189 protein-coding genes and 2 pseudogenes (1 of these 191 cut by a window edge) are annotated in these 188,153 nt (G+C 47.2%); 96 read left to right on the forward strand and 95 right to left on the reverse strand.

The genetic code is table 11. The features are described 5' to 3' along the window. The 4 genes and pseudogenes from CWI73_RS07060 to CWI73_RS07075 form a co-directional block, all read right to left on the reverse strand. A protein-coding gene (locus tag CWI73_RS07060) for a S41 family peptidase (RefSeq protein WP_126752135.1) crosses the window boundary here: on the reverse strand, positions 1-1,459 show its start. 1,748 nt of this gene lie to the left of the window's left edge; the window shows 1,459 of its 3,207 coding nt (coding positions 1-1,459); the start codon lies at positions 1,457-1,459; the stop codon falls past the left edge of the window. 108 nt (positions 1,460-1,567) lie between these two features. Continuing rightward, positions 1,568-1,717, reverse strand: coding sequence for a MipA/OmpV family protein (locus CWI73_RS07065; RefSeq protein ID WP_241968862.1), 150 nt, complete (start codon positions 1,715-1,717; stop codon positions 1,568-1,570). Continuing rightward, positions 1,689-3,182 (reverse strand): annotated as a pseudogene (locus CWI73_RS07070) (ATP-binding cassette domain-containing protein). The gene CWI73_RS07065 and the pseudogene CWI73_RS07070 overlap by 29 nt, the downstream one beginning before the upstream one ends. A 72-nt stretch (positions 3,183-3,254) precedes the next feature. Further along, positions 3,255-3,968, reverse strand: coding sequence for an SIMPL domain-containing protein (locus CWI73_RS07075; protein WP_126752136.1), 714 nt, complete (start codon positions 3,966-3,968; stop codon positions 3,255-3,257). 195 nt (positions 3,969-4,163) lie between these two features. On the opposite strand from CWI73_RS07075, the gene CWI73_RS07080 reads away from it, so the two are divergent. Further along, positions 4,164-5,681, forward strand: a complete 1,518-nt coding sequence (locus CWI73_RS07080; RefSeq protein ID WP_126752137.1) for an acetyl-CoA hydrolase/transferase family protein — start codon at positions 4,164-4,166, stop codon at positions 5,679-5,681. Between the two features lie 75 nt (positions 5,682-5,756). Here CWI73_RS07080 and CWI73_RS07085 read toward each other — a convergent pair whose 3' ends face one another. Continuing rightward, complete coding sequence (locus tag CWI73_RS07085) at positions 5,757-6,494, reverse strand: SDR family oxidoreductase (protein ID WP_126752138.1); 738 nt, start codon at positions 6,492-6,494, stop codon at positions 5,757-5,759. Positions 6,495-6,655: 161 nt separating this feature from the next. On the opposite strand from CWI73_RS07085, the gene CWI73_RS07090 reads away from it, so the two are divergent. Then, positions 6,656-6,904, forward strand: a complete 249-nt coding sequence (locus CWI73_RS07090) for a hypothetical protein (RefSeq protein WP_126752139.1) — start codon at positions 6,656-6,658, stop codon at positions 6,902-6,904. Positions 6,905-6,907: 3 nt separating this feature from the next. On the opposite strand, the gene CWI73_RS07095 is transcribed toward CWI73_RS07090, so the two are convergent. Next, the gene (locus tag CWI73_RS07095; protein WP_126752140.1) at positions 6,908-7,543 is read right to left on the reverse strand and encodes a class I SAM-dependent methyltransferase; all 636 of its coding nucleotides are present in this window, start codon (positions 7,541-7,543) and stop codon (positions 6,908-6,910) included. Between the two features lie 179 nt (positions 7,544-7,722). Between CWI73_RS07095 and katG the strand changes: the two genes are divergently transcribed. The 4 genes from katG (at position 7,723) to CWI73_RS07115 (ending at position 13,956) form a co-directional block, all read left to right on the forward strand. After that, positions 7,723-9,903 carry a catalase/peroxidase HPI gene (gene katG, locus CWI73_RS07100; protein WP_126752141.1) on the forward strand — a complete coding sequence of 727 codons (2,181 nt, stop codon included), beginning with the start codon at positions 7,723-7,725 and terminating at the stop codon, positions 9,901-9,903. 9 nt (positions 9,904-9,912) lie between these two features. Then, positions 9,913-10,587: an SDR family oxidoreductase gene (locus tag CWI73_RS07105; RefSeq protein ID WP_126752142.1), complete on the forward strand. Its 675-nt coding sequence runs from the start codon at positions 9,913-9,915 to the stop codon at positions 10,585-10,587. Between the two features lie 85 nt (positions 10,588-10,672). Beyond that, positions 10,673-11,737 carry a lysylphosphatidylglycerol synthase transmembrane domain-containing protein gene (locus tag CWI73_RS07110; RefSeq protein WP_126752143.1) on the forward strand — a complete coding sequence of 355 codons (1,065 nt, stop codon included), beginning with the start codon at positions 10,673-10,675 and terminating at the stop codon, positions 11,735-11,737. Next, positions 11,734-13,956, forward strand: a complete 2,223-nt coding sequence (locus tag CWI73_RS07115) for a glycosyltransferase (protein ID WP_126752144.1) — start codon at positions 11,734-11,736, stop codon at positions 13,954-13,956. The genes CWI73_RS07110 and CWI73_RS07115 overlap by 4 nt, the downstream gene beginning before the upstream one ends. On the opposite strand, the gene CWI73_RS07120 is transcribed toward CWI73_RS07115, so the two are convergent. Both CWI73_RS07120 and CWI73_RS07125 read right to left on the reverse strand, forming a co-directional pair. Beyond that, entirely contained in the window at positions 13,953-14,408 is a 456-nt protein-coding gene (locus CWI73_RS07120; protein ID WP_126752145.1) for a DUF3429 domain-containing protein, read from the reverse strand. The genes CWI73_RS07115 and CWI73_RS07120 overlap by 4 nt on opposite strands. 61 nt (positions 14,409-14,469) lie before the next feature. Further along, complete coding sequence (locus tag CWI73_RS07125) at positions 14,470-14,895, reverse strand: 4'-phosphopantetheinyl transferase family protein (RefSeq protein WP_126752146.1); 426 nt, start codon at positions 14,893-14,895, stop codon at positions 14,470-14,472. A 182-nt stretch (positions 14,896-15,077) separates the two neighbouring features. Between CWI73_RS07125 and CWI73_RS07130 the strand changes: the two genes are divergently transcribed. From CWI73_RS07130 to CWI73_RS07245, 24 genes are all read left to right on the forward strand, one after another. Continuing rightward, a complete protein-coding gene (locus tag CWI73_RS07130; RefSeq protein ID WP_126752147.1) occupies positions 15,078-15,755 on the forward strand; it encodes a beta-ketoacyl synthase chain length factor in 678 nt (225 codons plus the stop codon). Beyond that, the gene (locus CWI73_RS07135) at positions 15,745-16,581 is read left to right on the forward strand and encodes a lysophospholipid acyltransferase family protein (protein WP_126752148.1); all 837 of its coding nucleotides are present in this window, start codon (positions 15,745-15,747) and stop codon (positions 16,579-16,581) included. The genes CWI73_RS07130 and CWI73_RS07135 overlap by 11 nt, the downstream gene beginning before the upstream one ends. Beyond that, positions 16,523-16,792: a phosphopantetheine-binding protein gene (locus tag CWI73_RS07140; protein WP_126752149.1), complete on the forward strand. Its 270-nt coding sequence runs from the start codon at positions 16,523-16,525 to the stop codon at positions 16,790-16,792. The genes CWI73_RS07135 and CWI73_RS07140 overlap by 59 nt, the downstream gene beginning before the upstream one ends. Before the next feature lie 14 nt (positions 16,793-16,806). Then, on the forward strand, positions 16,807-17,058 hold the full coding sequence (locus CWI73_RS07145) for an acyl carrier protein (RefSeq protein WP_053954245.1): 252 nt from the start codon (positions 16,807-16,809) through the stop codon (positions 17,056-17,058). Continuing rightward, positions 17,058-17,606: a COG4648 family protein gene (locus CWI73_RS07150; RefSeq protein ID WP_126752150.1), complete on the forward strand. Its 549-nt coding sequence runs from the start codon at positions 17,058-17,060 to the stop codon at positions 17,604-17,606. The genes CWI73_RS07145 and CWI73_RS07150 overlap by 1 nt, the downstream gene beginning before the upstream one ends. Then, on the forward strand, positions 17,584-18,936 hold the full coding sequence (locus CWI73_RS07155) for an AMP-binding protein (protein ID WP_126752151.1): 1,353 nt from the start codon (positions 17,584-17,586) through the stop codon (positions 18,934-18,936). The genes CWI73_RS07150 and CWI73_RS07155 overlap by 23 nt, the downstream gene beginning before the upstream one ends. A gap of 1 nt (position 18,937) precedes the next feature. Then, entirely contained in the window at positions 18,938-19,291 is a 354-nt protein-coding gene (locus CWI73_RS07160; RefSeq protein WP_126752152.1) for an ApeI family dehydratase, read from the forward strand. Between the two features lie 9 nt (positions 19,292-19,300). Continuing rightward, positions 19,301-20,047, forward strand: a complete 747-nt coding sequence (locus CWI73_RS07165; protein WP_126752153.1) for a glycosyltransferase family 2 protein — start codon at positions 19,301-19,303, stop codon at positions 20,045-20,047. 3 nt (positions 20,048-20,050) lie between these two features. Further along, positions 20,051-20,995: an LpxL/LpxP family acyltransferase gene (locus CWI73_RS07170; protein WP_126752154.1), complete on the forward strand. Its 945-nt coding sequence runs from the start codon at positions 20,051-20,053 to the stop codon at positions 20,993-20,995. Between the two features lies 1 nt (position 20,996). Beyond that, positions 20,997-22,544 carry an HAL/PAL/TAL family ammonia-lyase gene (locus CWI73_RS07175; RefSeq protein ID WP_126752155.1) on the forward strand — a complete coding sequence of 516 codons (1,548 nt, stop codon included), beginning with the start codon at positions 20,997-20,999 and terminating at the stop codon, positions 22,542-22,544. Then, positions 22,541-22,951: an acyl-CoA thioesterase gene (locus CWI73_RS07180; protein ID WP_126752156.1), complete on the forward strand. Its 411-nt coding sequence runs from the start codon at positions 22,541-22,543 to the stop codon at positions 22,949-22,951. Before CWI73_RS07175 ends, CWI73_RS07180 begins: the two co-directional genes overlap by 4 nt. Beyond that, entirely contained in the window at positions 22,948-23,484 is a 537-nt protein-coding gene (locus tag CWI73_RS07185) for a LolA family protein (protein ID WP_126752157.1), read from the forward strand. Before CWI73_RS07180 ends, CWI73_RS07185 begins: the two co-directional genes overlap by 4 nt. Beyond that, positions 23,481-25,715 (forward strand): MMPL family transporter, encoded by a 2,235-nt coding sequence (locus CWI73_RS07190; protein WP_126752158.1) that lies wholly within the window; start codon positions 23,481-23,483, stop codon positions 25,713-25,715. Before CWI73_RS07185 ends, CWI73_RS07190 begins: the two co-directional genes overlap by 4 nt. Next, positions 25,712-26,947, forward strand: a complete 1,236-nt coding sequence (locus tag CWI73_RS07195) for an NAD(P)/FAD-dependent oxidoreductase (RefSeq protein WP_126752159.1) — start codon at positions 25,712-25,714, stop codon at positions 26,945-26,947. Before CWI73_RS07190 ends, CWI73_RS07195 begins: the two co-directional genes overlap by 4 nt. Further along, positions 26,944-27,531: a DUF3261 domain-containing protein gene (locus CWI73_RS07200; RefSeq protein WP_241968863.1), complete on the forward strand. Its 588-nt coding sequence runs from the start codon at positions 26,944-26,946 to the stop codon at positions 27,529-27,531. The genes CWI73_RS07195 and CWI73_RS07200 overlap by 4 nt, the downstream gene beginning before the upstream one ends. Then, positions 27,518-28,717 carry a beta-ketoacyl-[acyl-carrier-protein] synthase family protein gene (locus tag CWI73_RS07205; RefSeq protein ID WP_241968864.1) on the forward strand — a complete coding sequence of 400 codons (1,200 nt, stop codon included), beginning with the start codon at positions 27,518-27,520 and terminating at the stop codon, positions 28,715-28,717. Before CWI73_RS07200 ends, CWI73_RS07205 begins: the two co-directional genes overlap by 14 nt. Next, on the forward strand, positions 28,714-29,172 hold the full coding sequence (locus CWI73_RS07210) for a hotdog family protein (protein ID WP_126752160.1): 459 nt from the start codon (positions 28,714-28,716) through the stop codon (positions 29,170-29,172). The genes CWI73_RS07205 and CWI73_RS07210 overlap by 4 nt, the downstream gene beginning before the upstream one ends. After that, positions 29,162-29,926, forward strand: coding sequence for a 3-oxoacyl-ACP reductase FabG (gene fabG, locus CWI73_RS07215; protein WP_241968865.1), 765 nt, complete (start codon positions 29,162-29,164; stop codon positions 29,924-29,926). The genes CWI73_RS07210 and fabG overlap by 11 nt, the downstream gene beginning before the upstream one ends. Next, complete coding sequence (locus CWI73_RS07220; protein ID WP_126752161.1) at positions 29,926-31,167, forward strand: beta-ketoacyl-ACP synthase; 1,242 nt, start codon at positions 29,926-29,928, stop codon at positions 31,165-31,167. Before fabG ends, CWI73_RS07220 begins: the two co-directional genes overlap by 1 nt. Before the next feature lie 10 nt (positions 31,168-31,177). Then, a complete protein-coding gene (locus CWI73_RS07225; RefSeq protein WP_126752162.1) occupies positions 31,178-31,615 on the forward strand; it encodes an excinuclease ABC subunit A in 438 nt (145 codons plus the stop codon). A gap of 11 nt (positions 31,616-31,626) precedes the next feature. Beyond that, positions 31,627-33,768, forward strand: coding sequence for a prolyl oligopeptidase family serine peptidase (locus CWI73_RS07230; RefSeq protein WP_126752163.1), 2,142 nt, complete (start codon positions 31,627-31,629; stop codon positions 33,766-33,768). Between the two features lie 6 nt (positions 33,769-33,774). Next, a complete protein-coding gene (locus CWI73_RS07235; RefSeq protein WP_380298932.1) occupies positions 33,775-34,062 on the forward strand; it encodes a PepSY domain-containing protein in 288 nt (95 codons plus the stop codon). 4 nt (positions 34,063-34,066) lie between these two features. Beyond that, the gene (locus tag CWI73_RS07240) at positions 34,067-34,588 is read left to right on the forward strand and encodes a cytochrome b/b6 domain-containing protein (RefSeq protein WP_241968866.1); all 522 of its coding nucleotides are present in this window, start codon (positions 34,067-34,069) and stop codon (positions 34,586-34,588) included. An 84-nt stretch (positions 34,589-34,672) separates the two neighbouring features. After that, on the forward strand, positions 34,673-35,872 hold the full coding sequence (locus tag CWI73_RS07245) for an EAL and HDOD domain-containing protein (RefSeq protein WP_126752165.1): 1,200 nt from the start codon (positions 34,673-34,675) through the stop codon (positions 35,870-35,872). On the opposite strand, the gene CWI73_RS07250 is transcribed toward CWI73_RS07245, so the two are convergent. From CWI73_RS07250 to sufB, 7 genes are read right to left on the reverse strand one after another with little or no spacing between them, the layout of a single operon-like run. Further along, positions 35,869-36,282 carry a SufE family protein gene (locus tag CWI73_RS07250; RefSeq protein WP_058576546.1) on the reverse strand — a complete coding sequence of 138 codons (414 nt, stop codon included), beginning with the start codon at positions 36,280-36,282 and terminating at the stop codon, positions 35,869-35,871. The two genes, CWI73_RS07245 and CWI73_RS07250, sit on opposite strands and share 4 nt — an antisense overlap. 20 nt (positions 36,283-36,302) lie before the next feature. Then, complete coding sequence (gene sufT, locus CWI73_RS07255) at positions 36,303-36,836, reverse strand: putative Fe-S cluster assembly protein SufT (protein ID WP_053954265.1); 534 nt, start codon at positions 36,834-36,836, stop codon at positions 36,303-36,305. A gap of 20 nt (positions 36,837-36,856) precedes the next feature. Beyond that, positions 36,857-37,213: a HesB/IscA family protein gene (locus CWI73_RS07260; RefSeq protein ID WP_126752166.1), complete on the reverse strand. Its 357-nt coding sequence runs from the start codon at positions 37,211-37,213 to the stop codon at positions 36,857-36,859. Positions 37,214-37,228: 15 nt separating this feature from the next. Next, positions 37,229-38,446 carry an aminotransferase class V-fold PLP-dependent enzyme gene (locus CWI73_RS07265; protein ID WP_126752167.1) on the reverse strand — a complete coding sequence of 406 codons (1,218 nt, stop codon included), beginning with the start codon at positions 38,444-38,446 and terminating at the stop codon, positions 37,229-37,231. Then, positions 38,443-39,693 (reverse strand): Fe-S cluster assembly protein SufD, encoded by a 1,251-nt coding sequence (sufD, locus tag CWI73_RS07270; protein ID WP_126752168.1) that lies wholly within the window; start codon positions 39,691-39,693, stop codon positions 38,443-38,445. The genes CWI73_RS07265 and sufD overlap by 4 nt, the downstream gene beginning before the upstream one ends. Then, positions 39,690-40,442 (reverse strand): Fe-S cluster assembly ATPase SufC, encoded by a 753-nt coding sequence (gene sufC / locus CWI73_RS07275; protein WP_126752169.1) that lies wholly within the window; start codon positions 40,440-40,442, stop codon positions 39,690-39,692. Before sufC ends, sufD begins: the two co-directional genes overlap by 4 nt. Positions 40,443-40,445: 3 nt before the next feature. After that, a complete protein-coding gene (gene sufB / locus CWI73_RS07280) occupies positions 40,446-41,882 on the reverse strand; it encodes a Fe-S cluster assembly protein SufB (protein ID WP_126752170.1) in 1,437 nt (478 codons plus the stop codon). Positions 41,883-42,258: 376 nt separating this feature from the next. On the opposite strand from sufB, the gene CWI73_RS07285 reads away from it, so the two are divergent. Next, a complete protein-coding gene (locus tag CWI73_RS07285) occupies positions 42,259-42,906 on the forward strand; it encodes a helix-turn-helix transcriptional regulator (RefSeq protein ID WP_126752171.1) in 648 nt (215 codons plus the stop codon). A gap of 10 nt (positions 42,907-42,916) precedes the next feature. Here the strand turns inward: CWI73_RS07285 and CWI73_RS07290 are convergent, their stop codons facing one another. The 5 genes from CWI73_RS07290 to CWI73_RS07310 all read right to left on the reverse strand — a co-directional run bounded on the left by CWI73_RS07290 (position 42,917) and on the right by CWI73_RS07310 (position 46,449). Next, entirely contained in the window at positions 42,917-43,678 is a 762-nt protein-coding gene (locus tag CWI73_RS07290) for a CsgG/HfaB family protein (protein ID WP_198675162.1), read from the reverse strand. A 12-nt stretch (positions 43,679-43,690) separates the two neighbouring features. After that, positions 43,691-44,077 (reverse strand): curli assembly protein CsgF, encoded by a 387-nt coding sequence (locus tag CWI73_RS07295; protein ID WP_058576555.1) that lies wholly within the window; start codon positions 44,075-44,077, stop codon positions 43,691-43,693. 12 nt (positions 44,078-44,089) lie between these two features. Next, positions 44,090-44,467, reverse strand: coding sequence for a curli production assembly/transport protein CsgE (locus CWI73_RS07300; RefSeq protein ID WP_058576556.1), 378 nt, complete (start codon positions 44,465-44,467; stop codon positions 44,090-44,092). A 61-nt stretch (positions 44,468-44,528) separates the two neighbouring features. Continuing rightward, positions 44,529-46,016 (reverse strand): hypothetical protein, encoded by a 1,488-nt coding sequence (locus tag CWI73_RS07305; RefSeq protein WP_126752172.1) that lies wholly within the window; start codon positions 46,014-46,016, stop codon positions 44,529-44,531. Positions 46,017-46,038: 22 nt separating this feature from the next. Continuing rightward, entirely contained in the window at positions 46,039-46,449 is a 411-nt protein-coding gene (locus tag CWI73_RS07310) for a curlin subunit CsgB (protein WP_058576558.1), read from the reverse strand. Between the two features lie 314 nt (positions 46,450-46,763). On the opposite strand from CWI73_RS07310, the gene CWI73_RS07315 reads away from it, so the two are divergent. Beyond that, positions 46,764-49,295 carry a S8 family serine peptidase gene (locus CWI73_RS07315; protein WP_126752173.1) on the forward strand — a complete coding sequence of 844 codons (2,532 nt, stop codon included), beginning with the start codon at positions 46,764-46,766 and terminating at the stop codon, positions 49,293-49,295. 78 nt (positions 49,296-49,373) lie between these two features. Further along, the gene (locus CWI73_RS07320; RefSeq protein ID WP_126752174.1) at positions 49,374-49,847 is read left to right on the forward strand and encodes a type II secretion system protein; all 474 of its coding nucleotides are present in this window, start codon (positions 49,374-49,376) and stop codon (positions 49,845-49,847) included. Here the strand turns inward: CWI73_RS07320 and CWI73_RS07325 are convergent. Continuing rightward, a complete protein-coding gene (locus tag CWI73_RS07325) occupies positions 49,829-50,842 on the reverse strand; it encodes an isopenicillin N synthase family dioxygenase (RefSeq protein WP_126752175.1) in 1,014 nt (337 codons plus the stop codon). The two genes, CWI73_RS07320 and CWI73_RS07325, sit on opposite strands and share 19 nt — an antisense overlap. 162 nt (positions 50,843-51,004) lie before the next feature. On the opposite strand from CWI73_RS07325, the gene CWI73_RS07330 reads away from it, so the two are divergent. Continuing rightward, a complete protein-coding gene (locus CWI73_RS07330) occupies positions 51,005-51,721 on the forward strand; it encodes a YebC/PmpR family DNA-binding transcriptional regulator (protein WP_126752176.1) in 717 nt (238 codons plus the stop codon). A 73-nt stretch (positions 51,722-51,794) separates the two neighbouring features. Next, entirely contained in the window at positions 51,795-52,493 is a 699-nt protein-coding gene (locus tag CWI73_RS07335; protein WP_126752177.1) for an OmpW/AlkL family protein, read from the forward strand. 8 nt (positions 52,494-52,501) lie between these two features. On the opposite strand, the gene CWI73_RS07340 is transcribed toward CWI73_RS07335, so the two are convergent. The 8 genes from CWI73_RS07340 to CWI73_RS07375 form a co-directional block, all read right to left on the reverse strand. Beyond that, positions 52,502-53,023: a response regulator transcription factor gene (locus CWI73_RS07340; RefSeq protein WP_126752178.1), complete on the reverse strand. Its 522-nt coding sequence runs from the start codon at positions 53,021-53,023 to the stop codon at positions 52,502-52,504. Then, complete coding sequence (locus tag CWI73_RS07345) at positions 53,016-54,113, reverse strand: ATP-binding protein (RefSeq protein WP_126752179.1); 1,098 nt, start codon at positions 54,111-54,113, stop codon at positions 53,016-53,018. The genes CWI73_RS07340 and CWI73_RS07345 overlap by 8 nt, the downstream gene beginning before the upstream one ends. Positions 54,114-54,121: 8 nt before the next feature. Then, on the reverse strand, positions 54,122-56,137 hold the full coding sequence (locus tag CWI73_RS07350; protein ID WP_126752180.1) for a TonB-dependent copper receptor: 2,016 nt from the start codon (positions 56,135-56,137) through the stop codon (positions 54,122-54,124). A gap of 91 nt (positions 56,138-56,228) precedes the next feature. Then, positions 56,229-56,543, reverse strand: a complete 315-nt coding sequence (locus CWI73_RS07355) for an ArsR/SmtB family transcription factor (RefSeq protein ID WP_126752181.1) — start codon at positions 56,541-56,543, stop codon at positions 56,229-56,231. A 7-nt stretch (positions 56,544-56,550) separates the two neighbouring features. Continuing rightward, complete coding sequence (locus CWI73_RS07360; protein ID WP_126752182.1) at positions 56,551-56,769, reverse strand: YgaP family membrane protein; 219 nt, start codon at positions 56,767-56,769, stop codon at positions 56,551-56,553. Between the two features lie 25 nt (positions 56,770-56,794). Further along, positions 56,795-58,000 carry a hypothetical protein gene (locus CWI73_RS07365; protein ID WP_126752183.1) on the reverse strand — a complete coding sequence of 402 codons (1,206 nt, stop codon included), beginning with the start codon at positions 57,998-58,000 and terminating at the stop codon, positions 56,795-56,797. A 2-nt stretch (positions 58,001-58,002) separates the two neighbouring features. After that, the gene (locus tag CWI73_RS07370) at positions 58,003-58,803 is read right to left on the reverse strand and encodes an outer membrane lipoprotein-sorting protein (protein ID WP_126752184.1); all 801 of its coding nucleotides are present in this window, start codon (positions 58,801-58,803) and stop codon (positions 58,003-58,005) included. Continuing rightward, on the reverse strand, positions 58,800-61,316 hold the full coding sequence (locus CWI73_RS07375) for an efflux RND transporter permease subunit (RefSeq protein ID WP_126752185.1): 2,517 nt from the start codon (positions 61,314-61,316) through the stop codon (positions 58,800-58,802). Before CWI73_RS07375 ends, CWI73_RS07370 begins: the two co-directional genes overlap by 4 nt. A gap of 98 nt (positions 61,317-61,414) precedes the next feature. On the opposite strand from CWI73_RS07375, the gene deoD reads away from it, so the two are divergent. Both deoD and CWI73_RS07385 read left to right on the forward strand, forming a co-directional pair. Further along, a complete protein-coding gene (gene deoD / locus CWI73_RS07380) occupies positions 61,415-62,125 on the forward strand; it encodes a purine-nucleoside phosphorylase (RefSeq protein WP_126752186.1) in 711 nt (236 codons plus the stop codon). A 137-nt stretch (positions 62,126-62,262) separates the two neighbouring features. Then, positions 62,263-64,686, forward strand: a complete 2,424-nt coding sequence (locus CWI73_RS07385) for a bacteriohemerythrin (protein WP_126752187.1) — start codon at positions 62,263-62,265, stop codon at positions 64,684-64,686. 47 nt (positions 64,687-64,733) lie between these two features. Here CWI73_RS07385 and CWI73_RS07390 read toward each other — a convergent pair whose 3' ends face one another. The 8 genes and pseudogenes from CWI73_RS07390 to CWI73_RS07425 all read right to left on the reverse strand — a co-directional run bounded on the left by CWI73_RS07390 (position 64,734) and on the right by CWI73_RS07425 (position 72,244). Beyond that, a complete protein-coding gene (locus CWI73_RS07390) occupies positions 64,734-65,906 on the reverse strand; it encodes an acyl-CoA dehydrogenase (protein WP_126752188.1) in 1,173 nt (390 codons plus the stop codon). Between the two features lie 19 nt (positions 65,907-65,925). Then, on the reverse strand, positions 65,926-66,615 hold the full coding sequence (locus tag CWI73_RS07395) for a helix-turn-helix domain-containing protein (RefSeq protein ID WP_241968867.1): 690 nt from the start codon (positions 66,613-66,615) through the stop codon (positions 65,926-65,928). A 106-nt stretch (positions 66,616-66,721) separates the two neighbouring features. Continuing rightward, a pseudogene (locus CWI73_RS07400) lies at positions 66,722-66,898 on the reverse strand (4Fe-4S dicluster domain-containing protein); the annotation flags it as partial. Then, positions 66,895-68,196, reverse strand: a complete 1,302-nt coding sequence (locus CWI73_RS07405; RefSeq protein ID WP_126752189.1) for a peptidase U32 family protein — start codon at positions 68,194-68,196, stop codon at positions 66,895-66,897. The gene CWI73_RS07405 and the pseudogene CWI73_RS07400, both read right to left, overlap by 4 nt. A gap of 108 nt (positions 68,197-68,304) precedes the next feature. After that, the gene (narL, locus tag CWI73_RS07410) at positions 68,305-68,949 is read right to left on the reverse strand and encodes a two-component system response regulator NarL (protein ID WP_053954291.1); all 645 of its coding nucleotides are present in this window, start codon (positions 68,947-68,949) and stop codon (positions 68,305-68,307) included. 254 nt (positions 68,950-69,203) lie between these two features. Continuing rightward, positions 69,204-69,518, reverse strand: a complete 315-nt coding sequence (locus CWI73_RS07415; RefSeq protein ID WP_241968870.1) for an MFS transporter — start codon at positions 69,516-69,518, stop codon at positions 69,204-69,206. A gap of 218 nt (positions 69,519-69,736) precedes the next feature. Continuing rightward, complete coding sequence (locus CWI73_RS07420) at positions 69,737-70,342, reverse strand: hypothetical protein (RefSeq protein WP_126752190.1); 606 nt, start codon at positions 70,340-70,342, stop codon at positions 69,737-69,739. 105 nt (positions 70,343-70,447) lie between these two features. After that, positions 70,448-72,244, reverse strand: a complete 1,797-nt coding sequence (locus CWI73_RS07425; RefSeq protein WP_126752191.1) for an ATP-binding protein — start codon at positions 72,242-72,244, stop codon at positions 70,448-70,450. Between the two features lie 293 nt (positions 72,245-72,537). On the opposite strand from CWI73_RS07425, the gene tmpT reads away from it, so the two are divergent. Continuing rightward, positions 72,538-73,176 (forward strand): thiopurine S-methyltransferase, encoded by a 639-nt coding sequence (gene tmpT / locus CWI73_RS07430; protein ID WP_126752192.1) that lies wholly within the window; start codon positions 72,538-72,540, stop codon positions 73,174-73,176. Positions 73,177-73,391: 215 nt separating this feature from the next. After that, the gene (gene nhaD, locus CWI73_RS07435; RefSeq protein WP_058576676.1) at positions 73,392-74,825 is read left to right on the forward strand and encodes a sodium:proton antiporter NhaD; all 1,434 of its coding nucleotides are present in this window, start codon (positions 73,392-73,394) and stop codon (positions 74,823-74,825) included. A 149-nt stretch (positions 74,826-74,974) separates the two neighbouring features. Here the strand turns inward: nhaD and hemN are convergent, their stop codons facing one another. From hemN to CWI73_RS07450, 3 genes are all read right to left on the reverse strand, one after another. Next, entirely contained in the window at positions 74,975-76,336 is a 1,362-nt protein-coding gene (gene hemN / locus CWI73_RS07440) for an oxygen-independent coproporphyrinogen III oxidase (protein ID WP_126752193.1), read from the reverse strand. A 101-nt stretch (positions 76,337-76,437) separates the two neighbouring features. Beyond that, positions 76,438-76,842 carry a YbaN family protein gene (locus CWI73_RS07445; protein ID WP_126752194.1) on the reverse strand — a complete coding sequence of 135 codons (405 nt, stop codon included), beginning with the start codon at positions 76,840-76,842 and terminating at the stop codon, positions 76,438-76,440. A 38-nt stretch (positions 76,843-76,880) separates the two neighbouring features. Beyond that, a complete protein-coding gene (locus CWI73_RS07450) occupies positions 76,881-78,071 on the reverse strand; it encodes a murein transglycosylase domain-containing protein (protein ID WP_126752195.1) in 1,191 nt (396 codons plus the stop codon). A 107-nt stretch (positions 78,072-78,178) separates the two neighbouring features. Here CWI73_RS07450 and CWI73_RS07455 point away from each other — a divergent pair, with 107 nt between their 5' ends. From CWI73_RS07455 to CWI73_RS07475, 5 genes are read left to right on the forward strand one after another with little or no spacing between them, the layout of a single operon-like run. Continuing rightward, complete coding sequence (locus tag CWI73_RS07455; RefSeq protein WP_126752196.1) at positions 78,179-80,857, forward strand: M14 family zinc carboxypeptidase; 2,679 nt, start codon at positions 78,179-78,181, stop codon at positions 80,855-80,857. Positions 80,858-80,866: 9 nt separating this feature from the next. Beyond that, on the forward strand, positions 80,867-81,529 hold the full coding sequence (locus CWI73_RS07460) for a potassium channel family protein (protein ID WP_058576582.1): 663 nt from the start codon (positions 80,867-80,869) through the stop codon (positions 81,527-81,529). Further along, complete coding sequence (locus CWI73_RS07465) at positions 81,526-82,896, forward strand: TrkH family potassium uptake protein (protein WP_126752197.1); 1,371 nt, start codon at positions 81,526-81,528, stop codon at positions 82,894-82,896. Before CWI73_RS07460 ends, CWI73_RS07465 begins: the two co-directional genes overlap by 4 nt. A 32-nt stretch (positions 82,897-82,928) precedes the next feature. Next, entirely contained in the window at positions 82,929-84,821 is a 1,893-nt protein-coding gene (locus CWI73_RS07470) for a methyl-accepting chemotaxis protein (protein ID WP_126752198.1), read from the forward strand. A gap of 27 nt (positions 84,822-84,848) precedes the next feature. Further along, the gene (locus CWI73_RS07475) at positions 84,849-85,286 is read left to right on the forward strand and encodes a DUF4399 domain-containing protein (RefSeq protein ID WP_126752199.1); all 438 of its coding nucleotides are present in this window, start codon (positions 84,849-84,851) and stop codon (positions 85,284-85,286) included. Here CWI73_RS07475 and dinB read toward each other — a convergent pair. Beyond that, complete coding sequence (gene dinB, locus CWI73_RS07480) at positions 85,283-86,353, reverse strand: DNA polymerase IV (RefSeq protein ID WP_126752200.1); 1,071 nt, start codon at positions 86,351-86,353, stop codon at positions 85,283-85,285. The two genes, CWI73_RS07475 and dinB, sit on opposite strands and share 4 nt — an antisense overlap. A gap of 83 nt (positions 86,354-86,436) precedes the next feature. On the opposite strand from dinB, the gene CWI73_RS07485 reads away from it, so the two are divergent. Then, the gene (locus tag CWI73_RS07485; RefSeq protein ID WP_126752201.1) at positions 86,437-86,862 is read left to right on the forward strand and encodes a c-type cytochrome; all 426 of its coding nucleotides are present in this window, start codon (positions 86,437-86,439) and stop codon (positions 86,860-86,862) included. A 221-nt stretch (positions 86,863-87,083) separates the two neighbouring features. Further along, complete coding sequence (locus CWI73_RS07490; RefSeq protein ID WP_126752202.1) at positions 87,084-89,684, forward strand: sensor domain-containing phosphodiesterase; 2,601 nt, start codon at positions 87,084-87,086, stop codon at positions 89,682-89,684. On the opposite strand, the gene rep is transcribed toward CWI73_RS07490, so the two are convergent. After that, positions 89,681-91,693 (reverse strand): DNA helicase Rep, encoded by a 2,013-nt coding sequence (gene rep / locus CWI73_RS07495; protein ID WP_126752203.1) that lies wholly within the window; start codon positions 91,691-91,693, stop codon positions 89,681-89,683. The genes CWI73_RS07490 and rep overlap by 4 nt on opposite strands. Positions 91,694-91,803: 110 nt before the next feature. Here rep and CWI73_RS07500 point away from each other — a divergent pair, with 110 nt between their 5' ends. Then, complete coding sequence (locus CWI73_RS07500) at positions 91,804-92,049, forward strand: accessory factor UbiK family protein (RefSeq protein ID WP_126752204.1); 246 nt, start codon at positions 91,804-91,806, stop codon at positions 92,047-92,049. Positions 92,050-92,058: 9 nt separating this feature from the next. Beyond that, positions 92,059-92,799, forward strand: coding sequence for a ferredoxin--NADP reductase (locus CWI73_RS07505; protein ID WP_054488590.1), 741 nt, complete (start codon positions 92,059-92,061; stop codon positions 92,797-92,799). A gap of 13 nt (positions 92,800-92,812) precedes the next feature. Here the strand turns inward: CWI73_RS07505 and CWI73_RS07510 are convergent, their stop codons facing one another. From CWI73_RS07510 to CWI73_RS07530, 5 genes are all read right to left on the reverse strand, one after another. Beyond that, positions 92,813-93,130 (reverse strand): CcdB family protein, encoded by a 318-nt coding sequence (locus CWI73_RS07510; RefSeq protein ID WP_126752205.1) that lies wholly within the window; start codon positions 93,128-93,130, stop codon positions 92,813-92,815. After that, the gene (locus CWI73_RS07515) at positions 93,130-93,375 is read right to left on the reverse strand and encodes a type II toxin-antitoxin system CcdA family antitoxin (protein ID WP_198675163.1); all 246 of its coding nucleotides are present in this window, start codon (positions 93,373-93,375) and stop codon (positions 93,130-93,132) included. Before CWI73_RS07515 ends, CWI73_RS07510 begins: the two co-directional genes overlap by 1 nt. Before the next feature lie 133 nt (positions 93,376-93,508). Next, positions 93,509-94,240 carry a DsbA family protein gene (locus tag CWI73_RS07520; RefSeq protein ID WP_126752207.1) on the reverse strand — a complete coding sequence of 244 codons (732 nt, stop codon included), beginning with the start codon at positions 94,238-94,240 and terminating at the stop codon, positions 93,509-93,511. Between the two features lie 28 nt (positions 94,241-94,268). Next, a complete protein-coding gene (locus CWI73_RS07525; protein WP_126752208.1) occupies positions 94,269-94,793 on the reverse strand; it encodes a protein disulfide oxidoreductase in 525 nt (174 codons plus the stop codon). Beyond that, positions 94,783-96,867 (reverse strand): protein-disulfide reductase DsbD family protein, encoded by a 2,085-nt coding sequence (locus tag CWI73_RS07530; RefSeq protein ID WP_126752209.1) that lies wholly within the window; start codon positions 96,865-96,867, stop codon positions 94,783-94,785. The genes CWI73_RS07525 and CWI73_RS07530 overlap by 11 nt, the downstream gene beginning before the upstream one ends. A 610-nt stretch (positions 96,868-97,477) precedes the next feature. On the opposite strand from CWI73_RS07530, the gene CWI73_RS07540 reads away from it, so the two are divergent. The 3 genes from CWI73_RS07540 (at position 97,478) to CWI73_RS07550 (ending at position 99,791) form a co-directional block, all read left to right on the forward strand. Then, positions 97,478-98,359, forward strand: a complete 882-nt coding sequence (locus CWI73_RS07540; RefSeq protein ID WP_126752211.1) for a YifB family Mg chelatase-like AAA ATPase — start codon at positions 97,478-97,480, stop codon at positions 98,357-98,359. Between the two features lie 204 nt (positions 98,360-98,563). After that, positions 98,564-99,265, forward strand: a complete 702-nt coding sequence (locus CWI73_RS07545; protein ID WP_241968871.1) for a S1 family peptidase — start codon at positions 98,564-98,566, stop codon at positions 99,263-99,265. A gap of 115 nt (positions 99,266-99,380) precedes the next feature. Beyond that, entirely contained in the window at positions 99,381-99,791 is a 411-nt protein-coding gene (locus CWI73_RS07550) for a hypothetical protein (protein WP_126752213.1), read from the forward strand. A gap of 9 nt (positions 99,792-99,800) precedes the next feature. Here CWI73_RS07550 and CWI73_RS07555 read toward each other — a convergent pair whose 3' ends face one another. The 3 genes from CWI73_RS07555 to CWI73_RS07565 form a co-directional block, all read right to left on the reverse strand. Continuing rightward, positions 99,801-101,669, reverse strand: coding sequence for a hypothetical protein (locus CWI73_RS07555; protein ID WP_126752214.1), 1,869 nt, complete (start codon positions 101,667-101,669; stop codon positions 99,801-99,803). A 597-nt stretch (positions 101,670-102,266) separates the two neighbouring features. Then, a complete protein-coding gene (locus CWI73_RS07560; RefSeq protein WP_126752215.1) occupies positions 102,267-102,530 on the reverse strand; it encodes a hypothetical protein in 264 nt (87 codons plus the stop codon). 107 nt (positions 102,531-102,637) lie between these two features. Then, positions 102,638-103,399, reverse strand: a complete 762-nt coding sequence (locus CWI73_RS07565; protein ID WP_126752216.1) for an HNH endonuclease family protein — start codon at positions 103,397-103,399, stop codon at positions 102,638-102,640. 651 nt (positions 103,400-104,050) lie between these two features. On the opposite strand from CWI73_RS07565, the gene CWI73_RS07570 reads away from it, so the two are divergent. The 3 genes from CWI73_RS07570 to CWI73_RS07580 are packed head-to-tail and all read left to right on the forward strand — an operon-like array spanning position 104,051 to position 107,482. Continuing rightward, complete coding sequence (locus CWI73_RS07570; protein WP_126752217.1) at positions 104,051-104,263, forward strand: XRE family transcriptional regulator; 213 nt, start codon at positions 104,051-104,053, stop codon at positions 104,261-104,263. A gap of 13 nt (positions 104,264-104,276) precedes the next feature. Then, positions 104,277-106,751 (forward strand): type I restriction-modification system subunit M, encoded by a 2,475-nt coding sequence (locus tag CWI73_RS07575; RefSeq protein WP_126752218.1) that lies wholly within the window; start codon positions 104,277-104,279, stop codon positions 106,749-106,751. Continuing rightward, positions 106,742-107,482: a restriction endonuclease subunit S gene (locus CWI73_RS07580; RefSeq protein WP_126752219.1), complete on the forward strand. Its 741-nt coding sequence runs from the start codon at positions 106,742-106,744 to the stop codon at positions 107,480-107,482. The genes CWI73_RS07575 and CWI73_RS07580 overlap by 10 nt, the downstream gene beginning before the upstream one ends. A gap of 74 nt (positions 107,483-107,556) precedes the next feature. Here the strand turns inward: CWI73_RS07580 and CWI73_RS07585 are convergent, their stop codons facing one another. Genes CWI73_RS07585 through CWI73_RS07600 form a run of 4 tightly spaced genes read right to left on the reverse strand, consistent with a single transcriptional unit; the run spans position 107,557 to position 115,206 of the window. Continuing rightward, on the reverse strand, positions 107,557-108,630 hold the full coding sequence (locus CWI73_RS07585) for a Wadjet anti-phage system protein JetD domain-containing protein (RefSeq protein ID WP_126752220.1): 1,074 nt from the start codon (positions 108,628-108,630) through the stop codon (positions 107,557-107,559). Further along, positions 108,630-113,204 (reverse strand): coiled-coil domain-containing protein, encoded by a 4,575-nt coding sequence (locus tag CWI73_RS07590; protein ID WP_126752221.1) that lies wholly within the window; start codon positions 113,202-113,204, stop codon positions 108,630-108,632. Before CWI73_RS07590 ends, CWI73_RS07585 begins: the two co-directional genes overlap by 1 nt. Then, positions 113,191-113,973, reverse strand: a complete 783-nt coding sequence (locus tag CWI73_RS07595) for a hypothetical protein (RefSeq protein WP_157980630.1) — start codon at positions 113,971-113,973, stop codon at positions 113,191-113,193. The genes CWI73_RS07590 and CWI73_RS07595 overlap by 14 nt, the downstream gene beginning before the upstream one ends. A gap of 27 nt (positions 113,974-114,000) precedes the next feature. Continuing rightward, on the reverse strand, positions 114,001-115,206 hold the full coding sequence (locus CWI73_RS07600; RefSeq protein ID WP_126752223.1) for a hypothetical protein: 1,206 nt from the start codon (positions 115,204-115,206) through the stop codon (positions 114,001-114,003). Between the two features lie 308 nt (positions 115,207-115,514). Between CWI73_RS07600 and CWI73_RS07605 the strand changes: the two genes are divergently transcribed. Further along, positions 115,515-116,330, forward strand: a complete 816-nt coding sequence (locus CWI73_RS07605; protein WP_126752224.1) for a WYL domain-containing protein — start codon at positions 115,515-115,517, stop codon at positions 116,328-116,330. 71 nt (positions 116,331-116,401) lie between these two features. Here the strand turns inward: CWI73_RS07605 and CWI73_RS07610 are convergent, their stop codons facing one another. After that, positions 116,402-117,277, reverse strand: a complete 876-nt coding sequence (locus tag CWI73_RS07610; RefSeq protein ID WP_126752225.1) for a WYL domain-containing protein — start codon at positions 117,275-117,277, stop codon at positions 116,402-116,404. A 252-nt stretch (positions 117,278-117,529) separates the two neighbouring features. Between CWI73_RS07610 and CWI73_RS12550 the strand changes: the two genes are divergently transcribed. The 4 genes from CWI73_RS12550 (at position 117,530) to CWI73_RS07625 (ending at position 120,219) form a co-directional block, all read left to right on the forward strand. Beyond that, the gene (locus CWI73_RS12550; protein WP_198675164.1) at positions 117,530-117,700 is read left to right on the forward strand and encodes a hypothetical protein; all 171 of its coding nucleotides are present in this window, start codon (positions 117,530-117,532) and stop codon (positions 117,698-117,700) included. A gap of 1 nt (position 117,701) precedes the next feature. Beyond that, positions 117,702-118,040 carry a YegP family protein gene (locus tag CWI73_RS07615; RefSeq protein WP_126752226.1) on the forward strand — a complete coding sequence of 113 codons (339 nt, stop codon included), beginning with the start codon at positions 117,702-117,704 and terminating at the stop codon, positions 118,038-118,040. A gap of 193 nt (positions 118,041-118,233) precedes the next feature. Beyond that, positions 118,234-118,416, forward strand: a complete 183-nt coding sequence (gene csrA / locus CWI73_RS07620; protein WP_126752227.1) for a carbon storage regulator CsrA — start codon at positions 118,234-118,236, stop codon at positions 118,414-118,416. 210 nt (positions 118,417-118,626) lie between these two features. Beyond that, a complete protein-coding gene (locus tag CWI73_RS07625) occupies positions 118,627-120,219 on the forward strand; it encodes a hypothetical protein (RefSeq protein ID WP_198675165.1) in 1,593 nt (530 codons plus the stop codon). Here the strand turns inward: CWI73_RS07625 and CWI73_RS07630 are convergent. The 6 genes from CWI73_RS07630 to CWI73_RS07655 form a co-directional block, all read right to left on the reverse strand. After that, the gene (locus tag CWI73_RS07630; protein WP_126752229.1) at positions 120,216-121,160 is read right to left on the reverse strand and encodes a hypothetical protein; all 945 of its coding nucleotides are present in this window, start codon (positions 121,158-121,160) and stop codon (positions 120,216-120,218) included. The genes CWI73_RS07625 and CWI73_RS07630 overlap by 4 nt on opposite strands. A 445-nt stretch (positions 121,161-121,605) precedes the next feature. Further along, positions 121,606-122,721, reverse strand: a complete 1,116-nt coding sequence (locus CWI73_RS12665; protein ID WP_126752230.1) for a TniQ family protein — start codon at positions 122,719-122,721, stop codon at positions 121,606-121,608. Beyond that, positions 122,676-123,569, reverse strand: a complete 894-nt coding sequence (locus CWI73_RS07640; protein WP_126752231.1) for a TniB family NTP-binding protein — start codon at positions 123,567-123,569, stop codon at positions 122,676-122,678. The genes CWI73_RS12665 and CWI73_RS07640 overlap by 46 nt, the downstream gene beginning before the upstream one ends. 7 nt (positions 123,570-123,576) lie before the next feature. Continuing rightward, positions 123,577-125,505: a Mu transposase C-terminal domain-containing protein gene (locus CWI73_RS07645; protein WP_126752232.1), complete on the reverse strand. Its 1,929-nt coding sequence runs from the start codon at positions 125,503-125,505 to the stop codon at positions 123,577-123,579. Beyond that, complete coding sequence (locus tag CWI73_RS07650) at positions 125,492-126,160, reverse strand: TnsA endonuclease N-terminal domain-containing protein (protein WP_126752233.1); 669 nt, start codon at positions 126,158-126,160, stop codon at positions 125,492-125,494. Before CWI73_RS07650 ends, CWI73_RS07645 begins: the two co-directional genes overlap by 14 nt. 251 nt (positions 126,161-126,411) lie before the next feature. After that, positions 126,412-127,215, reverse strand: coding sequence for a hypothetical protein (locus tag CWI73_RS07655; RefSeq protein WP_126752234.1), 804 nt, complete (start codon positions 127,213-127,215; stop codon positions 126,412-126,414). Between the two features lie 296 nt (positions 127,216-127,511). Between CWI73_RS07655 and CWI73_RS07660 the strand changes: the two genes are divergently transcribed. Then, the gene (locus CWI73_RS07660; protein WP_241968868.1) at positions 127,512-128,228 is read left to right on the forward strand and encodes an ATP-binding protein; all 717 of its coding nucleotides are present in this window, start codon (positions 127,512-127,514) and stop codon (positions 128,226-128,228) included. Between the two features lie 14 nt (positions 128,229-128,242). On the opposite strand, the gene ltaE is transcribed toward CWI73_RS07660, so the two are convergent. Continuing rightward, positions 128,243-129,265: a low-specificity L-threonine aldolase gene (gene ltaE, locus CWI73_RS07665; RefSeq protein WP_126752296.1), complete on the reverse strand. Its 1,023-nt coding sequence runs from the start codon at positions 129,263-129,265 to the stop codon at positions 128,243-128,245. A gap of 128 nt (positions 129,266-129,393) precedes the next feature. Between ltaE and CWI73_RS07670 the strand changes: the two genes are divergently transcribed. The 5 genes from CWI73_RS07670 to CWI73_RS07690 all read left to right on the forward strand — a co-directional run bounded on the left by CWI73_RS07670 (position 129,394) and on the right by CWI73_RS07690 (position 133,088). Continuing rightward, positions 129,394-130,359, forward strand: coding sequence for a PLP-dependent cysteine synthase family protein (locus tag CWI73_RS07670; protein WP_126752235.1), 966 nt, complete (start codon positions 129,394-129,396; stop codon positions 130,357-130,359). Between the two features lie 29 nt (positions 130,360-130,388). Then, entirely contained in the window at positions 130,389-131,561 is a 1,173-nt protein-coding gene (locus CWI73_RS07675; RefSeq protein WP_126752236.1) for a cystathionine gamma-synthase, read from the forward strand. A 201-nt stretch (positions 131,562-131,762) separates the two neighbouring features. Further along, a complete protein-coding gene (locus CWI73_RS07680) occupies positions 131,763-131,993 on the forward strand; it encodes a hypothetical protein (RefSeq protein WP_126752237.1) in 231 nt (76 codons plus the stop codon). 21 nt (positions 131,994-132,014) lie between these two features. Next, the gene (locus CWI73_RS07685; protein WP_126752238.1) at positions 132,015-132,446 is read left to right on the forward strand and encodes a VOC family protein; all 432 of its coding nucleotides are present in this window, start codon (positions 132,015-132,017) and stop codon (positions 132,444-132,446) included. A gap of 33 nt (positions 132,447-132,479) precedes the next feature. Beyond that, complete coding sequence (locus tag CWI73_RS07690) at positions 132,480-133,088, forward strand: YjaG family protein (RefSeq protein ID WP_053953216.1); 609 nt, start codon at positions 132,480-132,482, stop codon at positions 133,086-133,088. Here the strand turns inward: CWI73_RS07690 and CWI73_RS07695 are convergent. Both CWI73_RS07695 and rsmD read right to left on the reverse strand, forming a co-directional pair. After that, positions 133,054-133,338, reverse strand: a complete 285-nt coding sequence (locus tag CWI73_RS07695; protein ID WP_126752239.1) for a DUF1145 domain-containing protein — start codon at positions 133,336-133,338, stop codon at positions 133,054-133,056. The two genes, CWI73_RS07690 and CWI73_RS07695, sit on opposite strands and share 35 nt — an antisense overlap. Beyond that, on the reverse strand, positions 133,335-133,931 hold the full coding sequence (gene rsmD / locus CWI73_RS07700; RefSeq protein WP_198675166.1) for a 16S rRNA (guanine(966)-N(2))-methyltransferase RsmD: 597 nt from the start codon (positions 133,929-133,931) through the stop codon (positions 133,335-133,337). The genes CWI73_RS07695 and rsmD overlap by 4 nt, the downstream gene beginning before the upstream one ends. Positions 133,932-134,032: 101 nt before the next feature. Between rsmD and ftsY the strand changes: the two genes are divergently transcribed. From ftsY to CWI73_RS07725, 5 genes are all read left to right on the forward strand, one after another. Further along, positions 134,033-135,232: a signal recognition particle-docking protein FtsY gene (gene ftsY / locus CWI73_RS07705; RefSeq protein WP_126752241.1), complete on the forward strand. Its 1,200-nt coding sequence runs from the start codon at positions 134,033-134,035 to the stop codon at positions 135,230-135,232. A 1-nt stretch (position 135,233) separates the two neighbouring features. Beyond that, entirely contained in the window at positions 135,234-135,911 is a 678-nt protein-coding gene (gene ftsE / locus CWI73_RS07710; protein WP_053953212.1) for a cell division ATP-binding protein FtsE, read from the forward strand. Then, on the forward strand, positions 135,908-136,897 hold the full coding sequence (ftsX, locus tag CWI73_RS07715; RefSeq protein WP_126752242.1) for a permease-like cell division protein FtsX: 990 nt from the start codon (positions 135,908-135,910) through the stop codon (positions 136,895-136,897). The genes ftsE and ftsX overlap by 4 nt, the downstream gene beginning before the upstream one ends. Positions 136,898-137,040: 143 nt before the next feature. Further along, the gene (gene rpoH / locus CWI73_RS07720) at positions 137,041-137,901 is read left to right on the forward strand and encodes an RNA polymerase sigma factor RpoH (RefSeq protein ID WP_126752243.1); all 861 of its coding nucleotides are present in this window, start codon (positions 137,041-137,043) and stop codon (positions 137,899-137,901) included. After that, a complete protein-coding gene (locus CWI73_RS07725; protein ID WP_074668899.1) occupies positions 137,902-138,159 on the forward strand; it encodes a YkgJ family cysteine cluster protein in 258 nt (85 codons plus the stop codon). Here the strand turns inward: CWI73_RS07725 and CWI73_RS07730 are convergent. The 3 genes from CWI73_RS07730 to gpmI are packed head-to-tail and all read right to left on the reverse strand — an operon-like array spanning position 138,116 to position 141,551. Further along, entirely contained in the window at positions 138,116-138,871 is a 756-nt protein-coding gene (locus CWI73_RS07730) for a divergent polysaccharide deacetylase family protein (protein WP_126752244.1), read from the reverse strand. The two genes, CWI73_RS07725 and CWI73_RS07730, sit on opposite strands and share 44 nt — an antisense overlap. Continuing rightward, the gene (locus tag CWI73_RS07735; RefSeq protein ID WP_126752245.1) at positions 138,871-140,019 is read right to left on the reverse strand and encodes a murein hydrolase activator EnvC family protein; all 1,149 of its coding nucleotides are present in this window, start codon (positions 140,017-140,019) and stop codon (positions 138,871-138,873) included. Before CWI73_RS07735 ends, CWI73_RS07730 begins: the two co-directional genes overlap by 1 nt. After that, a complete protein-coding gene (gpmI, locus tag CWI73_RS07740; RefSeq protein ID WP_126752246.1) occupies positions 140,016-141,551 on the reverse strand; it encodes a 2,3-bisphosphoglycerate-independent phosphoglycerate mutase in 1,536 nt (511 codons plus the stop codon). The genes CWI73_RS07735 and gpmI overlap by 4 nt, the downstream gene beginning before the upstream one ends. A gap of 165 nt (positions 141,552-141,716) precedes the next feature. Here gpmI and CWI73_RS07745 point away from each other — a divergent pair, with 165 nt between their 5' ends. Genes CWI73_RS07745 through gpsA form a run of 3 tightly spaced genes read left to right on the forward strand, consistent with a single transcriptional unit; the run spans position 141,717 to position 143,705 of the window. After that, complete coding sequence (locus tag CWI73_RS07745) at positions 141,717-142,145, forward strand: rhodanese-like domain-containing protein (protein WP_053953206.1); 429 nt, start codon at positions 141,717-141,719, stop codon at positions 142,143-142,145. Positions 142,146-142,187: 42 nt separating this feature from the next. Then, complete coding sequence (gene secB, locus CWI73_RS07750) at positions 142,188-142,691, forward strand: protein-export chaperone SecB (protein ID WP_088769143.1); 504 nt, start codon at positions 142,188-142,190, stop codon at positions 142,689-142,691. A gap of 12 nt (positions 142,692-142,703) precedes the next feature. Then, the gene (gpsA, locus tag CWI73_RS07755) at positions 142,704-143,705 is read left to right on the forward strand and encodes an NAD(P)H-dependent glycerol-3-phosphate dehydrogenase (RefSeq protein ID WP_126752247.1); all 1,002 of its coding nucleotides are present in this window, start codon (positions 142,704-142,706) and stop codon (positions 143,703-143,705) included. A gap of 36 nt (positions 143,706-143,741) precedes the next feature. Here the strand turns inward: gpsA and slmA are convergent, their stop codons facing one another. Genes slmA through coaBC form a run of 3 tightly spaced genes read right to left on the reverse strand, consistent with a single transcriptional unit; the run spans position 143,742 to position 146,066 of the window. Beyond that, on the reverse strand, positions 143,742-144,332 hold the full coding sequence (slmA, locus tag CWI73_RS07760) for a nucleoid occlusion factor SlmA (protein ID WP_126752248.1): 591 nt from the start codon (positions 144,330-144,332) through the stop codon (positions 143,742-143,744). 28 nt (positions 144,333-144,360) lie between these two features. Continuing rightward, positions 144,361-144,816, reverse strand: coding sequence for a dUTP diphosphatase (gene dut, locus CWI73_RS07765; protein WP_126752249.1), 456 nt, complete (start codon positions 144,814-144,816; stop codon positions 144,361-144,363). Between the two features lie 11 nt (positions 144,817-144,827). Then, positions 144,828-146,066, reverse strand: a complete 1,239-nt coding sequence (coaBC, locus tag CWI73_RS07770) for a bifunctional phosphopantothenoylcysteine decarboxylase/phosphopantothenate--cysteine ligase CoaBC (RefSeq protein ID WP_126752250.1) — start codon at positions 146,064-146,066, stop codon at positions 144,828-144,830. Positions 146,067-146,166: 100 nt separating this feature from the next. Between coaBC and radC the strand changes: the two genes are divergently transcribed. The 3 genes from radC to rpmG all read left to right on the forward strand — a co-directional run bounded on the left by radC (position 146,167) and on the right by rpmG (position 147,427). Further along, positions 146,167-146,841, forward strand: a complete 675-nt coding sequence (gene radC, locus CWI73_RS07775) for a RadC family protein (RefSeq protein WP_126752251.1) — start codon at positions 146,167-146,169, stop codon at positions 146,839-146,841. A gap of 181 nt (positions 146,842-147,022) precedes the next feature. Then, complete coding sequence (rpmB, locus tag CWI73_RS07780) at positions 147,023-147,259, forward strand: 50S ribosomal protein L28 (protein ID WP_053953199.1); 237 nt, start codon at positions 147,023-147,025, stop codon at positions 147,257-147,259. 12 nt (positions 147,260-147,271) lie between these two features. Further along, positions 147,272-147,427, forward strand: coding sequence for a 50S ribosomal protein L33 (rpmG, locus tag CWI73_RS07785; RefSeq protein WP_008489399.1), 156 nt, complete (start codon positions 147,272-147,274; stop codon positions 147,425-147,427). Between the two features lie 65 nt (positions 147,428-147,492). Here rpmG and CWI73_RS07790 read toward each other — a convergent pair whose 3' ends face one another. Beyond that, positions 147,493-148,110, reverse strand: coding sequence for a 2OG-Fe(II) oxygenase (locus tag CWI73_RS07790; RefSeq protein ID WP_126752252.1), 618 nt, complete (start codon positions 148,108-148,110; stop codon positions 147,493-147,495). 93 nt (positions 148,111-148,203) lie between these two features. Between CWI73_RS07790 and CWI73_RS07795 the strand changes: the two genes are divergently transcribed. Together CWI73_RS07795 and mutM are read left to right on the forward strand one after the other, a co-directional pair. Further along, the gene (locus CWI73_RS07795) at positions 148,204-148,698 is read left to right on the forward strand and encodes a hypothetical protein (protein ID WP_126752253.1); all 495 of its coding nucleotides are present in this window, start codon (positions 148,204-148,206) and stop codon (positions 148,696-148,698) included. Between the two features lie 3 nt (positions 148,699-148,701). Further along, positions 148,702-149,514, forward strand: coding sequence for a bifunctional DNA-formamidopyrimidine glycosylase/DNA-(apurinic or apyrimidinic site) lyase (gene mutM / locus CWI73_RS07800; protein ID WP_126752254.1), 813 nt, complete (start codon positions 148,702-148,704; stop codon positions 149,512-149,514). On the opposite strand, the gene bioH is transcribed toward mutM, so the two are convergent. Beyond that, on the reverse strand, positions 149,511-150,278 hold the full coding sequence (gene bioH, locus CWI73_RS07805) for a pimeloyl-ACP methyl ester esterase BioH (RefSeq protein WP_126752255.1): 768 nt from the start codon (positions 150,276-150,278) through the stop codon (positions 149,511-149,513). The two genes, mutM and bioH, sit on opposite strands and share 4 nt — an antisense overlap. A gap of 41 nt (positions 150,279-150,319) precedes the next feature. Here bioH and CWI73_RS07810 point away from each other — a divergent pair, with 41 nt between their 5' ends. Together CWI73_RS07810 and nfuA are read left to right on the forward strand one after the other, a co-directional pair. Then, positions 150,320-151,003, forward strand: a complete 684-nt coding sequence (locus CWI73_RS07810) for a ComF family protein (protein WP_126752256.1) — start codon at positions 150,320-150,322, stop codon at positions 151,001-151,003. A 72-nt stretch (positions 151,004-151,075) separates the two neighbouring features. Further along, a complete protein-coding gene (nfuA, locus tag CWI73_RS07815; protein ID WP_058576615.1) occupies positions 151,076-151,654 on the forward strand; it encodes a Fe-S biogenesis protein NfuA in 579 nt (192 codons plus the stop codon). Here the strand turns inward: nfuA and CWI73_RS07820 are convergent. Next, positions 151,617-152,948 carry an MATE family efflux transporter gene (locus CWI73_RS07820; protein WP_126752257.1) on the reverse strand — a complete coding sequence of 444 codons (1,332 nt, stop codon included), beginning with the start codon at positions 152,946-152,948 and terminating at the stop codon, positions 151,617-151,619. The two genes, nfuA and CWI73_RS07820, sit on opposite strands and share 38 nt — an antisense overlap. A gap of 60 nt (positions 152,949-153,008) precedes the next feature. Here CWI73_RS07820 and CWI73_RS07825 point away from each other — a divergent pair, with 60 nt between their 5' ends. Then, on the forward strand, positions 153,009-154,091 hold the full coding sequence (locus CWI73_RS07825) for a polysaccharide deacetylase family protein (protein ID WP_126752258.1): 1,083 nt from the start codon (positions 153,009-153,011) through the stop codon (positions 154,089-154,091). Between the two features lies 1 nt (position 154,092). Here the strand turns inward: CWI73_RS07825 and CWI73_RS07830 are convergent, their stop codons facing one another. The 5 genes from CWI73_RS07830 to CWI73_RS07850 are packed head-to-tail and all read right to left on the reverse strand — an operon-like array spanning position 154,093 to position 157,924. Further along, positions 154,093-154,707: an SCO family protein gene (locus tag CWI73_RS07830; RefSeq protein ID WP_126752259.1), complete on the reverse strand. Its 615-nt coding sequence runs from the start codon at positions 154,705-154,707 to the stop codon at positions 154,093-154,095. A gap of 8 nt (positions 154,708-154,715) precedes the next feature. Beyond that, positions 154,716-155,612 carry a heme o synthase gene (cyoE, locus tag CWI73_RS07835; RefSeq protein ID WP_053953189.1) on the reverse strand — a complete coding sequence of 299 codons (897 nt, stop codon included), beginning with the start codon at positions 155,610-155,612 and terminating at the stop codon, positions 154,716-154,718. Positions 155,613-155,624: 12 nt separating this feature from the next. After that, a complete protein-coding gene (locus CWI73_RS07840) occupies positions 155,625-156,614 on the reverse strand; it encodes a COX15/CtaA family protein (RefSeq protein ID WP_126752260.1) in 990 nt (329 codons plus the stop codon). A 12-nt stretch (positions 156,615-156,626) separates the two neighbouring features. After that, positions 156,627-157,172 carry a hypothetical protein gene (locus CWI73_RS07845; protein WP_053953187.1) on the reverse strand — a complete coding sequence of 182 codons (546 nt, stop codon included), beginning with the start codon at positions 157,170-157,172 and terminating at the stop codon, positions 156,627-156,629. Further along, positions 157,169-157,924 carry an SURF1 family protein gene (locus tag CWI73_RS07850; protein ID WP_126752261.1) on the reverse strand — a complete coding sequence of 252 codons (756 nt, stop codon included), beginning with the start codon at positions 157,922-157,924 and terminating at the stop codon, positions 157,169-157,171. The genes CWI73_RS07845 and CWI73_RS07850 overlap by 4 nt, the downstream gene beginning before the upstream one ends. Between CWI73_RS07850 and CWI73_RS07855 the strand changes: the two genes are divergently transcribed. Further along, the gene (locus CWI73_RS07855) at positions 157,902-158,117 is read left to right on the forward strand and encodes a DUF2909 domain-containing protein (RefSeq protein ID WP_058576621.1); all 216 of its coding nucleotides are present in this window, start codon (positions 157,902-157,904) and stop codon (positions 158,115-158,117) included. The two genes, CWI73_RS07850 and CWI73_RS07855, sit on opposite strands and share 23 nt — an antisense overlap. Before the next feature lie 14 nt (positions 158,118-158,131). Here CWI73_RS07855 and CWI73_RS07860 read toward each other — a convergent pair whose 3' ends face one another. From CWI73_RS07860 to lexA, 6 genes are all read right to left on the reverse strand, one after another. Next, positions 158,132-159,007 carry a cytochrome c oxidase subunit 3 gene (locus tag CWI73_RS07860; protein WP_126752262.1) on the reverse strand — a complete coding sequence of 292 codons (876 nt, stop codon included), beginning with the start codon at positions 159,005-159,007 and terminating at the stop codon, positions 158,132-158,134. Positions 159,008-159,018: 11 nt separating this feature from the next. Then, positions 159,019-159,588, reverse strand: coding sequence for a cytochrome c oxidase assembly protein (locus CWI73_RS07865; RefSeq protein WP_126752263.1), 570 nt, complete (start codon positions 159,586-159,588; stop codon positions 159,019-159,021). A gap of 5 nt (positions 159,589-159,593) precedes the next feature. Continuing rightward, positions 159,594-161,183 carry a cytochrome c oxidase subunit I gene (gene ctaD, locus CWI73_RS07870; protein ID WP_126752264.1) on the reverse strand — a complete coding sequence of 530 codons (1,590 nt, stop codon included), beginning with the start codon at positions 161,181-161,183 and terminating at the stop codon, positions 159,594-159,596. A 10-nt stretch (positions 161,184-161,193) separates the two neighbouring features. Next, positions 161,194-162,315: a cytochrome c oxidase subunit II gene (gene coxB, locus CWI73_RS07875; RefSeq protein WP_126752297.1), complete on the reverse strand. Its 1,122-nt coding sequence runs from the start codon at positions 162,313-162,315 to the stop codon at positions 161,194-161,196. 299 nt (positions 162,316-162,614) lie between these two features. Continuing rightward, on the reverse strand, positions 162,615-163,046 hold the full coding sequence (locus tag CWI73_RS07880; RefSeq protein WP_053953181.1) for a hypothetical protein: 432 nt from the start codon (positions 163,044-163,046) through the stop codon (positions 162,615-162,617). Then, entirely contained in the window at positions 163,043-163,660 is a 618-nt protein-coding gene (gene lexA / locus CWI73_RS07885) for a transcriptional repressor LexA (protein WP_126752265.1), read from the reverse strand. Before lexA ends, CWI73_RS07880 begins: the two co-directional genes overlap by 4 nt. A gap of 132 nt (positions 163,661-163,792) precedes the next feature. Between lexA and plsB the strand changes: the two genes are divergently transcribed. Beyond that, positions 163,793-166,246 carry a glycerol-3-phosphate 1-O-acyltransferase PlsB gene (plsB, locus tag CWI73_RS07890; RefSeq protein WP_126752266.1) on the forward strand — a complete coding sequence of 818 codons (2,454 nt, stop codon included), beginning with the start codon at positions 163,793-163,795 and terminating at the stop codon, positions 166,244-166,246. Between the two features lie 14 nt (positions 166,247-166,260). Here plsB and ubiA read toward each other — a convergent pair whose 3' ends face one another. Both ubiA and CWI73_RS07900 read right to left on the reverse strand, forming a co-directional pair. Further along, the gene (gene ubiA, locus CWI73_RS07895; protein ID WP_241968872.1) at positions 166,261-167,082 is read right to left on the reverse strand and encodes a 4-hydroxybenzoate octaprenyltransferase; all 822 of its coding nucleotides are present in this window, start codon (positions 167,080-167,082) and stop codon (positions 166,261-166,263) included. A 32-nt stretch (positions 167,083-167,114) separates the two neighbouring features. Continuing rightward, a complete protein-coding gene (locus tag CWI73_RS07900; RefSeq protein ID WP_126752268.1) occupies positions 167,115-167,702 on the reverse strand; it encodes a chorismate--pyruvate lyase family protein in 588 nt (195 codons plus the stop codon). 76 nt (positions 167,703-167,778) lie between these two features. Here CWI73_RS07900 and CWI73_RS07905 point away from each other — a divergent pair, with 76 nt between their 5' ends. After that, positions 167,779-168,177, forward strand: coding sequence for a flagellar basal body-associated protein FliL (locus CWI73_RS07905; protein ID WP_126752269.1), 399 nt, complete (start codon positions 167,779-167,781; stop codon positions 168,175-168,177). Here CWI73_RS07905 and CWI73_RS07910 read toward each other — a convergent pair. The 4 genes from CWI73_RS07910 to CWI73_RS07925 are packed head-to-tail and all read right to left on the reverse strand — an operon-like array spanning position 168,171 to position 171,597. Next, on the reverse strand, positions 168,171-169,025 hold the full coding sequence (locus CWI73_RS07910) for a rhomboid family intramembrane serine protease (RefSeq protein WP_126752270.1): 855 nt from the start codon (positions 169,023-169,025) through the stop codon (positions 168,171-168,173). The two genes, CWI73_RS07905 and CWI73_RS07910, sit on opposite strands and share 7 nt — an antisense overlap. A gap of 3 nt (positions 169,026-169,028) precedes the next feature. Continuing rightward, complete coding sequence (glpE, locus tag CWI73_RS07915) at positions 169,029-169,364, reverse strand: thiosulfate sulfurtransferase GlpE (RefSeq protein ID WP_380298939.1); 336 nt, start codon at positions 169,362-169,364, stop codon at positions 169,029-169,031. A gap of 5 nt (positions 169,365-169,369) precedes the next feature. Further along, positions 169,370-170,395 (reverse strand): L-threonine 3-dehydrogenase, encoded by a 1,026-nt coding sequence (tdh, locus tag CWI73_RS07920; protein WP_053953175.1) that lies wholly within the window; start codon positions 170,393-170,395, stop codon positions 169,370-169,372. A gap of 11 nt (positions 170,396-170,406) precedes the next feature. Continuing rightward, complete coding sequence (locus CWI73_RS07925; protein WP_126752271.1) at positions 170,407-171,597, reverse strand: glycine C-acetyltransferase; 1,191 nt, start codon at positions 171,595-171,597, stop codon at positions 170,407-170,409. A 157-nt stretch (positions 171,598-171,754) separates the two neighbouring features. Between CWI73_RS07925 and coaD the strand changes: the two genes are divergently transcribed. Next, positions 171,755-172,252, forward strand: coding sequence for a pantetheine-phosphate adenylyltransferase (gene coaD, locus CWI73_RS07930; RefSeq protein ID WP_053953173.1), 498 nt, complete (start codon positions 171,755-171,757; stop codon positions 172,250-172,252). Positions 172,253-172,269: 17 nt separating this feature from the next. On the opposite strand, the gene CWI73_RS07935 is transcribed toward coaD, so the two are convergent. Beyond that, positions 172,270-173,589: a sodium-dependent transporter gene (locus CWI73_RS07935; RefSeq protein WP_126752272.1), complete on the reverse strand. Its 1,320-nt coding sequence runs from the start codon at positions 173,587-173,589 to the stop codon at positions 172,270-172,272. 210 nt (positions 173,590-173,799) lie between these two features. Between CWI73_RS07935 and pckA the strand changes: the two genes are divergently transcribed. From pckA to CWI73_RS07950, 3 genes are all read left to right on the forward strand, one after another. Beyond that, positions 173,800-175,401 carry a phosphoenolpyruvate carboxykinase (ATP) gene (gene pckA, locus CWI73_RS07940; protein ID WP_126752273.1) on the forward strand — a complete coding sequence of 534 codons (1,602 nt, stop codon included), beginning with the start codon at positions 173,800-173,802 and terminating at the stop codon, positions 175,399-175,401. A 96-nt stretch (positions 175,402-175,497) separates the two neighbouring features. Further along, the gene (locus CWI73_RS07945; RefSeq protein WP_126752274.1) at positions 175,498-176,421 is read left to right on the forward strand and encodes an ABC transporter ATP-binding protein; all 924 of its coding nucleotides are present in this window, start codon (positions 175,498-175,500) and stop codon (positions 176,419-176,421) included. Continuing rightward, positions 176,421-177,617 (forward strand): ABC transporter permease, encoded by a 1,197-nt coding sequence (locus tag CWI73_RS07950; RefSeq protein ID WP_126752299.1) that lies wholly within the window; start codon positions 176,421-176,423, stop codon positions 177,615-177,617. The genes CWI73_RS07945 and CWI73_RS07950 overlap by 1 nt, the downstream gene beginning before the upstream one ends. 65 nt (positions 177,618-177,682) lie before the next feature. Here CWI73_RS07950 and CWI73_RS07955 read toward each other — a convergent pair whose 3' ends face one another. Together CWI73_RS07955 and fabR are read right to left on the reverse strand one after the other, a co-directional pair. Next, positions 177,683-179,701: a S9 family peptidase gene (locus CWI73_RS07955; protein ID WP_126752275.1), complete on the reverse strand. Its 2,019-nt coding sequence runs from the start codon at positions 179,699-179,701 to the stop codon at positions 177,683-177,685. Between the two features lie 32 nt (positions 179,702-179,733). Next, positions 179,734-180,345 (reverse strand): HTH-type transcriptional repressor FabR, encoded by a 612-nt coding sequence (fabR, locus tag CWI73_RS07960; RefSeq protein WP_053953255.1) that lies wholly within the window; start codon positions 180,343-180,345, stop codon positions 179,734-179,736. A gap of 152 nt (positions 180,346-180,497) precedes the next feature. Here fabR and CWI73_RS07965 point away from each other — a divergent pair, with 152 nt between their 5' ends. The 3 genes from CWI73_RS07965 (at position 180,498) to CWI73_RS07975 (ending at position 182,941) form a co-directional block, all read left to right on the forward strand. After that, positions 180,498-181,637, forward strand: a complete 1,140-nt coding sequence (locus tag CWI73_RS07965) for a fatty acid desaturase (RefSeq protein WP_126752276.1) — start codon at positions 180,498-180,500, stop codon at positions 181,635-181,637. A gap of 106 nt (positions 181,638-181,743) precedes the next feature. Continuing rightward, on the forward strand, positions 181,744-182,055 hold the full coding sequence (locus CWI73_RS07970) for a flagellar basal body rod C-terminal domain-containing protein (protein WP_053953168.1): 312 nt from the start codon (positions 181,744-181,746) through the stop codon (positions 182,053-182,055). 19 nt (positions 182,056-182,074) lie between these two features. Next, complete coding sequence (locus CWI73_RS07975; RefSeq protein WP_241968869.1) at positions 182,075-182,941, forward strand: putative metalloprotease CJM1_0395 family protein; 867 nt, start codon at positions 182,075-182,077, stop codon at positions 182,939-182,941. A 13-nt stretch (positions 182,942-182,954) separates the two neighbouring features. Here the strand turns inward: CWI73_RS07975 and CWI73_RS07980 are convergent, their stop codons facing one another. Continuing rightward, on the reverse strand, positions 182,955-185,282 hold the full coding sequence (locus CWI73_RS07980) for a Tex family protein (RefSeq protein WP_126752277.1): 2,328 nt from the start codon (positions 185,280-185,282) through the stop codon (positions 182,955-182,957). A gap of 63 nt (positions 185,283-185,345) precedes the next feature. Continuing rightward, positions 185,346-185,825 carry a transcription elongation factor GreB gene (gene greB / locus CWI73_RS07985; RefSeq protein ID WP_053953165.1) on the reverse strand — a complete coding sequence of 160 codons (480 nt, stop codon included), beginning with the start codon at positions 185,823-185,825 and terminating at the stop codon, positions 185,346-185,348. A 198-nt stretch (positions 185,826-186,023) separates the two neighbouring features. Between greB and CWI73_RS07990 the strand changes: the two genes are divergently transcribed. The 5 genes from CWI73_RS07990 to CWI73_RS08010 all read left to right on the forward strand — a co-directional run. Then, on the forward strand, positions 186,024-186,350 hold the full coding sequence (locus CWI73_RS07990) for a hypothetical protein (protein WP_126752278.1): 327 nt from the start codon (positions 186,024-186,026) through the stop codon (positions 186,348-186,350). Positions 186,351-186,447: 97 nt separating this feature from the next. Further along, the gene (locus CWI73_RS07995; protein WP_126752279.1) at positions 186,448-186,678 is read left to right on the forward strand and encodes a hypothetical protein; all 231 of its coding nucleotides are present in this window, start codon (positions 186,448-186,450) and stop codon (positions 186,676-186,678) included. Between the two features lie 180 nt (positions 186,679-186,858). Further along, positions 186,859-187,218: a hypothetical protein gene (locus CWI73_RS08000; RefSeq protein WP_126752280.1), complete on the forward strand. Its 360-nt coding sequence runs from the start codon at positions 186,859-186,861 to the stop codon at positions 187,216-187,218. A 9-nt stretch (positions 187,219-187,227) separates the two neighbouring features. Further along, positions 187,228-187,557: a hypothetical protein gene (locus CWI73_RS08005; RefSeq protein ID WP_198675167.1), complete on the forward strand. Its 330-nt coding sequence runs from the start codon at positions 187,228-187,230 to the stop codon at positions 187,555-187,557. A gap of 124 nt (positions 187,558-187,681) precedes the next feature. Further along, positions 187,682-188,153 (forward strand): hypothetical protein (locus CWI73_RS08010; protein ID WP_126752282.1); only part of this gene is annotated, 472 nt, incomplete at its 3' end.

Here is a 188,153-nt window from a genome sequence, read left to right on the forward strand (position 1 = left end):
GCTCTTGCGAATTATCAGCAGCATGAATAAAGATTTCGCTGTTAAATGACAGGTCTGATTTAGCGTAGGCTAACCAGTTACTGTCTGCTGACCAGCTTACGCCGCTGGGTGTTGCCCAGCCGTCTAACAAGGTAACCCTATTGGTTAATGACTTGTCTTCCGTAATATCAGCGACAATCAATTTACCGCGCCCTTCACGATAGACAACTTTTTCGCCATCAGGAGAAACCAGAGGCTGGCGTTCTTGCGCATCGGTTCGTGTGACAGGTGTTACTGAATGCTTCAGCGATTTAAACAAGTTCGGCTCTTCAGAGTCAGCCGATGTCACCGCAAATATATCGTTTTGTCCATCGCGGTCGGACACAAACAGCAAGGTGTTGTCATCAAGCCAGGTGACATCTCGGTCTCGCGCGGCTCCTGTTGTTAGTCTGACTGACCGCTTATCTTCTTTGTCGTTGCGTTTTACAAACAAATCACCACGCACGACATAAGAAATTAACTTACCGTCAGGGGATACACTGTATTCATCCAGTGAGTCCGTGGTTGATTTTTTGGTGACGGGGTCAAAACGAAAGTCTGTAGGAATTGACAGGTCGAGCGATGAGCTCTGACCATCAGCGATAAGTTTAACTTTATCAGCAGCCTTATAAACAAGATGGTTTGCTTGTTTATCAATACTAAAGTGTTCAACACCAAACTCGCTTTCATCGGTGACTTGTGTCGCTCGCTTCGAACCTAGCTTCTGCTTGAACACGTTGTATTTACCGGTACGAGCAGAAATAAAGTACAACTCGTTATTACTCGACCATTTAGGCATAAAGTCATTGCCATCAAAGTCGGTTAGCTGTTCGTACTCACTGGTTTCGGTGTCATAAATCCAGATATTGCGATTGGCAGGGCCACGGTAATCCTCACGTGATACTCTGGCGGTACTGCGCACAAAGGCAATCTTTGTGCCGTCTGGAGATACCACGGCATCAAAGCCCAGAGCGTCCATATAACGCGATTCGGTTGCGTCACCTGTCGGAGCTATACCATAGACTTCCCACTCGCGTTCAACTTCAGCGTATAAACGGCGAGTATTAAAGAGTACTTGGTTATCGTTGCTAAACTCTAAAACACGGTCGGGTGCGCTGTGATAAGTTAAGCGATCGGGATGACCGCCCTCGCTTGGCATGACAAACACGTCATCATTACCAAAGCGGTCACTGCTAAATGCGATAGAGCTGCCGTCTTTTGACCACTTCGGCGAGCTTTCATAGCCCTCATGAATGGTTAAACGGTTTGGATTGGTGCCCGATGTCGACATTGTCCAAATGTCGCCCTGGTAACTGAAGGCGATTCGCGTCCCATCAGGACTAATCTCGGGTTGCATAATCAAAGGTCGTTCTGAGGTGGTTTCAGACGCGGACGCCCCCAGCGCCGCAGATACAAGCAGGCTTGTAAGCAGTCGTTTCATAGTGGTGTTGCCTATTTTAGTTTTATCGCGGAATGATACATCTGACTATCATTCCGCGAAGTGCGAGGGGGTGCACGTCTTACTCGGTAGGTCGCGCATTTTGCGCGACTAGAAGATGTAAATGAAACCTATACCGACCTCTGCCTCGTAATTGCTACGAGCAATTGGACTATCCCGAACGTCACTACTGTAATATTCAAATAAAGCCTCACCGTAGAGTTGCCAATTATCATTGATGTTGGCGTAAATAGTCTTCATAGGTGCCCGAGAAGTTACGCATGCCCTGGTCGGTTAATTCGATAATCCGTGACGCCAGTGATGATACAAACTCGCGATCGTGACTAACGAACAGCAAGGTTCCATCATATTGTTCTAACCAAGTTAAGGGCTTCGATGGACTCCATATCCAGATGGTTTGTCGGCTCATCCATAATGAGGATATTAGGGCGTTGCATGATCAACTTACCGAATATCATGCGGCCTTTTTCGCCACCGGAAAGAATGGTTACCGGCTTATTGATATCGTCTTGTGAAAACAGCATGCGGCCTAGCACACCGCGAATAGCTTGGTCATCATGGTGAGGCTGTTTCCACTGACTCATCCACTCATACACCGTTAAGTCACTTTTAAACCAGTCAGCATGATCCTGCGCATAGTAACCAATATTGACGTTTTCTGACCATTTAATCAGGCCACTATCAGCCGCATATTCTCCCATCAGGCATTTTAACAGAGTGGTTTTACCAATACCGTTAGCACCTAAAATAGCGACTTTTTCGCCGACCTCGATAATACCGCTTAAACCTTTCAGCACATGATTGTCGTCAAAGGACTTATTCAATCCCTCCATCTCCAACGCTAAGCGATACAGTTTTTTCTCTTGCTCGAAACGGATGTACGGGCTAACGCGGCTCGATGTTTTCACTTCGGCCAATTCTATTTTTTCTTTCTTTTTAGCGTTATCATTTAACAGTTGCTCGCGCGCTTGTGTCGCGGCAAACATATACTGATCATAGTTACCCGGATACACGCGCAGTTCGCCATAATCAATGTCCGCCATATTGGTGCAAACGCTGTTTAAAAAGTGGCGGTCGTGGGAAATAATGACCATAGTGGCATCGCGTTCATTAAGCGTATCTTCCAGCCAACGAATGGTATTGATATCGAGGTTGTTGGTAGGTTCATCCAGCAGCATGATATCGGGTTCGGCAAACAGTACTTGGGCCAGCAATACACGCAGTTTTAAGCCGGGAGCGATTTCGCTCATGGGACCAAAATGCGACTCCAGCGGGATACCCACGCCGAGCAGTAGATCGCCGGCCCGTGCTTCGGCGGTATAACCGTCAAGCTCGGCAAACTCTGTCTCTAAGTCGGGACCCGCATCCCATCTGCTTCGCTCATCTCGGCTAAACCATAAATTCGGTCGCGTTCCGCTTTGATCTCCCACAGTTGCTCGTGACCCATAATAACGGTATCAATCACGCTATACTGCTCGTAGGCAAACTGATCTTGGCGTAGTTTGCCAACCCGCATATCGGGATCCACCGAAACATTACCCACAGACGGCTCGAGCTCGCCACTCAGAATTTTCATAAACGTGGACTTGCCACAGCCGTTGGCGCCAATCAGACCGTAGCGATTGCCGTTAGCAAATTTTACAGAGATATTTTCAAACAGAGGTTTTGCACCAAATTGCATGGTGACATTAGAAGCAGCAATCACAATTTACACCCGAACAAAAAATAGGCGCGTAATCTACGTGTTTTAGCCGCAAATTACAAAAAGGATTGTGCGTTAGTCAGATAAATAATACTCAACCGTGGTCACTACCCGAACCTTCTTTAAATGTGGGTTATGTTGATCACGGGCTTGTATGCTAAATAAGCCTTGGCGCGCAAATTTTATTTTGCCCAACTCACTATTGCTGTCCTGGGCAAATTTTTCAGCCACTTCACGTGCATTTTTAGTCGCTTCCTCGATCATCTCTGGCTTAACATCGTTAAGTCGAGTAAATAGATATTGAGGTTGCGCTTGATAGTCGTCGCTGGATAAAACAATCCCTTGTTTACCGAGTTCAGACAACGCACTCATCATGTTGCGTACTTCCGTGACCCGACTTGAATAGACCGTGATGGTTTGTGTTGCAGTATAACGAAACTCTGCCGCTTGAGCCGAGCCGTATCGTTGTGCCGATTTGTCGGTTATCGAAGGGGCACCCATGGAAATCTCATGAGTTTGAATGCCTTTAGTCGTTAGAAAATCCACTACTTGTTGCTTACCAGTTTCTATGGATTGATAGATGTCCTCGAGACTGTTGCTGGCCGAAACAAACTGAATAGGCCAAATTACGGTATCTGCCACAAACTCACGCTCGGATAATCCTTTTACAGTCACACTGCGTTCCATGGCACGAAAATCGGTCAACCCTTTAACGAAAAAGCTACCCAATATGACACAGCTAATAATAACAGTGGCTGCAACAATCAAGCTTTGCGATGTTTTAAACATAATGATTCCCGTCGTGTGCAGATAGTAAGGGTATGGACCAGTATAGATAAGTAGAGTTCAAATAATAAGCCCCCTACATAGACTTTAGTCGTAGCTTAACCTCAACTTAGTGTTTAAGGTGTACAATAAACGTTCTACCTGCATCCCTGTCCCGCAAAGAATGCAGTCTTGTGAGTTAACAATACAGGTAATGTTATGTCTAAGCAGTCTCGAATTCTAAATCCCGAGTTACAAAAGCGAGTGACTTCCGCAGAAGCTGCGGCTGAACTTATTCCAGCCGGATCCACCGTAGGAATGAGTGGTTTTACCGGCGCTGGTTATCCGAAAGCCGTACCGGGTGCGCTGGCTGATCGTATTCGTCGCCATAATGCTTTGGGTGGCACACAGTTTCGTATTAATGTATTAACAGGTGCTTCAACGGCTCCCGAACTGGATGGTAAGTTAGCTGAAGTTGATGGTATCGAAATGCGATTGCCATTTCAGAGTGACCCTATTTGCCGGGAACGAATTAATAACGGCACCATGAGCTACGCAGATTACCATTTGTCTGAGGTTTCCCAATACGCCTGGTCTGGTTTTTTTGGAAAAATGGATATTGCCATTATCGAAGTGGTGGGGATTCGTGAGGATGGTTCGCTGATTCCTTCTTCGTCACTGGGTAATAACAAAACCTGGATTGAACAGGCGGACAAAATCATTCTGGAAGTCAACCATAAGCAGCAAGCTTTGCTCGAAGGCATGCATGATGTTTATTACGGCGTTGCGTTACCGCCCCATCGAAAACCCATTATGCTGACGGAACCTAACCAGCGTATTGGCGAGCAATACTTGCGTTGCCCGATCGAAAAGGTGGTTGCAGTTGTGGAAACTAATGCGCCGGACCGCAATACGCCGTTTAAACAGCCTGATGACAACTCACGTAAAATTGCTGAGCATATTTTAGCTTTTTTTGAACGGGAAATCGCTATTGGTCGATTACCGAAAGAATTATTGCCCCTTCAATCAGGGGTTGGCAATATCCCGAATGCGGTACTCGAAGCACTGGACAGTGGCCCCTATAAAAACTTAACGGCCTATACCGAAGTCATACAGGATGGCATGCTGAAAATGTTAAAGTCGGGCACCCTGGAGATGGCTTCGGCGACAGCATTTTCTTTAAGCCCTGAGGGGTTGGCCGAATTCGATGAGAATATTGAGTTTTACCGCGATAAAATACTCCTGCGTTCACAAGATATAAGTAATCACCCTGAAGTTGCTCGGCGACTCGGTATCATTGCGACCAATGGCATGATTGAGGCGGATATCTATGGCAACATCAACTCAACCCACATTATGGGGACTCGTATGATGAATGGCATTGGGGGGTCAGGTGATTTTGCACGAAACGGCTACTTATCTATTTTTATGTCGCCATCGACAGCAAAAAATGGACAAATTTCATCCATAGTACCGATGGTTTCACATGTCGATCATACCGAGCATGATGTCAAAGTCATTGTAACTGAACAAGGTCTAGCGGATTTGCGAGGGTTATCACCACGTCAGCGGGCACGGGCAATTATTGAAAACTGCGCCCACCCGGACTTTAAAGACCAGTTATCAGACTATTTTGAACGTTCTTGTGCGACGGGGCGAGGAATGCATACTCCACATATCCTCGGCGAAGCGTTGAGCTGGCATGAGCGTTTTGAAGAAACAGGGACAATGAAGTAAATCATTGATTGTTAAAAAAGCCTGCGTTTAAAGCAGGCTTTTTTTAATCACATGTCAGACACCGCTGGTCGACAATTACAACTCTTGTTTGGTTGGGCGAATGATCATTTCATTCACGTCAACCTCGCCAGGCTGCTCAATAGCAAAAGTAATCGCTCTGGCTATCGAGTCTGAATCAATGGCGTCGTTGTATAAATCGTCTGCCATTTCTTTCGAGTCTTTATGGCTAATATGGTCGGTTAATTCTGTAGCGACCGCTCCCGGTGAAATATTGGTTGAGCGAATCTCGCCGTTGGACTCCTGACGAATCCCTTCGCTGATCGCTTTAACCGCATATTTGGTCGCACAGTAAACTGTCGCACCTGGGAATACCACGTGACCGGCCACTGACGACAAATTGATAATGTGTCCGGCATGCTGCTCGCGCATCGTCGGCAGTACAGCACCAACACCATACATAACACCCTTGATGTTGACGTCAATCATCTGATCCCATTCATCGACTTTTAACTCATCAAGCGGAGCCAGCGGCATAAGGCCAGCGTTGTTAACTAACACGTCAATGCGTCCAAACTCGTTTCGGGCAGCATCTGCCAAGGCCTCGACTTCGCTACGTTTAGTAACATCAACAGTCTGATAAATGGCTTCACCTCCACTGTTTTTAATGTCATCAACCAGCTGTTTTAATCGCTCTTCACGGCGTGCGCCCAGAACCAGCTTAGCTCCCTTTTCGGCCAACATTTTTGCGGTGGCTTCACCTAAGCCACTGCTCGCTCCGGTAATTACTACTACTTTTCCAGCTACTTCAGACATAACATTCTCCGTTGCTTAAATGTGTATTGAAGTAATACGGTCTTTGCAGCTTTTGGATTAACTTTCCTGTTGCTTTAGGTAGCCGAAATTAGTGTTTTAAGTTGATATCTAAGCACGGGCGAGGTACTTTTGCCGACTCCTTCAATCAATAATAAGCGTTTATGCAACGGCTCACTAACTGGTTAAAAACGCTCAGTGCTATTCCTTTGGCGCTGGGCGTTATATTTCTCGTTCTTTTACCCTCAATTTTACTGTCGATGCTGGTAGTTGGCGTGTTCGATTTGTTGTTTCTGGAGCTTGCCTGGATGTCCTGGAAAGCCTTTTGGTGGGTATTGGGAACTTGGTTTGTGCTAGCGCTCATAATGTTAGCTAATAGCTCGGATAAAATTCTATTTGGTTTGTGGCGCTAATAACTAGCGCCGTTGGAATAAAACAACCCGGTTGCTGATTATTTCAATGTCTAGCTCAAATTGCTTTGCTATCCAATGCATGGTTTTGGGCGAGTAGAAACTGACATGTGTAGGGTCGTTTTTATATTGCCATGACTTAAAGAATGCGGGCGATTCTCTGGTAAACATGGATGTCATAATACCTAGCCACCCACCACGTTTGACTAAGCTAACCAGTTGGGGCCAGGCCTCACTGGGGTTATAGAAATGTTCGACAACTTCCGTACTGGTGACAAAGTCGTATTGACGAGTCACCTTATTCTTGTCTGGGGCATAGTAAATGTCGTATACCGACATACTCATACCATGTTCTTCCATCATTAGGTTAAGAACGGGACCGGGTCCACAGCCAAAATCCAAACCTTCCATACCAACCGAAAGTTTATCCAGAAGTGGCGTCGCAAGCTGGTTTAGAAATTGACGGTAGCGATTGTCTTTAGGGTCGTTCTCATGAAAGTCATAAATCGTTTTTTCGTCGCTATCGTTCAGGTAACTGTCGGGGGAGGCAAAGACTAAGTCACACTCAGTACAGCGAGAGTAAGAGCGTTTTTTGTCTTCACAAAAGAAGACTGAAGGTGAGTGGCATAAGGTGCAGTTCATGCGCTTATGGTATGTGAGTGCGAAGTTTTGTCAAAAGTTGATTCGATCTTTTCCTTTCTTTGAGCTGTATCTATAAAACCTATTAAAGCAAACGGTATGTTGCCTTGGAGTCGTTGGAAAACCGTTGCTATAACTAATACAACAATAACGAACAGTTCACTCGAAAGAAGGAAGACGTAATGAGTAGCTCAAACGGTGGCGGTAAATGCCCAATCATGCATGGCAGCATGACGTCTGAAAAGAAAACGAACACCCATTGGTGGCCTAATTCACTGAAGCTGGAAATTCTGCGCCAGCACGATACTAAGTCGAACCCGATGGATGAAGACTTTAATTACGCAGAAGAATTCAAAAAAATTAATTTAGAAGAATTAAAGCAAGACTTAAAAGATTTTATGACCGACAGCCAGGACTGGTGGCCGGCCGACTGGGGCCATTATGGCGGTTTAATGATTCGTATGGCCTGGCACTCGGCGGGATCGTACCGCTTGGCCGATGGTCGCGGTGGCGGCGGTACGGGTAATCAGCGCTTTGCTCCGCTGAATAGCTGGCCAGACAACGTAAGCTTAGACAAAGCCCGCCGTCTGTTATGGCCAATTAAGAAAAAGTACGGCAACAAACTGTCCTGGGCAGATTTGTTCATTCTGGCCGGCAATATGGCTTATGAGTCTATGGGTCTTAAAACCTTTGGTTTTGCTGGTGGCCGCGAGGACATTTGGCACCCTGAGGAAGACACATACTGGGGTAGCGAGAAAGAGTGGTTAGCAGAAACGAAGAACCGTTACAGCTCAGATGAAGAGCGAGAGTCGCTGGAAAACCCGCTGGCCGCAGTGCAAATGGGCTTAATTTATGTGAACCCGGAAGGCGTTGACGGCAACCCTGACCCGCTTCGTACCGCAAAAGACGTACGCGAAACCTTTAAGCGCATGGCGATGAATGACGAAGAAACCTGTGCGTTAACCGCGGGCGGCCATACTGTGGGTAAATGTCACGGTAATGGCAAAGAAGAAAACTTAGGCCCAGAGCCTGAAGCGGCAGATGTGGAAGAGCAGGGCATGGGCTGGCGCAACAGCGGCGGTAAAGGCGTGGGTTGCGACACTATGGGCAGTGGTATTGAAGGTGCGTGGACGACGAACCCAACTCAGTGGGATAACGGCTATTTCTACTTACTGTTTAACTACGAGTGGGAATTGAAGAAAAGCCCGGCTGGCGCGTGGCAGTGGGAGCCTATCGACATTAAAGAGGAAGACAAGCCTGTCGATGTGGAAGATCCGTCCATTCGTCATAACCCGATTATGACTGACGCTGACATGGCCATGAAGGTTGACCCGGAATACCGCAAAATTGCGGAGAAGTTCTACAAAGATCCGGAATACTTTGCTGATGTGTTCGCTCGCGCGTGGTTTAAGCTGACGCACCGCGACTTAGGTCCAAAAGACCGTTATTTAGGTCCTGATGTGCCGGAAGAAGACCTGATTTGGCAGGACCCAATTCCAAAAGTGGACTACACCCTGAGTGAAGCGGAAATTGCCGACTTAAAAGACACGCTGTTAAATAGTGGCTTAACCTCTTATGAGCTTATTTCTACAGCATGGGACAGTGCTCGCACTTTCCGGGGCTCAGACTTCCGTGGTGGCGCAAACGGTGCCCGTATTCGCTTAGCACCGCAGAAAGACTGGCACGGTAACGAGCCGGAAAAACTGCAAAAAGTGCTGGCGAAACTGGAAGAGGTGCAGTCATCTCTGGACAAAAAAGTCAGCATTGCAGATTTAATTGTTCTGGGGGGTACCGCAGCAGTTGAAAAAGCCGCGAAAGAGGCGGGCTACAACATTACTGTGCCGTTTGCTCCGGGTCGTGGTGACGCAACAGACGAGCAGACTGACGCCGAAAGCTTCGATGCGTTAGAGCCGTTGCATGATGGTTATCGCAATTACTTGAAGAAAGATTACAACGTGCCTGCAGAAGAGTTAATGCTCGACAGAACTCAATTAATGGGCTTAACAGCGCCGGAAATGACGGTTCTTGTCGGTGGTATGCGTGCTCTGGGTGCGAACTACGGCGAGTCTAAGCACGGTGTATTTACCGACCGTGTTGGCGTATTAACGAATGACTTTTTCGTTAACCTGACGGACATGAACAATGTCTGGAAAAAGGCAGGCGACCACTACGAAGTTCGCGACCGCAAAACGGACGAGCTTAAGTGGACTGCAAACCGCATTGACTTAGTCTTTGGTTCAAACTCTATTCTGCGTTCTTATTCAGAGCTTTACGCTCAGGACGACAACCAGGAGAAGTTTGTGAAAGACTTCGTTAAAGCCTGGACTAAAGTCATGAATGCCGACCGCTTTGATTTAGCTTAAGGAGGAAGCATGTCGAAAGTTCTATTGATTACCGGTGCCTCAAGCGGCATCGGCGAAGCTACGGCGCGTAAAGCGGCACAGGAAGGCCTGAAGCTGATATTAACCGCTCGCCGAAAAGACAAGTTGGATGCGCTGGTTGAAGAGTTTGGCTCTGACAACGCTGTTGGTATTGCCGCTGATGCGGGTAACTATGATGAACTTGAGCAGGCTGTTAAACAAGGCGTCGATAAGTTTGGTCAACTAGATGCGGTGTTCGCCAATGCAGGAACCGGTGTTTCAACGCCGGGAACGGAAGAGGGTGACCCGGACGAGTGGAAGCAGATGATTGATGTGAACATTAATGGGCTTCTTTATACCGCAAAACTGACCTTACCGTACCTGCGTAAAACCACCGGCCATTTCTTAATGACAGGATCAGCTGCCGGACGTATTACGCTAAAAGGTTCGGTGTATGGCGCCACTAAATGGTTTGTGCATGGCTTTGCACAAAATCTGGCAGAAGAAATGAAAGAATGGAATGGCCGTTGCACGACGATAGCACCAGGTATGGTCAATACGCCGTTCTTTGACGAGCCTAAGCCGGACAAGCTGGACCCGGATGACGTTGCAGACGCTGTGTTGTACGCAATAAACGCAAACCCGCGTAACTGTGTGCGTGAAGTGTTCTTAATGCCGGCATATTAACGGGCAAATCTTAACGCCTTGTTTTGACATACTTTCTCCGCCCCCTCATAATCTCAGGCAGATACGAAGGGGCGGAGAATCACTCATGACAACCGAAAGTAAGGATACGCAAAAGCCCCAAACGTCAGGGAAACGACTGCTTTTGTTTGCGTTGCTGTTCATTGGACTTACAGCCGCTGGTTTCTACGCCATTTATAATAACTTTTCTAACCGTGAGCTTACCTTCGACTTCCGGCTGTTTGCCCCTGAAGTTATCAGCCTGACCATTCTACTGCTAATTGTTTACTTCGCTGCCGACGGATTGCGACTTTATTACACCTTAAGAGCGCTGGGCTACCGAATACCCAAAAGCGCAATGACCAAGCTGGTGTTCATTAATATATTTTTCTCGAATATTACTCCTATGGCTACCGGTGGCGGCTTCGCGCAGGTTTGGTTTTTGCACAGGCACGGGGTGCCTATTGGCAGGGCGACCGCCGCAACCACCATACGAACGGTGCTGGCCATTTTCTTTATTTTTTCGCTAACGCCGGTGTTTTTGCTGACTTTAACCCCCTTGCAAAACGAAGCCTTTATCAGCGACATAGGTGGCGCACTGGCTGTTTTCATTGTGTTGTACTTGGCTTTTTTCGCTATTGTTTTGCTAAGAGCACATTGGCTCATTGGACCGTTAAGCAAGTTATTTCACGGCTTGCACAAGTTGCGTTTGATAAGCGAGTCACGGCATCAGCGCTGGCAATACAAAGCTCGTCGGGAAATGCTTCGTTTTAGTCGAAGCTTTGCGGAGTATTGCCGTGGTTCAAAGTCAGCTATTGCGTTGTCGGTATTTTTCACCGCCGTGTTTCTCATTAGTTTATTCAGTTTTCCTGCGCTCTTAATGTGGGGGCTGGGCTACGATATAAATTACTTAGTGAGCCTTGGCTTACTGGTGGTGACTACTTTCATTATGTATTTCGCCCCGACCCCTGGGGCATCAGGCATATCAGAAGGTGTGTTCGGCAGCTTCTTTAATGAAATTTTGGCGAATAATCATTTATTATTAGTTACGTTTAGCTGGCGCTTTTTGACGATTTATCTGGGAATGATCGTCGGTTTAATGGTATTGCAAAGGTATCTCGTTAAATCTGCTCATAAACAGGATGTATCATGACAAAAACCAAGCTTTTAAAAATCCTGTTTTATTTAAATATCGCCATTATTGTTGGTCTTATTGGCTATAAGGTTTATTTAAACTTGGTTACCTCAGAGTTTAAAGCGGAACACACCGATCAACTGGCTGCCATTAGTGCTCGTCTGGAAGGTCAGGACAGTTATAGCTTTGCCGTTGTCGGCAACATTAATAACTCGGTAGGAATATTCGAGCGCCGCATTATTCCTATGCTTAACAAAGATAATGTCGACTTTGTTATTTCAGCGGGTAATGCCGTGAGCGGTGGGGGGGAAGATAAATATCGAGCGTTACGAGGCACCTTATCGCACCTGGAAAAAACCTATTTACTGACGTTTGGCGCCAATGAATATGAGGAATTTGGCAGCTTCCGTTTTTATGACCATTACGGCCCGCATTTTTTCAGTTTTACAGCCGGGAACAGTCGCTTAATATTCCTCGACAGCACCGGTAAAACCCCGTGGCAGTGGCAGCTGCGTTGGTTGACCGACATTTTAAAAGCCGATAACTCCAAGCATCGGTTTGTGTTTATTGGACATCCTCCTATGGAGCCCGCAGAAGAGTTTATTCTTGCGGAAGAGGATGACTATTTACAGCCCATCGAATTTCGTCACGCACTACAGCAGACACTCAGCAACCATGGTGTCGACAGGGTGTTTTCGTCAAACATATCCATTTATTCCGAGCGAGAACATAACGGCATCCCCTATATCACGACCGGTGGTGCTGGCGGGTTGGTATTGAATCAGGACGAGAGTTTTTATCACTACGTCAAAGTGACCGTGAACGCCGATGGTTCGGTCGACCACTCAGTTCAAGAACTGGAGATTGGCCAGCATCCGATACTAAAACAACTAGAGAGCTTTTGGTTTTTCATCCACTCGTTGTTTTACGTGGGCTATTTAAACTTCATTTTATTAGTGGCGGTGTTTCTGGTTATCAGCACCAAGCTCTATAACGCGGTTTTTATAGGAAAGGATTACTATCCGGACTACGACATTGATGCCGACCCATGGTTAAACCGCCACCTGAAAGTAGCCATGTTCACCAACAACTACCTGCCGTTTATTGGTGGTGTACCTATTTCCATAGAACGTTTGCGCTGTGGGCTGGAGAAGCTTAAAGACACCGTGCTCATTGTGGCACCGCGCTACAAGAAAACACGAAAAAAAGAAAAGAATGTAATACGCATGCCGTCCATTTTCTCGTTTGGTGAAAAAAGTGAATTTCGCTTCGCCAATATCTTTTCGTCTGCGGTTCGTAAGAAGGTAAAAGCTTTTAAGCCGGATATTATTCATGTGCACCACCCGTTTTGGATAGGTTCACTGGGTGTTTACATGGCTCGTCGGCTGAAAGTACCAGCTGTTTATACCTACCACACGCGGCTTGAGCATTACGCGCACTTTGTGTTTTTACCGGGGTCTCTGTTTCGTAATATTATTGCGCACTTTCTAGTGCGTCGATTTGCGAACAAGTGTGATGCTGTCATTGTGCCAACCGACTCAACCGAAGAGTATCTGCGCATGATAGGGGTGACAGCGCCAACTTATGTGCAGCCGACAGGCATTGAATACGACCGCTTTCAGCACGTGGAACCAGCGCAAGTTGAGAAGCTTAAAAAGCGGCTGAAAATAAAAGATGAAACCGTTTTTGTGAGCGTGTCGCGACTCTCTAACGAGAAAAACATCGACTTTATGATAGACGCGCTGGCAGAGCTCAAGAAGAACACCGACAAGGCGTTCCGGCTATTAATTGTGGGTGATGGACACCAGAAGCAGCGATTACAAGCGAAAATAGACGAGCTCGGTTTAACGGAAACCATTCAGCTGGTGGGCTCGGTAGCGCCTGAAAATATGGCCAACTGGTATCAGCTAGGAGACGCCTTTTTGTTCGCGTCTCAGTCGGAAACGCAGGGCATGGTTATTTTGGAAGCTATGGCTACGGGCTTACCGGTTGTTGCGGTTCGTTCTAGTGGTATTGATGATGTTGTGGAAGACGGATTTAACGGTTATAAAACGCCCGCTAAGCAAGCGGTTTGGTTGGAAAGAGTAGAGCGTATTCTTAACGATGAGAGCTTGCGTAAGGAGCTTTCCGACAACGCTGAAAGTTTTGCCAAAGCTTATTCAGTAGAGCGTTTCAGCCAGGATGTTCGCCATATTTATGCCGAAACCCTGGCTCGTTATCATGAAGCAAAGAATTAAAGAATATGATTCCCGAAAACTAACAGCTCACAGACTATTACCGCTGACGTTAGTATTAAGCGAATGCGGTAATAACCCATGTAAGAGGTCATGGCTGAGCTTCTCGCCAGCTTCTGCTCGAAGAAAAGCAAGGTCGCAAATCCGGCCATTTGAAGACCTAGTGACCAAGCAGATGAGTCCAGTAATAGGGTTAGCCAGGCAAGTATGGCAAAAGCATTGCTTAGAACCAGTAGCGCATTAGTGGGTTCGCTCTCTGCTCTGTGCAGCGCTCGGCCCCACAGCACACCACCGAGAAACGTCAGAATAATCGCACCGTAGGTAATGAGCAACTTAAGAGGCTGAATGCCAAACAAAGACTCAACCTGCATAAGCTCAGCCAGCGAGCTAACGATAAAAGGAATGAGCCCGAGAAACCCGAGAGTGTATATCAGTTTGTTTTTGGCTGTGTTCATAGTGAGCTCGTCTTTTTTAGTGTTTTATTTAAGTGTAGAGCAAAGAAAAATAACGACCACTCTATAACAGAATGACTTTAGGTCGTTGAAATTTATCCTTATTAGAGTCTACGTAGGTGCAGACTAAAAAGTTGCTTATCGTTGTGTAATGCAGGTTATCGGTAGGCTCGAACGGTTGCGCTAAGACTTCTAATAACGGCTGCCCCGACGCCTTTGCGTAGGCCTCCGCAAGCGTCCAACGGTAAAAGAAGGCTTCTTTTGTTGTCACCCCATGCAAAAAAGCGTTTGAGTAGTGCTCTCTTATTCGTAAATAATCTTTATCAGACTCTAGATTCTCAACATCAACCCCTATGGGGTACTCGGCGGAGTATGCGGCAACGACAAAATTGTTTTTATGGCTAATAGAGCAATAAACATTAGTGCCTGAAATGGACAGCTGAGGGGCGCCATTGTCGCCCTTTTGAAGAGAAATATCAGTTACGGTCACGCCGGTTTCTTGTGCAACTAACTGTTTTAACAGTCTTCCTGCTTCTAAGGACGTTTTTTTGCGGCTTAACCCATAAGGGAGTAGCCTATATCCGATAACCATAGACGATGTTATATTTTTGAAAATCGACGCTAAATTCTGTACTATTCCGCATCTTTTTTGAGTACCTGAACAAATACATTATGAGAGCTTCTCAAGCGAAAACTTTTGTCGCTGATAGTACCTTAGTTACCAGTGAATGTCGTGACCGTTTAAAGCGTGTCCCGGCGTCAATGCGACGTCGTTTGAGCTCCTATTCCAAATTAATTGTAACAGCCATAATAGAGCTTGCAGAAAGGGATGAAGGTATACATAACATTCCTGTCGTTTTGGCCACACGTCATGGCGACTTGCACCGTACCGAAAAGCTGTTAAGAACATTGGTTCAGGGTGAGGTGTTATCGCCGACTCAATTCGCGCTTTCTGTGAATAATGCTGCTTTGGGTCAGTATAGTATGGCTGTCGATAATCAGCAGGCAATGACAACGGTATCTGGCGGGGAAAAAACGTATCCGCTGGGTTGGCTGGAAGCAATTGCACAAGTATCGAATGAATTTGAAAGGGTGTTGTTGGTCGTGGCTGACGAAACACCGCCTGAAGTGTATAAAAAACAGCATAACTCGCCTATTCATGCGTTCGCTCAGGCGGTTTTACTCGATAGAGAAAACGGTCGCGAAGTGATTTTGGATCAGTCTCGTGAGTCTGCTGAATATTACGACGCTTACGATGTTGCTGAAAAGCTTCAACATTGTCTGGAACAAGGCAAGCAACGCTTAGTAGTAAACTATGGCGCAAACAGCTGGAGTTGGCATGTTAGTTAGGCTCTGGAAGTTTATTAACAGAACTTGGCGTCGTTTAGCGACGGGGTTGTGCTTTGCCATTTTTGGTATTGGCGGAGTCATTTTATCACTTACGGCGCTGCCGGCACTGAAGCTCATTTCAGCAGGCAACGAGGAATTGCGTCAGGCGCGGGCAAGACGTTTGGTGCAACTAACTTTTCGCTGGTTTATTGGTGTCATGAAGTGGACGGGGGTGTTCAACTTCGACTTCAAAGCGGTAGAGCAACTTAAACAGGTGAAAGGGCAGGTTATCATTGCGAATCACCCTTGCCTTATTGACGTAGTGGCACTTATTTCCTTTGTGCCCAACCCAGATTGTGTCGTTAAGTCACATTTATGGAAAAACCCTTTTATGAAGGGGGTGATAAAGTCGACCGGTTACTTAAGTAATGAAGACCCGGATGAGCTGGTGAAGGACTGTCAGGAGTCGCTCGAGCAAGGCTGTAACCTGATTATATTCCCTGAAGGCACACGCACAACGCCCGGTGAGATGATTCGGTTTCAGCGGGGGGCAGCGCATTTAGCGTTGCGCACAAAAGCGAAGGTGACAGCACTTTGGGTTAACTGCTCTCCAGTCACACTGATTAAAAATGAAATGTGGTATCAGGCACCTAAAGAAAAGCCAACACTTTCCGTTCATTATTTAAAAGAAATTGATACCCAAGCGTATCGCGATGAAGAAAAACTGAGTATTGCTGCACGCCACTTAACGCGTGACTTGCAGAATTTTTATGAAAAGGTGTTAGAAGATGACAGACAGTCTGAAAACAGAGATCAAGCAGTTGATTATCGAGTCGCTGGATCTTGAAGATGTAGAAGTATCCGATATTAACGACTCAGCAGCGCTATTTGGCGACGATGACGACGGCTTAAACCTGGACTCTATTGACGCATTAGAGTTGGGGTTAGCCATTAAGAAAAAGTTTGATGTAAAGCTGGATGCGAATTCGGCGGAGACAAAAAAGCACTTTTATAGCGTGGATACCTTAGCTGACTTTGTTACGGCAAATCGCGGTTAATGAACGAGGGAAAGATGAAAACGAAAGACGAAGTATACGCTAGGCTCACCCAGATTCTTGAAGAGGACTTCGAGATTGAGTCGGATGAAATCGCATTAGAAGCCAACTTATATGAAGATTTAGACTTGGACTCGATTGATGCGGTAGACCTGGTTGTTAAGCTACGCGAAATTACGGGTAAGAAAATTAGCCCCGACGCTTTCAAAGCCGTCCGCACAGTAGACGACGTTGTCAACGAAGTTTATAAGCTTGTTCACGGCGAATAATGAAGCTCTTGCTGCGCACTTTAATCAGTATAGTGCTGATTGCCTACCCACTCTTAGTCTGGTGGTTAGCGCAGCAAGGATTAACTGACGGGCTGCTATTAATCCTGCTTGCCGTACTTGTGTCACAAGTGGCAATTCAAGGTATAAAAAACCCCAGGAGCTGGGTGTCAGCAGCCGTTCTTATTGTGGTCGCTATCACCTTCTTGTTTACGGACCAGCTTACCAGTGTATTGCTTTACCCTGTTTGGATGAACGCAGCAATGCTGATTGTCTTTTTGCTGTCTTTGCGGTTCAAGCCTGCCGTAATCACCCGCCTGGCTCGTTTAATGGAAGGGGAGTTATCGGAAAAAGCCGTTGCTTACACAGAAAAGGTGACTTGGGTCTGGGTGGGCTTTTTTATGGTGAATGGTGCTATCTCTCTTTTTACTGTGCTCCATGGTGATATGGACATCTGGACTCTTTATAACGGATTTATCGCTTACGTGCTGATGGGCTTATTGTTTATTATTGAATGGAGTGTTCGTCGTGTTGTTAAAGACAAACACTAAGCGTTGGCAGCTGTCTTGGCAGACATTAAATGCACCCTGTATGCAAACGCCACAAAGTACCATTTGCGCTCAGCAATGGCTTAATGATGTGCAAGGCGCTGTTCAATGGTTACATGACCATGCGGGTCGCATGTTGTTATATCGTAGCGATCTTTACGAATTTAGTGTTTGGTTTTTTGCGTTGTTAAGCCTTGGCCGCGATATCGTCTTACCCTCGAACGATAAACCAGTAACCCTGGCTGAACTAAGTCAAAGTTATGATGTGAGGGTGCCGTCAAAGTTACCTGGCCTTAGTGAGAAACAACAGCTTCAGACGTTGAGCGGCTCGTTAGACAGTCAGTTAACGTTTTTCACATCAGGCAGTAGCGGTAAGCCCAAACCGGTCATCAAAACGATTCGTCAGTTGCTCAATGAAGTTGAGACGTTGGAAGCGACCTTTGGCGAGTTGATAGCGGATAGCCGTATAGTTTCCACCGTCACCCATCAACATATTTATGGTTTGTTGTTTACGGTATTGTGGCCGTTAGCCAGTGGTCGGGTGGTGAACACACAGTTAATTGAGTATCCGGAGCAGCTTGCCGAAGCGCTAGCGGATGACGGTCAGTGTCATGTATTGGTCGGTAGCCCTGCACATTTACAACGCCTTGATAATCTGGATGAGCTGAGCGCCCGGAATGAGGTGTTAAAGGCCATTTTCTCATCGGGCGGGCCGCTACCGGAACAGGTTCCCATCGATTTTAAAAAGCATGATTTAGTGGTTCCTATTGAGGTTTATGGCAGTACCGAAACCGGCGGTATTGCATGGCGTCAGCGTAACAACGGCGGCGAGGCATTTACCCCGCTTGTTGGTGTTAAAGTCCGGGCTACTGAGCACGGCGTTTTGGCTGTGACATCACCTCATCTGGCGAACCCAGAGGATGAGTTTATTTCTGAAGATCAGATAAAAATTGAGCAACAGGGTCGCTTTCATTTGTTAGGTAGAAAAGACACCGTGGTAAAAATTGCTGAGAAACGTGTGTCTTTAAATGAAGTTGAGCGCTTCACCCTCCAACAAGACTGGGTAAGTCAGGTAAAGGCTTGTTTGCTGGAAGGTAAACGCAATGAAATTGGCTTGGTGATAATACTGACGGACTCTGGCAGAAAAGCACTGGAAAGCGAGGGACGCTTTGCTGTGCGTCAGGCATTAAGGCACCATTTGCAACAACGGTTTGAAAAAGTCGTGGCCCCCAAACGGTTTCGCTATGTTTCTGCGCTCCCAATTAACGATGCCGGCAAAGTCACTCAGGCCGCACTGCAAAACCTCTTTACCGACGTAACAAGGAATGACTGAAATGAAAACGCAGCTACCGGAATTTTCATCCTTGAGCGAGCGAGTGAACGATGCTGATAACGCTGAAATAGTCGGCTGTTTTCGGTTGAGTGAAGACTGTATCTATTTGCAGGGGCACTTTCCATCGGCGCCCATTCTTCCGGGCGTTACACAGCTTGACTGGGTGGTTCAGCTGGCATCGCAGCACTGGTCTACACCGGTCAGCATTCAGCGGGTTGAGGTGTTAAAGTTCAACGATATGATTTTACCCGGTGCCGACGTTGACTTGGTGATACAGCGTAAACGAAAAGACTGCATTACGTTTAACTATAAAAAAGGCGACACGGCGTTATCGTCCGGTCGTTTGGTGTTTTAAGTGACTGTTATGTCTGAGCCGAAGTTTTGTTTTCTCGTTCCAATTTATAATCACCACCGCACTATCGAAGCAACGGTGGAGAAGCTTCTGAGTTATGCACTACCTATAATTATTGTTGATGATGGCTCTAACGAAGAAACAAAAATGGTTTTGTCACAACTCGCTGAACGCTTTGCATCCGAGGTGTTGCTGCATACGCTTCCTGAGAACACCGGTAAAGGCGGTGCTTGCCTGGTGGGTTTCAGAGTCGCTTCAAAACAAGGGTATACTCATGCGCTGCAAATTGACGCTGACGGTCAGCACGACAGCGCTGATATTCCTCAATTTTTAGAACTCGCCAAACAGCGGCCTGAGGCGTTAATAAGCGGACATCCGCAGTATGATGATTCCATGCCAACCGCCCGTCGAATTGGCCGAAAGATTACGCATTTTTGGGTGCATATTGAAACACTTTCTATGTCAGTCAAAGACACCATGTGCGGATTTCGAGTGTACCCGTTAGCGGCTACCACTGAACTTATGGATAAGGCCAACATTGGCACACGAATGGACTTCGACATCGAAATTATGGTTAGGCTGTATTGGCGGGGAGTGCCCGTTTTGTTTATTCCTACTAAGGTTATTTACCCGGAGCAGGGGCAGTCACATTTCCGAGCATTTAAAGACAATGTGAAAATATCCTGGCTACACACTCGGTTGTTTTTTGGGATGCTGCCAAGAGCGCCGATGCTATTGGCCAGAAGGTTTAAGAGCTAGATTATGGCAGAGCAGCATTGGGCAAAAACCGAAGAGCGTGGCAGCTATTGGGGGATTCTTTTTGTTCTAAGAGCCTACCAGTACGGTGGGCATTGGCTGATGCGCCTAGTGTTGGCACCTGTTATAACCTACTTTTTTTTAACGGGCAAAGCGTCGCGGCGCGCGTCCTGTCAGTTTTTAAAGCGAGTCCATGAATTTGCGGGGGGCAAGAGCCCGTTTACCCAGCCGCCCGGTTGGCGAAAAAGCTGGTATCATTTCTGGCAGTTTGGTTTGCATGCCCTGGAAAAGATTGATGCCTGGGTCGGAAAATCTCCCAAATATACCGTCCGCAACTGTGGCGATACGCAATTCTCTGAACTGGAAAAGCGACCCGAAGGCGGGCTGCTTGTTGGCAGTCACCTGGGGAATCTCGAGGTTGCCAGAGCAATGGCGGGTAAAAAATACAGTCGACGCTTGAATGTGCTGGTGTTCACCCAGCATGCTCAGTCGTTCAACAAAGCATTAAAAACCGTTAACCCGAAGGCGGATATTGATCTGATTCAGGTCACTGACATTGATATGGGGCTCGCCATTATGCTTAAAGAACGAATTGATAATGGCGAGTATGTCGTTATTGTCGGCGACAGAACGTCGGTAACAGCACCAAGGCAGTCAGTAACTCATGAGTTTTTGGGGCAGCCAGCGCCATTTGCTTTGGGGCCATGGATATTAGCGAGCGTGTTAGAATGCCCTGTGTACTTTTTATTCTGTTTGAAGAACCCGGAAGATGGTAACTACGATCTGTATTTAAATTTCGCTTGTGAGCAGTTAAAGCTTCCGCGAAAGAGTCGGCAAGAGGCATTGCAGCCGGTACTGAAGCAATATGCCGAGCAATTAGAGCAGCTCGCTATTCGCTACCCATACCAGTGGTTTAATTTTTTTGATTTTTGGCATAAGGACAGTCAGTAGTATGACGACATCAAACGTTTGTTTTGGCGAACAGCCGGTCACCATAAAAGACGTTGTAGCACTTGCTAACAAAGAGGTGAGAGCAACCTTGAGTAAAGCGCCGGAATTTGTTGCCCGAATTGACGCTGGTGTTCGTTTCCTCGATGACCTGTTAGAGCAGGATGGCATGATTTACGGCGTGACCACGGGCTATGGTGACAGTTGTACCGTTTCTGTGCCTGACAACCTGGTGTCAGAGCTGCCCATTCATTTAACACGCTTCCATGGCTGTGGGTTGGGCGACTACTTTAATGAGCAGGAAACGCGCGCTATTTTGGCGGTGCGCCTGGCATCGTTGACTCAGGGTTACTCAGGGGTGAGTTGGCCGCTGTTAGAACGTTTGGTACTGATGCTGAATGAAAATATGCTGCCACTAATTCCGAAAGAGGGCAGTGTTGGCGCCAGTGGTGACTTAACACCGCTGTCTTATATTGCTGGCGCTTTAATTGGCGAGCGGGATGTTCGCTTTAACGGTGAAGTTATGACAAGCGCGGAAGCTTTCAAGGCTCTGGGTGTCGAACTTCACACGCTGCGCCCTAAAGAAGGTTTAGCGATAATGAATGGCACGGCGGTGATGACCGCACTGGCTTGTCTGGCCTGGGATCGTGCCGACTATTTAACCCGCCTGTCCAGCCGTATTACTGCGTTAGCCAGCATTGCATTAGACGGTAATTCAAACCATTTTGATGAACTGCTGTTTGCCGTTAAACCGCATAAAGGCCAGCAACAAGTCGCCAAGTGGATACGTGACGACTTGAATCATCATGAGCATCCGCGTAATTCTTCCCGGTTGCAGGATCGCTACTCCATTCGTTGTGCGCCGCACATTATTGGTGTGTTGAAAGACGCTTTACCGTGGTTCAAAGACACCATTGAAAACGAGCTGAACAGTGCTAACGACAACCCGATTATTGATGGTATTGGCGAGCATGTTTTGCATGGAGGCCACTTCTACGGCGGCCACATTGCTATGGTCATGGACTCGATGAAGGCCGCTATAGCGAACCTCGCCGATTTGCATGACCGGCAAATGGCGTTGTTGCTTGATACGAAAATGAATCATGACTTGCCATCGAATTTATCGGCGGCTGAAGGTGAGCGAAAAGCGATTAACCATGGCTTTAAAGCGGTGCAAATTGGTTGTTCTGCCTGGACTGCAGAAGCATTGAAACTGACTATGCCAGCGAGTGTTTTTTCACGCTCTACTGAATGCCATAACCAGGATAAAGTCAGTATGGGAACCATTGCCGCTCGCGATTGTATGCGGGTACTAGAGCTCACGGAGCAAGTGACAGTGGCCACCTTGTTAGCGTCCTACCAGGGCAGTGTTCTGCGCGAACGTATGGCTGGGAAGCTGCGTGAAACCGGGGCCGAGTTGGCGGAAATGCGAGCGTCGCTAGCCGCTGAATTCGAACTGCTGGTAGAAGACAGACCGCTGGAACACGAACTCAGAGGCTGGTTAGATAAAATTCGCAGCAAACCATGGAATCTGTATGGGGAGTCCGCATGAAGCAAGCCAGTTTAATCATTAATGTGCCATTTTTTGATGTCGACGCCATGCAGGTGGTTTGGCACGGTCATTACATTAAATACATTGAAATGGCGCGTAGCGAGTTGCTGAGAACTTTCGACTACGATTATCCGACGATGGAAGCGAACGGGCACCTGTGGCCGATAGTCGACTTACGTTTGAAGTATGTAGCCTCGGCCACTTACGGTCAGGATATTCGCGTGACGGCAACACTCGCCGAGTGGGAGCACCGGCTGAAGATGAATTACGAAATTCGCTGTGTTGAAACGGATGAGTTATTGACCAAAGCGACCAGTGTGCAAGTGGCTGTCTGCAAAAACACAAAAGAAATGCTGTTTGAGTCGCCGGACATCGTATTTGAAAAGCTGGGGGTCTCACGCTCATGATGCGTTTATTCGTATTAATTCTGGCATTCATGCTAACTGCAGGTGTGAAAGCTGATACAGAAACATCTGAGCAGGCACTAAAAAAGCTATCAGAGCAAGCTCAGCCATTGCCGCTGAAGGTCATATTTGAGCAGCGTAAGTATTTGTCGGGCTTACCAAGAGCGCTAGTGAGCTCTGGCGAAATGACCATTACTGAAGATGCCATTTTGTGGGAAACGCAGAAGCCACAGAAGCAATCATTAAAAATAACTGAGCAGGGCATTTTTAAAGATTCACAGCAAACGTCAGCAACGGGCAGTGAAACCATCGCTGAGTTGCTGCTGGCGATTCTGAAACAGGACGAACGAGTTCTGCAAGAGCAGTTTAGTTTGAGCTTACAAAAAAACTGCGTACAGATGGTGCCAAATTCCGACACACTGGCTGGTGTCATGCAACGTATCCTCAGTTGTGGCGATGCGCGTGTCGAGCGTGTCGAACTGCACGAAACGAACGGCAATAGAACCGAAATAAACTTTGCCGAGGCGCCGCAGTGACACGGGTGAGTCGCGTTGTCTTCCTATTGATACTTCTGGGTCTATTGGTGGCGGGCTTAAGCCAGCAGTTACCCAAAGCCAGTTGGCAAAGCAGCTTAGCGGATGCGTTACCCAATCAAGTGTCAGAAACCCAGCGCGCTTATCTTGAGAGCCAGCAGCCCAATACACAGCAATTACTGATTGCTTTCGAGCAAAGCGGACATAGCGCTGGCGAACTACGCACGATAGTGGAGTCGGAAGTTGCTGTATTGCTACAGCGTGAACCGACGTTAAAACGAGCTGAACTGACAGACACCAAAGCGTTTTTATCATTTTACCGTGAGCATGCGGGGCGTTTGGCCACGAAACAAGATACTGAGCGGTTACGTGCGGGGCAGTTCAATGGGCTTATTAGCGATGCTCAAAGCCTGTTGCAAAGTCCTGAACCCGTATTGGTTCCAGTGACTCAAGATCCTTTATTGCTGACGCAGCGCTATCTTAAGAGCTTACCGGATTTAATGCCGGGCTATAAAAACCATAACGGTCTTTATAGCCGCACTGACGGAGAAACGGTGCAAGTACTGGTGCCACTGCAAATTGCGGGTGACGCATTGAGCATTAACCAGACACAACAAGTGGTTGCTCAGCTTCATGGCTTTATCAGAGCGGTAAAGCAAACCGATGCTGACATAAGCAGTTATAGAAGCGGCTTAATTTTTCATGCGGATGCTGGCGCTAAGCAAGCCAAACAGGAAATGACTTGGTTTGGTGGGCTGTCTTTATTATTGGTTCTAAGCGTTTTAATTTGGGTGTTTCGCTCCCCCTTCCAGCTGTTTTATACATTAAGTTTACTGGCTGTTGCGTCGGCGTTTGGGCTACTGGCAACGCTGTTTTGGTCGTCTTCACCGCATGTGCTGATGTTGGTATTTGCAACCAGCTTCATCGGCCTGTGTATTGATTATGTTATCCATGGGTTTATTGCGCGCAGTCACGGAGCGTCAGCCTGGAAAGCATTGACCCCTGCACTTTGGTTGGGTGGTTTAACAACGATAGCCGGCTATGCTCTGTTGTTAGCGGTTCCGCTTCCTCTGTTACAACAGCTGGGTGTGTTTATGGCGGCGGCATTATTCAGCGCGGTTTTGTTGGTGACTCTTACTTTGCCTTGGCTGCCTAAACCTAAGCAACCGCAAGCGAAATGGCAGCGGTTTTGTGAAAAAGCCGAAGCAGGGTATTGTCGATTACAACGACAACTACCGAGTCGTTGGCTAACGGTGCTGCCGGTGATCACGGTGGTCATTCTGATAGCCGCTCATGCATCTAATGACAGCGTCCGCTTGCTAGCCAGCTCCCCCAAACCGCTGTTAGAAGAAGAAAACTATTTGCGAGAGCATACGTCGTTTTATTTCAGTCCCGAAGTTATTCTTGTTGCCGGCGATACTCGCCAGCAGGTGATTGAAAGAACCAGTCTTGTCGACGAGAGCTATCACGCCATTGGTATTAGCAGCTATTATCCGCCAATCTCCCAGCAGCAAGATGCCATCGAACTGCAACGTCAGCTATTTGAATCCAGTGAAGGCGTTGCTTTTTTGCAGTGGTTGGGGATATCAGCGCCCAAACTTAATGCTGTAGAAGCCGCTCATCCGCTTGAACACCAGTTTCTGTATCCTTTTAAAGACCTTTGGCTAAGTGTTGTGCGCCTAAAACAGGGGCAGGCCGCTGCGAGTTTTGGTGACAAACCGTGGGCGCAAGTTTTCGACCCAATAGAGCATGCATCCAGTGCGTTGGGCGAATACCGGCAGTCTATGCAGGTTTGGTTGGGTGTGCTGTTGGCTTTAAGCTTCTTTGTACTGTTTATATTCCTGAATCGGGGAGCGGCACTAAAAGAAAAAGCGAAAGCTTCCTGGCAGGTATTCAGTGTTATTTTGCTATCGGTGTCTACGGCATTACTTATTGCGCAATTAAGCCAGCCGTTGAACCTGTTCCACTGGATAGGTGCCATGTTTGTGCTGGTTCTGAGCATTGACTATGGCGTGTTTTGCGCTAGTCGACTGCAACGCTCACACGCACTACAGGCTATTTACTTATCGGCTTTAACCACGTTAGTGGCTTTTGGCGCGCTGACGTTCAGTTCAACACCGGCAATAGCAGCCTTTGGGCAAGTGGTCATGGTAGGCGTATTGGTAAGTGTGCTTTTTTGCCCGTTGATAACAGCAGCCCCAACAAAAGACATTAAAAAGGACGAAGTACAATGAAGAATCAAATCTACGACGTTGCTATTATTGGCGCTGGTCCGTCTGGGGCGACTGCCGCCGCCATGCTGGCTGATGCCGGAAAAAAGGTACTGGTGATTGAGCGTCAGCAGTTCCCTCGCTTTTCTATTGGTGAAAGTTTACTGCCACAGTGTATGGCCTATTTACAGCAAGCCGGGTTGGAAAGCCTGGTGACAGAAAACGCTGATGAGCTCGGCTTTCAGTTTAAAAATGGCGCGGCTTTTTACTGTCAGGGGCAGCATGTGAACTTCGACTTTCGAAAGAAGTTTAGTGAGGGACCAGGCACTACGTTTCAAGTTAAACGCGAACGTTTTGACCAGTTGCTGATTCAAGGCGCAGCAGATAAAGGTGCGCAGGTTGAACATGGTGTGACGCTAACCGATATCGACTTTTCGTCGCCTGACTTTGTGTCTCTCAGCGTCACAACGGAGCATGAGAGCTTTGATATAAAAGCGGCTTATGTGCTTGATGCCAGCGGCTTTGGTAGGGTTCTGCCAAGGTTATTGTCGTTGGAGTCTCCGTCAGACTTTCCTGTGCGCCAAGCGGTGTTTTGTCACGTAAAGTCTGATTTAAAAGGGGGCCGCTTTGACCGTAACCAAATTCTCATTACGGTTCACCCGACCAATCCGGAAATTTGGTATTGGCTGATTCCTTTCGCCGATGGTACAGCAAGTATTGGTGTGGTCGGCGAAGAGCAGCTATTCGCGGGACATGACAGCCCGTCCGATAAACTCTGGAGTAAGATCAAAGAAGAGCCTTACTTGCTTGAAGTGCTGGGAAATTATGAAGTAACCCGCCCTGAACAATGCATCACCGGTTATTCGGCTAGTGTGAGTCGCCTTTACGGAGACCGCTTTGCGCTTTTAGGCAATGCCGGCGAGTTTCTGGACCCGGTCTTTTCGTCGGGTGTGACAATAGCAATGAAGTCATCATCGTTAGCTGTACCGCTCGTGTTAAAAGAGTTAGAAGGGCAAAAGCAAGACTGGGAAAACGATTTCAGTAAGCCGTTGCGGGTTGGTATTTCAACGTTCAGAACCTTTGTGGAAGGATGGTATGATACGCGTTTCCAAAAGGTAATTTTTTACCCGGAACAGCAACAACAAGTGAAAGAAATGATGAGCTCTATATTAGCCGGCTATGCCTGGGACGAGAAGAACCCATACGTTAAGGAAAGCGAACGTCGCTTAAACGTATTAGCGGAGTTGTGCGCGTGATCGGCGTTTTTCGATGCGTAACGCTAACCTTAATGCTTTTCGCTGTCGCGGGCTGCACGGCTCTTGGCAGTAAAGACCGTTTGCAGGTACCGGTGGGCACAGGTTATTACAGTTTACAGTGGCAGTGGCCGGGTGAGCCATTGCAGATGTGGCAGGAAGTGCGTTGGTCACAAAAAGCGGATCAGACGAAAAGTCGAGAGTTCGTGGTTTCTGTTTTGCTAGAAAATGAGCGCTTGTTACTTGTGGCGTTGTCGCCGCTGGGGAATGAGCTGTTTCGCTCAGAGCTCACTGCTTCCGGACAGAGTTTTAAAGGTTCCGACTTTCTTGATGACCCCAAGTTAGCATTACAGGTTTGGGCCGATTTACAGCTTGCGTTATGGCCGTTAGAAACAGTAAATGTCCACATATCGTCTGGCGAGCTGCAACGAGAGAATGGTCGCAGAAACTTAAGAGATGACGGTGAGCTGGTTTGGTCCTCGGGGGCCACAATGAACACCAGCGGCACAATAAAAAATAAGCAACGGGGCTATGAGTTGACGGTTAATACATTACAGTACGAAGTGTTAGATAATGATGAAAATTAGCCTCAGTAAGCCCGGTGCCGTTTGCGCCGCTGGCGCATCTTGCTATGACATTTGGGCTGCCGCACTTGCGGGTGACAATACAGGACTGTCGTTGGCAAACGACACGCTTAATGACGGCAGTAGCTATTACCATGGCAAAGTGGCGGATAATAAGTTGCCAGCGTTGAATGAGCTCCCCGCAACTATGCGAACCCGAAATAACCAACTGCTGCTCTGCGCTTTAAAGCAAATTGAGGTGCCATTACGGACTGTCATTGAACAGGTTGGAGCGCATCGAGTTGCTGTGGTTTTAGGTACCAGTACCTCCGGTATTGCGTCAGGAGAAGAGGCGCTGGCTCACCATGAGCAACATGGCGAGCTGCCTGACACATTTAATTATAAAATGCAGGAAATGGTGGCTCCGGCTGAGTGTCTGGCCGAGATGATGGACATTGAAGGACCGGCCTACGGTATCTCGACAGCTTGCTCATCGAGCGCAAGAGCCTTTATGAGTGCACGCTCATTATTGGCATCTGGGTTTGCTGACGCTGTTGTTGTCGGTGGTGTCGACTCTTTGTGTAACCTGACATTGAACGGTTTTAAAGCGTTGGAATCAATGGCGGCTGAGCGCTGTAACCCATTCAGCATTAATCGCAGCGGTATTACCATTGGCGAGGCGGCAGGGTTGTTTATAGCCACACGGACAGAAGATGGTCTACAGGATGACTTGGTGTGTTTAACGGGCGCTCAATCGACCTCTGATGCGCATCATATGTCAGCGCCTCATCCGGAAGGACGAGGTGCGGTCGCCGCCATGCGTGGCGCGTTGTATGAGGCGGGTATTGAAACCGCAGACCTTAGCTATATCAACTTGCACGGTACAGCCACGCCGCTTAACGACAAAATGGAAGCGCATGCGGTCACTGAACTCGGCTTGCAGCATATCCCGGCCAGTTCAACCAAAGCGTTAACAGGGCATACGTTGGGCGCTGCTGGTGCAATAGAAGCAGTGATGTGCTGGCTGGCGCTGCAGCGACAAAATGGATTGCCCAAACATGCCTGGGACGGTCAGCAGGATCCTGACATCAAGCGGCTTAACCTGTATCAAGGTGAGCCGCTTGCTAAACCGGTTAATCATTGCCTGAGCAACTCGTTTGCGTTTGGTGGTAATAATGTTTCGCTTGTATTTAGTAAGGGTGAACTGTGACTTATACACTCAATGAACTAATTAAGCACCAGCCACCGATGAAGCTCATAGATGAGTTGATATCGGTGGATGACACAAAAGGACGTTGTCGGCTGACAGTCACAGAAGATAACTTGTTTTACAATGATGTATTAAAAGGTCTGCCAGCACATGTTGGTATTGAGCTTATGGCGCAGAGTATTGCTGCTGTTGCGGGTAATCGACGCAAAAGCTCAGGTGATGACATCAAGTTAGGCTTTTTATTAGGGACTCGAAAATATACCTGTGATATCGAGTGTTTCGACGTCGGGCAAAGTTATGACGTAGATGTTGAAGAAATTCATGCCGAGGAATCGGGTTTGAGTGTTTTTGAGTGCAGTATTTCTCAGCAAGAGGCTGTAGTAGCCAAAGCGAGGCTCAATGTGTATCAGCCACCCGATGAAAAAGCATTTATAGAGGAAAATTATGGCGACTAAGATGACGACAAAAGAGGCTAGCGATAATAGTCATCGCGTTTTAGTGACAGGCTCAGGTAAAGGGATTGGGCGCGCTATTGCATTGCAGCTTGCCGAGGATGGCTATGATGTTGCTGTGCACTGTCGCTCCGATCGCGCATCCGCGGAAAAGGTCGTGGCTGAGATAAAAGCGCTGGGACAACAAGCATCACTTTTGGTTTTTGATGTTAGTGACAGAACCGCCGCCAGAGAGGCTATAGAATCAGACATTGAACAACACGGTGCCTATTACGGCGCAGTGTGTAACGCGGGCGTAACTCGTGATGGTGCCTTCCCTTCGTTAACAGAAGATGACTGGGACAGTGTGTTGGAAACGAACTTAGGCGGTTTTTACAATGTATTGCATCCGCTCATTATGCCAATGATTCAAAAGCGTCAGGGCGGTCGCGTTGTGACAATCGCATCAGTTTCCGGGATTGCCGGTAACCGCGGGCAAGTGAATTATAGTGCCTCGAAGGGCGGTGTTATTGCGGCGACAAAAGCGTTGGCATTGGAGCTGGCAAAGCGGAAAATCACCGTTAACTGTGTGGCGCCGGGGCTCATTGAAACTGATATGACAGAAGAGCTGGAACACGAGAAACAAATCATGTCGATGATTCCGCTACGTCGAGCGGGTAAGCCTGAGGAAGTTGCCGGTTTAGTCGGTTATTTATTCCAGCCGTCTGCGGCTTATATCACGCGCCAAGTTTTCTCAGTGAATGGTGGGTTAGTGTAATGAAACGGGTTGTCGTAACAGGGATGGGCTGCGTAACTGCCTTTGGTGATAACTGGCAGGATTTTCGTCGGCAGTTAGAGGCGGGTAAAAATGCGGTTGTCACTATGCCGGAATGGGAGCGTTTTGAAGGCTTAAATACGCGCTTAGCTGCGCCTATTCAACCGCCTTTTAAAAAACCGAAACATTATTCGCGCAAAGCTGTGCGCTCAATGAGCACAGTTAGTTTGATGGCTACCCGCGCGACAGAAATGGCGTTAGAAGATGCCAGGCTACTGAATGATGACTGTATTACCGACGGGCGCTGCGGGGTTGCTTATGGCTCTTCAACGGGCGATACCGAGCAGATGAAAATCTTCGGAAATATGCTATCCACAGGCGATATGACCGGCTTGAATGCTACAACCTACATAAAAAGCATGGGCCACACTACGGCTGTGAATTTAGGTGTTTTTTATGGTGTCAAAGGGCGAGTTCACACCACCAGCTCGGCCTGTACTTCCGCATCACAAGGTCTGGGTTATGCTTATGAAGCCATTCGCTATGGTCATCAGAAAGTGATGATTGCTGGTGGTGCTGAAGCCCTGTGTCCATCCGAAGCTGTGGTGTTTGATACTTTATACGCGACTAGTACTCGTAATGACGAACCCGAAGCGACACCGCGCCCGTTCGACAAAAACCGTGATGGCCTGGTAATAGGCGAAGGCGCGGGTACTTTCATACTGGAAGAATTAGACCATGCGCTTGAGAGAGGCGCGCCCATTTATGCTGAGCTAGTGGGTTTTGGAACCAACTCAGATGGCGCCCACGTGACTCAGCCGACGGCTGAAACAATGGCTGTAGCCATGAAGCTAGCGTTGGAGCAAGCGCAGCTAAGCCCAGACGCTATCGGATACGTAAATGCGCACGGAACAGCAACTGATCGTGGCGACGTTGCTGAGTCGAATGCGACCGCATCTGTTTTTAACCGGGCGGTGCCAATCAGTTCATTAAAAAGTTACTTAGGACATACATTAGGTGCTTGCGGCACTATCGAAGCCTGGGCATCGCTAGAAATGATGAAAGACCAATGGTTTGCACCTACCGTTAACCTAAGTGATGTGGATGAAGAATGCGGAAAGCTGGACTATATTGTCGGCAAGGGACGTAAGCTCGATACTGATTATGTCATGACAAACAATTTTGCTTTCGGTGGTATTAATACATCACTGATCTTTAAACGTTGGAATAACTCTAATAAATAAGGAAATACTCATGAAAAACTTACTTGTTGCTAGTGCTTTGCTTGCTGCTGCGTTACTGTCGTTCTCAGCTGAAGCCAGGGATGATGTGGTTACTTTGGAAATTAAGCCAGCAGTAGAGACTGCTAAGGCAAAAGAAGCTCTACATGATGTGCCTTTCTATTTTGCGGGGCAATCGCACCCGGAAGTGGCTCAATCCATGGGCGTTATTAGCACAAGTCGTAAAACCAATGCCTTTGGTAAATCTGACCGAGAAGCCTGTGAATGGGTACTGCTGTCGGCACTAAAAGTATTACAGGAAAACGCTCGTGAAAATGGTTACGACGCGGTGATTAACATTAAGTCGAACTACAACCATAATGAGTTTGCGAGTGCCGAAGAGTTTCAATGTGGCGCAGGCTTCTTAATGGCCGGCGTTGCGCTAAAAGGTGAAGTCGTTAAGTTCAAATAAGGATAACAACAATGAAATACTTACTAGGAGCGGTTGCAGTAAGTTTGCTGACAGCCTGCTCACAGTCACCAAGCAATGATGAAGAAGTGAATAATCAGATGCAGTATCCGGAAACGCGTAAAGGCGATGTCGTAGACACCTACTTTGGCACTGAAGTCGCAGACCCGTATCGCTGGTTAGAAGACGACCGTAGCGAAGAAACGGAAGCCTGGGTAAAAGCGCAAAATGAAGTGACTTTTAGCCATTTGGAGAAAATTCCATTCCGCGAAAAAATTGAAGAGCGCTTAACGGAACTGTGGAATTATGAAAAAGTCAGCGCGCCTCGTTTTGAGGGCGACTACATCTATTTCTACAAGAACGACGGTTTGCAAAACCAGTACGTTGTTTATCGTAAGAAAAGTGAAGATGCTGAAGCCGAGGTCTTTTTAGACCCGAACAAGTTCAGTGAAGATGGCACAACGTCGCTGGCTCAGCTAACGTTCAGTGAAGACGGCTCTATTGCCGCTTATTCTATTTCTGAAGGCGGTAGTGACTGGCGTAAAATTATTGTGATTGACGCAGAAACTGGCGACCAGCATGAAGAACCGTTAGTAGACGTGAAGTTCAGCGGTATTTCGTGGAAGGGCAACGAGGGCTTCTATTACTCAAGCTATGACAAGCCTGAAGGCAGTGAGTTGTCCGCAAAAACGGACCAGCACAAGTTGTATTACCATGAGATTGGTACGCCTCAGTCTGAAGACGACCTAATTTTCGGTGGTACGGAAGCTGAGAAGCATCGCTATGTTGGAGGTTATGTGACCGAAGACGATCGTTTCCTGGTGGTTTCGGCTGCTAATTCGACGTCTGGTAACAAGCTGTACATTAAAGATTTGACTCAGCCGGACTCTGAACTGGTCTTGGTTGACGGTAACATGGACTACGATACCTCGGTTCTAACAACTCGCGGTAGCACTCTTTATTTAGAAACGAATATGGATGCGCCTAACGGTCGTGTTGTTACCGTGGATGCAAGCAACCCAACACCTGACAACTGGCAGGACTTTATTGCACACAGCGAGCATGTGCTAAACCCATCAACAGGTGCAGGTTATATCTTTGCAGAGTATATGGTTGATGCGGTATCAAAAGTCGAGCAATACGACTACGACGGTAAGAAAGTGCGTGACATCGCCTTGCCGGGAGTAGGCAGTGCGAGTGGCTTTAGTGAAAAGAAAGACGCAGAAAAAGTGTATTACAGCTTCACTAACTACAGCACGCCAAGCACCATATACGAAATGAACCCTGAAACGGGAGAGTCGACCGTGTACGAAGAATCGGGCGCGGACTTTGACCCTAACGAGTATGTGAGTAAGCAGGTGTTCTATACGTCTAAAGACGGCACTGAAGTTCCTATGATCATCACTCATAAAAAAGGTGTTGAGCTAGACGGTACGAACCCAACTATTCTATACGGCTACGGTGGCTTCAATATTAGTCTGACACCAAGTTTCAGCATTGCTAATGCTGCCTGGCTGGAAATGGGTGGTGTTTATGCGGTTGCCAACTTACGTGGCGGTGGTGAGTACGGTAAAGAGTGGCATAAAGCCGGCACTAAGATGCAAAAGCAAAATGTGTTCGATGACTTTATTGCGGCAGCGGAATATCTGATAGAAGCTGACTATACTTCGTCTGAGCGCTTGGCAGTTCGTGGTGGCTCAAACGGCGGCTTGCTGGTTGGTGCGGTAATGACACAACGTCCCGAGCTGTTTGCGGTTGCGTTACCAGCGGTTGGTGTTTTGGACATGCTGCGCTATCACACATTCACTGCTGGTGCTGGTTGGGCGTATGACTATGGTACAGCAGAAAACAGTAAAGAAATGTTTGAATACTTGCTGAACTACTCGCCAGTGCATAACGTAGAACAAGGTGTTGAGTATCCGGCAACGCTGATTACTACGGGTGATCATGATGACCGTGTAGTGCCTGCTCATTCCTTTAAGTTCGCAGCAGAGCTGCAGGATAAAGCAGGTGGTGATAATCCGCAGTTAATTCGCATTGAGACCAATGCGGGTCACGGTGCAGGAACACCAGTTTCAAAAACGATTGAGCAGTATTCGGATATTTTCGGCTTTACGCTCTATCACATGGGCTTCGAGTCACTTCCTAACGAATGATAGGAGATGGATATGAACGCATTAAAATTAACCGCTATGGCAGGTGCAGCGGCACTGTTAGCCGCTTGTAGTGCGGAAGAGACGGAAACTCGTTGTACGACCGCTCCGCAATCAGAATGGATGGATCAAGAGCAGTTCCAGGCTGGTTTAAAAGAGCAGGGGTATGACATTAATGAGTTTAAAGTCACCCCGGGTAACTGCTATGAAATTTACGGCAAAAATCAGACAGGTGAGAAAGTAGAAATTTACTTCAACCCAGTCGATGGCAGTGTCGTAAAACAAGAGAAAGAGTAAGCTAATGGGTAAGCCAGTGGTTATTTGGGATAAGTTTATTCGCATTTACCACTGGCTTATTGTTATTGGCTTTACGCTAAATTATTTTGTATTAGAGCCAGGTGAAACGGTCCATCAGTGGATTGGTTATAGTGTTTGGGCTTTAGTATTTGCTCGTGTTGTATGGAGCTTCGTTGGCCCTCAGCGAGCAAGATTGAATGACTTTTTTCCTACCCCCAGCCGAATATCTAAACATCTGCGTGAATTAAAAAGTCGCAAGATTCCTAAAGAGTCAGGTCATAACGCCATCGGCGGCATACTGATATTGTTGTTCTGGCTGTTATTTTTAACGCAGGGGGTTACCGGTTTTCTACTTGAAGAAACCGACGCCTTTTTTGGCAGTACGCTTGTCGAGAACATTCACGAATACATTGCCCATAGCTTATTTATAGGTGCTATTATTCATGTTGCAGCCGTGTTTTTGACAGGTTGGTGGGGCCGCATTGAGCTTATAAAGCCCATGATTACAGGGCGTCGTAAATCTTAAATTTATAACAACCGTTCATCTTTTCTTTTATTAAAAACTACCGTAGAATTCAGATAATAATCAGTGTTTAAAAAGTAGACAGATTTGGAATCCTCCCCTTTATTGGCTGCCCAGCCCATTTACGACAAAAAGAATCGGTTTTACGCAGTAGAGCTACTGTACCGAAGCGCCATTAATTTATCGGCTGAAACTGTGGGTGACACCGCAGCGACCAGTGAAGTCGTGTTTAACTTATGTGCGGGTATTACTGAGCAAACCACTCAGTACGACGCAACGGCCTTTATAAACGTATCAAGTGACTTTCTATTATCACAGAGCTTCCTGCCTATAGAGCCAGATAAGGTCGTTATTGAGCTTTTAGAGACCATAAAGCCAACGCGAGCTGTTGTGAATGCAGTAGCACGCTGGCATGAGAAGGGCTTTCGCTTTGCACTCGATGACTTCGAGTTTGACCCTGCCTGGGAGCCGTTACTAAAGTACGCGTCTTACATAAAGGTGGATGTGTCTACTGTCACTATTGACCAGGTTCGAGCCTTTAAACAGGAAACCACTACCTTCAAAGGCAAGTGGTTAGCAGAGCGAGTGGAAGACGAAGCGACCAAAAACGCTTACGAAGAACTGGGTTTTGACTTGTTTCAGGGCTACTACTTCGCTAAGCCGGAAGTCATCTATGGTACTCGCCTAGAGCCGTCTTCCCTGCAGCTCGCAAAAGTGCTGTCTTTATGCTTTGAAAAAGAGCCGGATTTGACTGAATTGTCGCGAGTGATATCAGAAGATCCAAAGTTGTCCGTCAGCCTTCTTAAAATTGTGAATAGCCCTCTGTATCCAACGGCGAGCCCAATTACTCGGGTCAAAGATGTGATCATGCGATTGGGTATTGAGAAATTGCGGGGCTGGATAGCGCTTATAGGCTCCGTTGCTGCCAGTAGTCAGGAAGCGTCACGTATGGTGTTGGTAAGAGCACAAATGTGCTACGAACTGGCTAAAGGGCAGAGAAATAAAGACTTAGATCCTGATCAATGCTATTTCGTGGGGTTGCTATCAGGTATTGATATTATGTTGGGGGTGGATAAAAAGGCGTTTTTTGAAAAGTTGCCTCTGTCACCTGAAACACAAGCAGCAGTGAATAACTTAAAAGGGCCTATGGGTCAGTGTTTGAGTATTGCGTTGAAACTGGAACGCCTGATTCAAATGAAGCTGCGGCTGGAAACCCTTCAGCCACGCCTGTTATCAACCTACCGTTTGGTATCCAATAACGTACAAGAGTTATTTAATACCATTTAAGCGCTGGCGTTTTTGGCCAACTGCTGGATTTTTCCAACAATAGCTCTTAATCCATTCCCACGAGTTGGGGTAATGTGGTTTTCCAGGTCAAGCTGGTTAAAGTACTGGTCAATATCAAACGCCAAAATCTGTTCAGCCGTTTTGTCATGGTAAGCCGCCATAACTAGTGTTAGCAGCCCCTGCACAATGACCGCATCACTGTCGACGTGAAACAGCAACTTCCCGCCTTTCTCTTCACTAATAAGCCAAACATTACTCTGACAGCCGCGTACCAGATACTCTTCTTTATGCTGCTCTTCCGGCAAGCCTGGTAGTGCCTTGCCAAGATCAATAATATATTGGTAGCGCTGTTCCCAGTCGTCCAGGAATTCTAAATCATCAAGAATTTCGTCAGTTGTAGGTAAGTTCATGGCTAATTCGGTATTCCTGTTTAGAAAAACACACCAGCTTCAAGCTGCGCTTCTTCGCTCATCATATCGCGCGACCAAGGAGGATCGAACACTAGGTTTACATTGACCTTGTCAACATTCGGCACCAGTGAGACACGATACTCAACGTCACCGACCAGTACTGGTCCCATGCCGCAACCCGGCGCGGTGAGCGTCATATCAATATTAACCCGCGAACTGTCTTGGTCTATATCGACTTTATAAATAAGCCCCAGAGACACTAAGTTAATGGGAATTTCCGGGTCGTAGATGGTTTCCAGTGCATCCCAAACTTGTTGTTCGGATATTTGGCCGTCTTCGGGCGCGGGAAAGTCGAGTTTCTCCGGCTTGCGACCAATGGCATCGCCATCGGTACCGTCAATGCGCAGCATATTACCCTGCCAAGTGACGGTGTAATTACCGCCCAGGTCCTGGGTAATATTCACAAACTCCCCTTTGGGAATGATTTTAGGTTCGCCCGATGGCACCTTACGCGCTTTCACTTCGCGTAAGGTATTCACCATTTTCTGTTGCATGATGTCGTTATCTTTCCCGTTTAGCTAACGCTGAAGCTTTCGCCGCAACCACATTCGTTAACAACATTAGGGTTGTTAAACTTCACAATACCGTTAATGCCTTCTTTAACGTAATCGATTTCTGTATTACGCACTAATTCCAGCGCATTCGGGGCTATAGCAACCTTAATGTTGTCGTTAATTTCTACGACTTCATCACCTTCCTGAATAGCGTCGACGGAGTCCAGAACATACGCATAGCCGGTGCAGCCACTTTGCTTTGTTGATAAGCGTATCAAGTTACCCGACTCGTTTTTCAGTCGCGACTCAAAATACTTAATGGCACTGTCCGTCATGGAAATAAGTGATGACGAAGGGCTAAAAGTTTCTACAGACATTGTGTCCTCCTGCCGTTAGGCTAGCATCATACGAGCTTTGTTGATGCCCGCAAAGAGCTGATCAACCTCGTCTAATGTATTGTAGATGGTAAATGACGCACGTGCGGTTCCCGGCACATTCAGGCGTTTCATCAATGGTTGCGCACAGTGGTCGCCAGTACGAATTGCGATTCCCTGTTTATCTAACAGGAAGCCGATGTCAGCCGGATGTGCGCCTTCCAAAACAAAGCTGAGTACGCCAATTTTATTAGGGGCGTCACCAATAATTCTCAAGCCTTCAGTTTGCTTAGCTAATTCGGTCGCTCGTGCCAGTAACGCTTGTTCGTGAGCGCGTATTTCTTCCGCGTCGTACTGCTGAATCCAGTCAAGTGCTGCGGCCAGGCCAATAACGCCTGCTATGTTCGGCGTGCCTGCTTCTAAACGGTTAGGAAGCTCGCCCCAGGTTGCATCCTGATAGCTAACGGTAGCAATCATTTCGCCGCCAACTAGCCACACTGGCCAGTCATTCAAAACATCGAACCGACCCCAAAGGACGCCAATGCCGGTTGGGCCAAATACCTTGTGGCCAGAAAACGCGTAAAAGTCACAGCCAATGTCCTGAACGTCTATAGCACCGTGAGCAACGCCTTGAGCGCCATCAATTAAGACTAAGGCGCCTTTGCTTTTAGCCGCGGCAGTCAGTTCTTTAATTGGGTTTACAGTACCTAGAGCGTTGGACACATGCGGCATAGCAACAAACGCGGTGTTGTCACTCAATAACTCATGAAAGGCGTCAACGTTAAGCTCGCCATTGTCATGAATGGGCACCACTTTTAGGGTAGCGCCAGAGCGTTTACACGCCTGTTGCCAAGTGACCAAATCAGCATGGTGCTCCATTTCGGTGACCATGACTTCGTCACCGGCTTTTAGTCGTTGTGCAACACCGTTAGCGACTAAGTTAATGCCTTCAGTTGTACCGCTGGTCCAAATCACTTCTTCGTTACGGTTCGCATTAATGTACTTTGCGACCGTTTGGCGTGCAGCTTCGTAACGGCGTGTTGCTTCGTCTGACAGGTAATGAGCACCGCGATGCACGTTAGAGTTGCACTGCGTGTAATAGTCCACCAGAGCATCAATCACCGCTTGCGGCTTTTGAGTCGTAGCGGCATTGTCTAAATACACTAACGGGTGACCATTAACCTCGCGTGACAGAATTGGAAACTGCTTGCGAATGTCTGCAACATTTAGGCTCATTGCTGCTCCATCATACGCTCGAAGCGTTGCTTAAGTATTGGCTGAAGCCAGTTTGCTAATGCGCGATTTGGCATTTGGAAAAGCAGCTCCTGTACAAAGCCGAAGTTAAGCATAACCAATGCCTGCTGCTTGTCGATACCGCGAGTCAGCATGTAATAAAGAGCTTCTTCGTCAATTTCTGCGACGGTAGCACCGTGAGCACACTGAACATCGTCCGCATAAATTTCCAGCTCAGGCTTGGTATTAATTTGTGCGCCACGAGTCAGTAGCAGGTTGCGGTTGTTCAGCTCAGCTAAGGTTTTCTGAGCATGGCGATGTATGTGAATACGGCCGTTAAATACCGCTTTTGCCTTGTCGCCAATAATACCGCGTGCATTTTCCTCGGTGGTACCGTTAGGTTGCGCATGTTCTATGGTGCTGTGTAAGTCGAAATGTTCTTTCGGTGCCAACAAATAAATGTTGTTGAACTTCGCAAAGGCGTGCTCGCCTGCGTGTTCAATATCGACATCCAGACGTGTTAGCTGAGAGCCGTACCCAACTAAAGTGCTGTTAAGCTTCGACTCGTTGTGTAAGCGGAAATGGCTACCACCAACGTGAATAGCTTCGCCTTCGTGCAGCGCTAACCGGTAATGTTCTAAAGCTGCTTTGTCGGCAATGTCGTACTCTGCGAAGGCGGTATTCAGGCTATGCCCATTACCCGCACCGTGCTCAATAATAACGGCTTTGGCGCCTTCACCGACACGAACCAATGAGCGCTGATGCGACTCAACGCCATCGCTGGCAAAGTTAACAATGCGTATTGGCTGCTCAACGTTCGCGTTTGGCGCAATATCAATGACCACACCGTGCTGAGCGAGTACATCGTTCACCAAACCAAATAAATGATGCTGAGGCTTAACTTGTCCGAACAGATTTTCTGCCGCGTCGTTTTTCGTGTCCAAAGAGGCAATGGTGACGCCATCAGGTAATACCAAGTTGGTCATGTCGCTCGTCAGGCGACCGTCAACAAACACCAAATCAATGCTGTTTAAGCCCTCAACCTGAGGCGCTTCGGCCGTTGTTGCTTCGCTTGTCGTTGCAAGGTTTAAGTCTGCGACTTTGTGCAAAGACGTGTAGCGCCAAGCTTCTGTGCGACGTCCTGGCCACTCTTTTTCTTTCAGCTCTGCTAACGCTTTCGAGCGCGCAGACGCTAACCAGTCGTCAACATTGCCGGCACGCTCAATAACTTGTGCTAGCCATTGACTCATGCGACTTCTCCTTCCTTAAGCCAAGCGTAGCCCGACTTCTCAACTTCTTTAGCCAACTCAGGGCCGCCACTTTTCACGATTTTGCCGTTTGACAGAATGTGAACATAGTCCGGCTCAATATAGTCCAGCAAGCGCTGATAGTGAGTCACAACGATAAAGCTGCGTTTGCCGTCGCGTTGACTGTTAACGCCTTTCGCAACAACCTGAAGCGCATCAACGTCCAAGCCAGAATCTGACTCATCGAGAATAGCCAGCTTAGGCTCAAGCATAATCATTTGCATGATTTCATTACGTTTCTTTTCACCGCCTGAGAAACCTTCGTTAACGCCACGTTTTAAGAAGTCGAGAGGAAGCTCAACCTGCTTGCAGGCTTCTTTTGCCTTTTTCAGGAATTCTGCAGAGCTTAGTGCGTCTTCACCGCGAGCTTCGCGCATCGCATTGACCGACTCTTTCATGAATTCCATGTTACTGACGCCCGGAATTTCGACCGGGTACTGGAATGCCAGAAATAAACCCGCTTGAGCGCGCTCTTCCACTTCCATGTCCAGTAAGTCTTTGCCTTCAAGGCTGACACTGCCGCTTTCTACTTCATAACCTTCACGGCCAGAAAGCACATAACCTAAAGTACTTTTACCGGCGCCGTTGGGGCCCATAATGGCATGCACTTCACCCGGCTTAATATCTAAATCAAGGCCTTTAAGAATCGTTGTTTCTTCCACGCGAGCGTGTAAATCTTTAATTGATAGCATGTCTTACCCCACTGAACCTTCAAGACTGATTTCAAGCAACTTACCGGCTTCCACGGCGAACTCCATTGGTAGTTCGCGGAATACTTCCTTACAGAAGCCATTCACAATCATTGAGACTGCTTTTTCAGGGTCGAGGCCTCGTTGCTGACATAAAAAGAGTTGGTCATCACTCACCTTAGAGGTGGTGGCTTCGTGTTCAACAATCGCTGTTGGATTGCTGCTTTCGATATACGGGAATGTGTGCGCACCACATTGGTCGCCAATAAGCAGCGAGTCACATTCGGTAAAGTTACGCGCGCCTTCAGCGCCAGGGCCCATTCGAACCAAACCACGATACGCGTTATTGCTGCGTCCGGCGGAAATACCTTTGGAGATGATGGTCGACTTGGTGTTTTTACCTAAGTGGATCATCTTAGTGCCGGTATCGGCTTGTTGCTTGCCGCGAGTTAGAGCAACTGAGTAAAACTCACCGACACTGTTGTCACCTTTGAGAATGCAACTTGGGTATTTCCAGGTAACCGCGGAGCCTGTTTCAACCTGAGTCCAGGAGATTTTTGCGTTTTTCTCGCACAATCCGCGCTTGGTTACAAAGTTATAAATACCACCTTTGCCGTCTTCGTCGCCCGGGTACCAGTTTTGCACTGTTGAGTATTTAATTTCAGCATCGTCTAGTGCGACAAGTTCTACGACGGCGGCGTGTAACTGGTTTTCGTCACGCTGCGGTGCCGTGCAGCCTTCTAGGTAGCTGACGTAACTGCCTTCTTCGGCAACAATCAGTGTGCGCTCGAATTGACCCGTATTCTGCTCGTTTATACGGAAGTAGGTTGATAGTTCCATAGGGCAGCGAACGCCTTTTGGAATATAAACAAACGAGCCGTCGGTAAACACCGCGCTGTTTAACGCCGCGAAGAAGTTGTCGCCTTTTGGAACCACGGTCCCAAGGTATTTCTTCACGAGCTCTGGGTATTTGTGAAGAGCTTCGGAAATTGGGCAGAAAATAACGCCAGCTTCCTCTAGCTTCTCGCGGAAGGTGGTCACCACGGAAACCGAGTCGAATACGGCATCAACCGCAACACCTGCTAGCATTTCTTGCTCGTGCAAAGGAATGCCCAGCTTTTCATAAGTGCGCAGCAGTTCAGGATCAACCTCATCTAACGACTTCGGTTTATCTTTCATGCTCTTAGGTGCTGAGTAATAAGAAATAGACTGATAGTCGACTTTTGGATAGTCGACATGCGCCCATTCAGGCTCGTTCATTTTTAGCCATTTGCGGTAGGCCTGCAGACGCCATTCGGTCATCCACTCCGGTTCACCCTTTATTTCCGATAAACGACGAATGACATCCTCGTTTAAACCGGGAGCAAAGGTTTCCGATTCTATTTCAGAGACAAACCCAGCATCGTATTTACGTTCTAGAGCCTGATCAATTTGTTCGCTCATGTTTACCACCTTACTTATATGCGAATACTGAGTATTATAAAATACCTGACTAAAACACTCAACTTTATCCGAAGCCTTGCTTTAAGCTGCGCGCATTATACGTTTGTTTGCATAATTTGTCGCCTTAGGTTGGAGTTTTGGGGCTGGTAGGATTTGGCTTTTTTTAAAATTAATGTAGACTTTAAATAACAAAATGAGTCGTATAATTTGCATTGCTAACCTTTTAATTTTTAAGGGCTGTAACAAATTGTTACATATTGTTTGCCCGCGCCACCTTCCAAGTGATGCTTTTTTGCTATTATAAAGGGCCATGACTTTCGTTTGAAAAATGTAAATAAAAACTTGAAAGTCTTTGTGGTCGGTTTTAAGGGGTGTTATGACGCGCTTTTCTCAACTTGCTCTAATTGAACACCAAAAACGGACGCAGAACCTCGCTTTATTGGCAGAATCTCTGGAAATTGAAGTGACTCATCCGAGCTTATCCGAGCTGCTTAATCAGCTTCCGGATAAAGACATCATGGTTGCGTACTCGTTAAGTTCAGAGCAACTTTCAAGAACAAGCACAGCGAATGAAGTTGCTGCGCTTGCTAAGAGCTACGCCTTGTTTTTGGTCAATGTTAAGCCGGACTCGGTTAAGCCGTCGCAAGCACTGAATTTAGGTGCCCGCGGCATAATTTATGAGAATGAGCATTTAGACCGCGTGTTGACGGCTCTTAAAGTCATTAGCCAGGGAGAGCTTTATTACCCACGTTCATTACTGTCTGACAAGATAGAAGAAATGATGTTGCGTCGTCATGCAGAAGATGATTCTGCGGCGTCTTTCTCGCAGCTAACCTCGTTAACGCCGCAAGAACTGAAGATTATTGAGCTTGTTGGTACTGGCGCCAGAAATAAGGAAATAGGTGAGCAACTGAATATTAGCGCGCATACGGTGAAAACGCACCTGTCCTCCATTTTCCGAAAGACGGGCGCGCGTAATCGGGTCGAATTACTGAAGTGGTCGAATTATGCGATATCTAATTAACAGCGAGTTATTAGCTGTCTGCCCGCCAAAAGCCGCGCTCCTGACCTTTTTCTATCAATTCAACTAACGCTTTTTCCATCGCCTGTTTCACTGAAAGCTGGACAGGTTCATTGGTTGAGTAGCCGCCTTCAAATTCAGCTAAGCGATTCAACGATACGTAACGGAATAGGCCCGCTCGTAGCTCTTGAGAAAATACTTTTTTGTTTGCTGAAACGGATATTAATACTTGGCCGGTGTAGACATCAACTGCCCGTAAGTAGACCGACACCTGATCTTCGCGGTATAGCTCTGAGGCACCAATACCAAAGTATTCAGCGCCAATACCACCGGTACTGACGTTAGTGTCATAACTAATAATTCCACCCTCGAGAAGTAGTCTGGCTTCTCGTAGCGGCGGTAAATCAGAGTCCTTACTGGAGTTGTGAATTTTTCGCTCAGTCAGCAGGTTCTGAAGATTCTCTCGCTCCATGGGTAAAAACCAACCTGACTCAAGCAGCATCTGCGTTAGCATAGATGTTGCACCTTGAGTCACTGCCGTTGAAAAGCTGGACACATTCGCTTGTGGTTTATACTGTCCAGTCTGATCGCGAAACGCGTAAACCGAAACTGGGATCCGACTTTTTGGCACCGGCTGCTTCTGAAGCGCAACCATCATTGAACTTGGTGCGTCGATTTCAGCTGGGGTAATGTTTAAATCGGTTGGCTTTGGCATCATCGCACAGCCTGACACTGCCAACGTTAAACATAGTAAAGTAATAATACGAATATTCATGGTCACTCTCTTTTAAATCGCTGGCATGGTAATGACAGTTTGCTCACCGGTCTCGTTATGCGTTATGTAAACCAGAACGCTACCGTCTGGTTGACCGATAACTTCTACGGTGTACTCACCGGTGTCATAAAGACCTTCGACAATTTCCCCATCGGCTATGCGTCGGGTTAGAGAGTTAATGATGTTGCGCTCCAAAGCATCGCGAAACCTATCAACGAAGGAACGCCCCTCGTCTGGAGCTGTATGAGCATTTTGGCTTTGAGCTTTTTGCAGAAGGAAGCTGCCATTCATTGGGTTTCCGCCAAAGCTTGGGTTTATTGGCTGGTATACAATCTCAGTAGCACTAACGGATGCCGATGAGACAATTAAAGCCAGCATGGTAATTGAGAGTTTTTTCATAATTAACGCCTTTTAAAATTCATTATTGTTTGGCGAGTCGAAAACGGAGTCCGCTTTAATGCGAGCGACTTCGTTAATACTAATAAGGATGGCCTGTTCGGCTAATTTTTTAACGTCGTTCTGGCGTCGTCCAAAATAGGTCTCGAACACTTTCTTTTGTTCCATTTCCACCCACAAATAAGTTCCTGCTTGAGGGTAAACGCGTTCGTTGACGACGACGGTAATACCGTTAGTTGACGGAATGTCCCGCCAGTAACTCGTGTAATAGAAGAAAAAATCTTTACCAAAACGAGAAATCGTTCGGTCTAAAACCATACCGCCAAGCTCAATTTCATCGGCGTGGCTAAATGGTGTTATTAAAATTATTATAAATAATAGTTTCTTAATCATAAGAGCCTAAAAAGCGGCTACCTGAAAGTAGCCGCTTTACTATCGAGCTAATACTGAAATATTAGTACTGAACGACGGTTGCTACGTTGTAATCGCCTTGCTGATAAACACTCATTGTGTTGCTATCGCTAAACTGACCACCAGTTACAACGTTGTTGTTACCAATTTGTTGAATGTCAACATTACCACCATTACCACCAACAATAAATGAGCCTTCATCGCCAGCGATAACGTTGCTGTTACCCTCTTGAGCAAAGGCAATAACATTGTCACTACCACCGATAATGGTATCAATTAAGTTGATGTCACCTGTTTGCGTAGATTGCAGGTCGTTACCTGAAGTGGTTCCGGCATCGTAAGAGTAAGCAAGTAGCGTGTTGCTGTCACCGTGTTGGCGAGAGTACACATCATTATCATCACCGGCGATAACGATTTCAGCAGTATTCGCATCACCAATTTGTCGGCTATCAGCTTCGTTGCCTGAACCAATCAGAGCAACACCGTTAAAGTTCTCGTCACCGCGGCTGGAGATGTAGATATCGTTGAAAGAGCCATAAGATTCAGCGACAGCAATGTTGTTATCGCCACGTTGATCCATTTTAATGATGTGATCGTCACCCTCAGTCGCAAATACGGCGTAGTTGTTGTCACCATTTTGGTCGGCGTCAACTGTATTGTAATTACCGATCATGCCGGTAGCTGCTTCTACAACGTTAGTGTTACCTTCCTGGTTAACAGCAATCTGGTTAACATCACCTTGAATTGGCTGGATAAGAAATTCGTTGCTTGAGCCGTCTTGATAAACATCAACAAAGTTTTCATTACCCGAAAGGCTCTGTGCGATGAAGGTGTTTGTTGAGCCATATTGCTGAACCCAAACAGCGTTCATATCGCCGTTAGCACCAACAACGCCGCCAACGTTTCCGTCGCCTTCCTGGTCAGCAGTGAACTCATTCATGTTGCCAGTTGCAGAGAAGTAACCCGCTTCGTTAGAAGAGCCTGATTGGTTCGCTTCAAAGTAGTTGTCGCTACCTTCAATTTGGAAGCTTGCCCAGTTAAGGTCGCCTGATTGAGCAATAGACGCGCTGTTGTAGTCGCCTGCTAAATCGATTGAGCCTGTGTTCGCGCTGCCAGACTGCTCGACAATAGCAGTATTAGCATTACCTTCAAGGAATACTTCAGCAACGTTGTAGTCACCTTCCTGGAAGCTTGATAGTACGTTTTCGTCACCTTCAATATTCGAGTCTAAGGTGTTCCAGAAGCCATACTGCTCACCCTCGACTAAGTTAAAGTCACCAGTGACATAAGCGTACGCTTCTTGAAGGCTGTCTAGCTGTAGCAAGAAAGTGTCGTTTCCTTCACCGTATTGGTCAGCGTAAGCCCAGTTTAAGAAACCACCTTGCTCGATATACATGTTGTTGCCTGATTCAACAGCTTCAGATGAATCTTGGTTCACAACTGCGATGTGAGCTTCAGCGGCCGCATAACCTGAAAACGCTAAGGTTAAAGCTAAAGCAACTGCACTTTTTTTAAGAATTGTATTAGACATGATTGTTCTCCATTGATTGTTCTTATTTGAACTGCGTGATGGACATTTCAGCGGCAGCACCCGTCTGCTGAATGGTTATTGAATTGCCATCACCAAGTTGTTGAAGCTGAATAACATTGTTCGCACCAACTTGAAGGATGGTCGCTGAATTACTGCGTCCAGACTGCTCTGCAGTGACAGAATTATTGAACCCTTGCTGCTCGACGGTGAGGGTATTTTCCAACCCAAACTGAGTGAGATATGCGTAGTTTTGCTCGCCTGCCTGGGCGAGTGAAGTGAGGTTATAAGAGCCTAGCTGAGCAATTTCCGCATGGTTCGCAAGGGACTGCCGCTCCAGTAACCCTGCTAAAGCAACAGGAATGTCGCCGGCTACTCCCGGAAGAGAGACCAACATAACGACTGTTGCTGTTAAAAGTTGTTTTAAAAAAGTCAAAGCGGAACACCTTATTGTTAATAATTCCGCTAACAAGAATAACGGCTGATTTTTACTCAACAATCGTATGAACGGTGTATTTTTAAAATCGTTTTTGAACGAAAATTATCAGCTAATACATGGTGTTATGTTTCTGTTGTGAGTTAACCCACCTAGATGTCCTAGTCCCTTTGTCGTATTTAGCGTTAAGAAACGTAAATATCTAACTTTTGGCGTAAATTGCTGTGGAAAATATGCTACTTATTTTTTTAGTGACGAGATGAGCAGTACGCACATTTGAATGAAATTCCTACAACAATAATGAGGAAGGAAGAATGACGAATTTAAAAAAATTAGTCGTCGGCGTATCCATGGCGCTAGCAACGGGTGCTGCGGCGGCTAATGGTAAACAGGCGGATGACGATTCATTGCTGGTAGTATTTAAGCATTCAGCGACGAAAGAGCAGCGTCAAGATTTAATAAGCCGCGCTGGTGGTACGCTAAGAGCCTTGGATAACCGTGGCCGTGACATCGCGATGCGTAATATCGCCGATGGCCGCATTGCACAGGTTAATGTTCGCAATGCAAAACAGCGTGATGCTCTTATTAAGCGCCTTTCTAATCATCCCCTTATAGAAGTTGCTGAGCCAAACTACATCATTTCAATTAATGACACGAAAAGCTCTAATTTCAATATCTTAGCAACTCCGGATGATCCTGCATTTGGTGACATGTGGGCGCTGGAAAATACCGGTCAAAGCGGCGGTACGCCAGGTGTAGATATTGATGCGCGTCCAGCTTGGGATATTACGACCGGCGACTCTAACGTTGTTATTGGTGTTATCGATTCGGGTGTTGATTACACGCACCCAGACTTAGCCGGTAATATGTGGGTTAACCCGGGCGAAGTTTGTGACAATGGTCAAGATGATGACGGTAACGGTGTAGTCGATGACTGTTATGGTTACTCTGCGGTTAATGGCAATGGTGACCCAATGGATGAAAATGGCCATGGTACGCACGTTGCCGGTACTATCGGTGCGAGTGCCAATAATGGTCAAGGTGTAACCGGCGTTAACTGGGACGTCGAAATTATCGGCTGTCAGTTCTTGGGAGCCGATGGGCGTGGCAGCACAGCGGCCGCTATCGAATGTATTGACTACATGACGAACCTAAAGGTCAATCATGGGGTTAACTTAGTGGCGACAAACAACTCGTGGGGCGGTGGTGCCTACTCTGAGTCACTTAAAACCGCAATTGCTGACAGCATCGATCAAGGCATTATGTTTGTGTCTGCTGCCGGTAACGACGGGATTGACTCTGATGTTACGGCAAGTTATCCGGGCGGTTATGACCTGGACGGTATTGTGAATGTGGCTAACACAACACGCACTGACTCACTCGCTGCGTCATCAACTTATGGTGCGGTGTCTGTTGACTTAGGTGCGCCAGGTACCGAAATCCTTTCTACGTACTTAAATGGAGGCTATGCAACAGCTTCGGGTACGTCTATGGCAAGTCCGCATGTTGCTGGTGTGGCTGGCCTTATCTGGTCGATTGCGCCACACCTGAGTGTTACAGAAGTGAAGCAAATATTGATGGACTCTGGCGAGAGTATTCCTGCTCTGTCAGGTAAAACTGCGTCAGGAAACCACTTGAACGCGCTTAATGCCCTGCTTGCAGCTGACCCAGACCCGGCTTACCGCTTAGAGCTGAGCCCATCAAACCAGGAAATTGTTGCGGGTGACAGCACAACTCTAACGCTGGATGTTGGCAGCATTGCTGACTGGTCTGGTGCGGTTGACTTAAGTGTTTCTGCTGAACCTCAGCTAGACGTTTCTCTGTCTTCGAACCAAGCGCAAAACGGCGAAACGGTTGACGTACAAGTGACGACAACGGAAGAAACTGCGTGGGGTGAGTACGTTATTACCGTTAGCGGTACCGATGTAGAAACGGGCGAAATGACTCGCGACGTAAGTGCTACTGTATACGTGCTTCCGCAAGGTCTTTCTGACTTCTATTATGAAGACGCCGCAAACGCAGATATTCCAGATGACGACAGTAACGGTATCAGCCGTGTGATTAATGTGCCTGAAACCGGTGTTGTATTTGGTGCTGAAGTGAGCGTTGATATTACTCATACATGGCGAGGTGATTTGATTGTTACATTGACTTCACCTGAAGGTACGACCCAAACCTTGCACGACCGCGCTGGAAGTAGCGAAGATGATTTAGTCGCAACTTGGAATGTTGATTCCTTCAACGGCGAAGACATGACCGGCGACTGGACTCTGAATGTCTCGGATAACGCGGGTGCAGATACTGGTACTTTAAACCATTGGTCGTTAACTCTGACCGCAGTTGAAGAAGACGATGGTTTGCCAGATGCTCCGGTAGCAGGCTTTGAGGCTAGCGTTGAAGACCTAACTGTCAGCTTTACCAATACCTCAAGTGATAACGATGGCGACATTGAAAGCTATTTCTGGGAGTTTGGTGATGGCAGTACTTCAACCGAAGCCAACCCGGTTTATGCGTACTCTGAAGAAGGTACTTACGACGTGACTCTAACAGTGACTGATGCAACTGAGCTGTCAGATACAGTGACGCAGTCGGTGACAGTGAGTCTGACGGATATCGAGTTAGATGTTTATCGTTCGCGCTTATTACGCAGCGGTACTGCTTTAGTTGACCTTCGCTGGTCAGGTGCAGCAGGTGACGTAGACTTGTATCGCAACGGTGAGTTTGTTGAAACACTGTCAAATACAGGTCGCGCTCGTGACCGCTTTGACTCAGACGGTAGCGACGTTGTTTACCAGCTGTGTGAAGCGGGTACAGAAGCTTGTGACTCAGTGACTGTTAGTTTTTAATTAACATTGAGTTAACAATCTAACTGGTATTATAATAGGGGCCATTACGGTCCCTATTTTATTTTTTGGTATTTAGTTATGCGACGCAGTAAAGGATTTACATTAGTCGAGCTTATTATCGTCATTGTTGTACTTGGCGTGCTATCGGCTACAGCCGCTCCTCAATTTATTAACTTCTCCAGCGATGCTGAGAAAAGCCGACTTCATGGCTTGGAAGCGTCACTTAAATCAGCGTTAGACATTACCTACAGTAAAGCTGCTATTCAGGGAATAGAGCAGCAAAGTGCGGCCTGCTTGGGTGGTAAGTTTGATGACGTTAATATCAGTTGCCCGGACGGAGGCACGCTGCTTTTTTATGGTTATCCGGCAGCAAAAGGGAATGTGCTTAATAATGTGATTAACTTAACCGACTGGACAGTGTCTGAAGTAGGCATTGGCAGTGTTATTCGTATTGCGGCAAGCAACGACCATATCGATAGTTGCTACTTAACATACTCAGAAGCAACCTCAACCAGCGAGCCCAGCGTACAAATTTATGCCGACAACTGCTGAGGTATATCGCTGTAAAACTTTTCTGTGACATCCGGGTGCGATCGCTTACGCCCTTTAAGAACATTCTCGCCCACCTGTCGCAGCAGTGGGTTCTTAGGATCGCTGCTAGGTCCGTGCGCCAAACGCTTTAAGTGCTCTGGCAGTTCCAATACCGGAATATCGGCATCAAGCTGTGCGGCCATGAAAAACGCCGAAGAATAACGCGTTACTCCAGCCGGCGGGCTAACAACTCTGTGGTTGGTTGCCTTTAAATAGCCGTCTGACGCTAATTCAAGTAACTCCCCGATATTAACGACGAGAGCACCGTTACGAGGGCTTACAGAGTGCCACGCATTGTTAATCTCAACTTCTAAACCGCTGTGTTCATCTTGCAGGACAAAAGTTAGGTAGCCAGGATCCTTATGAGCGCCAACGCCTTGGTTGTCAGTAGTCTTGCTACCTGGGTATTTAATCAGTTTGGTATGCCGGTAGGGTCCGTTTTCAACCGTTGGCTGCAATGCGTCCGCAGGTTGCTCCAATGCTTCACAAAGTGCCGACAATAATGTCAGCCCTACCTCGGTTAAACGGTCCTGCCAAGTGAGTAGTGTCGAACGCATACGGGGGATTGCTTCTGGCCATTGGTTTGGGCCAATGAGCTTTTGCCATTCATCAGAAATTAAGTGGCTGTTTACTGCGGGCAACTCGTCCATAATGTCGAATTGTTCACGAAAGTCTGACGCTCCCGCTGTCACTTCTGCGTGTGTTTGGTTATAACCACGAAAGTGCGGTGAGTTTGCCATTTTCACTTGTTGTTTTTCTTTTTCACTCAAGGCAAAAAATGATTTTGACAGTGAAATAATGTCCTCTTGCTCTGTTTGAGTTAAGCCGTGATTCTCCAGGTAGAAAAAGCCAACATCTCTAGCCGCAGCGCCTAACTTGCGTATAAAAGACGCACGGATTGAATCATCAGCGTTTTTGTAGTCAGCAAGTGACAAAACCGGAACTGAAGACGACATAACACTCCTCAATAAAGCAAACTGCTTTAAAATTTGATCTGGATTCTACGCCCAGGTGGAGCGGCACTGAAGAATCAAAACGTTCTATGGTAGATATATTGGCTATATTGCATCGGCTGTGTAGAATTACCGACTTCTGTATTTTTAAAAGAGAGTAAGACGATGGGTCGCGCCTACCAAAACCGTAAAGAGTCGATAGCCAAAACTGCAAATGCGAAAAGTAAAGTATACAGCCGCTATGGCCGTGAAATTTATGTGTGTGCAAAACAAGGCGGGGCAGACCCTGACGCAAACTTGTCTCTTCGTTCTCTCATTGACCGTGCTAAGAAAGACCAAGTACCAGCGCATGTTATCGAAAAAGCCATAGACAAAGCACAAGGCGGTGCTGGTGAAGACTTCTCGCCCGCTCGCTATGAAGGTTACGGGCCAAGCAATTGCATGGTGATTGTCGAGTGCTTAACCGACAACCCGAACCGTACATTCGGCGACGTTCGTAACGCTTTCACCAAAAGTAAGTCCAAAATAGGTGAGCAAGGCAGTGTCATGCACTCGTTCGAGCATTGTGCGATTTTCGCCTTTAAACACGACAGTGAAGACGATGTGTTAGAAGCGTTAATGGAAGCCGATGTTGATGTCACTGACGTTGAGTTTGAAGACGGTCAGGTCACTGTATTTGCTCCGCATACCGAATACGCTGCGGCTCGTCAGGCATTGACATCAGCTTTTGAAAACATTGACTTTGACGCTGACGAAATTCAATTCCTGCCGCATGTCACTACGACAATTTCAGAAGACGACCAACCTATGTTTGAGCGTTTAATGGATATGTTAAACGACTTAGATGACGTTCAGCGCATTTACCACAACGCCGAACAGTAAGTTGATAGAGATCAATACGCGCAAAGATTAAACCTTTTAAGCTTTATGGGTATTCAATAACAAGGAGTTACCCATGAAGCTTAAAGCGTTGTCTTATGGTGTATTGTTGAGCTTGCTAAGCACCCCTGCTTTAGCAAGTGATTTTTCCCTCAATGTTGGTGCCATCTCGGTCATGCCTGATGACAGCAGCTCAAGCCTGAATGTCGTTGAAGGCGTAGCAGGGTTGCCGGCTAACAGCACGGGCGTTGGCGTTAATACCAATACGCAACTTGGTCTGACTCTAGACTATGCGATTGACAACAACTGGACAGTGGAACTGGTTGCAGCAACACCGTTCAGTCACGATATTACCGCCACAGGCGCATTAGCTGGTTTGAAAGTGGGTAAAACTAAGCATTTACCCCCAACACTACTAGCGCAGTATCACTTTGATTTGAACAGCGATACGTTTAAACCGTTTGTTGGTATTGGTGTGAATTACACCGCGTTTTTCGATGAGCAGGTCGACCCGCAGCTGCGTTCAACGTTGGGTAGCCTGGGCGTTGTTACCGACAGCGACTCGGTTGACTTAGCGCTTAAGAACAGCTGGGGTTACGCATTACAGGCGGGCGTGAACGTGGCCATTAATAAAGACTGGGGTCTGCATTTTATGGTCAGCAAAGTGGATATTGATACCACCGGTGACGTGCGTGTGAACGGCAATACCATACAAAGCGTTGACGTTGATATCGACCCTTATGTTGCTATGGCTGGTGTGCGCTACAACTTCTAAAGTAACACTTAATGCGGCGAACGCTTTGCTAACTTACGTTGCAGTGTTCGCCGATGCATGCCTAAGTCTCTCGCTGTTTTAGAAATATTCCCGTCATTGTCGTGCAGCACTCGCTGAATATGCTCCCACTCTATTTGGGATGGACTTAACCGTTGTGTTTCTGACGCTTCTGTATCGACTTCTTCACCCCGTATTCGGCTTAATAACTCGGATGTCCCAACGGGCTTCGTTAGGTAATCAGTTGCGCCTCGCTTCATAGCTTCGACAGTGGTCGCTATGCTTGCGTATCCGGTAAGTACAATGAGGTGTTTGGGCTGAATATGCCGGGTAATAGGCTCAATAAGCGACAGCCCGTTATCGTCTCCCAGCATCATGTCCAACAATACGACATCGAACTCGCCGCTGGCCGAAAGCGCCTGAGGCGCCGAATGAGCAACCACGACGCTAATATCGTGCTGTTCCAGCCGGCGTTTTAAAATGCGACAAAAGCCTTCGTCGTCGTCAATAATAAGGAGCTTTATTTCAGTCATTGTCCACTATGGGTAGTCGTACCTGAGTCATGGTGCCGTTGCCATTTGATTGCCAGCTAACTTTGCCGTTAAGACGCTCGATGGTGGCGTGACTAATGACTGCCGCGACACCCATGCCAGTATCACTTTTACTCAACGACATGCCAAGCTTTTCCTCGCCAGAAACTTGAATGCCCGAGCCCTTGTCGAGAATTTGAATTACTAATTGCTGCTGACCTTCTGACGTATAGTCGTCGAAAGTAACAATCGTTTCTTGTTCACCATTACGGATACCGGCTTCAATGGCGTTCATAATTAAATTAGCGATAGCCGGGAAAAGTGTTCGGTCGGCTTTAATTGCGCAGTATCGTAACGATTCCGGTAACTCCCAGTGTAATTGAGCGTCGGGCTTAACCACTCGCAGAAGCTGTTGCAGTTGTACTGACATTTCTCCTGCTGTGTATAGGTGCTGACGCTTGCTACGAACATCATCGGCAGCTTCGCGCCACTGGGTTAAGCTGAGCTCAACCTGTCGCAGATACTCGCTAAAGTCACGCTTAAGAGTAATATCCACATCAGTTTCCTGAAGTTCTTCATTTAATAGTCGCAGGGATTGTACCGGTGTGGCGACGTCGTGAGTGAGCTGCGCTGCGGCCGCGCCAATAGTCAGGAGTTGCTCGTCTCTAAGTTGCCTTTCCCGCATTGCTTGAAAGGCCTTTTCAGACTGTAACCACTGCCGTTTCAGGTAGTACATCGATAAAGCAATAATCATCGCTGCAATCACAAAACCGATGAGCATACCTTGTGCGTGTTGCAGCATTTCGGGATGCATGGCGTGTGGAAACTCCACGGTTTTTGCTTGCAATAGTGATGGCAGCTCAAGCTGGGACACCTGTCCCAGAATACTTATACAGAGCGTCGCAACCGCCGGTGCCGTCGGCAGTAATAAGAACGCTATGACAATAAAAATCAGCAACAACGAGGTGAACGGGTTGCTAATGCCACCATTGTAGGCAACCCACAAATTCCCCAGAGCAATGTCGATAACTAGCGCAACAAAGACGGCCCAATGTTGTTTTGAAATGAGTTTATAAGTCAGTAGCGTAATCATCGAGTGTCTCAGAAGTTATAATTGGTCTGTAACCAGAATGTGCGACCCGGCTCATTCACCTTATCAATTTGCTCATACCCTGAAATGCTGGATGCTGAACGACTCAAATGTTCAGCATAGGTCTTATTGAGTATATTATCGACGCCCAGGCTAACCTGCCACTGTGGATCAACTTCCCAGTCAATATTTGCAGAAAGAACACCAAAACCCGCGCTTTTCTCTAAGTCGTAACCAATAACATTCCCTTGGTTTGGTGCAATACGGTCTTGCTCTTTAACTAAACGCCACAACACAGAGTAGGTGAACTCGCCAAGACGATAGTCACTGGCCAGCCGCAGCTCATCAGCCGGCTGTTGGGGCAGGTAGCTGTCGTCCGTTGTATTGGTACCACGAACAATGGCAATGGCGGCGGAGACCGACCAGGGATCGGTTATTTGGTAACGCGAAGTCAACTCGCCACCCCAGCTGCGGGCGTCGATATTGCGCACCATTTCAGGTTGCATCATCATGCCTTTTTCCAGCAGGATAAAATCATCCACTTCGCTGAAAAATAGCGAGCTTTCCAGGGTGAATTTATTGCTCTTCCAGTTCAGTCCGATATCCCACTGTTGGTTGGTTTCAGCGTCCGTATTAAACGCCGACAGAGAGCTTGGTGAGCGGCGATTGTTGCCTATGACTTCCCAGTAGTCTGGGAAACGCTCGGCTTGCCCCCAGCCGGCATACCAGTAGCCGTTGTCGAACTTTCTTTCAACACGCACAAAGGCGCTGTGTAAGTTGTCGCTGCGAGTTTCATTGGCGGTTGGGTTGGGCTGTGCCGGAGAGCCCATGACCATTAACATGTCGCGCTTGTCAGTTATCGACCAATGATCAAGCCTGAAACCTGTCACCACCTTCCAAACAGCGTCAATGGCGTAGTCGTACTCTGCATAAAAGGCGTCCTGGCTGAATGCGGCATCGTCGATGCGAGGTAGGTTTTGATAAGGCATGTTCAGCTGATTGCGGCTAATGCGGTCGCGATGCTCCGATTCGTGATATTCAACACCGACCTTTAGCCCACTACTAGCCGTTAGTGACCATTCAGACGCTATCTTTGTGCCACGTGAATGACGGTCGGGATTACGGGCGGTGGGGTTAGGCATCATCATGGACGGAGTGAAGTCACGTAATGAGTAGTTATCCATAACGTGGTCTATAGAGTTAAAGTAAGTATTTACTGACACTTCTTCTAAATGGCTGCCCTTGGGTTGCCAGTTGTAACCAAGAGACATGCTCTCTCGCTTAAATAACACGCCGTCCATGCTGCGGTCTGCGTAAGCTGCCTCGCCGTCGCTGGCGCCAAACTTAAGCATAAGGCGCTGGTTATCTGAAGGAGTCCAGGCAAGGTCAACGTCACCACTCCAACGTTCATACTGGCTGTTAATTTCACGGTCAGAGCCATCCTGGTAATCATCGGCAGTGGCGGCGGTTGCGTTTAAGCGCACAAACCCCGCCGCAGAGCCCCAGGTCATATCAGCCGAACCGTTAACACGCCCGAAACTGGCAGTGGTAGCGTTCAGAAAACCCGAGAACTCGTGGTCATCAAACCGGGTGATGTCTCTTTCGAAGTGGATAGATGCGGCGGACCCGGCAAACAGAACGGTCTGTGGGCCTTTAACCACAGTCACACTGTCGTAACTCTGTGGGGTAATATAAGCCGTAGGAGGATCCATGCGATTACTACAGCCTCCTAGCAGCATTTGATCATCGGTCACAATAGCCAGGCGACCAGCGCCCATGCCTCTGAACAAAGGGTCTGACGACGCGCCGCCTTTACGGGTTGAGCTGAACCCCGCCAGGCTTTTCAAAAAGTCACCCGCGTCATGAGCTGGTAGTGGCTGGCGCGGCTTTTTGGCGTCAACCACCCATTCACTGGGGGCCTGCATAGACTCGCCAATAATGACAATGCGTTCATCGACAGTGGTTTGCTTAGCCAAAACGGCGGACGGTATTGCTAATGCTAAAACTAACGGAGTAAATGACTTCATACGACACAATCTCTAGAAAGATAATGTCGCTATTATCATGAAATTGAAGGTAAAGAGGGATGCGACAAAAGGTAGCATCCCCAAAGAGATATCACTTAAGAGACGGGCAGAACTTGTTCTTCAGTAACTTCATGAAAGCTTCGGTGTCCGGGTCTTTTATTGAGTAGTAGACGGTTTGAGATTCTTTTCGAATAGTGACCAGCTCTTGCTCCCGAAGCACTGCTAAGTGCTGTGAAAAAGCGGACGCACTTAAATCAAAATGCTGGTGCAACTCACCCACACTTTGTTCTCCTAATGCCAGCCGACATAGGATTTGTAATCGATGAGGGTTGCCCAGCGAGCGCAGAAAGCTTGCTGCGTTCTGCGCTTCATGCTGAAGCATCTCTTGTGATTCAGTTGCACTCATGGGGTCTTTATTTTCCTGCTTTTTCTAACTCGCGCTCAGTTTTGAGTCCGAATATTTTCTTCATAACCATACTTGCCGGGCAGAAGCCGGTAAATGATTGTTGGAATAAGTTAGCACCGACAAACACAGTTAGCCACATCCAATTTGGGTGAACCCAGTAGGTTAAAGCTACGGATAACAATACCATAAAGCCGGCAAATGCGGTTAAAGCTCTTTCTACGCTCATCGTAAAACTCCTTCAGTTTCTCGCATTAAAAGGCGTATCTCATACGCAGATACGCATTGTTATTCTCCGTAAACTGACCGAAAAAGGTATTCGGAGTCTCGCGGAAGAACAGGTTAAAGCCACCGCTGAACGACCAATGGTCGTCAATGCGGTAGTCAAAGGTCGGGCGCAAGTAGCCGTCGTTTTGATTCGGTGACACAAACGCAAACAGCGACAGGTTAAGGTCATCACGCTCATCGCGCCAGGTTAAGCGGGTGGTGAGTACGGTACGTGTTTGGGTATCGCCTTTCTCAATGTAGGCTTGAAAGCCGCCGGTAAATCGTGTCCACAGCTCTTGCTCATAGCCAACCAGTGCGCGCCAGTGGTCTGCTGCGTCGTGACGGTTGTAATTGGCCACCTCGGTGTTAACCAGACCCGGGCCAAAGGTCATTCGCACTGACGCCCCAACCACCGTTAAACGGCCGAAGGTAGGCTGAAAGTTTTCAGTAACGGCTTCGGGGCTTTTGGTGAAGCCGTCGTAACCATAGGCAGCGTACTCCACACCATCGTAATTACGGAACAGGCGCACTGCGAACTCGTCGCGCGTAGGCTCGACAAACTGAATGGATGGATCGTCACCGGTTAATTGCCCGGAGAGCGGATTAAAATAGGAGATACGTTCACCACGAATGTAGTTATCGTGATCAAACTCCGGTGTCCACACAAGGTCGATATTAATCCAGTCGAAATAGCTGGTCACCCGAAGTGCGTCAGAAGGCGCTTTTAAGTACTCCTGGTCACGCCCGACAAAGAAGGACTGCCAGTCTTTCGGGAACAGGTCGTTCAGAAATAGGTAGTCGCCGGTGCCCCAGGTGAGTACCTGACGGCCCACTTTTATGTCAGTGTTATCGAAAACTGTGAACTGGGCATTCAGTTCGCGAATTTGGCCATGCCAGGTTTCATCGAAACCGTCGTACCAGCCGTCGGCTTTTGCGGTCCAGGTAATGTCCTGCCAGCGTTCGTCAAAACCGAGCTGAAGTCGAGGTTCGGCAATAGACAAACGCTTGTGATAGGGGGAGGATTCAAATCGTCCGCCTATTGCCGCCTCAACGAAACCATAGACATTAATACTCTGGTCTTGTTCCGTTCCCCAGTCACTGTCCCATTGCTCGTCGTCCCAGGAGTCTTGCGCTGACGCGGCCTGAGCCAAAGTGAAAAGAACGGTAAAGAGGAAAAAAGCACGATAGATCATAACTAATCTCTCAGTTGCAGCCATTCTGCCGGCGGGTTACGTAAGCTACGCTCGCTGAAAATGCTGTCAGGCAAACCGATGTTGTACTTCATAAAGCGAAACTGCATTTCTGTTTGTCCGCCATTGGTTAAGTCAGACATGCGTGAATGAGTTACGGTTGGGTAGCCCTGGACCGTTTCCACTTTCAGGACTTCCATTTTTCGGTAGGCCTCGCCGCTCTCGTTATAGAAAGTGCTTTCTATCGGCAGCATGTGCTCCTTATCAATGATCACTTCGTAGTAGCTGAACTCGACGTTGCCAGGGTCTTTCGGTGTACCTTTTAATACGTAACTGTCTTCGCTTTCAGACACCAGCTCATAATTATCTAAATCTGTATTGCGGCCGGAAACGTCTTCATAGAAAAAGTGTGACCCGACAAAAGAGGTGCGCTTGTCACCAGCGGATATACGCTTCACTAAGTCGAGATCAGGCAAATACAACCAGCGGTCATCGTCGTCGTTGACCTGTTTGACCACACGGAACACCGTGTCGCGCACGTCAGCAGGGCGTGAGAAAAATATCATCATGTCTTGTACGCCGCCGTCCTGCTGGTCTTTACGCAAAATGGTGAATTGGCGCATTTGTTGGCGGCCCTGATTATCGGTAATGATCATGCGCGCCGCACTGCGACCGTCATCGCCCGAGTAATAGGCGTTTAACTCGGCTTGTTCGACAATGTCACGCGCGCTTTTCTCAGCACCAATGGCCTGGCCGCTAATGATCAGCAACGCAGCCGATACAGCAGTTAAAAATGAAGCTTTCATGATTGACCTCCAGGGAATATTAGGCGGCTAAAGGCAGTCATTACCGCCGGGAGCATAATGAGTGTCACTATGGCGGATATCGCCATAATGCTGGCTAAGAATACGCCTACGGTAATGTAGGGCACTAACGGTGCGAACAGCAGTGGCGTGAAGCCAATAGCAATGACAATGGCATTGCGGGAAATAGCCCGTGCGGGCTCGTCAAACATAACCGCCAGCGTGTCTTGCCAGTTACCGGTTTGCTTGAAGGTAGCGCGGGTGCGTTCAATAAAGTGAATAGCAAAGTCCACCGACAGTCCAAGCGTCAGCGACGACAACACCGCAATGGGCATGTCGTAGTCTTTACCGACCCAGCCAATAAGGCCATAAATAAAGGCAATGGTCAGACTTAGTGGTAGCATAGCCAACACACCGAAGACCACCGAGCGGAACAGCAGTACCATCATAATAAACACCACCACAAAGGCGCTGATTAAGCTATCGAGCATGCCTTCAACCATGGCTTCCTGCCATACCACGTTCAGGTAAGCTTTACCGGCCCAGTCTATTTCAATGTTGGCGGGCAGTGGGTTGTCCTGAATGTAGCTATCGACAGCGTTGACGACTTTAGTTACGTGCTGGTTGTCACCACTGGTCAGCTGCAGCCACATTAAGCTGCGTTTGTAGTCTGGCGTAACAAAATGCCAGAGGTCCTGCGGACGGTGCGATGACTGGTATTGCAACAGGGTTTGCGCAACACCGTTGGCATTGTCCGGCAGCTCGTAGTCTTTCTCTTCGCCCGAGCGTAACTCGCGGTTCACCGTCTTAACCACGTCGGACAAACTGTTTGACTTGCCCACCAAGCCTGTCGTTTGCAGGTAAGCTTGCATCTCGCTCATGTAAGCCAGTAACTCGGGGCTTTGGAACGCCTTGCTGGCGGTATTCAGTTGTTCCAGCTCAGTCATTAAGCGCTCTAATGGCTCTAATTGGTCAGAGCCGACGCTGAAGAGCAAGTCATCAATAGCGATAATCCACTGGTTAAAGTTAACATCGTCTTGCTCCAGCAAGGTATTTAGAGCATCGCGCGACTTTGCTGACAGCGCATCGTTATTCAGCGCCTCCCGAACCGCTGAACGAGCTTTTTCGGTCGCATCAAAGGTATTTTCAAATACCATATACGCATTGTACGTCCCGGCAAAGTGGTCGTTTAATACTTCATCAGCAATACGCACCTCGTGGTCAGGTTTAAACCAACGCACCGGGTTGTCGTTAATGTTAATTTGCTGAATACCGAACCAGGCAAAGGCTAATACGGCCAGGAAAAAGGCTATCCACAGCTTCGCATGACGAGCTGCAACAGCGCCGAGTCTTTGTAACCAACCATCTTTGTGCTCCTCGTGAGTAACTTGAGCAAAGCTTTCCAGGGTTGATGGTTTCAGTGCGCACACATAGGCAGGCACGAAAATCACGGTAATAAAGAACGCCAGAAGAATACCGGAGCCAACGAAAGCACCGAACACTTGTACCGGTGGAATCGGAGTTAGCATTAATGAGTAAAAACCAATGGCTGATGTGACTGACGTAAACAGCATGGGGGTAAATAAGTGCCCCAGCACGTCTTTTATCGTGTCTTTTGCATTGCCTTTTTCACGGTATCGGTCAGAGAACTCTGACATAATATGCACCGAGTCGACCACGGCAATAGGCATCAGGAAAATGGCGATCATCGACGACATAATGTGTACAGTGAAGCCCAACGCAATAAGCGCACCCATGGTAATGAGTACGGTCGACATGGCGACTATCATAGCGGCGCTAATGAAGCGGACATTGCGGAAAAAGACCCAAAGCAACGCGAAAATAACAGCGGCAGCTAATGGTGCGGAAATGCCCATTTGCACAAACATTTCATAGCCGAACTGGTCTTCAGCTACCGGTAAGCCGGTAATGTGCCAGTCGTCGCCGCTCTCTAAGGTACTGATTTTGTCACGCAGTTGCTCCGCCAGCGCATAGCTCTCGTCTTTACTTTCAATAGGCACATAAATAGCGGCGGCTTTGTTATCGCCAGAGACAATGGTGTTATAAAGCAGTGGCAAGTCTTCAACCTGCTGCTGAATGTAGCGAGCTTTCGCGTCATTTTCCGGCGGCTGCTTCATCATCCACTCAAAGCGAATGGTGCCGGGTCCTTCCTGAGTAATATTGTCAACGTTAGCCAGCGACATCAGGTCGTCACTAACCACCCCGTCCAAAGACTCGGCGTAATTCGACACGGTATGCAGGTCGGTTAATGTCTGTTGATTATAAACACTGTTCTCATTCACTACGCCAACGACAATCATGTCATGCATAGCGAAGGTTTCTTTAACCTCATTATGGAAAACCCGCTGCGGATTGTTGTCCGGTAGCATGTTCTCAGGATCGGTATCAATGGTAATTGAGGGGATAAAAGCAGCAACGCCAAGCGTGATCAGCGTCAATAACCAAAACACGCTTCTGCGGTACCCTGTCGCCAATTTCATAATGACATCGATCATATTAATTCCGTATTCACTAATTTAGATAAATACGAAATATAATCGATCTTTTTCATTTTGTCATCTATTTTGGTTAAAAAACTATCAGAGTAATTGCTATGACCACACCTCATATTGCCGCACAGCCAGGTGCTTTTGCTGAATTATGTCTCTTTCCCGGCGACCCGTTACGCGCCAAGCATATTGCCGAAACACACTTCAGTGATGCGGTGCTTGTTAGTGATACCCGCAATATGCTTGCGTTTACCGGTAGTTATCGCGGTGTTCCGGTTTCGGTGATGGGCTCCGGTATGGGCATGCCCTCTTGTATGTTGTACGCGCAGGAGTTGTTTCAGCATTACGGTGTGCAACAGCTGATTCGCGTAGGCAGTTGCGGCTCCGTCGCTCCTCATTTGACGCTCGGAGATATTGTTGTAGCTCAGGGAGCCTGCACGGACTCTGCAATGAACCGACACATGTTTGGTGACTACGATTTTGCACCTATTGCTGACTACAACTTGCTGAGCCGTTTCGTCAATCATTGCGACTTGAGTCATCAGCGTATTGCCGTCGGTAATGTGTTTTCTACTGATAGTTTCTATCATCCTGATAAAAAGCTGAACCAGAAAGCCGAGGCTATGGGTGCATTGGCTCTGGATATGGAAGCTGCCGCGCTTTATGCCGCCGCGGCAGTGCACAAACGCCAGGCGTTGGCTGTTATGACGGTATCTGATGAGTTGCAAACCGGGCGAGGACTGTCGGCTTTGGAGCGCCAAACAACGTTTAAGGATATGACCGAAATGGTCTTAGAAAGCACAGTCATTTACTAAGCTGAATGAATTTATTGACCAAGATCAATAAAGAGCTACCTATTAAGTAATAACCCTATATTTCATGTGACTAATGCCGATGTATAGGCACAATAGCGAGTTTGTCGCTAAATGTATTCGCTTGAAGTGGAGTGGTTATGAAGTGGTTGGATAGGCTGACGCGACCGATTCAAAAGTTGTTTAATGTGCTGAGTTTTCGCCGAAAGTTCAGCCTGATTGGATTTTTGCTATTTTTGCCGGTTATCGTGCTAAGCGCGCTGACCGTAAGTGACTCCCTTGATAAAAGCGATGCGCAGGAACAAAAGCAGCAGGTGGCTATGTACTGGCCTGAGTTTAAAGGCTTGTTCGAACATGTCGCCAAGCACCGGGGTATGACTGGAACGGCAGAGCAGCGCCGTGCTTTTTCGACAGAAATACAGCGTTCAGCACAGCAAGTTGATAAACATTTAAATGCGTTAGCGGACTTAGCCAGCCGCTATGAAAGCTTATCTGAAAACCGAGTTAGTGCGTTTAAACGCAGCTGGCAGCCGTTAAAAGGTTCTACTGGAAAATTCGAGCAGCACTCACAGTTTATTGCTCAGCTGCACCAAGCCTTAAAACAACTCAGCACCGACGCCAAACTGTTATTGGAAGATGACTTGGTCAGCCTGCAACTTGCGCGTTTAAGCACAGAGTCATTACCGCAGCTGGTTGAGCTAAGCGGGCAGTTGCGTGGCCTGGGCGCCCAGTGGTTGAACACTTCTAGTACTGCCTCGCAGCAGCAGGTCATGACCTTAAGCTACGTCCTTGAAAGTGAAGTTGAACAATTCGTTCAGGCGGTTGAAGCGCTTACCGACAATAGTAACGATGAAACCTTAATGAGCCACGCTAAAGCTGCAGAACAGCAACTGTCTATGTTTAGTAGTTCTGCGGCGCAGCATTTAGCGAGTCGGACTATGTCTGCCGATGACTTCTTCCGTGAAGGCTCTGCGGCTATTGGTACGCTACTTGGTTTCTATGATGCCATTATTCCGGTGTATCAACAGCGCTTGGCCGAACGCCTGGATAAACTGGATGGCGTTATCTGGAAAAACATTGTGCTGCTGGCGCTGGTGTTGTTGCTGCAACTGCTGCTATTCACGAGTTTGTATTTAGGCATTTATCGGGCCATAGCGGCTAACATCAACATGGCCAAACAATTGGCCAACGGTGACTTGAATAGCCTGGGCGTTGCCGAGGGTAAAGATGAGCTGTCTAAAATTACCGACTATCTGAATTCCGTTGCCATAGAAACCAGCTACTCGGTTGATGCCATTCGTAAGTCCAGCGACGGTATGGATCACCTGGGTGACGGCAACTACCAGGCGATAAAAGCCCTAGCGGAGCGAGCGAAAGAACAGGCGGCGCAAATGCAAAGCGCGGCGGCAGCGGTAGAGCAAATGACTGCCGCCATTAGCGAAGTGTCCGAGTCGACACAACGAGCGGCCACCGAGGCCGACAATACCATGACCTCTGCGCAAAACGGTCAGCAGGTGGTCAATACTATGGTTGAGGCTATTCAGCGACTTGAGCAGGAAGTGTCTGAGTCTCAGCAGGTCATAAAAACCTTATCGGAAGACAGTCAGGCCATTTCGAAAATTCTTCTGACTATTAACGATATTGCCGACCAGACTAACTTGTTAGCACTGAACGCGGCTATCGAAGCGGCGCGTGCCGGCGAGTCGGGGCGAGGCTTTGCGGTGGTTGCCGATGAAGTTCGTCAGCTGGCGCAACGTGTACAGGCGTCGACCGGTGAAATCCAGAGCGTTATTGGGCGTTTGGAAACAAATACGGAAAATGCCGTTCATACCATGGAGCGGAACAAAGCGTTGGCCGGTGAGAACGTTGAGCACGCGAATAAGGCGTCAATGTCTCTGACCGACATTGTTGAAAACGTGGGTGTGATTAACGACCTGAATACGCAAATTGCCTCTGCGGCAGAAGAGCAGTCAGCAGTGACCATGAACATTCAGGAAAACGTCAACTCGCTGTCAGAAAGCGCGAAAGTTATTGATGAGCGTTCTCAGGAGGCGTTGGAAAGCTCCGCTCAGCTAACCACCCTGGGCGGCGAAATTAAGTCGCTGGGTGACCGGTACTACATTGAAAATGCAGTTATTGAAAAACGCCTACAAGAGCAAGATGTCCTCATCGAATGGTCGTCAAAGCTCGATGTAGGTATTGAAGAGATTAACCGTCAGCATCAACGCTTAATTTATATTGCTAACGAGCTTTACCGATTGAAACTTCGTGACGGCGACCAGCATGCGCTGCAACGCTTGGTAGACTCGTTAATTAACTACACGGCTACGCACTTTAATTACGAAGAGCTGCTCATGGAGCGAAACGGCTACCCGGACTTAGAAAACCACAAAGTGAAGCACAAAGAGTTGGTGCAGGATGTAATGCGCTTTAAACACCGCGTCGATAACCATGAAGACGTGATTGATGAGCTGTTGGACTTTGTGAAAGCGTGGCTAATGAACCATATTATGAAAAGCGATATGGCGTACAAAAGCCACTTAAACGGCAAAGGCATTCACTAACTTTTATAGGAACTTACAGCCCCAGGCTAATTACTGGGGATGCGTTTTTAAAATGCTGGAATGTCGGTTTGAGCCCGACCGAGAATTAATGCGTGAATATCGTGGGTACCTTCGTAGGTATTTACAGCCTCTAAGTTCATGACATGACGAATAACATGATACTCGTCGGCAATACCGTTACCGCCGTGCATGTCGCGAGACTGGCGAGCAATATCCAGTGCTTTACCACAGCTGTTGCGCTTAATCAGTGAAATGGCAGTTGGGTTTAAGGTGCCGTTATCGAGCTCACGGCCGGCTTGCAGACAGCCCAATAGACCTAAGCTAATTTCCGTTTGCATGTCCGCCAGTTTTTTCTGTATTAACTGGTTTGCTGCCAGTGGGCGGCCAAATTGACTGCGTTCTAACGTGTATTGACGTGCAGCGTGCCAGCAGAACTCCGCGGCACCCAGCGAACCCCAGGCAATGCCGTAACGCGCTTTGTTGAGACAGCTAAACGGACCTTTCAAGCCTTTCACTTCCGGGAAAATATGGTCTTCAGAGACTTCAACACCATCCATAACAATTTCGCCGGTGATAGACGCACGTAATGAGAACTTTCCCTCAATTTTAGGAGCGCTCAGACCTTTCATGCCTTTTTCCAGCACAAAACCGCGAATGTCTCCGTCCAGTTTTGCCCACACCACAAATACGTCTGCGATAGGCGAGTTAGTTATCCACATTTTCGAGCCGGACAGCACATAACCGTTGTCGGTGCGCTTAGCGACCGTGCGCATACTGGCAGGGTCAGAGCCCGAGTCAGGCTCGGTCAGACCAAAGCAGCCGACCCATTCGCCGCTGGCCAGCTTCGGCAAATATTTTTTACGCTGTGCTTCAGTACCAAAGGTATAAATAGGGTGCATGACTAGGGAAGACTGCACACTCATGGCACTGCGGTAGCCGCTGTCAACGCGCTCAATTTCGCGGGCAATAAGGCCGTAGCTAACGTGGTTTACACCGCTGCCGCCGTATTCTTCCGGTAACGTCGAGCCCAAAAGACCCATCTCACCCAGCTCGCTCATTATGTCGCGATCAAAATTTTCGTTTCGGTTGGCTTCCAGCACACGCGGCATCAACTTTTCTTGTGCGTACTGATGCGCACTTTCCTGAATCATTTTTTCTTCATCAGTAAGTGCGTTTTGCCAGTTGAGCGGGTCGGACCAGTTAAACCCAGCGGATGACATGTAACCTCCTGCTTAGCGCTTAAGCGACGCGACGCTCCAATGCGCTTAAATCATTAATTGTTAAAATGGACTGTTTGCTTTGAATGAGCTCTTGCTCTTTCAATGCAGTAAATATACGGCTGACTGTTTCAACTGCCAAACCCAGATAGTTGGCAATGTCGGTACGTGTCATGGGCAGTCGGAATTCACTGCGAGACAGACCATGTTGCTGCATGTGCGTGCTTATTGAAAGTAAAAACGACACCACTTTTTGCTCGGCGCTGGTGTTCACGATGTTTAAGTAATGCTTGCTGTTATTACCCAGGCGCCGGCTCATCAGGCGCATCAGGTTGCCTTCCACTTTAGGCAGCTCTTGTGCGAATAGTTTATTTAACTTTATTTCGCAAAGCATAGAGGTTTCCAGTGTTTCGCAATAAGTGCTGGCGTTGCCATTGGCAAGAGACTCAAGCCCGACAATGTCGCCCACCATGTGGAAACTGGTAATTTGCTGCTTGCCATTGCTGTCTATAGTGTAGCACTTCACTGAGCCGCTTTTTATCGCAAAAACCGAGTTCAGTGCTTCGCCTTCGCTAAACACCACGCTGCGCTTATTGTATAAGTGCGGCTCGCGGCTGCTTTTATCGAGAATTTCGACATCGCTGGGAATAAGCCCCGCAGGTACACAAATAGATTGCATGCTGCATTGATTACATTGAATTGGAGTACGCATAGTCATCTCATCGACTGTATTATTGACCTGGCTCACTATACAAAACCCTCCAATTGATTTATGTACCTCTAAAGAGAGGGGGGACGTACCCCTTTTCTTATAAAATATCGACTGCTTCTACCGGGCAAACCGCATAACAGTTAGGCGTGTCGTAATACCCCTCGCACTCAACACACTTATCCTGATTAATTTCGTAAATGTCGTCGCCCATAGCTATCGCTTCTGTTGGGCATTCGGGCTCGCACATATCGCAGTTAATGCAACCGTCGTTTATCTTAATCATGCCGCCTTCCTCGCAAGGTTTTCTTTGACCAAGAAACAGTAGGGGATGTCTTTTTCATCTATGGCGACAGGTGTGTTTAGCACCACTGTGTAGCCAGAGCCGGGCGCGCGAATCATGGCTTCGTCTCGTGTCGAGGTCATATCAGCCAGTTGAAAGCGATGATTACCGTTCGGTGTCATCAGCAGAAGCTCATCGCCAATGGCAAAACCATTTTTTACCGCCACCTGATAGCGCCCGTCGCCGTGCGCATGACAAAGCTGGCCAACTAATAAGTGTTGCCCTTCGCTGTGTGAGCGTTCGTAATTTTGTAAGTCCTGCGGTGTATGGCGCTGCAAAAAGCCCGCCGTGAAACCGCGGTTTGCCATACCTTCTAAGTCGTTGAGCAACGCCGGGTTAAAAGGCTTACCGGCAACCGCATCATCAATGGCCTGACGATACACCTGAGCGGTCCGGGCAATGTAATAGTCGGACTTAGTACGGCCTTCAATTTTCAGCGAATGAACGCCCATTTTCACCAGATCGTTAACGTACTCAACGGCGCGCAAGTCTTTTGAATTCATGATGTAAGAGCCGTGCTGGTCTTCATCGAGCAGCATTAAGTCCTGTGGTTTTTTAGGATCGCCAAGTAGCACTGGGTCGTACTGACCAACGGCATTTTCTTTGGCTTCGTGCACTTCATAACCCCAGCGGCAGGCATTGGTGCAGGCGCCTTGGTTCGGGTCGCGTTTGTTCATATAACCCGACAGTAAGCAGCGGCCGGAATACGCCATACAAAGAGCGCCGTGTACGAACACTTCGACTTCAATGTCGGGCACCTGCTGGCGCATTTCGGCTATTTCTTTCAAACCTAGTTCGCGTGACAGAATGACCCGCTCAATGCCTTGTTTCTGCCAGAACTTTAGCGCCGCCCAGTTAATGGTGTTGGCCTGAACGGACAAGTGCAGCGGCTGCTCGGGGAAGTGCTCCTGCAGCAACATCACCACACCGGGGTCCGATACAATTAACGCATCGGGCTGCATGTCGACAATAGTGCGCATGTGTTCGACAAAGCGCGTTAATTTTGTATTGTGCGGAGCAATGTTTACGACCACATAGAAACGCTTACCCCGTTCGTGGGCTTCTTCAATGCAGTCGCCTAAATTGTCCAGCGTGAAAGAGTTGTTTCGCACACGCAGGCTGTAGCGTGGCTCGCCGGCATAAACGGCATCCGCACCATAGGCAAAGGCCATACGCATAGCTTCAGGGCTACCCGCAGGGCAAAGCAGTTCGGGACGGAAATTAGCGGCTGACGCAGACATAAAACACCTGTATGACCAAATTGGCGGCAAAGGTTAGCAAATTTCACGGGCGCTCAATTTGATATGAATCAAAATCTATGGCTGGGGGAATCAGGGTATTACTTTTTCTTATTGGTCTTGTTGGTTAACCATCCAAACTGCTGCTTCGACACGAGAGCGCAGCCCGAGTTTTTTCAGTAAGTGCTTAACGTGTACCTTTACTGTACCGTCTGAAATATCCAACTCCCGAGCTATCATCTTGTTGCTCATGCCTTGAGCAATCAGGCTTAAAATTTCGTATTCGCGATTAGTCAACGAGCTTAGCGGCGAGTTTACTGATTTTGGCTGTCGTAAAGCGGTGGCTAAAATTTCAGTAATGGCCTCGCTTAGTACCATCTTCCCCGTTACCGCTCGGTGTATTTGTTCAAGTAAGAGCTCTGGCTCCATATCTTTTAACAGGTAGCCGTCGGCGCCATTTGTTATAGCCGCTACTACATCATCGTCCGCATCGCTAACCGTCAGTATAATAATACGAGAACTAACGCCTTTGTCACGTAGCCTTTTGAGCGTTTGAATACCATCCATACCTTGCATGTTTAAATCGAGAACAATCAAGTCAGGGTCATATTCTTCGGCGAGCTTCAATGCATCGAGGCCACTGCTTGCCTCAGCGACAACTTTCATGTCGTCTTCCATCGCAATCAGTTGTTTAAGGCCCTTCCGTAACAGTGGGTGGTCGTCCACCAGCATGATACTCGCGGCTTCGGTTGTCATTATTTTCTCCCTAAATAACAAACTGTTGCTAGTTTGGCATAGGTCGCGTGAAAATTCACTGCAAACAATTCTAATTGTCTATTTTGGTCATCTTTGGAGCAGGGTATATTAGTCTTTTGAACTTATTTTTCGAGATGTCCCCTGAGTATAAGCGAGAGCATTGGAAGACTTATCTGAAAGCTCCCAAATAGTACAAGACTTTCTTTTACTATGGTAAGACAGCTGGCACTATCACTGTTCAGTACTCGCATTTTCTAAAGGTTCGCCTTCTTCATCTTGCAGCTGATTATCGTACGCTGCCTGGAGACCGAAGGAATTAAAAACCAGGCAAGCAGAACACCAATAATGGCGACTGCCGTGAATGACAAATAGGCGTAACGCCATGCCCCCACTAAAAACAAGACTGCCGGAACAGAGAGCGCTACACCAATGCTTGTGCCGGCATTCATAACCGAGCTGACACGGCCATGAATGGAACGGTCGACCAAAGCCTGCATGGCGGAAGTTAACGCCGGCATCATTAAGCCAGTGCATATGCCACAAGCAAATACGCCTAAGCCGAGACTAATGGGCCAGTTGCCTGACTCACTAACGCCAGACCGAAAACACCAAACAAAGAAGACAGCACAGTCGTGTAGCGCCTGTTAGCGCAAAACGGGTGCCTGAAACTTGTCCCATAAATGCGTCTTAAACTAATGACTTTTACCATCAGTCTAGGACGCATTTGGGGGTAACGAAAGCCTTGGGAGGTTAAATGCCTAGCGATCTAATGCCTGGAGCCAAAATGTTAACTCTCCCCACAACTCACATTGTCCATGGATAAGCGGTAAAGATCAGGGGAGCCATTAACGGTACCTTTCGAGCTTAAAATCAAGTTGTTATCCCCCCGTTTTATATCAAAGTCACCAAGCCAGCCGACTCTTCCTATTTTAATTAATTCATATCGGTTAAAAGGTAACGGGCATTTCAAGTAAACATGGTGGTAAGCTTTTGCAAATGCACCGGGGTCAGCGGTGTATACGTAAAATGACTCTTGATCTATGGTGTGTTCATAGTGGATGTAATCTTTTGGAGTCATTATTCCAAAAAATAAACTCCCTAACAGGAGCATAGGAATTTGAACCAATGAAAGTAAATAAAAAATGCTAAAGAAAGTGACTCTTAACACTTTAGAATGGAAAGCCTCAGCAATTATGGAGCGACTTTTAACCAGTAAATAAAGACCAGCAACGACGCTCAATAATTTAACTAAGCGGACGATGTCTCCAAGTGTATCCATAGTCTTGGGAGATTCATAATTTAAGCCCCAAAGGGTTCCTCCTTCGTAGCTTTCTAGAAACGGGAGCAGGATACATAATAAAACGATTACAATGTAACGGTTCCTTTTTAGCACGATAAATTCCTTTTTAATTACCTTGCGAGAGAAAGCTGGAACTCATTTGGACTTTTGTAAAGTACAGTGGTTCCGTCACTTGGTTGGTGATTTTAAAGCAGCCCTTTACTGCAACAAATAATCCGGGGTAAAGGTAAAGAACACTTCGGTGCCACCTTCTTCTAGCCGGTTCAGGCGAATGTCACCGCCCAGGTTGCGGCTGCGCTCTTGCATAATCGCCAGGCCGTAGTGGTTAATTTTCTCGGCGTTTTCAGGCAGGCCAATGCCGTTGTCGCGAATGCTTAGCTCAACGTCTTGTCCGCTTGGCTGTGACAACGTAATGCTGACTTCGGTGCCTTCGCTGTGGTTTATCGCATTTTGACTGGCTTCCCGAATAATCTGTAGCAGATGAATTTCTTCGTGCGGCGCCAATGGAATATTGTTCAGGCGATAATCCAAGTTAATGGCCATGTCGCTTTGTTCGGAGAATTGTTTCACCGTGGTTTGCAGCGCGTTGTATAGGCCAGAGCCGTCGACTTTCAGGCGGAAGGTGGTCAGCAGTTCGCGCAACTGGCGGTAGGCGGCGTTCAGGCCTTCACGCAGCTCGTTGCTCACGTCATCAATGGTGTCACGGTCGTCTTTATCGACGGCTTTGTGCAGTCGTGTTACCTGAATTTTTAAGTATGACAACGCCTGCGCTAGTGAGTCGTGTAGCTCGCGCGCAATAACGGTACGCTCGTGCATCAGTGCCAGACGGCGCACTTGCTCTTCTTCAGACTTAAGACTTTGCGACAAGGCCAGTTGGTCGGCGGTTGAGCTCATCAGCTGTTGTTGCCAGGTGGCCAGTGGTTCTGTTGGGTCGCAGCGTACAATGAGCACACCGTAGTTTTGGTCTTCGCGTTTTAACACAAAGCGATACACCATTTTGTCTTCAATAACAGACGCACCCGGGCCGGCTTTTATACAAGTGGCGCAGTCGCCGGCTTCACAGGGTTCATGAGAATTTGGGCGTGGCTGCAATTGCAGGAACGGGCGGTTACCTTCTTCGGTCAGCAGACACAGTTCAATGTCTTCAACTTCGCCCACTTCGTAAAGCCTTTCAACAACTTCCTGATAATTGCTGTAATCGTAACCGTATTCGATGATAGAGCGGGCGGTGTCATACAAGAACGACAATACTTTGTTTTTACGAGAAAGTTCTTCGGTCTGCTGTTTGACACGGCGTTCCAGACCGCCGTAAAAGTAGCTGGCGGTGTCTGACATTTCATTCAGCGTTTGTGCCAGCTGACCAATTTCATCGTTATTATTAAGCTTAGATTTGGCGGTAAAGTCACCGCGACCTAACTGCTTAGAAACAGACATTAAGTGCGTGAGCGGCTCATCAATTTTGCGCTTCAGTACGGTTAATAGAAAAAAGACCACCAGGGCAATAACAAGCGACGCCAGCACTAAAGCAATGCGCACAGTGAGTATTCTTTGTTCTGTCTGAGCCTGCAGAACCTTTATAAGCTCGTTTAGGTCGTCGACGTATGAGTCAATTCGTTGTAGGTCGCTACTAGATAGTTGAGTAAAACCTCTGTTTTGAACTTCCTCAACAATGCTTTGCCATTCCCGATTTATACGAGCTGCGTAATTCTTAATCTCTGCATCGGCCTCTAATGTAAGAGATCTCAGAGCGGGACTCCCCCAAAGCCGTTGAATCTTTTCTGCGGTCGCCTGAGCTTGTTCTTTTTGGTTACTTATAAACTCGGTGGTGAACTTATGGGTGTTAGTGCGTATGGCGGTAGTAGTATTAATAAGCTTGGTATCTTTCGCTGAACTTTCTAGCAGACAGAAAGCAGATAAAGAGGATGCGCTGGCGGCAACCACAATAATCGCAAGAGATATTCGAAAGACATTGATAATTGACGCATTGCTCAGCATAAATAACCAGCGTTCTGTTACTAACAGTTCAATGATATAGCAACAGTGGGTCTTGAAACAATAATTGGTAAATTTGGTTCGCTTATCTTAGCTGAGGGTGAGCCGTATCCGGTTTTGAGCGTTGAGCCTTAGAATAAGAAGCGGACATTAAAGGTTTTGATTTTGTCAGTACCGGGTCGCCGCTGTTACAGTTACAGTAGGGCTCAGTACTACTGGATTTTTAATGTATTTAAAGGCACCCTTCGTGGGTGCTTTTTTATTGGTAGTAATCGTTTTTGATTTAAGGAGTCACCATGGAAGCCAGCTTTTGGCATGAACGATGGGAAAATCAGCAAATTGGCTTTCACCGCCCGGAAGCTCACGAGATGCTGCGGCGCTATTTTAAGAAAGTCGCCAAGCCGGGTGCGACGGTATTTGTGCCGCTGTGCGGTAAATCAAACGATATGCTGTGGTTATTAGACAACGGTTACCGGGTGTTCGGTATAGAGCTGAGCGATATTGCGGTACAGCAGTTTTTCAGTGACAACGAGTTAACGCCGACAGTGACGCAAAAAGGTAAGTTTAAGGAGTACGCACTGGATGAACTGGTCATTTGGGTGGGAGACTTTTTTGAGCTAACCGGAGCCGACATGACTGACGTTGACGCTTGGTATGACCGCGCTGCCATGGTGGCGTTACCGCCGGAAATGCGTACCCGCTATGTGAAGCAGTTAAGCGAGCAGTTGCCTGAACGCGCTCAGGGGCTATTGATAACGTTGCAGTATCCTGCCGGTTATCGGGAAGGACCACCGTTTTCTGTCAGTGAAGGCGAAGTAGAATCCGGTTTTGGTCAGCGCTTTAGCATTGAGCAGTTAGAGGACGACGAGGGTATCGTGAATGGCGAGCAGCCCGAAGATAACCCGGTGACAGAGCAAGTTTACCAACTCACGTAATAGCCAGTGACATAAGGTAGGTAACTTGACATATCTACCTACAAAGAGAAAATTTAACTTCCACTTTTTTAATGCTGTAAAAAAGTGGTTTTGTGGTATTCTCCGTTCGCATTTCAAGTTCAGACTGGCATGATCAAACACTTTTTAACCATTAACCGACAAGGAGAGTTGGTGCAAGTTATGTAGTCCGGCATAGCTTGCGCTCAATAAGCGCCATGACAAAATTACTGCTTACCGTCATTTCCCTGTTATTTTCGGTATCAGTACTGGCAGCAGAGCCCTCTGCTGACCGTATCGATTTAACCTCTTCCACCGTTGGCTACGCCGCCCTGATTATTTTCGCTCTCGCATATATTTTGGTGATGGGCGAAGAAAAGCTCCACATGAGAAAGTCTAAGCCGGTGCTGGTTGCCGCCGGTCTTATCTGGATTCTCATTGGCGTTGTTTATACAGGCGAGCATGCTGCTTTAGCCGAGTCGGCGTTTCGCCATAACCTGCTGGAATTCGCTGAGCTGATGCTCTTCTTGCTAGTGGCGATGACTTATATCAATGCGATGGAAGAGCGGCGCTTATTCGACGCCTTGCGCGCCTGGCTTTTGAAAAAAGGCTTCAGCTACCGAAAATTGTTTTGGATAACGGGCATTTTAGCCTTCTTTATTTCGCCCGTTGCCGACAACCTGACAACCGCATTATTGATGTGTGCCGTGGTTATGAAAGTGGCGCAAGATGACAAAAAATTCGTCGCCTTATGTTGTGTCAGTATTGTCATTGCGGCCAACGCGGGTGGCGCTTTCAGTCCGTTTGGTGACATTACCACGCTTATGGTTTGGCAAGCAGGACAGGTTACTTTTACCGAGTTCTTGAGGCTGTTCCTGCCATCAGTAGCTAACTACTTAATACCAGCGCTTGTGATGAGTTTCTTTATTGAAAACAAGAAACCCAGCACACTGCATACAGAAGTTGAATTGAAGCGCGGCGCACTGCGTATTACCTCATTATTTTTACTGACCGTAGCAACCGCCGTTATCTGTCATATTTGGCTGCATTTGCCACCGGTATTGGGCATGATGATGGGTCTGGGCTACTTACAGTTCTTCGGCTACTTCCTGCGTATGACCTTACCAGGCTCACTAGCGCGTAAACGTGCTATGGCGGAGCGAGAAGGCGACCAAAAGCGCTTGGAACAACTTGGTGGTGTTGTACCTTTTGACGTGTTTAGCCGTGTCTCCCGAGCCGAGTGGGATACCTTGCTGTTCTTCTACGGCATTGTGCTGTGTGTTGGTGGCTTAGGTTTCATGGGCTATTTGAGCCTGTTGTCGGAGTCATTGTACGGCGGAATGAGCGCCACCCTGGCAAACAGTATTTTAGGTGTAGTGTCAGCAGTTATCGATAACATTCCGGTTATGTTCGCTGTGCTTTCGATGGAACCCGACATGTCACACGGCCAGTGGTTGCTCATTACTCTAACTGCAGGTACCGGTGGTAGTTTGCTCTCCATTGGCTCAGCCGCCGGTGTTGCCTTGATGGGTCAGGCGCGCGGCTACTACACTTTTGCCTCACACCTAAAATGGACACCCGTTATTGCACTAGGCTACATAGCCAGTATATTGCTGCACTTGTGGCTGAACGAAGCAACCTTCAATATTTAGGAGGGGAAAAAGCGTCGACGGGTTGGGTATCTGTTATCAGAGAGTGCGTGGCGCCAAGGATGGCGCCACGCAAGCCCCCCACGGATGGGTTAACGGCGTCTCTCTGGTAACAGATACCCGGCCCGGAGAGAGCGTTTCCCTGCTGTCCGCTAAACCACTTTGGAGTACCTATTCTGGCCGTGGTCCAGATATTCGTCGAAACAAGCACAAATGCTGCGTACCCAAAGGCGGCCTAATTCTGTGACGCGGAGTTTTTTGTCGGACACGTCGACTAAGCCGTCTTCAATAAACGGTTTTAGCAACGGTATGGCTTCAGCAAAGTGTGCCCAGAAATCGTCGATATTCCACTGTGCTTTAAAGGCTTCTATATCGAGCTCAAAGTGGCAGATGACTTGTGAAATAAGTGCTGCACGCACTTTGTCTTCGTCGGTTAATGCCATGCCTTTAACAATGGGCTTTTGTCCGCTATCTATCATTTTGTAGTAAGCCGGCAGCTCTTTTTCATGCTGCCATAGCACACCGTTAACCTGGCTAATGGAGGACACGCCTAAGCCTAGTAATGCGTCCTGACCGTCTGTGGTGTAACCCTGGAAGTTACGTTGTAAGCGACCTTCGCGTTGGGCAATGGCTAAGCCGTCGTCTTTTTTAGCAAAGTGGTCCATGCCAATAAACTGATAGCCGGCGTCGTTGAGCTGAGTAATGGCTTGTTCGAGCAAGCTCAACTTAACTGACGGCTGTGGAATGGACTCTTCGGGTATTTTCTTCTGACCGGCGAAGCGCTGTGGTAAATGCGCGTAGCTGAATACGGAAATGCGATCGGGATCCATTTCAATGACTTGCTCTATCGACTTCTTAAAGGTTTCCGGGCGCTGGTACGGCAGGCCATAGATTAAGTCGAGGTTAATTGAGTCAAAGCCCAGCTCTTTGCTGAGTTTTAACTGATGTGCAATAAGGTCGACATCCTGCACGCGGTTAATGGCAATTTGTACTTTTTTATCAAAGTCCTGTACGCCATAACTGACACGGTTAAAGCCGAGTTCGCGCAAGTGACGTAGTTTTTCATCGCTGCAGCTGCGCGGGTCTATCTCAATGCTCACCTCTGGGTTTTCGGCAAAGGTAAAGTGCTGATGAACCAAGTCCATCAGCCGTGTCAGTTGTTCCTCGGTCAAAAAGGTAGGCGTTCCCCCACCTAAGTGAATTTGACGAATTTTCTTGTTTTTAACTAATGGCTGATACATCGCCATTTCTTGTGCGAGGTAGTCTAGATATTTGTCCGCTTTATGCTGGTGGCGGGTAATAACCTTGTTGCAGCCGCAGTAATAGCAGAGTTTATGGCAAAAGGGTAAGTGCAGATATAAGCACAGTTCATCGCCGGCCGTCTTCAGTGCATTGGCAATGCGATCTTGAGAAAACTGCTCAGACAACATTAATGCCGTCGGATACGATGTGTATCTGGGGCCATTAATATTGTATTTAGCAATTAATTTTTTGTCCCACTTAATAACTGACATATGAACCTCAAATTCAGACTAACCTCTGTGTATCTTAACACTGCGCCACTTATACAGTTCCGAAGCAGGTGACTTAGATCAAAGTTATTCCTTTTATTAATTTAAGGAGAATCAGTTTTTGTTTTAGGTGGGGACTCTGGGCGACTAGCTAACCAACTTCCGACGGTAAGTAAAATGAGCCCTACGGTTACTTTTAGCCAACTTGCGACTTGAGGAATAAATAGCCACAGGACTATATAACCACAAGCCATCATGATTAGGGCATAGACTTTAGAGCGTCGTTTAATGACGCGATACTCCCGCCATACCTGAATATCCGGGCCGTACTTAGGGTGGTTGATTAACCATGACTCGAGTCTTGGCCAGCCTTTACTTGCCGCCCACAGCGCAGCAATGAGAAACGGAACAGTCGGCATAACCGGCAACGCGATTCCAATTAACCCCAGCAAAACAAAAAATGCAGCAAGTGATCGCCAAAGTATCTTAATGAATAGCTCTCGGGTCATTACTTCTTTTCCGATTAAATATGCATGTTTAGGGGTAATCAGTAGCCCTGCTTAAAGTACATTACTTTTTCTAAATAACGACGACTTTCTGCCAACGGGTGTTTCGATGTTAAGTCCCGGTACACAAGCCCGGGCTGGCTTCGGTTTATTATTTGTAAAGCTTGGTTGCGGTTGCTGGAAAATGTTTTTAATACATTACCGGCGCCGCCGTTGTAGGCTGAAACAATAGCATACTCTCGGCTACTCGGGTCTGAAACACCCTTTAAATACTGAGTTTTTAATATATGCAGGTACGCGCTGCCAATGTCGATATTTTGTGCAGGATCAAACAGTTGTTGAGAAGTGGGCTGTCCTGGTATTTTTCGAATACGCTCGAACACGTCACGACCGGCGGTAGAGGGGACAACTTGCATTAAACCATAGGCATTTGCATGACTTACCGCATAAGGGTTAAAACTGCTTTCCGTTTCAATAATGGCGTAAATCAGTTCAGGCTCAATGTTATACCGGTTAGCAGCGGTTATAACGTAGTCTGAATATTGGTGTTTGCGCAGCTCTTGGTGTTCGTCAACTAAGTCTATTTGAACCTCGTACACCGTATTGTTTTTAGCGCGCCGGGTGCGCAGTTGATTTTTCACCAAATACTCGGCAAAGCGGTTCGCCCGCCATTCGTATTCGACCACCACGTTGTCATGGTCAACAACTTGTCCGCGCAAAAACGGTTTTCCCGTATGTTCGGGTTCTTTATCGGTAAAGATATCAACGGCAGTGAGGTCGGTTGGCGTTAACAGCGTACGCACAATGGCGGCTTTAAGTTGTGCCCGGGTTTTGGCGGGGACATTGTTGTTATGCAATGTCGCGACGGTCAGCAAGCCCCGCTCAAAATCGACAACGGCTTTGGCATGAAAGTTATCGCTGTATTTAACGTATTTTTTCGCGCTGGGAACCGTGTTTTCCTCGTCGCCCCAAATGGTTTCAGCAACGGCACGCAGATCGCGCAAAGCCTCGCGTAAGTCCTCAATGTCGGTAATAAGCAGTTGTGGGTTGTTGCGGTAGCTTTGCAAACGTTCACGTGCCATAGATTCCACTACGGCGGTTGGGTCGTTACCGCTAAGCACGCCGGAATTGATCACGCGTTTTACGTTATTAGGTGTTATTTGGCATCCGGCCAACACTAACATTGTGGCTATAGCCGCCAGCAGCATGCTTAATTGAGTCTTTTTATTCATAGCGCCTAAATTGAGCTTCACTTCCCTTGTTCAAGCTTTTACATTAGGGGAACATAAAAAGAAACCCTAAACACTATTAAAAAGTGTATTGAACAACAGGAATGACCATGCGCAGTCTCAAAATTGCGGCTCTTGTAGCCGCTTCTTGGTTTGTTTTACCGTCCGCAGCCTCAGCACAAGAGGCACAGCAATTATCTGGCGAGCAATCGCTACTACCTGAAGCTAACTATGCCGACTCTGAAGTGACGGTAGAGCAGGTGCTTGGGTACCCACTCGGCACCAAAATAACCAGCCCGGCGGATATGAGTCGCTATTTTGAGGCGCTGAAAGCGGCGTATCCGAAGCAGGTGAAGCTTTTGGAGTACGGCGAAAGCTGGGAAGGTCGCACATTGTATTATGCGGTTATTTCCAGCGAAGAAAATATTGCCGACTTTGACGGCTTTATGCAGGGTATGCAGTCACTCGCGGATCCGCGCAAGACCAGCCGAAGTGAAGCAGAAAAGCTAATTAACGAACTGCCGGGCAGTATTTGGCTGTCGTATGGTGTTCACGGCAACGAAATTTCGTCGCCGGAAGCCTCTATGATGACGGCGTATCATTTGTTGCATGACCAACGCGAGCAAACGCAACGCTGGTTAGATAACACCATGGTCTTTATTGACCCACTGCAAAACCCAGACGGTCGAGCACGTTTTGTTGACCGCTACTACATGAGTGTTGGCATGGAACATTCGGGTGATCGCCGCAGTGCGGAACATAACGAGCCCTGGCCAAACGGGCGCACAAACCATTATTTATTCGATATGAACCGAGACTGGATTGCTCTGACGCAACCAGAAATTAGCGGTCAAATTGATGCCTTGTTGAAATACTATCCGTTGGTGTTTGTAGACCTACATGAAATGGGCGGTGATTCGACCTACTACTTTACGCCGGAAGCACGTCCCTATAACCCGTTAATTACCGAGTCTCAGCGCGAAAGCCTGAACTGGATAGGCAAAAATAACGGTCAGTGGTTCGACAAAAAAGGATTCGACTACTTCACGCGCGAAATTTTCGATGCGTTTTACCCGGGCTACGGTGCCAGCTGGCCGCTCTATTATGGTTCGGTGGCAATGACGTACGAAATGGCGTCGGCTCGCGGTCATTTGTTTAACCGTAAAGACGGTGACGTACTGACCTATGCCGACGGTGTTCAACAGCACTTTATTGCGTCTATTTCGACGATTCAAACAGTGTCAGAACGTCGTGAAGCGTTATTACAGAAGTTCTGGAATTATCGTAAGTCCGCCGTTGAAGCGGGTGAAGACGGCGATGTTCGTTCGTTAATTTTACCGGCAACAGATGACCCGGCAGGCGCACGTAAACTAGCGTCTTTGCTGGTTGAACAGGGGGTCGAAGTGAAGCAGGCTGAGCAGGCCTTTGAAGTGTGCGACGTTGACTACCAACCGGGGGCTTATATCGTTGATATGGCACAGCCGTCGCATCGTCTTATTCGCACACTGATGGACGAACAAGTCGACATGGCGGACGACTTCTTAAAAGAGCAGGAACAACGCCGCAAGAACAACCTGCCAGACCAAATTTATGATGTAACCGGCTGGTCGTTGCCACTGATGTTTAACGTAGACAGCCACAGCTGTGACGACTTGCCTGACGTAAGAACCGCTATGGTTGAAGAAGGTCGCATTGCCCCGGGTAAAGTGATTAATCCGGACGCAGAAGTGGCTTATTTAGTGCGTTGGGGCGACATGAACGCGGGGCGCTTTTTAACTTCTGCCTTACGTGAAGGCTTAAGTGTACGCCAAAGTGAATTAGCATTCACTCATGAAAAAGCGGGTCAGTTCCCAAGTGGTTCACTGATTCTTACGGTTGCAGACAACGGTCAAGATCTGCCACGAACCCTGCAAAAATTGGCGGAAGAGTCCGGCGCGACAGTGGAAGGTGTGGATACGAGCTGGATTACTGAAGGTCCAAACTTTGGCTCTCATAATGTCAGTCAGTTAGAAGCGCCGAACATTGCCATTGCCTGGGACGAACCGGTGAGTGCGTATAACGCTGGCCACACCCGCTTTGTGATTGAACGTCAAATGGGCTATCCGGTAACCGCTATTCGCACCATGCAGTTGATTCAGGATGATCTGGACGGCTTAGACGTGTTGATTTTACCGGAAGGTGGTTATGACGGTGTGTTCACCGAAGGGACTGTAGAAAAACTGAAGCAATGGGTGTCAGACGGCGGTGTGCTATTGACCTTAGGTGGTGCGTCAGCCTGGGCTGTCGATGCCGGTCTTCTTAATACCAAGCTCGAGCGCAAAGTACCGGAAGAAGGTGTGGAAAAACCGGCCGAGGAGCTAAAAATTGACGGCAAAGTGATTGAAAGTCGAGAACAATTCTTAACGGAAATAAAACCGCACGGCGCTGATCCAGACTGGGTGCCTGGTGCGTTGTTAAATGCGCAAGTCGATACTGATCATTGGTTAAGTGCGGGTGTAAAACCGCAAGTCGTCAGCATTTATAACGGCAACGACGTGCTGACCCCTATCGACATTAACCATGGCCGCAACATTGCATGGTTTGCCGACGCAGACACTATGCTGGCAAGCGGTTTTTTATGGGATGATATTGCTAAGCAACTACCTTATAAGCCGTTGTTAATATGGCAACCCAGTGGAAAAGGTATGGTAATTAGCTTTACTCAGGAGCCAACCTACCGCGCATACATGGATGGCTTGAATACCTTATTAATGAATGCGCTATTTTTAGCACCAGCGAAAGCGCAATAGGAGCGAACTATGGCTGAGTTTGGCGTTATTGGTTTAGGACGTTTCGGCGCCCGAACTTCGATGGAGCTTTTAGACCTTGGACACCACGTCATTGGTGTCGACTCAGATGAAAAAGCTGTTGAAGCCATGGCGGAAGTGCTGACGCATTCGGCCATAGCCGATGTGACCGATGAAAAAGCACTACAAGAGCTCGATTTAGCCAATTGCGAAGTCGTCTTAGTGGCTATTGGCGAGGATCTTCAAGCCAGCTTACTCTGTGTTTTGCACCTGAAAAGCATTGGTGTAAAAGAAATTTGGGCCAAAGCCACGTCTAAGTCACACCATCAGATTCTTTCCAAACTGGGGGTGAGCCGCATTATTCACCCGGAAGAGGAAATGGGCATTCGTGTAGCGCAGTCACTGAACTACCCCATGGTGAATGAGTATATGTCGCTTGGGCATAACTGGTTTTGTGTGGAAATCAGTATTGGTGAGTATTTAAAAGGTAAAAAATTGCGCGATGTTTCCTCTGAAGACTCTGAATTTTTTCACATGTTGCTGCTGAAAAAGCGTGATGAGGTGACAACTAATCCGTCAATGGATATGGAGTTGGAAGGTAATGAAACTTTGGTAATGGCAGGTAGTTTAAAAGCTCTGAAGTCCATTGCACCTAAACTGAAAGAGCCTTCATGAAACAGTGGGTTCCCTCGTTAGCTTGGTTATACAGAAAGCCCGGCCGGCGCAAGCGTCGGGCTTTTAAAGCCAGCCCGCCGGTTATTTTGTCAGGAGGCTTTGCCTGCCTGATTCTACTGGGTACTTTGTTGCTGAAAATTCCGGGAGCCACGGAGCAGCCTATCACCTGGTTGGAAAGCCTGTTTACTGCAACGTCGGCAGTAACAGTAACCGGGTTGGTGGTAGTGGATACCGGCGCAACGTACAGCGTATTTGGGCTAACCGTGTTGGCTGTGTTGATACAGGCGGGCGGCTTAGGTTTTATGACCTTCGCTGTGTTGGCAGCTATGTCGCTTGGTGGCCATGTCGGACTTCAGCATCAGTTAATGGCTAAAGAAGCCATGCATCAAACCAGTCTTGCCAATATTGGTCGTACGGCTAAAGCAGTGGTGTCTTTGGCACTGACGGTTGAGGCCGTTGCCGTAGTGGGTTTAACACTCACCTGGTGGGGTGATAAAGGCTTTGTAGACGCCTTATCGGAAGCAGTATTTTACGCCATTTCTGCTTTTAACAGCGCCGGCTTTGTGCTCTCGCCTAATGGTTTAGTCGATTACGCTAGCAGTATTCCAGTGAACCTTATTGTCAGCATTTTATTTGTCATTGGTGGCTTGGGCTTCTCGGTTATTACTAATATTGCGGAGAAGCGGCGTTGGCATGACTTCTCGGTGTATACCCGCGCTATTTTAATCGCCACGCTAATTATTAATGTGCTCTCTGTGGCCATTATTTGGTTGTTAGAAATGAACAATCCGGCCACCTTTGCCAATTTGAGTATTGGAGATCAGGCAATGGCGGCCTGGTTCCAGGCAACAACCCCCCGTTCGGCAGGTTTTAATACGGTTGATACCGGCGCTATGACAGAAGCTAGTGCTGTATTCACGCTATTGCTCATGCTGATTGGCGGCGGCTCAATGAGTACTGCAGGCGGTATTAAGTTAGGCACCTTTATTGTGTTATTGGTGGCAACCTACGCTTTTTTAAGACGTCGCGAACACGTGACTTTGTTGAACCGAACTGTGCCACAGGAAATTGTGATGAAAGCGCTGGCGGTGACCTTAGTTACGCTCACTTTAATGTTTCTTGGCATATTTATCCTAATGATTTTGAATCCGCTGCCGTTTATAGATATAACCTTTGAAGTTTTATCGGCGTCTGCGACGGTCGGGCTCTCAAGAGGTATTACTGCTGAGATAACGGCAGCAAGCCAGGTGATACTGGTGTTTTTAATGTTTGCCGGTCGTGTCGGGCCATTAACTCTAGCGTACTTTTTAGCCACGCCGCGTAAACGACACATACGTTTCCCTGAAACGGATATTCAGGTTGGCTAAGCAAAACTTATAATAAAAAGCGATTAAAAATCATGCTAAAGAAACTGAAGTTCACTCAAAAAGTCATTGTCGCTGCATCGGCGATACTGGTGTTGGTCTTGGGTATTTTTACGTTGACTAATTTTTTGCAAATGTCGACGCAAACCAGGAGTGATCTTCAGCAGCAAATGCAGGCATTGTCGGACTCGGTGTCGAATAATATCTCACAATGGTTTAACGACCGTATGAGCATAGTGCAGGCCACCGCCGATGCTTATCAAACTTCGGACTCAACTGAGCGCGCACTGGAACGTGTGCAACAGTCAAAAGCGGCAGGCAATTTTAAAAACGTGTATTACGGGTTAATTGACGGGACCTTCTTGCTCGATGACACCAACATTGATTTGCCTGACGACTACGACGCCCGCACCCGCCCTTGGTATCAGCTGGCGGTTGATGAAGGGCAGCCGACTTACACCACCCCCTATATTGATGTAACCACTAATGAGCTGACTATTACTGCCGTAGTCCCAATGGAACGCAGTGGTCGTTTAGTGGGTGTTGCTGGTGGCGATATGATGCTGGACGATATTTCCGCCATTATTAATGACATTGATTTTATGGGAATGGGACAGGCGTTTCTGGTCAGCGATAGCCGAAATATCCTGGTTCACCCGAACGATGACCGTATAGAAACCTCTCTGAATGACTACATAGACAGTTCGGTGTCGTTTTCCCCGACTTTTAAAGAGTACGAGGTCGATGGTCAGGACAGCTTGGTGTCTTTCCATAAAATTAAAGGCATTCAAGGCGTCGACTGGTATTTAGGAGTCGTCATTGACCGCACGAAAGCTTATGCCGATGTGTCTACCTTTGGTTGGACCGCTATTGTGTATCTAGTGCTGGGTATTGTCGCGGTTGTTGTGTCCATGAGCTGGCTATTACGACTGCTACTGAAACCACTTAACCGACTGAATGAAGCGGTAACCGATATTGCCCGCGGCGAAGGCGATTTAACGCAGCGACTGCCAGTGGAATCTGATGACGAATTTGGCGTTGTCTCACAACGGATGAATGAGTTTATTGAGCGTATTCAAAACGCCTTACAAGAAGTGACAAACGCTGCGAAGCAGGTTGAGCAAAACATTCAAAGCATGACTAAGGCCAGTGACGACTCAATGCATATTGGTCATGAGCAGGCGAATAAGGCGAACTCCGTGGCCACGGCGATTAATGAGCTCGGCGCGAGTGCGACTGAAATTGCCGACAGTGCGGCGAAGGCGTCTGCGCAAGCTAGCACCGGTAGTGAAAAAACCTCTGCGGCACAACAGGCCTTGCAGCATAACCGTCAACAAATTCAGCATTTGTCTGAACGAATGGATGCTTCAGGCCAGGCTATTGAGAAACTCGATGAAGACACGCAAAACATAGGTCAGATTATTGAGGTGATAAAAGACATCACCGAGCAAACTAACTTGCTGGCGCTTAACGCCGCTATTGAAGCTGCACGAGCGGGTGAAGCGGGCCGAGGCTTCGCCGTTGTCGCGGACGAAGTTCGAAACCTGGCACAACGCACCTCAGACTCAGCGGCTGAAGTGGAGAACATGATTGAGAAAGTGCGGCAGGGCACCAAGTCAGCGGTAAATGTGATTGAAGAAAGTCGTGAAATTAGTGACGCTTGTGTGCAGAGTGCCGAGGAATCTGCTGAGCACATGAGCGAAATTGACGCCATTATTTCGCAAATTGACGAGGTGAATCATTCGGTTGCGTCAGCAACAGAGCAGCAAACCTCTGTGATCCAAACCCTCGATAAAGACATTATGGATATCAGCAGTATGAACGAACAAAGTGTTGCTAACCTGGATAATACACAGCAAGCGTGTAGCGAGTTAAGTCGTGCATTTGAACGCTTGGAAGAATTGGTGACACAGTTTAAACTGAAGTGATACACATCAAATAACGGAGTTATGGTTATGAAAAAGGCTTGGATGATTGGCGCACTTGCGCTTATAGGTACGCCGGTACTGGCAACCGCTGAAGCCGCTCAAATGGAAAGAACGGAAGCGTCAGCGAATGCGCAGGCTTATATTATTTCACCCCAAGACGGTGAAGTGGTTGGCAAAACCTTTAAAGTGAAATTTGGCTTGAACGGTATGGGGGTTGCTCCAGCGGGTGTTGATGTTAAACATACGGGGCATCACCATTTATTAATCGATAAAGACGAACTGCCGGCTATGGACAAACCTATGGGTGGTGACGTTATCCACTTTGGTGGCGGCCAAACAGAAACTATGGTGACTTTGGAGCCGGGCGAGCATACTTTACAGCTTATCCTGGGTGACAAAAATCACGTACCACACGACCCTGCGGTTGTATCTAAGAAAATCACCATTACGGTAAAAGGCGACTAATCGAGCTCAAGCTCAAGTTGCAGCTGTTCACTGGGATCAGGTAATGCCGCACTGATCCCTAGCAGCCTTACCCCTTTCCCTTTACCCCGTTGCCAGGCTTCGCTCAGCAATTCATAAAACAAACTGGGTGACACAAACTGAGTGCTTCTTGATACCGTCGTTTGAGTAAAGTCTGAGAACTTCAGTTTTAGCGTCTGGCTTCGTATGGGTTGTTCGCGCCAGTGCTTTACTTTCATGCGTTCACGGAGTTTTGGCAGTAAGTTTTCCTGAACGTAAGATTGTGCGGTGGACTCTAGCTTCATGTCAGACGTTAATGTCTGTTCCACACCAACGCTTTTGCGGATACGTTCAGTAACTACTTCCCGCTTGTCGCGACCATGGCAGCGCTCAAACAAAACATAACCCGCTTTTTCGCCCAGTATTTCCTGAAGTTGTTGCAGCTCTATGTTTTGAATGTCCTTACCTGTCATTAGGCCATAGTTAGTAAGTACTTGCTGACTCTTAGGGCCAACGCCGGGTATTTGCTTGAGATTAAGTTTGGCTATGTAATCTAATACGTCGTCAGGAGGTACGACAAACTGACCATCCGGTTTGCGTTCTTCACTGGCGATTTTTGCGACCATTTTTTGATTGGAGATGCCTGCCGAGCCGGTTATTCCTAGCGAACGAATGCGCTCTCTCACGGCGTTCATAGTTAGTGTCGCACTTCCCCGATAAAGTTCGTTATGGGTCAGGTCGAGGTAGAATTCATCAATAGATGCGGGCTCTACTCGATGAGTGACTTCATAAAGAACGTCCAGTACTTGGTTGGATAGTTCGCGGTAATAATTGCCATCGGGTTTGACGAAGGTCAGTTGCGGGCAAAGTTTTCGTGCCTGACTGCCGGGCATGGCACTGCGAACGCCGTATTGACGTGCCAGGTAATTAGCTGTGGCAACCACTCCGCGCTCGCCGCCGCCACCGACCGCAAAAGGGCGATTCTTAAGCTTTGGATTACGCAATTCTTCCGCAGATGCGAAGAAAGCATCCAGATCGAGAAGAGCAATTTTTCGGGCAATTTCAGCCAAGTGTTTATCCTTTGCGCATTTGTGGTTATAATCGCATCCACTAACTGGGCGTGCAAGAACACCAGCCATTTTAGGAGAAACCAGTGAAAGTTATGAATTCATTCTTTGTTAAAAGTGTTTTAGGTACTTTGTCTTTGTTGTTTGCGCTGTCTGTAAGCGCAGCGTCAGTACAAGACGATATGTCTCGTGAAGCTATCGCTGAGCGCATTAAGCCTATTGGTAAACATTATGTGGCTGGTAAGAGCAGTGCTGCGGAAGAAAGCAGTGGTCCTCGCTCTGGCGAGCAAGTTTACAATAAGTATTGTACAGCTTGTCACACGAGCGGCGTTATGGGCGCTCCAAAAATTAATAATGCAGCAGACTGGGAAGACCGTTTGGCGCAAGGTATGGACACAGTATTGAAACACGCCGTTGAAGGTTTCAATGCCATGCCGCCAAAAGGTACTTGCAGCGATTGTTCTGAAGAAGAGATTCAAGCAGCAATCGACTACATGATTGAAGATATTTAAGCATTAGATACATTCTAAATGTTATAAAAGGCCGCATTAAGCGGTCTTTTTAACGTCAATTGACGTGATCCTCGTAGTATTTCTTCCCTGAATATTCAAATTTTTTCGCAAAATCTTCCCAAACGTCTGACCACTGTCTATACTACTTATCTGTTAAAAAAGTTAACATCTGTTGATTAAGTGTACTTGGCAGGGAGAGTCGTGCTTAAAGGTAAGCAGAAATGACAAAAGGAAAGGTAAGTAACGCGCAAATTCAGCAATTACAGACTGAAAATGAGCGCTTACAAAAGGTCATTGATAGGCTTAAAGGCCTGACCCAAAAATACCGTTCCGCTGAAGTGGTTCAAAAGGCGCTGTTTCGTATTTCGGAACTGGCGGCTTCTGCGCGCGAGATGGATAACTTCTACCGTTCCCTGCATGAAATTATTGGCGAGCTGATGTATGCGCGTAATTTCTACATCAGTTTGTATGACGCGAAAGACGAAACTGTCGACTTTGTTTACTTCGTCGATGAAGTTGACCAAGACACCTTGTTTGAGCAAGTACCTATTGACCAGCTAAGCAAAGGTTTAACTGGTTATGTGTTAAGGAAAGGCCAGTCACTGCGCTGCCCGCCAGAGGTCTATCAGCGTTTAATTGAACAAGGTGAAATAGAAGGGCTCGGTGCGGAGCATAAAGACTGGCTGGGTGTACCGCTTAAACATGGTGAAGCCACCATCGGCATTATGGTTGTGCAAAGTTATAACGAAGATGTGCGTTACGACAGTGCCGACGAAGACTTATTAATGTTCGTGTCTCAGCACGTTGTGAATGCGCTCGAGCGTTTGAAGCAACGCGACTTAATGCAAAGTGAAATTGAGCATCAAACGGCTGAGCTACGCCACGTCAACGAAAGTCTGATGAGCGAAATTACCATTCGTGAACGCGCTGAGCAGCAGACTTCGGTGCTTTTCGCCATTTCGGAGTTGACTAATACCTCAGATGATATGGGGGCGTTTTATAGGCAGCTGCACCGACAAATTGGCAAACTCATTCACGCCGATAACTTTTATGTAGCACTTCTGTCCGATGATAAGAAATTCATTCACTTCCCTTACCACGTTGATGAAACCGGTAATAAAGCAGAGAAAAGGCGGGTGGGTAAAGGCTTAACCGAGTACGTCATTAAAAAGCGGGAACCTGCTTTTATTGATTCAGGCAAACGTCAGCAGTTGCTTAAAACCAATGAGATAGAGCTAGGTTTTGGCGGCATGAAACTCGCCAAGCAATGGTTGGGCAGTCCCTTAATGATGAACGGTCAGGTGTTTGGTGTTATTGCGGTGCAAACCTACGACGGCGAGTTTTTATACCAGAGCGACGATCTGGAACTGCTTAACTTCGTATCGCAGCATGTTGCAGTGGCAATTGACCGCAAACGCTCGGCTGAAGAAATACAGCGCGTAAATCAGTTCCTTGAAAAGAAAGTCGCGGAGCGCACCGAAGAGCTAGTTTCGGAAATTGAACGACGCAAGAAAACTGAGTCGAACCTGTTCCACGCTGCGCACCATGACAATTTAACCGGCCTGCCGAACAGAATTTTATTCAACGAGCGACTGAAGCAAGCGGTTGTTCATAAGCGCCGGCATCCTGAGCATCATTTTGCCGTGCTTTTTGTCGACTTAGATCGTTTTAAAAACATCAACGATACCCTGGGCCACTCAGCGGGCGACGAATTCCTGTTGGAAGTTAGTAAGCGTATTGGTAGCTGTATCAGAGACAATGACATGGTCGCGCGTTTAGGCGGAGATGAGTTCGTTATTCTGCTGGATACCATTACCTCTATTGATGACGCAAAAGACGTTGCTAAACGCATCATTCAACAAATGAATGAGCCTTTCCAGTTAAATGGACAAGAGCATTACTCCGGCGCTAGCATTGGTATTGCTGAATGTCTTGAAAAAACCGACTCAGCTGAGCGTCTGCTGCGTGACGCCGATGCCGCCATGTATCAGGCAAAAGGCATGGGGCGCGGTCGCTATGTGCTATTCGATGACAGTATGCACGAGTCTCTGGTAGACAGCGTCAGAAAAGAAACGGCGTTGCGACATGCGAAAGTTGAGAAAGACTTTGCGGTAAATTATCAGCCTATTATGCAACTCGATACAGGCGAGGTCAGAGGCATTGAAGCACGTATTGAGTGGCAAGATCCGCGTTATTCATTCGACAGTAGTGAACTGCTACCGCTTGCAGAGCGTACCGGGCTTATTGTTAAGCTCGACCGTTATGCACTCAAAACCGCGTGTCAGTGGGTTGCAAACAAAGGCCTCCCGCAAGACGTTTTGTTGCATGTGAATTTGTCTGTGCGTCATTTGCTTAAAACAAGCCATTTGAACGAGCTGGTTAATATCGTATTGGATAACGGTGTTAAACCAGAGCAGGTGGCGTTGGAGTTTGATGAAACCTCATTAGTGCAGGACGGTCGCCGTGTGCTGGCCAGCCTGAGACGTTTATCCGAGTTTGGCTTTACGTTGGCAATAGATAACTTTGGCAGCGGCTCTGGGCCATTACAGTTTTTATATAACTTCCCGTTCAGTATTTTGAAACTGGATCATCATTACATAGCGCGCCTGGGTAGTAATTCGCGCGCGCAGGCTATGCTTAAACATGTTGTGACGCTTTGCCACGAGCTTGATATTCAGGTTTATGCTGACGGCTTAGAAACCGAGGGTCAAAAGCAGGATGTCGAAGAGCAGGGGGTTGCCATAGGCCAGGGCAGTTATATTAACGCTAATTATGAAGTGGAACTGAAAAAGGACGACGGCAGTAACTTTGTCTGCGCTTAAGACTTTTTCAGCGCACTTTTCAGCATTGCCAGTCCCTGACTTCTTTGCTCTTCCCGTTCTTCATCTGTTTTCTGCTTGCGGTGTTCCCACTCTAAGTCATCCTGAGGCAGTTCTAACAAGAACCGACTGGGCTGCGGCTCGAGTTTCTCACCAAACTGACGGCGCTCTTTCGCCATAGTGAAGACTAACTTATGCTGTGCTCGTGTTATGCCCACGTAAGCAAGCCGACGCTCTTCTTCAATATTGTTTTCATCAATACTGCTTTGATGCGGCAGTAAGCCTTCTTCCATGCCCACCAAAAACACGTTAGGAAACTCCAGTCCTTTGGACGCATGCAGGGTCATTAACTGTACCTGCTCAAACTGCTCGTCGTCTTCGTTACGGGACATCATATCGCGCAGTGACAAACGACTGACCACCTGATCGAGTGACATTGGCTCATGCTCAGCGTCGCCTTTTAGCATATCGGATACCCAGCGATGCAGCTCATAGACGTTTTTAACGCGCATCTCAGCGGCTTTGGCACTGGGACTTTGTTCAAACAACCAGTCTTCGTACCCGATATCGCTCAGCAGTTGTCGTACGGCATCTCCCGCATTTTCCTGGTGATCAGCCTGACGGGCGAGGGTATCTATCATATTGCGGAACACGTCTACATGCTGAAAAATACCGGTGCTGAGCTGCGTTTTTAAATGCGGTGACTGGCAGGCTTCAAATAAGCTGCAGCCTAATTCCTGCGACAAACGACCAATACGTTCCACGGTTTGCGGACCAATGCCGCGGCGCGGCGTGTTAATAATACGCAGAAAGGCGGTGTCGTCGGTTGGATTCACCAACAACCGCAGGTAAGCCATAATGTCCTTCACTTCCGCCCGGGCAAAGAATGACTGACCACCGGTAATTTTATACGGGATGCGATTGTTCATCAGGGCTTTCTCAAACAGACGCGACTGGTGATTACCCCGGTATAAAATAGCAAAATGGTGATACGGCGTTTTACGCAGGAACCGCTGTTTTACAATTTCGGCAACCACGCGCTCTGCTTCGTGCTCTTCATTTCGGCCAAAGATAACACTCAGCGGTTCACCGTATTCCATCTCAGAAAACAGCTTTTTCTCAAAGACATGCGGGTTATTTTCAATGAGGATGTTGGCTGCCTTCAGAATACGGCCGTGGGAGCGGTAATTCTGTTCCAGTTTCACCACTTCCAGCTGTGGGAAGTCCTGCTTTAACAGTGCTAGGTTCTTTGGCTGCGCACCGCGCCAGGAGTAAATGGACTGATCATCGTCACCCACTACGGTAAAACGGGCGCGCTCGCCCACCAGTAATTTAACCAGCTGGTACTGACTGGTGTTGGTGTCCTGATACTCATCCACCAATAGGTACTGAAACTTCTTCTGCCAGCGCGCGCGGGCGTTTTCATTGGTTGCCAGCAATAAGGTCGGCAGACGAATAAGGTCATCAAAGTCGACGGCATTGCAGGCGTTCAGGTTATTCTGGTATTGCTGATAAACCTGCGCGAAGGCATTTTCCTGATCGTTTCCGGCTTTTTCTAAGGCCTGCTCGGGCGAGAGCATGGCGTTTTTCCAGTGGCCTATCTGGTGCTGACAGGCTTGAATCAGCGCTTTGTCGCCCTCAAATACATCCTCAGTTAAGGCATTCAGCAGGGCAAAGGTGTCCTGGTCGTCGAATAAGGAAAAGCCGGGCTTAAACCCCAGAGTGCTGAGTTCGCGCCGGATAATATTCAGCCCCAGAGTATGAAAGGTACACACGGTTAAACCGCGCAATTGCGTTTTCGGCAAGGTTTGCGCAATACGCTCTTTCATTTCTTTGGCGGCTTTATTGGTAAAAGTCACCGCGCCAATTTGGCGTGCCGTGTAAATTTGCTGACGAATAAGGTAGGCAATTTTCTCGGTAATCACCCGGGTTTTACCGCTCCCGGCCCCGGCCAGTACCAATAAAGGTCCCTGAGTATAATGTACAGCCTGGTTCTGGCGATCGTTCAGCATGGGCGCCGTAGAGTTCCTGATTCGTGAAAAAGCCGATAAGAAGCTCGGATTTTACCTGAATCTCCTGCTAAGCTAAATGAATAAGCAACGATTTACACAAAGAGAGACTTATGGACAACAAAACAATAGAAAATATTGCTCGCCAAATTAACGACAGCATGCCTGCCGGCGTAAAAGAACTGGCCGGTAATATGGAGCAGCGAGTTAAACAAACGTTGCAGTCACAGCTGTCGAAGCTGGATTTAGTTACCCGCGAAGAGCTGGATGTACAGCAGCAAATGCTATTGCGCCTGCGCGAGCGTGTTGAACTGTTAGAAAAAGAATTGGAAGCCAGCAAAAACCAGAACAAGGACTGAGTCAGACGTATGATCCAATGGATTAGTGGAAAAGTAGTCGAGAATTACCGTTGGAGTTCTGGCGTTTTCAGTTTGAGAGTCGTGGCCGAGCCGTTTGACTTTAAAGCCGGGCAGTTTGTGCGTTTAGGCTTGAATGTTGGCGGTGAACAACTGCTGCGCGCCTATTCACTGGCCAGTGCGCCGGGCGAAGCCATACTGGATTTTGTCATAGCCGAAGTGGAAGATGGCGAGGTTAGTACTAAGCTCGCTAAGTTGCAGCCTGGCGACAGTGTCGACATCACCCAGCCCGCCGGTGGCTTTTTTACACTGGACGAAGTGCCGGACGGCGACAGCTTGTGGATGCTCTCAACCGGTACCGGTATTGGCCCGTTTATTTCCATGCTGAGAACCGAAAAGCCGTGGGAACGATTCAAACGCATTAATCTGGTACACGGTGTTCGTGTGGCAGAAGACCTGGTTTATCAGGGACAAATAGAGCAGTGGCAACAAGAATACCCCGGCCAGTTGGGCTATCAGCCGGTTATAACCCGTGAAAACATTCCGGGGGCTTTTTCTGCTCGCATTCCTGAACTGATTGGTTCAGGTCAATTAAGCGATGCACTCGGCACACCGCTAGATAGCCGCGCACAAGTCATGCTCTGTGGTAACCCCGACATGATAAAAGAGTCACGCGCCGCGCTGGCTGAGTTAGGACTTGCCAAAAACACCCGCCGTAAGCCCGGTAATGTGACCTCTGAGAACTATTGGTAAAGCTTAGTCTTCGTTATATTCCAAAAAAGAGCAGATCAATAGCTGCGGTGATTCTATCTCTGTCGTGGGATAGGTCACCGACTGTGTTAGTGAGCTGAGCTTTAGAAATACTCGCCATATCTTGTGTCATCAATGAGAAAGTCTTTCCCTCAACGGTAACATCCGGGTTCAGCTTGGTGAGTTGAAAGGATTCAGCCAGCGCAGTGGGTATCAAAGGTATCACTAAGGTTGTCGATAAGGCTGACAGCAGATCGCTCTGCACATCGATAAGATAGGGGTAGGTTGTGCGTGTCGCTGTATTGTTATTGGCGTAGACGGTGAATTGAGCCATCAGAATTTTCGCACGCTGTCGCTGAATGTTCCGTTGCGCTCTACAAACTGGTTGTAAGCGTCCATTGCTTTAGAGTTTTCTTTCAGCCACTGCGCTTGTTCTTTCAAACGAATTTGTTCCTTCAATGCAGACTCAAGTGTCGCCGATAAATTGATATCAAGCGATTTTGCTTTTGCCAGAAGTTCAGCGTTAATACTGACATTTGTCGGCTTCTTTGAAGCAGATGAGGTTGTGTAAGCAGCCATTTTATCACCTGTTATTAAAAATGCGTAATTCATGCGCATTAACCATACGCATGAATTATAGCAGAGTTAATTTCAGATGGTTAACTCTTCATCCTTGAGGCTTCATACTAGGCTGGTGATGAAACGCCACGGATTAATTCAGGTCGAACTGTGCTGTCGCTATTTCTTCCAACCTGTCGTAAGGGATGTAACCGGGCGTTACTTGCTGACCAATGATAATAGTCGGTGTGCCGCGAAAGCCTAGTTCGCGAAATGCTGACATATTTTTGCGAATAACCGCTTCGCTCTCGCCGGACGGTGACAAGAAGGCCTTGGTACTCGTGACTTGCGCAACACTTTGCAGTGAATCGGCGGTGTGCATACCTGACTTTTTCATCATTAAGTTGTGGGCTTCAAAGAATGCCTTAGGGTCATTGCGCCAAAGGTTCAGCCCATAGAGTGCTGAGTTGGTTTTGAGCCCATCAACCTGCTGTTGGCGTAAAGGCACGAAAATGTTCACGACCTGAATAGACGGGTATTCCTCAATTAGTTTATGAAGGCCAGGCTCTAACTTCTTACAAAACGGGCAGTTGTAGTCGGTAAACACAATGATTTTATGTGGCGCGTCTTGGTCACCTAAAATTGGATGTGCCGCCGACTGATAGAGCCATTCCTGGTGGTTAGCAAAGGCATTTTTCTGCTCACTTTGCTGTTCTAAAAAGCGCTGCAAGCCTCTGTGAATGTTTGAAATTAGCTGCGGATTTTCACGCAATAGCTGTTCGACTTTCTCTAAATCTTCTTCTTGTTGTGGATTTAAATCTTGCGCAAATACGTTGCTGCTAAAGATAAAAGCAACGATAAAAAACGTTTTATAGATAAAATTCATACAACTTTCCTACTTAAAAATGAGTGACTTAAAAAAACTGGTGAAACCAAAGACGAATAAACAAACCGGGAGGTGTTGTGACTCCGGTTGTCGCCGAAACTATGTCACCGTTTTCAATAATGATGATGGTTGGCGTGGCAGATACCTGCCAGCCATTTGAGACGCGGTTGAGGTTGTCGTTAACAATAGGGAACTCATACCCTTTCGCCTGCGCGTAGCGCGTGAGTTTGTCGTTGTCGCCGGAGCGCAACGCCACGCTAATGGTTGGGTAGTGGTTACCAACGTAATCAATCGTAGGCGATACCGCCGGGCAAACAGGACACCAGGTTGCCCAGAAATACAGCACAACCGGGCTGTCCTTACTCATCTCGCGTAAGTTATATTGCTCGCCGTTTATGTCCGTTAGTGACGACAGCTCCGCCGGAACAGACTCCGGCACGTCACTATTACGAAAGGCATCAACTACGAAAGCGACGACCGAGAACAGGACAATATAAAGCGCTGCGGTTCGTAGCCGCTTTGCCCACGACGGCTTAGCTTTGCTATTGCTCACGAGCATCCTCCAGCGCGTCCATGACTTTGTCTTTACTGAGCACTACGGGCAGGGTTATACCGTCCGGAGCGCCGGGTCCGTAGACTTTGTTAAAGGGCACACCAAAGGTATTGTTGGCCTTTAAGTATTGCGTGATGCTCTCGTTGGCTTTGGTCCAATCGCCGCGCAGACGGGTGACGTGCTCCTGGCCTAAGGCGTTAAATACCGGGTCTTGCAGTAATACGCCCACCTTATTGGCCTGGCAGGTCACACACCAGTCTGCGGTCACATCCACAAACACGGTTTGGCCACTGGCAACGGCTTCATCAATACGCTGCTGGGTTAGTGGCTGCCATTGGTGGTCCTGTGGTAGTTTGTTGACCCAACGGTCCGCGGTAAGAATTAACGTCGTACCGACAACGGCAGCTAATACCAAAAAGCCACCAATGGATAAAAACAGAGCTTTGCGGCCATGCACTTTACCAATAATCACCAATGTCAGAACTGATAAACCGACGGTTAGCACCAGGAATAGCTCGTTGCTGATAAAGTTTTTCAGCAAGGTTGTTAGCCAGACCGTGGTTGCCAGCATCATAATGGCGAAAACGGGTTTTACCCACTGCATCCAGCGACCGGGTTTGGGAAGTAACTTGGCGGTTTTCGGGAACACGGCTATAAGTAACCAGGGCAGCGCCATGCCAACCCCAAGCGCGGCAAAAATCAGCAGAATAACCGATGACTCAGCAGCTAATGCAAAGGCCACTGCGGTGCCTAAAAAAGGCGCTGTACAAGGTGTCGCCAAAACCGTTGCCAGCATGCCTTGCAGGAAATGCCCTTTATAGCTGTCATCGCCAGCGGTTGCGGCACTGGTACTCAAAGAAGACGGCAATCTAAACTCAAAGGCACCCATTAAGTTCAGTGCGAATACCCAGGTAATAGCGATTAATGCGGCAATGAAGTAAGGGTTCTGAAATTGAATACCCCAGCCGACAGAACTGCCTGACCAGCGCAGTGCCATAAGCCCCAGGGCAATGACCAGAAACGAGCTGATAATACCCAGTGACGATGCAAAAAACTGCTTACGCACGACCTTCGGCTGCTGTGCATCAGACAGCATCAGGCTTTGAACTTTCAGGCCTAATACCGGCAACACGCAGGGCATAATGTTCAAAATAAGCCCACCCGCTAACGCCATAAGTAAAATGGCCCACAGCGGCGGTGTGTTATTCGAAATAGTGCCTGCGGTTAGTTGAACCTTATATTCAGCGGCAAACTTTTTATCACTGACTGTTGCTATGAGCTCAGCGCCGCTTAGGTCCGGCAGATCCAGCCAGTGGCTAACCTCAATATTCGCCGTGAGTGTATTGCCTTGGAGCTGAATATCTGGTGATGAAAAAGCGGCATCGGCCAGAGCTTCGTCGCTGCTGTGTATAAACAGCTGAGGATCTTGCCAGCCACTGTCACGCTCTATGGTCAGTTGAATGCGTTGGTTGGCGTCGGACCAAATAGCCTGCTTGACGTTATTGCTGTCGTACTCCCGAGGCACCTTGCCCATCGCCTGATTAAAGGCAAAGGCACGATCACTGTCGATGGTCAGGGTGTCCAGATCAACTTGCAAGTCAATTGGGTAGTCCGTTAACACACAAACGGTGGTACAGGATGACATAGTCAGTGTACCGCTAATGTGTGCCTGCGCGGCATCCGGGCTTAACTGTATCATTAACGGAAAGGCCAACGACCCCTGATACCCCACGGTATCGATACCCTGAATGCTGTAGCGCGAGGGCACCGGCCAGTGCCACTCAATATCGTCAATATTGGATGACTCAGACCAGTCAAAGGTTGGCGGTATGCCGCCTTCCCCCGGCGAGCGCCAGTAGGTTTTCCAGCCCTCATCCAGCTCAACATGCAGCAGGGCGGGTAGTAGGTTGCGCTCAGCCTCATAGTGGCCGGTCAGTTCCAGCTTCACCGATACCGGCGGATGATCTTCATGATTCAGCCAACCGGTAGACGGCGTTTCTGCTAGGCTTTGCGCGCTGTAAAGCAGCAACGCAGCAATAAGCGATAGCAGCCACAACGGTAAAATTTTATTCATACATTACTCCTGAAGTTAGTATTCCAACGATGAAAACCCGTTGGAAGCGCTACTCCAGAAAACAACAAAATACGGCGTGGGGTCGCCTTTTACAGGGAAAGAGAAAAAGTGGCGGCGCGAGCCGTTTGTTTACAGTGGTCCTCAGCGCCAAAGTCAGAAGAATAAAGAAAGACAGTGCCGCGTAGGTTATGTCGGACAGAAATTGCTGTAATAAATGCGCTGTTTTGTCACAGTCGGCCTTGGCATTTTCGTGTTTTGTGCCTGAGTCTACATGGCTGCCCACTATCTGTTCAGCCGCTGGCGCGCCCTGATGCTTAGGGCAGCCTTCCAGCCAACCAAGGTTTTGTCCCCAACACAGTGCAAACACCAGTAATAGCAATGGTGCTATATACCGACCTTTTCGACACTGTTGGTTCAGTTGGTGGAACATGTTTTTTACTGACCTTTGGTTATTCGGTTTGTTCTTAATTAGGGCAAGATGATGACAGAAGTGGGGGTAAAATCAAGGGAGGAAAGGCGCGATGTCGCTCAGGGTTTAACGTTGATAGCTTACAGACAGCAACGGAGTGAATATTTATAGTGACGCCGTTGTTCAGTCAGGGAGAGACAGATGGCTTTAGCGCGAGTCTATACGAGGGCACTGATAGGTATTCATGCGCCGGAAATTCGGGTTGAGGTGGATCTGGCCCGGGGAATGCCTGGGTTTACTATGGTCGGCATGCCTGCAACCACGGTTAAGGAAGCGCGCGACCGGGTGAAAACCGCCTTAATGAACGCGGGGTTTGAATACCCACCGGCCACACGTATTACGGTTAATTTAGCACCTGCAGATATTCCGAAAACCGGCGCTCGGTATGACTTAGCTATAGCCGTGGGTATATTGGCGGCGTCGGGGCAAATACCGGACAGTATTTTAGAGCAGGCAGAGTTTTACGGGGAGCTAGCGTTAACAGGCGAACTACGTGCTGTGAATGGACTCATTCCTGCTTTGTTAGCGTGTCGTGAGAAAAAGCGTCAGGCGTTTGTCCCAATTGCTAATCAGCAGGAAGCGGGATTAGTTCGTGAGCAAAAAAGCTGGTTAGCTGCTGACTTGGTCAGTGTGTATGAGCATTTGCATGAACATCAGCCGCTTCGAGAGTCCAAACCAGTAGACTGGGCGTGTCAGGCGGAAAGTGATGAAGGCGATTTAGCCGATGTAGTCGGGCAGGAGCAGGCAAAACGGGCTTTGTTATTGTCCGCTGCGGGTAAGCACCATTTGTTATTTGTGGGTCCGCCAGGCACGGGCAAAACCATGCTGGCGCAGCGCTTGAGTGGCCTATTGCCGTCATTGACTGAGAAAGAGGCGATGGAAATAGCCGCGGTTAAATCGGTGTCTTTTGACTACCACGGGACAGAGGCATTAACTCAGCGTGAAGTGAGAAGCCCACACCATACGTGCACTGCGGCTGCTTTAGTGGGTGGGGGTACTGTCAATTCGCACAATAAATTCTAAATTCGCATAATAAGCGCTACCGGGATAACAGGAATGGATTATATTGGCAGAAATACATCATCTTAATTCAGCCCGGTGCTGCTGTGAGTTTTAAGGTAGTTGAAAATACCGAAATGAAAGCTTCTAATACAAGGAGGCAGTAAAGACGTGTATCTTTAGAAAAGAGAGAATATTACTTTAAAGGGGATAGCTTTTTTGGAAGTCATGATAGCCAACATTCTGAATGATAAGAAATGTGATATTATCGGAACCGGATTTTTAGCTGTTTTTAATGGTAATCAGTTTATTGTCACTTGCCGACACGTAATTGACAAAGTGATCGATGGTAAAGTAGTCGCAATTTTAAATTGCTGTAAAAATGTTTTTCCTTCACCTAAAGACTTTATTGAGCTTAGTGAGCCGAGTTTCCACCCAGATGATACCCCGACTTCGAGTTATGATATTGCCATATATAAGGTTCCGGCCTCACTCCAGTCTACCAGTCAGCCTATAAATTTAGAGCGCAGTACAATTAATAAAGGATTAAATATAGGTTCAACAGCATGCATATCTGGTTACCCTGTTGACTACCTAAAACAAAATCGTGTGGAAGGCTCATCTTTAATTCTAGTCCCGAAGAAAATAGATGGTAAGTTCATAAGATTACCTATGGAGAATCTGACGGTGTCCGGTTTTAAACGCGAAATCAGAGGGTCTCAAGCTTTGCAGATTACTTCAGGGGAAAGAATGGGTACAGGAGCATCTGGCTCACCGGTCATGGATTCTTCTGGACACTCTCTTGTCGGTCTCTACATAGCAGAAATAAATGCGACTTATACTTCGTTAGAGCATACGGGGAACCTTTATGCGGCTTGCTATATACCAGCGGTTTATATAGCTGAAGCAGTTAAGGCTCTTGAGGGTTAGCCTTCAAGTATACTTTGAGTATGCTGACCACTGGACTTCCCATATTTTGCTACACATTTTTAGGTTGCAAGCAATTAGTTGAAAAGTATTTTTCCTCAGATTTAGAAGGCTTTTTATGGATACTGACATAAACCATGCAAGCGAACTTTACCGTACTTTTGAATTGAACCGTGAGCGTCTTCAATTAACCCAGGAAAAGACAGCTAAAGCCGCAAAAGTAGTAATAAATATCCTTGAGTTCTGGGAGCTGAAGCACAGTCCTGTGCACTCTCTTTTCAAAGAAGAGTTGTCTAAATATGAGCTGAGTTCCGAATATGAATTTTCCGATGAATTTGTTTTTGCCGCATCGCTTATACTTGGTATCTATGCCGACTTGCGTAAGTTGTTCTTACAGGATGCGCATCATATTGAGTGGATTAATTCGCCACATAAGCATCTTGAAGATGACCAACCAAGTAAACTGATAGCTAGCGGAAACGCGAAGCATATCGAAAAAGTCAGAGATTTTATAAAGTTTTCCTTGTGAGCTGAAGCCTTATTTAGATACGGAGTCTCTGACCCGCTGTACGATAATTGCGTCTTTACTCGTAAAATGATTAAGACTTGATAGCTTTGTAAATATGGGGTTCTCTTCTAGCTTGAGTTCGTCGGCATAAACTTTTAACGCATTTATGAGCCAGCCTCCCAAAGCGATAAAACCTCCGCCTCGTGTGCCGGTTAACTCCATGCCTGCGCCGGCTAATGAGCCCAGAAATCCCGACATGTTGAGCTTCGATAAGCGAGCCTTATTATTTTCTATTGTCTTTACTTCTTGTTCTAGGCTTTTTAACTTTTGGAATCGCTCACTCTCATCCATATTGGCGTACTCTTTGACTATATTGGGTAAAGAGCGAGTCAAGCTAGATGACAGTGCATTATCAAGCTCTAGTATGTCCATATCATTATTAATGGTTAATATTTCACTCAATAGAGTACTAAGTTCAGACTCTCGAATTTGCTTTGTCTGTTTAGCTACACCGTTATATAGTCCACTGATCACTTGGCATGCCGCAGCTTCTGAATAATCATTGCTATCGAAAGGAAAGTGATGTGCTCCAAGCCCTTGAGCATACTCATAGCTTGAACCAGCAGATGTGAGCTCAATTAATAAATCTTTACCTCTCTCTTGAAAGCTCTTAGCAGCAAGTCTTGAAACGCCTAGCTGATGTGCTGACGTTGCACCTTCCTTATCTAACAAAAACTCACCAAACTGCCATTGCTCGGAAAGTATGCTTGCCAATTTTTGAACCTCAGGGATATTAACTCGAGCGCATCGATGTAAAAAGTGATACTGCTCGTCACTTGAAAACGTAGCTCCCATGATTTTCGTCTTACTCTGAATAGCTTTTATGGTTGCGGCTGCAAGCCGTCTTGAGAATATGATCGCATTTGGATCCACGGAAATAATGTCTAGCAATAAGCTTTGAGAATAACGGGAAAGGTTTTGTGGAACAACAAATAGCAAGCGGCCTCTTGCCACCAACTCTCTAAGTTCATGACGGTTAATATTGAACATTTTATAAAAATGCTCGTCTTCAGCTTGTAAGGGTAAAGCAATGACGACCTGTTCATATAGCGTTAAATACACTCTTAAGTTTTGCCTGGGAAACACAGAAGCATCAACAAAGCATCGTGTTTGTTTAGCTAGAAACTTGGGTAGTAAAAATTCGTCCTTTTGAGCTGTTTCATCCCCACTAAAAACGGACTGTCTATTTTGAACCCAAAATTCTTCATCCTCTTCGTAGCGAGCCAATAACTCTCTTGAGAACTGTTTCTGTATAAAACCACTGGCAACAAGTTGCATGTTGTTTTGCGTGTTAGGCTTAAAGTCCACTACTCCAGGATAGTCAGAAATTGTAGGATTAGTTTCAAAAGTAAAGTCATACCCTTGGTGCCCTAAAGATTCGCAAATTAACCGGATATCTTGCTGTTCACTTTGAGCCAGCCTTGTTTTAAAAGTTAGTTTGAATTCATTAGTGGCAAACAAAAACTGCACATGAAATGGGTGGTATTTTCGTGGAATATGAATGTTGATTTGGTTTATCGCTTCACCCATCGTCATGGGATGACCATAAACCTGAATTTTTTCAAGCATACTGCGCGATTCAATCGGGTAGTAGTTGTCGAGTTCCTCACCAACTATGGTGGCGTAGGGAACTCCTACACTATGCAAGTTATAGTATTGCTCTTTTAGTTCGTTTAATAAGGCCTTATTTTGTTTTACTTCGGGAATTACCGCAAATAGCTTCTTCCCATCAGTAAAAAGCCCCTTATGTGAGTGTTGATAGGTTTCAAGCCTAAACCGCTCATAATCGTGCCTTATGGCATCCATAATAGGTACGCTGTATGGAAAGCTATTAGTCATTGTGAACTCCGAACGGTTTTAATAAAGGTGTTAATTTAGGAGTGAAAGGCAATTTTTAATAAGTTCCCCCGTTATAAAGCAAATCCAACTAGCTATTCAAGCTATTTGGTGTTCGCATAGTTCTTACTTTACCGGCTAATTTTTGAAGCATGGTTTGGGTCCAGCTTTTACTAGGCAGCCTGTGCCTCTTATAAGGGGCTTGCAAGCTGTGTGAGTGCTGAAGTAAGATTGATTTGATGGTTAGTAGGTAACTACCACGATGATAATTCTGGAGATTCTTATGCATTCAAAACAAACTCGTAAAATCTCTGAGAGGAAGGCTGCCGGTTTGCGCATGCTTCACGCCGCTGTTGCTAAAGCTAAGCAAGAAGGCAGAGTCCGCACAAAAACTCGCGCCTCATTGAAATAATGCTCGATCAGTTTCACGCAAGGGCGACACAATGTCGGTTTTTGTACCTGACGTAAACTCACAATTTTATTACCTCAGTAACGAAAACCATTCTGGAACATCGGTTGTGTAACCTTTTGGAAGTGTACTGGTAGCCATAAACCGTTCTTGGGACGTTCCTCGCACCGGGTGTGTTTTAAAAAAGTGGCTTAAGCGCCTTGAACGTTAGATGCCCGCATGCTTTTTACCTTCTTTACTAACTCTTTGAAGCATGACTCGCACAAGTCAAAGTGAAACGAGTCACCGTCGTGATTTGAGCCATAACCATACGATGCATTCAGTTTCCCGTACTCGCTAAAGTCGTTAAGGTTGTCGTGATGCTCTTTTTGAAAGTCAGGGACAACGCTGGCACCGCAGGCATCACAAAGAATATCAGTAATAACCTCTACCGATTGATTTGCCGTTCTTTTCATAGCAGCTTCCTTAATAACAGTGTTCAAATCCAATATAGACCATTAATCGAATGCTGGTTTTCATGGATATTAAGTAGCCCTGAGCTAAGGCCAATTGTGGTACCAAGCTAGCATTTTGAATTCACAATCGCCTTAGCGCGACTACGGACAGCTTCAGGAAATTCGTACTTCAATAGTACACGATAAAATCTTGTCACGTACTGGCAGTGGAATTTTTCATTAGGGGGCAACCAGCTATCGGGTCCCTGGGCTCCCTTACTGCGGTTTAAACTCGCGCTTACCGCGAAAAGGTTAATAGGGTCGTTGGCGAACCTGTCTCTTCTTGACTCAGACCATGAGGAAGCACCATTTCTCCAGGCCCAGGCTAAAGGTACCAGGTGGTCGATGTCCATTTTAGAAGAATCAAAAAAGACAGAGCCCGAATATGGGTCGTTCCACCGACCTCTTACCACACGACAACCGTCACTAGACTTTGTTGTTGGACCGGTCGAAAGCTCTAACAAAAGTTCGTGGCGAGTGTTGAGACAATCCCCGTCTTCATCTATCCAACCGGCAAAAGCGTTTCTGGAATACTCACCGGGTGAGCTTAACTCAGGAGAGCTTTGTACGCTTGGTGCTTTCTGCCCTGTAGGAAGTCGGCCTCCGGCATCAAGACAGGCGTTAATGGAGTCGTATGCTTTGAAGTTATTGGTCCGTTCATAATAAAGACTAGATGTGTCGTGACATATCTTGCTGTTACTCATTTTAACCGACGGGGTTTGAGCGTAAGCCGTTGCCGGTGTAACAGAAAGAAGTAAGGCGGCCGATACGATAACGGCGGTAATGAGAGGCTTGTAGGCTCTTGTTATCAAGTGTGTGATGCGTTGCAATTTTTCATATCCCTGTGAATTGTATTACAGCAACTATATCAGCACCTCCCAGTTAAGACTATTTTGTGATGGTGGACTGATGATAGGGACAAAGTCTTTCAGTAAAAGTAGCAGCCCGCACGATGACGGGAAGATTGGAAGGCTTATTAGCCGTTGCAGGCGCACCCGGGACCTTTAGTACACGTTTTGCTCTTAGCTATGCAAGAGTCTCCACAAGCTTTGCCTTTCTTGCAGACTTTGCAGCACTTTTTGGAATCAGCTAGCAAACTATCCGCTGATAAACTTCCATCAGGCGAGGCGCAGTTTGTTTGGTCATCGATTGTCACCGAAGACCCTATACTGGTAGCTACGCGATTTTTATCAGTACTGCTATCTGCATTTGCAAAACCAAAGGCTATTAAAAGGGTTAACAGTAAAAGTAAGTGTTTCATATGAGCCTTTATTACAGACTGCTTACTCTTGACTTTTGGCAAGCCTTAACGAGAACTTAAATAGTAGCGCGTTTTTCAGTCGTAAAGCCTTAATATAAAAACTATTAAGCAGAGGACATATCTAATCTGAAATCTAATAAGCGTGAATCCTAGGGTGTACTTTATAAATCATTTGTGATCTAATGTCTGTAAGTTAAATATAGAACATACTATTTAATACATGGAATATGATGAGTTGAAACGCCAAATTGGTAAAGCAGGCTTAACTAATAAAGAGTTTGCTAAGCTAATAAGAATAAATCCCAACAGCATAACAAACTTTAAAAAGAAGAGTGTCCCAAAAAACATAGCTATTATTGCTACTTTGATAGCAGAAATGAAAGAGCATCGGGTTGACTTTAAGGCTGTTCTCAATTCCTTTGAAATTAAGTAATTAAGGTAAAAAAATGAGCAAAAAGGCTTTCACGCTTGATCAGAGAGTCGCGTTTTACAATGCGATAGCTAATAAAGATCCAGAAAAAAAGATCGTAAATTACAATAAAGAGTCTGACACCCTATCATATTCAAGTTTAATAAAATCATTTGAAAGAATTAATGGCAAGCCTACTGACGAAGAGCTAACCCGCGCTCTTATCTTATTGTATTTGATCCACGACTATAATTACTCAGCAGATAAAATAGTTATAGAAGATTATGTAGAAGGTGGGGGAAGCAAGCGTAGTAGAAGCTCTAAAAAGCTGCTTGAAACTGATATTTGTATAACTAATGAAGAAGGCGAAATAGAAGTCATATGCGAGATTAAGCGCATACAGGATTATAACAACTCAAAAGATAACTCATTGGAAAATCAGCTTTTTGTTCCTTTTAAAAGCTACACTAAGTATGGAAAAGCAAAATACTTGTTTTATTTGAGTGTTGATATTCCTCTAGAGCCTTCTCATTTCCCGTTACAGTGTATCGGGATAGATACGTCAATATCTCCAACGCATGAAAAATGGCTAAAGCAGGGAGGAAGCCCTCATTTTGTCGATATTGTATTAAACGGAAGTGCCCCTGATTTAGGAAACGTTTTTATAAAATCAGGAGGATCAAATTTAGATAGTAGCAATGCTCGAGATTTAAATGATAATTTTGGGAACAATGAATTAAGAAGATTATGGTCTAATCTCTGGAATCATATTTGGGGCGGAACACTTGAGGATAATAAAAAATTTGAAAATTTTAACAAGGTTCTTTTAGCTAAAATTTACGATGAATCGAAAACTTTAGAGGGAACTGCATACTCTTTTCAGCGCAAGTTTTCCAAGGGAAAACCAATAACAAATGAAAGTCTGGCAAACAATATTGATTTACTTTACCGCAAAGCATACGTTGAGTACCTTTCAAAAGACAAGTCTCAAGAACTTTTTTCCGTAAAAGGTATAGATTTTAAAGAATTTCCTGTAGAGCTTATTTCTAAATGTGTTACGGAACTTCAACCCTATTCGTTTAAAAGGAATAGATTTAAAAATGTAGATGTGCTTGGTGAGTTCTATGAAATGGTTATAAGGGATGCATTCAAGCAGACCAAAGGGCTATTTCTCACTCATCCCAATATTGTTCTTTTTATCTTATCTGCATTAGATGTTGAAGAAAAAGTTGTAGATACTATTCGCCAACCTCATGATCGAAGGTATAGGCTCCCATACGTGATCGATCCGAGCTGTGGAACTGGCACATTTTTAGTCAACTACATGCAATATGTACAAAAGTATATAGAGCGCAACCATAAAGATATAGCGAAAGGAGATGAAGACGTTAAAGATTTTATCGAAAGGAACGTTCTCGATAAATACGCTTTCCGTTGGGTAGTTGATTATGTTTACGGTATTGATTATGAGCCAGTTCTCGCCACCGCCTGTCAAATCAATTTAATTCTGCATGGCGATGGCAGTACCAACATATACAACACTGATGGGTTGGCAAAATTCCAAGAGTATAGCAAAGAGAGCGTGACCGGAGCGATGAATATGCTTTCTTCTGAACTTTGCGAACCTACCGGTTACTACAATAAGGATTCATTGGGTAAATTCGACTTCATAATTTCGAATCCACCCTTTAATGTAAAGGTTGACAAAACACAAGCTAAAGATACTTTCAACGTTCGTGGAAAGTCGGAAGCGTTTTTTTTGGAAAGGTGGTATCAGTTATTAAAGCCTAAGGGCAGAATAGGTGTAGTTCTTCCGGAAAGTTTCTTTGCAGTTGAAGAGGATATTTCAGGAAGATATTTCTTATATCGGCACTTCAACATTAAGGCGATTGTATCACTTCCTTCACATGCATTTCTGCCTCACACTCCAACCAATACAAGTCTTCTTTTTGCTGAAAAGAAGAGTATTAGAGAGGAGAAAGAGTTTGCAAACGAGTGGGATAAGTTCTCAAGTCTTTTTGAAGAAAAGTTTAGCAAGATACACTCAGTATTGCCACTTAAAAAAGCCAATGTATGTTTTGATTTAGATGAACAAGATAAGAAAGATTCTATTAGAAGAATAATAGAAAAAGTGGATGCAATCTGCAACGAAGAGTTCGGTATTGGCTTCATAGTTTTACCATTTTTCACTTCTGAGCAGCTTAGAGAAGACTTCTATACTCAACTAAAGAAAAAGATACGGGATACAGTTTACGCAGCGAAAGAACGCTGGGTATTAAACTCAGTCAGCAAAAGTAACGACAATGTTTTTCATAATTTTCATATTGATGAACTTGGCTATAAATGCGGTAAGAAAGGCTGCAAAGATAGACCTAATGAACTGATTTCAGTTAGTGATAAAGATGGTGGCTTAATTTACAATTTAAAATACTCTCAAGAGTGGAATGAAATTCATTGTGAAGATAAAAATACTGTATTAGGAATTTTAAAGGGCCTAAAAATATGGCAATAACGGTAGAAACTAATTCAATATCTTATTTATCAGACTTTCAACCAATTCGTTGTGATACTTACTTTCGCAGCAAAATAAAGAAGTCGGAATCTTTTTTTATTAACGAAAACATATCTTGGGTTTCTCTGGGTTCAGTTATTGAAAATATTCAAAACGGCATGAATATTAAAACTGAATATTACTCAATGGAACCCACTGATATTTTATACACATCTGTTTCACAAATAAAAGAATATGGGCTTATAAATAAAAACCAAAATTATCTATCAGAAGAAGTTCGTGATTTAAATAATTTCTTTGAATTAGAGCCTGAAATGGTTCTAATTACACGTTCGGGAACCGTTGGCGTTGGTCTCTCAACCAACAACAGCAGCTTTGACTTTGATGAAAGTAGCTATGTCGCATCTGGATTCGTTATTACATCAAAAATAAAGCCGGGATATTCAGCTGATGTTATAGCGAATTATATTAACTTAGCTGACGTCCAAAATTATCTTGCTGCTATGGCGGCCGGAGCATGCCAGAAAAATATATCTCAACCTAATATACTTTCCTTGCCTGTTCCAGAGGTTTTGTTTACTAAGGCTGAGAGTTTCAATGATTTATTTAAACAATATGAGCATTCTACTAATAAAATCAAACGTGTTATCTCTAGAGGTGAAGACAAGCTAAGCAAGTTGAAGGATACAGTATCTGAAGAAGCTTCACGATTGATTAGCGAATTAAGCTAGCTAAACTTTTTTCAGTATTTTAAAGGCACCTGGGTTCCATCCAGATTTTACGGACACATTTAAAACGGTTGCGTTTAACAATGAGTGTACGGTAGAGAAGCGTACTTCTCGATATCTGAAAGACTAACTGACTCTTGATCAATGGCTCGGTTTTCGCATAAATCCAGCATTTTTTGCAGTTCTATGTCTGAGCATTTCCAAGTATTTTGGTTTGGTTTGGCAACCAAATGGCTGTAGGCGTGGTGGTTGCTAGTATTCTCTAGCATGGCATGCATGGGATGGTAGAGCCCGCTAAGCCGGAGCTGAGAGATAGTAGCTCTTAGCCGCCAATAGATCTGAAACCCCTCGCGGTCAAAATCGCCCCAAAAATAGATCTGGGGATGTTGAAGTAAACACTCAATCGGCGGTGGTGTTCCCTGGCGCACAAGAGCTGTTAGCCGACTCTTTTCCTCCACAAGGCTTGCCAGCTGTCTACCGTACTCATTGCCGGAACGAGAGAGCCCATAGCCAAATGTTGTGACCCAAGCGACTTTGTTTCCCATGCAGGTTTGTAGTGCTGCCTCCATAGACTGCGGATTTTCCACCAACACAACGCAGGCTGGTGAGCTGGGACCTGCAGTGATGATATAAGAGGGTGGGCCAATAAGCAGATCAAGGTTAATACCGAACTTGCGAAGTATGGGGGATGGGAGCGCATCGAGCAGCTTTGAGCTGCCAAGAAGATATTTGGCGCTTACCAAATATCGAGATTGCCCTTTTAGTAGAGAAAGATCCTTTCGCAAGGCCATAAGGCCACTCAAAAGGCGCTTCATATCTTCTACTGCCCATCCTTGCATTTTGTCACTAAGTGCAATCAATATTTCTTGATCTGCAGGATCGACATCCAAGTCAGACATGACGGCAAGCCAGCTCTCTTCACATGGCGATCGCACTTGTTGAATTGAAAGCAGAACACGGCCTATGGGCTCACCACGATGCCAATCTTTGCAACTTACTTCGCCGGAATCACGTAATTTCTGGAGACCTTTAATAACCTCATTCCGGTGAAGCCTTGTTTTTCTACACAGGCGTTCAACCAGACGATCACCTTGAACTGATGTCTTCTGACTAATCGAGAGAGTGTTTCTCAATATATTAACAGCTTGCATTATCTGACAACCTGTGATGGTGGAACACGACGGATTTGAGCAGTGCGCAGAGCTGGCTCATCGGAGGTGCACTCACGAAAACTGACCCAGCCTTTGCCACTGTCCCCTGTCTTACCATTACCTTCGTTCTTCCCGATTATGAAAACTGGGAATTTATTAAAATCATTCTGATAGTGAGGGTTATGGATTAGACCTATAAGTTGAAAGCTTCCTCGTGTACTTTCGATGCCAGCCATAGAACTATCAATCAGTTCGCGATTGGACAGGTTTGAAAATAGGCCGTCAATGAGCATTATGTTCACGGACATGTCTCTAGCTTTTTGTTGTGAACGGCGTGACGAAAGGCGCTTTGCTTCGCGTTCAATAGCGAACTCAGCTAAGCGAATTGCCCACATAAGCGATAACGCTGCTTTCTGACCTTCACTGAGATTTTCATTAAATTCATGTTCGTCGCCAGCGCCCCTTATCGAGGTGTTTACGTAGGTGATGGTTGGTTTAGAAAAGATTGTTTGGTAAAGCTTCTTTCGAATTAGAGAACGCAGTGACTCGTGGTAGTCTTCAGTGTCTTCTGAGCGCGTTCTTTGTTTTTCAAGTTCACGGCGCTGTCTTTCAAGGATATCTATTTCCTCGACAATACCATCCATCAGCCGCTGTATTCCGGTTCTGTCCAGCACCTCGGCTTCCACGTTGAAATATGAGGTGTGTTTACCACGGTTAGATCCCACAACAGAGCGTAAGATTCCAAGATCCAATGCTGCATATTCAATAAGGTGCGCGAGACGGCTACTTACTAGCTGCCGCGACTCTCTTTCGGACGATTCGTATTGGTGTAACAATTCTTTGGATCTTGAGAGCTGTTCCAATATGCCCTCGTAAAGTGTTCGCACCTTGGGTATATCCACGACACCATTGATTTCTTTCAGGATCTGAACTTCGACTGGCTTTAGGCCTGTGGGTGACTTGATAACGTCTTTGGCTAAGTCTACAAACGCTTTGCCTTTTTTTTCTAGCTCATCTTTCGCACGCGCCAAGCCGCTTGCTTTGCGATCAATATCGATTTCTTCCAACTCGCCCGATAGTGCATCTGCAATTATTCTGACCGTTTCAGGCTCGTCATTAACGTTTGCATGGAGAAGTTTTTCACATTGTTCAATTAATGGGTCTTCGTTTATATCACGATCGCTTTTGTTGGTGGCATCCGCGCTTAGCTTAGCTACCTTTCGATATCTCTTTAGTGCCAAGAGCACTAACTTATCAATACTTTCCATCGCGTTGCGAACTTGGGGAACAGACTCAGATAACTTGTCCCGTTCAATACGGGCGGCGTCACGTTTTCGCTGCGTTTCTTCGATTCCGCGGGAAATCTCACCAAGCTGCTGTGACAGATTATTCACTTGGTCTGCGCTAATGCTGTCTAAATAATTTTGTGCTCCATCAAAATGTTTGTTGTAGGCATTGCGATTCTCGGCTTTGGTGGCCTCCTGGAGGAGGTCGCGGCGGCGTGTATCGCAATTAGCCATAAATTCAGGGCCACCTTTCTCGTAAAACGAGCCAGCACTGTTAAGCATAATCGCTAAATCGTTTGGCAACACCCTTTCTATTTTTTCGCTCAGGGTAGATATCTGCTCCTCTAGTTTGGACTGTTGATTTTGTCGCTCGGAAATTTGTAGCTCGTATGTTTGAATGTCAGCGCTCAGCTCAACTAGGCGTTTTTGTAGAGTAGTATCCTCTTTTTCGCCGCCAAGTTTTGCATAGCTATCAGCAGATCGGATTATGGCAATAACTTGCGGGCTAGTGTGCTGGCGAAGTTCTTCTACCTTGGATTGGCATTTCTCGAGTTCTTGATTTACCGTTTCGAGCTTTTTGATTTCATTGTCTTGTATGGTTCTTAAAGCCCTCCGGGCTAAGACTACCGACTCGCTTTCATCACCTATTGATGTTGACTCGCTTTGGAGGGTTTCGATGGTGATTTTCACTGTATTTATGCGGGTGTCGAGCGATTCCTTCTCACGCTCAACCAGTAAAGGATCCAGCAAACAAGAGACTGGTCGCGTGACTATACCTGCAGTGGTACCCACTAACAGCTCGTTATTGTCGGCATGTTCAATTGGTGCACTCTGACAATATTCAATAAGGCTACGATAAAGGAAAACCGGTACCTGAGCATCGAAATCTGATAGCGCTTCCGCTGCTTGTTTCGCCTCGTGTTCAGTAGGGAAAACTGGCGCAAAGAGCAGCGCAGAGAAAACGGCCAGCACTTCACGTTTACGCTCATATTTTAGGCCTAGTTCATCAATAACATGATGGAGCACTTGGTATGAAATATTTTTCTCGCTTAAGTAGTCTAACGCGCTGCATGTAGACGCGTTGGCTGCAATTCGCTCATTTTCGAGGGTTTCACGTTGCTTACAAAGGTTCTTTAGCAACATTTCTGAGTCATTCAGTTCGATAGCAATCTCAGCTCGACGGGTGCTTATGTTTTTCAGCCACTGCTCGGGAGAAACGATTTCAGAGACAGTTTCTCTAAATCGATGAAGGGCACTTACCCCTTCCTGATAAGACTCCTGCTGTTGTTGCAACGTCGATAGTCGGGTCTGGTTAGTATTCAGATCAGCCCTGAGTTTGTCTTCCTTTCCTTCGGGAGAAATATTACCGAATCGTTCAATGAAATGCTTATAGGCGGTTCGGTGTTCAGAGAGGCGTTCAAGCGTCTGGCTTGCTTTGTCATGCTCTCCTTGCGCCTCTATTAGTTTTTCCTGTTTCTTTGAGAGATCCGCAGTGCACTCTTTGAGATTGGAAGAAATAGCGTGCATTGACTCAGAAAGACGATTCTTCTCTGCCTTTTTCTGCTCGAGTGTTTCTACGGGTACACATTCCTTACCATATTCAGCTACATATGCCTTCCACGCACCATAGTGCTCGTTAAGTTGTGCTTCCAGAATGGAAAAGTCACTCATCGCTTTGCGTGCAGTAATGAGCTTCTCCCTTACGATACCAGCAGTTTCCTTTGGTGCCTTAAGCTCTTCCTCGCTAAACAAGCCCGATTCGACTAAGTCCGCATAAAGACCTTCGTTTGTTTCCATTCGGGTTTGCTGCTGCTGAAGACGGAGCTGCTCTTGCCGTAAACGATCAAGTTCACTATCGAGATTACGCTCATCTCGCTTTTGTTGCTTCAGATCAGCCTCTTGTTCTATGTATAACAGCCGGTAGGGATTGGTGTCTGCACTGTTATCAAACCAGTAAACTGCATCCTCTAAGAGGTTTATGGCTGTTTCATTCGTTAGATCATGTCCCATTGAGGATGCGGCTTTCAGCAAGGCTTTTGCCGCTTCTATTGAATATGATTCCCCCTTCCGCCTGCCACCATGTAGGCCGTCATGTAACTTGAAGTCGCAAGGAATATCAATAACTTGAGAGCTTTCACCACCCTCTATCCCATTTCTTTGAGCCTGCTCATTTACATGCCTTGTTTGTTTGTCGAGCAGTATCGCCAATCCCCGATCCAGCACTCGGACTTCGGAACGTCCGGGCTCAATCACAAGATGTTTGGCTACATCACCCACTAAGCCTTCAGGTAACGATGACTTCGGCACTCCAAGCAGTCGCCCTTTACCGACTAATTCACTCAATACCTGAACATCACGTTGTATTTTTGCCAAGTGGCGGTCGTACTCGCGCTGTTTTTCTTCAACCTCATTGGCGACACTCATTACTTTCGTGAGCTGTTCTACTCCAGACTCTAGCTCATCGGTTTCCGCGCGTTTGGTAGCAGTATCCTGTTTGGCCTTTACGGTACTGAAGACTGAACGCTCTACTGAGTCTTCAAGGCTTACCTCTCCTTCCTCGCCCTCCCGGTCCATTATTCCTTCCATTATCGCGGGGGCTAACACTTTGTAAAAGAAGACCTCAGCGTAGCTCTGACCAGGTCGAGTCTTTATTTCATATAGCAAAGCACTTTTGTCCTGCCCTCCGCGCTTCTGGAAGTCTGTCATTTGGCGGATAGTCGATTGGGGAAGGTTGACCTTCAGTGCCAGCGCCTCTTCCCATTCATCTTCATGTGGGCTCATTACCAGCCCGGGAAGAGCCTTTCGGTTTTGCACAAACTCTTCGTTGCTAAGTAATGTTCTTTGTTTTCCATCATCTGTGCCAATAGGGAGTTCTTCTAGCCTGCCCTTGTAATAGTAATAATTCACCCCTTGATCGCCTAGATAGCCGTACATACCGAAGACCCAATGCTCACCATTCACTTCATTGCCTTCCGCGGTAATGAAGTCGGATTGTCCTGTATTGGCCAATGGCCTTATCAGCTCGACTTGTATGTGCGACCAAGTTCCCACAGATTTCGGGCTAAATTTCTTTTTTGTGTGACTTACCAGAGTATGATCACGAGACAGTACGGCCAGCATTGCCTCCGCCAGAGTAGTTTTACCGCCGCCATTGGTGAGGTTTACCGCTGTAGATTGCCCCCGAAAGTCCAAACATTCGTAGCGAAAACGCGGAGACCACTTTTTTCGCTTGCCATCGCCGTAAAAATTCAACATGTTGCTAATGGCTACTCGGTTAATCAATCCCATCAGTCAACTCCTCTGTATCTTTGTCTTCATTGTTAGGGGCTACAATATTTACGATGTTATCGAGTGTGTTATCGATGGGTATGCGTAACGACTTATCGTAGTGCTCAGCAATTTCATATGCTCCCAGTAAGGTTTGTTGGTATTCATTCTTTTCGGATTCTTGAATGAGGCCCGCTGCTGTCATCAGCTTTAAAAAGGCGCTAACTCGACGGGATACATCCTTCCCTTTTTCTGAATCAAGAATTGCGACGACTTTTGATGATGCGCCATCACTTAATCCCATCTGTCGAATGTGAGCAATATGCTCCAACACTGATTCCTCAAGCACTTCTCTTGAAAATGTCGCATCAACATAGCTCGATACCTCAGAAACGCCACGGCCAACTCTGGTATAGATAAGGGACAGGTAAATCAGCCAAATATGTAAAAACCAGACTGCTGATGTCTCTCGACTGTCCTTGCCGCGGATGTTCATCTCTGAGTAGACCCGTTCATTTGAGAGAAAACTCGGCGCAGAAACCTCACCAGTTCGCGCCAAAACCCATATTCGACCTGCCACGGCAACACCTCGAGTAAGATCATCGAACTCCACCAACTTGAATCCTTGTGGAGCAAGAAACTCATTGAATCGTTCTAACTGATCGATTGATGCACTTCTAAGAATCGAGGCAACCAGAGTTTCATCTGACCTACTTTTACGAAGTTGCGGTTTGGATTCGATGGAACGGTGCTTCAGTAAATAGTGATAGACACGTCCAATTTCTTCCATTTTCACGTCGTTAACCCTCTATTACCATTAAGAATGGCTTTTTAGCCAATGTAAAATAAGATCATCCCCTTCAAGCCGGTTACCATCTGGGAGCTGAATGTTTAAAGCGTTTGGTGAGACTGAGACAGCTAATTCGCTGTTTGTATCATCTAGCCATTCAGGGGAAGCATAAACGCCAATAAGTTGTGGTAATGCATCGAAATCCTCAACAGTGAGCCAACCCTTTTCTACCGCAGAGCTTAGTGATACTGGACCAACGCTTAGCTGGGAAAGAATCTCTTCACGGTAGGCAGAAAGGAAACGCTCAATAAGGGAGGGAAGCTCATCAACAGCTTCGTCATCAAAAACGAGAGTGGTGCTGGAGTTTTCTTCCTGCTGAAGGCTAAGTATCCCCGAAAAGTCCAAGTGAGATGGAGCGGCGATATCTGTGCTCCAGGGACCTAACTCAGCAATACATAGCTCTGTAATAGATTCTGAGCAGGGGTGAAAAGCAAGGCCAACGGCGGCTAAATCAAAACGCACAAGCCCAATAACTTCGCGTTTGGATGACGCTAGCATTGACACCAGTTTCTGAAACTTTCGGCTGAGCCGTTCAATTGCTTGCAGGATCTCTGTAAACGACTGAGTGACAGTATAAGGAGTGAAAGAATTTCCAGCTTCCGTTTCCAGCCAGCGTGAATATTGCTCCTTCGCTTGTTTAGTATTGAATTGTTCGCTGGCTGCTTCGACAGAGCTCTGAACTTCTATAATTACCCTCATGTAGTCGTCTCGGTGTTTAGCGAAGTCTCTCAACAAATCCTCCATATGTTGACGTTCCAATAGGAGAGTGATCTCTTTCGAAAAACGACGGACCTGGGAGATGAGCCCCTCGGCTAATTGTGGGACGTCAGCATACGCACCATAGTCTATAGCTCTTTCTACCTTGCTCGCATCATCTGCGGCGTAAAGCCAGTTTTGTGCGGCTTGAGATAGAAGAACCGCCTTTGTACCTGACGAGCTGAGCCGGCACCTGTCTCGCCGATTTGTGTTCCTAGGCCACTCAATAAGAGCCGTTTCCCGCTTATATGTTTGACGTTGTAGAGCATCATTTTCACCATCCTTGAGCGTAATAAGTCGAGTGGGAGTTGCTAGGTAATTAGCTACAAAAATAATGTCTTCGCGAGTAACGTCATGTAATTGAGTTAGCTCGCTGATAATTCCCTCTAGTGGTACCCATGCCTCATTGCTTTCCAAGTCGCGTTCATACAAATATTGCAATAGCCTAGTGCCAACATCCAACCAAAGTCCGGTTCCTGCTCCTCGCCTGCGCTCGTCTGGCGAATAAATACTCCCCCCCACTGTACGATCGGAATCGTGTAGGTCGATTAGTCTTGCGGTTGACGCCAGTAATAAGGGCCATTCCATAGGTCTTGACCAGTTCTTGATTAGTGTCTAGTAACTAGATTCTGCATTATCTAGTTGATTGATGCAATAGACTTGTTCACAATAGAGTCTATAGGCAGTCGCAACAGCGCATACTAATTAGGTTTTATCGAGTAAATATGACTACAACAGCATTAAAAAAATGGGAAGTCCAGCGCCGCCTGGAGGAGATTGATAGGCAGCTTTACTGGGCGGGGAGTGTGGGTCGGACAGATCTTATCGTTCGATTTGGGATATCTCCGCAGCAGGCATCTGCCGACCTAAAGCTTTATTTAGAGAAAGTAGGACAAGCGGTACGCTTTAACGGCTCCATCAAACGCTACGTACCTACGGAGAAGTTTCAGCCTGAGTTTATTCAACCCAGTGTAGAGGAGTACATCAACTGGGCTGGAGAAATAGGGCACTCTATCACCAAAGTTCCTTTTCCGTCTCGAAGCGTGAGTATGGCGGTACTGCAACCGCTTACCATGGCCATACATCAAAGGCGGTCAATCAAAATAAGCTACCGCTCACTAACAACTCCAGAGGGTATGGTTCGTAGAATTTCCCCTCATAGTATCGCCTTTACAGGTACCCGATACCATGTTCGAGCCTTTTGCCACCATAGCGAAGAGTTCCGTGACTTTGTTTTGGGAAGAATAATTGAGACATACGCTTTTGATGACGCGGGCCCTGGTAAAGAACAAGATGACGCATGGAATACATTGATTATTGTCCGTATAGGCCCTCACCCTGAACTTACGAACGCTCAGCGCACCGTCATTGAAGCGGACTATGCAATGGTCGATGGTGAGGCAAAGGTTCATATCAAGCAGGCCTTGTTGCTATATTTGCTTGACCAATTCAACTTGTTTGAACAAGAGAGTGACCGTCCAGCCACAGTTCAGCAAATTATTTTGCTGAACCCTGAGATACGTCAGTTGGCTAGATGCTGAATCTACAGTTGTAATAGTTTGTTATTCACTTTAGAAGGTATGCTTTAACTGAACCATTGAGGGAATGTCAGCTAAACACTATCGTCGTATATGCCGGGTGCCAAACGCTTGCTTGAAAACTGTAGTTGCTGGCTGTTTTTTAGGTGCAGCATTATATGCTCTCCAGAGAGTGATGCATCTGGTGAAGCATCAATATTCCAGCTATCCAGTAAATATCCGGCTAAAGCCTCTTTTACTTGTTTCTTCAGAACCCCAGACATCATTTGGTACTCGAACTCAATCATTGGAGCTATATTAGCTAACCTGGGGTGAGGCTGAAGCTCAAGCTCGATTATAGTGCTCCATGCTTTGTCAGCTGCTTGCTCTTCATGAGGTAAAACTCCATCAGTCTTGCAAGGCTCCAATGCACTAATTCGGTTAATTACGAAGTCACGAAACTCATTGCGCTTGCGATCGAACCCTCTTACGTGCCAACGCAGTCCGCTATCAGCTATCGAGTGAGGTACAATTTGTCTTTTAGCGCCTTGTGGGGATGACTTGGATAGATAGTTAATGACTATTGGGTACTTTCGTTTTATAGCTCGAGTAATGCCGGCTAAGATATCTAGGTTTACATGAAATAAACTGTTTTTAACCGCAAATGGTTTATCTGTTGCGTGTGCAAAGCTGTCGCCGAAACCATCTGTTAGTGTGCTCAGGCATTTATTGATAGATACTTCGATAACAGGCGATGCATTGTCTTGCCACTCATAACGTCTGATATTCGGTCTGTAAATCAAATTATCAGGTGCTATTGAATTGTACAGTTGAAAGGTGCGGGTAGCACTTGCCTCACTTATATCGAACCTTTTGACCAGATCAGCTCGAGATACGACTCCATAGAATCGACCTATAAACTCAATGTGAGCTAATAATTCTTTCTGATAACCTGAAAGTTCGCTAATCATGGCTGCCTCAATCTAGTTGTTCGATCAGCACGATCAAAAAAGATCTAAAAAACAGATCAAAATGCTTGACGTACTCAGATTGACTAGTATTATCGTAGGTATAGAAAAAAAGCCACTCTTTTTTTAGAGCAGCTTCTTTTCTGAGTTCATTAACCGGAGTTAATGGAACTACTGTTCGACGACATAAGTTTCTATCAACTCCCGGTTAGTGTCAAATCTTTTTATATTTTGAACTAATTGAGGAGGCCTACTATGGCTACCAATCCCCCTGTTGGTGACAACCAACGTCGCGGCGCAGTGCGCCAACGTTCTCAAACAGAAACCCAAAGTGGTCATTGGGTTAAGCGTGATGCAGTTACGGGTCGCTTCATGGATATGAAGTCTGACAAAACTCCTTTCAAAGGCGTGAGAAAGGAGAAGTAACATGGCAGCACGGTATGAATTATTTAAAGGCACTGATAAGCAGTTTTACTTTCGTCTTATAGCCGAAAATGGTGAGCAAATCCTTCGCAGTGAGGGGTATGTTTCGAAGCAAGGGGCTAAAAACGGAATAAGCTCAGTAAAAGTTAACAGCCCACTGGATGAGCAGTACGAGAGAAAAATCTCTACTAATGACCAGTATTACTTCGTCCTTAAGGGCGGTAACTGGGAAGTTATCGGTGTGAGCCAGATGTATACCACTAGAGAAGCCAGAGAAACGGGAATTGCTTCGGTTAAAGCGAATGGGCCGGACGCTTCGACCCACGATTTAACTGGAGAGTAATAACCGGAGGGTTGGTTTACTCCAGCCCTTTTATCAAACTGGCTTGGTTGTCTTATTTTCTTAATGTGGTGACGAACCTCTGTTGTGAGATAATAGCTTCTTGTTTTGTAGGCTCTCACTTAAAGCTCTGCAACTGCCTTTCTATTTTTTAAGGCTTTCGTTAAGCTTTAATTTTTCAACAGGGACAGTCGATATGTTAATTCTCACTCGCCGAAATGGTGAAACGTTAAAAATAGGCGACGATATCAGCGTTACCGTTCTCGGTATTAAAGGGAATCAGATACGCTTGGGTGTTGACGCGCCGAAAGATGTTGACGTTCACCGTGAAGAGATTTTCTTACGCATTAAGTCTGAGTCTGGCTCAGAAAAAAAGTGATTACAGTTAAGTAGTTACTGGCTGACCACCTAAATACTTACGACCGAGACAACCAAGCCTTTCATTTAGTTTTATATAGTGGAAGGTGCGACTGTGGCTGACAGTATACAAATTGAAGGGCTCCCGAGTGACGACCGAGAATGGCTTGTAAAAGAATACGGAGCATTAATCTGGAATGAGTCTGCTTCTGATGAGCCATTGGTAGATGTTTTGTTGGAAGACACTGAAAGCGGTGAGTTTACGCTTGTTCAGGTAGCGAAAAGCTACACGAGGATCTTAGAAAAAGGCAGTATTTGGAAAAACGGTGAGTACCATAGCGAGCGTGCTGACTTAATAGAAGCCATATTTGAATTCTCTATCGATCCAAAAGATGACGGTAATTTCGTCAGTGCCTGGGAGCGGGTAGACGAAAGCGATAATTCCGAAGAAGGCCAAAACAAGCGTTATATATTACCTCCGAGGAAATACCAAATCCCAAGTAGCTTCAAAAACACAAAGTTTTTTACTGTAAGAACCGAGTGTGGCGTTGAGCTTTTAGCCAACTCGTTAACTATCTTTGATAATACTTATGGCGCCTCCCAATTTCTTCAGCAGACCGTCCTTAACAATTATACAAATGCAGCGCTGGAGAAACTTGAATTCAAAAAATTTGATACCGCTGACTTCAGTAATCCCCCTCAACACGATGAATACAGGCTAGGCCTTTCAAAAGAAGTCTATGACGATGACCGTTACTTTATATGGGCTTTAAAATCACAACGATATACACAAAGAACTGTTAACTACATATCCGCGCAACTGGACTCCAATCGCGCCAGAGCAACTTACCTGAGTGTTCGTCCGTGGTTTTCCGGATCACACAAATGGCTTGTATCCGGTATTTGGTTAGAAAAAGGAAAGCGGTTCCTGGTCCTAAAAATTCATAGGTACAAACTGCCGCAATGCCCCGACTTCTTTATCATTCGTGAAAACAGCAACATTGCTGACGAAAACGGAAACAGTTCCGAGAATGAACGCAAGAAATGCGCTAAGACTGCGAGTAAAAAGCTCATTGGTACCTCTAAGTCTAGGCCATCATCGAGCTCTATGGGTGAAGACCTTCGATTGGGTGACATTGAGCACTGGGGCGAGACGGGTCTTCAAAAAGCGGTACCTAAAGAAAATAAGACAAAGAATACGCAAGTCAAAATAGTGCCGACTCCACAAGGCAAGGTTTCACCGAGCAATCAAGGAGGCAGTGATCCTAATATCGGCAAGCTGAACCTCACCAATGGAGACGATGAGCCCAAAAAGGAATCGCCGAATACGCTGAACTTGCTTTGGTCAGCGCTTAATAAACTGATTACCGAAAAGTCACAACAAGTGTCTAAGCCCGCATCACTAAGTGGGATTGATAGCGGTGTATTTACATCAGGACAGCTGGCTCTAATAGAGCCTGAGCACGACAATGATTGGCTATTCAAAAAAGAGCACCGCAGATTAAACCGACAGACATATAAAGGTTTACCTAAGAGACGATTTGGCGTGTTTCATATCACTTTCAAAGGTATAAACTTCTTTTTCGTGTGTATTGAAAGGTTTAATAGTGACAAGTTTCGAACTGCTATTTTTCGCTTTTCATCTCGAAGTGATTTTCTAAATGCGTTACCTCAAATACTCGTTGGTATTGTTGATGCTAAGGGGGTCTGGAAAAGAGCAGCGGGTATCGCTGGCAGTAATGTTTCTTTGATCACGCATAGAGGCAATGAAGTGGCTATTGCAAGTCAGATTAGTGGAAAATTGGAAGCTGCTATTGAAAGTTAGTCGCTTCTTTCTTTTAAAATACGAGTTGGAGATGGTACCCAGTACGTCTGGCTTTTAAACGTCACTTCCAGACCGTCTCCAACTTCCTTTATGTGAATATGTGCATTTCTGGGAAGGTAAAAGTCGTGAAAGTAATCCAGTGCGAAGAAAGTGTATAGACGGAAAGCTTTTGAGCTTGGATTTTTTGAATAACGTTTAAGAGAGGCAACAACGCCATTTTCGGCGTTTGCGCCAGGCATGGAAATACCGAGGCTAGTGTTTTCTCGAGTGAAGCTGACAAACTTAAATATCGATGCACGCTGCCCTGGCGATTCTTTTAAGAGGTTTTCTAATGCGTTCTGAGGACTTTTCGCCCACCGGTTATGGTCTAGGAGACTCTTCATCGCTGAGGTTTCAAAACGTAGCGTTCGTGTTTTAATATCCCCTTTTTCAAGCTGATGTTTTCTCAGGCTGCTATATTCGAGAATCGCTTTTTGGAGGGCAGATGACTTTGCTTTTTCAAAGATCAAAGTATTCATATCAATAGTTCGTAAATCCATGGCTGTGACGAGTAACTTCTCGTCAAATATAACTCCTTTACTCTCCAGAAATTGTCGAGGCATTGAAGACCGCCTTAAATAGCCACCATCGATTTGCTTAAGTAAATCGAGCGTCAGGTACCAGTCTTTAGGGAACGATTCAATCTTTTCAAAAAATGGGATGTAGCGGTTTTGTTTATGGGCGGCATCGAAAGAGTTTCGAGTTTTCTCTAGCCAATTTACAAATTCGATAAACAGATTCTTGCCATTTAGCGTGTCGAATCCTAAAGCATTTTGCTGCTTTCTGATCTTATTAAGGCGCTTTGCGCTGCAAAGCTGGCATATAGTTTTCTCTTTTCCGGTTAATTCTTCGTCACATCCGGTACAGTAATATTTTATGTTATCTCGACATCGATAGCACATGAGCGCTCCGTTATCGAGTGTATAAAGCTTTCTGCGAATACCGCACTGCGGGCATTTAGGGCGTAGCTTATGACGGCACCCATCACAAATGGGTGAATTCACGCCTACGGAGAGCCCCCTGGAAACGACATCTTGTTTTCCACAAACTGAACACGTCTTGAGCTCTTTTATATAGCGGTAGCAACTGCTGCAGAATGGTCCGCTCGCGAGTATCTTACTTATTTTCCGACCGGTACGTTTGCATCGAACACAAGGCGTTACTCTGGGGTAACAGTCACAACATAAGCGCTTTTTGTCATCCTGGTGGATTCTTTTTTGCTGATTGCAATTGCTGCAGGTTGTAAGTGGGAAACATCGCAGATAGCAATTGGCGCAGTAGGTTTGTTCTTTATAACGCCGAGTGAACTGGTCAACAAAACGACCACACTGATCGCATATTTTTGTTTTAGAGGTTTCCAAGGTTATGCTTCCTGATAAGGAGTTCCCATTTCTTCTCAACAACGGGCCGGGAGCAAGGCTTTTTACTGAAAACCACCGCAGGTTTGTTGTTCTTTTTCTCTTTGGGCTTTGATGAGTGCTCTACTCCTAGAATTTTTAGGACGGGGGGTGGAGTAACTGTTAGAAGGGAGCGCATGAATGACTGGCTTAAACCTCTTGGAACCAGTTGGGCGATTTCTTTGCTGAATGAATTGCTATCCATTGCTTTGCAATACTTAAGGAAAGTAGCTCGAGTTTCAACTGTCAGAAAGTCGAAGTTTACTCCTGAGCAAGATGCTATTAATGCCCGATCTTTCCTATTTACAAGATCTGAGAAGACTTCCCTATGTGCTTCTGTGCGCCCCAAGGATAACTTTCGAAGCATAGCTATCCAGAAATCCAATTGATGAAACCTGTCTTGAGTATCCCTATTGGGTTCATTGATTAACCGAACGAGCTCATGTGTTGTATTGACTAACTCCTCGTTGGCTTTTTTAGCAGGATGACTAGAAATGTCTCTTTGGCAGTACTTACACACTCTCAGCTCTTTCTTTTTAAGCCGGTGAGGCTCTACTGACTGTTTACAATAAGGACAGCAGTCTTCAAGGAGGCATTGGTGCTTTGGACACATCGTAATGAAAGAAAGTCTCCACATACGCCTGAAATATGGCTCTGAATCATTGTTTAAGCACTCAGGGCAGAAGGGCTGATAACGGTAGGTATTTAAATTCCGAGTTCCCCTTGCTACGACCCAAGGCCAAGGCGTTTGTGAAATAAGTTTGGCGCGAGAAATTTTCTCTAACGTTGAACGCAGCATCATTTGCTCTATACGTTCCTCAGAGACTCCGGAGTATATGCTGAGTCTATGAAGGCGGGGTTTTGTGAGTTCTCGGTCTAAATCTAAGGTCCAGGCTCTCCATTTACCCCAAAGATATGATGTCAGTATCAATGGCTTTGTGAAGTTATCAAAACTAGCTCTTATCAACCAGGAGGACAATAACTCATCCTCAAAAGGCTTGGTTCGTATCGGCCAGGGTCTTAAGTGAGTTTGATTTCTCTCTGTCCTTTCGTTGGGGTGAACCATGAAAAAGCTTCCACAATGTCTATGTCAATTTTCTCCTTACCATTATGTATAGCCTCAATTGCGCAAACTTTCAGCAGCTCATGTAAATTACCTAGGTTTCCATCAGAAATCTCGAGAATACGTTCGCCCAGCTCTTTACTTGTTAGATTGGATTTCTGTTTAAGGGGTAATGCCTTTTCAAAACTAGATAAGAGTTGAACAAAGTCTTTATTTCGCTCCCATTTCGGTAGCTTCATCACCCAAAAGCGGCTTTGTAGCTGGGGATCGTTTTGAATAACCGAGAGAGCATCTTTAGTGCCGGCACCGACAATAGGGATTTTTATCTTGTTAGAAATCATTTTTAATTCAGCTAAGGCATTTTGTCGTTGTTTAGCCGTGCCTGCCAACAACGTGTGAAACTCATCTAAAATGAGCATTTTCACCTCGCAAACTCTCATCAAGTCAAAGGCTTGTTTTCTGAGTTCGCTTTCCGTTTGTGTCGTCTTAAAAGGTGCCCAGAATTCTTCTAATATTGATATGTAGATATCTTTGACTTTCGGGGCTGATACTTCGGTGACTAAAACAGGCTTCTTAAGTATTTCATCCTCTTCATCAACAATAGGCTGCCCATAAACTTCGCAAAACTTCTCAATAACTGATGATTTACCGTTATTGGACTCGCCGATGAGAAGCGCCGAACGCATTCGTTGCTGTTTTGGCTGATCCATAAGGTTTTTTAGCTCTTGAATCGCTTTGATGGCTATTGGGTAGCTTATCCACCTCTTTTGATTGATAAAAGAAACACGCTCTTTGTTTGGTAAAAGGACTACCTGCCGATATTTTTTGTCAACGTGTTTGAATTCGTCCATTTGGCTCTCACTCTATTTCAAAACTTTCAATGTCCGTTCCCCAGATATCATCGGCTGGATCGTTTGACTCACTAGAGGTACGTTGAGGGCTAGAAGTGCTACTCCCCTTATTGTTAGTGCCTGTATATATCTGTGCTGGAGACGACTGTGTTTTTCGACGGGTGTTGGCCGCGCCGGCGCGCCTCGCTTTTTTAGTTGTGGCCTTGGATTTTTCTTCTATTTCTCTCATGCTCTCGATAGCCTGAAAAATTGCCTGCTCATTTATGAGCGTGTCATCAAGAGACTTTAAATATTTTCTTGCCTTCTCGAGTTCCCATTTATTCGTATAGGGGTGGGTCGGATCGGAATAAGGAACTTCGTGGTAGAGCTTCTGAAATGGGTCGTAGACCCATACTTTAGTTATATCCCTAGGGTCGCGTCGAACAATGTATTTTCGGTTTTTACCGTGCTTGTCTCTCTCGCCAATAAGGTGCCGGATTCCATCCGAATAGTAATGTATTCTATCCCAGACTACTCCTTCCCCAGAGATGCTCCTCATTGTTCGAGGGAGAAAATCAAGCTCTAGTGTTAACGGGTCATCAGGTATCTCCGGTAGTCCGGTCGCCATAATGCCGGGCGCTCCTTCTATACCCATCCGCCACTTCGTTATAGGAGCGATGCCTAGTGAGCTGTGAGGTGTATGGTGATACTCAATTATTGCGTGAACGAGCCACCTTTCTATTTCATCAATAGTCATGGTAGCGTTCTTTTCCGGGTCATAACTTTCCCTCTTACCAGTGCTATTGAAAGTTTTACCATCCAACTCCGCTATTTTTTTAGAGAAAGCTCCTAGATAACGCTCTACATGACCTCCATAATTAGGCTTCTTGACAGGTCTGAACTCAATATCAATCCCGTTGCTTGCACATGCTTCTGATAGGTTAATGGAGCGAAAGTCAGCGCCGTTATCTGTGTGGATCTTTTTCGGAAAGCCCCAGACATTCCACTCTCCCTCGACACCGATGTGCTTTAACCACTTATCCTTGGGCAGTATTGAATGAGATATGCACATAGCGACGGATGTTAGGCTAGGCGCATCCAGGGATAGGTATATCCCGGTGATGACTCGGGAAAACACGTCAATTGCGACTGTAAACCAGACTCTTTTGATACTTTGCCGAGTTTCTTCATCAACAATAATAATATCTAAAGGGGTGTGATCGATTTGAATCACATTCAGGATGGTGTCTGCACCGGGGAACTTCCCGGCTTTTACCGAAAAGCGGTTGTTTGCCGCTTCTACTCGTCCTCTACCGCGCAAACGCTTTTCCTCTGGAATTCTCTCAATTCGTCGGTAAATAGTGGCTTGATGCGGTGGTGTAAGGTCAGCTTTCAAACAGGCTCTTTTGATTTCTGAGTACACCTTTTTAGGACTTGGCTGCTTTATCGTCAGGTAAAGGTTCTCGATATAGTGGTCAATTATCGCGTTAACATCGCTATCCAGTCGCTTCCGGTTATAACTCCATCCTCTACGCTTCGGAATGAGACTTGTGAGAGCCTGGGTTGATTGATAAGCCCTGAGCCAGTTGTAGAGTGTCGTGTAGTGGTAATCAACCTCAGCCGCACGTAAACGGACATCGCTTTTTTTGGGGTGGTCAAGTTCAAGTAGAGGCTTAATGGCTTCGAGTCGCTTTTTCGCTGTTTGGTAGTCAGCCTCTGAAATGTCATCTAAATCAGGCTCGGCGGGCATCAAATCAGACCTAACGGTAGTGGCATGCTCTATGAGTTTACTAATTGCAACGATGTCGGCTGTGTTGGAGGCCACATTTTTGACGATACATTCTTTTTCGTTGAGTATCTCTTTTACTAGGTACTCTTCGCCACCCATGATAACCGAGGTACCGGGCGTCACTTTAAACCGGCGTCGTTTTAACTGATGTCCGTTAGATGTTGCCATGGTTAACTCCGACGATTTCGGTTTCCTCAGATAGCGGCTCAGATAAGTTTAGCTCTAGTTTATGGTCAAGCGCCAATCGCCAAATATCGTTTTCTCGAATGCCAGGCGTTTTTTGCACTGAATTAAACCTCTGGGTAAAGCGTCGTACAGGAATTGGAAGAGGCATGCTCTGCAGTGTGCTTTTAACTTCGTTTGCTATGTCACTACTGACTTTTCGGCTGGCAAAGTTCCTAAGCATCTGAAGGTTTTCCAGTATCGAGTCCCGGATGCGTCGTTCATCATAGATTTTAAAAGTCCATCCGTTTTGTTTTGCAAACGCAAATGCTGCAGAGAACTTATAACGCAGCTTGTGGAAGTCGCTTTCCAGCTCTTGTTTCTCTTTAACTTCTACCAGTAACGGGTTGCGCACAGGGTTAGTGAAGTAAACCAGATAATCTGGCGTATACCGGCGCTCTATGCCATTGGCATCGATATAAAATAAGCGAGCAGGCTGCGAGATTACTTGCTCAACAGAGCGATCATAATCCATCCGCATAACGAAGTCGCGCTCAAGAGTAGATTCGTAGGGCGTTGGCTCTTTACCTCGAAAGGAAAAGTAGCCAGATACGCTTCTGCGTGTAGGCTTGATTTTGCGAACCGGCGTTTTGAAATCCATGACAGTAGTGGCTATTGTGCGAATATGAACTTAACATAGCAGGACTTCAGGTGGTTGCCAATGCTGCAGATTTTAAAATGATTTGTAAGTGGCTGACTAAGATAAAGACAAAACCCCAGATAAGCGTATAACTTTACCTTCAGGAATTCACTTCATCAGAAAGCTCTAGTGTTAATGCTAGCAAATCAAAATTACTATGAAGTAAGTTTCTGAATAGGAAGTCCAGCTATCAGGTTTAAGTGCTTAGCTATTTATGTATTGAGTCCTGCTAAGGACAGCCACTCTTTAAATGTGTTTGGCGTGAGTAATTGCGCATCAATTTTTATGTGGCTACCAGTCAAGAAACTTTCGTGGCCGCGCTTCTCCCACTCTAAGGAACTCCCTGGCGAGCCTTCATAGATAATACCAATTGGAACAGCTTCTCTATCATCTTCATATTGATAGAAGACGGGCCCGCCACTCATACCACTAAAGAAAACTTCGTGCTCTTCTTCAAGCTGGGAAAATAGCATAAACTTATCCCTGGTTGACTCAACGCCGCTAGGTGATTCCGCCACTGCCTGCACAAAACCAGATAATACATACTTTCCATCAGTGCTTTTGTGCTCAGTTGCATAACCAACCGCGATTTTTGGGGAGTTAATCGACCAATCTGGCTCTTCCCACGAGTCTAAGTCCAACCATTCTTTATCATTATCTTTCATATATTGTTGGATTACGAAGTTTGTTGGTGCGATAGCAATGTCGGGACCGTTTGCTTTAGGAGAATCATCGATCAATGGACGAAAGGCACTTGCAGGACGACCTGCTCCGAAGTCTAGGAAGCTAACAATTAGCGAAGAGTTACCAAACAATATCAACTCCCGAAAATCATCTGACCCTATCTGTTGTTGATAATATACGTGGGCACAGGTAACTACATAACCCTTACCTTTATATTTAATGAAAGTTACTGTGGCATTAGCTTTGTTTGCATCATGACCATCTTGCATGAACGGTTTAGACAACCATAATGGCGCACAGAACTGTGAAAACTCCGTTTTGCTGTATTCCATAACCTTCCTATTAATTGATCTAACCACATAATATAGATTATTGAGTAGCTAATAAAAATCACTCGACTTTCTCCCTTAATCGGATTTAGACGACTGACTTTAATGGGCTACGATAACAACGCTAATGTAAAAAGTTGAGTGACAAAAGCGCAGATTTCACCTGAGGGAATCAAAAGTTATCTTTCAGTAGCCTTTATTGTGCGAATATTTAGGTGTAGTAGCGCTTATTCTGCGAAAGTAGGGTTGCTTTATTTTGCGATTTATAGTCTTAAGTAGTTGATTCTGCTCACTGATAGTTGAATTTTATTTGCGAACTGACAGGTACCGGTAATTCTGTTCGCCCCGGAGAAATTTCATTAGCGAATCGGTCGCTGCTTTTCCTTGACGAATTACCCGAGTTTAGCCGGCACGTATTGGATTGTCTGCGCGAACCATTGGAAAGCGGTGAAATTACGATTAGTCGTGCGGGTCATAACGTTAAATTCCCCGCAAACTTCCAACTTGTTTGCGCATTGAACCCTTCCCCCTGTGGTCAGTTCGACGGCTCGTTAGCTAATTGCCGCTCTACACCCGACCAAATTCTCAAATACCTGAATAAGCTGTCGGGTCCATTGTTGGATCGTATCGACATTCAGGTGATGGTTCCGAGAGAAACTGAATCCATGCGTTTGAATGGCGGAGTAAAACGGTGTCGTCAAATGACGACAGCTCAGGCAAAAAGCTTAGTCGAGAAAGCCCGACAGTGCCAATTAAAGCGACAGGGTTGTTTAAACAGTGAATTAAAACCAAAAGCGCTGAAGCAGATATGCCTTTTGTCCGAACAAAGCGAAGCGTTTTTAGCAAAAGCGGCTGAGAAGATGAAACTTTCCCACCGAGCCTATCACCGAACTCTTCGTCTCGCCCGAACCATCGCCGACTTAGCTGAGAGCGACACCATAGAACAGCAGCACTTAGCCGAAGCCCTCAACTACCGAGCCCTCGACCGACTCATAGACCAGGTGCAGAGTTTTTAGCTCCGTAGGCAACCTCAGCGCCCGCCGTTCAACCACCGCTTAAAGAGTTCAACAAAGTGCTCAAGCTGTTTACGGCTAACATCTAAGTGGCAGACAAGGCGCAGTTTCTGGCCTCCGGGCAGCTTTATATCATGTTGCGCCATAAGCTCGCGTAAGCCGTCTGCATTCAAGGACTCAGGCAAATCAACAAAGGTCATATTAGTGCCGGAATAGCGAACTTTAGCCTCGGTGCCGGCCAGCAACTCCGAAAGCTGCTCGAAAAGCCACTCTGCATTGTCATGGTCGTCCTGAATGCGCTCAAGCTGATGCGTTAATGCGTAATCTATGGCTACGGCAACAAACCCGGCCTGGCGCATACCGCCGCCGACCATTTTACGCCAACGGCGCGCGCGGGCGATTAACTCTTTTGACCCTGCCAGCAATGAACCAATAGGCGCGCCCAGACCTTTTGAGCAACACAAAGACACACTGTCAAAAGGTGCTGCAAGTTCGGCCATGCTGCGGCCGCTGGCAATGGCTGCATTAGGTAAACGCGCGCCGTCTAAATGCATCGACAAACCATTCTGGTCCGCCAAAATTCGGGCTTCATCAAAATAGGCCTGGTCAATCAGTTGCCCGCCGTGGGTATTTTCAAAAGCCAGCAACCGGGTAATAGGAAAGTGCGGGTCGTCAGGCTTGATCCGCTGTTTTATGGTGTCGAGTGATAAGGTTCCGTCGGCCTCAACCTCAATAGTTTGTGGTACCACGCTGCCTAAAACTGCTGCGCCACCAGCCTCGTACCGATAAGTGTGATATTCCTGGCCGACAATATACTCTTCGCCGTTCCGACAATGACTCATGATACCCAGTAAGTTGCTTTGCGTACCAGAACTGCACAGCAGGGCATCTTCTTTACCCAGTAATTCAGCCACACGCTTTTCCAGCGCGTTAATGGAAGGGTCTTCGCCATAAACATCATCGCCAACGGTTGCATCGGCTATAGCGGCACGCATAGCGGCGCTTGGAAGGGTAACGGTATCACTGCGTAAGTCCAGCATAACAGCCTCATCTGGGTATTGGTTATAACAACTATCATCCGGTTCTAAGCTCATGGTTGTTTAGCGAGCTCAGTCAAGGGATAATGCCCCATTATTGAACCAAACACACGACAACAAAGCGACCCAATATGAAAGTTTTTAATACTGTACTGGAAATGGTCGGCAATACGCCAATGGTTAAAGTAACCAACATGGACACCGGCCCGTGCGAGCTGTATTTGAAATTAGAGCTGCAGAATCCGGGCGGCTCTATTAAAGACCGTATTGCTGTGGAAATGATTGAGCAAGCGGAAAAACAAGGAAAATTAAAGCCTGGTGACACCATTATTGAAGCAACTGCGGGAAATACCGGCTTAGGTTTGGCGCTTGTGGCTGCCAGTAAAGGCTATCCGCTGAAAATTGTTATGCCCGATAAAATGAGCCAGGAAAAAGTCAATAACCTTCGTGCAATGGGCGCTGAAGTTGTGCAAACGCGCTCTGATGTGCAAAAAGGCCACCCGGAATATTATCAGGACATGGCAGCGCGCATGGCGGAAGAAAACGGTTACTACTATGTGAACCAGTTTGAGAACCCGGCAAACGTTGATGCTCATTACAAAACCACCGGCCCTGAAATTTGGCAGCAAATGGATGGCAAGCTAGACGCCTTTGTTTGTGGTGTCGGTTCGGGTGGTACGCTGACAGGCATTGGCCGTTATTTGCGTGAGCAGAACAGTGACGTGGATCTGGTACTGGCTGACCCGGAAGGCTCTATTCTTGAGCCGCTTGTGAACCGCAACGAAGAAGTGGAAGCAGGCAGCTGGCTGGCAGAAGGTATCGGTGAAGACTTTGTACCGAAAATTTGTGACATCAAATTGGCGAACACCGCATTTGCTATATCGGACAAAGAAGGTCTAACAACCGCGCGTAAATTACTGGAAAAAGAAGGCGTTATGGTGGGCTCTTCAAGTGGCTACTTAATAGCCGCAGCGCTACGCTATTGCCAACAACAAACCGAACCAAAACGCGTTGTGACGCTGGCTTGCGATACGGGTAACCGTTACTTGTCCAAGCTGTTCAACGACGACTGGATGCGTTCTCAAAACTTGCTGTAACGCTTGCTGTAAATTAAGGAACCTGAATCATGGCAAATGAAAAAACAATGAAATTCGCGACGCGCGCCATTCATGGCGGGCAGTCTCCTGAGCCGGTAACAGGCGCGGTTATGCCGCCAATTTTCACCAGCTCAACCTACGCACAGGAAAGCCCGGGTCAGCACAAAGGTTTTGAATATTCGCGTTCACATAACCCAACGCGCTTTGCCTGGGAGCGTTCTGTTGCCTCTTTGGAAGGTGGCAAGCAAGGTCTGGCTTTTGCTTCAGGTATGGCAGCAACCTCGACTATTCTTGAGCTGCTGGACAGTGGCGACCACGTGGTTGCAATGGACGACTTGTACGGCGGCAGCTTCCGTTTATTCGATAAAGTGCGCGGACGCTCTGCTGGCCTGAAGTTCTCTTATGTCGACTTAGCCGACTTAAGCGCAGTGGAAGCCAGCATTCAGGACAACACCCGCATGATCTGGGTGGAAACGCCAAGCAACCCCATGCTGAAGTTGGTCGATATTGAAGCCATTGTGAAGCTGGCTAAGAAAAAGAATCCGGATATTATTGTGGTGGTGGATAACACATTCGCTACGCCATTTAACCAGCGTCCGCTGGAAATGGGCGCAGATATGGTAATGCACTCGGCCACCAAATACCTTAACGGTCACTCTGATATGGTCGGCGGTATCGCAGTTGTTGGTGACAATGACGACCTGGTTGAGCGTATGCTGTTCTTGCAGAACTCAGCAGGTGCTATTGCCGGTCCGTTTGACTCGTACTTAGCGTTGCGAGGCGTGAAAACACTGGCCTTGCGTATGCGTCACCACAACGAAGCGGCAATGGAACTGGCCAAGTGGCTTGAGCAACACCCGAAAGTGGAAAAAGTCATTTATCCGGGACTGGAAAGCCACCCGCAGCACGAGCTGGCTAAAAAGCAAATGCAGGGCTTTGGCGGCATGATTTCGATTTTGCTGAAAGGCGATTTAGAAGCTGCGCGCAAATTCCTGGAGTCGGTAGAAGTGTTCGCCTTGGCGGAAAGCTTAGGTGGCGTTGAGTCGCTTATTGAACACCCGGCTATTATGACGCATGCGTCAGTGCCGAAAGAAAACCGCGAGAAGTTAGGCATTTTAGATAACTTTGTTCGCGTATCGGTTGGTATTGAAGATCTGGATGATCTGAAAGCCGATTTAGACAAGGCGCTAAGCGCATTTTAATCGCCACCAACGATTAAAAGAATAACGTTTAATAAATAAAACCGGCTATCTAGCCGGTTTTTTGCTTTTTAATTCAACAATTTATACAAAATTTTACACTTTCGTCATAATTCAGTAGAGTTATCTCAGCCGTGAAAACGTCGGCAATAAATAAGAAAAAACGCCAAAAAGCGTTACATACACAACGAGAAGGAAAGACTTATGCTATTGAGCCTAATGGTACTCCAGGGACTCGTAGCCGCATTGTTGTTTTACGTATTAGTGGGCCAACACCAGAAGAAGCCTTTGTGGAATTTACTTGCCGTGCTTACCGCCGGTTTCATTCCACCATTAAATTGGGCGTTACTGGTATTGTCGATTGGTGTCAGAATGTGGCGCCGGTCTCCCGATACTATTGCGGAAAAGCTTAGTGCGGCAAAACTCAGTCACTAACTGGTAAGGCAAGTTAGCAGTATGTCAGACACCACCAACGTACGACCTTTTCATTTAGCCATTCCTGTTAGTTCGTTGGACAATGCCCGAGCGTTTTACGGCGATGTGCTTGGGCTTCCTCAGGGTCGTAGCAGCGACGACTGGATAGACTGGAACTTCTTCGGTCACCAATTTGTCACTCACGTAGCACCCGACGTTGCAGGCATGAAAAACCACAGCGGCGTTGACGGTCATTCAGTTCCCGTTCCTCACTTTGGCGTGGTACTATTGCGTAACGACTGGGAAGCATTGGCTGAGCGGGTTAAAGCTGCGGGTATCGAGTTTGTTATTGAACCTTATATTCGTTTTAAAGGTAAACCCGGCGAGCAGGGCACTATGTTCTTCTACGATTACTGCGGTAATGCGCTGGAGTTCAAAACCTTTAACGACGACAGCCAAATCTTCGCAACCTAAACGCTTCAGCGACCGCACTTTCGGAGTTTCAACGTGAGTCAACTTAATACGTTTCAACGTATTCGCGAGCTGCCTCGTGATCAGCAAATTGTTCTGGCGCTTTATTTGTGCGAGCGCATGGTGCCCAACTATGACTTTTTCCACCACCTCACAGGCTTTGGTGACAGTAAACCGCTGCACGGATCGCTCAATGCGTGTTGGGACTGGGTAGTAAACCCGAAAAAAACCAAAGTGAACTTTGCCCGTTGGCAGGAAAAGGTCGACGAACAAACCCCGAGTGAGCATGGGCATGACATGTTGGGCGTGTACCCAGCGATGGACGCCTGTACGGCAATAAGCACATTACTTCAGGGCTTGCTGGACGATAACGCCGCCAACTTGCTGGACGTTGCAAAAATATCCCAGGCGAGCGTGGCGAAATTTATCGAGCTGAACGACGCAGAAGATATTGGCACTGAGCATTTAAAAGAGCACGTCGATAACCACGAGCTGATGGAGTACGAAATTGCCATTCAGCAGGCCATGCTCAATTTTCTGGAGCAACAGCCTGCAGTAAATAGCGCGCTAGTGAAACAACTGAAAATGATGCTCAGTGACGAGGGCGTGTCTAATCTTGGTCTTGCTTTGGACGCTGAAGAATAGACAACCAGGCGAAAATACCAAACGCAAGAATTTGCCAGCTGTCGCCTTTTTTCCACGGTAAATGCTGCTTCATAGTGCCAATGAATACTCCCAGAAGCAGCAAGTGCATAATCACCAGAACCGCCAGCAACACACTTAAAAGACCTATGGACTGACTACTCAGCTCACCAGTAGCGCCGCCTAAAATAGCAAACAAGCCTAGCCAAATTACGGCAAACACGACTTTGCCGGCAATAATGATAACTTTCATGTAATGTCCTTTGTCAGTAAACGAAAACACACTTGCCCATGTGTCTTCTCTTTTAAAAGCTGCCAACCTGCGGGCAATGCCAATTCATAGTCTTTTTCAGTTTCCAAATACACCTGATTGTCGGGTGCCAACCATGAATGCTCATTGAGCAGAGTTATAGCTGACGTAGCGAGCCCCTGACGAAATGGTGGATCAATAAACACAATGTCATAGCGGCTGTCGCTGGGCTTTTTCAGCCAATCGAGAGCATTCGCAGTAACGACTTCCATACCCTTAGTGTGCAACAGTGACGTATTGTCCTGTAATTGTTTGCTGACTTTATTCTCAGCCTCGATAAGCGTGACTTGAGCCGACCCCCGTGACGCTGCTTCAAACCCTAAGCTGCCACTGCCGGCAAATAAATCCAACACCTTAGCGTCGACAATATCCCACTGCAGCCAGTTAAACAGGGTTTCACGCACACGGTCCGTGGTCGGCCTTAGCCCGGGACTGTCGGCTATGGGCAAGCGTCGGCCGCGCCATTGTCCGCCGATAATGCGGTAGTCGCCGGTTGTTTGAGAAGGGCGGGTCTTTCCTGCACGCTTTCTGGCCACAATGAGTTCCTTTATTCAGACCGTCGTCAGTTTCTAAACAGCATGGTAAACTAAAGCCATAAGTTTAACGATTCCTGCGTGTCAGTTCCAAGGAAACCTATATGTCGATGTTTTCGCTGTTTAAAAAGAAGCGTGATAAAAAAGAGTCTGAAGAAGAAAAGGTACAAGACGAAGCCGTTGTTGACGAGCAAGAGTCGTCTGACGGTGAGCAGCAAGCCGAGCCGGAAGCGTCCGATGAAGCGCAGCAAACAGAGGTAGAGCCTGAGAAAGAGCCAGCAAAAGAAGAGCGGAAGGAAGCCGAGACTCCGAAAGCGGAGCCTGTCGACACAAAAACTCAGGAAAAAGGTGAGAAGAAAGGCTTTTGGGCGCGCTTAACGCAAGGGCTTCGTAAAACATCTGGTTCCATTGGTTCTGGCCTTATCGGCGTATTTCGCGGTAAGAAAATCGATGATGATTTGTTCGAAGAGCTCGAAACCCAGCTGCTGATGGCTGACTTAGGTGTTGCAACCACAACGAAAATCATCGACAACCTGACACAGCAAGCGGACCGCAAACAACTGAAAGACGCTGAAGCACTTTACGAATTGCTGCAAGAACAGCTAGCTGACATTTTAAAGCCTGTCGACAGACCACTAGAGATTCCGAAATCTGACTCGCCATACGTTATTCTCATGACGGGTGTAAACGGCGTGGGTAAAACCACTACCATCGGTAAGTTAGCAAAACAATTCAAAGCCGAAGGTAAGTCAGTCATGCTGGCAGCCGGCGATACTTTCAGGGCCGCTGCGGTCGAACAGTTGCAAGTATGGGGCGAGCGCAATGATATACCTGTTATTGCTCAGCATACCGGCGCGGACAGCGCCTCTGTTTTGTATGACGCTTTAGAAGCCGCGAAAGCTCGGGGCACCGACGTGCTTATTGCAGATACGGCAGGGCGTTTGCAGAACAAAGCAAACTTAATGGAAGAACTTAAAAAGTTAGTTCGAGTGATGAAAAAGCTCGACCCGGAAGCTCCACATGAAGTTATGCTGACACTGGACGCAGGCACGGGACAAAACGCCATTAGCCAGGCCAAGTTGTTTACCGAAGCGGTAGGAGTGTCCGGCATTGTCATGACCAAACTCGACGGTACCGCCAAAGGCGGTGTTATATTCGCCGTTGCTGATCAGTTTGCCATTCCAATTCGCTATATTGGTGTCGGCGAAAGTTTGGAAGATTTACGCCCATTTGTAGCGAAGGACTTTATTGCGGCGTTATTTGACCGTAATGTAGAAGCATCAGAAACCACAACGGCGAACTAACATGATCCGCTTTGAGCAAGTCAGTAAAACGTACCCGGGAGGTCATCAGGCACTGAGCCATGTTGACTTCCACGTAAAGCCCGGAGAAATGGCTTTTTTAACCGGCCACTCGGGGGCGGGGAAAAGTACGTTACTGAAGCTCATTAGTTTGATGGAACGACCGACAGCGGGTCGCGTGCTTATTAACGGGCATGACTTACGAAAAATTAAGCCGTCACAGGTGCCTTATGTGCGCCGGGACATTGGCATGATTTTTCAGGACCATCGTCTGTTAATGGACAAAACGGTTTTCGATAATGTTGCCTTACCGCTTATTATTGAAGGCTATAGCGTTCAGGAAGCGCGCAAGCGGGTACTGGCAGCACTGGAAAAAGTTGGTTTAGCCGACAAAGTGAAGCATTACCCACAAATGCTATCCGGCGGCGAACAGCAACGCGTTGGAATTGCCCGCGCCATTGTCACGAAGCCACCATTGCTACTTGCCGATGAGCCCACCGGTAACCTCGACCCTAAGCTATCGATGGAAATTATCCGCTTGTTTGAGGAATTCAATAAAGTGGGGGTTGCGGTGCTTATAGCAACGCACGACTTAGGCCTCATTGCGCGACTGCGTTACAGAACGCTGACATTGAAAGACGGACGCATGATAAACGACGGTTTGGAGGATAACGAGCTATGAGTTTGTTATTTCGCAACCGCAGCGTTGAAAAAGGAGCGAGTAATCGCGGACGTTTACCTTGGTGGCGGCGCGCCGTTATGGTGCCGGTACATCATGTTCAACAAGCAGTTGCCAGCCTCGGTGAGATGTGGCGTAACCCTTTCGCGTCGTTGATGACTATGGCCGTGTTGGGCCTAAGCTTAACGCTGCCGTCGTCGCTGTATGTGTTGGTCAAAAACACCAGTAGTATTACTGACAGTTGGCAGCAAGCGTCCGAAATTACGCTGTTTTTGAAAAAAGAGCTAAAAACCTCGGAAATTGAAACTTTCAAAACTCAGACGAGCCTGTCTGATAACGTCGAATCGGTACGCTGGGTACCCAAGGACGAAGGGCTGGAGCAGTTTAAAGAGCAGTCCGGCTTTGGCGAAACGCTCGATTACCTGTCGAATAACCCGTTGCCCGATGTGTTGGTCGTGATACCGGCCGAAAACTACCGAGCCGCTGAGCAGGCCGAGGCGTTATTACTGGAGTTCCAGAATAAGCGTGAAGTAGCGCATGCCAAACTGGATATTGAATGGCTCAACCGGTTACAGGCAATACTCGACTTAATTGAAGACACCTTAGGTGCGTTGGCCTTAGTGCTGTGTTTATCAGTGGTTCTGATAGTTGGTAACACCATTCGTTTGAACATACTCTCGAAGCGCGATGAAATTGTCATTATGAAATTGGTGGGTGCCACTAATGCGTTTATTCAACGTCCATTTTTGTATACCGGTGCCTGGTACGGCTTTATAGGTGGTATTTTCGCCTGGGTCGTGACGCTTTTATTGATCTGGTGGATTGAAAGTGCCGTATTAACTGTTACAAACTTATACGATAGTCAGTTTCAGTTAGACGGTCTGACATTCGGCGAATTAATCGCCATCTGGGTTATTGCAATTGGGTTGGGTCTGACAGGTTCTTACTTAGCTGTAAGACGTCATATACAAAGTATCGAACCAGAATAAATTAGAGTTGCGAAAGCCATAGTCTTAGTTATACTAATTTGTCCGATCGCCAATGATCTGAACGGAACTTTTAGACCTAAAAACGGTCTTAGACACTGACGGTTAAGCGGTATTTTGTCGGTATTTTTACTAGAGGTTGTTAAATGAGCACTGAATTAAGCACCATGGCATTATCGGTTCCCCAAGGGGGAGGACTCGACGGTTATATTCAGTCAGTCAACCGTATTCCTATGCTAAGCGCTGAAAAAGAGAAAGACTTAGCAACTCGACTGTATGAAGAAGGTGATTTAGATGCAGCGCGTGAGCTTATCATGTCACACCTGCGCTTTGTTGTGCATGTCGCCCGTAGCTATTCTGGATACGGTCTTCCACAAGCCGACTTAATTCAGGAAGGTAACATTGGCTTAATGAAAGCCGTGAAGCGTTTCAACCCGTCTGTCGGTGTTCGTCTGGTTTCTTTTGCCGTTCACTGGATTAAAGCAGAAATTCATGAATATGTACTGCGTAACTGGCGTGTTGTAAAAGTTGCGACCACCAAAGCTCAGCGCAAATTATTCTTCAACCTGCGCAAAATGAAAAAGCGTTTAGGTTGGTTCAGCCAGAAAGAAGTTGAAACTGTTGCTGAAGAGTTAGGCGTCAGCACCAAAGAAGTGCTGGAAATGGAAGCGCGTATGAGCGCCCATGACCAGGCTTTCGAGCTAAGCTCAGATGACGACGACTCAAAAGAAGGCAGCACATACTCTCCAGCCATGTATCTGGAAGATAAGCGTTCAGACTTAGCCGCTGAAATTGAGGCCGAAGACTACGAGTCTCATAACCAACAGAAACTGCTGACAGCAATGAGTGAGCTTGACGAACGTAGTCAGGATATTGTGCAGTCACGTTGGTTGTCTGAAGATAAAACCACATTACATGACCTTGCCGCGAAGTATGAAGTCTCTGCCGAGCGCGTTCGCCAGTTAGAGCAGAACGCCATGAAAAAACTTCGCGTCGCTATGAGCTAAATGCAGTGCCGCGTTGGTTGCGGCGCTTGCTGCATAGCTCCTTCCATTAGTTCTCCTATCCCCGGTATGCCAAATGGCAAACCTGCCGGGGTTCGTTGTGTTCAACTTGATGACAATAATTTGTGCCGGCTATTTGGCAAACCAGAGCGTCCAGATGTCTGTGAAGCTTTTACGGCGGACTACGATATTTGCAAAGATACCCGAGAAGAAGCGCTTATTTTGCTGACGTCACTGGAAGAAGCGACATCGAACGATTAGGTGCAACAGTAAGCTCTGATGCGAAAACCAGCTCTATACCTTGTTCTTCTAACTGGGGTAAATTTTGTTTAAGGAACTCTAACGTCTCTGGGTAAGGGTGCCCAATACCAACAGCAGAACCGTGCTTCCTGGCATGCCGTAACAAAGTTTTGAATTGTTGGGCGAGATAAGCTTTGTCGGTTTCGTTATCAAGAAATACATGGCGTCGACTCGACTTAACACCGACCGATTTGGCGGTGTCTTCTGCCACACTAAACTCTGAGGTGCGGCTGTCCAAAAAGAACAGCTGTCGAGAGGACAGGGTTTCCATTACTGCGTGCATAGGTACGGGTAACTGCGTTAGCTTGCTGCCCATGTGGTTATTTACACCTGCAACGTACGGAATAGACTCCAGGGCATCGGTTAATTGCAGTTTTATCTGTTGTGCGCTCATAGTTGAGGTAATTTCACCCGGCCCGGACCAGATGTTGTCGACCGCTTCCATTGGCATGTGCAGTAAAATTTGTTTTTGCTGATGATGCGCCCGCAGCGCAAATGAACGGGCGTAAGGCGTATAAGGTAGTACGGCAAAGGACACCTTACCCGGCAGTAGCGCCGCTTCCAGGTGACTTCGGTGATTCCCTATATCATCTATGACAATAGCAATTTTCGCAGCCTGTGCGCTGCTGCAAGTCAGAAGTGCCAGTGCGATTATCACATGTAAGAGTTTCATTAACGTATCCAGTGACTTGGGTTTTGCGGTCTGCCCTGATGACGAATTTCAAAGTACAAAGAGGCTTTGTCGCGAGAGCCGGATTGACCCATAAGCGCTATCTCTTCGTCTTTTTTGACTTTCTCACCAACGGTTCTAAGCAATGCCTGATTATGTCCGTATAAGCTCATGTAGTTTTCACCATGGTCAACTACAATGACTAAACCAAAACCGCGTAACCAGTCCGCATAAACAATGCGGCCATCGGCAATAGAGCGTACTTCCTGTCCGTTACTGCCTTCTATCAATACGCCTTTCCATTCAACCGGGCCTTCGCGGCGCTGGCCAAAAACGCGACGGACTGTACCGTCACTGGGCCATTTTAACTGTGACTTGATGGGCTTTAAACCGACTAAGCGAACATCGCCCTGACGCTTAAGAGCCGCCTCAATGGCGGCCAGAACCTGTTCTAACTGAGCGCGGCTTTGCTCTAGCTGCTTTATTTTAGCTTTGTCACTACGCTGCTCGGCTTGCAGTTTCGCTAAGGTGTCTTCCTGTTCTCGTTGCTGACTCTCCAGCTGTTGTTTTTGCTCTGCCTGCTGTTCACGAAGTGAGACAACGTCAGCTCTTTTATCCGTCAGCTCCGCTGTTAATTGTTCAATATCGGCTTGAGTCTGTTTGATTTGCTCAATTTCTTCAACGCGAGCGTCATTCATGTACTGATAATAAGTGAGTAACCGCTCTAGCTCTGCGGGACTGCCCTGGTTAAGCAGCATTTTCAGGAAGCCATTATCGCCATTAACGTAGGCAGAAACAATTTGTTCTTCAAGCAGGGCGAGTTGCTTTTGCTGCTCTGCCTGTAAGCGTTCCAGTTCTTGTTGTGCTTCTTCGATTTCTGAATTAATACGACGAAGTTCTGTTGAGGTCTTTTGAATAGCACCCGCAATTTCAGCGGTTTTCAGCTCTAATCGCCGCAACTCGTTTTCAATATCAGACAGTTCTTCGTCACGGCTTTCAATAGCTTGCAGATGTTTATTTAACTCCGCATTTAACGCTTCAATTTCGGCCTGCGTAGCAGCTTTATCCTCTTCACTATAAGACTGTGCAAACGCCTGGCCAGAAAAGCTGAGCCAGGCGATTAACAGAATTAAAGCAAAGGCTTTTATCATGACTGTTTCAGCGTCATTAAGGTTTGCCCGGTCATTTCGTCAGGCTGCTCCATACCCATTAAGTGAAGAATGGTTGGTGCCACATCTGACAAGCGACCATCGCGTGCCTGTGCGTCACGGCCCACATAAATGAAAGGAACCAGCTCATTGGTGTGCGCGGTATGTGCCTGACCAGTTTCAGCGTCACTCATTTGTTCCGCATTGCCGTGGTCTGCGGTAATCAAACACTCTCCACCAACCGCTTCCAGTGCTGAGACAACACGACCAACGCTGTGATCAACCGCTTCACAGGCTTTTACTGCCGCATCGAAGTCGCCGGTATGCCCTACCATATCACCGTTCGGGTAGTTACAAATGATGACATCAAAGGCTTGCGACTCAATGGCGCCTACCAATTCATCGGTGAGTTGCTCAGAGTTCATTTCTGGCTGTAAGTCGTAGGTTTTGACCTTAGGCGACGGAATTAAGACACGCTTTTCACCTTCAAACTCTTCTTCGCGACCACCACTAAAGAAGAACGTCACGTGTGCGTATTTTTCAGTTTCTGAAATGCGTAACTGGGTTTTGCCATGCTTGGATAGCCATTCACCCAGCACGTTATTGAGTTGCTCCGGTGGAAAAGCACATGAGGTTTTCAGGGTATCAGCATATTCCGTTAACATGACAAAGTCTGAGGTTTTCGCGCGAGGCCCGCGTTCGAAGCCGTCAAACTCATCGTTAATAAATGCTTGGGTCATTTCGCGTGCGCGGTCAGCACGGAAATTCATAAAGAAAACGGCATCGCCGTCTTTCACGGGCGCTGGTGCACCAATAATAACGGGCTTCACAAACTCGTCAGTTTCACCGCGCTCGTAGGCGTCTTCTAAAGCATCAGTTGCGTTCGGGCTGGTTACGCCGGATACGCCGTGATAAATCGCCTTGTAGGCCTCTTCAATACGTTCCCAGCGCTTGTCTCTGTCCATGGCGTAGAAACGACCACTAAGCGTTGCAAAACGGCCTTTACCTAAACGTGCAAACAGCGCTTCAAAACGTTCTATTGACGCTTTTGCCGACTTCGGTGGCGTGTCGCGACCATCTAAAAACGCATGTACGTAAACTTCAGAAGCCCCTTGCTCGACTGCCATCTCTACCATCGCAATTAAGTGGTCTTCGTGGCTGTGTACGCCGCCCGGAGACAGCAGCCCCATAACGTGCACAGCGCCTGATGCGTCTTTTGCTTTTGCTAAAGCGTCACACAGCACTTGGTTTTTAAAGAAGCTGCGATCAGAAATAGCCTGGCTAATGCGGGTAAAGTCTTGATAAACAATTCGGCCAGCGCCTAAGTTGACGTGTCCGACTTCGGAGTTGCCCATTTGCCCATCGGGTAGTCCAACAGCACCGCCTGAGCCATCGACTAAGCAGTGTGGGTATTGCTCCCAAAGACGATCCATAACCGGCGTTTTTGCATTTGAAATGGCGTTGTCCGGCGCGTCTTCGCGGTATCCCCAACCGTCAAGAATCAATAGAACCAAAGGTTTAATCGTACGACTCATAAAGGGCCTCGTTATTTAACTAATGCGATGCGTTATTGCGAATTATTCTACTTTATTTCTGGCGCATCCGCATCCATTCAAGATTTTACTGGCAACTGAAATTTGTACAGGTATACTCTTTGCCCGCGAGATTTTTCTGAAAACCCTCTGGTAGTGGTAGCTTATATGCAAGAACTGTTAGATTTCATTAGCCGAAACCCCATGATGAGTGGCCTGTGGGTGGTGTTATTGGTTGCGCTTATTATTACTTATGTGCGTTCTGCCATGTCACCTATTAAGAGCCTACAGCCGCAAGAGGCAACGGTTTGGGTTAACCGTGGCGATGGCATTTTTGTTGACATTCGTAACCAGGATGAATTCAAGAAAGGCCACATTCACGGCTCAAAGCACTTAAGCATGGACAAAATTAAGCAAAAAAGCTTAACGTCTATTGAAAAGTTCAAAGACGCCCCCATTGTGTTAGTCTGTGCAACAGGAATGACGGCAAAAGCAGCCGCATCTCAGTTAACCGCTGAGGGCTTTAAGCAAGTGGCGGTATTACAAGGTGGCATGAACACCTGGCGTAATGAAAAACTGCCGGTTTCGCAGAAATAATAACAACGAATTGAAAACTCATAGTGAATAGGAAGTAAAATCATGGCTGAAGAACAGCAAGCAAACGGCGCAGCAGCCGAAAACCAACAGCAGCAAGCACAATTTGCTATCCAGCGTATTTATGCAAAAGACATTTCTTTTGAAACGCCAAATTCTCCAAATGTATTCCGCAAAGAGTGGAAACCAGACCTGAAACTGGACTTAAACGTTAAACACGAGAAAATTGAAGACGGCGTTTACGAAGTGGTACTGACGTTAACAGCAACCAACAAAGTTGAAGACGACGTTGCTTTCCTTTGTGAAGTGCATCAGGCAGGTATCTTCTCAATTGGTGAAGAAGTTCAGGAAGGTCAACTGGCACACATGCTGGGTTCTTTCTGCCCGAACATTTTGTTCCCTTATGCACGTGAGTGCGTAGCGAGCTTGGTGAACCGTGCAACTTTCCCTCAGTTGAACTTAGCACCAGTTAACTTTGACGCTATCTTTGCACGTCACATGCAGCAGCAAGCAGAGCAAGCTCAGGGTCAACAGACTGCTGACGCTTAAGCGAACGCTATAATGCAAACACCACAGGTGACGATATTAGGGGCGGGCTCTTACGGGACCGCCCTTGCTATTTGTTTTGCGCGAAAAGGCATCCCGACAATGTTGTGGGGGCGGGACTCTGAGAAAGTTGCGTTAATGGCGTCGGCCAGAGAGAACGCCGCGTATTTACCCGGATGCCCATTTCCTGAGTCTCTGCAAGTTACTGATGACCTTGAGCTCGCGCTGAAAGACGTCGACAACGTGGTCGTTGTGGTGCCCAGTCATTCATTTTCCAGCATGTTAAAGCAGGCAAAGCCCTTGCTGAAAGAGAATGCTCGCGTTGCCTGGGCAACCAAAGGGCTGGAGCCCGATACAGGCCGACTGCTGTATGAAGTTGCCGAAGAGATTCTGGCTGACAAGCATCCGCTGGCGGTACTGTCAGGGCCCACTTTTGCTATTGAAATGGCGAAAGGTCTACCTACCGCTATCTCTATGTCATCGACCGACCAAACCTTTGTCGATGAACTGTCTGACATGCTGCATTGTGACCGCTCCTTCCGTGTTTACACCAACAATGACTTTATTGGTGTTCAGCTAGGCGGGGTGGTAAAAAACGTGATAGCCATTGGCGCGGGTATGGCCGACGGCATAGGCTTTGGCGCGAATGCACGCACTGCACTGATTACTCGTGGTTTAGCTGAATTGACCCGGTTGGGTCTAAAACTAGGGGCGAAAAGCGACACCTTTACCGGTATGGCAGGTCTTGGTGATCTCATCTTAACCTGTACTGACAATCAGTCGCGCAATCGCCGTTTTGGTTTGGCTTTGGGTGAAGGTAAGTCGGTTGAGCAAGCGTTAAAGGATATTGGTCAGTCTGTAGAAGGGTATCGTAACACCAAAGAAGTGGTTGCACTGGCGTCACGAAATGATGTGGAAATGCCCATCGCGGAGCAAATTTATGCGGTCCTTTATGAAGGTAAAGAACCGCAGCAAGCGGCTATCGACTTACTAAGCCGGGAGCGTAAAACGGAATAATCGTTCTACGTCCCAGGCTTTATTAGCAAGATTCGCTTAAGCACTTGCTAATTGCTGTTCCATGACCTGCCATTGCGCGGCCAGGTGCTCAGTAGGTAAGCGTTTAAAGTTAGAGCGAACAAACTGACTGATTTTACCGTCGGCATAACTTAGCAGCATATTTGCCAGAACGGCCTCATCGACAATAAACTTCTGCTGTTCCCGCATCGCTTTTTCACGCAGAACCTGCTTAATTGAACTTTCAATACGATTAAACAAGTCTTCCATGCGACTGCGCAGGCGGTCATGTTCACCCATGAGTGCGTCGCCCGTCATAACTCGGGTAATGCCCGGGTTGCGTTCAGCGAAAGTCAGCAGCAGCTGCAAAATCATGTAACAACGAGACAGCGTATTTTTTTCTTCATTCATAATGAGGTTTATACGCGTCAGCAGGGTGTCTTCCACAAACTCAATAAGGCCTTCAAACATTCGCGCCTTAGAAGGAAAGTGACGGTACAGAGCGGCTTCGGAAACTCCGAGGTTAGCCGCCAACTTAGCAGTGGTAATACGCTGACCCGGGCTGGTTTCCAGCATTGCGGCCAAAGCCTGAAGTATTTCTTCGCGACGGTTACGTTTTTGTTCTGCCATGAGTGATTATTTCCTTATGTATGGACAGTTAAGAACGACCAGAGTGACCGAAGCCACCTTCGCCACGGTCTGATTCTTCAAATTCGTCGACAATGTTCATGCTGGCTTGTACCACTGGCAAAATTACCAACTGGGCAATGCGGTCGCCCGGTTCAATGGTGTATGCCTTATTGCTGCGGTTCCAGCAGGATACTTTCAGCTCACCCTGATAGTCAGAATCGATAAGACCCACCAGGTTACCTAAGACCAAACCGTGTTTATGGCCGAGGCCTGAGCGCGGCAGAATAGTAGCGGCATAGCCCGGGTCACCAATGTACATGGCAATGCCAGTGCCAATGAGTTGGGTTTCGCCTGGCTCTATGGTCAGTGGCTCGTCTAAACAAGCACGCAAATCCATGCCGGCAGAGCCGCTGGTTTCATATTTAGGAAGAGGGATAGACTGACCGATACGTTCGTCGAGAATTTTAACGTCCACTTGCGTCATGAGTTGTTCACTTAGCTCCTGTTGGATGTATCAAAATAGCGCTTTGCAATAGCATCGATAATGGCAACAGCCATATCATGCTTGCTCATAGTTGGAAGTGACTGCTCACTGTCCTTGCTTAATATCAACGCACTGTTCTGGTCACTATTGAACCCCTGATGAGACTCACTGACGTCATTGGCGATGATCATTTGCAGTTGCTTACGCTGTAATTTGCTTAAGGCATTTTCTTTTAAGTTCTGGGTTTCTGCGGCAAAGCCCACGGTAAAAGGGGCGTTGGCAGACTGTGCCACCGCTTTTAAAATGTCAGGGTTTTGCACCAGTGACAGCTTGGGCGGTTCACTGTTTTGCTCTTTCTTAATTTTGTGTTCGGCGATGTCTTCTACGCGATAGTCGGAGACTGCGGCGCAGCCAATAAAAACATCGCAGTCTGTAAGCTGTTGTTGTACTGCTGTCAGCATTTGCTCTGCGGTTTCAACATCAATACGTTGCACACCTCTCGGTGTGGCAAGCTGGGTGGGCCCAGACACCAATACAACCTTTGCTCCGGCACTCGCAGCGGCCTGAGCTAACGCGTAACCCATTTTCCCTGAGCTGTGGTTACTGATATAACGCACGGGGTCGATAGCTTCGCGCGTTGGGCCTGCGGTAATGACAAAGGTTTTACCCTGCCAGGTTTCAGGGACTGTCGACGTGCTTTCCGGCAACTTTTCGTTGAGTAGCGCTTTAACAATATCGGTGGGGTCGGTCATGCGGCCATAGCCAATGTCGCCACAGGCTTGTTCACCGCTTTCAGGGCCTATAAAGGCAACACCGCGTTCGCGTAAAATGGATACATTATTCTGCACTGCGGCGGCCGCCCACATTTGTTGGTTCATTGCTGGGGCAACGCAAACAGGCGCTTTACTGGCTAAAACCAGAGTACTGAGCAGGTCGTCGGCAAAACCGTGGGTAATACGAGCCAAAGTATTCGCCGTGGCCGGGGCTATAAGAATAAGGTCGGCCCATCGTGCCAGCTCAATATGGCCCATAGCGGCTTCTGCTGTGGGATCAAGCAAGTCATCGCTGACCGTAAAACCAGACACTGCTTGTAAGCTAAGTGGGGTTACAAAGGCTTTGGCACTCTCGGTCATGACACAACGCACGACTGCACCTTGTTCACGCAATCGGCGCACCAGGTCAGGTGTTTTATAGGCTGCAATGCCGCCGGTAATACCCAAAAGAATGTTTTTGTTCTGCAGTTGTGTCATGCGAACCCCTCTGTGTTAACTCATGTAAAGATAACACGAGACCCGGAAACACGGTAGATGCTCGTTATACTTATCCGCTGTTCAAACGAAGGAGAGAATAATGAGTGTCAAGGAGTGGCCAGTTGCTGAGCGTCCGCGCGAAAAATTGCAGTTACAGGGAGCGCAGTTTCTCAGTGACGCAGAGTTATTAGCGGTGTTACTGGGTAGTGGCCGACAAGGGCAGGATGTAGTGACTTTTGCGCGCAAGTTGCTGCACCATTTTAATGGCATCGGACCGTTACTTGTTGCCAGTCGGGAGCAGCTGCTTGAATGTGATGGTATTGGACCAGCGCGGGTGAATCAATTGCAGGTCGTTATGGAGTTGTCCCGGCGATATTTAAAATGGCAACTGGAGCGCACCGACGGCTTTACAGAACCCAGCCTGGTCAAAGATTTCTTGACGGCGAAGCTCAGACACCAAAGTCGGGAACTGTTTGTCTTGCTATTGCTCGACAGCCAGCACCGCCTGTTGCACTACGAAGAATTATTTCAGGGGACTATTAACGCGGCGCCGGTGTACCCTCGGGAAGTAATTAAGCTGGTTATGAAGCACAATGCAGCGGCGGTTATTTTAGCGCATAATCACCCGTCGGGCGTGGCAGAGCCAAGTCAGGCGGACCAACGAGTGACCGAACGGGTGAAAAAAGCCCTGAACTTAATTGATGTTTCTTTGCTCGATCATTTCGTTATTGGGGCAGGTGCACCCATTTCGTTCGCTGAACGTGGATTGTTGTAGTTTTATACTGGCAGTTTGGTGAAAAATCACGTAAAATCCGCCCGAACGATCGTTAAGGATCATATTTCCGTCGTATTAGCTTGATTAGAAGGGCAGTTTGCTGTATAAAATGCGCCCTCGGATTTATAGGCAAGGTCACGTTGGGCGACAGGCGAGCTTGCAGCAATTTTGGAGTAAAGACATGTCACAAGTATGCCAAGTTACAGGTAAGCGTCCGGTAGTCGGTAACAACCGCTCGCACGCACGCAATGCGACTAAACGTCGCTTTTTGCCGAACCTTCAATCGCACCGCTTTTGGGTAGAAAGCGAGAAGCGTTGGGTTAAGCTGCGCATTTCTACTAAAGGTATGCGTATCATCGATAAAAACGGTATCGACTCGGTATTAGCGGATCTCCGCGGCCGTGGTATCAAGGTGTAAGGAAAAGATATTATGCGCGATAAGATTCGTTTGGTGTCGTCTGCGGGTACGGGTTACTTCTACACGACAGACAAAAATAAACGCACCATGCCAGAAAAAATGGAAATCAAAAAGTACGACCCAGTGGTTCGTAAACACGTGATTTTCAAAGAAGCTAAAATCAAGTAATTGGTTTTATCGCTTACAAAAAACCCAGCCAGAGCTGGGTTTTTTATTGCCTGTTACTCAGCTATTTAGCGCGGTGGGTCAATAATACCGGAAACACTGGCATTAATACGGAACCAGCCGGTGACACTAAACCGGTCGCGTTTTGATGGCAGTACTTCATGCACAAATCGGTCACTTAAAAACACGACTAAGCGGCCTTGTTGAGGTAATACAGTCTCCAGCACTTCGCCTTTTGCGCCGTATATCACCAGTTGTCCGCCATCTTCTTCCCGCCATTCCGGGTTTAAATAAAATACCGTGGTTAGCACTCGGTTACTGCGCCCTTTAAAAGCGTCTAAGTGTTTTTTATAAAACGCGCCGTTTGGGTAGTGCGCCAGGTGGCATTCGTAATCGAACAAACCCATAAACAACGACCGGTTAAATTCAACACGCAGCTCTTCCATAATAGCGAGATAGTCAGCGTGTTCAGGCTGGTCCGGGGTTAGCCAGTAAATACGGTCGTTACGAACCATAGTGTTTATGGTTTGCGACTGCTGTCGGCCTATGCCAGCCATATTCCAGTATTGTGCGGGCAGTTGCTGAGAGTAGTCATACAAAGCTTGTGATTGCTGCTTTGGCAGGAAATTATCGACAATGCAGTATCCGTTGTCGGCAACACGGTCGATGATAGTAGTTAGCAGCATAGTAGTAAGACCATATTCATTTTTTGTCGCGCGAAATATAGGGTATTCTTAACACAGCGACAAGCAAAAAATAACACACCTGGGTGCCCTTTTATGAAGGTAAATGAGAAACGCAAACTCTTTGGCGTGACAATGACAAAACGTGCCTGGAACAATGTTCTGGTGTACGTCATTCTAATTATTATGTTTGTGTTCTGGTACGTAGCGCCGCCATTGAAAGAAACGAATGAAGCAGCGCCTGAGTCTGCGGAGCAAATGGGATTGATTCCTGACAACGGCTCTTTGTCTGCTATAGAAATTCCGGATTTAACTCTACAACTGGCAAACAGCGAATGGCAGTGTGCAAACGACTGTCGCCTGACAAATCAGCAAATCAGTGGAGTGGTCAATAACTGGTTATCGATAAAGATGACACCGGTCGATGTGCAGGCTACCGATAAAATTACCGATGTTTTACTGTCGTTTAATGACGGTAATACCGCCCGGGTAGAGTTGTATGCGTCGCCGTATTTAATTCTACGGTTACCGAACCAGCAGCAGAATTTTAAAATTGAGAATTTACACGTAAGTCAGTTATTAGGACGTTAGTACATGCCTGAGTTACCAGAAGTTGAAGTCAGTCGGTTAGGCATATCGCCGCACATAGAAGGTCACCAAATACGTCACGTTAATGTCCGTGATAGCCGTTTGCGTTGGCCTGTACCTGAGACAGTAAAAGAAGTTGAAGGGCAAACGCTGTTAAACGTTAAAAGGCGAGCGAAGTATTTGCTATTGGAGACCCATGCCGGCACCTTAATTCTGCATTTAGGTATGTCCGGGAAATTACGTGTGGTACCTGTTGAAACGCCTTTCTACAAGCATGACCACATCAGTATTGAGTTCGACGATAGGCAGAGTTTGCGCTTGAACGATCCGCGTCGCTTTGGTGCCTTACTATTTACCAAAGAGCAGCCTGACGTTCATGATTTATTGAAACACTTAGGGCCTGAGCCTTTAACAGATGCGTTTCATGCGGACTACTTGTTCGAGCAGTCACGCAAGCGCACGCAGCCGGTCAAAACCTTTATTATGGATAACCGGGTGGTGGTTGGCGTCGGTAATATCTACGCGAATGAAGCTCTGTTTAAAGCTGGTATTAATCCTAAACGCGCCGCCGGTAAGATCAGTAAACAGCGCTACGAGAAGTTAGTACCTATTATCAAAGACACTTTAGCGCAGGCAATAGAGCAGGGTGGCACGACACTTCGTGACTTCACCCAAGTAGACGGCGCGCCGGGCTACTTTGCACAAAAGCTTCAGGTATACGGCCGTGGTGGCAAATTGTGCATGGTCTGCAGTCAGCGTCTGAAAGAAATTCGGCTGGGTCAACGCAGTACTGTATATTGCACGACCTGCCAGCGCTAACGCTGCGTAAACTCAGTGAGTATACGGGAGAAGTCGCCTGGCTCTGATAAAAACGGAGCGTGTGAACTTTTATTAAAAGAGAATGATGTCGACTGCGGTGCCAGTGCGTCAATGTTTGTAATGGCGCGCTCCGGCACTAAGCTGTCCAGGCGACCATAAAGCCGTAAAAAAGGTACCTCTATGTTGGCGAGTTGTTCGCGAAGGTCGCACTCCTGCAATAGCCGTAATGTCTCTTTTAGTACCTTTTGCTCTGGTGTTGGTTTACTGAAAATAAGCTCTCTTACTAATTTTATTTGTGCTTTGGCGTCGCTACTGCCCATTGCCTGTATTGCCAAAAAACGCTCTATGGTTTTGCGAAAGTCGGAATCGAGCTGGCGCTGAAACTGCTCAAGAACATTAGGCTTTATACCTGGCCAGCTGTCCGATTCAACAAAATGTGGTGAAGATGCCACGGTTGTCAGCGACAACGTTCTAGCTGGATGCTTCAGGGCAAACTGTGTAGCAACTAAGCCACCTAATGACCACCCCATAACATGGCACTTTTCAGGCAATGCAGGCGCTATTACGTCGACTAAAATCTCTAAATTAACCGCTTCTTCGAACGGCCATGAGGAGTCACCAAAGCCCGGTAAGTCAACAGAGTACACTCTGTGCTTATCACTTAAGGAAGGAATAACCGGTTGCCATATGTTCGAGTTCATTCCCCAGCCATGGATTACAACTAAAGGCGTTCCTGCCCCGTGGCACTGAATAGATAGACTCACTATACTTCCTCAACGTTAATAGCAAACGGTTAACTGCGCTTATGCTAGCGTTTTTAAAAGATATCGCCAACCAGTTTGGTCGCGGCAAATGTTGGAGTTGTGGTACGAACCAAGCTGGCAATAGCGGCTTTTGCGGCTACTGTGAGCTGGCGTTACCTCGCTGGTATCCAGCTTGTTGTCAGCACTTGGCAGACTTAAATCATGCATTAACCGAGCAGCAGTGTCGCTATTGGTTTGCCAGCCTGCGCTGGGAGCCTCAAACCCGCCAACTGATGCAACTTTATAAGTTTCAGTATCGAGCTGAGTTGTCTTCAGTGTTCGCCCGAATTCTGGCGGCGCATATCACCTTGTGTTATCAGGGCAAGCCGCTGCCGGACTCTATTGTCGCTATGCCCATGACTGAAACTTCCTGGCATAAGCGCGGCTTTCATCAAACAGCGCTTGTTGCGCGTGAAGTCGCTGGCTTATTGAATGTTAGGTATGTATCTAATGCGCTTAGAGTCGTGCGAAAAAAGCCAATGCAGCATTTAACCAGTAAACGAGAGCGTTGGCATAACAGCCATAAAAGTCAGTTGGCCCTGGGTGATTTTAACGGACAGTCAGTTGCGGTACTTGATGACGTTATTACCACCGGAGCCACGGTAATGGCAGCGGCAGATGCGCTTTATAGAAAAGGGGCAAAACATGTTGACGCATGGGCTATTGCTTATAATCAGGGTGACTAGAAAGTGAGTGGGATGTCAGGTACACTATACCCTAGTAATTTACTCAGGTATAAGCCGTGAGGTAACCAGTTTATGATTCGTATTTCAGAAGCCGCGCAGTCGCATTTTCAAAAGCTATTGGCAGAACAACCAGAGGGCACCAACATTCGTGTGTTTGTGGTCAATCCGGGTATGCCAAACGCAGAATGCGGTGTTTCTTATTGTCCACCAGACGCAGTTGAACCAGACGATGAGCGCTTGCCGTTTAACGGTTTCGACGCGGTAGTCGACTCGGGTAGCGCGCCGTTTCTTGAAGACGCAGCCATTGACTTTGAAGAGCAGGAGCTAGGCTCTCAATTGACGCTGAAAGCGCCCAACGCAAAAGCGCGCAAAGTAGCTGATGATGCACCGTTAGTAGACCGTGTTGAATATGTCATTCAGGTGGAAATTAACCCGCAGTTGGCAAACCACGGTGGTCAGGTAATGGTCACTGAAATTACCGATGACGGTGTCGCGATACTTCAATTCGGTGGCGGCTGTAATGGCTGTAGTATGATAGATGTAACGCTGAAGAACGGCATTGAGAAGGAGTTGCTGGAACGTTTTCCGGATGAAATCACCGGCGTTCGCGATGTCACCGAACATGAGCACGGTGAGCACTCTTACTACTAGTTCGCCATAACCAAATAGCTTGGGTAACACCACGCATGAGTAAAAAGCCGCTGAGAGCCAACCACAAACCGTGGTTCTCCAGCGGCAATCCTAACCACCACAACGGCATAAAACCGATTAAAGCGGATAGCAGCATGGTATTGCGCATCCCTTTGCTCATCGATAACCCAATAAATACCCCGTCAAACCAATAACTCCAGTGCGCGATAATCGGCATAAGAATTATCCACGGCAGATAGTTCATGGCGGTATTCACCACTTCAGGAATGTCTGTAATTAAACGAACGATTTGCTCGCCGGCAATGGCAAACACTAAGGTGTAACTGACGGCAAATAATGACGACCAAAGCAGGGTTATCTTGCACCAGTAGCGAATTTTATCAGGCTTTTTCTGTCCTTTTGCAGCTCCGGCTAGCGCCTCGACCGCATAGGCAATGCCGTCTAACCCCAAAGATATCAGCATTAAAAACTGCATGAGCACGGCGTTAACAGCAACCAGTGTACTGCCGTAACGAGTTGCGTAGCCGGTCATGGTGGCCATACAAAGCTGTAGAACCAAACTTCGAACGAAGATGTTACCGTTAACACCAAGAAAGCGCCTTAGTGCCTGCCCGCTAACAACGAAATGTGGCAGTGACCATTGCAGCGCCCGGGCTGTCCAGTAGAACCCAATAAGCGCGGTGACCCATTCAGCTATCAGCGACGCCCAGGCCGCCCCTTTCACGTTGAGGTCGAGACCGATAATCAGCACCACGTCCATCACGACATTAACGGCGTTAGTGATAATAACCAACAACATGGCTTTGCGGCTATTTTGGCGGCCCAGTAGCACACCTAAAGCTACCAACGTCATAAGGGCGGCAGGGGCCGACCATAAGCGAATACGAATGTACTCGCGAGCGTAGGGTTCTAATTCAGCCGAAGGTGCGACAACCCACATGGCGGCGTCGTTAATCCAGGGGCTGGCAAAGGCAATCACCAACCCCAGAATGACTGCAATAATGACACCGTTGTTGAAATGCTGGCGCTGTGCACTCAAGTCTTCAGCCCCGTAAGACTGAGCTATATAGCCCGTGGTCGCCATACGCAGGAATACAGCCAGCAAATAAATAAAGCTGACGACCATGGCACCGACCGCAACGGCCGATAAGTAGATAGCGTCTGGCAAATGCCCTATGATGGCAGTATCAACCAAGCCGAGAAGCGGCGCAGCGATATTGGACACAATCATAGGCAGTGCAATGGCAAACACATGCCTGTGGTCAACGGTTGGAAACCCCAAAAACGTTCGCATAAACTTTTCGTGACTTTTTAAAGTATTAATTCAAGTACTTATACTGTATCAGGAGTGACTATGAAGGTGTTGAACAAATTACTGGTGGGCAGCTTTGCGGTGTTGAGCCTAGGCTGCTCATCAGAGAGCCTGGCGGCCAATGATAGCGTCGTTGTTTTGCAGTATCACCACGTTAGCGACAGTACGCCGGCGGTCACTTCTATTGATCCTGACACATTTAAAGAGCACCTGAGCTACTTAAAAGACAATAATTTTAACGTCATTGATATTAAGCAGGCCCAGGAAGCCATTGAGGGTAACGGCGAGTTACCTGAAAAAGCGGTTGTTATTACGTTCGATGACGGTTACCAAAATGTGTATGAAAACGCGGCTGACTTGCTAGAGCAATATGAAATGCCATATACCGTTTTTGTGAACCCGGACTTAATGGCTAAGCACCAAGATCACTATATGGGCTGGGAGGAACTGAAAGATTTGGAAGCTCGAGGTGCTCGCATTGCTAACCACGGTCAGAGCCATGCACACTTAATTCGCCGTGAGCCCGATGAAACCAAAGAGCAGTGGGTTGAGCGTATGCATTACGATGTAGTCAGCGCACAAGAGGCTATCGACGAAAACTTAGGAGAGCAGGAAAAGTATTTCGCGTACCCATATGGAGAGTACGATAACGAACTCAGAGCGCTGCTTGATGACTGGGGCTTTCTGGCGTTTGCTCAGCACTCCGGGCCCTGGTCGGAGTGGAGCGAAGAAACGGCGATTACTCGTTTCCCGGCATCGGGTATTTATGCCAACTTAGACACTCTAAAGACGAAGCTGCGTTCCAAGGCGATGCCGGTGGTCAGTTACAAGCCTGAAGAGCCATTGCTCGATTATGAAAACACGCAACCGACACTGGAGGTTACTCTAACGGGTGATGAAGCGTTAAAAGATGTGCGCACGAATCAGCTACGGTGTTTCTCAGGTGGCCAGGTGTTAGAGCCGGAATGGCACAGTGACACGCGTTTTACCGTAGAAGTAACCACTGACTTACCGGTGGGTCGTTCGCGTGTTAATTGCACCGCGCCCAGTGCGTCAGAGTCGCGTTACTATTGGTATTCAATAGCGCTTATTCGTCCCGACGCACAAGGCTCCTGGCCAGACTGAGCTAGTCAGCGATAATTGAAAAGTCGCGTTTTAGCTGTTCCATGTCGACCACAGGTATTTCCCCACGCTTGTGGTCGGCATTGAAAATCGCTTTGCGGTGGCCATTAGGGTTCACCAAAATAATGGCGGCACTGTGATTCACCAGGTAATTCTCTTCACCTTCTTCCGGTATGGAGTACATTAGCCCTAAGTCGCGTACGAAGGGAAACAGCGACTTATGTTCAGCGCGCACACCAACAAAGTTGTCGCCGAAATAGCCAACGTATTCTTGCAGTCGCTCTATGTTGTCACGTTTAGGGTCTACCGAAATCATCCAGACTTTCACAGGTGCATCGGCACTGTTTTGCAACTCAGGAAGTGCCTGCTTCAGGTCTGACATGGTGGTCGGGCAGATATCGGGGCAAAAGGTGTAGCCGGTGAATAGCAAGGTCCACTGACCTTTCAGCGCGTCGTTTGAAACCTCACCGTCATTAGTGCTGGTTAAGGTAAAAGGCTTCAATGCGCGAGGCGGCTCGTAAATAAGCGCTTCAGGTTTCGCCTGTGGTAAGTTGCTATACACCAACCAGCCGGCAATTAACGCAATAACAGCAACAATGACGGTAATGAAACGACTCATAAATTACCCTATACGTAGTGATCAACCAGCAAAATAACGAACAGCAGCATCAGGTGCCAAATAGAGAAGGCAAACATGTTAAAGGCTGTTTTCTTATTCGGTGCGTATTTCAGCTTCCACGCATAAGCCAGGAATATAGCGTTCAGCGCTGTAACACCCACCAGGTAAATCATACCGGTCATGCCAATAAGGAATGGCATAAGGCAAACCACGCCCAGCAAAATGGTATACAGGAAAATACAGGTCTTGGTGAACTCGATACCATGGGTTACTGGTAACATAGGAATTTCTGCGCGGGCGTAGTCTTTGGCACGATGCACTGCCAATGCCCAGAAATGTGGCGGTGTCCAGGTGAAAATAATCATTACCAAAAGAATAGGGAAGGCCGATATTTCATTGGTAACTGAGGTCCAACCCAACAGCGGTGGTGCGGCTCCTGCCAAGCCACCAATGACGATATTCTGCGGTGTCGCGCGCTTCAAAAACATGGTGTAAATAAAGGCGTAGCCGACCATAGACGCAAAGGTTAACCAAGCGGTTAACGGATTTACCCAAGCGTACAAGGTGACAAAACCGATAACACCGATAGTGGTCGCAAAAGTGATGACTTTAGCGGGCGATAAATTCCCCTGAGGCAGCGGACGGCGAAGCGTTCGAGCCATTTTTGCGTCTATGTGGCGATCAACCAAGTGGTTAACCGCTGCGGCGGCAGCGGACATTAAGCCAATACCGGTTAAGGCAGGCACTAATACCGACAGAGAAACAAGCTGCTCAGTGGCCAGGCACATGCCAACAACGGCAGTGAGCAGTAATAACGCGACGACACGAGGTTTGGTTAACTCAAGGTAGTCTCGCCAATGTGCGTTGCGCGTTTTTGTTATTTGTTTTGTGGCAACGGATTGCATAACTACGACTCCTTACGCTTTTCTGGACAAGTTGTAATTCAACCCGACCAAAGACAGCAGCAATAATGCCCCAACAGCATTGTGAGCTACCGCATTCCAAAGCGGCAATTGAAAGACTACGTTACTAATACCTAGAGCAATTTGCAAAACTAATAACAAGCCTATAACAGATAGCTTACTTCGGAAAAATTGAGACTTCGCTTTGCGCCAACATTTAAACAGTAACGTGCACAACACTAAGAAGGTCACAATAGCGCCTATACGGTGAATAACATGCATGGTCATGCGGTCATCATAGTCGTGAGCACCAAATTGGTAGGTGTCGGCTTCCGGAATACTGAATGCGCCGACAAAGTCTAAGTTCGACGCCCAGTCGCCCTCACAAAATGGCAGCTCGGTACAGGCAACAGCGGCGTAGTTGGCTGCGACCCAACCGCCCAGAGCTATTTGTCCAATAACGACCAGCATCGCAAAAAATGCCAGGCCTCGGTATCGTCGAAGTTCGGGGTCGCCGCCTGCTAACCGGAAGTCGGACAGCCTCAGTGACAGCAGGTAAAGTAGTGATATGACCGAGAACCCTCCCAGCAAATGGCCCATGACTATCAGCGGTTGTAAGTTCATAGTCACAGTCCACATACCCAGTGCGGCCTGGAAAATGACCAGGCCTAGCAGCAGTGTCGGCAATTTCACTGGTGTTGGGTAGTGGCTAGGTTTGCGGCTTCTTATCCAGGAAGCAACGGCAATCACCAAAATGAGAAGACCGAGTGTGCCTGCGAAATATCGGTGGATCATCTCATTCCAGGCTTTGTCCTGTTCAACCGGGGCGTCCGGGAAACGAAGCTCCGCCTGCACAATATGCTCTTCCTGCGAAGGCACTTTCAAAAATCCGTAACATCCGGGCCAGTCCGGGCAACCGAGACCCGCCTCGGTCAGGCGGGTAAAAGCGCCCAGAACAATAACAACAAAGGCAAAAAATATGCTAATTTTAACCAAAGTTCTCATTAGCTAAGCTCCTTATCCAATTCGACTTAGCTTAAGTAGCTTGCGAAGGTCAGCCAGTACGTTTTTACCTTCTTTAATCATCGCTTCTTTGTCGCTATGTGTTGGGTAGTACAGCATAACGTTGTGCATAGGGTCGATGATAAACAGCGTATTGGCGGGTAAATTGTGAAGCTCTCGAATGATAGCCGGTGCTGTTATTGGAGTTATTTGCGGCGCATCACGCTCATAATCTGAAAGCTGGTCATTGTTGTCGTGAAAGGTGACCGGCGTTAAGCGATCGGTATCCTTGCCAATGGCGACATCAACTTGATTCATTACGTAGAGAGCATTTTTGCAGGTCTGGTCGCAGTTTTCGGGAGGTATATAGCCCAGCTTCCAGCCTTCCGGCAGTGTATCGACTTCTGAACTCAGCGTAACAGGTGGCTGTAGTAAAGTGCCTTTGTTGGTGCCTGCTTCATACCAGTTCTGCGATAAAATAACCCAGGCAGCTATGACTGGTAATAGGAATAACGCAAACACCGTTAAAATAGCTTTTCTTGAGCGATTTGGGGAGCTCATTGGGTCTCCTCTTCTTTTTTTGATTGTTTGTTAAGTTTTATAACAGCAATTACGAAAATCACCAAACATGCGACCGCAAGAGAAAACCATTGTGTCGCATATCCATAGTGCTTTTCCGGTTTCATGACTTGTGGTTCCCAGTCTCGTTGCCAGCCGATATTTTTTGGCGTTTCAAGCAGTAGCAGGTGAGAGCGGGATGTCAGGCCGAACTTTTTCGCAAGTGCATTTGGATGCGCCTCTTGAATACGAACGGAGTCATTATTTGTAGCGTATTCGAAAGAGTTTTGGGTTAGCTCGTTTTGACTCGGGAAATACAGATAGGCGGTGAGTGTTAACCTGCCTTTAGGTAATTCGACCTCGGGAATATCGCTGCGTAACGTGGGAGCTGGTATCCAGCCCAGATTAACCAGCTGTGTTGGCAGTTCGGGCGAGTCTGGTTGAAAAAAGCCCAGCACATTGTAGCCAACGGTTCCGTCCTGAATTTGATTATCCAGTAATAACACCGGTGTCGGCTGAAATTCGCCACTGACTGACACATAAGTAAATCGGTGCTTATCTGCGCTTAAGCTTTTTATAGAGCTTAAAGGCCGAGCTTCATTAGTTTGTTGAGACTCGTAGTCGGCAAACAACAGCTGTTTTTCCTCAGCTCTGTCTAACTGCCAAAAGCCAAGCTTGACCAACACCCCAATTGCCAGCAAAGTAATGATTGTTGCAACAAGGGGAATTTTTATGTTGGTCGTTTTTAAGGTCATTATTGTTCTACTGCTCGTGTATATGGTGGTGAATTTGTTCCGCGCATTATTTTCTATGCTGCGTAACGATCCCAACAAACCACCGATGTCTCATTATTTGGGAAAACGAGTGGGAATAGCCGCTATTATTTTAATTGCATTAATAGCGGCCACTTACGGCGGCTTTTTGCCGTTAAATCCACGCCCCTATTAAACGGGGCGCTTTTCTTACAGTACGTAAACCACCACAAATAAACATAACCAAACCACATCAACAAAGTGCCAGTACCAGCTCGTGGCCTGAAATGCAAAGTGATTATCCGGCGTGAAGTGGCCTTTCAGGACCCGCAGGAACATAATAATGAGCATGACGGTACCTAAAGTTACGTGCAAACCGTGGAAACCGGTGAGCATATAGAAGGTATTACCGTAAATGCCTGAGTCCAGCGTTAAGCCCAGTTCTTCGTACGCATGCACGTACTCCGCACCCTGCAGATACAGGAAAATTAAACCAAGAATAATGGTCACACCCAACATGCCGGTCAGTTGCTTACGCTTGCCTTGCTCAAGGCCGGTGTGGGCAAAGTGACAAGTCACAGAACTTATCAAAAGAATGATGGTGTTGATAGCGGGCAAACCGTACCAACCCATTGCCTGTGTTTCTGTGCCACCCGGCGTATTCACCAACGGCCAGTGAGCGACAAATTCCGGCCAGAGCACTTCGTTGGTCATGGCGTTGTTGCTGTCGCCACCCAACCATTGAACCGCAATGACGCGGGCATAGAATAATGCACCGAAGAAAGCGGCGAAGAACATGACCTCTGAGAAAATAAACCAACTCATCGCCTGTTTGTATGAAGTGTTTAATTGCTCGTTATGAAGTCCTTTGGTTGACTCATTTATTTGATCACGGAACCAACCGAAAAGCATGAAAACGATGACGCCAATACCAGCAAATAATACAGTGCTTCCATGGCCGTCTTGTTCAGCTGACGCCTGGATGACAGTAGTACTGGCTCCCCAGGCAATTAATCCGAGTCCAAGGGCACCAATGATCGGCCAAGGACTGGACGCCGGTACGTAGTAACTTTGTTGTTCTGACATAGCCTCTTTCCTTATTCGGTTTCTTTTTGCTCGTCCTTAAACGACTGGGACGACTGGGCTGTCACATCATACAGAGTGTATGACAGAGTAAAGGTTGTTATATGGTCGGGAATATCCGGGTCAACATAAAATTGCATTGGCATTTTGGTATTAGCACCCGCAGTTAACGGTTGTTGATTAAAGCAAAAGCATTCGACCTTGTTGAGGTAAAGAGATGCTTCTGCAGGTGCCACAGAAGGTATCGCTTGCGCAACCATGTCTGATTGAGTTGGGTTAGCGGCTAAGAAATTAACGACTTTAGTTTCCCCTGGATGAATTCGTACTTCTTTAACCGATGATTCAAACTTCCAGGGGATGCCTTTAGCGTTTCGAGTCAAAAACTGAACTCGAATCGTTCTCGATTCATCAATTTCTACCATCTCATAAGTGGCTGCTTCATTGCTGGTTCGGCCGTTAAAGCCTGTCACTTCACAAAATACATCGTAAAGCGGTACTAGCGCGAACCCAAACGCAAACATTCCAGCGACTGTTAGTAACAGTCGCTTAACCAAGATGCTGTTATTCTGATGTTGCTCAGACATACTCGCTATTCCACTTTAGGTGGCTTTTCGAAGGTGTGATATGGCGCTGGTGATGGCACCGACCATTCAAATCCTTCTGCACCTTCCCAAGGTTTACTGTCGGCCTTTTCACCTTTTTTCTGAGCGCATTTAATTACGACCCAGAGAAATACGAGTTGTGATAGCCCAAATGCAAAACCACCAATACTGGTAATTTGGTTCACATCTGCAAACTGCGTTGCATAGTCGGGTATACGACGAGGCATGCCCGCTAGTCCAGCAAAGTGCATAGGGAAGAACAGTATATTTACAGATATGACCGATAACCAAAAATGGACTTTGGATAGTGTCGTATCGTACATGTACCCCGACCACTTGGGTAACCAGTAGTAAGCAGCGGCCATGATGGAGAAAACGGCACCGGTAACCAACACATAATGGAAATGTGCTACGACAAAGTAGGTGTCATGATACTGAAAGTCAGCTGGAGTAATGGCTAGCATCAAGCCGGAGAAACCACCAATGGTAAAGAGTATGACAAAGGCCAATGCAAATAGCATAGGTGTTTCAAATGTCAGAGAGCCTCGCCACATGGTTGCTACCCAGTTAAAGATTTTCACCCCAGTGGGTACGGCTATAATCATCGTACAGTACATGAAAAACAGTTCTGCGAATACTGGCATACCAGTCGTGAACATGTGGTGAGCCCAGACCAGAAAGGATAGCAATGCTATAGCGGCTGTGGCATAGACCATAGAGGAATAGCCAAAGAGTTTTTTTCTTGCAAATGCCGGAATAATCGCTGAGACAATACCGAAAGACGGCAGTATCATTATATAAACTTCCGGATGCCCGAAAAACCAGAAAATATGCTGGTACATCACGGGGTCACCACCGCCAGCAGCATCAAAAAAGCTGGTGCCGAAGTAAGTATCCGTAAGAAGCATTGTTACCGCACCTGCCAGAACAGGCATAACGGCAATCAGTAAAAAGGCGGTAATTAACCAAGTCCATACGAACATCGGCATTTTCATCAGTGTCATGCCTGGAGCGCGCATATTAAGCACCGTGACGATGACGTTAATCGCACCCATTATCGAAGAGATCCCCATAATATGGACGGAAAAGACAAAGTACGCGGTTGAGTCGCCTCCGTACTGGGTTGATAACGGTGCGTAGGCTGTCCAACCAAATGCTGGACCACCACCCGCTGAAAACAAAGAGCCTAACAGAATACAAAATGCAAATGGCAGTATCCAAAAGCTCCAGTTATTCATTCGAGGTAGTGCCATGTCTGGTGCGCCAATCATCATTGGAATCATCCAGTTAGCCAAGCCTACGAAGGCAGGCATAACCGCACCGAATATCATGACAAGGCCATGAACCGTTGTCATTTGATTAAAAAAGTGAGGCTCTACAAGCTGCAATCCCGGCTGAAATAGTTCAGCCCGAATTACCATGGCCATTGCACCACCAACAAAGAACATAATTAGGCTGAACCATAGGTACAGTGTCCCTATGTCTTTGTGGTTTGTTGTAAATAACCAGCGACCAATGCCAGACGGCTTATGATCGTGGTGTGCGTCGTGATGTGTTGCGTCGACTGCTGTGCTCATCACCGTCTCCTTATTGATTCATGACTTCGTTGATGTCGGCTGCCTGAATTAGGTCGCCAGTGTCGTTACCCCAGGCATTACGCTCGTAGGTGATAACAGCTGCCAATTCTTGCATACTGAGCTGCTCCCCAAATGCCTGCATAGCAGTTCCAGATACACCATTTACAACAATATCGATGTGTTTCGAGGTGCCGTCTGGATCGACTGCAACGCCACTTCCCGCTAATGCCGGGAATACACCATTGACACCTTGACCGTTAGGCTGGTGACAAGCTGCACAAGTGCTGTTATAAACTTTTTCGCCGAGATCCATGAGTTCGTCTTTCGACATCTCCATAGACAATAATTCTTGCTCTCGCTGGCGTGCTGCTTCCTGTTCCGCTTCAATTTCGGTTATCCACTTTTCGTACTCAGCTGGCTCTTTCGCGATGACCACAACTGGCATAAAACCGTGGTCTTTACCACAAAGTTCGGCGCACTGTCCCCGGTAAACACCCGGCTCATCGACTTTTGTCCAGGTCTCATTAATAAAGCCTGGATTAGCGTCTTTTTTGATAGCAAAGTCAGGCACCCACCAGCTGTGAATAACGTCGTCAGAAGTGACTAGGAAGCGAACTTTTTGACCCGTTGGAATAACCAGAGGGCGGTCGACTTCGAGTAGGTAGTTTTCGCTTTTGTCGAATTTATTGTTGATTTGTTCCTGTTGCGTCGCCAAACGACTGAAGAACTCAACGTCATTCTCGAAATACTTGTAGTGCCATTTCCACTGCGAACCGGTAACTTGGATAGTAACATCAGCGTCAGATGTATCTTCCATAGCGATAAGAGTTGTTGTTGCCGGAATGGCCATACCCACCAATATTAAAAGCGGAATAATGGTCCAGGCAATTTCAACTTTAACGTTCTCGTGGAAATTCGCAGGTTTAGGATTTTTCGACTTACGATGGCGAATCATCGAAATGAACATCAAACCGAATACGACTACACCAATGACACAACAGATATAAAATATCGTCATATGCAGGTCATAAACTCGGTTACTGACTTCAGTAACACCCTTGGTTAAGTTGAGTTGGCTTTCTGCACTAGCAGGCAAGCTCAACATAACCAGTAGTGTCCACAGAGGCTTCATTTTCACGTGACTTCTCCTCTTATTCTTCAATGAGATCGAATCTTTAATTCCGATCAAAACTCGAAGAACAAAGAGGTAAGCAGAAAAAGGAACAGCATCTCCCCAGAAATCACTTTCTCCACAGACTCTTTGTTATAATTATCGTTGTTATAATATTTTTATAGTCGGGTAGTACATTTATTAACTAATTTACACAGAAAGATCCAGATCAAATCAAACAATTGGCTAATAAATGAGCGAATCTGTTAAAAAAAGGCTGCCGAAGCAGCCTTTCAAGGAAGAAACACACTAACGAGGATTTAGTGGAGGTGGGATGTTAGTGTGTTTTTATCAAACAGGAAGTATTGAGTGTGACTTAATTTACTTGCCATTTTTGCGCGCTGCCATGTGCGGCTTGAGACAGAGTCGAGATAGGCAATAACCATACTGCTGTTTCCCGCTAATAATGCCTGCTCTAATGCCCATTCACAACGTTCGGCAGAGTGACTGCGTAACCAACGAATTTGATGCTCCGCAACACCGGACTCAATGAGCTGGGCAATGACATTTTTGTCACCGCCGATAACAGTAACCCACTCACTTGGTTTTTGCTGTAAAGCATTTTGAACAGCTGGTGATAAGGCATCTGTTTCGACTGCCTCTGCGCCTGTTTCTTGTTCAAACTTAATATCAGTCGGTGCAGCTTTCCACAAACCCGGGTGGTGTAATTTGTTGTTCTGTTGAATTTTCATAGTGCAGCTCCATTTCTGATAACACCAACTGCCAGACCTTCAATCGCGAATACTTGCGATGCCAAGTCAACAGTGATGGTGGAGAAGTCAGGATTTTCTGGATGTAATAAGACCGTGCGGCCTTTACGTTCAAAGCGTTTCACCGTGACTTCGTCTTCAACTCGAGCAACAACAACCTGTCCATTTCTGGCTTGCTCAGTTTTGTGCACGGCAAGTAAGTCACCGTCCAAGATACCGATGTCTCTCATGCTCATACCGTTGACTTTCAATAAGAAGCTGGCGGCAGGCTGAAATAACGATTCGTCGACTTTGTAATGCCCTTCAACATGCTGTTCTGCAAGCAGCGGCTCACCGGCAGCAACCTGGCCAATCAGCGGCAAACCTTCGGCGACATCGAAGTCGTCGCCGACTAAGCGAATGCCACGAGACATACCCGGCATAATTTCAATAACACCTTTACGTGCTAACGCCTTTAAATGTTCTTCGGCGGCGTTGGCAGAACGAAAGCCCAGCTTGGAGGCAATTTCCGCACGTGTTGGTGGCATACCGGTTGCGTGCAGGTTGTCTTTAATAAGCTCTAATATTTCAGACTGTCTTGGTGTTAAAGGACGCATATTCGAACCTGTGTTTATGTACAGTGATACTGTGAGTATATACAGGTATTTTTATTTCGCAAGTCATTTCATCAACGACTTTTATTTTTTAAGTTGGTATCCTATAGCTCTGTTTAAAACAGAGGTTGATGTATGAGTAAAAAAAGCCCTTTTTACGCGGTGTTGAAGTATCCGTTACGTTGGCTAACACGGTTCGAAGATATTTGGGACGGCGATGAAACTGATCACAAAACCACGGTGCAAAAGCCGGTGGCTTACGTTATGCGCTCAACCTCTACGGCTGACCTCTCCATATTGCAGCGCGCTGCTAGACGTCGTGGTCTTCCTGATCCTCTCGAGCCGCTCGAAATTGATGGCAAAGAATACAGCCGGGTTATGTACCTGGAAGAATTTGCTAATGAAACCTCTGAAGAAGCGGTGGAAGAATTTCATCAGTTGTTGAAGTTACATAAAGACAATAGCAACCTCGACTTACAGCTTATACCCGCAGGGGTGTTCTGGGGGCGCCAGGCAGGCCAGGAAGCAACTGCCGGCAAGGCAATGACGGGTGACCTCGATAACCCAGGCGCTATTCGTAAATTCTGGCTTGTGCTTTTTTCAGGTCGTCAGGTCTTGTTGCGCTTCTCGCGTAGCGTCAGTTTAGGTCAAATGGCTAATGATTACGGCGCAGACATGCGCATAGCCCATAAATTGGCGCGTGTTGCCCGTGTTCACTTTGTTCGCATGCGTCACGCGGTTGCGGGCCCCAAGCTCAGCCATCGTAAAGAGCTTATGGCCCAGCTCATTAACACGCCGGCACTCAAAAAGGCCGTTGCCGACGAAGCCAAAGGCAAGAAGATTAGTGAAGAAGAAGCCCGAAAAAAAGCACTCTCTTACATTGACGAAATTGCGGCGAATTACAGCTCGACATTAGTGCGTGTACTCGATCGCTTTATGACCTGGATGTGGAACCGTATTTATAACGGTATTCATGTAAAAGGCGGTGAACGCATACGTCGTCTTGCTCAGCAGGGACACGAAATTATCTATGTGCCCTGTCACAGAAGTCACATGGATTATTTGCTACTAAGCTACGTTATTTACAAGCAAGGCTTGGTGCCGCCGCATATTGCAGCAGGGGTCAATCTGAACTTTTTCCCGGTTGGTGGCATTTTCCGTCGTGGTGGAGCGTTCTTTATACGCCGCAGTTTCCGTGGCAATAAGCTTTATTCTGCGGTATTTCGCGAGTACTTGTGCTGGCTGTTTCAAAAAGGCTACCCGGTGGAATATTTCAGTGAAGGCGGCCGTTCCAGAACTGGGCGTTTATTGCCGCCAAAGACTGGCATGCTCGCTATGACCGTTCAGGGTATGCTGCGTGATCAACAACGTCCAGTGTCGTTGGTGCCGGTGTATCTCGGTTATGAACACATTATGGAAGTTGCCACTTACCTGAAAGAATTGAAAGGTAAGGACAAAGAGAAAGAATCCGTTTTTCAAATTCTAAAAACAATTACCAAATTGCGTAATTTTGGTCAGGGCTTTGTGACTTTCGGTCAGCCTATCGATTTAAAGCATACGCTGGACTGTAATGCGCCCGACTGGCATAAGTCGGTAACGCGAGGAGCCGAAGAGCCTCTAAGACCCAATTGGTTAACCCCTGTGGTCAATGGTTTGGCCGAGCGTGTTATGCAGGGCATAAACGACTCTGCAGCCGCAAACAGTGTGAACCTAACGGCTCTGGCATTGCTCAGCTCTGAGCATCATGCGCTGACGAAAGAAGAGCTATTAGCTCAGCTGGAAGTGTATCTGGGTGTGTTAAAAGAAGTGCCTTACAGTACCGATATTAGTGTGCCTAAAGAAACGCCGGAAGAATTGTGGCAGCAGGCGCTGCGCACCGATAAGTTTAAAGTTGAGTCAGATACCATGGGCGAAGTTATCTCGCTCGAACGTATGTCGGCTATTGCGATGACATATTATCGTAACAACATACTGCACATGATGGTTGTGCCGGGCATTGTTGCCTCAATTATCATGGCAAAAAAGCGTGTGTCGGTTAATGAGATTGTCGAGCGCACTCAAGCTATCTACCCCATGCTAAAGGCAGAGCTGTACCTTAGCCACGAAACTGACGAAATTCCATTGTGGGTGGAGGCGCTATGCGAAGAGCTGGCACGTCAGCAATTAATTACCTGCGAAGGGAGCGACTGTGTCATTGCGAAGCGTGAAAGTGCCGAGTGGTATCGTTTGCGCTTGCTAGCCAACAGTGCCAGTGAAACTCTGCAACGCTACTGTATTGTGTTAGAGCTTCTTCAGCAGGCACAGCCAATAATGCGGGCGGAGCTTGAGAAACAGTCTATTACTCTGGCCGAGCGTTTGAGTTCTATCCACGGAATTGACGCGCCGGAGTTTTATGACAAGAAAGTCATGGCGACATTAATTGCTAGTCTTAAGCAGCAGGGGCTGGTTGAAATTGATGACGATGGTCAGCAAATTGCCGCAGAGCCGGTTGGGGCGTTAAGTGACCAGGTCGATGAGCTGATTGACGGGCCTGTCCTGCAAACTATAAGGCAGTCGGTGCAGCAGTTCGTCAATCAGCCGAGTGAATAGCCTTTAGTGTAAACTTAGTACCAGTAATGTAATGCCAGGCCTATAGCGAAAACCATACCGACGTAATGGTTGTGCAAAAAGGCCTGGAAGCATTTCATTGGCTCGCGATGGCGTATTAACCAGTGCTGGTACATAAACAACAGCACACTTATCGCAAGCGCCGCCCAGGCTATCCAGTCCGCTGTGAGTATATAAAGCACCCATGCCAGCAAGCCGATGACAACCAGCTGCAATAACGCAATGATGAGTTTGTCGTAACGACCAAATAAAATAGCCGTGCTTTGCAGGCCAATTTTTAAGTCGTCTTCGCGGTCGGCCATGGCGTATTCGGTGTCGTAAGCCACGGTCCAAATAATATTGGCGATAAACAACAGAGCAGCGATAAACCATTCATTCGATTCAAGTGCCGTAAACGCCATTAGTATGCCGAAACTGAAGGCTACGCCCAGTACCACTTGGGGTAGGTGAGTCCAGCGTTTGCAGAAAGGGTAAAGTGCGGCAACGCCGGCAGCGAGGAAGCTCAACATAACGGTGTTTGTATTCAGCTGAAGCACCAGTCCAAAAGCAATAGCCAGCAAAATAAAGAAACCAATAATAGCTTCCGTTGCGGAAATTTTCCCGGCGGGAATAGGGCGTTGCTTAGTGCGCCTTACATGACCATCAAAATTGCGGTCGGCAAAGTCATTGATCACACAACCGGCGGAGCGCATCACAAAAGTACCCAGCAAAAATATCACTACAATTTTCAGCGGCGGGTTACCGGTGCCGGCAATCAGCAACGCCCATATTGTCGGCCACGCCAGCAAATAAGTACCAATGGGGCGGTCCGCCCGCATTAACTGCCAAAAAGCCTGAAGTTTTTGTGCTATCACTTGCTCTGTACCTCTAACACATGGTCGTAAAGTGGTGACGACGTTAAGAATATCTCGCTCACTAACAGTTGCTCGCCTGCGGTCGAGAATATTCGGCGGCGGCCTAATAAGGGTTTCGACTGATTAAACCATTGCTGGTTCAGTTTGCCTATAACATGAGATTCCGACACAGTCGCTACTTCAATGGGCCCTGAAGTTAAGTCTTCTCGTTGAAATAACGAGTCACCCAATGAACGGTTACCTAATTCTGAAAGTTGCAACTGCTCGTTGTTTTCGGCACTTTTTGCGAAAATACTACGGGCAAACACCCAGGGTTTATTATCACAGTATAGCAGTACTTCACGCACTACCGCGGGCTGACTCTGTTTTAAGCGACGGCATTCTTCTTCATGAGGTAGCATTTCCTGTTGGCCTAATAAACGGACCTCAAAATGTCCGCAATTGCGTTTCAGACGCTGGGTTAAAGAGCCCTCGAAGCACAGCCAGTTATGCTGGGTCGGGGTTAGCTCGACCTTATCAGGAGCCTGCCATTTAAGAGGTTCACTGACAGGAAATGTTGGTGCTGGGTATAACTCTGTTGTCATTTGTATTGGCGTTATCAAGCTCTATCGCTATGATAGCAAAGAGGAAACAATTGAACAGCGAAAGCTGGGTGGCTATATGAAACTGATTAGGACATTGGGTTTACTGTTAACCATGTGTTTATTAAGCACAGTTGCAAGCGCGCAAGACGACGTAGCGTATTACGGCTTTGAACCTGACATAACAACAAACTTTATAAAAGAAGGGAATGACTACCGCTTGGGGTTTGTGCGAGTTGCGGTAGAAGTTATGGTTCCGGACCCTAGCTACGTGAGTGTGGTTGAGCATCATGCGCCGTTACTGCGTAATGAGTTTATAAGTATTTTGAGTACAGCAACGGAGCGTCAGGTTCGGACTATGACAGGACGTGACCAGCTGCGGCTCAAATGCTTAGAGCGCGCCAAAGAATTAATGACTCAGGAAACCGGTAACCCGGTCATCAAAGAAGTTATTTTTACCAAGTATATTTATCAGTAACGAATTTTGGGTGTGGGGTTGAGTGCCCGCACCACAAAACCCGCTAAACACCCTGAAAGCAACCCGGCTAAATGCGCCTCGTTGGCTACATTGACCCAAAGCACACCGGTATAACCCAGTGCCAGCCAAAGCAACATAAAGACAATGAGCCCCGGCGGCAGATACAACGGTGTTGCGCGGTGGAAGCTGTACACCCAGCAGAAGCCAAGAAGACCATACACCACACCCGACATACCGCCAAAATTTGGACCATTCATGAGGTACTGAATAACATTGGCGGTAATGCCGGAAAACAAGAATAGGGCCAGTAGCCAGGACGTGCCCAGTGTCTTCTCTATACGACCGCCTAAATACCACCACCAAAATACATTAAACACAATATGGAGCAGTGTGAAATGCATAAAGACCGGAGTGACAAAGCGCCAGGGCTGGTCAAAGGGCAGTGCGTTGAAGAAGCGACTGATTTTTAGAGCTTCTAACGTAGCTTCTGGCCACATATTCAGAACTAAAAAGACCAAAGCCGCTAGTGCTGCGACTATTCGTGTGAGCCAGCCACTTTGCGCTAAAAGTGACAAGGAAATAGGCGCTGACCGACGCGACGTTGGAGAAGGTTGGCTTGAGTCTTGTGTTGAAGCAGAATGCTGCTGCGGCTTTTCGTCGAGCAGTTCAGGGTTCGCCTTGCACTGCTGAACAAGGTCTTTAGCGAGCGCCTCGTAGCTGCTTTGGTGCAGCCATAGTTCAAGTTGCTCGCCTTTTTCAGTAACGCTAACCGGTATGCCGTGCTGACGCAGATATTGGTAAAGCTTTCGCATCCATTCCGGGTCTTTACTGCTCAGCAATCGGCGCATGATTTATTCCTTGTTAACGTGCTCGGGGTAAGACATTGACCAGGCGGTAAAACCGCCGTTCATACTACTAACATTAGTGAAGCCCTGAGCCGCAATATATTCTGCGGCGCCCTGGCTACTAATACCGTGATAACAAACCACAATAATCGGCGCGTGTTTGTCGACAGACTCCAAAAACACGCCCAAATTACTGTTATCGATGCGCTGCGCACCCGGAATGTGACCCATAGCAAAAGACTGTGGGTCGCGAATGTCGGCAAACACCGCATCACCGGCTTGCCAGTGCTCTGCCGCGGTGTTTAGCTCCATTAATTCGTAAGTACGCTCGTCTGCGCTCATAGGGTTTAGTCCCAGTTCAGAATGACTTTACCCGACTGACCTGAAATCATGGTTTCAAAGCCTTTTTCGAAGTCGTCGACTGACATTTCGTGCGTTAATATCGGCGAAATGTCTAAGCCTGACTGTAGCAAGCTCGCCATTTTGTACCAAGTTTCGAACATTTCACGACCGTAAATGCCTTTAATGACCAGACCTTTGAAAATAACTTCGTTCCAGTCAATGGCGACATTCTCCGGTGGAATGCCTAACATAGCAATTTTACCGCCGTGGTTCATGGTCGCCAGCATTTGTGAAAACGCAGAAGGCACCCCTGACATTTCAAGGCCCACGTCAAAGCCTTCTTTCATGCCCAACTCTGTCATGACGTCAGATAACTTTTCTTTGCTGACGTCGACTGCACGTGTCACACCCATTTTACGGGCTAAGTCCAGGCGGTATTCGTTTACGTCAGTAATAACCACATGGCGCGCGCCAACGTGACGAGCAACCGCTGCCGCCATAATGCCAATAGGGCCGGCGCCGGTAATTAAAACGTCTTCACCGACTAAATCGAAAGCCAACGCTGTGTGTACGGCATTACCGAATGGGTCAAAAATAGACGCCATTTCGTCGGTTACATCGTCTGGCAGTTTAAACGCGTTCTCCGCCGGCAACGCTAAGTATTCAGCAAATGCACCCGGACGGTTAACACCAACGCCATACGTATTGCGACATAAGTGACGGCGACCGGCGCGGCAGTTACGGCAGTGGCCACAAGTAATATGACCTTCGCCAGAAACACGGTCACCAATCTCAAAACCACGAACACCGTCGCCCATAGCTGCAACTTCGCCCACATATTCGTGACCGACCACCATAGGTACCGGAATCGTTTTTTGCGACCAGTCGTCCCACTTGTATATGTGTACGTCGGTACCGCAAATTGCCGTTTTCTTAATTTTAATCAGAATATCGTTGTAGCCGCATTCCGGCTTCTCGACATCGGTCATCCAAATGCCGGGTTTGGAATGCAGTTTCGCCAAAGCTTTCATTTCAATACTCCTTAAATCACACCCAGCTCTTTACCAATACGGGTAAAGGCTTCAATGGTGCGATCCAATTGTTCGCGTGTGTGAGCCGCCGACATTTGCGTGCGGATACGAGCTTTGCCTTTAGGAACGACAGGGAAGGAGAATCCGATCACGTAGATATCTTCTTCCAGCAATTTATCCGCCATTTCCGATGCTAAGCGTGCGTCGCCAACCATCACTGGAATAATGGCGTGATCTGCGCCGCTTAGAGTAAAGCCGGCCGCAGTCATTTTCTCACGGAAATACTGGGCGTTTTCCCACAACTGAGCGCGCAGTTCATGGCCATTCTCCAGCATTTCCAGTACGCGAATAGACGCCTGAACGATGGCTGGTGCTACCGAGTTAGAGAACAGGTATGGGCGTGAACGCTGGCGTAACCAATCAATGACTTCTTTCTTGCCTGAAGTGTAGCCACCAGATGCACCGCCCAACGCTTTACCTAAGGTTCCGGTGATAATATCGACACGACCCATAACATCACAGTATTCGTGTGTGCCTTTACCGTTCTCACCTAAGAAACCTGTGGCGTGACAGTCGTCCATCATAACCAGTGCGTCGTATTTGTCGGCCAGGTCGCAAATGCCTTTTAAATCTGCAATAACACCGTCCATAGAGAACACGCCGTCGGTAGCAATCAGCTTATGACGGGCGCCGTCAGCGTCAGCCTGCTTAAGCTGTGCTTCTAAGTCTTCAAGGTTGTTGTTTTTGTAACGGTAGCGTTTTGCTTTGCTTAAACGGATGCCGTCAATGATGCTCGCGTGGTTCAGCTCGTCACTGATAATGGCGTCTTCCGGGCCCATCAGCGTTTCGAACAAGCCGCCGTTCGCATCAAAGCACGACGAATATAAAATGGTGTCTTCGGTGCCTAAAAAGTCACTCAGCTTTTGTTCCAGCGTTTTGTGAATGTCCTGAGTACCGCAAATAAAACGGACTGAAGCCGTACCAAAACCATGCTCGTCCAAACCTTTTTTGGCTGCAGCAATAAGGTCAGGGTGGTTCGCCAAACCTAAGTAGTTATTGGCGCAGAAGTTAAGCACACGGTGGTCATTAACGGTAATTTCAGAACTTTGGTCAGAGGTAATAATACGCTCTTTCTTGTAAAGCCCTTCGGCTTTGGTTTCAGCCAGTTGGTCGGCCAGTTGCTGGTAAAACGCAGAACTCATGTTCGACTCCATGTTTTGAAAAATTCGTTACCCTCTAGTTTACTGATGTTAGCCCCAACTCGCATCCTTAATTTCAATTTCAGACTTTTGTTTGGTGTCCAATTGCGTGTACTCTTTAGGGAAATTTCAGCGAGAATTTGTCGGTTTAGGAGAGTTTATGCATCGCCGAGCTATTTACCCAGGCACTTTTGACCCTATTACCAATGGGCATGCAGACCTTATTGAACGCGCAGCAGCGCTGTTCAACGAAGTGGTTGTTGGTATAGCAGAAAGCCCCAGTAAGAAACCTTTATTCACGCTAGAAGAGCGGGTTTTACTGGCGCAGCAGGTGACTGAAAAGCTCGATAATGTCAGTGTGGTCGGTTTTTCAGGCCTTTTGGTGGACTTTGCTCACGAATATGATGCAACGGTGCTTATTCGCGGGCTGCGTGCGGTGTCCGACTTTGAGTATGAATTCCAGCTGGCAAACATGAACCGCCGTCTGGATCCGAATTTAGAAAGCGTCTTTCTAACGCCAGCCGAAGAAAACTCGTTCATTTCGTCGTCGCTGGTGAAGGAAGTGGCGCTGCACGGCGGAGATGTATCTGGCTTTACCGACGCACGAGTGGCGTCGGCCTTAGAGCAAAAGTTTGCGGGGAAACGTCCGGGTCAGTAATACCTGACCCGAAATAACTAACTTAACGCTACGTGGTAAAACACGATACTCATGAGCACCGGGCATAAGTAACGAATGTGCCAGCGCAATAACGTCAGTCCGAAACTGCCCGCAGCAATGGCTTTTAGGTGATTACTGCGGCGCCATAACCAACCCACTACCAGTAAGTAGAATAAGCCTGACAGTGGTAACTGGAACTGTGTGACGGCGGTGACAACCCAGCCGAATAGTGGTTCGAAGAATAAAATCAGTAAGAGTGAGAACACACCAATAAGCACCAGCGATGCCGCAGTAGCAACCGGACGGGTTAACTTGCGCTCCTCAATGCAGTAAGACACCGGGACTTCTGCCTGAGCAATGGTCGATGTTAGTGCGGCAATACTCAGCAGACTAAAGAAGGCAAAAGCGACAAAGGGACCGGCAACGCCCATGCTGTTGAAAAGCTCTGGCAGTACTGCAAATATGAGTTGCCCTTCGCCGACCAACTCGGTCCCTTCACCAACGGACACGCCTAAATGAATGCCTGCGTATAGTGCCGGAATAATCAGTAAGCCGGCTAAAAACGCGATGAAGGTATCAAGCGCCGCAACTGACAGGCTCAAACGGCCCAACTTTGCGCCGGGCTTTAAGTACGAGCCATAAATCATCATGCCGCCCAGGCCAATAGACAGCGAGAAGAATGCCTGACCCATAGCGGCAACTAAAATACTGGTATTGGTTATTTGCGTGAAGTCTGGCACTAAATAACGCTCTAAGCCGACGCTGGCGCCTGGTAGCGTCAGCATGTAAATAATAAGGCCAACCAGCAGAATCACTAATGTTGGCATTAAACGCTTGGACCAACGCTCAATACCTTTTTCCACGCCCTGGAAGACGACTAACGCGGTGGCGGTTAAAAACAGCCCCGTGAATACTAAGTCGCGCGGCATAGAGCTGTTCAGCAGGAATTCGGAGACCGATGTGAGGCCAACGCCTTTGGCTAAGAAGCCGAGTGCGTGAACCACCATCCAGCCGGCCACCACGTGATAAAAGCTCAGCATTAAGCAGGAACCCAGTACGTTCAAATAGCCCATTAGCTTGCCGATATGGCGGGCCTTGCCGCCGGAAAGCTGAGTCAGTGACTTAACCGGGTTAGCTTGTGCACTGTGACCTATGAGCAGTTCGCTATAAAGGGCAGGAATAGCCAAAATAAAAATAACGCACAGGTACACGAGTAAAAAAGCGCCACCACCATGATTGGCGACTTGCGTCGGAAAGCCCCAAATGTTGCCGAGCCCGACGGCGGAACCCGCGGCCGCTAAAATAAAGCCAATGCGGCTATGAAATGAATCACGCATAAATGTCCAAAAAGCTTACTGCCCCTACTTAAGTCAGGCGGGCATTCTAACGAACTGAGAAAATTTTGCCCTATCTTTTTTTAGTCAATCGGGTTACTATTCGCGCCCTGAATTTCAGCCAGTTGCCCAATTACTGAACAGGACGTTTCAAGTAAACGCAGCTGACCTAAACGTTAACGTACAAGACCGTAATCTCAGGAGCCTTACGTCATGCCAAATCTGGATCTGAGCCGCTACGGCATCACCGATGTCGAAGAAATCGTCCACAACCCGTCCTATGACCTGCTGTTTGAAGAAGAAACTCGCGATGACCTGCAGGGTTATGAAAAAGGTACGGTAACGGACTTAGGAGCGGTTGCTGTCGATACCGGAATATTCACCGGCCGTTCACCAAAAGATAAATACATTGTTCGCGACGACACCACACGAGACACTGTGTGGTGGGCTGATCAGGGTAAAAACGACAACAAACCACTGTCGACCGAAACCTGGAAAGAACTGAAAGGCTTAGTAACTGAGCAGCTGTCGAACAAACGCTTGTTTGTGGTCGACACCTATTGCGGTGCTAACGAAGATACACGCTTAGCGGTTCGCTTCATTACTGAAGTGGCATGGCAGGCACATTTCGTGAAAAACATGTTCATTCGCCCAAGCGAAGAAGAGCTGGAAACGTTCGAGCCAGACTTCGTGGTCATGAACGGTGCGAAGTGCATTAATCCTAAGTGGCAAGAACAAGAGCTGAACTCTGAAAACTTTGTGGCGTTTAACTTAACTGAAAAAATTCAGCTAATTGGCGGTACTTGGTACGGCGGCGAAATGAAGAAAGGTATGTTCTCAATGATGAACTATTTCCTGCCGCTAAAAGGCATTGCGTCAATGCACTGTTCAGCAAACGTGGGTAAAGAAGGCGACGTTGCTATTTTCTTTGGCTTGTCAGGTACCGGTAAAACCACGTTGTCGACTGACCCGAAACGCGCACTGATTGGTGACGACGAGCACGGTTGGGACGACGACGGTGTCTTCAACTTTGAAGGCGGCTGTTATGCGAAAACCATCAACCTGTCGAAAGAAGCGGAACCGGACATTTACAACGCGATTCGTCGTGACGCTTTATTAGAAAACGTTGCGGTTGATGATAACGGCGTTGTCGACTTTGATGACAACTCGAAAACTGAGAACACTCGTGTTTCTTACCCTATTTATCACATCGACAACATTGTTAAGCCGGTGTCTAAAGCGGGTCACGCGAAGAAAGTAATCTTCCTGACGGCTGACGCGTTTGGCGTATTACCGCCGGTGTCTAAGCTGACCAAAGAGCAGGCGCAGTACCACTTCCTGTCTGGCTTTACCGCGAAATTAGCGGGTACCGAGCGTGGTGTGACTGAGCCAACACCAACGTTCTCAAGCTGTTTTGGTGCGGCATTCTTAAGCCTGCATCCAACTCAGTATGCAGAAGTACTGGTAAAACGTATGGAAGCAGCTGGCGCAGAAGCTTACCTGGTTAACACGGGTTGGAACGGTACTGGCAAGCGTATTTCTATTAAAGCAACGCGCGCTATCATCGACTCTATCTTAGACGGTTCTATTGAAGATGCTGAGTTCGTTGAACTGCCTTACTTTAACCTGGCTATGCCAACTCAGTTAGCGGGTGTTGAAGACAGCAGCATTTTAGACCCGCGTAAAACGTATGAAGACGAAGGCGAGTGGGATGTTCGTGCGAAAGACTTAGCGGAACGTTTCGTAGCCAACTTCGAGAAATTTACCGACACTGAGAACGGTAAAGCGTTAGTGGCAGCTGGTCCTAAGCTGTAAGTCACAGTTTGAAACAAATTAAAGGGCTCGTAACACTTGTTACGGGCCCTTTGTGTTTCTAAGATAGGTGCTCCTTAAAATTAACAGAAAAACAACATGCGCCTTTCAGTTAATCATGTCACTAAGCGCTATCGCACGGTTACGGCGGTAGATGCAATATCACTCGATATTCAGCCCGGAAAAATTCAAGCTCTGCTTGGCCCCAACGGTGCGGGCAAATCTTCTTTAGTTCGTATGCTGGTTGGCCTGACGCACCCCGACGAAGGGGAAATTGTGGTTGAGAATAACGGACAAACCATAGAGCTGACTTATCATGACTTCGCTTATTTACCCGAAGACCGAGGTTTGTATCAGGATCGTTCGATTCTCGATAACCTGAATTACATTGCCGGTCTGCGCGGATTGAAGCTGAGCGACATACGTGGCGACATTGACAGCTGGCTAGCACGGTTTGAACTGACGGAGCGTAAAGACGAGCCGTTGCGTCAGATGTCTAAAGGTAACCAGCAAAAAGTGCAGCTTATAGCCACTTTACTGCATGACCCACAGCTGGTGATTCTGGACGAGCCGTTTTCAGGTCTGGATCCGGTGAATCAGGAACATGTGTTGACGGTACTCAGTGAGCTGCGCGAGCGCGGCAAAACCGTGGTGCTGAGTGCGCACCAGATGGCATTGGTGGAACGTTTAGCCGATACCATGTTGCTAATGAATAAAGGTCGGGCTGTTGCGCAAGGAAGCCTGCAGGAAATTCGCAATACGTTGCTACCCGAGCCGGTTTACCGGGTGACCACCAACGCTCAACTTGCAATGGAAAGCTGGGGAGCAGTTGAGCAAATAGAGTCGGTTCGTAAATTAAACGACGAGCAGGTCGAACTGACGCTTAATAAGGATACCGATATTGAGCAGTTGTGGCCACAGCTAGCACAGCAGGTGCCGATAATGGCTTTTGCACCTATCCAGCCTGGGTTACATGACTTGTACCTGGACACGATACGTCAGCAAACTGGGGAGGTGCAGTGATGAAAGTTAGTTACTTACAACAGTTGAAAGCCATTGCCTGGTGGGAGTTCAAACGCTTTTTTAAGTGGAAGCAGGAGCTGTTCTCAGTTGCGCTTTTAGTGCTAATTTTTGCCGTGAGTGCTGGTTGGGGCGCTATTACCCAAATTTTTTCCGACCAATATCAAGGCGCTATTTTCTATCAGGAGGGTAAGCCTCAGGCGTGGGAATTCAAAGCGCCAAAAGACTTAACCCTTCGAAGAGCCGGCACCATGGAAATGGAAAAGTGGCAAACGCAGCTACCAGAAGACTTAGATACCTTGATTGTGATTACACCCGAGTTAACCGCTAAGGTGTGGGTGAAAAAGTCACAAAGCTGGCAGCAGGATTTACGCAGGGAGCTGCAAGAGCAGTTGCAGACTCTTCGTATTCAGCAACTGAAACTGACGCCGGAAGAGCGCACAGTTATTGATGATAAACCGGACATAACCTTCGCTATTGAAGAAAACGAAGATGCGTCGATAGACGATGCCAGCGACGCTTCCGCTACTATGTTACTGATGGTCATCATGGTGGGCGTTTTCACCGGCTTTGGATTGATGATGATGTCGATTACTGCCGAAAAGCAGCAACGCGTGACGGAACAATTACTGACGATAGTGACGCCCACCCAGTGGATGGATGGAAAAATTATAGGTATTACGCTGCACAGTATTAAGTCCATGACCTTTATTGGGCTTATGATTCTTGGCGTGAGTATGGTGATTGCCGCTTTTTCAGAAGACGGTGGTTCGGGTCTGGACTGGGGCGTGGGAGCGACTCTGCTCAGTATTATATTTGTGGTGCTGGGAACAGTATTAATCAATGCGATGCTGGCTGGCTTTTCGGCAACCATTGATGACCCGAATCACTCCTCCCGCAGTACCGTAATGCTAGTTCCGCTGTTACCGGTGTTTTTAAGCTTCAGTGTAATTGGCGAGCCAGACTCCACTATCGCAACGGTGATGAGCATTATTCCGGTCAGTTCATTCGCAATGATGCCTGCTCGTTTACTGCAAACAGATGTTGCAGTATGGGAGTGGTTGCTGAGTTTAGCGCTACTGGGCGCCTTTGTTTACTGGATGCGTAGTGTTGCTGGGCGGCTATTTGCCATGGGTATTCAGTATTACGGGAAAGAACCGGGCTGGAAGGAAATTTGGCGAGCTGTCGCCGGTAAATAAATGAGTTGAGGGAATAAAAAAAGCCGGGATGCCTAACAGCTCCCGGCTTTTTATTAGGTAGATTTTTACTTCAGTTGCTCTGCGTGTGGCAGCTCGAACGGAGGCTTCTCTTCTGATTTTTCCATTAAGAAGGTGTCCATCCAACGCATGAAACGCATGCTGTAGTCCAACTGTGCCGCTACTTTGCGGTTACCGTGACCTTCGCCCGGGTAGAACACCAAGCGTACTGGCACATTACCGTGAGTTTTCAGGTAACGGTACAGCTCCATCGACTGTGACGGGTGTACACGCGTGTCTTCTTTACCGTGCATAATCAGAATTGGCGTACGCGCTTTCTCTGCATGATAAATAGGGCTGCGCTCTAAGTACCATTCCCACTTGTCCCAAGGGTAGCTACGCGCGTGAACGGCGTGCATTTCTTTAGGAATATCGGTGGTGCCGAATTTTGACAAGTTATTGCTAATACCGACGAACATAACGCTAGCTGCGAAGTGCTCAGTCTGCGCCGTTGCGCCCCAGGCAGAAGCATAACCACCGTAAGAGCCGCCGGTAATACCAACGCGAGACTCATCAGCAATGCCCAAGGCCACTAAGTGCTCTTTGGCATCAACAATGTCGTCGAATTCTTTACCCGCGTAGTCATTCTGACCTAGCTTTGAGAACTCAACGCCACGTCCGGTGCTGCCACGGTAGTTAGGGAAGAACAACGCATAGCCCTTAGACGCTGCATGCTTAACCGGTGACGCATAGCGATCTAACCAGCCGTTGCTGTAATGCGATTCAGGACCACCATGAATGACCATAATGGTCGGGTAGCTTTTGCCTTCTTCGTAGTCTTTCGGGTAAACCAAAATACCTTCCAGCTCTAAACCATCGCGCGCTTCATAGGTAATGGTTTCCTGACGTGGCATATCAATTTCTGACAACCAAGGGTTTGAGTCTGTTAAGCGCTCTAACCCGCCGTTGGCGTACTTAAAAGCTTCGCTTGGGTGAGAAGGGCGGTGTGCAGTCAGTACAAATTCAGACTTACCTGCTTCGCCGTCAATACTGGTCACAATGGCTTCACCTGGTTCAATCAGAACACGGCTTTCCAGGAACTTAAGCGTTAACGCCTGAACTTCTGACTCAGTACCACGGTGGCCAAGCCAGACTAGTTCTTCACCGGTACGCCAGGTAAAGTCTTTTACCGAGCCTTTATAGTTCGGTAATACGTTGCGATGCTCTTGTTCGCGAGTATCGTAAACAAACAAAGAGCCGGCAGACGGGTCGTTATAGTCCGCTGCACGAATCATGGCTAAGTAGCGACCGTCCGGTGAAAACTCAGCACGACCCAACTTGCCTTCAGACTCAAAAGTAGCCGCCACTTCGCCATCTAAACCAATGAGCTGGTACTGGCTGCTCATATAGTTGTCATCGATAAGCGGTGTGGGCGCAGTGCGAACTAATAGCTGTTCGTTGTTCGGGTGAAATGCTATTGAGTAAACTTGCTGATCATCCGGCGTTACCGCCTTAGCTTCAGTGTCTTCCTCACCAAGCGTTACGTGATAAGCCTGGGTGTAGGTTAAGTCTTCTTCATACACTTCGGCTTTAAAACCTTTTTTAGACAGCTTTTCTTTGTCGCTGTCTTTAGGACCAGACGACAAGAACACTAACTGTGTGCCGTCTTCGCTTAGGTCGTAGCTACCAATATTACCGTCGAATTCAAACACCGACTGTACGCCACCACCATTAACCGGCATGCGGTACAATTCCTGGTAGTCGTCGCCGTCTTCTTTCGCAGTGAAGTACAAGTACTCACCTTTTGGACCAAAACTGACTCGACCAAACTTTTCATTTTTACCGAGGTAAGAAGTTTCCTCACCCGCTGAGTTAATAAGTACTAACTCATTGTAGTCTGAGCCGTCATCGTCTTCATACGGTGTGCGTGGAATGGAGCGGATAACTGCCGTGAATTCGCCCGTTGGCGACAAGTCCGCCATGCGCACCGCTTCTGTTGTTACGGTATCTATCAGCGTCATTTCACGGGCGTCGGCATCGACTGCCCAAGCCGCTAACGCGATACCCCCTGCTACACGTAAAAGCATAGTTGTCTCCGTTGTTGTTCTAATGTTTAGGTTTACTTCATAAATCGTTTTGTCGCTTCGGCGCCACGCGCAACCAAACGCACTTGCGCTATAGTCGTTTCGGTAATGCGTTCGCGTTCTTCTTCGTTTACGTCGAAACAGTCGGCACCGGCACTGAATACAATTTTGGCGATAGTGTCTGACTGCAGCTCTGCTAATTCACGAGAGAACGACTGCTCATTCACTAAATACTCTTCCAGCTCAGCTTTAAAATGCTCAATTTCACGCACAACCGCTAAACGAAAGCTGCGCGAACGGCCTGAACGTTCTTGCAGAAGCAGCCGAAAAATTGCGGTGTTTTCCGCCACAAATTGCATAAAAGTTTCTACTGACACTCGGATAATAGAGCCGCCGGTTTCAATGCGTTGGCGTGCCTGACGCAATAACTGACGCAAGGCTAAACCGCACTCATCAACCAGAGTGAGCCCCAACTCATCCATGTCGCGGAAGTGCCGGTAAAAAGACGTTGGTGCAATACCTGCCTCGCGTGCTACTTCGCGTAAACTTAAGCTGGAAAAGCCGGCTTCAGCGCTAAGCTGATTCATCGCTGCGTTAATCAGTGCGCGGCGCGTCTTTTCTTTCTGTTTTGCTCGAACCCCAGCCATATTTGTTGCCATCCTTCGCTGTTATTGAACGAATAGTAACACAGGTCTTTACACATTTTCCGCTTGTAATTTGAACGCAAAACCCGTACATTCAGCGAACAGGTGTACGCTGTTTTGTCACCTGACTTTTTTGATTGTTTTAGGTTATATACATGCAAAAGAATTTTGAAAAACCCCCTCTTATTTGGCTTAACATCCTAGTGTTCTCCATTACTTTCGCTATAGCCGCCATTGGTGTTCCTTTATATGCGTTCACCGTCGGTATTGGCGCAGAATTTTGGTGGGTTATGTTTGGTACCGCGTGTTTTGCGGGTATTTCCATTACCGCGGGCTACCATCGTTTATGGGCGCACCGTACGTACGACGCCAATCCGGTATTGCGCTTTTTATTTGCTATTGGCGGCGCTGTAGCGCTGCAAAATAGTGCCTTGCACTGGTCGTCCGATCACCGTGTGCACCACACACATGTCGATGACAACGACAAAGACCCGTACTCAGCAAAACGCGGCTTTTGGTATTCGCACATTGGCTGGATGCTGCGTGAGTACCAGGCGAGTCGTTATTCCGACTACGACAACGTCAAAGACTTACAGAAAGATCCTATCGTTATGTGGCAGCACAAGTATTACCTGCCGCTGACGCTGTTCGTAAATTTCGGTTGGCCAATTGCCGCCGGCTTTATGCTGGGCGATGTTTGGGCCGGCTTATTGGTTATTGGTGTATTGCGCCTGGTGCTTAACCACCACACGACGTTCTTTATTAACTCGCTGGCGCATATTTGGGGCAAGCAGCCTTATACCGACAAAAATACCGCGCGCGACAATGGCGTGCTGGCGTTTATGACCTTTGGTGAGGGCTATCATAACTATCACCACATCTTTGCCAGCGACTACCGCAACGGCATCCGTTGGTGGCAGTTTGACCCGACCAAATGGCTTATTCGTGCCAGCAGTTGGTTCGGTTTAGCGCGTAACCTTAAACGCAGCTCGCCGTATCAGGTCGAGCGCGCGAAGCTGCAAATGCAGTTAAAAGTCGCTCGTAAGAAAGCCATGAGCGCACCAGAGTCATTGTTCGAAAAAGCGCACGAGCACTACGAACAACTGGGTACGCAGTTACGTGAATACTACAAAGCGCGTAAAAAGCTGCTGGACTCTAAAGCTCAGGACATAAAAGAGCACTTAAACCATGACATTGATGCATTGAAAAAGCAGGTCGATGACATGCGTGAATCTCTTGCTGAGCAGAAGCGTCACTGGAAAGCTTTGTTGAACCAAATTCAACAACACGCGTAAAAGAATTTAACCCTTCAGTACTTGAAAATGAACAAAATACAATCAATACTGGAGGGTACATTCTTCGAAGTAGGCGCAATGAGTTTATTGTGCAAGAGAGGTGACTATGGAAATTGGCGCAGCAATGAATACAGGCCTGCAGGGTATGCAACGTGCAAACCAGCAAGTGTCTGAAGCAAGCCAGGAAATTGCCTCTGCAGCGGGTCGTAATGACGTGCAGCAGCAAGACAACGCCAATACAAATGGTGGTCAGCCAGCTACCGAAACCGCGACTGAAACTGCGCAAAGTGTTAACGCTGCCAGTACAACTGACTCGCTGGTTTCATTAAACGAAGGGCAGACCAACTTTGAAGCCAACACTCGTACAGTAGAAACCGCTGACGAAATGTTGGGCACACTTATCGATACCAGTGCTTAAGTAGCCGAATGTTCTAGTCATGAATATCACCACAGCGCTACCGGCTATTCCTGTTACATCGGCTCCTCCTATGGAGTCGATGCAGACGGACAATGCCGCAAAAGCGCTGGTCAGTGAACCTACCGCAACCGAAAAGCAAAACAACAGCGCCGATAGCGCAGCTCCCACTTATTCTCCTAACGGTAAAGTTGCCAAAAAAGGCAAAGACTCAGCCGAGGGTGAGGCGAAAGGTGCTGAAGCTAAAGGCTCTGAGTCCGAAAAAACTAAGGACGAGAAAAAAGCTGACGCGACCGAAGAAAAGAAACCAAACGGCCAGCAGCTGGACGAGCAAGAGCTCGAAAAAGTTGATGAGCTGAAAAGTCGTGATCAGGAAGTGCGTGTGCATGAACAAGCCCACGCGGCTGTGGGCGGGCAGTACGCCGGTTCACCTTCTTACGAATACGAACGGGGTCCCGATGGTAAGTCTTATGCCGTTGGCGGTGAGGTTCAGATTGACGTTAGTCCGGTTCAGGGCGACCCTCAAGCAACCATTCAGAAAATGCAGGTGGTACGTCGTGCGGCGTTAGCTCCGGCTCAGCCGTCTGCTGCTGACCGTGCAATTGCTGCGGACGCTGCTAATAAAGCAACGCAAGCGCGTGCAGAGTTGGCAAAACAGCAAGTTCAAGGTGAAGAGGGCGAGCAAGCGCCTGATATCAGCATTAACGCACCCTTTAAGAAAAGCTTAGAAGGTGAGGGCGAAGCGTCGAAAAGTGAATCACCTGATGCTGCACCACCGGCTGAGCAAGGCAAGAAAACCCTATCTGCGCCAGAGCGCGGCGCTATGGTGGCTTCTTTCTACGACAATAAAGTTCGTCCATCCGTGGACTCATTCAGCGCTACCGCTTAATCCTTTCTCTTATTTATTTCTGTTTCGCTTTTGCGAAAGCGTCTGCTAAAGCATTACCCATAGCGGCATTTTGCGGCGGCTTGTTTTGCTGACCACGGTCACGCTGAGGCTTGCCTTTATTTGAACTGCCGCCCTGCGGCTTAGTCTTAGCGGCCGGCTTCGCAGACACTTCGTCATTTAAACGCATGGTTAAACCAATACGGTTACGCTCAATGTCCACTTCCAGCACTTTTACCTTCACAATGTCGCCGGCTTTAACCACTTCACGCGGGTCGCTGACAAACTTGTCTGCCAAAGCGGAAATGTGAACCAAACCGTCCTGATGCACGCCAACATCCACAAAGGCACCAAAGTTCGCCACGTTGGTCACCACGCCCTCTAATTGCATGCCGGGTTTCAGGTCGCTGACTTTCTCAACACCTTCTTTAAACTCCGCCGTTTTGAATTCAGGGCGCGGGTCGCGGCCCGGTTTTTCAAGCTCAGACAAAATGTCCGTTACTGTTGGCAGACCAAAGCGCTCGTCAGTGTAGTCGGCAGCGTTCAGGCTTTTAACTAATGAGTGGTTGCCAATAAGCTCTTGTACTGGCAAGTCATTTGCCTTTGCCATGCGCTCTACCACTGAATAAGCTTCCGGGTGAACCGCTGAGGCATCTAGCGGCTGTTCGCCGTTGTTAATGCGTAGGAAACCCGCAGCCTGTTCGAACGCCTTCGGTCCCATGCGTGGCACATCTAATAACTGTTTGCGGTTAGCAAAAGCACCATTGGCGTCTCGGTAATCGACAATGTTTTTCGCTAGCGTTTTCGACAAACCGGAAACGCGCTGAAGCAAGGCCGCAGAAGCCATGTTGGCATCCACGCCTACTGCGTTTACACAGTCCTCAACCACGGCATCCAGGCTTTGTGCCAGTTGTGACTGGCTAACATCGTGCTGATATTGGCCCACACCAATAGACTTAGGCTCAATTTTAACCAGCTCGGCTAACGGATCCTGCAAGCGGCGGGCGATAGACACCGCGCCACGCAATGACACGTCCATATCCGGAAACTCTTGCGCTGCCAATTCAGAAGCCGAGTAAACCGACGCACCGGCCTCGTTCACAATGACTTTAGTGGCTTTAATTTCGTTGTGCTGTTTTAGCATGTCACCGACCATTTTGTCGGTCTCGCGCGAGTGAGTGCCGTTACCAATGCTAATGAGCTCAACCTTGTACTGTTTGCACAAAGTCGCCAGCGTGCGCATGGCTTTGTCCATTTGGTTTTGCGGCTGGAACGGGAATACCGTGTTAGTAGCAACCGCTTTACCGGTTTCGTCCACGACCGCAACCTTAACACCGGTACGAACGCCCGGGTCTAAGCCCATGGTCGTTTTTGCACCCGCAGGTGCCGCCATCAGCAAGTCTTTTAAGTTGCTGGCAAATACCTGAATGGCCGCTTCTTCGGCACGCTCACGCACGCGAGCCATGAGTTCGGTTTCCATGTGCAGTGACAATTTCACCCGCCAGGTCCATTGAATAACCTGACGTAGCCAGTCATCGGCAGCGCGGCCTTTGTGCTCAAAGTTCAGGAAGTCGGCAATCATCACTTCGCAGTGCGAGCCAGTAGCTTTGTCTTCACTGCCGGGGTCAGCGTCCATGGAAAGCTGCAAAAAGCCTTCGTTACGGCCGCGCAGCAACGCCAGTGTACGGTGCGACGGAATGGTTTTAAACAGCTCAGAAAACTCAAAGTAGTCGCGGAACTTAGCGCCTTCTTTTTCTTTGCCCGGCGCAACGGTGCTGGTTAAGTGCGCGTTTTGCCACAAGTGAGAACGCAAACGCTTCAGCAGCTCCGCCTGCTCGGCAAAGCGCTCCATTAAAATGGCGCGGGCACCGTCTAGTACCGCTTTGGCGTCAGCAAAACCTTTGTCGGCGTCAACGTAGTCAGCGGCCGCTTGCTCCGGGTTTTGTGTTGGGTCTTTCCACAGTAGGTCTGCCAGCGGCTCAATACCGGCTTCAATCGCAATTTGGCCTTTGGTGCGGCGCTTAGGCTTGTAAGGCAGGTATAAATCTTCCAGCTCGGTTTTCGAGTCGGCGGTTTTAATGCTCTGAGCCAGTTCGTCGGTTAACTTGCCTTGCTCGTCAATCGATTTCAGTATCACCTGACGGCGGTCGTCTAGCTCGCGCAGGTAGTTCAGGCGCTGATGAAGCTGACGTAATTGCGTGTCGTCTAAACCGCCGGTGACCTCTTTACGGTAACGGGCAATAAAAGGCACCGTCGAGCCTTCGTCCAGCAACTGGATAACAGCGGCAATCTGACGCTCGTCGACCTTCAGTTCATTAGCAAGTAATTGCGGTATCTGGCTCATAGTACATCTCTTGGTTTTAAAACGTTACGACAAATAATGGGGACGAATACTATCACGAATTGACTACGCGGGCTGTTGGTAACTTATCTTATTAATGAACCAGGTCTTAGTACCCTGTGGCGTACGAACCTCGGCCTCGTCGTCTACCTCTTTTTTCAGCAACGCCCGCGCCATGGGCGAGTCGATAGACACCGCGTCTTTGCGATCATAAATCTCGTCCGGACCAACAATTTGAAAGGCCCGCACGTTTTCGTCCTCGTCTTCAATTTCAACCCAGGCACCAAAAAACACCTTACCGTCCTGTTGTGGCGAATAATACACCACCTTCACCTGCTCCAGACGCTTGGTTAAGTAGCGAATACGACCATCAATTTTGCGCAGTTTCTGCTTGTTGTATTTATAATCCGCGTTCTCAGACCGGTCGCCAAGGCTCGCCGCCCATGACACCTTCTCCACGGTTTCGCGCCGCTCCACCCGCCAAAGGTGCTCGAGCTCCTGCTGCAACTTTTCATAACCGCCAAGGGTAATTAAATTGGTTTTCATACGCTGATTCGTTGTGCCTGCGTTGAATGATTAGGGGATTTTACTGGGTTATTAGTTTGAGGGAAATGGGGGATTGGTAAGGGGATGTAAGTTTCGAATATGAGCTATTGCTTATATTATTGTAATTTAGTATTAACTTGTTTAATGTTGGTTGGATAGTTTGTGACCGTGTTAGGCCAGTTGATAGGAGAATAGGGAGTGAAGTTGGAAGTAACCAGAATCGAAGTGAAGCAGACCGCAAAAGCGCTCGCTACCGTTGCAGCCATATTAAGTGCTTTTATATCATTACTTGGTTTGATTGCTTTAGCCATAGTCGGTATTGAAACTAGCATTTCTTTCAACTATGTCATTTCAATAACGGTTTCAGGCACAGCTGGGAAAATTATACTGCTCTTAGCTTACCCCTTACTTACATTTATATTTGCATACCTCACGGTCGCGGTATTTGGCTTATTGTACAACTACACAGCCCAGTATACTGGTGGGATAAAATTTAAGTCAGAGAGGATGGATGAGAGCGCCTAACCAACGGCTTATGTTCGCAGCCTTTGGCTGCCGGACGCTCACCAGTTCGCGCCGCATAGCCGAGCGTTATGCATAAAATCGAAATCAGGGGCTTAAAATGAGCATCTCAAAATTATATTCAGTAAGAGATGGTGGTTATCTATCACCTTTGGACTGTGAAAACATCAATTTAGTCTTATCTGGGATGAGTATATCTGACATCCCAAAAGAACAATTAACGAATGTTATGGACTATCTTGTAGTTACCTTGAATAACAACAGTGTTGATCACTCTTTAATCAGCAAACTCGATATGTTGCTTGAAGCCCTACAATCGGCAGTTGAGTAAGATTTGAAGGAGAGTTTTATGTTAGAAGGGATTTATATCGTTATTGCCGTTTTGCTATTTTTTGCGCAATTAAAAAAATGGTTTTTTTACTGCATTGCTAACAGCGGTTTTTTGGCCAATTGTAATTGTAGGTGGGTCAATATTTCTTTTCTTTAGTATGATCTATCATTCGGTGAAAAAATGAGAGCACTAATAGGTTTGTTAAGCTTAGTCGGTGGGGTATTTATTTGGGGCTTAGCTATTTCAGCTTTAGTATCATGGCTGGTATTTTGTTTCGGTTCGGTGATCATTGGCATTCTTCTACTAATTTTTGCTCCTTATGTCCTTCTTGCTCCATTAGCTATAGGTACGCCAGGAACTGCACTATTTGTGTATGGCATGGATTGCATTGCTAATAAAAAAGAAGACTCAATTTACAATCGAAATAGTAAAGAAGAAAAGCATGACAGCGTAATTGAAGCTGATGTTGTTTGGGAAAGATCTAGCAAGAACTTGGATTCAATTAATAGGATTATTGAAGAGTCAAAAATTGATCGTTAGGAGATAATGATGTTTGGATTTTTTAGAAAAAAGAAGAGAACTCTTCTTGATGAGCTTAATGATGCAACTGTCAAAATGTATAGACCGTTATTAGTTAATAACAAGAAAGTTTCAGATGAAAAAATTCTTGAAATCGTGCAGACAACTATGCGTGCATTTACACAAGCGGCAGAAAGCAAAGGTGAAAAAATATCTGGAGATGTACTAATGAACATTTCCGCAAAGTTTATCCGTGTTTATGACATGAGTGGGCAGGAGTTTTTTCTCGAACACCTGAAATACGAAATAAATAAATACTTAACCGAGGGTTTAAGGCCTGACTATCAACAAAATGCATAACAAGTTGCTGCACTCGGACACATACTGCTACGCTCGTTTTTGTGTGTCGCTGCGCTCCAGTTTACACAAAAACTCTCTCCGCAGCATGTGCCGGTGAGCAAGGCGTTATGCATAAGGAGCCAATGTGGTCAAAAAGTTGTCGTTGATTTTGGCTGTTGCCTTGATTCCTGCATTAGCTTGGTCGTTCGCAAAGCCGACTAGATTGTTTCTGCCGCATTTAAACGGGATGCAATGTAACGGATCAGTTTGCGTCGAGGATACAAAAGAAATGGAAAAGGCCATTGAGTTGTATGGCTCCGCCATAAAGGCAATCTCTACTTCTGGCGTCCCACTTCGGTCCAGACCCACATTTGTTTACTGCTCTACTATGGAGTGTTATCAGTCGTTCGGAGGAGGCAATGAACGGGCCGTTTCATATCCTTTTCTCGGTACCGTGATAGCTCCCGCATCGTGGCAAAGATACATCACTCAGCATGAATTGATTCATTGGTTTCAGTTTTACGAAATTGGTGCGGTTTCGACCATGATGAAACCGGAATGGTTTAGAGAAGGCATGGCCTATGTGTACAGCGGAGCGCCGGAATCAGATATTCCTG

Source organism: Idiomarina piscisalsi, assembly GCF_003987095.1.
GTDB lineage: Bacteria > Pseudomonadota > Gammaproteobacteria > Enterobacterales > Alteromonadaceae > Idiomarina > Idiomarina piscisalsi.

Excerpts from the sequence above, each read along its gene's own strand:
- greB (WP_053953165.1), bottom strand. The coding sequence starts at position 185,825 with ATGAAAACCAATTTAATTACCCTTGGCGGTTATGAAAAGTTGCAGCAG.
- CWI73_RS07945 (WP_126752274.1), top strand. The coding sequence starts at position 175,498 with ATGCGCCTTTCAGTTAATCATGTCACTAAGCGCTATCGCACGGTTACG.
- CWI73_RS07330 (WP_126752176.1), top strand. The coding sequence starts at position 51,005 with ATGGGTCGCGCCTACCAAAACCGTAAAGAGTCGATAGCCAAAACTGCA.
- CWI73_RS07965 (WP_126752276.1), top strand. The coding sequence starts at position 180,498 with ATGCAAAAGAATTTTGAAAAACCCCCTCTTATTTGGCTTAACATCCTA.
- CWI73_RS07910 (WP_126752270.1), bottom strand. The coding sequence starts at position 169,025 with ATGCGCCGATTGCTGAGCAGTAAAGACCCGGAATGGATGCGAAAGCTT.
- tdh (WP_053953175.1), bottom strand. The coding sequence starts at position 170,395 with ATGAAAGCTTTGGCGAAACTGCATTCCAAACCCGGCATTTGGATGACC.
- CWI73_RS07315 (WP_126752173.1), top strand. The coding sequence starts at position 46,764 with ATGACGAATTTAAAAAAATTAGTCGTCGGCGTATCCATGGCGCTAGCA.
- CWI73_RS07090 (WP_126752139.1), top strand. The coding sequence starts at position 6,656 with ATGCAACGGCTCACTAACTGGTTAAAAACGCTCAGTGCTATTCCTTTG.
- CWI73_RS07790 (WP_126752252.1), bottom strand. The coding sequence starts at position 148,110 with ATGCTGCTAACTACTATCATCGACCGTGTTGCCGACAACGGATACTGC.
- CWI73_RS07095 (WP_126752140.1), bottom strand. The coding sequence starts at position 7,543 with ATGAACTGCACCTTATGCCACTCACCTTCAGTCTTCTTTTGTGAAGAC.
- CWI73_RS08005 (WP_198675167.1), top strand. The coding sequence starts at position 187,228 with ATGTTTGGATTTTTTAGAAAAAAGAAGAGAACTCTTCTTGATGAGCTT.
- secB (WP_088769143.1), top strand. The coding sequence starts at position 142,188 with ATGGCTGAAGAACAGCAAGCAAACGGCGCAGCAGCCGAAAACCAACAG.
- CWI73_RS07530 (WP_126752209.1), bottom strand. The coding sequence starts at position 96,867 with ATGAATAAAATTTTACCGTTGTGGCTGCTATCGCTTATTGCTGCGTTG.
- mutM (WP_126752254.1), top strand. The coding sequence starts at position 148,702 with ATGCCTGAGTTACCAGAAGTTGAAGTCAGTCGGTTAGGCATATCGCCG.
- CWI73_RS07465 (WP_126752197.1), top strand. The coding sequence starts at position 81,526 with ATGAAACAGTGGGTTCCCTCGTTAGCTTGGTTATACAGAAAGCCCGGC.
- rpoH (WP_126752243.1), top strand. The coding sequence starts at position 137,041 with ATGAGCACTGAATTAAGCACCATGGCATTATCGGTTCCCCAAGGGGGA.
- CWI73_RS07455 (WP_126752196.1), top strand. The coding sequence starts at position 78,179 with ATGCGCAGTCTCAAAATTGCGGCTCTTGTAGCCGCTTCTTGGTTTGTT.
- CWI73_RS07545 (WP_241968871.1), top strand. The coding sequence starts at position 98,564 with ATGATAGCCAACATTCTGAATGATAAGAAATGTGATATTATCGGAACC.
- CWI73_RS07185 (WP_126752157.1), top strand. The coding sequence starts at position 22,948 with ATGATGCGTTTATTCGTATTAATTCTGGCATTCATGCTAACTGCAGGT.
- hemN (WP_126752193.1), bottom strand. The coding sequence starts at position 76,336 with ATGTCAGTTATTAAGTGGGACAAAAAATTAATTGCTAAATACAATATT.
- CWI73_RS07170 (WP_126752154.1), top strand. The coding sequence starts at position 20,051 with ATGGCAGAGCAGCATTGGGCAAAAACCGAAGAGCGTGGCAGCTATTGG.
- CWI73_RS07905 (WP_126752269.1), top strand. The coding sequence starts at position 167,779 with ATGAAACTGATTAGGACATTGGGTTTACTGTTAACCATGTGTTTATTA.
- CWI73_RS07730 (WP_126752244.1), bottom strand. The coding sequence starts at position 138,871 with ATGAAACTCTTACATGTGATAATCGCACTGGCACTTCTGACTTGCAGC.
- rep (WP_126752203.1), bottom strand. The coding sequence starts at position 91,693 with ATGCTGAACGATCGCCAGAACCAGGCTGTACATTATACTCAGGGACCT.
- ftsX (WP_126752242.1), top strand. The coding sequence starts at position 135,908 with ATGAGTTTGTTATTTCGCAACCGCAGCGTTGAAAAAGGAGCGAGTAAT.
- CWI73_RS07975 (WP_241968869.1), top strand. The coding sequence starts at position 182,075 with ATGAATATCACCACAGCGCTACCGGCTATTCCTGTTACATCGGCTCCT.
- CWI73_RS07450 (WP_126752195.1), bottom strand. The coding sequence starts at position 78,071 with ATGAATAAAAAGACTCAATTAAGCATGCTGCTGGCGGCTATAGCCACA.
- CWI73_RS07610 (WP_126752225.1), bottom strand. The coding sequence starts at position 117,277 with ATGATTAGCGAACTTTCAGGTTATCAGAAAGAATTATTAGCTCACATT.
- fabR (WP_053953255.1), bottom strand. The coding sequence starts at position 180,345 with ATGGCTGGGGTTCGAGCAAAACAGAAAGAAAAGACGCGCCGCGCACTG.
- CWI73_RS07080 (WP_126752137.1), top strand. The coding sequence starts at position 4,164 with ATGTCTAAGCAGTCTCGAATTCTAAATCCCGAGTTACAAAAGCGAGTG.
- CWI73_RS07135 (WP_126752148.1), top strand. The coding sequence starts at position 15,745 with ATGTTAGTTAGGCTCTGGAAGTTTATTAACAGAACTTGGCGTCGTTTA.
- CWI73_RS07335 (WP_126752177.1), top strand. The coding sequence starts at position 51,795 with ATGAAGCTTAAAGCGTTGTCTTATGGTGTATTGTTGAGCTTGCTAAGC.
- CWI73_RS07205 (WP_241968864.1), top strand. The coding sequence starts at position 27,518 with ATGATGAAAATTAGCCTCAGTAAGCCCGGTGCCGTTTGCGCCGCTGGC.
- CWI73_RS07655 (WP_126752234.1), bottom strand. The coding sequence starts at position 127,215 with ATGGAATACAGCAAAACGGAGTTTTCACAGTTCTGTGCGCCATTATGG.
- CWI73_RS07235 (WP_380298932.1), top strand. The coding sequence starts at position 33,775 with ATGGATATGAACGCATTAAAATTAACCGCTATGGCAGGTGCAGCGGCA.
- plsB (WP_126752266.1), top strand. The coding sequence starts at position 163,793 with ATGAGTAAAAAAAGCCCTTTTTACGCGGTGTTGAAGTATCCGTTACGT.
- CWI73_RS07370 (WP_126752184.1), bottom strand. The coding sequence starts at position 58,803 with ATGAAAGCTTCATTTTTAACTGCTGTATCGGCTGCGTTGCTGATCATT.
- CWI73_RS07510 (WP_126752205.1), bottom strand. The coding sequence starts at position 93,130 with ATGGCTCAATTCACCGTCTACGCCAATAACAATACAGCGACACGCACA.
- CWI73_RS07505 (WP_054488590.1), top strand. The coding sequence starts at position 92,059 with ATGATCCAATGGATTAGTGGAAAAGTAGTCGAGAATTACCGTTGGAGT.
- CWI73_RS07260 (WP_126752166.1), bottom strand. The coding sequence starts at position 37,213 with ATGTCTGTAGAAACTTTTAGCCCTTCGTCATCACTTATTTCCATGACG.
- CWI73_RS07980 (WP_126752277.1), bottom strand. The coding sequence starts at position 185,282 with ATGAGCCAGATACCGCAATTACTTGCTAATGAACTGAAGGTCGACGAG.
- CWI73_RS07290 (WP_198675162.1), bottom strand. The coding sequence starts at position 43,678 with ATGAATATTCGTATTATTACTTTACTATGTTTAACGTTGGCAGTGTCA.
- CWI73_RS07830 (WP_126752259.1), bottom strand. The coding sequence starts at position 154,707 with ATGAGTCGTTTCATTACCGTCATTGTTGCTGTTATTGCGTTAATTGCC.
- CWI73_RS07385 (WP_126752187.1), top strand. The coding sequence starts at position 62,263 with ATGAAGTGGTTGGATAGGCTGACGCGACCGATTCAAAAGTTGTTTAAT.
- CWI73_RS07175 (WP_126752155.1), top strand. The coding sequence starts at position 20,997 with ATGACGACATCAAACGTTTGTTTTGGCGAACAGCCGGTCACCATAAAA.
- coxB (WP_126752297.1), bottom strand. The coding sequence starts at position 162,315 with ATGAAGCCTCTGTGGACACTACTGGTTATGTTGAGCTTGCCTGCTAGT.
- CWI73_RS07470 (WP_126752198.1), top strand. The coding sequence starts at position 82,929 with ATGCTAAAGAAACTGAAGTTCACTCAAAAAGTCATTGTCGCTGCATCG.
- pckA (WP_126752273.1), top strand. The coding sequence starts at position 173,800 with ATGCCAAATCTGGATCTGAGCCGCTACGGCATCACCGATGTCGAAGAA.
- CWI73_RS07300 (WP_058576556.1), bottom strand. The coding sequence starts at position 44,467 with ATGATTAAGAAACTATTATTTATAATAATTTTAATAACACCATTTAGC.
- CWI73_RS12665 (WP_126752230.1), bottom strand. The coding sequence starts at position 122,721 with ATGGTTCACCCCAACGAAAGGACAGAGAGAAATCAAACTCACTTAAGA.
- CWI73_RS07970 (WP_053953168.1), top strand. The coding sequence starts at position 181,744 with ATGGAAATTGGCGCAGCAATGAATACAGGCCTGCAGGGTATGCAACGT.
- CWI73_RS07160 (WP_126752152.1), top strand. The coding sequence starts at position 18,938 with ATGAAAACGCAGCTACCGGAATTTTCATCCTTGAGCGAGCGAGTGAAC.
- CWI73_RS07580 (WP_126752219.1), top strand. The coding sequence starts at position 106,742 with ATGGCAATAACGGTAGAAACTAATTCAATATCTTATTTATCAGACTTT.
- gpsA (WP_126752247.1), top strand. The coding sequence starts at position 142,704 with ATGCAAACACCACAGGTGACGATATTAGGGGCGGGCTCTTACGGGACC.
- CWI73_RS07180 (WP_126752156.1), top strand. The coding sequence starts at position 22,541 with ATGAAGCAAGCCAGTTTAATCATTAATGTGCCATTTTTTGATGTCGAC.
- ltaE (WP_126752296.1), bottom strand. The coding sequence starts at position 129,265 with ATGCTGGACTTACGCAGTGATACCGTTACCCTTCCAAGCGCCGCTATG.
- CWI73_RS07685 (WP_126752238.1), top strand. The coding sequence starts at position 132,015 with ATGTCAGACACCACCAACGTACGACCTTTTCATTTAGCCATTCCTGTT.
- CWI73_RS07340 (WP_126752178.1), bottom strand. The coding sequence starts at position 53,023 with ATGACTGAAATAAAGCTCCTTATTATTGACGACGACGAAGGCTTTTGT.
- CWI73_RS07075 (WP_126752136.1), bottom strand. The coding sequence starts at position 3,968 with ATGTTTAAAACATCGCAAAGCTTGATTGTTGCAGCCACTGTTATTATT.
- CWI73_RS07500 (WP_126752204.1), top strand. The coding sequence starts at position 91,804 with ATGGACAACAAAACAATAGAAAATATTGCTCGCCAAATTAACGACAGC.
- CWI73_RS07575 (WP_126752218.1), top strand. The coding sequence starts at position 104,277 with ATGAGCAAAAAGGCTTTCACGCTTGATCAGAGAGTCGCGTTTTACAAT.
- CWI73_RS07475 (WP_126752199.1), top strand. The coding sequence starts at position 84,849 with ATGAAAAAGGCTTGGATGATTGGCGCACTTGCGCTTATAGGTACGCCG.
- CWI73_RS07240 (WP_241968866.1), top strand. The coding sequence starts at position 34,067 with ATGGGTAAGCCAGTGGTTATTTGGGATAAGTTTATTCGCATTTACCAC.
- CWI73_RS07065 (WP_241968862.1), bottom strand. The coding sequence starts at position 1,717 with ATGAAGACTATTTACGCCAACATCAATGATAATTGGCAACTCTACGGT.
- CWI73_RS07265 (WP_126752167.1), bottom strand. The coding sequence starts at position 38,446 with ATGAGCCTAAATGTTGCAGACATTCGCAAGCAGTTTCCAATTCTGTCA.
- CWI73_RS07145 (WP_053954245.1), top strand. The coding sequence starts at position 16,807 with ATGAAAACGAAAGACGAAGTATACGCTAGGCTCACCCAGATTCTTGAA.
- CWI73_RS07555 (WP_126752214.1), bottom strand. The coding sequence starts at position 101,669 with ATGACTAATAGCTTTCCATACAGCGTACCTATTATGGATGCCATAAGG.
- CWI73_RS07365 (WP_126752183.1), bottom strand. The coding sequence starts at position 58,000 with ATGATCTATCGTGCTTTTTTCCTCTTTACCGTTCTTTTCACTTTGGCT.
- CWI73_RS07865 (WP_126752263.1), bottom strand. The coding sequence starts at position 159,588 with ATGTCTGAGCAACATCAGAATAACAGCATCTTGGTTAAGCGACTGTTA.
- CWI73_RS07150 (WP_126752150.1), top strand. The coding sequence starts at position 17,058 with ATGAAGCTCTTGCTGCGCACTTTAATCAGTATAGTGCTGATTGCCTAC.
- CWI73_RS07630 (WP_126752229.1), bottom strand. The coding sequence starts at position 121,160 with ATGTGCTATCGATGTCGAGATAACATAAAATATTACTGTACCGGATGT.
- CWI73_RS12550 (WP_198675164.1), top strand. The coding sequence starts at position 117,530 with ATGGCTACCAATCCCCCTGTTGGTGACAACCAACGTCGCGGCGCAGTG.
- CWI73_RS07695 (WP_126752239.1), bottom strand. The coding sequence starts at position 133,338 with ATGAAAGTTATCATTATTGCCGGCAAAGTCGTGTTTGCCGTAATTTGG.
- CWI73_RS07670 (WP_126752235.1), top strand. The coding sequence starts at position 129,394 with ATGAAAGTTTTTAATACTGTACTGGAAATGGTCGGCAATACGCCAATG.
- CWI73_RS07900 (WP_126752268.1), bottom strand. The coding sequence starts at position 167,702 with ATGACAACAGAGTTATACCCAGCACCAACATTTCCTGTCAGTGAACCT.
- nfuA (WP_058576615.1), top strand. The coding sequence starts at position 151,076 with ATGATTCGTATTTCAGAAGCCGCGCAGTCGCATTTTCAAAAGCTATTG.
- katG (WP_126752141.1), top strand. The coding sequence starts at position 7,723 with ATGAGTAGCTCAAACGGTGGCGGTAAATGCCCAATCATGCATGGCAGC.
- slmA (WP_126752248.1), bottom strand. The coding sequence starts at position 144,332 with ATGGCAGAACAAAAACGTAACCGTCGCGAAGAAATACTTCAGGCTTTG.
- CWI73_RS07250 (WP_058576546.1), bottom strand. The coding sequence starts at position 36,282 with ATGAACTTACCTACAACTGACGAAATTCTTGATGATTTAGAATTCCTG.
- CWI73_RS07850 (WP_126752261.1), bottom strand. The coding sequence starts at position 157,924 with ATGACCTTAAAAACGACCAACATAAAAATTCCCCTTGTTGCAACAATC.
- rpmG (WP_008489399.1), top strand. The coding sequence starts at position 147,272 with ATGCGCGATAAGATTCGTTTGGTGTCGTCTGCGGGTACGGGTTACTTC.
- CWI73_RS07640 (WP_126752231.1), bottom strand. The coding sequence starts at position 123,569 with ATGGACGAATTCAAACACGTTGACAAAAAATATCGGCAGGTAGTCCTT.
- CWI73_RS07345 (WP_126752179.1), bottom strand. The coding sequence starts at position 54,113 with ATGATTACGCTACTGACTTATAAACTCATTTCAAAACAACATTGGGCC.
- CWI73_RS07425 (WP_126752191.1), bottom strand. The coding sequence starts at position 72,244 with ATGCTGAGCAATGCGTCAATTATCAATGTCTTTCGAATATCTCTTGCG.
- CWI73_RS07950 (WP_126752299.1), top strand. The coding sequence starts at position 176,421 with ATGAAAGTTAGTTACTTACAACAGTTGAAAGCCATTGCCTGGTGGGAG.
- dut (WP_126752249.1), bottom strand. The coding sequence starts at position 144,816 with ATGACGCAAGTGGACGTTAAAATTCTCGACGAACGTATCGGTCAGTCT.
- gpmI (WP_126752246.1), bottom strand. The coding sequence starts at position 141,551 with ATGAGTCGTACGATTAAACCTTTGGTTCTATTGATTCTTGACGGTTGG.
- CWI73_RS07590 (WP_126752221.1), bottom strand. The coding sequence starts at position 113,204 with ATGGGATTGATTAACCGAGTAGCCATTAGCAACATGTTGAATTTTTAC.
- CWI73_RS07225 (WP_126752162.1), top strand. The coding sequence starts at position 31,178 with ATGAAAAACTTACTTGTTGCTAGTGCTTTGCTTGCTGCTGCGTTACTG.
- coaBC (WP_126752250.1), bottom strand. The coding sequence starts at position 146,066 with ATGACACAACTGCAGAACAAAAACATTCTTTTGGGTATTACCGGCGGC.
- CWI73_RS07120 (WP_126752145.1), bottom strand. The coding sequence starts at position 14,408 with ATGAACACAGCCAAAAACAAACTGATATACACTCTCGGGTTTCTCGGG.
- CWI73_RS07110 (WP_126752143.1), top strand. The coding sequence starts at position 10,673 with ATGACAACCGAAAGTAAGGATACGCAAAAGCCCCAAACGTCAGGGAAA.
- CWI73_RS07550 (WP_126752213.1), top strand. The coding sequence starts at position 99,381 with ATGGATACTGACATAAACCATGCAAGCGAACTTTACCGTACTTTTGAA.
- CWI73_RS07680 (WP_126752237.1), top strand. The coding sequence starts at position 131,763 with ATGCTATTGAGCCTAATGGTACTCCAGGGACTCGTAGCCGCATTGTTG.
- CWI73_RS07105 (WP_126752142.1), top strand. The coding sequence starts at position 9,913 with ATGTCGAAAGTTCTATTGATTACCGGTGCCTCAAGCGGCATCGGCGAA.
- CWI73_RS07460 (WP_058576582.1), top strand. The coding sequence starts at position 80,867 with ATGGCTGAGTTTGGCGTTATTGGTTTAGGACGTTTCGGCGCCCGAACT.
- CWI73_RS07515 (WP_198675163.1), bottom strand. The coding sequence starts at position 93,375 with ATGGCTGCTTACACAACCTCATCTGCTTCAAAGAAGCCGACAAATGTC.
- CWI73_RS07360 (WP_126752182.1), bottom strand. The coding sequence starts at position 56,769 with ATGAGCGTAGAAAGAGCTTTAACCGCATTTGCCGGCTTTATGGTATTG.
- CWI73_RS07595 (WP_157980630.1), bottom strand. The coding sequence starts at position 113,973 with ATGGAAGAAATTGGACGTGTCTATCACTATTTACTGAAGCACCGTTCC.
- CWI73_RS07375 (WP_126752185.1), bottom strand. The coding sequence starts at position 61,316 with ATGATCGATGTCATTATGAAATTGGCGACAGGGTACCGCAGAAGCGTG.
- CWI73_RS07820 (WP_126752257.1), bottom strand. The coding sequence starts at position 152,948 with ATGCGAACGTTTTTGGGGTTTCCAACCGTTGACCACAGGCATGTGTTT.
- cyoE (WP_053953189.1), bottom strand. The coding sequence starts at position 155,612 with ATGCAATCCGTTGCCACAAAACAAATAACAAAAACGCGCAACGCACAT.
- tmpT (WP_126752192.1), top strand. The coding sequence starts at position 72,538 with ATGGAAGCCAGCTTTTGGCATGAACGATGGGAAAATCAGCAAATTGGC.
- coaD (WP_053953173.1), top strand. The coding sequence starts at position 171,755 with ATGCATCGCCGAGCTATTTACCCAGGCACTTTTGACCCTATTACCAAT.
- CWI73_RS07645 (WP_126752232.1), bottom strand. The coding sequence starts at position 125,505 with ATGGCAACATCTAACGGACATCAGTTAAAACGACGCCGGTTTAAAGTG.
- CWI73_RS07520 (WP_126752207.1), bottom strand. The coding sequence starts at position 94,240 with ATGAATTTTATCTATAAAACGTTTTTTATCGTTGCTTTTATCTTTAGC.
- CWI73_RS07405 (WP_126752189.1), bottom strand. The coding sequence starts at position 68,196 with ATGTCTGCGTCAGCCGCTAATTTCCGTCCCGAACTGCTTTGCCCTGCG.
- CWI73_RS07395 (WP_241968867.1), bottom strand. The coding sequence starts at position 66,615 with ATGCGTACTCCAATTCAATGTAATCAATGCAGCATGCAATCTATTTGT.
- CWI73_RS07840 (WP_126752260.1), bottom strand. The coding sequence starts at position 156,614 with ATGAGAACTTTGGTTAAAATTAGCATATTTTTTGCCTTTGTTGTTATT.
- sufB (WP_126752170.1), bottom strand. The coding sequence starts at position 41,882 with ATGAGCGAACAAATTGATCAGGCTCTAGAACGTAAATACGATGCTGGG.
- CWI73_RS07735 (WP_126752245.1), bottom strand. The coding sequence starts at position 140,019 with ATGATAAAAGCCTTTGCTTTAATTCTGTTAATCGCCTGGCTCAGCTTT.
- CWI73_RS07140 (WP_126752149.1), top strand. The coding sequence starts at position 16,523 with ATGACAGACAGTCTGAAAACAGAGATCAAGCAGTTGATTATCGAGTCG.
- CWI73_RS07305 (WP_126752172.1), bottom strand. The coding sequence starts at position 46,016 with ATGTCTAATACAATTCTTAAAAAAAGTGCAGTTGCTTTAGCTTTAACC.
- CWI73_RS07880 (WP_053953181.1), bottom strand. The coding sequence starts at position 163,046 with ATGAAAATTCAACAGAACAACAAATTACACCACCCGGGTTTGTGGAAA.
- sufD (WP_126752168.1), bottom strand. The coding sequence starts at position 39,693 with ATGAGTCAATGGCTAGCACAAGTTATTGAGCGTGCCGGCAATGTTGAC.
- nhaD (WP_058576676.1), top strand. The coding sequence starts at position 73,392 with ATGACAAAATTACTGCTTACCGTCATTTCCCTGTTATTTTCGGTATCA.
- CWI73_RS07355 (WP_126752181.1), bottom strand. The coding sequence starts at position 56,543 with ATGAGTGCAACTGAATCACAAGAGATGCTTCAGCATGAAGCGCAGAAC.
- CWI73_RS07390 (WP_126752188.1), bottom strand. The coding sequence starts at position 65,906 with ATGTCATCCGCTGGGTTTAACTGGTCCGACCCGCTCAACTGGCAAAAC.
- CWI73_RS07325 (WP_126752175.1), bottom strand. The coding sequence starts at position 50,842 with ATGTCGTCTTCAGTTCCGGTTTTGTCACTTGCTGACTACAAAAACGCT.
- CWI73_RS07605 (WP_126752224.1), top strand. The coding sequence starts at position 115,515 with ATGACTACAACAGCATTAAAAAAATGGGAAGTCCAGCGCCGCCTGGAG.
- CWI73_RS07795 (WP_126752253.1), top strand. The coding sequence starts at position 148,204 with ATGAAGGTAAATGAGAAACGCAAACTCTTTGGCGTGACAATGACAAAA.
- sufT (WP_053954265.1), bottom strand. The coding sequence starts at position 36,836 with ATGCAACAGAAAATGGTGAATACCTTACGCGAAGTGAAAGCGCGTAAG.
- CWI73_RS07845 (WP_053953187.1), bottom strand. The coding sequence starts at position 157,172 with ATGAGCTCCCCAAATCGCTCAAGAAAAGCTATTTTAACGGTGTTTGCG.
- CWI73_RS07285 (WP_126752171.1), top strand. The coding sequence starts at position 42,259 with ATGACGCGCTTTTCTCAACTTGCTCTAATTGAACACCAAAAACGGACG.
- CWI73_RS07745 (WP_053953206.1), top strand. The coding sequence starts at position 141,717 with ATGCAAGAACTGTTAGATTTCATTAGCCGAAACCCCATGATGAGTGGC.
- deoD (WP_126752186.1), top strand. The coding sequence starts at position 61,415 with ATGACCACACCTCATATTGCCGCACAGCCAGGTGCTTTTGCTGAATTA.
- CWI73_RS07115 (WP_126752144.1), top strand. The coding sequence starts at position 11,734 with ATGACAAAAACCAAGCTTTTAAAAATCCTGTTTTATTTAAATATCGCC.
- CWI73_RS07490 (WP_126752202.1), top strand. The coding sequence starts at position 87,084 with ATGACAAAAGGAAAGGTAAGTAACGCGCAAATTCAGCAATTACAGACT.
- CWI73_RS07810 (WP_126752256.1), top strand. The coding sequence starts at position 150,320 with ATGCTAGCGTTTTTAAAAGATATCGCCAACCAGTTTGGTCGCGGCAAA.
- glpE (WP_380298939.1), bottom strand. The coding sequence starts at position 169,364 with ATGAGCGCAGACGAGCGTACTTACGAATTAATGGAGCTAAACACCGCG.
- ubiA (WP_241968872.1), bottom strand. The coding sequence starts at position 167,082 with ATGCGGGCGGACCGCCCCATTGGTACTTATTTGCTGGCGTGGCCGACA.
- CWI73_RS07350 (WP_126752180.1), bottom strand. The coding sequence starts at position 56,137 with ATGAAGTCATTTACTCCGTTAGTTTTAGCATTAGCAATACCGTCCGCC.
- CWI73_RS08000 (WP_126752280.1), top strand. The coding sequence starts at position 186,859 with ATGAGAGCACTAATAGGTTTGTTAAGCTTAGTCGGTGGGGTATTTATT.
- CWI73_RS07725 (WP_074668899.1), top strand. The coding sequence starts at position 137,902 with ATGCAGTGCCGCGTTGGTTGCGGCGCTTGCTGCATAGCTCCTTCCATT.
- ctaD (WP_126752264.1), bottom strand. The coding sequence starts at position 161,183 with ATGAGCACAGCAGTCGACGCAACACATCACGACGCACACCACGATCAT.
- lexA (WP_126752265.1), bottom strand. The coding sequence starts at position 163,660 with ATGCGTCCTTTAACACCAAGACAGTCTGAAATATTAGAGCTTATTAAA.
- CWI73_RS07560 (WP_126752215.1), bottom strand. The coding sequence starts at position 102,530 with ATGAAAAGAACGGCAAATCAATCGGTAGAGGTTATTACTGATATTCTT.
- CWI73_RS07085 (WP_126752138.1), bottom strand. The coding sequence starts at position 6,494 with ATGTCTGAAGTAGCTGGAAAAGTAGTAGTAATTACCGGAGCGAGCAGT.
- CWI73_RS07165 (WP_126752153.1), top strand. The coding sequence starts at position 19,301 with ATGTCTGAGCCGAAGTTTTGTTTTCTCGTTCCAATTTATAATCACCAC.
- CWI73_RS07955 (WP_126752275.1), bottom strand. The coding sequence starts at position 179,701 with ATGCTTTTACGTGTAGCAGGGGGTATCGCGTTAGCGGCTTGGGCAGTC.
- narL (WP_053954291.1), bottom strand. The coding sequence starts at position 68,949 with ATGACAACCGAAGCCGCGAGTATCATGCTGGTGGACGACCACCCACTG.
- CWI73_RS07995 (WP_126752279.1), top strand. The coding sequence starts at position 186,448 with ATGAGCATCTCAAAATTATATTCAGTAAGAGATGGTGGTTATCTATCA.
- radC (WP_126752251.1), top strand. The coding sequence starts at position 146,167 with ATGAGTGTCAAGGAGTGGCCAGTTGCTGAGCGTCCGCGCGAAAAATTG.
- CWI73_RS07855 (WP_058576621.1), top strand. The coding sequence starts at position 157,902 with ATGTTGGTCGTTTTTAAGGTCATTATTGTTCTACTGCTCGTGTATATG.
- CWI73_RS07130 (WP_126752147.1), top strand. The coding sequence starts at position 15,078 with ATGAGAGCTTCTCAAGCGAAAACTTTTGTCGCTGATAGTACCTTAGTT.
- csrA (WP_126752227.1), top strand. The coding sequence starts at position 118,234 with ATGTTAATTCTCACTCGCCGAAATGGTGAAACGTTAAAAATAGGCGAC.
- CWI73_RS07925 (WP_126752271.1), bottom strand. The coding sequence starts at position 171,597 with ATGAGTTCTGCGTTTTACCAGCAACTGGCCGACCAACTGGCTGAAACC.
- CWI73_RS07540 (WP_126752211.1), top strand. The coding sequence starts at position 97,478 with ATGGCTTTAGCGCGAGTCTATACGAGGGCACTGATAGGTATTCATGCG.
- CWI73_RS07650 (WP_126752233.1), bottom strand. The coding sequence starts at position 126,160 with ATGGATTTCAAAACGCCGGTTCGCAAAATCAAGCCTACACGCAGAAGC.
- CWI73_RS07615 (WP_126752226.1), top strand. The coding sequence starts at position 117,702 with ATGGCAGCACGGTATGAATTATTTAAAGGCACTGATAAGCAGTTTTAC.
- CWI73_RS07585 (WP_126752220.1), bottom strand. The coding sequence starts at position 108,630 with ATGCAAGCTGTTAATATATTGAGAAACACTCTCTCGATTAGTCAGAAG.
- sufC (WP_126752169.1), bottom strand. The coding sequence starts at position 40,442 with ATGCTATCAATTAAAGATTTACACGCTCGCGTGGAAGAAACAACGATT.
- CWI73_RS07935 (WP_126752272.1), bottom strand. The coding sequence starts at position 173,589 with ATGCGTGATTCATTTCATAGCCGCATTGGCTTTATTTTAGCGGCCGCG.
- CWI73_RS07295 (WP_058576555.1), bottom strand. The coding sequence starts at position 44,077 with ATGAAAAAACTCTCAATTACCATGCTGGCTTTAATTGTCTCATCGGCA.
- CWI73_RS07445 (WP_126752194.1), bottom strand. The coding sequence starts at position 76,842 with ATGACCCGAGAGCTATTCATTAAGATACTTTGGCGATCACTTGCTGCA.
- CWI73_RS07320 (WP_126752174.1), top strand. The coding sequence starts at position 49,374 with ATGCGACGCAGTAAAGGATTTACATTAGTCGAGCTTATTATCGTCATT.
- ftsY (WP_126752241.1), top strand. The coding sequence starts at position 134,033 with ATGTCGATGTTTTCGCTGTTTAAAAAGAAGCGTGATAAAAAAGAGTCT.
- ftsE (WP_053953212.1), top strand. The coding sequence starts at position 135,234 with ATGATCCGCTTTGAGCAAGTCAGTAAAACGTACCCGGGAGGTCATCAG.
- CWI73_RS07230 (WP_126752163.1), top strand. The coding sequence starts at position 31,627 with ATGAAATACTTACTAGGAGCGGTTGCAGTAAGTTTGCTGACAGCCTGC.
- CWI73_RS07195 (WP_126752159.1), top strand. The coding sequence starts at position 25,712 with ATGAAGAATCAAATCTACGACGTTGCTATTATTGGCGCTGGTCCGTCT.
- CWI73_RS07860 (WP_126752262.1), bottom strand. The coding sequence starts at position 159,007 with ATGTCAGAACAACAAAGTTACTACGTACCGGCGTCCAGTCCTTGGCCG.
- CWI73_RS07825 (WP_126752258.1), top strand. The coding sequence starts at position 153,009 with ATGAAGGTGTTGAACAAATTACTGGTGGGCAGCTTTGCGGTGTTGAGC.
- CWI73_RS07220 (WP_126752161.1), top strand. The coding sequence starts at position 29,926 with ATGAAACGGGTTGTCGTAACAGGGATGGGCTGCGTAACTGCCTTTGGT.
- rpmB (WP_053953199.1), top strand. The coding sequence starts at position 147,023 with ATGTCACAAGTATGCCAAGTTACAGGTAAGCGTCCGGTAGTCGGTAAC.
- fabG (WP_241968865.1), top strand. The coding sequence starts at position 29,162 with ATGGCGACTAAGATGACGACAAAAGAGGCTAGCGATAATAGTCATCGC.
- CWI73_RS07675 (WP_126752236.1), top strand. The coding sequence starts at position 130,389 with ATGGCAAATGAAAAAACAATGAAATTCGCGACGCGCGCCATTCATGGC.
- CWI73_RS07570 (WP_126752217.1), top strand. The coding sequence starts at position 104,051 with ATGGAATATGATGAGTTGAAACGCCAAATTGGTAAAGCAGGCTTAACT.